This window comes from Kitasatospora sp. NPDC086009, assembly GCF_044540385.1.
In the GTDB taxonomy this organism is placed as follows: Bacteria; Actinomycetota; Actinomycetes; order Streptomycetales; family Streptomycetaceae; genus Kitasatospora.
The window spans coordinates 498,671-699,768 of record NZ_JBITSA010000002.1; the positions used below are offsets into that span (position 1 = coordinate 498,671).

Here is a 201,098-nt window from a genome sequence, read left to right on the forward strand (position 1 = left end):
GCGCGTCCTGGTGCTCTCCGCCAGCGGTGAGCACGCGGACGTGCTGGAGGCGGTGAAGTCCGGGGCGACCGGCTACCTGGTGAAGTCGGCCGGCCGTGACGAGCTGCTGGACGCGGTGCGCCGCACCGCCGTCGGCGACGCGGTCTTCACCCCGGGCCTGGCCGGGCTGGTGCTCGGCGAGTTCCGCCGGCTGGCCGCCGAGCCGGCCGCCCCGACGGCCCCCGCCGCGCCGCAGCTGACGGCCCGGGAGACCGAGGTGCTGCGGCTGGTCGCGAAGGGCCTGTCGTACCGGCAGATCGCCGACCGGCTGGTGCTCTCCCACCGCACGGTGCAGAACCACGTCCAGAACACCCTCGGCAAGCTCCAGCTGCACAACCGGGTCGAGCTGGTCCGGTACGCGATCCAGCAGGGCCTGGACGACGAGGCCTGACGCCCCGGGGCGGGGGCGCGCCGGCCGAACGGGCGCGCCCCGCCCGGGGTCTCAGCCGTGGACGGCGGCGGCCGACCGCAGCAGTTCGGCGACGATCCCGACGCCGTCCCGGGTGAGCACCGACTCCGGGTGGAACTGCAGCCCGGCGAACCCGGCGCCGCGCAGCGCGTGGACGTCGCCGGTCAGCCGGTCCCGGGAGACCTCGACGCCCTCGGCGGCGAGCCGGGCGGCGTCCTGGTCCGAGCAGCGCGCGGTGAAGGTGTTGTAGAAGCCCACCGTGTGCCGGGCGCCGAAGAGTTCGACCGTCTCCTGCGCGCCCTGGTGGGGCACGGCCTTGCGGGCCAGCGGCAGTCCGAGCCGCTCCGCGAGCAGCTGGTGGCTCAGGCAGACGGCGAGCAGGGGCGCGGTGCGGGCACCGGAGCGGACGGCGGCCAGCGCGTCGGCGACGATCGGGCGCAGGACGGCCATCTTGGGGTCGTCGGCGGCGGCCGGGTCGCCCGGGCCGGGGCCGAGCACCAGCGGGCCGGGGTGGGCGGCGACCCGCTCGCGCAGGCCGGCTTCGTCGAAGCGCGCCACGGTCACCCGGTGGCCGAGCGAGGTCAGCAGGTGGGCGAGCATCGAGGTGAAGGTGTCCTCGCCGTCCACCACCAGGGTCTCCTCGCTCCGGGTGACCGGGGCCGGCTCCTGCATCCGGAGCCAGAACGGCGCGAGGTCGGCCCGCCGGGCGTCCAGCGCGGCCTGGACCCGGTGGTCCTCGGCGAGCCGCGGGCCGGACGGGTTGGGGAGCCGGGCGGGGGCCGGGCGGGCGCCGATCGCGGTGAGCACCCCGGCGGCCTTGGCGTGGGTCTCGGCGACCTCGGAGTCCGGGTCGGAGTGGCGGACCAGGGTCGCGCCGACCCGGACGACCAGCCGGCCGGTGGCCGGGTCGATGTCGGCGGTGCGGATGCAGATGGGGGAGTCCATCTGCTGGCCCCCGCTGGCCGAGCGGCCGATCAGGGCGAGCGCGCCGGCGTAGTAGCCGCGCCCGCCGCGCTCGTACCGGCTGATCACCCGGGTGGCGTTCTGGACCGGGCTGCCGGTGACGGTGGCGGCGAACATGGTCTCCTTCAGCACCTCGCGGACGTCCAGCGAGGTGCGCCCGCGCAGCTCGTACTCGGTGTGCGCGAGGTGGGACATCTCCTTGAGCCGGGGGCCGAGCACCTGGCCGCCGAGGTCGCCGACGGTGCACATCATCTTGAGTTCCTCGTCGACCACCATGGTCAGCTCCTCCAGCTCCTTGGGGTCGCGGAGGAAGGCGAGCAGCGAGTCGATGTCGGAGCCGCCCGCCGGATAGCGGTAGGTGCCGGAGATCGGGTTCATCACGACCGTGCCGCCGCTCTGGCGGACGTGCACCTCGGGGGAGGCGCCGACCAGGACCCGCTCCCCGGTGTGCACCAGGAAGGTCCAGTAGGCGCCGCGCTCCTGTTCGAGCAGCCGGCGGAAGAGCGTCAGCGCGAGCGCGGGGGAGTAGTCCTCCAGGGTGGCGGTGAAGTCCCGCCGGATGACGAAGTTGGCGCCCTCGCCCCGGCCGATCTCGTCCGCGATCACCCGGCGGACGATCCCGGCGTACTCCTGGTCGTCGATGTCGAACGCGCCGCCGGTCAGGGCGACCGGCCGCCGGGGGAGCGCTGGGAGCAGCTCGGCCAGCGGGAGGGCGTACTGCTCGGTGACCGAGAGCGCCTGCAGCGGGGTGGCGTCGTCGACGGCCTCGAAGCCGCGCTCGCGGATCTGCCGGAACGGGACGAGGGCGAGCAGGTCGTGCACCGGGCCGTCGGCCGGGACGCCCGCGCGGACCGGCAGGTCGGCCAGCCGTTCGTAGCTGTCGACGGTGCCCAGCAGGACCTCGACGGTGTCCGGCGCGAGCCGGGGGGAGCGGCGGTGCAGCAGGGCGAACGCCGGGGCGTCGGGGCCGGTGAGGCGGGCGAGCAGGTCGGCTGCGAGGTTCACGGTGCGGCTTCCTTCCGGGAGGGCGGGTGCGGTGGTTCGGGGTTCCGCTCCCGGGAGGGCCGTCTGCGCCGAAACGCCGACGGCCGCCCCGAGGGGCGGCCGTCGTGTTCGTCTAGGAACGCGCGATCGGTGGGCCACCCGAGGGGTCGGCCCACCACCAGGAAAAGGTGTGCGGCGCGTTCATGCGTCGAGCGTAGCGGATCCGGCGGGCGCCGTGAGCCGCCTCACACGATTGTCCACCGGGTGTCTCACCCAGCGAGCGGCGGTCACAATTCGGTTGTCCCACCCCGTAGCCTTGCCGTGTGACCGTGACGAATCCCCACCCCTGGCAGTCCCTGCCCGCGGCGCAGCAGCCTGAATGGCCGGACCACGAGGCTCTGCGCAAGACCCTTGCGGAGCTCGCCTCCTATCCGCCGCTCGTCTTCGCGGGCGAGTGCGACCAGCTGCGCGCCCGGCTCGGTGCCGTGGCGCGTGGTGAGGCGTTCCTCCTGCAGGGCGGTGACTGCGCCGAGGCCTTCGACGGTGTCTCGGCCGAGCACATCCGGAACAAGCTGAAGACCCTGCTGCAGATGGCGGCCGTGCTGACGTACGCCGCCTCCGTCCCCGTGGTGAAGGTCGGCCGGATCGCCGGCCAGTACTCCAAGCCGCGCTCCAAGTCGACCGAGACCCGCGACGGCGTGACGCTGCCGGTCTACCGGGGCGACTCGGTGAACGGCTTCGACTTCACTCCCGAGTCCCGGAACCCGGACCCGGAGCGCCTGAAGCGGATGTACAACGCCTCCGCCGCGACGCTCAACCTGGTCCGCGCCTTCACCACCGGCGGGTACGCCGACCTGCGCCAGGTGCACGCCTGGAACCAGGACTTCGTGCGCAACTCGCCGGCCGGCCAGCGCTACGAGCAGCTCGCCCGCGAGATCGACAACGCGCTGGCGTTCATGAACGCCTGCGGCGTGGCGCCGGAGGAGTTCAAGACCGTCGAGTTCTACTCCTCGCACGAGGCGCTGATCCTCGACTACGAGACCGCGCTGACCCGCGTGGACTCGCGGACCGGCGAGCTGTACGACGTCTCCGGCCACATGGTCTGGATCGGCGAGCGCACCCGCCAGCTGGACCACGCGCACATCGAGTTCGCGTCCAGGATCCGCAACCCGATCGGGGTGAAGCTCGGCCCGACCACCTCGGTCGACGAGGCGCTCACCCTGATCGAGAAGCTGGACCCGGAGCGCGAGCCCGGCCGGCTCACCTTCATCACCCGGATGGGCGCGGGCAAGATCCGCGAGCACCTGCCCACCCTGGTGGAGAAGGTCACCGCCTCCGGCGCCCAGCCGGTCTGGATCTGCGACCCGATGCACGGCAACACCTTCGAGGCCTCCAGCGGCCACAAGACCCGCCGCTTCGACGACGTGCTCGACGAGGTCAAGGGCTTCTTCGAGGTGCACCGCGGCCTCGGCACCCACCCGGGCGGCATCCACGTGGAGCTGACCGGCGACGACGTCACCGAGTGCGTCGGCGGCGGCGACGAGGTCCTGGTGGACGACCTGCACCAGCGCTACGAGACGGCCTGCGACCCGCGGCTCAACCGCAGCCAGTCGCTGGACCTGGCCTTCCTGGTGGCCGAGATGTACCGCGGCGGCAACTGAGCCGTCGCCCCCGGGCGGGCCGTGCGGCCGGCCCCGATGTGACGAAAGCCCCTCCGGATTCGGGATTTCCGAACCCGGAGGGGCTTTTTCATGCCCGGATCCCCGGGTAAGGTGAGGCTTAGTGAACTAAGGCATGCCTTAGTCAAGATCGATTTCGAGCCAGTCGCCTTCGCAGGGAGAGACCGCGATGTACGTGTGCATGTGCCATGCGGTCACCGAGGCCCAGGTGAAGAAGGAGATCGACGCGGGTGCCAACACCCCGCGCCAGATAGCCCGGGGCTGCAAGGCCGGTACCGACTGCGGCTCCTGCGTCCGACGGATCCAGGCGCTGCTCGGTGAGCACGGCGCACGGCCCTGCCCGACCGCCCGGCTGGCGGCCAAGCTGGGGCTGGCCGACGACCAGGAGGCCGAACCGCGGGACGGGGCCCAGGCGCCGGCCGTCCTGCCGGCCCGGCCGCTGCGCGCGGCCTGAGGGTACGGCCGGGGGTTCAGGACTCCGGCTGCTCGATCAGCTGGGCGAGGTAGAGCGGCTCCCCGAGCTTCTCCAGCAGTTCCAGCTGGGTGTCGAGGTAGTCGATGTGGTGCTCCTCGTCGGCCAGGATGTCCTCGAAGATGTTCGCCGAGGTGACGTCGTTCTTGGCCCGCATGACCACGATCCCGCGCTTCAGCCGGTCGATCGCCTCGACCTCGACCTGGCGGTCCGCCTCGAACATCTCCTTGACGGTCTGGCCGATCCGGACGTGGAAGAGCCGCTGGTAGTTGGGCAGCCCGTCCAGGAAGAGGATCCGGTCGGTGAGCACCTCGGCGTGCTTCATCTCGTCGAAGGACTCGTGCCGGGTGTACTTGGCGAGCTTCGTCCAGCCGTTGTTCTCCTGCATCTTCGCGTGCAGGAAGTACTGGTTGATGGCGGTCAGCTCGGCGGTGAGCTGCTCGTTGAGGAATTCGATGACCTCGGTGTCGCCCTTCATGGCGGTGCCTTCCTGCTTCGCGTCCGGGACTCACGGCCGTACCCTCCGGCTGCACGCATCCTGGCATCGCGCCGGGGCCGAATTCCAGTAAGTTCACACTCACTAGGACATGTGTCGGAATATCCGATTTGGTGGCCCAATGGGCCGTACGGGCGGGGCGCACGGCACCCGAAAGGGGCGCGCGCCAGGCGTTGTCCGCCGTCTGTCACCATGGAGCCATGGGTCAGTCCGAGCAAGAACCACCTCCGCCGTCTGACCCGAGACTCCCGCCGGGCCAGCGGACGCAACGCGGCTGGCCCGCCCTGCACTACGGCCCCGTGCCCCGCTTCAAGCCGCTGACCTGGGACTTCCAGGTGTTCGGCGCCACCGCCTCGGCGGCGAAGCACCGCTGGGACTTCGCCGGCTTCAACGACCTGCCCCGGGCGACCGTCCGCGCCGACTTCCACTGCGTGACCAAGTTCTCCGTGCTCGGCAGCGAGTGGACCGGCGTGTCGGCCTCCGAAGTGCTGGCCCGGGTGCCTCCGGCGCCCGGTGTCACCCATGTGATGGTCTGGGCCGAGTACGGCTACAGCGCCAACCTCCGGCTGGCCGACTTCGCCGACCCCGCGACGCTCTTCGCCACCCACCGCAACGGCGAGCCGCTCACCGCCGAGCACGGCTTCCCCGTCCGGCTGGTCGTCCCGCACCTCTACGCCTGGAAGGGGCCCAAGTGGGTGCGGGCGGTGGAGTACATGCGGGCGGACCGGCGCGGCTTCTGGGAGGAGCGCGGGTACCACAACCTGGCCGACCCCTGGCGCGAGCAGCGCTACTCCTACCAGGAGGAGCCGGGCGACGGGCCGCTGCGGTAGCGGCCCCTCAGGGCCGGATGTTCTGGTTCAGCCGGAACAGGTTGCCCGGGTCGTACCGCCGCTTCAGTTCGGTCAGACGGGCGTAGTTGCCCCGGTAGTTGGCCTCGATCCGGTGCTGGTCGTCGTGGTCCATGAAGCCGATGTAGCCGCTCTCGTCGGAGTGCGGGGCGAGCGCGTCGTAGTAGCCGCGCACCCAGGCGGTGTCGGCCGCGTCGTCGGCCGGGTCGGTCCAGGCCGCGAGGATCACGGTGGCGAAGGTCGCCTCCCGGTGCGCGAAGGCCGTCGCGTCGGCGGGCACCCGGTGGCAGGCGCCGTTGATCGGGTAGATGTGCACCGCCGAGTGGACCGTGGGCACCCGCGGGCCGTGCTCGGTGTGCGCGGCGATCGCCGCGTCCGTCAGCTCGGTCGCGAAGGCGCCCTTCCAGTACTGCCGCAGGCCGGGCGGCAGCAGCGGGTCGAAGGCGGCGGCGAAGGCCGGGTACGGCACCGTGTCCACGCCCTCGGCGACCACCGGCGCGGCGTCCCGCAGCGGGGCCAGTACCGCCTCGGCCCGGTCCGGCGGCCCGGACCAGCACGGCACCAGCAGGATGAAGGAGTCGCCGACCCGGTCCTCGGGGAGGAACGGCAGCGGCGGCGCGACGTGGAAGCCGGGGAAGATGCCCAGCTCCTCGGGGGCCTCCCGGACGTACTCGCGGTAGAACCGCAGCACCTCGGCCGTGTGCTCCAGCTCGTAGACGAACGGCCCGGCGACCACGTCCTTGACCGGGCTCAGCCGGTACTCGAAGGACGTCACCACGCCGAAGTTGCCGCCACCGCCGCGCAGCGCCCAGAGGAGGTCCGGCTCCTGCTCCTCGCTCACCGTCCGGAACCGCCCGTCCGCGGTGACCACATCGGCCGAGACCAGGTTGTCGCAGCTCAGCCCCAGCCCCCGGGCGAGGTGGCCGAAGCCGCCGTTGAGGGTCAGCCCGGCGATGCCGGTGGTGGAGATGATCCCGCCGGTCACCCCGAGCCCGAAGGCGTACCCGGCGTCGTTGAGGTCGCCCCAGGTGACGCCGCCCTCGCAGCGCGCCGTCCGGCCCACCGGGTCGATCCGGACGCCGTGCCGGTCGGAGAAGTCGATCACCAGGCCGCCGTCGCAGGTCCCGTAGCCGGGCGCGCTGTGGGCGCCGCCGCGCACCGCGAGTTCCAGGCCGGTCTCCCGGGCGAAGTCGACGGCAGCCATCACGTCCCCGGCGTTGGCCACCCGGACGACCGCCGCCGGCCGGCGGTCCACCGTGCCGTTGTAGACCCGGCGGGCCTGCTCGTAGCCCTCGTCGTCGGGCGTGATCACCGCGCCCCGTACACGCTCCCTCAAGCCGTCGACGGCGGGTCCGCCCATGACGACCACATCCTCGGGTACCGGCCGCCGCGCAGCCCCGTCCGGAGATCCCGGCGCCACAGCCCTCCTGGCCGTGGCAGGCGGGGCCGGGCAGGCCTGGTTCCACGCTACGTCGCGTGACCCCAAGGCTGGGCAAAATCCTTAGATGAACGGGAAGTTGACCGTGACCACGGTGCGCTGCGGGCGGCGCTCGCCCGGGGCCGGGGACTGGCTGGAGACCTTGCCGGTGCCGAACAGGTTGACCCCGCTGCTCTGCATGGCGAACCCGGCGGCCTGCAGTGCCTTGGCGGCGTCGTCCTTGGACATCCCGGTGACGTCCGGGACGGCCACCATGCCCTTGCTGACCACCAGCGAGACCGGGGTGTTCTCCGGCACCTGCTGGCCGGCCACCGGCGAGCTGCTGATCACCGAGCCCTCCGGCACGGTGTCGTTGTACGTCTCGGTGACGCCGCCGCGCGCCAGCTGCACGCCGCTCAGGGCGGCGGCGGCCTGCTCGGCGGGCCGGCCGACCAGCTCGGGCACGGCGATCCGCTTCGGCCCCCGGGAGACGGTGACCCCGACCGCGTCGCTCTTGCGCGCCCGCGCCCCGACGCCGGGGTCGGTGGAGATCACCTGACCGGCCGGGACGCTCTCGCTGTACACCTCGGTGAACCGCCCGTGCATCCCGGCGCCGTCCAGGATCCGCTGCGCCTCGCCGCGGTCCTTGCCGATCACGCCCGGCACCGTCGTGTACAGCGCGCCGGAGAGCGCGTACGTGGTGCCGCCGACCAGCAGAACCAGCGCGGCCAGGACGGAGGTCCAGATCAGCGGCTTGCGCGGGAGCCGGCGCCACGGGCCGGGGCGGCGCCGGGTGCGCACCGGCGCGGGCTCGTCGTACGGGCGCGGTTCGGTGAGCAGCTGCTCCATCACCTCCGGCGGCACGTCCAGCACGCTGGTGCGCTCGACCGGGGGCGCGACCACGGCCGGCCGGATCACCGAGGTCGGCTCGTTGGTCGGGTACCGCGGGCTGGGCCGGGTGGAGGCCGGGGGCTCGGCGTCGAGCTGGGCGGGGGTGAGCGCGCGGCGGACCCGTTGCAGGGCGGCCAGCAGCTCGACCGCGTCGTACGGGCGGTCCCGCGGGTCGCGCGCGCAGGCCGCGGCGACTATCGCGTCCAGCTCGGGAACGACCCCCGGCACGGTCAGCGAGGGCGCCGGGACGTCCTCGTGCAGGTGGCGGTACATGACCTGGACGGGGTTCTCGCCGGTGTGCGGACGGTGGCCGGTGAGCAGCTCGTAGAGCAGGATGCCGGCCGCGTAGACGTCCACCCGCTGGTCGGTCCCGGCGCCGGGTCGGATCTGTTCGGGGGCCAGGTAGGAGACGGTGCCGAGGACGGTGCCGGTGGTCGCGGTGCCGGAGCTCGCCGCGCCGTCGGCGGCGTTCAGCAGCCGGACCAGGCCGAAGTCGGCGACCTTCACCAGGCCGCCGTCGGTGATCAGCACGTTCTCGGGCTTGACGTCGCGGTGGACGAGACCGGCCCGGTGGGCGGCGCCGAGCGCGGCGAGCACCGGCTCCAGGACGTCCAGGGCGGCCCGGATGGAGAGCGCGCCCCGGTCGCGGAGCAGGTCGCGCAAGGTCCGGCCGGGCACGTACTCCATCGCGAGGAACACATGGGCGCCGTCCGCGCCCTGGTCGAAGACGTTGACGACGTTGGGGTGCGCGAGCCGGGCGACCGCCTTGGCCTCGCGGATGAACCGGCCGGTGAAGTCCTCGTCGCCGGCGAGCGAGGGGTGCATCACCTTGACCGCCACGACCCGGTCGAGCCGGGTGTCGGTGCCCCGGTAGACGGTGGACATCCCGCCGGCCGCGATGCGCTGCTCGACCCGGTACCGGCCGTCGAGCAGGGTACCGATCAGCGGGTCGTCCAGTGCCATGTCCACCCGGCGAGTGTAGTGGGGGCGCCCGGCAGCGGCCCCGGGAGACACCGCTCCCGGGGCGCTCTGTGCCCGGCTTGTGACACCGCCTAGAACGCCGGGCGCTCGCGGGTGTCCAGCGCGGCCCGGCCGGCCATCGCCGAGGAGGCCTCGGCGTGGAAGCGGCGCGGGATCCGGCCCGCCCGGTGGGCGAGCCGGCCGGCCTCCACGGCGTGCCGCATCGCGTCGGCCATCAGCACCGGCTCCTGGGCCCGGGTCACCGCCGAGGCGAGCATCACCGCGGCGCAGCCCAGCTCCATCGCCAGGGCCACGTCCGAGGCGGTGCCGGCGCCCGCGTCCAGGATCACCGGGACGGTCGCGCTCTCCACGATCAGCTGGAAGTTGTGCGGGTTGCGGATGCCCAGGCCGGAGCCGATCGGCGAGCCCAGCGGCATGATCGCCGCACAGCCGACGTCCTCCAGCTTCCGGGCCAGCACCGGGTCGTCGTTGGTGTAGGGCAGGACGGTGAAACCGTCGTCGACCAGTGTCTCGGCCGCGTCCAGCAGCTCGATCGGGTCGGGCAGCAGGGTCCGCTCGTCGGCGATCACCTCCAGCTTCACCCAGTCGGTACCGAGCGCCTCACGGGCCAGCCGGGCCGTCAGAACGGCCTCACCGGCGGTGAAGCAGCCGGCGGTGTTGGGCAGCACGCGGATGCCGTTGCGGGTCAGCACGTCCAGGACGGAGCCCTGGGTGGTGGCGTCGACCCGGCGCATCGCCACGGTGGTCAGCTCGGTGCCGGAGACCCGCAGCGCCTGTTCCAGGACGTCCAGGCTGGGGGCGCCGCCGGTGCCCATGATCAGGCGTGAGCCGAAGGCCGTCCCGGCGATGGTGAACACGTCGTCGGCCATGGTCAGCCTCCCTGGACGGCGGTGAGGATCTCGACCCGGTCGCCTGCGGCCAGTCGCGTCAGCGGCCACGAGCCGCGCGGCACCACGGCCTCGTTGAGAGCGGCGGCGACGCCGGAGTTGGCCCGGCTGAGGGTGGTCACCACCTCGGCCAGGGTGGTGGCGGCGGGCACCCGGCGGGGCTCGCCGTTGACGGTGAGTTCGATCTCGCTCATGCGGGGACCTTCGTGGTGAAGCGGGTGGGGGAGAACGGCTCGGCGAGCGCGGGCGTCGTGCCGGTGACCAGGTACTCGGCGAGCAGGTCGGCCGTCACCGGGGTGAGCAGCACGCCGTTGCGGTAGTGGCCGGTGGCGGCGACCAGACCGGGCAGGGCGGTCGGTCCGAGCAGCGGCGCGTTGTCCGGCGAGCCCGGCCGCAGCCCGGCGGAGGTCTCCACCAGCGGCAGCTCGGTGATGCCGGGGACCAGCTCGTGGGCGTCGCGCAGCAGCTCGTACACCCCGCCGGCGGTGACGGTGGTGTCGTAGCCCTGCTCCTCGCTGGTGGCGCCGATCACCAGCTCGCCGTCCTCGCGCGGCACCAGGTAGAGGTGTTGGCCGCGCACCACCGCGCGGACGTTGCGGGAGAGGAACGGCCGGTAGGCCGGGGGGATCCGCAGCCGCAGGATCTGGCCCTTCACCGGGCGGATCGCCGGCAGCACACCGGCGGGCAGGCCGGGCAGCAGATGGCTGCGGGAGCCGGCGGCGAGCACCACCCGGTCGGCGGTCAGGGTCTCCCCGGTGCCGAGCCGGACGCCGACGGCCCGGTCGCCCTCGACCAGCAGCTCGGTGGCCTCGGTGCGGTGCAGCCGCACGTCGGCCCGCTCGCAGGCGAGGACCAGCGCCGCGGCCAGCCGGCGGCCGTCCACTTGGTGGTCGTCGGTGACGTGCAGGCCGCCGCGGACGCCGGGGGCGAGCATCGGCTCCAGCTTGCGGGCCTCCCGGCCGGTCAGCCACTGCGAGTCGAGGCCGAGCCGCCCGTGGAAGGCGTGCAGCTCGCGCAGCTCCTCGCGGTCGTCGGAGTCGAGGGCGACGGCGACGGTGCCGCACCGGCGGTAGCCGGTGTCCCGGCCGCCCGAAGCCTCGGTGAGCTCGTCGGCGAAGGCTGCGTACCGCTCGTTGGAGGCCATCCCGAGGCGCAGCAACGGCTCCTCGCCGTACTGGAGTTCGGTGACGGGGGCCAGCATGCCCGCGGCCACCCGGGCGGCCCCGCCGCCCGGGTCGGGGTCGACCACCGCGATGTCCGTCAGTCCGCGCCGGGCCGCCCGCCAGGCGACGGCGAGGCCGATGATGCCGCCGCCGACGACCAGCACGTGGGCATGGGTACCTGCTGCCAAGCGTGTCAAAGTCGCTGCTCTCCCTTCGCCGGTATGACCCGGATCAGGTTCGGACGGTCGCAGGCCGTGCAAGCCCGCCTCTCAGCCCGGTCCGCCGGGCTCCCGTGATGGTGCCCCCACCATAACTCCGGGGGTCGCCGCCACCGAAGGCGCGTACGAGGGGCGGACGCGGGGCGCCCGAGGCCCTCTGGCGCCCCGTGCGCCCGCCAGTACAGTGACGGGCGTGGCAGAGCTGAGCGGGACGGATCAGGTGGTCGTGGTGGGGGCCGGGCTGGCCGGGGCGCACTGCGCCGCGGGCCTGCGGCAGGGCGGCTGGCGGGGGCGGATCGTGGTGGTCGGCGAGGAGCCGCACACCCCGTACGACCGACCGCCGCTCTCCAAGGAGGTGCTGCTCGGCAAGGCCGACGCCACCCCGCTCGACCTCGACCTCGCGCAGCTCGGCGTCGAACTGCTCACCGGCCGCCGCGCCACCGGCCTCACCCCCGGCGTGCTGCGCACCGACGGCGGCGACCTCCCGTACGACGCCCTGGTGATCGCCACCGGCGCCGCCCCGCGCGCCCTGCCCGGCGCCGAGCGTGCCCACCTGCTGCACACCCTGGACGACGCGCTGGCGCTGCGCGCCCTGCTCCGGCCCGGCCTGCGCCTGGTCCTGGTGGGCGCGGGCTGGATCGGCGCCGAGGTGGCCACCGCCGCCCGGGCGGCCGGCTGCGAGGTCACCGTCGTCGAGGCCGGCCCGGCGCCCGTGCCCGGCGCGCTGCCGGCCGTGATCGGCGGGGCGATGGCGGCCTGGTACGCCGAGGCCGGGGTGGAGCTGCGCTGCGGGCTGGGCGTCGCGGCGGTCGAGCCCGGCGCGGTGCTGCTGGCGGACGGCTCGCACCTGCCCGCCGACGAGGTGGTGGTCGGTATCGGCGCCCGCCCGGCGACCGGCTGGCTGGCCGGCTCCGGGGTCGCGATGGACGCCGCCGGCGCGATCCTGGTCGACGAGCGGCTGCGCACCACGCTGCCGGGCGTCCACGCGGCCGGCGACTGCGTGAGCTACCCGTCGGCCCGCGCCGGCGCCCGGCTGACCGTCCAGCACTGGGACCACGCGCTGCAGTCCGGTGCGGCGGCGGCCGCCGCCGTGCTCGGCGCGGAGGTGGCGTACGACCCGGTGCCCTACTTCTGGTCGGAGCAGTTCGGCCGGACGGTGCAGTACGCCGGGCGGCACGGCGAGGGTGACGAACTGCTCTGGCGCGGCTCCCCGCAGGACCCGTCCTGGGCGGTGCTCTGGCTGCGGGACGGCGTGCTGCGGGCCCTGCTGACGGTGGACCGCCCGCGCGATCTCACCCAGGGCCGCCGGCTGGTCGAGCGCGCCGCGGTGCTCGATCCGGTGCGCGCGGCGGACCCGGCGGTGGCCCTGAAGTCGGCCGTCGCGGGGTAGTCCGCGGGGCCGGTTGGTGCGCGGCGGGCCCCGGAGGTGGCAGTCTGGTGACGTGAGTGAGATCGAAAGCAAGATTGAATCCCTGGTCACCGACTGGATGTACCTGCCCGACATCTCGGAGCAGTGGGGGGTCCGGGTCACCGAGGTGCGCGACCTGGTCAAGAACGGCGGGCTGATCGCCGTCCGCCGCGGCCCGAACAGGTCGCTCCAGGTGCCGGCCGCCTTCATCGACGGCCCGGGCCTGGTCAAGCACCTGTCCGGCACCCTGACGGTGCTGCGCGACTGCGGGTACAACGACGCGGAGATCCTGGAGTGGCTCTTCACCGAGGACCCGTCGCTGCCCGGGAGCCCGATCCAGGCGCTGCAGGAGAACCGCGGCACCGAGGTGAAGCGCCGCGCCCAGGCGATGCTGATCTGATGGCGGCGGACACACCGCGCCGACGCCTCGCCGACGCCCGGCTCTACCTCTGCACCGACGCCCGCCGCGAGCAGGGCGACCTCGCCGCGTTCCTGGACGCGGCGCTGGGCGGCGGGGTGGACATCGTCCAGCTCCGCGACAAGGGCCTGGAGGCCAAGCAGGAACTGGCGGCCCTGGAGGTCTTCGCCGACGCCTGCCGCCGCCACGGCAAGCTGCTCGCCGTCAACGACCGCGCCGACGTCGCGCACGCGGCCCGGCCCGACGTGCTGCACCTCGGGCAGGACGACCTGCCGGTGCCCGCCGCCCGGGCGATCCTCGGCGAGGACGTACTGATCGGCCGGTCCTGCCACGCCGAGTCCGAGGTGGACGCGGCGGTCGTCGAGCCCGGCGTCGACTACTTCTGCACCGGCCCGGTCTGGCCCACCCCGACCAAGCCGGGCCGCCACGCGCCCGGTCTCGGCCTGGTCTCGTACGCGGCGAAGCAGAGCACCGACCGGCCGTGGTTCGCGATCGGCGGCATCGACCTCGGCAACCTGGACGAGGTGCTGGCGGCCGGGGCGAGCCGGGTCGTGGTGGTCCGCGCGATCACCGCCGCGGACGACCCGCGCGCGGCGGCCGCCGCGTTCGCCCGGCGGCTGCGCGCGGTCTGACCCGGACGGCTGCCGCCGTTCCCGGTACGTCCGGGTGCCCGTTTTTCGGACACCCGGCTCAGTACTTGCGGACGGTGGCGGCCTCGGCCAGTGCCAGCAGCACCTCGCGGGCCCGCCGGTCGGCCAGCGGGGCCGCCTCCAGCGCGGCCAGCGACTGCCGCATCAGCTCCTCGATCCGCCGCTCCACCAGCTCGGGCGCGCCGCTGCGCCCGACCAGCTCGCGCAGCCGGGCCACCTCCTCGGGCGCCAGGTCCGGCGCGCCGAGCCGGTCGTCCAGGTGGCGGGCGTCGGCGGCGGGCAGCCCCCGCATGGCGTGCGCGACCAGTAGCGTCCGCTTGCCCTCGCGCAGGTCGTCCCCGGCCGGCTTGCCGGTGACCGCCGGGTCCCCGAAGACGCCGAGCAGGTCGTCACGGAGCTGGAAGGCCTCGCCCAGCGGCAGGCCGAACGCGCCGTACGCCTCGACCAGCTCCGGCCCGGCGCCCGCCAGCAGTGCGCCGACCTGCAGCGGCCGCTCGATCGTGTACTTGGCCGACTTGTAGTGCAGCACGGTCCGTGCCCGGTCCAGCGCGCCCTCGTCGGTGGAGTCTCCGGCGACCGGCTCCAGGACATCCAGGTACTGGCCGACCATGACCTCGGTGCGCATCAGGTCGAACACCGGCTTGGCGGCCAGCACCGCGGCCGGGTCCAGGCCCGAGCGCAGGAACAGCTCGTCGCACCAGATCAGCAGCAGGTCGCCGAGGAGCACGGCCGCCGAGGCGCCGAACTGCTCGCGGTCGCCCCGCCAGCCGCTCGCGCGGTGCAGCGCCTCGAAGCGGCGGTGCACGGAGGGCAGGCCGCGCCGGGTGTCGCTGCGGTCCATCAGGTCGTCGTGGACCAGCGCGCTGGCCTGCAGCAGCTCCAGGGCGGCCGCGGCGTGCGCGATGGCCTCGCCGGCGGCCGGGCCGCCGGCGCCGCGCCAGCCCCAGTAGCAGAACGCCGGGCGCAGCCGCTTGCCGCCGTCCAGCAGGAAGTCGCGCAGGGCCTCGACGGCGGGCGCCAGCTGCGGGGAGATCTTCCCGAGCAGGGCCGACTGGCCGTCCATGAACCCGGCGAGCGCGGCGTTGACGCGCTCGCGCACGTCCTCCACGTCGATCGGGTTGGCCGGCCGGTTGCTGGACGAGGTCACGATGAGGCTCCGGAGGGTTCGCTGGGGGTCCGGCAAGCCTAGCCGGAGGGCCGCGAACGGCCGTCGGGCAGGGCCGTGCACCCGTTCGGACGGAAAGCGGACGGTCGTCCACCAGTTGTCTCAATACCTGGAACCGGGTTGTCCGTGTCCTTCGGCCGACGGTTAACCTGCCCCCATGGCACTCGGCATCGCTTCCACCAGAACAGACCGCGCTTCGACGGTCCGCGAGCTTCTGGCGGCCGGCAAGCGGTCCTTCTCCTTCGAGTTCTTGCCCCCGCGGACCGAGGTCGGTGAGCAGCGCCTCTGGGACGCCATCCGCCGCCTCGAACCGCTCGACCCCAACTTCGTCTGCATGACGTACGGAGCCGGCGGCTCCTCGCGCGAGCGCACGGTCAACATGGTCGGGCGGATCGCCACCGAGACCACCCTCACCCCGGTGGCCCACCTGACCGCGGTGGACCACTCGGTCGCCGAGCTGCGCAACATCATCGGCCAGTACGCCGACCAGGGCGTGCGCAACGTCCTCGCGGTGCGCGGCGACCCGCCCGGCGACCCGACGGGCGAGTGGGTCAGCCACCCGGACGGCGTCACCTACGCCTACGAGCTGGTGGAGCTGATCAAGGGGATCGGCGACTTCTGCGTGGGCGTCGCGGCCTCGCCGAACATGCACCCGCGCTCGACCGACTGGGACGAGGACATCCGGCACTTCGTGGCGAAGATCCGCTCCGGGGCCGACTACGCGATCACCCAGATGTTCTTCGAGGTCGACGACTACCTGCGGCTGCGCGACCGGGTCGCGGCGGCGGGCTGCGAGGCGCCGATCATCCCGGAGATCATGCCGGTCACCAACGCCAAGCAGCTGGAGCGCTTCCCCCAGCTGAGCGGCTCGGCCTTCCCGCCCGACCTGGAGGAGCGGCTGCGCGCCGCGATCGACGACCCGGCCGCGCTGCGCGCGATCGGCATGGAGCACGCCACCGCGATGTCCGAGCGGCTGCTGGCGGAGGGCGCCCCCGGGCTGCACTTCATCACGCTCAACCACTCGACCGCGACGCTGGAGATCTACCAGAACCTCGGCCTGCACCAGCGCTGAGCGGGCCGCCGTTCCCGGCCGGCCGGGCCCGCCGTTCCGGCCGGGAACGCAATGCGGTACCCGGACCGTTCAACCGGTACAGTCGCCGAACACGCGCGGCGCGCGCGGGCACGCGACTGGAGGTAGCGGGCGGATGGGCATCGGATACCTGCTGCTGTACGGCGCGTTGGCGGTCGTGGCGCTCTGGCTGCTGGCCGAGCTGCTGCTGCAGAACCGCGCGCCGGTGCACTGGCGCGCCCTCGCCCTGACCGGCTTCCTCGGCGTGCCGGCCGGGATGGCGGCCGGTTCGGTCCCGCTGATCGGCGCGGGCGCGGCCCTCTTCGCGGTCGGCCAGACCCTCGTCACCCTCTCCGTGAAACGCGGCTACGCGGCCGGCTGGTCGCTGCGCCGGGCCGACGGCGCACTGCCCGGCCCGCTGGCCAGGGTGCCCCTGCTGGGCGCGCTGACCGGTGGCGCGGTGGTGGCCACCGCGGTGGCGGCCGACCGGATCGGCACGGTCAGCGCGGTCGAGGAGAGCCCGGCCCCGGCCCCGGTGGCCGAGGACGTCCCGGCCGTCGAGCAGACCGCCGCCTTCGAGATGCAGGAGATCGCCGCCGACGGCGTCTACACCCCCGGTTACTACGAGCAGCAGCAGCCCGCGCCACAGGCCCAGCCCGACCCGTACGCCGAGGCCTACCAGGCCGGCTACGACACCTCGCAGCAGCAGCCCGGCTGGGACGCGAACGGCCAGCAGCAGTGGCAGGCCCAGCAGCAGCCGGCCTTCGCCTACGACCAGGGCTACGGCACCTACCAGCAGCAGCCGGACCCGTACGCGGGCTACCAGCAGCAGCCGCAGGTGGACGCGTACGGCGGTTACCAGCAGCAGCCCGACCAGTACGGCTACGACCAGGCCCAGCAGGCGCAGCAGGCCCAGCAGCAGTGGCAGCAGCAGGCCGACCAGCAGCACCAGCCCTACCCGCAGCAGCAGGGCATCCCCCAGCAGCCGCAGTACGACCAGTACGGCTACCAGCAGCAGCCGACCTGGCAGCAGCAGGGCTGAGCCCCCGCCCGCCGGGCCGGCCCGGAGCGGCTCAGGCCGGGCCGATGAGGTTGGCCGCGATGCAGGCCGACATGCCGACCCGGGCCAGCCCGCCGCCGGGGTGGGCGGCGCCGCCCACCAGGTAGAAGCCGGGCGCCTCCTCGGTCGGCGCCTGGAGGTAGGCGCCCCGCGCGCCCGCCAGGGCGGGCAGCGGGACGGAGCCGAGGAAGGAACCGGTCTCCCGCGCGGTGTCCGCCGGGGTCCGCACCACCCGCCAGAGCACCCGCTCACCGAGGCCCAGACCGGCCGCGTCCGCCTGCGCGACCATCCGGTCGGCGAAACGCTCGGCGACGCCCGGTCCGGTCCAGTCGAAACCCATCGCCGGCGTGGTCGCGGTGAGCACCACGGCCTCGTGGCCGGCGGGGTGCAGCGAGGCGTCGTCCGGGCGCAGCACCTGGACGGTCGGCCGCTGGGCGAGCGGGGCGCCGGCGCGGAAGATCCCGTCCAGTTCGGCGGCGCGGTCGGCGGCGTGCACCACCGTCCGGTGCGCCGTCCCGGTGGGGCGCTCCCCGCGCAGGGCGAGCAGCACCACGACGCGGCCGGGGGCGTCGTGCAGCCGTTCCATCGACGACGGCCAGTCGTCCTGGGAGCCGGCCGTGCCGAGGTACTCCGAGAAGACCACCCGGGCGTCCATCGCGGAGACCACCACGTCGGCGTCGATCCGGCCGGCCGCGGTGTCGACGCCGCAGGCCCGGCCGTCCTTCTCCAGCACCTCCTCGACCCGGGTGTCGAAGCGGAACTCCACCCCGCGCCGCTCGCACCGCCGGTACACCGCGTCGGCCAGCGCCCGGATGCCGCCCCGGACGTACCAGACGCCGAAGGACTGCTCCATGTACGGCAGCACGGTGGCCCCGGCCGGCGCGGTGCGCGGGTCGAGGCCGAAGCGCAGGGCGTGCTCGTGCAGCAGGGCGGTCAGCCCGTCGTGGCCGCCGAGTCCACGGGCGGCCACGTCGGCGAGGGTCCACGCCCTGGCGCCGAACAGGCGGGCGAGGCGACCGGGCCGCGGCGCCGGGTACGGATCGGTGCGCAGCGGCGCGGTGTCGGCCGGCAGCGGCTCCTCCAGCAGCGGGCGGCGGGTGGCCTCCCAGACCGTGCGGCCGTGGTTCATCACCTCGGCCCAGCGGGCGCCCGAGCCGGTGCCGAACGCCGTGTCCAGCGCCTGGATCACCCCGCCGCGGGAGGCGTTGGGCAGCAGCAGGTCGGTGCCGTCGGGGAGCAGGTGCCGGCTCTCGGGATCCACCGGAGCCAGCTCGACCAGCTGCTCCAGCGGCTCCCGGCCGGTCTTCAGCGCGAGGTCGCGGTAGACGGCCGGGAGGGTGAGCAGCCCGGGGCCGGTGTCGAAGGCGAAGCCGTCCCGCTCGTAGCGGCCGACCATGCCGCCGTACGTCCCGGTCGCCTCGCAGACCGTCACCCGGTGGCCGAGGGTCGCCAGCCGGGAGGCCGTCGCGAGCCCGCTCATTCCTGCGCCGATGATGACGATCCGTGCCATGGACCGCATCCTACGGCCGGGGGACGGGCACCTCCCGCGCCGGTCGCACGCCCGCCGCACGGGCGGCCCGGCGCTCGCGGCGGCGGTCCCGGAAGCGGCGGATCCGGCTGATCGCGAACCAGACCAGCAGCAGGCCGACAGCCAGTAGCAGGGCGGAGATCGAGGCGGCCACCCACGGGTGGAAGATCGCCAGCGTGACCAGACCGGCGACCGAGAGGTCCTCGGCCAGGCTCACCACGATGTTGCTGGCCGGCTCGGGCGAGGTGTTGACCGCCATCCGCAGCGAGGCCTTCACCAGGTGGCTGACCAGCGCCGTGGTCCCGCCCATCGCCCCCGCCGCGACCTCGCCCAGGGAGCCCGGGTCGGCACTGGCCAGCAGCGCGCCGACGGTGGCGCCCGCGATCGGGCGGATCACGGTGTGGACGCCGTCCCAGACGCTGTCCACGTACGGGATCTTGTCGGCCACCGCCTCCAGCAGGAACAGCACCGCGGCGGCGGCCAGCACATCGGTGCGCTCCAGCGCGGCCGGTACCGACTCGGCGCCGCCGAACCGGCCGAGCAGCCCGAGCAGCAGCACCACCGCGTACGCGTTGATCCCGCTCGCCAGCCCGCTGGTGAAGATCAGCGGAACGATCGTCATCCGTTCCTCCTCGTGGCGCCCGCCGGATCCGCCCGGCTCGCCGTACCGTACCGGGACGCCGGCCGGGCGGCCCGCGGTTCCCAGCCCGGACGGACTGAGTACGGATACTCAGAAACCCGGTTGAGTACCTGAACGGATGGCCCCCGACCTGCGGAGACGGGACAGTAGGGGCACCGGGACGACGGCGCGTCGGGCGCTGAGGTCCCGGGACGGCGGACAGGTGCCGTCCAGCGGGCACGGGGGCCGCGGACGTCACCGGAAGGTCCGTACGGGAGCCGGTCGCAGGCCGCGCACCGCCGACACGGGGCGGCGGAGCGCGGTCAGGGGGGAACCGGTGACCCGGAGGGGGCTCCGGAGCGGCGACCGTGGGGGGCGGCGCTCCGGCGGGGTGCGGGGCGGTGGGGCGCGGGGCCGACGGGCGCGGCCGGCGGGCCGCCGCCCGCACGCGGATCCGCCGCGCGGCCGCGTTGTCAGTGGCCCCGGTCACGATGGAGGAGCACGGACCACCCGGTCCGCGCGCTGCCTCGGACCGGGGGAGACCATGACCATCAGCCGTCCTGAGCCCGTCACCACCCGCCTCCACTCCGCCGCCCACCGCCCGGACGCCCACCGCCCCGCCACCGGGGACGTCCACCCGGTGGTGCGCCGGATCGCCGCTCCGCCCGCCGCCCTCGACCTGCTCGCCGACGCGCACCGCACCCTCGCCGGAGCCCGCGCCCGGGAGGACCCGCTGGAGCGGTACGCCGCCGCCCACCTCGCCGCGCTGCGCACCGTCGCCGCGGTGCTCGCAGCACGCGGCCGGCCGGAGAAGAACGCCCGGCGCCGCCAGGCCATCCGCAGCGCCTGGGAGGTGCTGCCCGAGATCGCCCCGGAGCTCGCCGAATGGGCGGTGTACTACGCGGCCGGCGCCCGCCGCCGGGCCGCGGCCGAGGCCGGGATCCGGGGCGCCGCATCGGCCCGCGACGCCGACGACCTGATCCGCAACTCCGCGCTCTTCCTGCGGCTGGTCGAACGGCTGCTCGGCCTGCACCCGGTGCCGCCCGCCCCGCGGCTGCCCCTGGACGACGGCCCGGGCGACGGCCGCGACCCGGGTCCGCGGCGGTGACCGGCGGCACGGTCCGGCTCCCGGCCCGGTCTAAGGTGGAGGCATCCTGATCCATCTGCACGTGCCAAGGAGCCCGACCTTGTACCCGACGCGTCCCCGCAGCGCCCTGCGTACCGCCGTGGTGTGGGAGGTGGTGCGGGCAGCCCTGGAGAAGCGGGCGGCCGAGCTGGACCAGCCCGTGCTCGACGTGGTCGACACCGGCGGCGGCACCGGCAACTTCGCGGTGCCGGTCGCCCGGCTCGGCCACCGGGTCACCGTGGTCGACCCGAGCCCCGACGCGCTGTTCGCGCTGGAGCGCCGAGCCGCCGAGGCCGGGGTCACCGACCTCGTCCGCGCCGTCCAGGGCGACACCCAGACGCTGCCCGAGCTGGTCGCCCCCGGTACCGTCGACGCGGTGCTCTGCCACGGGGTGCTGGAGGTCGTGGACGACCCGGCCGAGGCGCTCGGCAGCCTGGCCGCCGCCCTGCGCCGCGGCGGCTTCGTCAGCCTGCTCGCCGCCAACCGCAACGGCGCGGTGCTGGCCCGCGCCCTGGCCGGCCACTTCACCGACGCCCGTACCGTCCTGGAGGCCGACGACGGCCGCTGGGGCGCGAGCGACCCGATGCCGCGCCGCTTCAGCGGCGAGGAGCTCGGCCGGCTGGCCGCCGGCGCCGGCCTGCGGGTGGACTCGGTGCACGGCGTCCGGGTCTTCGCCGACCTGGTGCCCGGCGTCCTGGTGGACACCGAGCCGGGCGCGCTGGAGGCGCTGCTCAAGCTGGAGGAGGCCGCCGCCGAGCAGCCGGCCTTCCACGCCGTGGCGACCCAGCTCCACCTGCTGGCCACGCTGGCCTGACCCCGGTTCCTCCCGCCGTTCTCCGGCGGGTCTCCTCGCGATCCGCGCGGAAGCTCCCCAGGTCCCGGCCGATTCCACGCCGTCGGGCACTTGTCCGGTGTCGGCCGCGTTGAGCCCTGTGCGGCCGGGTACGGCCCGGTACGGCCCGGCCCACGCGTGGCCGACCGCCCCGCAACGAGCCCGTGGACCGTATGATCTGGGTAAAGCCGGAAAGCATGACAGCCGGATGCATGGGGCATATGGACGACACGGGCCTGGGCCCCCGTACAGGCGTCCGACCGCGTGTTCTGAAGGCTGATTGGACTTTGCCTCCCCGACCGGGGCGGCGGACCGGTCGCACCGGCGACCGACGAGTAGGAGGACTCCGTGCCGCTCTCGGAGCACGAGCAGCGACTGCTCGACCAGATGGAGCGAGCGCTGTATGCCGAAGATCCCAAATTCGCGACGGCGCTTGAGGGAACCGGGCTGCGCACCTACACCCGTCGGCGGGTCTACCTGGCTGTCGGCGGCTTCGTCGTGGGCATCGGGCTGCTGATGGGCGGCATGGTCGTGCCGGACCAGATCTGGGTCAGCGTGGTCGGGTTCCTGGTGATGCTGGGGTGCGCCGTCTTCGCCGTCACCGGCTGGCGGCGCGGGCCCGCGGGACAGGCCTCCGGCCCGCGGCCGGCCGCGGCACCGCGCCGCAAGGCGGGGGTGATGGACCGCGTGGAGCAGCGCTGGCAGCGCCGCCGGGACGAACAGACCGGCGGCTTCTGAGCCACCGGCCGAACCGTAACGCCACGAGGGCGGGCAGTCGATCCGACTGCCCGCCCTCGGCGTTCCCCTCGTGTGCCCGGTGTCGGCGTTCCGTGTGCGTCCGGTGTCAGGACGGCGTCCGGTCGCCCCCGCCGCGGCGGCGCAGCCGGCCCAGCACCCGCCGCGACGGCGCGGCCGCCCGGGAGGCCAGGCCGCGCGTCGCGAGCCGGGCGGCCACGACCGCGTCCGAGAACCGCCACCAGAGCGTGGCGGCGGACGGCGGCAGCAGCGCCGCCTTCGTCCGGCCGACCCTGCCGACGCCGGCCCGCAGGCCGTCCCGGGCGGTCCGGACGTCCGCCGCCAGGGGCTCGGACACCTCGGCGGAGCGGGCGTAGAGCACCCGTTCGGTGGCCAGCGCCACCCGCCCGGCGGCGGCCGCCGAGGCCTCGTCCAGCTCGGCGGCCTCGGCGATCCGGCGGGCGGCGGCGCGCGGGGTCTGCGAATCGACCGGCGGGATGCCGAGGTCCCAGGCGGAGTCGATCAGCTCGTCCCAGGCGGCGAGCACCTGGGCGTCGGTCGGCCCGGCCGGGCCGTCCTCGCCGGGCCGGCGCCGTCCGCCCGTGCCGAGCCGGCGGCGGCGCAGCCGCTCCCGCCAGATCATCGGGGTGAACAGCAGGGCGAGCAGCGCCAGCACGGCGGCCAGGGTGGTCAGCACCTGCCAGGACAGCAGCCAGGAGTCCTGGTGGGCGCCGGCCGCGGCCTTGCCGTCGTTCCCGCACTCGCCCATCCGGCGCAGCTTGGGGTCGCAGTCGCTGCTGCTGGAGGGCGCCGCGACCGGCGCGGTGCTCTGCGCGGCGGCGGTCGGCTGCTGGGTCGGCGCGGTGGCGGGTGCGGCGACCGGCGCGGTGTAGCGGGGCTGCACGCCGCGGGTCGGCGTGGGCTCGAAGCGCAGCCAGCCGAAGCCCTGGAAGTAGAGCTCGGGCCAGGCGTGGTACATCAGCCCGTTCACCGAGTACCGGTCGTTGCCCTTGGCGTCGCCCGGGGTGAAGCCGACCGCGACCCGGGCGGGGATGCCCAGGGTGCGGGACATCGCCGCCATCGTGGAGGCGAAGTGCACGCAGAAGCCCTTGCGGTCGCGCAGGAAGGTCTCGATCGCGGTGCTGCCGGTACCGGCCTTGATCTTGGTGCTGTAGGTGAACTCGGAGCTGGTGAACCAGTCCTGCAGCGCGAGCGCGCGGTCGTACGCGGTGGACGCGTTCCGGGTGACCTCCTGCGCCTTCTCCCGGACCGACGCCGGCAGGTCCTTGGGCAGCTGGGTGTAGTGGTCGGAGATCTTCGGCGGTACCGGTCCCACGCTGCGCAGCTCGGCCGCGGTGGGCCGGATGTCGAGTGCGGTGGCCTGGTAGCGCAGGCCCTTGATGGCCTTGTCCCGGTCCGGGAGCACGGTGCCGGTGAGGGTGTCCACCCGCCAGTCGCCGGGGTTGGGGACGCTGACGCCGGCGGCCGGGTACGGCAGCGGCAGCCAACCCGACTCCAGCTTGTCGGAGGCCTGGAAGTCGCCCGACTCCGACGGGACGTTGGTGCTCGCCAGGCCTTCCGGCGGGGCGAAGGTGGTCTTGAGCTCGGTCACCCCGGGGTTGCTGAGCTTCCACGCGGTGCCGTCGAACTCGTCCAGCGAGCCGGTGCGCAGGTAGGCGGTGTCGGCGAGGCTGCTGTCCATCCGGTAGGTGAGCAGCTCGACGTTGCTGGGGGTGGCCAGGGCCGCCTCCAGGGTCACCAGCGGGTCGAGGGTGGTGATGCCGCCGCCGGCGCCGCCGGCGGCCGTGCCGCCGGACGGACCGGTGTGGATCAGTCCGCCCTCCCAGCGCGGCAGGAAGGCCGGGACCAGCAGGGCCACCGCGAGGGCCAGGACGCCGATCCGCCGGCCGCCCTGGCTGAGCGCGCCGGAGCCCTCGCCCTGGCGCGAGGTGCCGCGGAAGATCCGGCCCCAGCGGGAGACCCGGTCCTGGCCCTCCGCGAAGAGCAGCACCAGGTAGCCGGCGGCGGCGAGGCCGAACCAGGCCCAGCTGCCGCCGTCGCCGGCCAGCCCGTTGCCCACCGAGTAGAGCGCCAGCAGCGGCAGCCCGGCCAGCGCGGAGCGGCGGTAGGTGACCGCGACGGTGTCCACCGCGATGGCGATCAGACCGACGGAGGCGACCAGGATCAGCCGCAGGCCCGGGTTGGGCGGCGCGGGGATGCTGTACTCCCGGATGTCGTCCAGCCCCTGGCCGAGGACCTGCGCCAGGGTGTGCACCGACTGGGTGCCGGGCAGCACGCCGCCCCAGAGCGCGGTCGAGCTGGCGAAGCCGACCAGCAGCAGGACGGTCAGCACGAGCAGCTGCCCGAGCGGCACCGTCCAGCGGTAGAACGGGGTCCGGCGCAGGCCCGCGCCGGCCGCCGCGACCACGGTGACGACCAGGTAGGCGTGGGTGATCCAGCCCTTGGTGGTGAGCAGCGGGAGCAGGCAGAGCGAGGCCAGGGCGGTGGCCAGCGCCGAGTAGACGGTCAGTTTGGCCCGGGTGGTCACGCGCCGGCCTCATCTCGGTAGGGGGAGGGCGACTCGGTCCGGTCGGCGGCCTGCCAGAGCTCCGGCGCGGAGTCCCCGGCGCGGACCGGCAGGACGGTCCAGCCGGCCTCGCGCAGCTGCCGCACCCGGGCACGGAACTCGTCCCCGCCGGTGTCGGGCGCGAGCATCCGCAGGCCGGACCAGGTGCCGGTGTCGAGCAGGAAGACGACGGCGCCGCCGGTCCGGCCCCGCAACCGGGCCAGCCGGGCGGTCTGGGCCTCGTCCAGCTCGCCGAGCACGGCGACCAGCAGGCCCTCGCCGGAGCTGCGCAGGGGCTCCTCGGCCCGGGAGAGCCCGCCGCCGTCGGAGAGGTCGACCACCGCGAGCGCGTCCAGGATCAGGCCGGAGGCGTCGGCGGCGGTGTTGCCGCCGCCGGCGTCCGGGCCGGGCACGCAGTGGCCGGTGTCGGTGAGCAGCCGGGTCTGGTAGCCGCGCTCCAGCAGGTGCGCGGCGACCGAGGCCGCGCAGCCGACCGCCCATTCGAAGGAGGACGCCGGGCCGCTGCCCCGGTGGCCGGACTCCCGGGTGTCCAGCAGGACGGTGGCCCGGGCCTTCTTCGGCTGCTCCTCGCGGCGGACCATCAGCTCGCCGTACCGGGCGGTGGACTTCCAGTGCACCCGGCGCAGGTCGTCGCCGTGCCGGTACTCGCGCAGGATGACGTCGTCGTCACCGGCCAGCGCCAGGGTGCGGGTGCGGCTCTCGCCCTGGCCGACCCACTCGCCGCTGAGCCGCACCTGCGGCAGCTGCTGCACCTGCGGCACGACGGTGAGGACGTCCGAGGCGGTGAAGGAACGATTGACCTCGCACATCCCGAACGGGTCGGAGAGCCGCAGCTGGAGCGGGCCGAGCGGGTAGCGGCCGCGCAGGTCGGAGCGGACCCGGTAGGACACCTCGCGGTGGCCGTGCGGCTCGACCCGGTCCAGGACGAAGCGCGGGCGCGGCCCGAGCACGTACGGGACCTTGTCCTCCAGCAGCAGCAGGCCGGTGGGCACCCGGGAGACGTTGTCCACCCGCAGGTGGACGCGGGCCTCGTGGCCGGCGACGGCCCGGCGCGGGTTGAGCCGGCGTCCGCTGGCCACCCGGTAGCGGGTGTTGGCCAGCAGCAGCGCGGCGGCCAGCGGCAGCGCCGCGAGCAGGACGCCGACGCGCAGCAGCGCGTCCTGGTCGAGCACGTAGGCGCAGACCACCGAGGTGGCCCCCGCGGCGAGGAAGGAGCGACCCCGGGTGGTGAGGCCGTTCAGGCCGGCGCGCAGGCCCGACGGTGCGTCGGACGGTCCCACCTCAGCCCCTCCGCAGGGCCGGGCCGGCCTGGCCCTGCGGGCGCGGCAGCGGCAGCCGGGCGACCAGGTCGGTCACGATCTGCTCGGCGGTGCGCCGGCTCAGCTGGGTCTCGGCGGTCGGCATCAGGCGGTGCGCGAGCACCGGGACGGCCAGGCGCTGGATGTCGTCCGGGGTGACGTAGTCGCGCCCGTCCAGCGCGGCGGCGGCGCGGGCGGCCCGCACCAGGTGCAGGGTGGCGCGCGGCGAGGCGCCGAGCCGCAGCTCGTGGCTGTTCCGGGTGGCGCCGACCAGGTCGACGGCGTAGCGGCGGACCGGGTCGGCGACGTGCACGGTGCGCACCAGGTCGATCAGCTTGAGGATGTCGGCGGCGTGCGCGACCGGCTGGAGGTCGTCCAGCGGGCTGGCGCCGCCGTGCACGTCGAGCATCGCGAACTCGGCCTCGGGGCTCGGGTAGCCGATCGAGATCCGGGCCATGAAGCGGTCCCGCTGGGCCTCCGGGAGGGGGTAGGTGCCCTCCATCTCGACCGGGTTCTGGGTGGCGACCACCATGAACGGCGACGGCAGCTCGTAGCTGGTGCCGTCGATGGTGACCTGGCGCTCCTCCATCGACTCCAGCAGCGCGGACTGGGTCTTCGGCGAGGCCCGGTTGATCTCGTCGCCGACCACGATCTGCGCGAAGATCGCGCCCGGGCGGAACTCGAAGTCGCGCTGGTGCTGGTCGAAGATGTTGGTGCCGGTGACGTCGGAGGGCAGCAGGTCCGGCGTGAACTGGATGCGGCGCACCGTGCAGTCGACGGACCGGGCGAGTGCCTTGGCCAGCATGGTCTTGCCGACGCCGGGCACGTCCTCCAGCAGCAGGTGGCCCTCGGCGAGCAGCACCGTCAGCGCGATCCGGACTGCCTCCGGCTTGCCCTCGATCACGCTCTCGATGTTGGCCCGGACCCGTTCCACCACGGCGGCGAGCTCGGGCAGGCCGACCGGGTGGTACCCCTTCGTCCCCCGGTCGCCCCCCGGACGACCTTCGAGACCGGCCTGATCGTTGTAGCTCGTCACCCGTACGCTCCCTGGCACACTGCGCCCGCCTCACCCCGAGGCGGGCCCCCACCCCATGCTGGACGCGGCTCCTCGGGAAGCGGTTCCGTGGCGGGAGCCGGTGCCGTCGTGGGGGCCTGCGGCCGGCCGCCCCAGGTGGTTCGGGGTCCGACCGGCAGGCGCATTCTCCCCCGGGTGGTGACCAGAAGTCACCACCCGGCCGAAAGCGCCCGGGAAGCCGCGGGGAGGTGGGGCGCCCGCGCGGGGGCGGCGGGACGGGTACGGAGGCCGTCGGCGGGGGTGCCGGCGGGGGCCCGGACGACGTTGGCCGGGCCGGAGACGGCCGGTGGACGGGGTGGGTCAGTCGATCTCGCGGAGCAGACCGGTGTGGACGTCGAAGACGAAGCCCCGGACGTCGTCGGTGTGCAGCAGGAAGGGCGAGGTGCGGACCCGCTGCATGGACTGCCGGACGTCGCCGTCGAGGTCGATGAAGGACTCCACCGCCCACTGCGGGCGCTGGCCGACCTCCAGCTCCAGCTCGCGCCGGAAGTCCTCGGTGAGGCCGAGCAGACCGCAGCCGGTGTGGTGGATCAGCGCGACCGAGCGGGTGCCGAGGGCACGCTGGCTGATGGTGAGCGAGCGGATGGTGTCGTCGGTGACGACACCGCCCGCGTTGCGGATGACGTGGGCGTCGCCCAGTTCGAGGCCGAGTGCGGCGAACAGGTCGAGTCGGGCGTCCATGCACGCCACCACGGCGATGCGCTGGACGGGGCGGGCGTCCATGCCGCCGTCGCGGAAGGTCACCGCGTACTCGCGGTTGGCCGCCACGAAGCGGTCGATGATCTTCGGTTCGGTGGTGTCGGCAGCGGCTGTCGGCGTGGGCCGGTCGGGGGTCACTGTCATGGTGAAGACGTTAGTGCGAATCCGGCTTCCGTGGTGGGGCGGAGGGCTACAGACCGGGCGGCTGTGACCGAGTGCATATCGACAACCGGGTGGAGCGGCGTGCCGGTGGCCGAGGTGTTCCGAGCGGGTTTGTCCGGCCTCGTCGGGGTCGGGGCGCGCGGCCGTGCCGCGCGACCCCCGGACGGTGCCCCCGGCAGCCCGCCGGACGGCCGCGACCTGCGGTGATCCGTACCGCCGCCCGGGTGGTGCGCCGGAGCGGACCGTTGACTGACGGGGTGTCCGCGATAGAGTTGCGGCGCAGTGGAGAAGAAGTAGAAGCACACCCGCCGGCGCCCGTCAACCGGGCGGTTCCGGCCGGTGCGGCGGCCGACGCGGCCGGTGGCCTCCACCCGCTCCCGTGCCACCTGGCGCACCTTCCCCGGCGCCGGGCGGTCACGATCTTCCCCCTGAGCGGGCGGGGACCACGGGCCGCGTTCCGGCCGCCGGCGGCTGCCACCCGCCGCCCCACGCGGCGACTCCGGCGCACAGTGGGCCAAAATAGGTCGGAGCTCCCGGACGTCGGGCTGCTCCGCACCGAAGAAGGGCGCCACCGCGCATGAGCACCAACGATCCGGCCCCCAAGCACGTCCCCGTGATGCTGCAGCGGTGCATGGACGCGCTGGCCCCGGCGATCTCGCAGCCCGGCGCGGTGGTGGTGGACGCCACCCTCGGCCTGGGCGGGCACAGCGAGGCCCTGCTGACCCAGTTCCCGGAGGTCCGGCTGGTCGCGGTGGACCGTGACCCGGCGGCCCTGAAGCTCTCCGCGGAGCGGCTCGCCCCGTTCGGCGACCGGGCCACCCTGGTGCACGCCGTCTACGACGAGATCCCCGAGGTGCTGGAGCGCCTGGAGATCCCCCGGGTGCAGGGCGTCCTGTTCGACCTCGGGGTCTCCTCGATGCAGCTGGACGAGGCCGAGCGCGGTTTCGCCTACTCCCAGGACGCCCCGCTGGACATGCGGATGGACCAGACCCGGGGCCTCAGCGCGGCCGAGGTGCTCAACACCTACACCCACGGGCAGCTGGCCCGGATCCTCAAGGTGTACGGCGAGGAGCGGTTCGCCGGAAAGATCGCCTCGGTGATCCTGCGCGAGCGGGAGAAGGAACCGTTCACCAACAGCGCGCGTCTGGTCGATCTGGTGCGCAACGCCATTCCGGCCGCGACCCGCCGCACCGGCGGGAACCCGGCCAAGCGCACCTTCCAGGCGCTGCGGATCGAGGTCAACGGCGAGCTGGAGGTGCTGGACCGGGCGATCCCGGGCGCCCTGGACGCGCTGGCGCTGGGCGGGCGGATCGTGGTGATGTCCTACCAGTCGCTGGAGGACCGCCTGGTCAAGCAGTACCTGGCGGCGGGCGCGACCACCACCGCCCCGCCCGGGCTGCCGTTCGTCCCGGAGGAGCACCAGCCCTGGCTGAAGCTGATCACCCGCGGTGCCGAGCTGGCCACCGAGCAGGAGATCGAGGAGAACCGGCGCGCCGCGCCCGTGCGGCTGCGGGTGGCGGAGAGGATCAGGGACCGAAGCACCCGGGGCTGACCAGGTTCACGGGGCGGTCCGAAGGGCGGAGGGAACAGCGTGGGGCCGGTGGCCGGAGGCGGGGCGAGGAGCGCGGTGCTCCCCGGGCAGGGCGGCAGGGCGCGGATCACGGTGCGGCCCGGGCGGCGCCCGGTACGGGGGAGGACACCGTTCGCGGTCCTGGTCGTGGTGCTGCTCGCGGCCGGGCTGCTCGGCCTGCTGGCGCTGAACACCGCCCTCAACGAGGGCTCCTTCGAGCTGTCCAGACTGCAGCGGCAGACCACCGTGCTCACCGACGAGCAGCAGGGCCTGCAGCACCAGATCGACCAGAACTCCGCACCGGACGCGCTCGCCCGCCGGGCCACCGAGCTGGGCATGGTGCCCGCCGGGGGGATGGCCTTCCTGGACGTCCCGAACGGCGGCAAGGTGCTCGGCACGCCCGGACCGGCCCAGGACAGCCCCCCGGTGAAACGGTCCACCGCCGAGCCGTGGCCCGGGAAGCAGCCGTCGCCGAGTGCCCAGCCGGGTGCGCCGGCCGCGCCGGCGCCCAGCGGTGACACCACCGTCCAGATCAACCCGGCCGCTCCGGCCGCCCCCGCCCCCGCCGGTTCGCCGGCCGCGCCCCAGCCGGCGCCGACCGCGACCGGAGGTGCGGGCCGATGAGCACGCCCCGACAGCCCACCGGCGGGACCGGCGGCGCCGGTGGCCGCCGATTCGTCGCCAAGGGCGCCGCTCCGCGGCAGACCCCACGCGGCCAGGCCGGCCGGGCCGAGCCCGGCAAGGCGCAGCCCGCGAAGGCGCAGCCGGCCAAGCCGCAGCCCGCCAAGCCGCAGCCCGCCCGGGCGAAGCAGCCCCCGAAGGCCCAGCCGCCGAAGGCGGCAGCACCCCGGAAGGCCCAGTCCGTCAAGGCCCAGTCGGCCATGCCGCGGCCCCCGCGGGCGCAGTCGGCCGGGACCGGCGACCCCAAGGCCGCCCGCCGACCGCTCCGCACCCCGGGCCAGCGCCGCCCGGAGGGCCGGCTGCCCGGCCGCCCGCGCCCGAAGTCCCGCCCGCCGCAGCGCCCCCAGGCCAGGGCGATCCGGCTGGCCGACCCGCGCCGCCGGCTGCGGGTGGTCACCGTCGCGCTGTTCCTGGTGTTCTCGGTCTTCGCCGGCCGCCTCGTCCAGCTCCAACTGCTGGACTCCGACGCGCTGGCCGCCGACGCCAACACCAACCGCTACCTGAGCATCCCGATCACCGCCGAGCGCGGCTCGATAACGTCCGCCGACGGCGTCGCCCTCGCCACCACCGTCGACGCCTACGACATCACCGCGGACCCGGCCATGTTCACCCCGGAGGCCGCGGGCGTCCCGGACGCCCCCGAGCAGGCGGCCGCGCTGCTCGCGCCGATCCTCGGCCTGTCCAAGGAGAAGCTCGCCGCCGACCTGCACACCCCCAAGACCCGCTACAAGCGGCTCGCCGCCCAGCAGAGCCCGGACGTCAAGAACCAGATCAGCGACCTCAAGTCGGGTCTGGAGAAGCAGGCGAACTCCAAGGCCTGCCTGGCCCAGAAGCGCCTGCTGACCAAGCCGGCCGAGGAGGGCGGCCGGACCAGGGTGGACAACGAGTGCGCCAACCCGCTGGCCGGCGTCTTCAACCGGGACACCCAGAAGCGCGTCTACCCCTCGGACGGGCTGGCCTCCAACCTGGTCGGCTTCGTCAACGCCGAGGGCGAGGGCGCCGGCGGCCTGGAGCAGCAGTACCAGAAGCAGCTCGCCGGCAAGGACGGCCACAGCAGCTACGCCCAGGCGGGCGGCCGGCTGGTGCCCACCGCCGGGGGTTCGCTGGACCAGGCCGTGCCCGGCACCGACCTGCGGCTGACCGTCAACCGGGACATCCAGTGGGCCGCCCAGCGCGCCATCACCGACCAGGTCGCCAACGCCGGGGCGGAGAAGGGCTACGTCGTCGTCCAGGACGTGAAGACCGGTCAGGTCCTGGCGATGGCCACCTCGCCCGGCTTCAACCCCAACGACCTGAGCACGGCCAAGTCCTCCCAGCTCGGCAACCCGGCCCTCCAGGACTCCTACGAGCCGGGCAGCACGGCGAAGCTGATGACGATGGCCGCGGTGCTGGACAGCGGCAAGGCCACCTGGGACACCAAGGTGACGGTGCCCGGGCGGCTCCAGCGGGCCGACGTCAACTTCCAGGACGACGTCGACCACGGCACCTGGTACCTGACCCTGGCCGGGGTGCTGGCCAAGTCCTCCAACATCGGCACCATCGAGGCCTTCGAGACGCTCGGCGCCGACCAGCCGGAGGCCAACCGGGTGCTCGACGGCTACCTGCGCAAGTTCGGGGTGGCGCAGCCCACCGGGCTGGGCTTCCCGGGGGAGGCCGCCGGAAAGCTGAAGAAGCCGGAGGACCTCGTGGCCTCGGAGAAGTACAACATCACCTTCGGGCAGGGCCCGATGACCCTCAGCGCCCTCCAAGCCACCTCGGTCTACTCCACGATCGCCAACGGGGGCGTGCGCGTGGCGCCGAGCGTGGTCCAGGGCACCACCTCGCCGGACGGCAGGTACACCCCGGCCGCGCCGGGGGCCCAGACCCGGGTCGTCAGCGAGCAGACCGCGAAGACGCTCACCGAGATGCTGGAGTCGGTCGTCACCGACGAGCAGGGCACCGGCGGCAAGGCCGCCGTCCCCGGCTACCGGGTGGCCGGCAAGACCGGCACCGCCAACCGGGTGGACCCGAAGACCGGCGGATACCGCGGGTACACCGCCTCGTTCATCGGCTTCGCGCCGGCCGACGCGCCCCGGGTCACCGTCTCCTGCGTGATCCAGGACCCGGTCAACGGCCACTTCGGCGGCCAGCTCTGCGGTCCGGTGTTCAAGCAGGTGATGGAGTTCACCCTGAAGACCCTGCAGGTGCCGCCGAGCGGCAGCGAGGCACCCAACCTGCCCGTCGAGTGGAAGCCGTGATCGACCATGAGCAACGAGCGGGCCGGGCGGGACGACGGCACGGCGAGGGCCCGGTTTGGCCCTGGACGCCCTTCGGCGGATAGCCTGCCCGCCGTGCCGAAACCCGATCAAATCACCGTGAGCCCGCCCCGCCCCGCCGGGGTGAAGGCCCTGCCGCTCGCCGAGCTGGCCCGTCTGCTCGGCCTCGCGCCGGTCGAGGGGAGCCCGGTCACCGGCGTCACCCACGACTCCCGCGCGGTGCGCCCCGGCGACGTCTACGTGGCCTTCCCGGGCGCCAACCACCACGGCGCGGCCTTCGCGGCCCAGGCCGCGGCCGCCGGCGCGGTGGCGCTGCTCACCGACCCGGCCGGTGCCGAACAGGCGGCCGGCAGCGGTCTGCCGTCGCTGGTGGTCGACCGGCCGCGGGCCCGGATGGGCGAACTGGCCGCCGCGGTCTACGGCCGCCCCGCCGACCGGCTGCTGATGATCGGGCTGACCGGCACCAACGGCAAGACCACCACCTCCTACCTGGTCGAGGGCGGTCTGCGCGGCGCCGGGCACAGCCCCGGCGTGATCGGCACCGTCGAGATGCGGGTCGGCGACGAGCGGATCAAGAGCGAGCGCACCACCCCCGAGGCCACCGACCTGCACGCGATCCTCGGCGTGATGGGGGAGCGCGGCGCGGACGCGGTGACCATGGAGGTCTCCAGCCACGCGCTGGTCTTCGGCCGGACCGACGGCGTCGTCTACGACGTCGCGCTGTTCAACAACCTCACGCCGGAGCACCTCGACTTCCACCCGGACATGGAGGACTACTTCCAGGCGAAGGCCCGGCTCTTCCAGCCCGGCAAGTCCCGGCTCGGCGTGGCCAACCTGGACGACGCCTACGGGCGCCGGCTGGTCGCCGAGGCGAAGATCCCGGTCACCTCGTTCTCCGCGACCGGTGCGGCCGAGGCCGACTGGCGCGCGGTGGACGTCCAGCTCGGCCCGATCGGCTCGACCTTCCGGGTGCTCGGCCCGGACGGCGCCGAGGCCGACGCGTCCGTCCCGCTGCCGGGCCCGTTCAACGTCGCCAACGCGCTGGCCGCGATCACCGTGCTGGTGACCGCCGGGCTGCCGCTGGAGCAGGTCGTCGCCGGGATCGCCGAGGTGCCCGGGGTGCCGGGCCGGCTGGAGCGGGTGGACGCCGGGCAGCCGTTCGTCGCGGTGGTCGACTACGCCCACAAGCCGGACGCCCTGCGCGCCGTCCTCGCCTCGCTGCGCGAGGTCACCAAGGGCCGGCTGCACGTCGTGGTGGGCTGCGGCGGCGACCGCGACCCGCACAAGCGCGCCCCGATGGGCGCCATCGCCGCCGAGCTCGCCGACACCGCCCTGCTGACCAGCGACAACCCGCGCAGCGAGGACCCGTTGGCGATCCTCGCCACCATGCTCACGGGCGCCGCCTCGGTGCCCGAGGCCGAGCGCGGCGCCGTCCTGGTCGTGCCCGACCGGGCCGAGGCGGTCCACCTCGCGGTGGCCCGCGCCCAGGCCGGTGACACCGTGCTGGTGGCCGGCAAGGGCCATGAGCTCGGCCAGTATGTAAGAGACGAGATCCGCCCCTTCGACGACCGGGAGGTACTGCGGGACTCGATCACGCGGACCACGGCCGCCCGGGGCACCGGAGGAGTAGAGCAGCCGTGATCGCACTGACCCTCGCCGAGGTGGCCGCAGCCGTCGGAGGCACCCTGGACGGCGCCGACCCCGACACCCCGGTCACCGGCCCGGTCGAGGTCGACTCCCGCAAGGTGCGCCCCGGCTGCCTGTTCGCGGCCTTCGCCGGCGAACACGTGGACGGCCACGACTATGCCGAGAAGGCGGTCGCCGCCGGCGCCGTCGCGGTGCTGGCCGCCCGCCCGGTCGGGGTGCCCGCCGTCCTGGTCGACAGCGTGGTGGACGCACTCGGCAAGCTGGCCCGGGCGGTGGTGGCCCGCGCCGAATCCACCACCGTGGTCGCGCTGACCGGCTCGGCCGGCAAGACCAGCACCAAGGACCTGATCGCCCAGCTGCTCCAGCGGCTCGGCGACACCGTCTACCCGCCCGGCTCGCTCAACAACGAGATCGGGCACCCGATGACGGCGCTGCGGGTCGAGGCCGGCACCCGGCACCTGGTGATGGAGATGGGCGCCCGGCACAAGGGCGACATCGAGTACCTCACCTCGATCACCCCGCCCCGGATCGGCCTGGTGCTGAACGTCGGCACCGCCCACGTCGGCGAGTTCGGCTCCCAGCAGGCGATCGCCGAGGCGAAGGGCGAGCTGGTCGAGGCGCTGCCGGCGGACGGTGCGGCGATCCTCAACGCCGACGACCCGCTGGTGCGCGCGATGGCCTCCCGCACCAGGGCCCGGGTGGTGTACTTCGGGGAGTCCCGCGAGGCGCACGTCCGGGCACAGGATGTTCGCCTGGACTCCACCGGACGGCCATCGTTCACGCTGACCACCCCGGCCGGTTCCGCACCCGTGCAGCTGCGCCTGTACGGTGAGCACCACGTCTCGAACGCCCTCGCCGCCGCAGCGGTGGCGGTGGAGCTCGGGATGTCCGTCGATGACACCGCCGAAGCGCTGAGCGAGGCGGGTGCGCTGTCCCGCTGGCGCATGGAGGTCGTCGACCGGGCCGATGGTCTCACCGTCGTGAACGACGCCTACAACGCGAACCCCGACTCGATGCGGGCCGCGCTGCGGGCGCTGGTCTCGATCGGAGGGCGCGGCCCGGAGCGCCGCCGCACCTGGGCGGTGCTCGGCGAGATGCGGGAGCTCGGCGAGGACAGCCTGGCCGAGCACGACGCCATCGGGCGGCTCGCGGTACGGCTGGACGTCACCAAGCTGGTGGCGGTCGGCGGACGCGAGGCGGCCTGCATGGAACTGGGCGCTAGGAACGAAGGTTCGTGGGGTGAGGAGTCGGTGCTGGTGTCCGACGCGGACGCGGCGGTCGAACTGCTGCGCAGTCAGCTTCGGCCGGGGGATGTGGTCCTGGTGAAGGCTTCCCGTTCGGTGGGGCTCGAGAAGGTGGCCGAGGCACTGCTCGCGGACGGTGCGGCCGAGTAATGAAGCAGATCCTCTTCTCCGGCATGATCGGCCTCGTCCTCTCGCTGCTCGGGACCCCGGCTCTGATCAAGCTGCTCGCCAAGCGCGGCTACGGCCAGTACATCCGCGACGACGGCCCCAAGGCGCACCACAGCAAGAAGGGCACGCCCACCATGGGCGGCATCGCCTTCATCCTGGCGACGCTGATCGCCTACTTCGCGACCAAGGCGATAACGGGCGACTCGCCGACCGCCTCCGGTCTGCTGGTGCTGTTCCTGACGGTCGGTCTGGGCCTGGTCGGCTTCCTGGACGACTACATCAAGGTCGTCAAGCGCCGTTCGCTCGGCCTGCGGGCCAAGGCCAAGCTCTTCGGCCAGTCGTTCGTGGGCCTCGCCTTCGCGATCCTCGCGCTGCAGTTCAGCGACGACCGCGGGCTCTCCCCGGCCTCCCAGCACCTCTCCTTCGTCCGGGACTTCGGCTGGTCGATCGGCCCGGTGCTGTTCGTAATCTTCGCGTACTTCATGATCGCCGCGATGTCGAACGGCGTGAACCTGACGGACGGTCTCGACGGCCTGGCCACCGGCGCCTCGGTGATGGTCTTCGGCGCCTACACCTTCATCGGCGTCTGGGAGTACGGCCAGAGCTGCGCCTACGCGATCTCGGCCACCTCCAGCTGCTACGACGTCCGCGACCCGCTGGACCTCGCGGTGGTCGCCGCCGCCCTGATGGGCTCCTGCTTCGGCTTCCTCTGGTGGAACACCTCGCCCGCCAAGATCTTCATGGGTGACACCGGCTCGCTCGCCCTCGGCGGCGCCCTGGCCGGTCTGGCGATCTGCTCGCGCACCGAGCTGCTGCTCGCGCTGCTCGGCGGCCTCTACGTGATCATCACCCTCTCGGTGATCATCCAGGTCGGCTCCTTCCGGATGACCGGCAAGCGGGTCTTCAAGATGGCCCCGCTGCAGCACCACTTCGAACTCAAGGGCTGGACCGAAGTCCTGATCGTGGTCCGGTTCTGGATCATCCAGGGCCTCTGCGTGGCCGTCGGTCTCGGCCTCTTCTACGCGGGATGGGTGACGGGATGACCGGACCGGTGTGGACCGGACTGCCGGTCGCCGTCGCCGGCCTGGGCGTCTCCGGCATCAGCGCCGCCCGGGTGCTGCACGGCCTCGGCGCGCTGGTCACGGTCGTGGACGGCGGCTCCGGCCCGGGCCTGGAGGCCCGCGCCGCCGAGCTGCGGGCCCTGGGCGTCACCGTCCGCCTCGGCGACGGCGACAGCCTGCCCGAGGGCACCCGGCTGGTCGTCACCTCGCCGGGCTGGCCGCCCAGCAGCCCGCTGTTCGCCGCCGCCGAGGCGGCCGGCGTCGAGGTCTGGGGCGACGTCGAACTGGCCTGGCGCCTGCGCGCGCCGCTGGCGTCGACCGGCGAGCCGGCCCCCTGGCTGGCCGTCACCGGCACCAACGGCAAGACCACCACCGTCCAGATGCTCGCCTCGATCCTCACCGCCGCCGGCCGGCGCACCGCCGCCGTCGGCAACGTCGGGGTCTCGGTGCTGGACGCGGTGCTCGCCGAGGAGCCGTACGACGTGCTCGCCGTCGAGCTCTCCAGCTACCAGCTGCACTGGGCGCCCTCGCTGCGCCCGTACGCGGCGGCCGTGCTCAACCTGGCACCCGACCACCTCGACTGGCACGGCTCGATGGAGGCGTACGCCGCCGACAAGGGCCGGATCTACGAGGGCAACGTCGTCGCCTGCGTGTACAACCTGGCCGACCCGGCCACCGAGGCGCTGGTCCGCGAGGCCGACGTCGAGGAGGGCTGCCGGGCGATCGGATTCGGCCTCGGCTCGCCCGGCCTGTCGAACCTCGGTGTCGTCGACGGCCTGCTGGTGGACCGCGCCTTCGTGCCGGACCGGGACAAGAACGCCGCCGAGCTGGGCTCGGTCGCCGACGTCCACCCGCCGGCCCCGCACAACATCGCCAACGCGCTCGCCGCCGCCGCCCTCGCCCGGGCGTACGGGGTGGACGCCGCGGCCGTCCGGGAGGGGCTGCGGGCCTTCCGCCCGGACGCCCACCGGATCGCCGAGGTCGGCGTGGTCGCCGGCGTCACGTACATCGACGACTCCAAGGCCACCAACACCCATGCCGCCGCGGCCTCGCTGGCCGCGTACCGGCCGGTGGTCTGGATCGCCGGCGGGCTGGCCAAGGGCGCCGCGTTCGACGACCTGGTCCAGGGCGCGGCCGAGCGGCTGCGCGCCGTGGTGCTGATCGGCGAGGACCGCGGGGTGATCCGGGACGCGCTGGCGCGACACGCGCCGGATGTCCCGGTGATCGAGGCGGCCGAGGGCCAGACTGGCGCGGTGGCGATGACCGAGGTGGTCCGTACGGCCGCGTCACTCGCCCGATCGGGTGACACGGTGCTGCTGGCCCCGGCCTGCGCCTCGATGGACATGTTCACCAACTACGGCGAGCGCGGCGACCTCTTCGCCGCGGCGGTCCGGGAGCTCGCGGACAGCTGACGGTCGGCCGGCCGGCCCGTTCGCCCGGACGTCCGACTCGGCTCATCCGCCCCTGCACGGCGGCCCGTCCCGTTCGAACGGACGTCCGGCTCGGCCCGCCGACCGGTGCACGGGCGAGCGAGCCGAAGGGGCGCGCCGAGCCTCGATAAGGAATGAGGGGCAGCGTGGTGGCGGGGCAGGGCAGGGAGGGCGGTTCCGGTACGCCGGGAAAGGGCTCCGGCGATCCGTGGCGGGTGCTCTCGGCGACCACGACCGCCTACAAGTCGGCCGGCCCGTTGGCCCGTCTGCAGGCCTTCCGGGCCCGTCTGCGGTACACCCTGGACCGGCCGCTCACGCCCTATCTGCTGATCATCGGCGCGACGCTGCTGCTCGTGGTGCTCGGCCTGATGATGGTCTTCTCGGCCTCGCAGATCCTCGCGCTGGGCCAGCACCGGTCCACCCAGTTCTACTTCTTCAAGCAGCTGGTCGCGGTGCTGCTCGGCTTCTCGCTGCTGGTCGGCTTCGCGCTGGTCCCGGTGGCGGTGCTCCGGGTGATCGTCTACCCCGTGATGTTCGGCGTGATCGGTGCGCTCGCGCTGGTCGCGATCCCCGGGGTCGGGGTGGAGGTCAACGGCAACCGGAACTGGCTGGATCTGGGCTTCTTCCAGTTCCAGCCGTCCGAGTTCGCCAAGCTCGCGCTGGTGCTCTGGGGGGCCGACCTGCTCGCCCGCAAGCAGCGGACCGGCACCCTCGACCAGTGGAAGCACCTGCTGGTCCCGCTGGTGCCGGGTGCGCTGCTGCTGCTCGCGATGATCATGCTCGGCGGCGACATGGGCACCTCGATGATCCTGGTCGCCATGCTGTTCGGCCTGCTCTGGATGGTCGGCGCCCCGATGCGGCTGTTCGTCGCCACCCTCGGCGTCGCCGTCGTGGTCTGCACCGCCCTGGTGGTCACCGTCCCGCACCGGGCCGAACGGCTCTCCTGCATCGGGGTGACCAAGCTCGACCCGGCCGGCGCGTGCTTCCAGGCGCTGCACGGGGTGTACTCGTTCGGACTGGGCGGTCTGTTCGGTTCCGGCCTCGGCGCCGGCGTCGAGAAATGGGGCCAGCTCCCGGAGGCGCACACCGACTTCATCTTCGCCACGACGGGCGAGGAACTCGGTCTGGTGGGGACGCTGTCGGTGATCGGTCTCTTCGCGGCACTAGGCTACGCGGGTATCCGTGTGGCCATCGGTACGAAGGACCCCTTCGTCAGGTACGCCGCGGGGGCCGCCACCACGTGGATCATGGCGCAGGCCGTGATCAACCTGGGGTCGGCACTGGGACTGCTGCCCATCGCGGGCGTCCCGCTCCCGCTGTTCTCCTACGGCGGTTCCGCCATGCTGTCGGCCATGTCCGTGATCGGTGTGCTGCTGTGCCTCGCGCGCAGCACCTCGGGCGCGAAGGCGGCCCTGGCCGCCCGGAGCAAGAACTCCCGGATCAGGAGACGACTGGCCCGGGTGCTGCCACGACGACGAACCACAGCGCGCCCGGCCCCGGTGCCGGCACGCAGGGAGCGGTGAATTTCGGTGCATGTCGTACTCGCCGGCGGGGGGACCGCCGGTCACATCGAGCCGGCCCTCGCCCTCGCGGACGCCCTCCGCAGGCACGACCCGTCCATCGGGATCACCGCCCTGGGCACCGAGCGCGGCCTGGAGACCCGGCTGGTGCCCGAGCGGGGCTACCACCTGGAGCTGATCCCGGCCGTTCCGCTGCCCCGCAAGCCCACCCCCGAGCTGATCACCGTCCCGGGCCGGCTGCGCGGCACCGTCCGAGCCGCCCAGGAGATCATCGAGCGGGTCAAGGCGGATGTCGTGGTCGGCTTCGGCGGCTACGTCGCGATGCCGGCCTACCTGGCCGCCAAGCGGGCCGGGGTGCCGATCGTGGTCCACGAGGCCAACGCCCGGCCCGGCCTGGCCAACAAGATCGGTGCCCGGTACAGCGACTTCGTCGCCGTCTCCACGCCGGACAGCAAGCTGCGCGACTCCCGGTACATCGGCATCCCGCTGCGCCGGACCATCGCCACCCTGGACCGCAACGCGGCCCGGCCGGAGGCCCGGCACTACTTCGGCCTCGATCAGCGGCTGCCCACGCTGCTGGTCTCCGGCGGCTCGCAGGGCGCCCGCCGGCTCAACGAGACCGTCACCGCCATCGCGCCCCGGCTCCAGCAGTACGGCGTGCAGATCCTGCACGCGGTCGGGCCGAAGAACGAGCTGCCGCAGGTGGACGACATCCCCGGGATGCCGCCCTACCGCGCCGTGCCGTACGTGGACCGGATGGACCTCGCGTACGCCGCCGCCGACCTGATGCTCTGCCGGGCCGGCGCCATGACGGTGGCCGAGCTGGCGGCGGTGGGCCTGCCGGCCGCCTTCGTCCCGCTGCCGATCGGCAACGGCGAGCAGCGGCTGAACGCCCAGCCGATGGTCAAGGCCGGCGGCGGGCTGCTGGTCGACGACGCGGAACTGACCCCGGAGTGGGTCCTGCAGAACGTCCTGCCGGTGCTCACCGACCCGCAGCGGCTCTGGGACATGAGCCGGGCCGCCGCCGAGTTCGGCCGCCGGGACGCCGACGACCTGCTGGTCGGCATGGTCTACGAAGCGATCGAGGCCGCCAGGGGTGGCCGCCGCCGTGGCTGACGGTCGGCCCGCCGATCAACCCCCGGCCTCCGGCCGGGGGTACCCGCGGGAGGAGGTGGAGTTCGGGGACGAGGAGTACTCGCCCCGGCTCCGGCTCTCCCGGCGGGGCATCGCGGTGCTGGCCGCGCTCGGCGCCTCGGTGCTGGGCGGGCTGGCCTGGCTGGTCTTCCTCTCCTCGGCCCTGGACGTGCGCAGCGTCGCGGTGCAGGGGGCGCAGGACGACCGGCTGACGGTCGACCAGGTCCGCGCGGCGATCGGCACGGTCGGCGCCGGCCCGCTGGCCCGGGTCGACCTGGACGCCGCCACCCGGCGGGTGGAGGCGATCCCGCGGGTGGCCCGGGCCGAGGTCTGGCGGGGCTGGCCGCACACCCTGCGGGTGAAGATCACCCAGCGCACCGCGGTGGCCGCCGTCAAGGGGGACGACGGCAGATTCACCCAGGTGGACGCAGGTGGCGTGAGCTTCGCCACCGAGGACGCCGCCCCGGCCGGAGTGCCGGTGGTCGAACTGCGGCTCAGTCAGCAGGCGAACGACGCGGCCGGGGTGATTTCCCGTCCGCAGTTGGTCCAGGGGGCGGTGGCGGTCGCCGCCGGGCTGCCCGCCGAGGTCCGGCAACGGGCCGGGGCGGTGCTGGTGCACTCCTACGACGACATCCAGCTGCAGCTCAGCGGGGGTGCCACGGTCCGCTGGGGGAGTCCGGACCAGATCGATCGAAAAGCCCGGGTGCTGGTGGCACTGATGAGTCAGAAGGGTACGAACTTCGACGTCAGTGCGCCGGACGCGCCGGCGGTGTCGGGATGATCCGGTAGGTTCTCTCCCTGGGGGAGGGGTTGACGCCTTTCGGTGACGGCCCGACCCTTGGTGGTCACCCCGGTTTCATAAGCTGGTTGATGATCACATAGGCTCAAAAGAAAAAGGGAAGCTCGGCGTGTTCGTTGAAACACGTGCCCGGGGCCACCTAGTGTCCTGTGTCACCAGACTGTGCTTCCTGGTGATGTGACGGAGGCACAGCACTAACCCTAAACGTCAAGTTTAGGGTTGGGGTCGGCGGTCGGCATTTCGGACATTCAGTCAGAAACCAGGCTCCCTACCCATCGACATCCGTCGGTACGGCACCCCACAGGGGCCGGCCGACCCGGAAATTCGAGGCGAGAGGCCTTCGACGTGGCAGCACCGCAGAACTACCTCGCAGTCATCAAGGTTGTCGGCATCGGCGGCGGTGGTGTCAACGCCATCAACCGGATGATCGAGGTCGGTCTCAAGGGCGTCGAGTTCATCGCGATCAACACCGATGCGCAGGCCCTCCTGATGAGCGACGCCGACGTCAAGCTCGATGTGGGCCGTGAACTCACCCGGGGCCTCGGCGCCGGCGCCAACCCCGAGGTCGGCCGCAAGGCCGCCGAGGACCACCGCGAGGAGATCGAGGAGGTCCTCAAGGGGGCCGACATGGTCTTCGTGACCGCGGGCGAGGGCGGTGGTACCGGCACGGGCGGCGCGCCGGTCGTCGCCAACATCGCCCGCTCGCTCGGCGCGCTGACCATCGGCGTGGTCACCCGCCCCTTCACCTTCGAGGGCCGTCGCCGCGCGAACCAGGCCGAGGACGGCATCGCCGGCCTGCGCGAAGAGGTCGACACCCTCATCGTGATCCCCAACGACCGCCTGCTGTCCATCTCGGACCGCCAGGTCAGCGTGCTGGACGCGTTCCGCTCCGCCGACCAGGTGCTGCTCTCCGGCGTCCAGGGCATCACCGACCTGATCACCACCCCCGGTCTGATCAACCTCGACTTCGCGGACGTCAAGTCCGTCATGTCGGAGGCCGGTTCGGCGCTCATGGGCATCGGTTCGGCCCGGGGCGAGGACCGCGCCAAGGCGGCCGCCGTGATGGCGATCTCCTCGCCGCTGCTGGAAGCCTCGATCGACGGCGCCCGCGGCGTGCTGCTCTCCATCTCCGGCGGCTCCGACCTCGGCCTGTTCGAGATCAACGAGTCCGCCCAGCTGGTCAGCGAGGCCGCGCACCCCGAGGCCAACATCATCTTCGGTGCGGTGATCGACGACGCGCTCGGCGACGAGGTGCGGGTCACCGTGATCGCGGCCGGCTTCGACGGCGGCCAGCCCCCGGCGATCGTCCGCGACCCGGTGGTCAAGGCCACCCCGGCCACGCCGCCGCCGGCCGCCCCCGAGCGTCCGGCGACCCGGCCCTCGTACGGGAGCATCGGGTCGGTGACGGCCCGCTCCGAGGGCGACGCCCCGGCGCGTTCGACGGAGAGCCCGGCCACCACGACCGCCGCTCCGGTGCCGCCGCAGGTGCAGCCGGCCCGCCAGCCGTACGTGGAGAGCCCCGCCGAGGAGCTCGACGTGCCGGACTTCCTGAAGTAAGCAGTGGTCGATCACGCAGTACGCAACGGTGCTCACTTCGCCTTCACCGACCGGTGGGGCGGGGTGAGCACTTCGCCGTACGGGGAGCTGAACCTCGGCGGCGCGGTGGGGGACGACCCGGCCGCCGTCCGGCGCAACCGGGCGATCGCGGCCGGCGCGCTGGGCCTCGACCCGGCGGACGTGGTCTGGATGAACCAGGTCCACGGCGCGGAGGTGGCCGTGGTGACGCGGCGCCAGTCCGCGGGGGAGGCGCCGACCGTCGACGCGGTGGTCACCGACCGGCCGCTGGCGCTGGCGGTGCTGACCGCGGACTGCACGCCCGTCCTGCTGGCCGATCCGGTGGCGGGCGTGGTGGGCGCGGCCCACGCGGGCCGGCCCGGGCTCGCGGCCGGGGTGGTGCCGGCGGCGGTCCGGGCGATGGTGGAGCTGGGCGCCGAGCCGGGGCGGATCACCGCCGCGACCGGGCCCGCGGTCTGCGGCCGCTGCTACGAGGTGCCGGCGGAACTGCGTGCGGAGGTGGCCCGGCTGGTGCCGGCCGCGCACGCCGAGACCTCCTGGGGCACCCCGGCCCTGGATGTGCCGGAGGGAGTGGCGGCGCAGCTGACCGCTGCGGGCGTCACCGAGTTGGTGCGATCATCGGTCTGCACCCTCGAATCCGCCGATCACTACTCCTATCGCCGCGAGCGGCGCACGGGCCGGCTCGCGAGCTACGTCTGGTTGGGCTCTGATCACTCATGACGAACGACATCTACGGACCGTTCCCGGGCGGTGCGGATTTCCTCGCCGCCCTGACGCCGGGCCAGCGGGCCCGGTACGAGGAACTCGGGACCAACCTCGACGTGGTCGAACGCCGGATCGCCGACGCCTGCGCGGCCGCGGGGCGGGCGCGTGACGAGGTGCGGCTGATCGTCGTCACCAAGACCTACCCGGCTCAGGACAGCGCACTGCTGGCCGCACTGGGCGTCACCGACGTCGCGGAGAACCGCGACCAGGACGCGGCGCCCAAGGCGGAGCAGTGCAGAAACCTTCCGCTGGACTGGCACTTCGTCGGCCAGCTGCAGACCAACAAGGTCCGCTCGGTGGTCCGGTACGCGAACCACGTGCACTCGGTGGACCGGCCGCGGCTGGTGGAGTCGCTCTCCGCGGCGGTGCTCAAGGCCGAGCGGCCCGAGCTGGGCTGCCTGGTGCAGGTCGCGCTGGAGAAGGAGCACGGCGAGGGCGAGGGCCGGGCCGGGGCGACCCCGTCGGAGGTCGAGGCGCTGGCCGACGCGATCGCCGACGCGCCCGGGCTGCGACTGGACGGTGTGATGACCGTCGCTCCGCTCTCCGGTCCGCTCGCCGGCGATCCGGCCCGGGCCTTCGAGCGGTTGACGGAAATCGCAACCGCCGTACGGGCGGCCCATCCTGCTGCCACCATGGTTTCCGCAGGAATGAGCGGTGACCTGGAGCAGGCCGTTGCCGCCGGGGCGACACATGTGCGCGTCGGAACGGCGGTACTCGGAGTGCGGTCACCCCTCGGGTAACGTCACCGGGTAGTAGATCAGACTGCAGGACAAAATAGGACAGAAGCTAGCAGCTTTCCAGAGCGCTGGCGAACCGTGGATCGTAGCTCCGCGGCCCCCACCCACGAGTTCTGACCGGCCGTCGGCCCGTCGGCTCGTCGTGGGCGGACCGCGGAATCCGCAGCCGGGGCCGGACGGCCCGGCCGTCGGTACGGAGCCGGTCCACCACGGAGCGGGCAGGGCGAGCGACCATCGAGAGGCGCGCGTTCGCGAAGCGACCACCGCGCGGACAGCGAGGTGGGCATGAGCGGAGGAGACAGGAGCATGGCCGGCGCAATGCGCAAGATGGCGGTCTACCTCGGCCTCGTGGAGGACGAGACGTACGACGGCCAGGGGTACGACCCCGACGACGACTACGACGCGGACCCCGAGCCGATCCGAACGGGGCGGACGGAGGACATCCCCCGGCCCGCCGCGGCACCCGCCCCGGTCTCCTCGATCACGCCGCAGCCGGTCCCGGCCGCGGTCCCGATCCGCCAGGAGACCCCGAGGATGGCCCCAGTGTCGTCCATCACACCCGAACGCCGCCACAACCTGGAGAAGAGCGCCCCGGTGATCATGCCCAAGGTAGTGAACGAACGAGAGCCCTACCGCATCACCACGCTGCACCCCCGGACCTACAACGAGGCCCGTACGATCGGGGAACAGTTCCGTGGCGGGACCCCGGTGATCATGAATCTCACCGAGATGGACGACACCGATGCCAAGCGGCTCGTAGACTTCGCCGCTGGACTCGTCTTCGGTCTGCACGGCAGTATCGAGCGCGTGACACAGAAGGTGTTCCTGCTGTCGCCTGCTAACGTCGATGTCACGGCGGAGGACAAGGCTCGGATCGCCGAGGGTGGGTTCTTCAACCAGAGCTGACCCGGCCACGACTTTACGTGTGGATCTGATCGACAGTGAGTTAGTGACAGGCGGCACGGCCGTAGGGCCGAGAACCGGGGAGAGGGAAGCGCGATGGGGATCGTGTGGGCGGTGCTCTATTACGCGCTGACCGTCTTCCTGGTGTTCCTGCTTGTGCGGCTGGTGATGGACTGGGTCTTCCAGTTCGCACGTTCGTGGCGGCCCGGCAAGGCCATGGTCCTGGTCCTGGAGGCCACGTACACTGTCACGGATCCGCCGCTCAAGCTTCTTCGGCGGTTCATTCCGCCGTTGCGTCTCGGGGGCGTGGCGCTCGACCTGTCCTTCTTCGTACTGATGATCATTGTGTATGTCCTGATCTCGCTTGTGCGGCCCTAGTCGTAGGTGAGCGATGCGACAGGATGCCGGTGTGCCGACGATCACGTTGAGGTGAAGAGATGCCATTGACCCCCGAGGACGTTCGGAACAAGCAGTTCACGACCGTCCGCCTGCGCGAAGGCTATGACGAGGACGAGGTCGATGCCTTCCTCGACGAGGTCGAGGCGGAGCTGACCCGCCTCCTCCGCGAGAACGAGGACCTGCGCGCCAAGCTGGCCGCCGCGACCCGTGCCGCCGCGCAGAACCAGGCCAACATGCGCAAGGAGCCGCCGCAGGACTCGCGTCCCGGCGCCCCGGTGCCGGCCGCCATATCCGGCCCGCCGGTGCCCGGGCAGCAGCAGGGCCCCGGCCCGCAGCAGATGGGCGGCCCCGGCGGTCCGCAGCAGATGGGCGGCCCGCAGCAGCAGCAGATGGGCAACCAGCCCCTCGGCCTGCCGTCCGGTGCCCCGCAGCTCCCGTCCGGCCAGGGCGGCCCGATGGGCGGCCAGCAGCAGCAGATGAACCAGACCATGGGCGGCCAGCAGCAGCTGGTGCAGCCGATGGGCGGTCAGATGCTCCAGCCCATGGGCGGTCCGGGTGGTCCGCAGCAGATGGGCAACCCGATGGGCCAGGGCATGGGCCAGCAGCAGATGCAGCAGATGGGTGGCCCGATGGGCCAGCCGCAGCAGATGGGCGGCCCGATGGGCGCTCCGATGCAGCAGCAGCAGGGCCCCGGCGGCGACAGCGCGGCCCGCGTGCTGGCGCTCGCCCAGCAGACCGCGGACCAGGCGATCTCGGAGGCCCGTTCCGAGGCCAACAAGATCGTCGGCGAGGCGCGCAGCCGGGCCGAGGGTCTGGAGCGCGACGCCCGTGCCAAGGCCGACGCCCTGGAGCGGGACGCGCAGGAGAAGCACCGCGTCGCGATGGGCTCCCTGGAGTCCGCGCGGGCCACGCTGGAGCGCAAGGTCGAGGACCTGCGGGCGTTCGAGCGTGAGTACCGCACGCGTCTGAAGTCCTACCTGGAGACCCAGCTGCGCCAGCTGGAGTCGCAGGCGGACGACTCGCTCGCTCCGCCGCGCATCCCGGCCACCGCCTCGCTGCCGCCGGCCGCGTCGTCGATGGCTCCGGCCGGTGCGTCCGCGATGAGCGGGGGTGCTCCGGGCTTCGGTGGCAACCAGCCGTCCTTCGGCGGGAACCAGCCCTCGTTCGGCGGCCAGAGCTCCTTCGGCGGCAACAACGGTGCGCCGAGCTTCGGCGGGCAGTCCTCCGGTGGCAACTCCGGTGCCCCGCAGATGCAGCCGGCCGGGATGACGCAGCCGATGGCCGCCGTCCGCCCGCAGCCGCCGCAGCCGATGCAGCAGGCGCCGGCGCCGATGCGCGGTTTCCTGATCGACGAGGACGGCGACAACTGAGGTTGTAGCCAGGCATTTCGAGGGCGCCCCTGCCGTGACTTCCGGGTCATGACGGGGGCGCCCTCGTCGCTGTGCCCGCCCGGGTGAGCGCCGGTGCGACCGGGCGCCGGGGCGCGGGCTCCGGAGACGGCGAAGCCGCCGCCACCCCGGGTGGGGTGGCGGCGGCTTCGCCGTGCGGATCGGGCCCGACGGGTCGGGCCGTGCGGGTCAGGCGGTGCGGGTCAGGCCTTGCGGAGCCGGAAGGTCAGGCCGAGGCCCTCGTCCGAGAAGGTCTCGGACTCCCAGTCGGCGGCGCCCGCCGCGAAGTCGGTGGCCAGCACCTCCTCGGCGACCAGCGGGCCGTGCTCGGTGATCGCCTCGGTGGTCTCGTCGGAGGTGGCCTGCCAGCGCAGCACGATCCGGTCGGAGACCTCCAGGCCGGAGTTCTTCCGGGCCTCCTGGATCTGCCGGATCGCGTCGCGGGCGATGCCGAGGCGCTTGAGCTCCGGGGTGATGGCCAGGTCGAGGGCGACGGTGGCACCGGACTCGTTGGCGACCGCCCAGCCCTCGCGCGGGGTCTCGGTGATGATCACCTCGTCCGGGCCCAGCTCGATCCGCTCGCCGTTCAGCTCTACCCCGGTGCTGCCGGTGGCGCGCAGCTCGGCGGCGAGCACCGCGGCGTCGGCGGCCGCGACCACCTTGGCCACGTCCTGAACGCCCTTGCCGAAGCGCTTGCCGAGCGCCCGGAAGTTCGCCTTGGCGGTGGTGTCGACCAGCGAGCCGCCGACCTCGGCCAGCGACTCCAGGGTGGAGACGTTGAGCTCCTCGGCGATCTGCGCGCGCAGGTCGGCCGGCAGCTCCTCCCAGCCCTGGGCGGCGATCAGCGCGCGGGAGAGCGGCTGACGGGTCTTCACGCCGGACTCGGCGCGGGTGGCCCGGCCCAGCTCGACCAGCCGGCGCACCAGCGCCATGTGGCGCGAGAGGTCGGCGTCGATCAGCGCCTCGTCCGCCTCCGGCCAGCCCGCCAGGTGGACCGAGGCCGGGGCCTGCGGGGCGACCGGGACGACGAGGTCCTGCCAGACCCGCTCGGTGATGAACGGCGTCAGCGGGGCCATCAGCCGGGTGACCGTCTCCAGCGCCTCGTGCAGGGTGGCGAGCGCGGCGGCGTCGCCCTGCCAGAAGCGGCGGCGGCCGCGGCGGACGTACCAGTTGGAGAGGTCGTCGACGAAGCCGGAGAGCAGCTTGCCGGCGCGCTGGGTGTCGTACGCCTCGAAGGCCGCGTCGACCTCGCGGACCAGGGTGTTCAGCTCGGAGAGCACCCAGCGGTCCAGCTGCGGCCGCGCCGCCGGGGCCGGGTCGCTCGCGGACGGCGCCCAGCCGGAGGTGCGGGCGTACAGGGCCTGGAAGGCCACGGTGTTCCAGTAGGTGAGGAGGGTCTTGCGGACCACCTCCTGGATGGTGCCGTGGCCGACCCGGCGGGCCGACCAGGGCGAACCGCCGGCCGCCATGAACCAGCGCACCGCGTCCGCGCCGTGCTGGTCCATGAGCGGGATCGGCTGCAGGATGTTGCCCAGGTGCTTGGACATCTTGCGGCCGTCCTCGGCCAGGATGTGGCCCAGGCAGACGACGTTCTGGTAGCTGCTCCTGTCGAACACCAGGGTGCCGACGGCCATCAGCGTGTAGAACCAGCCGCGGGTCTGGTCGATCGCCTCCGAGATGAACTGCGCCGGGTAGCGCTTCTCGAAGAGCTCCTTGTTCTGGTACGGGTAGCCGTACTGGGCGAAGGGCATCGAGCCGGAGTCGTACCAGGCGTCGATCACCTCGGGCACCCGGGTGGCGGTGCCGGAGCACTCGCGGCAGGCGAAGGTGACGTCGTCGATGTATGGGCGGTGCGGGTCCAGGCCGCTCTGGTCGGTGCCGGTGAGCTCGGAGAGCTCGGCCAGCGAGCCGACGCAGGTGAGGTGGTTCTCCTCGCAGCGCCAGATCGGCAGCGGGGTGCCCCAGTAGCGGTTGCGGCTGAGCGCCCAGTCGATGTTGTTGTTCAGCCAGTCGCCGAAGCGGCCGTGCTTGACCGTCTCCGGGTACCAGTTGGTGGCCTCGTTCTCGCGGATCATCGCGTCCTTGACGGCGGTGGTCCGGATGTACCAGGACGGCTGCGCGTAGTAGAGCAGCGCGGTGTGGCAGCGCCAGCAGTGCGGGTAGCTGTGCTCGTACGGCAGGTGGCGGAAGAGCAGGCCGCGCTCCTGGAGGTCCGCGACCAGGGCCTCGTCGGCCTTCTTGAAGAACTGGCCGCCGACCAGCGGGACCTCGGGCGCGAAGGTGCCGTCGGCGAGCACCGGGTTGACCACCGGCAGGCCGTAGCGGCGGCAGGTCGCGAGGTCGTCCGCGCCGAAGGCGGGGGACTGGTGGACGATGCCGGTGCCGTCCTCGGTGGTGACGTAGTCGGCGTTGAGGACGTAGTGCGCGTCCTCGATCTCGACCAGGTCGAAGGGGCGGCGGTACGCCCAGCGCTCCATCTCGGCGCCGGTGAAGGACTCGCCGGTGGCCTCCCAGCCCTCGCCGAGCGCCTTGGCCAGCAGCGGCTCCGCGACGACCAGCCGCTCGGTGCCGTCGGTGGCCACCACGTAGGTGACCTCGGGGTGGACGGCGGCGGCGGTGTTGGAGACCAGGGTCCACGGCGTGGTCGTCCAGACCAGCAGCGCGGCCCCGCCGGCCAGCGGGCCGGAGGTGAGCGGGAAGCGGACGAAGACCGAGGGGTCGACGACGGTCTCGTAGCCCTGGGCCAGCTCGTGGTCGGACAGGCCGGTGCCGCAGCGCGGGCACCAGGGGGCGACCCGGTGGTCCTGGACCAGCAGGCCCTTGTCGAAGATCTGCTTGAGCGACCACCAGACCGACTGGACGTAGGACGGGTCCATCGTCCGGTAGGCGTCGTCGAGGTCGACCCAGTAGCCCATCCGGGTGGTGAGCTCGGTGAAGGCGTCGGTGTGGCGGGTCACCGACTCGCGGCACTTGGCGTTGAACTCGGCGATGCCGTACGCCTCGATGTCCTGCTTGCCGGAGAAGCCCAGCTCCTTCTCGACGGCCAGCTCGACGGGGAGGCCGTGGCAGTCCCAGCCGGCCTTGCGGGCGACGTGGTAGCCCTTCATCGTCCGGTAGCGGGGGAAGACGTCCTTGAAGACGCGGGCCTCGATGTGATGGGCGCCGGGCATGCCGTTGGCGGTCGGCGGGCCCTCGTAGAACACCCACTCGGGGCGGCCCTCGGACTGCTCCAGGCTGCGCTGGAAGATCTTGCTGTCCTGCCAGAAGGAGAGGATCTGGTGTTCGAGAGCAGGCAGGTCCACCTGCGCGGGGACGGCGTTGTAGGTGGTCATCGCGGTGTCAAACCTCCGGCGGATATCGGCTGGATCCGACGGAGGGACGAGACGGCGAGCCGCCCCGCGGTACCACCCTCCTTGGCCGCGGTGCTGCTGCGACCCTCTTGTTTGGGCTTGCTGCCGGTTCTACCGGGCCGCTGGGCTGACCAGCGGCCGTTCTTCCGGCGGCTCCGGGGTGATCTTCCCGCCGCGCACACCCCCGGGCTCGCACCGTCCCCGGGTCGCTGGTGGCTGCGTACGTCGGTACTCGTCCCATCTGCGCCTTGCCGGCCCAGTCTATCGGCAGCCGCAAGTCGGTTTGTCCGCCGCCGCGACGGCGCGCGGAGGCGGTTAGGCGGAGGTGTTCTGGGCACAACTCAGGTCAGCGCGCGGGGCGGGGCGGTTGTGACGGCTGCCTGGGTGGGATCATTGTGAGGCGTCGGTATGTCATGTTGTGACCGGTTTTGATGGGGATTATCGTTCCGGCACTGGAGGCCGCCGGGAACCGGCGGCTCGATTCGTTCGTAGATGGGGTCGAAGCCATGGCTGATGAGGCAACCGGCGCGGGTACCGCCACCAAGCGGGCCCGCAAGGCCGTGGCAGGCGAACCAGGGGAGGGGACCGTGACCACTACCGCACGGCACAAGACCAGCAACGATTCCGCGCTCGTGGCCCCCGGCCGCACTCGCACCCCCGCCGCGGCGGTCCGCGGCGGCGGCGCGGAGGCCGTGGACCCGGCCGAGCTTCCCGTCCGCCCGGGCGAGGACCCGTGGACCTCGCAGGAGGTGCACGAACTGCACGCCGAGCTGATCAGCGAGCTGGACCGGCTGCAGAACGAGATCGGCGCCGCCGAGGCCGCGATCACCGGGCTGATGCGGGACTCCAACGACGGAGCCGGCGACGACCAGGTCGACGCCGGTACGAAGAACATCTCGCGGGAGAGCGAGCTGGCGCTGGCCAACAACGCCAGGGAGAGCCTCGCGCAGGTCGAGCGGGCCCTGGGCCGACTGGAGGGCGTCGGCTTCGGGACCTGCGAGTCCTGCGGCCAGGCCATCGGCAAGGCCCGCATGCAGGCCTTCCCCCGGGCGACGCTCTGCGTCCAGTGCAAGGCCAAGCAGGAACGCCGCTGACCGGGGCGACGCGGGGGGTCGGGCTTGCCGTACGCTCGACCCCGTAACGTCGCCTGACTCGTCGAGGTCGGCGACCACCGGCCCACTCTCCCCCGACCTTCGGCCCCGGGGGACCCTCATCGGCAGCGGAGCGGATCATCAGTACGCAAGGTTCCCCCCAGACGCGGGACGAGTCCGTCCCGACCCCCGCCGAAGCCCTGGAGGAGGCCGTGGCCGAGCCCGGTGAGGTGACCGCTCCGGTCGAGCAGGAGGCACCGAAGGGCCGTCGGCGGATCGGTGTCCTGCTGGGCGTCGCGCTGGTCGCCTTCCTGATCGACCTGGGGACCAAGCTGCTGGTGGTCGCCCGCCTGGAGAACCACGCGGCGATCAAGGTGATCGGCGACGTGGTGACCTTCCAGGTGATCCGCAACTCCGGCGCCGCGTTCGGCATGGGCCAGGCGCTGACCATCGTCTTCACCGTGATCGCGGCGTCGGTCATCGTGGTCATCTGGCGGATCGCCCGCCGGCTGTACAGCCTCCCCTGGGCGATCGCGCTCGGGCTGCTGCTCGGCGGGGCGCTGGGCAACCTGACCGACCGGCTGTTCCGCTCGCCGAGCGCCTTCCGCGGCCACGTCGTGGACTTCATCTCCGTCCAGCACTTCGCCGTCTTCAACCTCGCCGACTCGGCGATCGTCTGCGGCGGCATCCTGGTGGTGCTGCTCTCCTTCCGCGGCAGCAACCCGGACGGCACGGTCCACCAGCCGGCCGGCAAGGGCGCGGGCGGTAAGGACGGGGCGGCCGGGGCGGCCGGGGGCGACGCCGGCGGGGACCGGCCCGGCCCGACCGCGTAAGGGGCGGCTCCCGCGTCCGGCATACTCGTACGGGTGAGTACCGCAGCGCAGATCCGCAGCCTCCCCGTACCCGACGGCCTGGAGGGCGAGCGTCTCGACGCCGCCCTCGCCCGGATGTTCGGTTTCTCCCGGACGAAGGCCGCCGAGTTGGCAGCCGACGGCAAGGTGACGCTCGACGGCGCCCTGGCCGGCAAGTCGGACCGGGTCACCGCCGGCTCCTGGCTGGAGGTCGAGATCCCGGCCCCCGCCGCGCCCGTGCGGATCGTCGCCGAGCATGTCGAGGGCATGCGCATCGTCCACGACGACGAGGACATCGTGCTCGTCGACAAGCCGGTCGGCGTCGCCGCCCACCCCAGCCCCGGCTGGACCGGTCCGACCGTGATCGGCGGCCTGGCCGCGGCCGGCTACCGGATCTCCACCTCGGGCGCCGCGGAGCGCCAGGGCGTCGTGCACCGGCTCGACGTGGGCACCTCCGGGCTGATGGTGGTCGCCAAGTCCGAGCGCGCCTACACCGACCTCAAGCGCCAGTTCCACGACCGGGTGACCGAGAAGAAGTACCACACGCTGGTGCAGGGCCACCCGGACCCGATGAGCGGCACCGTGGACGCGCCGATCGGGCGCCACCCCAGCTCCGACTGGAAGTGGGCGGTCATCCAGGAGGGCAAGCCCTCCGTCACCCACTACGACCTCATCGAGGCCTACCGGGCCGCCTCGCTGCTGGACATCAAGCTGGAGACCGGCCGGACCCACCAGATCCGGGTGCACATGTCGGCGCTGCGCCACCCCTGCGTGGGCGACCTGACCTACGGCGCCGACCCGACGCTGGCCAAGCGGCTCGGGCTGACCCGGCAGTGGCTGCACGCGGTCTCGCTCGCCTTCGAGCACCCGGCCGACGGCGAGTGGGTGCAGTTCGGCAGCGAGTACCCCGAGGACCTGCGCAGGGCGCTGGACATCATCTCGGCGGAGAGCTGACATGAGCTCCTTCGCGGCGCGGATCCGGGTGGCCGAGGGCGCGGACGACCTGGCACTGGTGCGAGGCGTCCGGCACGAGGTGTTCATCGCCGAGCAGGGCGTGCCCGAGGAACTGGAGTACGACGACCTCGACGCGACCTCCGAGCACCTGCTGGCGGTCGGCCCCGAGGGCGAGCCGCTCGGCACCGCCCGGCTGATCCACGGCCCGCAGGCGCTCGCCCTCACCGGCGGGACGGCGGGCCGGGTGCTGCTCGGCCGGCTCGCGGTGGTGAAGGCGGCGCGCGGCACCGGGCTGGGCGCCGAGCTGGTCCGCGCCGTCGAGGCGGCCGGGCGCGGGCGGGGCGCCCGTGAGGTCGAGCTGCACGCGCAGGTGCAGGCGCTGGGCTTCTACGAGCGGCTCGGCTACACGGCGGAGGGGCCGGTCTACGACGACGCCGGGATCCCGCACCGGACCATGACCCGGGTGCTCTAGGGCCGGTCCCGGTCCCGGGCCGCGCTGGGACCGGGGTGCTCCTCCGTGCGCAGTCGTCGGCGCCGTCTCGTACCGGCTGAGCACCGCCTCCAGGCCGGCCGCCACCAGCCGGACGGTGAGCCGGCCGACGGAGCCGAGCAGGAACAGCGGCACCAGGTGGTGCAGGCCGTCGTCGTGCCGGTGGAAGATCCGCTCCCGCGGGGCGGCGGCGAGCGTCAGCGCCGCCCCGGCCCCCAGCTGCGGGGGATCCGGCAGCGGCGCAGCAGTGCCCAGACGGCGTCGTCCGGGTGGCTCGCGGCGACGCGCTGGAGGACCTGGTCGACGATCCGGCCGATCACCAGGGTGGCGGCGATGGCGGCGAGCAGGGCGGTCAGCGGCCGGAGCACAGACACCTCATCGTCGGGCGGTGGGGCGGGACGGGCGGACGATACCCGGGCACAGTCGGATGAATCGGGCGTCTCGGCACGGCCCGGCCCGGGCGGCCTTATCGGACGCCTACCGGCACGGCGGATACGATCACCGACCATGGAGCTCGGTGGGGCGTGGCGTCGGTGGCGCGGCCGCGGAACGGCTGTCGGACGAAGAGTGCTGGCCGCGGCGGTGGCCCTGGTGGTGGTCGCCGGAGTCGGCACGGCGGTGGCGGTGGCCGCCGGCGGGGACGAGCCCGTCCGGCAGGAGGATCGTTTCCTCAGCATGCCGGAGACGCCCGGCAGCGACGCCACGGTCCAGCTGGACACCTCGTTCTTCACGACCGGGACGGGCCCCCGCCCGGCGGTCCTGCTCGCCCACGGCTTCGGCGGTTCCAAGGAGGGTGAGCGCGAGCGCGCCCAGCAGCTCGCCCGGCAGGGCTACGCGGTGCTGACCTGGTCGGCGCGCGGCTTCGGCCACTCCGGCGGCCGGATCGGCCTCAACGCCCCCGACCGCGAGGTCGAGGACGTCCGGCACCTGGTCGACTGGCTGGCCCAGCGGCCCGAGGTGCGCCTCGACGGGCCGGGCGACCCGCGGGTCGGCATCACCGGTGCCTCGTACGGCGGGGCGGTGTCGCTGCTCGGCTCCGCGTACGACAGCCGGATCGACGCGGTGGCCAGCCAGATCACCTGGTGGAACCTGGCCGACGCGCTGTTCCCGCAGGGCGTGCGGGGCTCGGGCGCGGTGGACGGCGTGTTCAAGAAGCTCTGGGCCGGCATCTTCTTCACCACCGGCTCGGCGGGGGACCTCGGCCCCTCGGGCGAGGCCCCGCGCGGTGGCACCGGGCCGCAGCAGGCCCCGGGCGATTCGGCGGACGCGACGGTCGGCTGCGGCCGCTTCCTGGACGAGCTCTGCCGGATGTACGACCGGGTGGCGACCGCCGGTCACGCCGATCCGGAAGCCGTGGCCCTGCTGGACCGCTCCAGCCCGTCCTCGGTGGCCGGGCGGCTCAAGGCGCCCACCCTGGTCGTCCAGGGCCAGCAGGACTCGCTGTTCCCGCTCGACCAGGGCGACGCGATCGCCCGGGCGGTCGCGGCCAACGGCGCGCCGGTCGCGGTGGACTGGTTCGCCGGCGGGCACGACGGCGGCACCGACACCAGCGCCCGGGTGGACGACCGGGTCGGTGCCTGGTTCGACCGGTACCTGAAGGAGCCGGCCGGGCAGGACCCGGCCGGCTCCACCGGGCCGGCGTTCCGGGTGACCCGCACCGGCGGGGTGGACTCCACCGGCTTCCAGGCCGTGCTGCGCGGGGCCTCCGCCGACGCCTACCCCGGTCTGGCGGGCACCGGCTCGCGGCAGGTGGAGCTGACCGGCGGCAAGGCGGGCGCCGAGCAGACCTTCGCCAACCCGCCCGGCGGCGCGCCGCCCAACATCTCCGCGCTGCCCGGCATCGGCGCGCTCAGCCAGGCCGCCTCGCTCGGGGCCGGGCTCTCGCTCGACTTCCCCGGTCAGTACGCCGGGTTCGACTCGGCGCCGCTGGACGGGCAACTGCACCTGACCGGGCAGCCGACGGTCACGGTGAAGGTCGCGGCCGACCGGCCGGACGCGGTGCTCTTCGCCAAGCTGTACGACGTCGCGCCGGACGGCAAGCAGACCCTGCCGCAGCAGCTGTCCGCCCCGCTCCGGGTGACCGGCGCGGACGCGCCCGGCGGCCGGACCGTCACGGTGGCGCTGCCCACCGTCGACCACACCTTCGCCGCCGGGCACCGGCTGCGGCTGGTGCTCGCCGCGACCGACCTGGCGTACGCCTCGCCGGCCGAGCCGGCCACCTACCGGGTCTCCCTGGCCGGCCCGGTCACCGCGCCGACCGTCGCCGAGCTGGTCACCGAGGCGACCCCGCTGCCGGCCCGGACCTGGGTGCTGCCGCTGATCGCCGTCGCGGTGGCGGCCGCGCTGCTGCTCCTGCCGCGGCTGCGCCGGCGCGGCCGGACCGCCCGCGGGCCGGCCTACGACCCGGCGCTGGCCGAGGTGCCGCTGCAGATCACCGGCCTCGGCAAGCGCTACAAGGGCGCCACCGACCGGTACGCCGTCCGGGACGTGGGCTTCCGGGTGGAGCAGGGCCAGGTGCTCGGGCTGCTCGGGCCCAACGGCGCCGGCAAGACCACCACGCTGAGGATGCTGATGGGCCTGATCCGGCCCGACGCCGGCGAGATCAGGATCTTCGGCCACCTGGTGCGGCCCGGCGCGCCGGTGCTGTCGCGGGTCGGCGCCTTCGTCGAGGGCGCCGGGTTCCTGCCGCACCTGAGCGGCCGGGCCAACCTACGGCTGTACTGGCAGGCCACCGGCCGCCCGGAGGCGGACGCGCACCTGGCGGAGGCGCTCGCCATCGCCGGGCTCGGCGAGGCGCTGGACCGGGCGGTGCGGACCTACTCGCAGGGCATGCGGCAGCGCCTGGCCATCGCCCAGGCCATGCTCGGCCTGCCGGACCTGCTGATCCTGGACGAGCCGACCAACGGGCTCGACCCGCCGCAGATCCGTGAGATGCGCGAGGTGATGGTGCGCTACGCCGCCGCCGGCCGGACCGTCATCGTCTCCAGCCACCTGCTGGCGGAGGTCGAGCAGAGCTGCACCGACCTGGTGGTGATGGACCGCGGCCGGCTGGTCACGGCGGGCGCCGTCGCCGAGATCATCGGCGCGGGCGAGCACCTGCTGATCGGCACACCCGACTCGTTCGGGCCGTCGGAGCTGGCGGTGGCCGCCGACAAGGCGGGCGCGCTGGCCGGCGTGGGCTCGGTGGAGGTGGTCGAGGGCGGGCTGCTGGTGCGGCTGGACGGCATGGCGGCCAGCCAACTGCTGGCCGAGCTGGTGCGCCTGGGAGTGCCGGTGGAGCGGGCCGGACCGCACCGCCGGCTGGAGGACGCGTTCCTGTCGCTGATCGGAGGTGCGGCGTGAGCGCCGTTGTGTCACCGGACCACGTCTCACCGGACCACGCGCCCGGGTACCGGCCCGGGCGGACGCTGCCGCTGCGGATCGAGGCCCTGCGCCAGCTGCGGCGCCGGCGCACCCTGGTGATCGGCGGGGTGCTGGCCGCGATGCCGTTCGTGATCCTGGCGGCGTTCCAGATCGGCGGCACGCCGGGGCGGGCCGACCGGACCAGCTTCATCGAGCTGGCCACCGCCTCCGGCCCCAACTTCGCGACCACCCTGCTCTTCATGGGCACCGGCTTCCTGCTGGTGATCCCGGTGGCGCTGTTCTGCGGGGACACCGTGGCCTCGGAGGCCAGCTGGTCCTCGCTGCGCTACCTGCTGGCCGCGCCGGTGCCCCGGGCCCGGCTGCTGGCCCGCAAGTTCGTGGTGGGGCTGGCCTTCTCGGCGGCGGCCGTGGTGCTGCTGCCGACGATCGGGCTGCTGGTCGGCACCGCCGCGTACGGCTGGGGGGACCTGAAGCTGCCCACCGGCGCGACCCTGTCGGCGACGGAGGCACTGCCGCGGCTGGCGCTCGCGGTGGCGTTCGTGTTCCTGAGCGAGGTCGTGATCGCGGCGCTGGCGTTCTGGCTCTCCACCGCGACCGACGCGCCGCTGGGCGCGGTCGGCGGCGCGGTGTTCGCCTCCATCGTCACCGGGGTGCTGGACGCCGTCACCGCCCTCGGTGACCTGCGGGAATGGCTTCCCGCGCACTGGCAGTACGCCTGGGCGGACGCCCTGCAGCCGCAGTTGGAGTGGGGCGGCATGGTGCAGGGCGTCTCGCTGTCGCTCTCCTACGCGGTGGTGCTGCTGGCGCTGGCGTTCCGCGGGTTCGCGCGCAAGGACGTGGTGTCCTGAGGAGCCTGCGGAAGGGCGTCCGCGGAGGGGGTACGCCTGGGTGGCGTACCCCCTCCGGGGCGCGGCCTACTTGACGGGGGAGTAGACCCGCTCGATCTGCTGGGTGCCGGACCGGGTGCGGTAGGAGCGCGTCCACTTGGTGGTGGCGTCCTTGCGGGTGCGGTCGGAGAGGACGTAGTAGTCCATCTGGGTCTGGCTCGGGGTGATGTCCAGGACGCCGTAGCCGTGCGAGTCCAGGTCGACCCACTTGACGTGCGGGTTGGCCGACTTGATCGCCGCGGCCGCCACCAGCGAGAGGGTCTGCGGGGCGACCTTGAGGACGTCGTCGATGTTGTCCGACGTCACCGAGGTCACCACGAACTCGGTGGCCGCGCTGCCCGAGAGCGGGTAGGTGGCGGCCTCGTTGGGGACGTCCGACGCCCAGGCGGAGTGGATGTCACCGGTCAGGAAGACGGTGTTGGTGATGCCGTTCGTCTTGAGGTGGCCGAGCAGCTCGCGGCGGTCGTGGGTGTAGCCGTCCCACTGGTCGGTGTTGACCGCGAGGCCCTCGCCCGGCAGGCCGAGCAGCTTGGCCAGCGGGCGCAGCAGGTAGTCCGGCAGCGAGAAGAAGGCGACCGGGGAGATCATCACCTCATTGCCGATCAGCCGCCAGGTGGTGTCGGAGGCGGTGAGCCCGGCCTTCAGCCAGTCCATCTGGGCGCGACCGGTGATGCTGCGGTCGGCCGAGTCGACGTCGCCGTTGCCGACCTTGACCTGCTCCGAGCGGAACGAGCGCTGGTCCATCAGGTGGAAGTCGGCGAGCTTGCCGTAGCGCAGGCGGCGGTAGGTGGTGCCGGCGATCGACGGGCGGACCGGCATCCACTCGAAGTAGGCCTGCTTGGCGGCGGCCATCCGGTCGGCCCAGTCGCCCTCGGTGCCGGGGGTGTGGTTCTCGGCGCCGCCGGACCAGGCGTCGTTGGCGAACTCGTGGTCGTCCCAGATCGCGATGGTCGGGACCTGCGCGTGCAGCCCCTGGAGGTCCTCGTCGGTCTTGTAGCGGCCGTGCCTGGTCCGGTAGTCGGCGAGGGTGAGGATCTCGTGGGTGGGGGCGTGCGGGCGCACGACCGAGCCGCGGGCGCAGAACTCGCCGGTCTTGTACTCGTAGATGTAGTCGCCGAGGAAGAGGAAGGCGTCCAGGTCGCCGCGGGCGGCGAGGTGGCGGTAGGCGGAGAAGTAGCCGGCCTCCCAGTTGGCGCAGGACGCGACGCCCAGGCGCAGACGGGAGAGGGCGGCGTCGGCGGCCGGGGTGGTGTGGGTGCGGCCGACCGGGGAGACGGCGGCGCCGGCGGTGAAGCGGTACCAGTAGAGGGTGTCCGGGGTCAGGCCGCGGACGTCGGCCTTGACGGTGTGGTCGGAGGCGGCGGTGGCGGTCACCGTGCCGCTCGCCGCGATCCGGGTGAAGCCCTTGTCGGTGGCGAGCTCCCAGCGGACCTCGGTGGCCGGGCCCGTGGCGGAGCCGGGAACGGCGTCGGGGGTCGGGGTGACCCGGGTCCAGAGCAGGATGCCGTCGGGGAGCGGGTCGCCGGAGGCGACGCCGTGCAGGAACTGCGGGGCGGTCGCGGCCGAGGCCGCGGAGCCGAGGGCGAGCGGCAGGGCGGCGGCGCCCGCCACGATCGCGGTGGCCTTCAGCACCTGGCGGCGGTGCGGGCGGGCAGCGGTCATGTCATCGACAAGGTCAGTCACGGCGGACAGGCTACCGGTCGGTAACGCGCCGCTCCATAGGTCGGACTGACTGTTCGTCGCCGCTTCACCGACGCGTGGCCTCCGCCACCGCCGCGCGGGCGCGGGGCCACCCGGTGGCCATGAGCGATGATGGGGGGAGTCTCCGCCCGCCCTGCAAGGAAGTCCGACCGTGGCCCAGATCCTGCTCCTCCACTCCGTCTACGGACTGCGCCCCGCCGTCCACGCCGCCGCCGACCGGCTGCGCGCCGCCGGGCACACCGTGCACACCCCGGACCTGTTCGACGGGAAGACCTTCGACGACGTCGAGGAGGGCATGGCGTACAAGGAGGAGCTCGGCAGTGACGAGCTGCTGCGCCGGGCCGTCGGCGCCGCCGCCCCGCTGCTGGGGTCGGGAGCCTCGCTCGTCTACGCGGGCCTCTCGCTCGGCGGCTCGCTCGCCCAGAACCTCGCGCTGGCCGACGAGAAGGCGCTCGGCCTGCTCCTGCTGCACGGCACCTCGGACATCCGGGAGGACGCGGCGACCTCGATCCCCGTCCAGCTGCACGTGGCCGAGCCGGACCCGTTCGAGTCCGAGGACTGGCTGAACGCCTGGTACCTGCAGCTGCGCCGGGCCGGCGCCGACGTCGAGGTCCACCGCTACCGGGGCGCCGGTCACGTCTACACCGACCCCGAGCTGCCCGACTACGACGCCGAGGCGACCGAGCGGACCTGGGCGGTGGCCCTGGACTTCCTCGCCGAGCTGGACGACCAGGCGGCCTGAGACGCGCCCCGTGCACAGGAAGTCGGCCCGGCCGACTTCCTGTGTATCGAGCCTGGCTCGGCTGCTACGGCACCGGCGCTGCGCCGCGTAGCGGGCCGCGCGCGAACTCGGCGCCGATCCGGTTCCGCTCGGCGGCGGCCCTGTCCGGCGCTGCGGCAGGAAGGAGGCATGAGCCCCGCACAGCGGCGGCAGATCGTCCTGCCGCCGGGCGTCACCGGGCCGCGCAACGGGCGCAATCCCCGATCGCGGCCGGGGGAGTGGGGCCGGTCGGCTCCGGCATCTTCCGTTCCAGGCGCGACCGCAGGAAGCCCGCCGGCGCGAGCACCTGCGGGGGCAGGCCGTTCAGGAGCGCCGCCCGCAGCCGCTCGACATCGGGATCCCTGGCGAGCCAGTCCGCCACGAGCGGCGCCAGATCGAGGGCTTCGAGCGCGCCGAGCCGCAGGCGACCGTCGCGGGTGGTCAGCCTCCCCAGCGGCCCGGCCGCAGCGGCCCGGGCCTCCCTGTCGCCGTTCTCGGCGGAGTCCTCGGCGGAGGCCTCGGAAGGGAGGGGGTCTTCCCCTCGTTCTTCTCCCCCTGGAGGGAAGTGCCGAGGCCCCGGCCTTCCCCTTCCCCTTCACCGAGTGCCGGGTTCCGGACCGTGCTTCGCCACGCCGCGTCGATCTGCTCGGGCTCCGTGAGCGGCACGCTGCTGACGAGGACCCTGGTCGTCCAGGTGCCCTTCGTGGGGTGCTGGGTGCGCCGGACGTGGAGGAAACCGTCCTCGGCGGGGGCTGGGGGAGGATGGCGGGGTGACACAGCGGAGATACGAGTACGCACCGGCGGCGACGCTGCCGGGGCTTTTGCAGCGGGGCCGGGGGCTCGGGGCGCGGATGGCCGAGGAGGACCCGGCGGCGGCCGCCGAGCTGGTGTACGGGTGCGTGCGGTGGGACTGGCGGTGGGAGCCCGTCGATCAGCGGGCGCTCTATCTGGCGCGGCTGGTCAGGGACCTCGCGCTGCCGGTCGGGCCGGTGGTCGGGCTGCTGGCGGGGGACGAGAACACCTGTGAGCGGGCCGGCGCGGTGCTGGTGCTGCTGGCGCTCGACGGGTCGGCGCAGGCCCGGGAGGCGCTGCGGGCGCATGTGCGGGTGGGGCGGCACTGGGCGCCGGTGCTGGAGGCGATGGCGGACCGGTGGCCGGTGGAGTGGTGGGAGGACCTGGCGGAGACGGCCGGGGAACGGGCGCGACGGGATCCGGCGGACCGGTGGGGCGAGCCGTGGACGCGTTGGGGGTGGGTCCGGCCGGGGCCGGTGCACGGGCCCCGGGAGGCGAAGCCGTTGGCGAGGACGGGGAACGCGGAGCTGCTGGAGCTGCTGGCGGATCCGGCCGAGTCGCAGGAGCGCCGGACCGCCGCGCTGGACGTGCTCGATGACCGGGGGCCGGAGCCCGGGGTGCTTCCACTGGTGCCGTCGCTGGGGACGGCGGACGGCAGGTACGTGCTGTGGCCACTGATCGGGGTGCTGGAGAAGCTCGGCGCCCGGGCGGTGCCCGCCGCGCGGGAGTGGGCCGCGGTCACGGAGCCGGACTGGCTGCGGGCGCAGGGGCAGTGGGTACTGGCCGAGTACGGGGCGGCCGAGGACGTCCCGGTGCTGGTGGCGGAGCTGGAACGGCACTGGGTGCGGCGGCACTGGTGCGGGCCGAGGAGGCAGGCCAAGGCGCTCGCCCGGTTCGGGTCGGCGCAGGCCGGGGACGCCGTCTCGCTGCTGCGCCGGTTCTGGCTGTGGACGCCGCACTCGTACGAGCGGGCCGCCTACCTGGAGGCGCTGGCCGCGATCGGCCCGGCCGGGCTGGGCGCGGTGTACACCGAGTCGCTCCGGGACTGCGAGGCGGCGGCGCGGCTGCTGGCCGTCGGGCACGCGCCGGACGGGCCGGAGGTGCGGGAGCGGCTGGCCTACCTGCGGGACGACCCGATGGAGGAGGCGGAGGTCAGGGCCGCCGCCGGGGAGCGGCTGGCGGCCCTGACCGGGTAGCCCTACAGGCCGGGGATGCGGCCGTTGCGGTAGAGGTCGACGAAGAGCTGGTGGTCCTGGCGGGCCTGCGCCCCGTAGGCGTGCGCGAAGTCGACCAGCATCGCCGTGAAGCCGGCCTCGTCGCGGGTGATGGCGGCGTCGATGGCGTGCTCGGTGGAGAACGGCACCAGGGTGTGGCCGCTGGAGGACTCGTCGGCGGCCGCGTGCATGGTGGCGGTGGCGCGGCCGAGGTACTCGGTGACGGCGAGCAGGTCGGACAGCTCGTTGAGGTCGGTCCAGTCGAGGTCGGTGGTGTAGGGGGAGACCTCGGCGACCAGCTGGCCGCGCCCGCGCAGGGTGGTGTGGCCGAGCCACGGGTCGCTGTGCGCCTGGAGGGCGCGCTGGGAGATGACCGTGCGGTGGCCCTCGTGCTCGAAGTACCCGGCGATCGCCGGGTCGGTGACGTGCCGCGACACGGCCGGGGTCTGGCCCTGCTTCATGTAGATGACGACATCGTTCTCCAGCGCGTCGGTGTGCCCCTCCAGCAGCAGGTTGTAGGAGGGCAGGCCGGCGCTGCCGATGCCGATGCCGCGGCGGCCGACGACGTCCTTGACCTTCAGCGACTCCGGCCGGGTGCGGGAGGCGGGCGGCAGGGTGGCCACGTACGCCTCGAAGGCGGCGAGCACCTCGGCGCGGGTCGCTTCGTCCAGCTCGATCGCGCCGCCGCCGAGGCGGAAGCGGCGCTCGTAGCCCTCGACGACGGTGTCGCCGTCGAGCAGCGCGACCCGGGTCTGCAGCCGGGCCCGGCGCAGGGTGTCCAGGATCGGGCCGGTGGCGGTGTCCAGGGTGAAGGGGTCGGCGTCGCCGGAGGAGACGTGGGCGGCGATCTGGGCCCGGTAGGCGGTGGCGAAGGCGGTGACCAGCTGGGTGATCGTGGTGTCGGACAGCGCCTTGGCGTAGCCGATCAGGGCCAGCGAGGCGGCGAGGCGCTGGACGTCCCAGGTGAAGGCGCCGACGTAGGCCTCGTCGAAGTCGTTGACGTTGAAGACCAGCCGGCCCTCGGCGTTCAGGTAGGTGCCGAAGTTCTCGGCGTGCAGGTCCCCGTGGATCCAGACCCGGCTGGTGCGCTCGTCCAGGAAGGTGGCGCCGTACCCGGCGAACGGGCCGTCGGCGAGGTCGGCGTAGTAGAGCCCGGCGGTGCCCCGGTAGAAGGCGAACGCCGAGGCGGCCATCTTCCGGAACTTCACCCGGAACGCCGCCGGGTCCTTGGCGAGCAGGTCGCCGAAGGCCGTGTCGAAGACGCTCAGGACGGTCTCGGCGCGGTGGTCGGCGATGGGCTGCGGGTGGGACATGGAAGGGTCCTTTGCGGCGTGGTGGGCGGCCGGGCACTTCTGGGGCCGGAGGCTAGAGTAGGACCGTGAACGTGTGAGAGCTGGTCCGGGCCCCGATGGCGGCTCGGACCACAGCTGTTTCCAGGCACCTCCGTGACCTGTGCGTTCGCCGGCCAGCCAGACAGCACCAGCCTCCGGAGGCCCCGCCTTGAGCGACCAGCCGTACGCGCACCTGCACGTCCACACCGAGTACTCGATGCTGGACGGCGCCGCCCGGCTGAAGCAGCTCTTCAAGGAGGTCGAGCGGCTGGGCCAGACCCATGTCGCGATGACCGACCACGGCAACATGTACGGCGCGGCGGAGTTCCACAAGCAGGCCACCGCCGCCGGGATCACGCCGGTGATCGGCATCGAGGCGTACGTCGCGCCCGAGTCGCGCACCAACACCAAGCGCGTCCTCTGGGGTCAGCCGCACCAGAAGCGGGACGACGTCTCGGCGTCCGGGGCCTACACCCACAAGACCATCTGGGCCCGCAACAAGCAGGGCCTGCACAACCTCTTCAAGCTGACCTCGCGCTCCTACGCCGAGGGCTGGCTGGTGAAGTGGCCCCGGATGGACAAGGAGATCATCGCCGAGCACGCGGCCGGCCTGATGGCCACCACCGGCTGCCCCTCCGGCGAGGTGCAGACCAGGCTGCGGCTCGGCCAGTTCGACGAGGCGCTCCGGTCCGCCGCCGACTACCGGGAGATCTTCGGCCGGGAGAACTACTTCCTGGAGCTGATGGACCACGGCCTGGACATCGAGAAGCGGGTCCGCGACGGGCTGCTGGAGATCGGCCGGAAGCTGGACATCCCGCCGGTGGTCACCAACGACTCGCACTACACCACCGAGTCCGACGCCGGCGCGCACGACCTGCTGCTCTGCGTCCAGACCGGCAAGAACCTCTCGGACCCGGACCGCTTCCGCTTCGACGGCACCGGCTACTACATCAAGTCGGCCGCCGAGATGTACGCGCTGGACTCCTCGGACGCCTGGCAGGAGGGCTGCCGCAACAGCCAGCTGCTGGTCGCCTCGCGGGTCGACACCGAGGGCATGTTCGAGTTCAAGAACCTGATGCCGCGCTTCCCGATCCCGGCGGGCTTCGCGTCGGAGGCGGACTTCTTCAAGGCCCAGGTCTGGCAGGGCATGGACCGGCGCTTCCCGGGCGGGTACGACGAGGAGCACAAGAAGCTCGCCGAGTACGAGATGGACACCATCATCCAGATGGGGTTCCCGGCGTACTTCCTGGTGGTCGCCGACTTCATCATGTGGGCCAAGGAGCAGGGCATCGCGGTGGGCCCGGGCCGCGGCTCGGCGGCCGGCTCGCTGGTCGCCTACGCGATGGGCATCACCGACCTCGACCCGATCCCGCACGGCCTGATCTTCGAGCGCTTCCTCAACCCCGAGCGCGTCTCCATGCCCGACGTCGACATCGACTTCGACGAGCGCCGGCGCGGTGACGTGATCCGGTACGTGACGGACAAGTGGGGCTCCGACAAGGTCGCCATGATCGTCACGTACGGCACCATCAAGGCGAAGGCCGCCATCAAGGACTCCTCGCGCGTCCTCGGCTACCCGTACGCGATGGGCGACCGGATCACCAAGGCGATGCCGCCGGACGTCATGGGCAAGGGCATCCCGCTCTCCGGCATCACCGACCCCTCGCACCCGCGCTACGGCGAGGCCGGCGAGATCCGCGGGCTGTACGAGAACGACCCGGACGTCCGCAAGGTGATCGACACCGCGCGCGGCATCGAGGGCCTGATCCGCCAGCCCGGGGTGCACGCGGCCGGCGTCATCATGTCCGCCGAGCCGCTCACCGACCACATCCCGGTCTGGACCCGGCACACCGACGGCGTCACCATCACGCAGTTCGACTACCCCACCTGCGAGGGCCTCGGCCTTCTCAAGATGGACTTCCTCGGCCTGCGCAACCTGACGATCATGGACGATGCCGTCAAGGCGATCGAGCGGAACAAGGGCATCAGGATCAACCTGCTCGACCTGCCCCTGGACGACAAGCCCGCCTACGAGCTGCTGGCCCGCGGCGACACGCTCGGCGTCTTCCAGCTCGACGGCGGGCCGATGCGCTCGCTGCTGCGCCTGATGAAGCCCGACAACTTCGAGGACATCTCCGCCGTCCTCGCGCTGTACCGACCGGGCCCGATGGGCGTCAACTCGCACACCAACTACGCGCTGCGCAAGAACGGCCAGCAGGAGATCACCCCGATCCACCCGGAGCTGGAGAAGCCCCTGGAGGAGATCCTCAAGCCGACGTACGGCCTGATCGTCTACCAGGAGCAGGTGCAGAAGGCCGCCCAGATCCTGGCCGGCTACTCGCTCGGCCAGGCCGACCTGCTGCGCCGCGCGATGGGCAAGAAGAAGAAGGAGATCCTGGAGGCCGAGTTCGTCCCGTTCCAGCGGGGCTGCCGCGAGCGCGGCTACTCGGACGCGGCGATCCAGGCGGTGTGGGACGTCCTCGTCCCCTTCTCCGGCTACGCCTTCAACAAGGCGCACACCGCCGGGTACGGGCTGGTCTCGTACTGGACGGCGTACCTCAAGGCCAACTACCCGGCCGAGTACATGTCCGGGCTGCTGACCTCGGTGAAGGACGACAAGGACAAGTCGGCGGTCTACCTCAACGAGTGCCGGAAGATGGGCATCCAGGTGCTCCCGCCGGACGTCAACGAGTCCGACTCCGACTTCACCCCGCACGGGGACACCCTCGTCCGGTTCGGTCTCACCGCCATCCGCAACGTCGGCGGGCCGGTGGTGGAGTCGATGATCCGCACCCGGAAGGCGAAGGGGAAGTTCACCTCCTTCCCCGACTTCCTGGAGAAGGTGGAGTCGGTGGTCTGCAACAAGCGGACCGTCGAATCGCTCATCAAGGCGGGCGCGTTCGACTCGCTCGGGCACACCCGCAAGGGGCTGACCGCGGAGTTCGAGCCGATGATCGACAACGTGGTCGGGGTCAAGCGCAAGGAGGCGGAGGGCCAGTTCGACCTGTTCGGAGGCGACGCGGTCGCCGACGAGCCGAGCTTCGGGCTGGACGTGGTCTTCTCCGAGGAGGAGTGGGACAAGGCCTTCCTGCTCACCCAGGAGCGGGAGATGCTCGGCCTCTACGTCTCCTCGCACCCGCTGCACGGCATCGAGCACCTCCTCGCCGACAGGGCGGACTGCGCGGTGGCCGACCTCGCGGAGCGGCCGGACGGCTCGATCGTCACCATCGGCGGCATCATCTCGGGCCTCCAGCGGAAGATGACCAAGCAGGGCAACGCCTGGGCGATCGCCACCGTCGAGGACCTGGCGGGCTCGATCGACTGCATGTTCTTCCCCGCCAGCTACCAGCTGGTCTCCTCGCAACTCGTCGAGGACTCCGTGGTGTTCGTCCGCGGCAAGCTGGACAAGCGGGAGGACGTGCCGCGGCTGATGGGGATGGAGCTGTCGGTGCCGGACCTGTCGAACGTCGCCGCCCAGCTCCCGATCACCCTCACCATCGCGGAGAGCCGGCTCAACCCGCAGGTGGTGACCCGGCTCGGCGAGGTACTGGCCCACCACAAGGGGACCACCGAGGTGCACGTCCACCTCCGGCGCGGCGGCACCACCACGGTGCTGCGGCTGGACCGGCACCGGGTGAAGTCCGACCCGGCGCTGTTCGGGGACCTCAAGCAGCTGCTCGGGCCGAGCTGCCTGGCGAACTGAGACCGGCCCCGGGAGACGCCCCGGGGCGAGCTCAGAGCACCGCGCCGCCGAGGGCGGGCGGGACGGCGGTGTGCAGGGCCGAGACGAAGGCCGAGATCGCCGGGTGCGAGCCCGCGCCCGCCCGGAAGGCGGCGCGGGTCCGGCGGTACATCGGCAGCCGGGTCAGCACCACCCCGGGCGGGGTCCGCTCCGTGCCCAGCTGCGGGACCAGCGCCACCCCCTGGCCGGCCGCCACCAGGGCCAGCACCGTCGCGAAGTCGTCGATCTGGTGCCGGATCCGGGGGGCGAAGCCGGCGCTCTCGCAGGCCCGGACGGCCATGCTGTGGCAGAGCGTGCCGCGCGGCGCCATGATCCAGGGCGCGGCGCGCTGCTCGGCGACGGTGCCGGCCGCCTGGGCCGCCAGGTACATCGGCTCGGTGAACACCGGGCGGGTCACCGCCAGGCCGGGCTCCGGGTCGGTCGGCACCAGGTCGTACTCGTGCACCAGCGCGACGTCCAGCTCGCCCGCGCGCAGCGCCGCCGCCACGTCCGCCGGGTCCACCTCCGCCACCATCGGCTCCAGCCCCGGGTGCCAGCCGGACAGCTCGGCGAGCACCGCCGGGATCACCGCCCGGGCCGCCGAAGGATAGGTGCCGATCCGCAGGGGACCGGCCAGCCCCTCCCTGGCGTGGGCGAGTTCGGCGCCGGCCTGTTCCAGCCGTGCCAGCACCGCCTCGGCGTGCCGGACCAGGCCCAGCCCGGCCGGGGTCAGCGCGACCCGCCGCCCGGTGCGCTCCAGCAGCGGGACACCGGCCTCCTTCTCCAGGACGGACAGCTGCTGGGAGACCGCCGAAGGGCTGAACGAGAGCGACTCGGCGACGGCGGCGATGGTGCCGAGGTGGGCGAGTTCGCGCAGCAGGCGCAGGCGTCGGACATCGAGCATCGGCCCAGCTTACGAGAAGCGTCAGAAATGTGAACTGGACCTGAGTGATGACCGGGCCGCAGGATCGTGGGCATGGAACACACGGTTCTCAAGGGCATCTACGTCCCGCTGGTCACCCCGTTCGCCGAGGACGGCTCGGTGGCGCTGGACGCACTGGAGAAGCTGGCCGGTTCGCTGCTGGACGACGGCGCGGCCGGGCTGGTCGCGCTCGGCACCACCGGCGAACCGGCCACGCTGGACGCGGCCGAGCGGCGCGCGGTGGTCGACGTCTGCGCGGCCGTCTGCGCCGATCGCGGCGCCCAGCTGGTGGTCGGCGCGGGCGGGGCCGACACCCGGGCCGCCGCCGAGGAGCTGGCCGGGCTGGGCGCGCGGGTGCCGGGGGCGGCGGCCGCGCTGGTCACCGTCCCGGCCTTCGTCCGCCCGGGCGAGGCCGGGACGGTCGCGCACTTCCGGGCGCTGGCCGCGGCGAGCGCGGTGCCGCTGGTCGTCTACCACATCCCGTACCGGACCGGGCAGCAGCTGTCGGCCGGCGCGCTGCTCGAACTCGCCGCGATCGACGGCGTGGTCGGCGTCAAGTACGCGACCGGCGGGCTGGACCAGGCGGCCGTCGAGCTGCTCGCGCAGGCCCCGGACGGGTTCGCGGTGCTGTCCGGCGAGGACGCCTTCCTCGCGCCGGTGCTGGCGCTCGGCGGCGCCGGCGGCATCCCGGCCTCGGCCCACCTGGCCACCGCCCGGTTCGTCGAGCTGACCGACGCCTGGGAGCGCGGAGACGTACCGCGGGCGCGGGCCCTGGGGCACCGGCTGACCGCGCTGGCGACGGCCGCCTTCGCCGCGCCCAACCCCGCCGTGGTCAAGGGCGTGCTGCACGCGCAGGGCCGGATCCCCACCCCGGACGTCCGGCTGCCGCTGCTGCCGGCGGGGGCGGACGAGGTGGCGGTGGCGCTCGCGCTCGCCACCGGTCTGGACCACTAGTCGGTCCCGCCGGGCGCCGATCCGGCCGGATCGGCGCCCGGCGGGACCGGCCGGACCGGGGGCCGGGCTCTCACACCGTGGAATACCAGGTCGCCCCGCCCGGGTCACAAGGCATGATGGGCGGAGGGCGGCTGTGACCAGCACCATCAAGAGGAGTAGTCGGAATGAAGATCGGCATTGTCGGGGCCACCGGCCAGGTCGGCGGCGTGGTCCGCGAGATCCTGGCGGAGCGCGCAGGACTTCCCGGAGGTGTGGGTCCGGTGGAGCAGCTGCGGCTGTTCGCCTCGGCCCGTTCGGCCGGGCGCACGCTGCCCTGGCAGGGCACCGACATCACCGTCGAGGACGCGGCCACGGCCGACTACACCGGCCTGGACATCGTGATCTTCTCGGCGGGCGGCTCCACCTCCAGGGAACTCGCCCCCAAGGCGGCCGCGGCCGGCGCCGTCGTGATCGACAACTCCTCGGCCTGGCGCCGTGACCCCGACGTCCCGCTGGTCGTCTCCGAGGTCAACCCCGACGCCATCGCGAACCGCCCCAAGGGCATCATCGCCAACCCGAACTGCACCACCATGGCGGCCATGCCGGTGCTGCGCCCGCTGCACGACGAGGCCGGCCTCGCCGCGCTGGTCGTCTCCACCTACCAGGCCGTCTCGGGCAGCGGCGTGGCCGGGGTGGCCGAGCTCCAGGACCAGGCCGCCAAGGTCGTCGACGGCGCCTCGGCGCTCGCCCACGACGGCTCCGCGGTCGAGTTCCCCGAGCCCAAGGTCTACAAGCGCCCGATCGCCTTCAACGTGCTGCCGCTGGCCGGCTCCATCGTCGAGGACGGCTCCAACGAGACCGACGAGGAGCAGAAGCTCCGCCACGAGAGCCGCAAGATCCTCGGCATCCCCGGGCTGAAGGTGGCCGGTACCTGCGTGCGCGTCCCGGTCTTCTCCGGCCACTCGCTGCAGATCAACGCCCGCTTCGAGCGCCCGATCAGCCCCGAGCGCGCCGTCGAGCTGCTCGCCGCCGCCCCCGGCGTCGAGCTGAGCGAGATCCCCACCCCGCTCCAGGCCGCGGGCAAGGACCCGAGCTTCGTCGGCCGCATCCGCGTCGACGAGACGGTGGAGAACGGGTTGTCGCTGTTCGTCTCCAACGACAACCTGCGCAAGGGCGCCGCGCTCAACGCCGTCCAGCTGGCCGAACTCGTCGCCGCCGAGCTCAAGGGCTGAGCACGCGGTCGCACCCGGCGGGCCCCGTCCTCGGACGGGGCCCGCCGCGCGTTCCCGGCCCTCGCCCGCGCCCCGGCCGCACCCCGCCCGCGCCCCGGCCGCACCGCCGCCGGATGTTGCCGGACCGCGACATCCGCCGAGATTCGGCGGGCGAACCAGGGGTAAAGGTGACCCAACGATCGGGCGGCCACGGGCACCCTCACCCCACGGGCCCGAGCGCCGGGCCGACCGCGCCCACCCGGCAGCGCCGCACACCGGCGCCGCCGGATCCCCGAGGGCGAGCGAAAAGAGGTGCGCGATGGACCGCTGTGTCGTCCTGGTGGACGCCGGTTACCTGCTGGGCGCCGCCGCCAGCCTGCTCGCCGGCGACCCGAGCCGTTCCCGGGTCAGTGTCGACCACACCGCGCTCATCACCGCGCTGCGCGAGCGCGCCGAGGCCGAGACCGGGCTGCCGCTGCTGCGGATCTACTGGTTCGACGCCGCCCCCGACCGCCGCCCGATGCCCGAGCACCGCCGGCTCCGGGTCCTGCCGCGGGTCACCGTCCGGCTGGGCGCCCTGACCAGGGCGGAGGGCCGCTGGGTGCAGAAGGGCGTGGACGCCGCGATGCACGCCGAGCTCTCCGAACTCGCCCGCAACCGGGCCTGCGCGGACGTCGTGCTGATCACCGGCGACGGGGACCTGCTGCCCGGCATGATGTCCGCCAAGGAGCACGGCGTGGTCGTGCACCTCTGGGCGCTGCAGGCCGCCGACGGCGACTTCAACCAGTCCGAGGACCTGGTCGGCGAGGCGGACGAGCGGCGGGTGCTCGACCGGGAGTGGATCGAGGGCTCGTTCACCCTGCGCGACACCGCCACCGCCTTTCCCGCCCCCGGGCCGCGCCACGAGATCGCCAAGATCCTGGCCGCCCCGCCCGCCGCCGTCGCGTCCGCCGCCCGGCCCGCCGCCGTCCCCGCGGCCGAGCAGGTGCCGGTGGCGAACGGGCGCGCCACCGGGACGGCCACCGCGCTGAAGGTCGTGCCGACGCCCAAGGACCTCGCCGGGCGCACCCCCCAGCTGCCGGCGACGGCGGCGCACCCCACCGGCCCGGTGCTGCGCTGGTCGTCGGACCGGGGCTGGGTCGAGCGGCCCGCCGCCGAACAGGCCGTCACCGCCGGGGACGGCCTGCCCACGCTGGCCCAGCTGACCACCGCCGAGCAGCGCTGGGCCGACCGCGAGGAGGACATCACCACCATCGGCGGGGACGCCCACGAGGTCGGCCAGGTGTTCGCCCGCCGCTGGACGGAGCGGCTCGGCGACGTCGAACGGCTCACCGTGCTCTGGCCCGACTACCCGCGCATCCCGCACCGGGTCGACGGCGAGCTGCTTCGCTACGCGGCTCGGTTCGGGCTGCTCGCGCACAAGGACGACCAGATCGACGAGCACGACCGGTACGCCATCCGGGCGGGATTCTGGAAGGAGCTCGCCGGCCGGGTGCCGGGCGGGGACCTCGTCGTCGACGACTGACCCGCCCCGCGGCCCCGGGCGGCCGGGCCCCCTTGTCCGGCCGACCGCGTCCACCGCGTAGAGTCTTCGCTCGTGAGCGAGGGCAAGGAGCGGAGCGTCGACAGGGACGCGATCCGTGGTGCGACCGCTCGGTGGAGCGAGGCGGGCGGATGAGCGAGACGGCCGGGCGGGCACCCGGGGAGGCCTCGCCGTGCTGCGCCGTACGCGACCTGGTCAAGACCTACCGCGCCGGACGCGGCACCGGGGCCGCCGGTGGGATCCGGGCCAACGACGGCATCAGCCTGACCGTCCGGCAGGGCGAGATCTTCGGGCTGCTGGGGCCGAACGGAGCCGGCAAGTCCACGCTGGTCCGCCAGCTCACCGGCCTGCTGCGGCCCGACTCGGGCTCCATCGAGCTGCTCGGCCACGACGTCGTCCGCCACCCCGAGCGGGCCGCCCGCCTGCTGGGCTACCTCGGCCAGGAGTCCAGCGCGCTGGACGAGCTGACCGTCGCGCTCGCCGCCGAGACCACCGGCCGGCTGCGCGGCCTCAGCCGGGCCCGGGCCCGGGCCGAGGCCGCCGACGTGCTGACCGAACTCGCCCTGGAACCGCTCGCCCACCGGCCGCTCGCCAAGCTCTCCGGCGGCCAGCGCCGCCTCGCCTGCTTCGCCGCCGCGCTGGTGGGGGAGCGGCCGCTGCTGGTGCTGGACGAGCCGACCACCGGCATGGACCCGGTCGCCCGCCGCGCGGTCTGGAGCGCCGTCGACCGCCGGCGCGCCGAACGGCGGACCACCGTGCTGCTGGTCACCCACAACGTCATCGAGGCCGAGACCGTGCTGGACCGCGTCGCGGTCGTGGACGAGGGCCGGGTGATCGCCTGCGACACCCCCGGCGGACTCAAGGCACTGGTGGACGGTGACGTCCGGCTGGACCTGGTCTGGCGGGACGAGGCACCGATGGCGGTGGCCGCCGTCGCCGCGCTCGCCGAGCGGGCCGAGCGCACCGGCCGGCGCTGGACCGTGCGCACCAGCCCCGAGCGGGCCCGCGAACTGGTCGCCGCCGTCACCACCGGCCCGGCCTTCGCCGCGCTGGACGACTTCACCCTGGCCACCCCGAGCCTTGAGGACGCCTACCTCAAGCTGGGCGGCCGCCATGGAGGACTGGCCAAGTGACGCTGCTCTCGGTGCCGCCGCAGACCGCCGGGGCCCTGGCCGGCGGGCCCGCCCCGCTGGCCCCCGCCGCCCGGCTGCTGCCCGCGCTGGCCGCCGTCTACCGGGCGCAGCTGGCCCGGGCCAAGGTGGCCCGCATTCCGCTGCTGTTCGTGGCGACCTTCCAGTCGCTCGGCATCCTGGTGATGATGCGGGGCGTCGTCGACCCGGGGCAGACCTCGGCCGCGCGATCGGTGGTGGCCGGCTCCAGCGTGCTGGTGGTGGCCTTCGTCGCGCTCAACCTGCTGGCCCAGTACTTCGGCCGGCTGCGGGCCACCGGCGGCCTCGACCACTACGCGACGCTGCCCGTCCCGGCGGCCTCGGTGGTCCTCGGCGCGGCCGCCGCGTACGCCTCCTTCACGCTGCCGGGCACCCTGGTGACGGCCGTCGCCGGGGCCTGGATGTTCGGGCTGCCGATGGGGCAGCTCTGGGTGCTGCTCGCGGTGGTGCCGCTGGCCGGGGCGGCGCTCTCCGGGCTGGGCGCGGCCTGCGGGCTGCTGGCGCCCAAGCAGGAGATCGCCACCATGCTGGGGCAGCTCGGCATGTCGGCGGCGTTGCTGCTGGGCGTGCTCCCGGTGGACAACCTGCCGCAGCCGGTGCTCTGGCTGCGCGAGCTGCTGCCCTCCACATACGGCGTGGAGGCGTTCGCCCGGACCTTCGCGGCCGACCCGGACTGGGCGGCGGTGACGGGCGACCTGGCGGTCTGCGCCGGGGTCGGCGTGGCGTCGCTCGCGGTGGCCACCTGGGCGTACCGGCGGGCCACCACCCGCTAGGGCTTCTCCGATCAATTCGCGTCGCACCGGCGGGCGGCGGGAGGTGCCGGGCAAGCCCCGGGCCCGTGCGACGGTCCCGCCGCGCCAGGCCGGGCGGGCTCCGGGCGCGGGCCGGTACGGGTGGCGGGTCCGTTCGGGCGGCGGTCGTGAAACGATGGGGCCCGTGACCGTACCGAACACACCTCCGGACCCCCTGCGTGCCGCCGCGGGCACCGACGCGGACGCCACCGCCCCTGGTCCGGCCGCCGGCCGGGACCCGTACGCGCCGCCGCCCGTGGACCAGGCCGTCCTGCGGGCCGCGGACCGGCGGGCGCCGCTGGAGCGGCTGCTGCCCGAGCTGAAGGTCGGTGCGGTCACGGTGCTGGCCTGTCTGGCGCTGGGTCTGCTGATGGCGGTGCTCTGGGCCTGGCTGGCGCCGAAGGTGCCGCTGGTGGTCGACGGCAACAAGATCCTCTACGGCGACCCGGAGGGCGAGCAGCGGGCCGGGGCGGACAGCGTCTTCGTGCTGATCGGGCTGGGCATGGGCATCGTGACCGCGCTCGGCGCCTTCCTGTTCACCCGGCGGCGCGGCGGCGGGATCGCGGTGGCGACCGGCCTCGCGGTGGGCGGCCTGCTGGCCTCGGTGGGCGCCTGGGGCCTGGGCCGGCGGCTCGGCCCGGCGAGCGACCTCGTCGCCGAGGCGCGGCGGGTCGGCAACGGCGGCCACTTCGACGCGGACATCGACCTCGGGGCCTACGGCGCGCTGCTGGCCTGGCCGATGGCCGCGATGGTGGTGCTGCTGGCGCTCTCGGCCGCCTTCGGCAAGCGCGAGGAGGACCCGCCGCCGTACTGGGCGGGCCCGTACGACCCGCAGCGGCCGGTGGCCGGGCCGCCCGGCGCGGCCGGTCCGCTGCCCGGCGGGTCGTTCCACCCGGGCCCGGCGGGGGAGCACCCGGGCGACCGCACGCCGCAGGACCAGCCGTCGCAGGACCAGCCGCCGCAGGGCCGCACGCCGTGACGGCGCACCGGGCGGGGGCGGCCTTCGCCGGACCCGCCCGGTGCGCCCCGGCGGTCAGCGGCCGATCGGGGCGGTCAGCGCGCCGGTGACGCCGACCAGGTCGGCCGGGGCCAGCTCGACCTCCAGCCCGCGCCGGCCGGCCGAGACGTACACCGTGGCGTGGGCGAGCGCGCTGTCGTCCACCACGGTGCGCAGCGGGCGGCGCTGACCGAGCGGGGAGATCCCGCCGAGGACGTAGCCGCTGCTGCGCTCGGCGGCCGCCGGGTCCGCCATCGCGGCCCGCTTGCCGCCGACGGCGGTGGCGAGCGCCTTGAGGTCCAGCCGGCCCGCGACCGGGACGACGCCCACCGTGAGCACCCCGTCGACATCGGCGACCAGGGTCTTGAAGACCCGCTCGGGCGGCACGCCGAGCACCTCGGCGGCCTCGCCGCCGTAGGAGGCGGCGGCCGGATCGTGCGGGTAGGAGTGCACGGTGAACGCCACCGCGGCGTTCTCCAGGGCAACGGTGGCGGGCGTTCCCCCGCCGGCCTTCTTCGGCTTCCTGGTCATCGGGACCTCTTCGAACGCGTGAGTGGGCGTGGTCAGTTGGGACTGAACGACTGCCGGGTCAGATCGACCGCGGGCAGCGACGGCAGCCAGCTGAGCACCGCCGTCTCGCGGCGCAGCAGCTCCAGCTCGGAGGTCAGCCGCCGGGCGGTGTCGGGGCAGGCCAGCAGCTCCTGCTTGACCGGCGTCCCGAACACCGAGGCCGCGGCCACCAGGTAGGAGAGCACCTGCGGGTCGTCCGGCAGCTCCTGGCGGCCGACCGTGCTGGCCTCGCGGGCGCCGGCCAGCCGCTTCTGGTACGCCCGGAACGCCCGCTCGACGCCGGAGGCCAGTGCCCCGGCGCCCTCGCCGGGCAGCTCCTCGAGCGTCTCGATCTCGCCGTTCAGGTACGCGCCGCCGGTGTCTACCGAGCGCAGCCGGAACCGGGTGGTCCCGGTGACCAGCAGCTCGTACCGGCCGTCCGGCTGCTCCTGGGCCGAGGCGACGTCGGCCACGCAGCCGACGTGGTACAGCGCCTCCAGAGGGTCCCCGGTGACGGTGCCCAGGCCGTCCAGCGGACCGGCCGGGCCCTCCTCGGGCCGGACCGGCGCGACCTCGCGGCCGTCCTTGATGGCGAGCACGCCGAACCGCCGCGGCTGGTCCTCGGGGAGGGCGAGCAGGTCGGCGACCAGACGGCGGTAACGCTCCTCGAAGATGTTCAGGGGCATCACCAGGCCCGGGTAGAGCACGGTGTTCAGCGGGAAGAGCGGCAGCCGTTCTGTCACGGCCGACAGCGTAGTTCCCCGGACGGCCGCCTCGCGCCCGGGTTATCCGCGCTGGAGCATCCGGGTCGCGCCCGCGGCGACCGTGGTGGCGAGGATCCAGCCGACGATCACCAGCCCGGAGGCCACCCACTGGCTGAACCCGCCGGGGTTCCAGCCCTGCTGACCGAGGTCGACGACCGGCAGCAGCTGGCCGAGCGCGTACAGCACCGGGTTCCAGTGCGGGCTCTCGTCGGCCTTGAGCGGCTGGAGCCGGTGGGCGGCGAAGTAGCCGCTGCCGAGCGCCCAGGCGAGCAGCAGCCATAGCGCGGCCCGGCCGGGGCGGAAGCCGTAGCCGACGGTGACGTCCTGGACCCGGCCCCAGAGCCGGGCCGGCAGCGGCAGGGTCTGCCGGCGGCGGCGCTGCTTGGCGTACAGCACCTCGCGGGCGTCGTCGTCGGCGCCGTCGCGGCGCAGGGCGGCAGCCAGCTGCTCGTAGGACTCGGGCTGGAACTCCACCGAGGAGCCCTCCAGCCAGGCGATCCGCTGCGGGACGGTGAAGGGCGCGGCCGGGCGCAGGCACTCGTAGGTGAAGCCGGTGAGGCCGAGGTGCCTGCCGTGCGGCCAGGAGTCCGGGGCGTCGACCAGGTTGCCCACCCGGGCGCGCGAGAGCGAGACCTTGCCGGTGGGCGGGGTGCGGCAGGTGAAGCGCAGCTCGGGGGTCTGGATCCGGCGCAGCGCCAGCTCGTCGTCCGTGCCCAGGTGGAACTCGGCGTCGGAGATCAGGCAGGCGTTGTCGAAGCGGCTGTCCGAGAGCCGGACGGCGCCGTGCGCGCGGAACGGCGTGCCGGCCACGCCGGCCGTGACGACCTGGCCGTAGCCGGAGCCGTAGTACGAGCCGGAGGAGGACCAGCCGCCGTCCGCCGAGCCGCTGAGGTACAGGGTGTGGCCGACGGTGAGCCGGACGGCGTTGAGGGCGTTCGGGTTCTCCGGGACGGCGTACAGCTGGGCGCCGCGCAGCGAGAGCCGGCCGCCGATCCGGGCGGAGCGCAGGCTGACCTCGCCGCGCGACTCCAGCCGGTCCGCCTCGAAGTCCTGGCTGACGGCCAGGCCGTCGGCGGACAGCGCCCGGCCGAACCGGTCGCCGCCGAGGACGGCCTGGTTGAGCAGCAGGTCGGTGCCGATCCGGGAGTCGGTGAGCCGGACGCCGCCCGGAATTCGGCAGCGGGCCAGGTGCAGGTCGCCGGAGGTGGTCAGGCGGGAGGCCTCCAACCGGGGGATCGCGCAGCTGACGAAGCGCAGGGTGCCGGCGTCGGCCTCGGACACCAGGACCTTCCGCTCGAAGCGGCAGTCGTGTACCTCGACGTAGTGGCCGATGGTGCCGCCGGCCAGCACCAGCGGGCCGGTGACCCGGGCGCCGGTCAGCTTGAGCGAGGCGACCCGGCCGGGGGCGGCCGGCGGGCCGTCCAGCAGCAGGTGGGCCAGGACCTCGGCGCGGACGGTGCGCCCGGGGCCCCAGGGCGCGTCGCCGAAGGGGTCGTCCAGCGGGGTGCCGGTCCGGCCGCCGGCGCCGTTCGCCGGTTCGGCGCCGCGGGCCCGCAGGTCGTACACCTCGCCCTGGCGGAACGCCTCCCAGAGCCCCTGCTCGGTCCGCGTCCAGCCGTCCGGCGCACGCTCCGCCATCGTTCCCCCGTCTCCCCCGGTCGTCTCGCCTTTCGTATCACGGACTGAAATGCGGGGCCGCCGGTTCCGGCCACTCCTTACACTGGGTGGCGTGATCTCTCGAATCGACCTGCGCGGATCCCTCGACGACCCGCGCGACCTGCTGCCCCGTGCCGACTTCGACGTCGCGGCCGCCCTGGAGACGGTGCGCCCGATCGCCGAGGACGTGCATCATCGCGGGGTCGCGGCGCTGATCGACATCACCGAGCGTTTCGACGGCGTGCGGCTGGAGTCCACCCGGGTGCCCGCCGAGCAGCTCGCCGAGGCCCTGGAGACGCTGGACCCGAAGGTCCGCGCCGCGCTGGAGGAGTCGATCCGCCGCGCCCGCCTCGTCCACGCCGACCAGCGCCGCACCGGGCACACCACCCAGGTCGTGCCGGGTGGCACGGTCACCCAGCGCTGGGTGCCGGTGGACCGGGTCGGCCTGTACGTGCCGGGGGGCCTCGCCGTCTACCCGTCCTCCGTCGTGATGAACGTGGTGCCCGCGCAGGAGGCCGGGGTGACCGGCATCGCGGTGACCTCGCCGCCGCAGAAGGCCTTCGGCGGCCGGGTGCACCCGACGATCCTGGCGGCCTGCGCGCTGCTCGGCGTCACCGAGGTGTACGCGGTCGGCGGCGCCCAGGCGGTCGCCATGTTCGCGCTCGGCACCGAGGAGTGCGAGCCGGTCAACATGGTCACCGGTCCGGGCAACATCTACGTGGCGGCGGCCAAGCGGTACTTCGCGGGCCGGATCGGCATCGACTCCGAGGCCGGTCCGACCGAGATCGCCGTCCTCGCCGACGACAGCGCCGACCCGGCGGAGGTCGCGGCCGACCTGATCAGCCAGGCCGAGCACGGCCCGACCTCCGGCTCGGTGCTGGTCACCGACTCGCCCGAGCTGGCCGAGGCGGTCGAGGCCGAGCTGAAGACGCAGGTCGCCCGGACGAAGCACAGCGCGCGGGTGGCCGAGGCGCTGGGCGGCCGGCAGTCCGGCGTCATCCTGGTCGACGACCTGACGCAGGGCCTGGCGGTGGTGAACGCCTACGCCGCCGAGCACCTGGAGATCCAGACCCGGGACGCCCACGCGGTCGCCGACCGGGTCCGCAACGCCGGCGCGATCTTCATCGGCCGCTACACCCCGGTCTCGCTGGGCGACTACGCGGCCGGCTCCAACCACGTGCTGCCGACCGGCGGCTGCGCCTGCCACTCCTCCGGACTCTCCGTGCAGACCTTCCTGCGCGGCGTCCAGGTCGTCGAGTACGACCGGGAGGCGCTGGCCGGCATCGCCGCGCACGTCGTCAACCTCGCGGACGCCGAGGACCTCCCCGGTCACGGCGACGCCGTCAAGGCACGTTTCGTGGGAGACGAACAGAACTGGCACAGCGACTGGACGGTTCCCCGCTCGTGAAGATCGACGACCTCCCCATCCGCGACGAACTGCGCGGACAGTCCCCGTACGGCGCACCGCAGTTGGACGTCCCCGTCCAGCTGAACACCAACGAGAACCCGTACCCGCTGCCCGCGGAGCTGGTGGCCCGGATCGCCGAGCGGGTGGCCGAGGCCGCCCGCGGCCTCAACCGCTACCCCGACCGGGACGCGGTCGAGCTGCGCGAGGGCCTGGCCGCCTACCTGACCACGACGACCGGTTTCGCGCGTACCCGCGAGCAGGTCTGGGCCGCCAACGGCTCCAACGAGATCCTGCAGCAGCTGCTCCAGACCTTCGGCGGCCCCGGCCGCACGGCGCTGGGCTTCGAGCCCTCCTACTCGATGCACGCGCTGATCTCCCGGGGCACCGGCACCGGCTGGCTCTCCGGGCCGCGCAACGCGGACTTCACCATCGACGTGGACGCCGCCGTCGCGGCGATCGCCGAGCACCGGCCGAACGTCGTCTTCGTCTGCTCGCCGAACAACCCGACCGGCACCGCCGTCGCCGCCGACGTGGTGCTGCGGCTCTACGACGCCGCGCAGGCCGCCCGGCCCAGCCTGGTGGTCGTGGACGAGGCGTACGTCGAGTTCTCGCACCGCGCCTCGCTGCTGCCGCTGCTGGAGGGCCGCCCCAACCTGGTGGTCAGCCGCACCATGTCCAAGGCCTTCGGCGCGGCGGGCCTGCGGCTGGGCTACCTGGCCGCCGACGCGGCCGTGGTGGACGCGGTGCAGCTGGTCCGGCTGCCGTACCACCTGTCGGCCGTCACCCAGGCCACCGCGCTGGCCTGCCTGGAGTACACCGACACCCTGCTCGGGTACGTGGGCCGGCTCAAGGCCGAGCGGGACCGGCTGGTCGACGCGCTGCGCGGGCTGGGCCTGGAGGTGACCGAGTCGGACGCCAACTTCGTCCAGTTCGGCCGCTTCGCGGACACCCACGCCGTCTGGCAGGCGATCCTCGACCGGGGCGTCCTGGTCCGGGACAACGGCGTGCCCGGGTGGCTGCGCGTCACCGCCGGCACCCCGGCCGAGAACGACGCCTTCCTGGACGCCGTCCGCTCCGCCCTCCCGTCGCCCGCCCCCACCCCCGCAGCGGCGCGCTCCGCGCGCGCGGCCAGTCAGGAGCTGTAACCCGCATGTCCCGCATCGGACGCGTTGAACGCACCACCAAGGAGACCTCGGTCCTGGTCGAGATCGATCTCGACGGCACCGGCCGGACCGAGATCTCCACGGGCGTCGGGTTCTACGACCACATGCTCGACCAGCTCGGCCGCCACGGCCTCTTCGACCTCACCGTGAAGACCGACGGCGACCTGCACATCGACACCCACCACACCATCGAGGACACCGCCCTCGCGCTGGGCGCCGCCTTCAAGCAGGCGCTCGGCGACAAGGTCGGCATCTACCGGTTCGGCAACTGCACGGTGCCGCTGGACGAGTCGCTCGCCCAGGTCACGGTGGACCTCTCCGGCCGCCCCTACCTGGTGCACACCGAGCCGGAGTCGATGGCGCCGATGATCGGCAGCTACGACACCACCATGACCCGGCACATCCTGGAGTCCTTCGTGGCCCAGGCGCAGGTCGCCCTGCACGTCCACGTGCCGTACGGGCGAAACGCGCACCACATCGTGGAGTGCCAGTTCAAGGCGCTGGCCCGGGCCCTGCGCTACGCCTCCGAGCGCGACCCGCGCGCGGTCGGCATCCTCCCCTCGACCAAGGGTGCGCTGTGAGCAAGTCCGCGATCGTCCTCCTCTTCGTCGGCCTGTTCCTGGCCGGCGGCGTCATCTCGTTCTGGAAGCAGAAGATCCCGAAGGGCGTCATCGCCGTGCTCGCCATAGGCTCGGTGCTCTGCCTGGCCTCCGGCCTCATGCGGCTGTAGACCCGCCCCCGGCGCCGCCCCGCGGGACGGCGCCGCACAGAGCCGCTTCGGAACAGCCGAGAGACTTGGACACCTGAACATGGGCAAGAACGTCGTCGTACTCGACTACGGGTCGGGCAACCTCCGCTCGGCCCAGCGCGCCGTCGAGCGCACCGGCGCGACCGTCACCGTCACGTCGGACTTCCAGGCCGCGATGGACGCGGACGGCCTGCTCGTCCCCGGCGTCGGGGCCTTCGAGGCCTGCATGCGCGGGCTGAAGGCCGTCCGCGGCGAGCAGATCATCGGCCGCCGCCTCGCCGGCGGCCGCCCGGTGCTGGGCATCTGCGTCGGCATGCAGATCCTCTTCGAGAAGGGGGTCGAGCACGGCGTGGAGACGCCCGGCTGCGACGAGTGGCCGGGCACCGTCGAGCCGCTGGACGCGCCGGTCGTCCCGCACATGGGCTGGAACACCGTCGACGCCCCCGAGGGCAGCCGGCTCTTCGCCGGCCTGGACGCCGACACCCGCTTCTACTTCGTGCACTCCTACGCGGTGCGCCGCTGGGAGCTGGAGGTCCACAGCGCGCGGCTGCACGCCCCGCTGGTGACCTGGGCCACGCACGGGCAGCCGTTCGTCGCGGCCGTCGAGAACGGCCCGCTCTGGGCCACCCAGTTCCACCCCGAGAAGTCCGGCGACGCCGGCGCCGCCCTCCTGACCAACTGGGTCAACACCCTCTGACGATCTGAGAGTTGCCACCATCATGAGCCGCCTCGAACTGCTCCCCGCCGTCGACGTCCGGGACGGCCAGGCCGTCCGCCTGGTCAAGGGAGCCTCCGGCACCGAGACCTCCTTCGGCGAGCCGCTCGCCGCCGCCCTCGCCTGGCAGAACGCCGGTGCCGAGTGGCTCCACCTGGTCGACCTGGACGCCGCGTTCGGCACCGGCAGCAACCGCGACCTGCTCCGTGAGGTGACCGCCGCGCTGGACATCAAGGTCGAGCTGTCCGGCGGCATCCGCGACGACGAGTCGCTGGCCGCGGCCCTCGCCACCGGCTGCACCCGGGTCAACCTGGGCACCGCCGCCCTGGAGAGCCCCGAGTGGGTCGCCAAGGTCATCGCCGAGCACGGCGACAAGATCGCCGTCGGCCTGGACGTGGTCGGCACCACCCTGCGCGGCCGCGGCTGGACCCGCGACGGCGGCCAGCTCTTCGACGTGCTGGCCCGCCTGGACGCCGAGGGCTGCGCCCGCTACGTGGTCACCGACGTCAACCGGGACGGCACCCTGACCGGCCCCAACCTGCGGCTGCTGCGCGACGTCTGCGCCGCCACCGACAAGCCGGTGGTCGCCTCCGGCGGCGTCTCCTCGCTGGACGACCTGCGCGCCATCGCCACTCTCGTCGGCGAGGGTGTCGAGGGAGCCATCGTGGGCAAGGCACTCTACGAGCAGAAGTTCACCCTCGAAGAGGCCCTGGAGGCGGTTTCAGGATGACGGAACGTCAGGTCGTACGCGGTCGGGTGGCCGGGTTCTCCCCCAAGGAGGACGAGTTCGGCTACTCGCGGGCGGTCGCCGCGGGAGACCACGTGCACGTGGCCGGCTCCACCGCCTGGGTGGACGGGAAGATCGAGCACGAGGGCGACCCGTACCTGCAGACCCTCGCCGCGTTCGGCGTGGGCCTCAAGGCCCTGGCCGCGTACGGCCTGACGACGGACGACGTGGTCCGTACCCGGATGTACATCACCCACTCCCGCGACGCCGACGAGGTGGGCCGCGCCCACCGCGCGCTCTTCGACGCCGCCCGCCCGGCGGCCACCATGGTGGTGGTCGACGGCCTGATCGACTCCCGGATGATGGTCGAGGTCGAACTCGACGCCTACCGCGCCGGGCTCGCACGCACTCTGGAAGGCAAACAGCCGTGACCCTCGCCGTACGTGTCATCCCCTGCCTGGACGTCGACGCCGGCCGGGTGGTGAAGGGCGTCAACTTCCAGAACCTGCGCGACGCCGGTGACCCCGTCGAGATGGCCAAGCTCTACGACGCCGAGGGTGCCGACGAGCTGACCTTCCTCGACATCACCGCCTCCTCCGGCGACCGCGAGACCACCTACGACGTGGTCCGCCGCACCGCCGAGCAGGTCTTCATCCCGCTCACCGTCGGCGGCGGCATCCGGGCCGTCGACGACGTCGACAGGCTGCTGCGGGCCGGGGCGGACAAGGTGGGCGTCAACACCGCGGCCATCGCCCGCCCGGAGCTGGTCCGGGAGATCGCCCAGCGCTTCGGCCGGCAGGTGCTGGTGCTGTCGGTGGACGCCCGGCGCTGCCCCGAGGGCACCGAGACCGCCTCGGGCTTCGAGGTCACCACGCACGGCGGGCGGCGCGGCACCGGCCTGGACGCCGTCGAGTGGGCGGGCCGCGCGGCCGAGCTGGGCGCGGGCGAGATCCTGCTCAACTCGATGGACGCGGACGGCACCAAGGACGGCTACGACCTGGAGCTGGTCCGGGCCGTCCGCAAGACCGTGGCCGTCCCGGTGATCGCCTCCGGCGGCGCCGGCAAGCTCGCCGACTTCGCCCCGGCGGTGGAGGCCGGCGCGGACGCCGTCCTGGCCGCCAGCGTCTTCCACTTCGGCGACCTGCGGATCGGCGAGGTCAAGGACGCGCTGCGGGCGGCCGGGCACCCCGTCCGCTGAGGCCGCGCCGCCCGGGCCGCCCGCGTGCGCGGCCGGCCCGGGCGGCTCCGCTCAGGCGTCCTGCCGCGGGTCGCCCTTGATCAGGGCGAACGGCGCGCCGAACGGGTCCGCCAGCCAGGCGATCCGGCCGACCTCCGGGACGTCCGCGGCGGGCATCAGCACCGTGCCGCCGGCCGACTGGGCGCGGCCCACCAGCTCGTCCACCGTGTCGGTGGCGAAGTACGGCGTCCAGGACGGCGGCTGCCCCTCGTCCCTCACCGGGGCGACGCCGCCGAAGCTGGTGGCCCGCAGGTCGCCCTCGGCGGGGGAGAGCACCAGGTACGTCATCCCCGGGGCCGGGAACTTCTCGTTGCGCCAGCCGAAGACCTTCTCGTAGAAGCCGAATCCGGCCTCCGTGTCGGTGGTGTGCAGCTCGGACCAGACCAGCGCGTTGTCCGCGGACACCGCGTCCAGGCCCTTGGTGGTGCCGGCCTGCCAGATCGCGAACTGCGCGCCCTGCGGGTCGGTCAGCTGGGCCATCCGCCCGGCGTCCATGACGTCGAACGGCGCGGCCCGGACGGTGCCGCCGGCCTGCTCGACGGCCCTGGCGGTGGCGTCCGCGTCCGCGGTCTTGAAGTACGTCGTCCAGGCGGACTTCGCACCCTCCTCGGTGAGCGGCCCGATCGCGCCCACGGTCTTGCCGTCGGCCTGCAGGAAGCCGTAGCCGCCCGTCTCCGGGCCGAGGTCCTGGAACGTCCAGCCGAACACCGCGCCGTAGAAGGCGGCGGCCGCGGCCGGGTCCGGACTGCCGAGGTCGATCCAGCAGGGCGAGCCGGTGGGAAAGTCGGTGGTGAGCATGAGGTGGTGCTCCTTCGACGGAAAGACGGCCGGGCGGCGTTCCGGAGGCGCGGCCGCGCCTCTTCCCGGCCCGTTGCGAGTCTGCACCCCGCCACTGACATCCGCAGCCGGGGCGGCCGCGGGCACGTCCCCGCGGCCGCCCGCCCGGGCCCTACCCCCGGGCCGCCGGCAGCGGGAACAGGTGGTGCAGCGCGGCGAGCGCGTCCGGCGGGCCGTCCACCGACAGCTCGGTGCGGGCGCCCCGGCCGTGGACGAACAGCACCAGCTCGCCCGGCTCGCCGGTGATCCGCACCGTCGGCGCCCCCGCGGGGCCGGCCGTCAGGCTCCGACCGTCCGGGTGGCACAGCTCCAGCCGGGCGGGGGAGCGGCGGCCCTCCAGCCGGGCGAGCAGCGGCAGGCGGCGCCAGAGCGCCTCGGCCCGCCCGGGCGGCACCGGCCGCGCCTGCCACGGGTCGCCCGCCCGCACGACGTCCTCGGCGTGCACGAAGTACTCCACGGTGTTCGCCGCCTCGTCGGCGCCGGGCAGCGCGAAGGGGGAGAGCAGTGGCGGGCCGGCGCGGAACGTCCGCAGCAACTCCTCGTACGGGCGCTCGGCGTAGCCGGTGCGCACCCGCTCGGTCCAGCCGGCCAGCGGGCCGATCCGGATGCCGGCCGCGGCGTCCGGCCGGTGCTCGCGCAGGACCAGGTGGGCGGCGAGGTCGCGGGTGGTCCACCCGGCGCAGAGGGTGGGGGCGTCCGGTCCGGCGGCGGCGAGGAGTCCGGCCAGCCGGTGGCGCTCGGCGAGGGCGTGGTTCGACATGCGGACAGCCTAGGGGCCCGGCCCCGGGCCCGGCCGTCAGCGCAGGTGTCCGGAGAGCCGGACGCCGCCCGGGCGGTTGCTCGCCGTCAGGGTGCAGGTGAAGTCCCGCCAGCCCTGCTGGTAGTAGGTCATGGACGGACCGAACGGGTACCCGTAGTAGGGGCCGCCGCCGCCCTGGCGGGCCTCGGCGGCGGCCTGCGCCGGCTGGCAGCCCTCCCGCATCGCCTTGCCGATCTGGCTGTCGCCGGTCAGCCCGTCCGGCAGCAGCAGGTCGGCGATCGCCTCGCCGTCGTGCTCGCCCTCGCAGGGGCGGGCCTCCGGCTTGGTGACCGTCTTGTTCAGCTGCGGGTGGTCGAAGCAGGAGCCCACCGGGAGGAAGGTGTACGGCACCGTCCTGGTCGGTGTCGGGGTGGGGGTCGGGGTGGGCGTGGGCGTCGGGGTGGCCGTGCTGGGAGCGGGCGGCGGCGCCGGCGCGACCGGCTTCTTCTCGGGCCAGAGCAGCACGGTGGCCACCACCGCGAGCAGGACGGCCAGCACCGCCGAGACGGCGAGGACCAGGCCCCGCGACGGACGGGAGGCGGCTGCGGGGGGCTGCTCGGAGGTCATGGCCACGAGAATGGCCCACTCCGGGGCTTGGTGACAGGCGGTTGGCACAACTCGTACGAGCAGACCGGTCCGGTGCGGCCGAGCGGAGCCCGGCCGCGGACGGGGGTCGGTTAGGCTCGCCCCGGCACGACACGATCCCAGGAGTTGCGGATGCGCGTCGGAATCACCGGTCACCACGGCCTGTCGGGTGGCATCACCGAGATGCTGGTCCGCGGGGACCTCTGGACCCTCGTCACCACCTTCGGCTCCTACGACCTGGTCGGCGTCACCTGCGCCGGCGAGGGCCCGGAGAGCTGGTTCGCCCGGTCCGTGCTGGACCACGGCGGCAAGCTGGAGGTGATCGTCCCCGCCGGGGCGGCGCCGGTGGGCCGCGCCGAGGACCGGCACCGGGGCACCCGGCTGCGGCTGATGAACGAGGCCGGCGCCGTCCACCGGCTCGCCGCCGTCGAGCACGGCGGCCTCGGCGACGACACCGCCCGCGCCCTGGTCGGCATGGTCGACGAGGTGATCGCGGTCTGGGACGGCGAGCCCGGCAGCGAGCCCGCCCACGTCGCCGAACTGGCCCGGCGGGCCGGGCTGTTCGTCCACCGGATCTGGCCGCAGGGCTGCGAGCGGCCCGCCTGAGCCGCGGCCGGGGGCGGGCCGGACCCGCCGCCGCGCGGGCCGGGCCGCGATCCGGACGGCGGCCCGGCGGCCGGGGCCGGGCTGACACAATGGCCCCATGTCCACCACACCCGCCGCCCCCGGCTCCACCGCCCTGGCCCCCGAGATCGCCGCCCGGCTCAAGCGCACCGACGACGGCCTGCTCCCGGCCGTCGCGCAGCAGTACGACACCGGCGAGGTGCTGATGCTGGGGTGGATGGACGACGAGGCGCTGCACCGTACCCTCACCACCGGCCGCTGCACCTACTGGAGCCGCAGCCGCCGGGAGTACTGGGTCAAGGGCGACACCTCGGGCCACGTCCAGCGGGTCGTCTCGGTGGCGCTGGACTGCGACGGCGACACCCTGCTCGTCAAGGTCGACCAGAGCGGCGCGGCCTGCCACACCGGCGACCGCACCTGCTTCGACGCCGACGTGCTCCCGCTCGCCTGATCCCCCAGCCCACCACGACCAGAAGGTGCCGCCCGCCATGGACCTCGAAGCCTTCCGCAAGCTCGCCGTCGACACCCGGGTCATCCCGGTCACCCGCAGGCTCCTCGCGGACGGCCTCACCCCGATCGGCCTCTACCGCAGCCTCGCCGGCGAGCGCCCCGGCACCTTCCTGCTGGAGTCCGCGGAGCAGGGCCGCAGCTGGTCCCGCTACTCCTTCGTGGGCGTGCGCAGCGCCGCCACGCTGACCGCCGGCGCCGACGGCAACGCCCGCTGGCTCGGCGCCCCGCCGGTCGGCATCCCCACCACCGGCGACCCGCTCCAGGTGCTGCGCGCCGCGCTGGAGGCGCTGCACACCCCGCGCCGTACCGACGACGGCCTGCCCCCGCTGACCGGCGGCCTGGTCGGCTACCTCGGCTACGACGTCGTCCGCCGGCTGGAGAAGCTGCCCGACCTCAACCCGGACGACCTGCGGCTCCCCGAGCTGACCATGCTGCTCGCCACCGACCTCGCCGTGCTCGACCACGCCGACGGCACGGTGCTGCTGATCGCCAACGCGGTCAACCACAACGACCTGGCCAGCGGCGTCGACGAGGCCTACGCGGACGCGGTGGCCCGCCTCGACGCGATGGAGGCCGACCTGCTGAAGCCGGTCGACCCCGGCCTCGCCACCTTCACCCCGGCCGGCCCCGGGGAGGTCCGCTCGCCGTTCGGCGGCGCGCCGTACCGGGCGGCCGTGGAGGAGATCAAGGAGCGGATCCGGGCCGGCGAGGCCTTCCAGGTGGTGCCCTCGCAGCGGTTCGAGGCGCCCTGCCCGGCCTCCGCGCTGGACGTCTACCGGGTGCTGCGCACCACCAACCCCAGCCCCTACATGTACCTGTTCCGCTTCCCCGGTCCGGACGGCGCCGCCGAGGGCGGCTTCGACGTGGTCGGCTCCAGCCCCGAGGCGCTGGTCAAGGTCACCGAGGGCGAGGCGATGCTGCACCCGATCGCCGGTACCCGGCACCGCGGCGCCACCCCGCACGAGGACGCCGAGCTGGCCGCCGAGCTGCTCGCCGACCCCAAGGAGCGGGCCGAGCACCTGATGCTGGTCGACCTCGGCCGCAACGACCTCGGGCGGGTCTGCGAGCCGGGCAGCGTCGAGGTGGTCGACTTCATGCAGATCGAGCGGTACAGCCACGTCATGCACATCGTCTCGACGGTCACCGGGCGGGTGGCGCCCGGCCGGACCGCGTTCGACGTGCTGACCGCCTGCTTCCCGGCCGGGACGCTCTCCGGCGCGCCGAAGCCGCGCGCGATGCGCATCATCGAGGAGCTGGAGCCCACCCGTCGGGGCCTGTACGGCGGCTGCGTCGGCTACCTGGACTTCGCCGGGGACTCCGACACCGCGATCGCGATCCGCACCGCCGTCCTGCGCGACGGCACCGCCTACGTCCAGGCGGGCGCGGGCGTGGTCGCCGACTCGGACCCGCACGGCGAGGACACCGAGTGCCGCAACAAGGCCGCCGCCGTCCTGCGCGCCGTGGCGACCGCCAACACCCTGCGCACGCCGACGCTCTAGCGACGCCCAGCAGCGAGGAGGCCACGATGTCGGACGACCGGCAGCCCACCGGATCGGCCTGGGACGTCCTGGCGGGCACCCGGCTGCCGCCCGGCCACCGGGTGGAGATCACCGCCGGGAAGGTCACCATGACGCCGCGCACGGCCGCCTCGGCGGCGATCGCGCGGGCCGTCGCCGCGCAGGCCGGGGAGCAGTCGGCCGGGCGCGGCACGGTGCTGGCCCAGGCCGTCGTGGACTTCCCGTCCGCGCGGTACGGCTACGCGCCGGACGTGGCCCTGGTCGCCCCGGGCGCGCGCCCCGGGGCCGGGGGCCGGTACGGCTGGCGCGACCTGGAGGCGGTGCTGGAGGCCGTCCCGCGCGGTCAGCAGGACGAGGACTTCGTGCGCAAGCACCGCTTCTTCGCGGAGTGCGGGATCCCGCTGTACGTGCTGGTGGACCCGGCGGAGGCGGTCTGCACGGTGTACAGCGCGCCGCAGCCGGCCGGGACGTACCGGGAGGCGGAGCGGGTGCCGTTCGGCAACGACCTGTTCCTGCCGCTGGCGGGGCGGACCCTGGTGCTGCGGACCGACGACTTTCCGGTCGAGCCGCCGACCCCGGGTGCGGAGCCGGGCGGCGGCCGGGGGATAGTGGACGGGTGAGCGTTCCTACCCAGTCGCGTGCCGAAGCCGTATCCGCCGCCCCCGCCAGGTCCGGGCGCCGCACGCTCGGCCTGATGCTGCTGCTGACCGTGCTGGGCGCGGTGCTGGTGCTGACCGCCGTCGGCCGGGTCTGGGCCGACGGCGTGGCCGGCACCCTGGAGGTGTCCGTCACCGGCAGCCGGATCTCCGAACTGCCCGGCGGGCTGGCCCTGGTGGCGATGGCGGCGGCGCTGGCGGTGTTCGCGGTGCGCGGCGCCGGCCGGATCGCCGTCGGCCTGCTCACCCTGCTGGCCGGCCTCGGCGCGGCGGCGACCGCGGCCGCGGGGGCGGGCGACAGCGCCGCGCTGGACGGCGAGGCGGCCCGCAAGCTGGCGCTCTCCGGCACCACCGCCACCGAGGTCGGCCACACCGGCTGGCCCTGGGTGGCCCTGGTCGGCGGGCTGCTGCTGGCCCTGGCCGGGCTGCTGGTCGTCCGGTACGGGCGGAGCTGGCCGGCCATGGGCAGCCGCTACGACGCCCCCACCCGGACGGCGCCGGCGAAGGCGGCCGAGACGCCGGCGGACCTCTGGAAGGCGCTCGACCGCGGCGAGGACCCGACCGCGGGCTGACCCGCCCCGCCCCCGATGTGACCCGATAGACGAGCACCCCCTTTGGGCCGACGGTGTGTGGCCCGGCACAATGGAACACGTCAACCCGCCAGGGGCCCGCCGGGGCCCGGCCGGGCCCCGGAGAACCAAGGAGCACCGCAGATGTCGGCAGCAGCACACGGCCACAACCCCGCCGCCTGGACCGGCGTGACCATCTCCTTCGTCGGCTTCGCGATCGCGGGCGTGGCGATGATCCTCCCGTCGGTGCCGGTCGTCTGGGGCGGCCTGGCGGTCGTCGTGCTGGGCGGCGTGATCGGCAAGGCCATGTCGATGGCCGGCATGGGCAAGCAGCCCAGCCCGCACGTCGAGACCGTGGAGGACCGCGCCGCGGCCGCCGCCGTCGTCGCCGCCGCCTGACGAAGCCCCGCGCGGTACCGAACGGCGGGCGCCACGCCCGCCGTTTCGTCGTCCCGGCCGGAACGTTTCGCCGCCGGAGGCCGTTTCGTGCCCCCGGCGGCCGCGTCGTACCGGCACAATCGTGGGCGTGAACGCCGCCCCCCTCGTCTCCGCCCGGCCGTCCGTCCTGCGCCGGCTCGGTCCGCCGCTGGCCGCCCTGGCCGCGGCGGCCGTCCCCACCGTGTACCTCGCGGTGGTCGACCCGAACGCCCCCGGCCACTACCCGACCTGCCCGTTCCTGGCGGCCACCGGCTGGTGGTGCCCGGGCTGCGGCGGCCTGCGCTGCGTCCACGCCCTCGCCCACGGCGACCTCAGCGGCGCGCTGCACGACAACGCGGCCGCGGTGCTGCTCTTCGCGGTGCTGGCGCTGCTCTGGGTGCGCTGGGTGTGGGCTGCGCTGACCGGGGGACCGGCGCCCCGGGTCGCGCTGGGCGCCCGCCGCTGGGCGCTGGTCGCGCTGCTGGTCCTGGTGTTCACCGTGGTGCGCAACCTGTCGGTGGGCGTGGGGCTGGCGCCGCCGCTGATCTGAACCCGGCGCGGTGTGGACGGTGTGAAGCCGCAGTTGGGAGGCGTGTCGGGAGGCATGTCGGGGGGCGTCCGTTCCGCGAGACGCGCGCCGGGTGGATGCGCCTCGCGCTCCCCGGTGCCGATACCATCGAAGGGCCGGCGGGCCCATTGGCCGTCCGGCTCCTCGCTAGCAGAACTAGCAGAACTGATGGGGGCGCTCGCGTGAGTGTGCTCGACACGATCATCGAAGGGGTCCGCGAGGACCTCGCCGAGCGGCAGGCCGAGGTCTCACTGGACCAGCTCAAGGAGCTCGCCGCCAAGGCCCCGGACGCCAAGGACGGCGTCGCCGCCCTCAAGGGCGACGGGGTGCGGGTGATCTGCGAGGTCAAGCGCTCCAGCCCGTCCAAGGGAGCGCTGGCCGCCATCGCCGATCCGGCCGCCCTGGCGACCGACTACGCGGCGGGCGGTGCCGCGGCGATCAGCGTGCTGACCGAGCAGCGCCGCTTCGGCGGCTCGCTGGCGGACCTGGACGCCGTCCGCGCCGCGGTGGACACCCCGCTGCTGCGCAAGGACTTCATCGTCACCGCCTACCAGCTCTGGGAGGCCCGCGCGCACGGCGCCGACCTCGCGCTGCTGATCGTCGCCGCGCTCGACCAGCCGGCCCTGGTGTCGCTGATCGAGCGTGCCGAGTCGATCGGCCTCACCCCGCTGGTCGAGGTGCACGACGAGGAGGAGATCGCTCGCGCGGTGGACGCCGGTGCGAAGATCATCGGCGTGAACGCCCGCAACCTCAAGACCCTTGAGGTGGACCGCAACACCTTCGGCAACATCGTGCACGCGATCCCGTCCCACGTGGTCAAGATCGCCGAGTCCGGTGTGCGCGGCCCGCTGGACGTCATCTCCTACGCCAACCTGGGCGCCGACGCGGTGCTGGTCGGCGAGACCCTGGTGACCGGCCGGGACCCGCGCGCCGCGGTGGCCGACCTGGTCGCCGCCGGTGCGCACCCCGCCCTGCGGCACAAGGACTGATCCCGCCGCCATGAAACTCGCCTCCCGTCTCGCTCCCGGTTGCCGCCCGCGCGGCTGCCGCGCGCCCGCACGCCGGGTGCTGGGCAGGCGGGTGCGCTACGTGATCGGCTGCGAGCCCGGGCAGGTGCAGGGCCGCCGATGGCGCAGGACGCACGGCCGCTAGGCCGTTCCGACGTCACTGCCGTCATCTGCGAGAAGGACTCCACCATGTCCGAGAAGGACTACCTGCCCGGCGCCGAGGTGCCGGACGCCCGCGGTTACTTCGGCGCCTACGGGGGCCGCTTCATCCCGGAGGCGCTGGTCGCCGCCGTCGAACAGGTCGCCGATGAGTACGAGAAGGCCAAGGCCGACCCGGCCTTCGCGGCCGAGCTGGACGGGCTGCTGAAGGACTACACCGGCCGCCCCTCCCCGCTGACCGATGTGCACCGCTTCTCCGCCGAGGCGGGCGGCGCGCGCGTCCTGCTCAAGCGCGAGGACCTCAACCACACCGGCTCGCACAAGATCAACAACGTGCTGGGCCAGGCCCTGCTGACCCGGCGGATGGGCAAGACCCGGATCATCGCCGAGACCGGCGCCGGCCAGCACGGCGTGGCCACCGCCACCGCCTGCGCGCTGTTCGGCTTCGACTGCACCATCTACATGGGCGAGGTCGACACTCAGCGCCAGGCGCTGAACGTGGCGCGGATGCGGATGCTCGGCGCCGAGGTGGTGTCCGTGACCTCCGGCAGCCGCACCCTCAAGGACGCCATCAACGAGGCGTTCCGCGACTGGGTCGCCAACGTGGACTCCACCCACTACCTGTTCGGCACGGTGGCCGGCCCGCACCCGTTCCCGATGATGGTCCGCGACTTCCACCGGGTCATCGGCGTCGAGGCCCGCGAGCAGGTGCTGGAGCGGACCGGACGGCTGCCGGACGCCGTGGTCGCCTGCGTCGGCGGCGGCTCCAACGCGATGGGCATCTTCCACGAGTTCATCCCGGACGCCGCGGTGCGCCTGATCGGCTGCGAGGCGGCCGGCGAGGGCGCCGAGACCCCGAAGCACGCCGCCACCCTCACCAAGGGCGACCCCGGGGTGCTGCACGGCTCGCGCACCTACGTCCTGCAGGACGAGGACGGCCAGACCATCGAGTCGCACTCCATCTCGGCCGGTCTGGACTACCCGGGCGTCGGCCCGGAGCACGCCTGGCTGAAGGACACCGGCCGGGCCGAGTACCGCCCGGTCACCGACGACGCCGCCATGCAGGCCCTGCGGCTGCTGTCCCGCACCGAGGGCATCATCCCGGCCATCGAGAGCGCCCACGCGCTGGCCGGCGCCCTGGAGCTGGGCCGCGAGCTCGGACCGGAGGCCACCATCCTGGTCTCGCTCTCCGGGCGCGGCGACAAGGACATGCACACCGCGGCCGAGTACTTCGGCCTGTACGACGAGACCGGCGGCAAGGCGGCCGGCAACGCCGGCGACGGCACCGGCAACGGGGGTAAGTGACCATGGCTTCGAAGCTCAGTGACGTCCTGGCCGGGGCCAAGGCGGAGAACCGCGCCGCGCTGATCGGCTACCTGCCGGCCGGCTTCCCGACCGTCGACGGCGGCGTGCGCGCCGTCAACGCGCTGATCGAGGGCGGCTGCGACGTCGTCGAGATCGGCCTGCCGCACTCCGACCCGGTCCTGGACGGCCCGACCATCCAGACCGCCGACGACATCGCGCTGCGGGCCGGGGTGAAGATCAAGGACGTGCTGCGCACCGTCCAGGAGGTGGCCACCGCCCACCCCGCGGCGGCGGTGCTGGTCATGACCTACTGGAACCCGGTCGACCGCTACGGCACGGCGCGCTTCGCCGCCGACCTGGCCGCTGCCGGCGGGGCCGGCTGCATCCTGCCGGACCTGCCGGTCGAGGAGTCCGAGGAGTGGCGCAAGGCGGCGGGCGAGCACGGCCTCGACACCGTCTTCGTGGTCGCCCCCAGCAGCAGGGACAAGCGTCTCGCCGAGGTCACCGCGGCGGGCTCCGGCTTCGTCTACGCGGCCGCGGTGATGGGGGTGACCGGTACCCGGGCGCAGGTCGGCAACCTCGCCGAGGACCTGGTCGCCCGGACCAGGGCCACCACCGACCTGCCGGTCTGCGTCGGCCTCGGCGTCTCGACCGCCGCCCAGGCCGCCGAGGTGGCGGGCTTCGCGGACGGCGTGATCGTCGGCTCGGCCTTCGTCCAGCGGATCCTGGACGCCGACGGGGACGAGCCGGCCGCGCTGGCCGCCGTCCGCGAGCTGGCCGGCGAGCTGGCCCGGGGCGTCCGCCGCCGGTAGGCACCCGCGTCCGACACCGACGGCCCGTCGCCCCCACCGGAGGGGGCGACGGGCCGTCGGCGTGCCCGGCCGGACCCGAACGGGTGAACAAGGCGGCTCCGACGCATCAGGTGGGGTTGACCGGCGTTGAGTGGAGGGACGAGTGCACGAACCACGTGTACGGGGGCGTGAAGCGAACGGAAGGGGTCCGCCGGTGCCGGGTCTGCAGCGAGCCGTCCTGCTGCGGGCGGCGGCCGCCGTGCTGGCCCTGTCCGCGGCGGTCGGGGCGGACACCGCGGTGGGACACGCGCTGGCCAGGCGGGGGGCGGAGCGGGCCGAGCGGGACGCGTACGTCTGCGCCGAGGCGGCCCGGGTGGACGCGGTGGCGCGGGCGACGCGCTCGGCGCACGAGAGCCGCCCGGACCTCTACGACCCCGGGCGCCCGCCGGGCTGCGACCCGAACGGGCACTAGAACACATTCGGACAGAACGCCATCAGTCGTCACTCATCCGGCTTAATTCCTGAATATGGAGGAACCACCCTTCATCCCTTACGGTTCCTCAGGAAGTGAACGTGTTTCCCGAGGGGGGTTTCCCGATGGCCGGCCCGGCAGCGCACCTCAGCCAGACCGAGCCGGCGGCCCGGCGTCCGTGGCCGGCCTGGACGGAGTGGATCGGCACCGCCGCCCGGCTCGGCCTCGCCGTGGTCTGGGGTTGGGCCGGACTGGCCAAGATCGCCGATCCGGCGGAGGCGGCCCAGGCGGTCCGCGCGTACGAGATCCTGCCCGAGTCGCTGGTCAAGCCGGTCGGCTACGCCCTGCCCTTCCTGGAGCTGGCGCTCGCGCTGCTGCTGGTGATCGGGCTCGGTGTCCGGCTGGTCGCGGGCGTGTCGGCGCTGCTGCTGCTCGCCTTCATCGCCGGGATCGCCTCGGCCTGGGCGCGCGGCATCTCGATCGACTGCGGCTGCTTCGGCGGCGGCGGGGCGGTGGACGCCTCGCAGACCGAGTACCTCCAGGAGATCCTGCGCGACACCGGGTTCCTGCTCCTGGCCGGCTGGCTGATCTGGCGCCCCCGCACCAAGTTCTCGGTGGACGGCTGGCTGGCGGCCTGAGCGGCCGCGGGCACCCATCCCCACACCCCTTTCCCCGCTAGTGGATGTCAAGGCGAACAGTGGATGTCAAGGCGATGAGCGAGAAGAACCGAGAAGGCAAGCGCACCGCCCGCGAGCGGATGCTGGCGGACCGGGCGGCCGACGAGGCCCGCGGCCGGCGCAAGAAGAAGCTGGTGATCGGCGGTGTGGTGCTGGCGGTGATCACCGCCGCCGTGGTGACCGGCGTCGTGGTGCAGAACGAGCGCTCCAAGCCGGAGACCCCGACCGCCGCGCCGGCCGGCACCATCGGCGACAAGAACCTCGTCGTCCCGGTGGGCGCCGCCGACGCACCGGCCGTGCTCACCGTCTACGAGGACCCGCGCTGCCCCGCCTGCGGCACCTTCGAGCGTGAATTCGCCTCCACCATCGACCAGTTGGAAGACGCGGGCAAGATCTACACCAACTACCACATCGTCTCGTTCATCGACCGGGCGGTGCCCGGCAAGGGCTCCAAGTACGGGGCCAACGCGCTGGGCTGCGCCCAGCAGGCCGGGCACTTCCGCGACTACCACGACGTGCTCTACCGCAACCAGCCGGACGAGACCAACGACGCCTTCGGCGACAAGGCCACCCTGATCAACCTCGCCAAGCAGGTCGACGGCCTGGCCACGCCGGCCTTCGAGGCCTGCGTCAACGACAACACCTACGGCGGCTGGGTCTCCGCGGTGCAGCAGGACTTCGACAAGTCCAGCTACAAGTCGACGCCGACGGTGCTGCTCAACGGCCAGCCGATCTACCCGAAGAACGGCAACGAGGAGATCACCCCGCAGAACCTGGTCGCGTGGGTGGACGCCGCCAACCAGGGCAAGAAGCTGGGCACACCGGGTTCGCACGGGCAGTCCCCGGCGCCGACCGGCACCGCGCCGGAGAGCAACAACCCGTCGCCGAACGCCGGCTGAGGCCGGCCCCGGCCGGTCGCCCGCCGCCCCTCCCCGTCCGGAGCGGGCGGCGGTGCGTCCGGCGTCCGGCCCGGCGTCCGGCGTCCGGCACCCTGTTGTTCGGGATCTGTGACCCGCGGGGTGACCGGGGCGGGCCGCCGACCCTGTAGCGTCGGAGCTGCCATGGATATCGCCTACATTCCCAGCCCGTCGCGGGGTGTCCTCTACATCGGACCGATCCCGCTGCGCGCCTACGCCTTCTGCATCATCCTCGGTGTCGTCGTCGCCGTCTGGCTCGGCAGCAAGCGCTGGGTCGCCCGTGGTGGCGGCAAGCACACGGTCGGCGACATCGCCGTCTGGGCCGTGCCGTTCGGCCTGGTCGGCGGCCGGCTCTACCACGTGATCACCGACAACCAGCTCTACTTCGGCGAGGGGAAGAACCCCTGGAACGCCTTCAAGATCTGGGAGGGCGGCCTCGGGATCTGGGGTGCGATCGCGTTGGGCGCGGTCGGTGCCTGGATCGGTGCCCGCCGCCGGGGCGTGCCGCTGCCCGCCTACGCCGACGCCATCGCGCCGGGCATCGCGCTGGCCCAGGCGCTCGGCCGCTGGGGCAACTGGTTCAACCAGGAGCTGTACGGCCGGGAGACCACGCTGCCGTGGGGCCTGGAGATCGACAAGACGCTGCCCAACGGCGAGGTGGTCACCGGGATCTACCACCCGACCTTCCTCTACGAGTCGCTCTGGTGCGTGGGCGTCGCGGCGCTGGTGATCTGGGCGGACCGCCGGTTCACCCTCGGCCACGGCCGGGCCTTCGCGCTGTACGTGGCCGCGTACACGGTCGGCCGGTTCTGGACCGAGTGGCTGCGGATCGACGAGGCGCACACCTTCTTCGGGCTGCGGCTCAACGACTGGGTGGCGATCGCGGTCTTCATCTCCGCCGTCGTCTACCTCGTGATCGTCGGCAAGAAGCACCCCGGCCGGGAGGACCCGGCGACCATCGACCCGACCGCGACCGGCCCGTCCGACGCCGCCGAGCCCGTGGAGGCTCCGGGTTCCTCGGGTGACAGCCCGGCGGCGTCTCGCCCCTCGGACAAAAAGGTGGACGGCGAGTCGGCCCGGTCCGTCGCCGGGAGTGCCGACAAGGACGCCAAGAACCTCACCTGACCAGCTCTTTCCCCTGCCACCGGCCGTTCTCCCGACTTCCGCGGAGGGCGGCCGGAGCTGTGTTCGGACAGCCTTACTTTGCTGGAAGTGCCCAGGCCGGAAGGACTACGTTCGGGTCGTCGGACGATCGGACGGAGACCCGGGACCGTGAGCGTGACCACCCTTGAACCCGAGGCCGGGCAACACCCCCGCGTGCCCGCCGCAGGGCACCACCGCGATGTGAACGGCGGCTGGCTGCGGCCGGCGGTGTTCGGTGCGATGGACGGGCTGGTCTCCAACTTCGCGCTGATGACCGGCGTCGTCGGGGGCGCGGCCTCCAGTGGCACGGTGGTGATCACCGGCCTCGCCGGTCTGGCGGCCGGTGCCTGCTCGATGGCGGCGGGGGAGTACACCTCGGTGGCCTCGCAGCGCGAGCTGGTGCAGGCGGAGATCGAGGCCGAGCGGCTGGAGCTGCGCCGCAACCCGCAGGGCGAGCTGGCCGAGCTGGCCGAGCTCTACGCCTCGCGCGGGGTCGATCCGGAGCTGGCGCGCGAGGTGGCCCGGCAGCTCTCCGCGGATCCGGAGCGGACCCTGGAGGTCCACGCCCGGGAGGAGCTGGGGGTGGACCCCAACGACCTGCCCTCGCCGTGGGTCGCGGCCGGGTCCTCGTTCGTCTGCTTCGCGGTCGGCGCGCTGCTGCCGCTGCTGCCGTACCTGCTGGGCGCGACCTCGCTGCTGCCCGCGGTGCTGCTCGCGACGGGCGGCCTCTTCCTCTGCGGTGCGGTGGTCGCCCGGGTGACGGCGCGGACCTGGTGGTTCAGCGGGCTGCGGCAGCTGGTGCTGGGCGGGGCGGCGGCCGCGGTGACGTATCTGCTGGGCATGCTCATCGGCGGGCAGGTCGGCTGACCGGGGCCGCTGACCGGGGCCCGCCGGTGCTCTGTGGCGGCCGGGGCGGGGGAATCGTCGATTGCCACAGCAGGCTGCATGGTTATGCCGTGCAGCGCGTGACGTTCCGCACATAGGCCCGGATGCGCGGTCGTCCTAGTATCGGCCGAAGAGCCGCCGGTCCGAGGATTCCTTCGGTCCGATCGGCCCCGGAGGATCGAATCGCAGGCGCGCTCGTGGCGATCTTGTCGACGGGGGATTTCGGTCCCGTTTCGGTCCTCCGCGGCACGGGCACACTGGAGGGAGCGCGCAGTCGGCAAACCGACTCCTCCCGCTCGCACTACTCGCCGGTAATAGCCCCTGACCTGGGGTCATGTCCGCCATATGGACGAGATGTTCCACTTCTCGGGATCTCCGGCATCATGTAACCTGCACGAAATCGCAGAGGGCCAACGTCGTCCCTATTGCACGAAGCTCATTGCTCAAGACGACGACGGGAGAGCCGATGCTGTCTGCATCCATGCACTCCGCCAACGAGCCCCAGGCCGGCGCCGCCCGCCCGCCGTACGCGCTCGTTCCGGATGCGCGACCTGCTGCTCAGGGCCTGTACGACCCGAGGAACGAGCACGACGCCTGTGGCGTCGGCTTCGTCGCCACGCTGACCGGCATCGCCGACCACACGATCGTCGAGCAGGCGCTCACCGTCCTGCGCAACCTGGAGCACCGGGGTGCCACCGGCGCCGAGCCGGACTCCGGTGACGGCGCGGGCATCCTGACCCAGGTCCCCGACGCCTTCCTGCGCGCCAAGGTCTCCTTCGAGCTGCCCGCCGCCGGCTCCTACGCGGTCGGCATCGCCTTCCTGCCCGACGAGGACGCGGCCGCCGCCGCCGCCGTCGCGCAGATCGAGGCCATCGCCGCGGAGGAGGACCTCACCGTCCTCGGCTGGCGCGACGTCCCGGTCACCCCCGACCTGCTGGGCGCCACCGCCCGCTCGGTGATGCCGCGCTTCCGCCAGGTGTTCCTGGCCAAGGACGGCAGCGAGGGCATCACCCTCGACCGGCTCGCCTTCGTCGTCCGCAAGCGCTCCGAGCGCGAGGCCGGCGTGTACTTCCCGTCGCTCTCCGCGCGCACCATCGTCTACAAGGGCATGCTGACCACCGGCCAGCTGGAGCCCTTCTTCCCCGACCTGTCGGACCGGCTCTACGCCTCCGCGCTCGGCCTGGTGCACTCGCGCTTCTCCACCAACACCTTCCCGAGCTGGCCGCTCGCCCACCCGTACCGCTTCGTCGCGCACAACGGCGAGATCAACACGGTCAAGGGCAACCGGAACTGGATGACCGCCCGCGAGTCCCAGCTCGCCACCGACCTCATCCCGGCCAACAAGAACGGGCAGGGGCTCGACCGGATCTTCCCGATCTGCACCCCGGACCACTCCGACTCGGCCTCCTTCGACGAGGTCCTGGAGCTGCTCCACCTCGGCGGACGCTCGCTGCCGCACTCGGTGCTGATGATGATCCCGGAGGCGTGGGAGAACCACGCCACCATGGAGCCGGCCCGCCGCGCGTTCTACCAGTACCACTCCAACCTGATGGAGCCCTGGGACGGCCCGGCCTGCGTCACCTTCACCGACGGCACCCAGATCGGCGCCGTGCTGGACCGCAACGGCCTGCGCCCGGCCCGCTACTGGATCACCGAGGACGGCCTGGTCGTCCTCTCCTCCGAGGTCGGCGTGCTCGACATCGAGCAGGAGAAGGTCGCCCGCAAGGGCCGGCTGCAGCCCGGCAAGATGTTCCTCATCGACACCGCGGAGCACCGCATCGTCGAGGACGAGGAGATCAAGTCCGCGCTGGCGTCCGAGCACCCCTACGCGGAGTGGGTCGACGGCGGCCAGATCCAGCTCGCCAAGCTGCCCGAGCGCGAGCACATCGCGCACACCCACGCGTCGGTGACCCGCCGCCAGCAGACCTTCGGGTACACCGAGGAGGAGCTGCGGGTCATCCTCGCGCCGATGGCCCGCACCGGTGGCGAGGCGCTCGGCTCGATGGGCACCGACAGCCCGATCGCGGCGCTCTCCGAGAAGCCGCGGCTGCTGTTCGACTACTTCGTGCAGCTCTTCGCGCAGGTCACCAACCCGCCGCTGGACGCCATCCGCGAGGAGCTCGTCACCTCGCTGCTGAGCAACCTCGGCCCCGAGGGCAACCTGCTGACCGCCGAGGCCGCCTCCTGCCGCTCGGTCGGCATCACCTTCCCGGTGATCGACAACGACGAGCTGGCCAAGCTCGTCCACATCAACCACGACGGGGACCAGCCCGGCCTCAAGGCCGTCACGCTCTCCGGCCTGTACAAGGTCGCCACCGGCGGCGAGGGCCTGGCCGCGCGGCTGGCCGAGATCGCCGCCGAGGCCGACGCCGCGATCGCCGACGGCGCCCGGATCGTGGTGCTCTCGGACCGGCACTCGGACGCCGAGCACGCGCCGATCCCCTCGCTGCTGCTCACCTCCGCGATCCACCACCACCTGATCCGCACCAAGCAGCGCACCCAGGTGTCGCTGCTGGTCGAGGCCGGCGACGTCCGCGAGGTGCACCACGTCGCGCTGCTGATCGGCTACGGCGCCGGCGCGGTCAACCCGTACCTGGCCATGGAGTCCGTCGAGGACCTCGTCGCCCAGGGAGTCTTCATCGAGGGCGTCGAGCCCGAGCGGGCCATCAAGAACCTGATCAAGGCGCTCGGCAAGGGCGTGCTCAAGGTCATGTCCAAGATGGGCATCTCCACCGTCGCCTCCTACCGCGGCGCGCAGGTCTTCGAGGCGATCGGCCTCTCCCAGGAGCTGGTCGGCGCCTACTTCGCGGGCACCACCACCAAGCTCGGCGGCATCGGCCTCGACGAGATCGCCAAGGAGGTGGCCGCCCGCCACGCCAAGGCGTACCCCGCCTCCGGCATCCCCGCCGCGCACCGCGCGCTGGAGATCGGCGGCGAGTACCAGTGGCGCCGCGAGGGCGAGCCGCACCTGTTCGACCCGGACACCGTCTTCCGGCTGCAGCACTCCACCCGCAACCGCCGGTACGACATCTTCAAGCAGTACACCGACCGGGTGAACGAGCAGTCCGAGCGCCTGATGACGCTGCGCGGCCTGTTCCGCCTCGACACCCTCGGCCGCACCCCGATCTCCGTCGACGAGGTCGAGCCGGTCTCCGAGATCGTCAAGCGCTTCTCCACCGGTGCCATGTCCTACGGCTCCATCTCGCTGGAGGCGCACGAGACGCTGGCCATCGCGATGAACCGGCTCGGCGGCAAGTCCAACACCGGTGAGGGCGGCGAGGACCCGGACCGCCTCTACGACCCCGAGCGCCGCTCGGCGATCAAGCAGGTCGCCTCCGGCCGGTTCGGCGTCACCTCCGAGTACCTGGTCAACGCGGACGACATCCAGATCAAGATGGCCCAGGGCGCCAAGCCCGGCGAGGGCGGCCAGCTGCCCGGCCACAAGGTCTACCCGTGGGTCGCCAAGACCCGGCACTCCACCCCGGGTGTCGGCCTGATCTCCCCGCCGCCGCACCACGACATCTACTCCATCGAGGACCTCGCCCAGCTGATCCACGACCTCAAGAACGCCAACCCGGCGGCCCGCATCCACGTGAAGCTGGTCTCCGAGGTCGGCGTCGGCACGGTCGCGGCCGGCGTCTCCAAGGCGCACGCGGACGTCGTGCTGGTCTCCGGCCACGACGGCGGCACCGGCGCCTCGCCGCTCACCTCGCTCAAGCACGCGGGCGGTCCCTGGGAGCTCGGCCTCGCCGAGACCCAGCAGACCCTGCTGCTCAACGGCCTGCGCGACCGCATCGTGGTGCAGACCGACGGCCAGCTGAAGACCGGCCGCGACGTCGTCATCGCCGCGCTGCTGGGCGCCGAGGAGTTCGGCTTCGCCACCGCCCCGCTGGTCGTCTCCGGCTGCATCATGATGCGCGTCTGCCACCTGGACACCTGCCCGGTCGGCGTCGCCACCCAGAACCCGGTGCTGCGCGAGCGCTTCTCCGGCAAGCCCGAGTTCGTCGTCAACTTCTTCGAGTTCATCGCCGAGGAGGTCCGCGAGATCCTCGCCGAGCTGGGCTTCCGCTCGATCGAGGAAGCGGTCGGCCACGCCGAGCACATCAACGCCCAGGCCGCGATCGAGCACTGGAAGGCCGCCGGGCTCGACCTGGCGCCGCTGTTCCACGTCCCCGAGCTGCCCGAGGGCGCGGCCCTGCACCGCACCACCACGCAGGACCACGCGCTCGACAAGGCGCTGGACAACCAGCTGATCGACCTCGCCCAGGACGCCCTGGAGCGCGGCGACGCCGTCCGCATCCAGCTGCCGATCCGCAACGTCAACCGCACGGTCGGCACCATGCTCGGCCACGAGGTGACCAAGCGGTACCGCGGCGAGGGCCTGCCGGAGGGGACCATCGACGTCACCTTCACCGGCTCGGCCGGGCAGTCGTTCGGCGCCTTCCTGCCGAAGGGCATCACGCTGCGCCTGGAGGGCGACGCCAACGACTACGTCGGCAAGGGCCTCTCCGGCGGCGTGGTGATCGTCCGCCCGGCCCGCGAGGCGGCCGCGATCGGCGCCGACGCGCAGAGCCACGTGATCGCCGGCAACACCATCGGCTACGGCGCCACCAGCGGCCGCGTGCACCTGCGCGGCAAGGCCGGCGAGCGCTTCGCCGTCCGCAACTCCGGTGCCACCCTGGTGGTCGAGGGCGTCGGCGACCACGGTCTGGAGTACATGACCGGCGGCCGGGTCGTCATCCTCGGCGAGACCGGGCGCAACCTGGCGGCGGGCATGTCCGGCGGCGTCGCCTACGTGCTGGACCTGCGGCCCGCGAACGTCAACGACGGCATGGTGGGCATCGAGGCCCCGAGTGCCGCCGACCGCGAATGGCTGCGGGAGACCGTGCAGCAGCACTACGAGGAGACCGGCTCCACCGTCGCCGCCGAGCTCCTGGCCGACTGGGGCAGCGGGGTCTCCCGCTTCTCCACGATCATGCCGACCGACTACAAGGCTGTGCTCGCCGCCAAGGACGCCGCTGAGCGCGATGGACTCTCCGAGTCCGAGACCACTCGCAAGATGATGGAGGCGGCACGTGGCTGACCCCAAGGGCTTCCTGACCACCGGCAAGCAGCTGGCCGAGCGCCGGCCCGTGGACGTCCGTCTGCGGGACTGGAACGAGGTCTACGTCGAACGCAGCCTCCTGCCGATCATCAGCAAGCAGGCCGGCCGCTGCATGGACTGCGGCATCCCGTTCTGCCACAACGGCTGCCCGCTCGGGAACCTCATCCCCGAGTGGAACGACCTGGCCTACCGGGACGACTTCGTCGGCGCGATCGAGCGGCTGCACGCGACCAACAACTTCCCGGAGTTCACCGGGCGGCTCTGCCCGGCTCCCTGCGAGTCCGCGTGCGTGCTGGGCATCAACCAGGACGCGGTGACCATCAAGAACGTCGAGGTCACCATCATCGACAAGGCCTGGGACCGGGGCGGCGTCACGCCGCAGATCCCCGAGCGGCTCTCCGGCAAGACGGTCGCCGTGGTGGGCTCCGGCCCGGCCGGCCTGGCCGTCGCCCAGCAGCTCACCCGGGCCGGGCACACCGTGGTGGTGTACGAGCGCGCCGACCGCGTCGGCGGCCTGCTGCGCTACGGCATCCCCGAGTTCAAGATGGAGAAGCGCCACATCAACCGCCGCATCGAGCAGATGCGGGCGGAGGGCACCCGGTTCCGCACCGGCGTCCACGTGGGCGAGGACATCACCGGCCAGCAGCTGCGCGAGCGCTTCGACGCGGTGGTCGTGGCCGCCGGTGCGACGACCGCCCGCGACCTGCCGGTGCCCGGGCGCGAGCTCAAGGGCATCCACCAGGCGATGGAGTACCTGCCGCTGGCCAACAAGGTGCAGGAGGGCGACTTCGTCGACTCGCCGATCAGCGCCAAGGGCAAGCACGTCATCGTCATCGGCGGCGGCGACACCGGCGCGGACTGCCTCGGCACCGCGCTGCGCCAGGGGGCGGCCTCGGTCACCCAGCTGGAGATCATGCCGCGCCCCAGCGACGAGCGCCCCGGCCACCAGCCCTGGCCGACCATGCCGATGACCTACAAGGTCACCTCGGCCCACGAGGAGGGCGGCGAGCGGGTCTACGCCGTCAACACCACCCACTTCACGGGCGACGAGGACGGCAACGTCCAGGAGCTGCACCTGGTCGAGGTCGAGTTCCGGGACGGCCGCTTCGAGCCGGTCCCCGGCACCGAGCGGGCGATCCCGGCCCAGCTGGTCACCCTGGCCATGGGCTTCACCGGCACGGACGTGAAGAACGGCCTGGTCGAGCAGCTTGGCGTCGACCTGGACGCTAGGGGTAATGTGGCCCGGGACGGGAAGTTCGCCACCAATGTCGATGGCGTCTACGTCTGCGGGGACGCCGGTCGTGGCCAGTCGCTGATCGTCTGGGCCATCGCGGAGGGCCGTTCGGCCGCCGCCGCGGTGGACAAGTACCTGGGCGGCAAGACCCCGCTGCCCGCCCCGATCCGCCCGACGGACCGCCCGCTGGTGGTCTGACCCCGGCCGGACCGCCGGCGGCCACTCCCGCCGGTGGACCCGTCCACCCCCAGAGCGCCCGGCACCGCAACGCCGGGAGTACGAGCCGCTCCTCCCGCCAGTGTCGCCGGGCCAAACGCGGTCCCACGGCGCCTGCCCTCTCCCCGACCAAGTTGAGGGCAGGTGCCGCTTTCGTGCGCCCGCCGCGGTGGCGGTTCAGACCCGGGGCGTCGCCGGGGCGATCGTGACGGTGGGGCGGGGGAGGCCCGGATCGCCGGGCCGGGGCGGCAGCCCCCGCTCGTTCCCCCCGGCGGTGACCGTCAGGACGGCGAACACCAGGGCCGTGAGGGCCAGCACGGTGAGCAGCAGGGCGGCGGGGCTCGGGCGGCGTCGGCGCATGGCGCTTGGACGGGCCGGAGGCCGCGGCGGTTCCGGGCCACGGCCGCGCGGCGGTCTTCGTGCCTCAGCCGCGCGGCGGCGGTTCTCGGGGCTCAGCCGCGCAGCAGCAGTTCCGCAGCCTCGGTGCGCAGGTAGAGGACGGTGCGGCCGGCGCGGTGGCGGGCGGCCAGGCCCGCTCCGCGCAGGGCCGTGAGGTGGTGCGACACGTTGGCGGCCGACAGGCCGGTCCGGGCGGCGAGTTCGGTGGTCGAGGCGGGTGCGTCGAGTTCGGCGAGCAGCCGGGCCCTGGTCCGCCCGATCACCCGGGCCAGGCCGTCGGGCACGGTGGCGCCGGAGGTCTCCCAGAGCGTGGCCACCCCCCGCGGCGGGTAGACCAGGCCGGGCTGCCAGGGCGGGTTCTGCTGGGAGAAGACGCCCGGCCAGGCGAACACGGTGGGGGCCAGGACCAGGCCCCGCTCGCCGTCCAGCCGTCGCTGCACGTCCACCCGGCGGTGGTCGATCCGCAGGGTGTCGCGCTCCCAGCTCACCTGGGGGTGCAGGTCGGCGAAGAGCGCGGCCGGGCCGCCCGTCGACATCTGGCGGGCCCGCCGCAGGATCTCGCCCTCGGTGAGGCGCTGGATGCGCGGCCAGTGGGGGGCGATCGCCGCCGTCCAGTAGGCCCGCACCTCGGCGGCCAGCCGGGCCGTGCCCGCCTCCGGATCGGCCCGCAGTTCGGCGACCAGTGGCGGGAGCTCCCCGCCGAGCCGGTCGAGGTCCCGGCGGACGACGGCCGGGTCGGTGGCGGCCAGCGCGGCCACCGACTGCTCGATGGTGGGCGAGGAGTGGGTCGGCACCGGGGTCAGGAAGTCCGGTACGTACACCGTGGGCAGCCGGATCAGCTCGGACAGCAGCTCCCAGCCGACGCCCTCCAGCCGCCGCCGGGCCTGCCGCACCCACGGCAGGTGGACGGCGTGCCGGCCCGGCTCCTTCAGCACCTCGACGCTGGTGGCGACCTCGGACAGCGGGGAGCAGGCGAAGCGCGTCCGGGCGAGGTCCTGGGCCGAGAACTCCCAGACGAGCATGGCGGCCTCCGGCGAGGATTCGAGCAGGATGGAATCTCTGGGCAGGGATGATCATGCCCGAGAACCTGGGGCCATGACCACCGCGACCGCCACACCCGCCCCGCTGCGCGACCGACTGGGCCTGCCGGACACCTCCGGCCGGACCGGGCTGGTCGGCGCCCACCTGATCGACAGCCTCGGCACCGGGCTGATCCTCGCCTTCACCCTCGTCTATTTCGCCCGCACCACCGGCCTGGCCGTCGCCGCCGTCGGCGCCGCGATCACCGCCGCCCGGCTGCTCGCCCTGCCCACCGCGATCGGCGTCGGCCCGCTGATCGACCGCTACGGGGCCCGGGTGGTGGCGGCCGCCGGCAACGCGCTCTCCGCGCTCGCCTTCGGCGGCTACCTGCTCGCCCAGCAGCTCTGGCAGATCGTGCTGGTCTGCCTGCTCGCCCAGATCGGTCACGTCGCCTACTGGACCGCCAGCACCGGCCTGGTGGTGCTGGCCTCCGCCGAGGGGGAGCGAACCCGCTGGTTCGCGCTGGTGCAGACGCTGCGCAACGCCGGGCTCGGCCTCGGCGGGGCGCTGGGCGCCCTCCTGGTGGCCGGCGGCGGCACCGGGAGCCTGCGGCTGCTGGTGGCGCTCAACGGCGTCAGCTACGTCGTCGCGACCGTCCTGCTGGCCACCTGGCGGCCGGCCCCGGCGGCCGCGCCCGCGGAGGAGGCGGCCCCGGCGGACGAGGCGGCCCCGGCCGAGGAGGCGGGCGGCTACCGCGCGGTGCTGCGCGACCGCCGGTACCTGCTGCTGGTCGCCGTCAACCTCACCTTCGTCTTCGGCTCGATGATCCTGAGCATGCTGCTCGCCGTCTACCTCACCGAGGGCCTGCACCGCGAGGCCTGGGTGGCCGGTTCGCTGCTGGTGCTCAACGGCCTCCAGGTCGTCCTCACCGGCAACCTGGTGGCCGGGCGGCTGGAGCGGTTCCGGCCGACCAGGGTGCTCACCGCCGCCTCGCTCCTCAACGCCCTCGCCTTCGGGGCCTTCGCCCTGGTGGCCGCCGCCCCCGGCTGGGCCGTCCTCGCCGCGCTCTACGCCGCGATGTTCCTCTACAACCTCGCCGAGACCATGGCCACCCCCTTCCGGGAGGAGCTCAGCGTCTCGCTCGCCGAACCCGCGCTGCGCGGCCGCTACCTGGCGGTCTACCAACTGTCCTGGAACATCGGCCAGGCCGTCGCTCCCGCCCTGCTCACCCTGCTGCTGGGGCGCGGCGCCGCCTGGCCGTGGCTGTTCCTGCTGGTCCTGAGCCTGGCCGCGGTACCCGGGCTGCTACGCCTGGAACGCGATCGCTGACGGACTGTTGTTTGTCCGTGTCAGATGGCAGACTGCGGCCGACGGCCGGGGGGCTGCGCGACGTGCGGAGGGTGACGCGATGAGCATGACTCAGGCAGGCGGAGGTGCCACGGTACGGCGCCTGCTACTGGGGTCCCAACTGCGAAGGCTGCGGGAGGCCAGAGGCGTCAGCCGGGAGGAGGCCGGGTACTCGATCCGCGCCTCCGAGTCGAAGATCAGCCGGATGGAACTCGGCCGGGTCGGCTTCAAGGAGCGCGACGTCGCCGACCTGCTCACGCTGTACGGGGTCGAGGCCGAGCAGGAGCGGGCCTCGGTGCTCGGGCTGGTCCGCGACGCCAACGCGACGTCCTGGTGGCACGGTTACGGCGACGTGCTGCCGGGCTGGTTCCAGACCTACCTCGGCCTGGAGGAGGCCGCCACCGAGATCCGCAGCTACGAGGTGCAGTTCGTCCACGGGCTGCTGCAGACCGCCGACTACGCGCGGGCGGTGATCACCCACGGCGGCCACGTCACCGAGGCCGACGAGGTCGAGCGGCGGGTCGAGGTCCGGCTGAAACGCCAGCGGGTGCTCACCGCCGACCGGGCGCCGCGACTGCTCGCCGTCCTGGACGAGGCCGCACTGCGCCGCCCCTGGGGCGGGCCCGAGCTGATGCGGGCGCAGATCGACCGGCTGCTGGAGCTGACCGAACTGCCCAACGTCGTGCTCCAGGTGATGCCGCTGCGCTTCGGCGGGCTGCGCGCCGAGGGCGGCGCCTTCTCGGTACTGAGCTTCGCCGAACCGGAGCTCGCGGACGTCGTCTACCTGGAGCAGTTCACCACCGCGCTCTACCTGGACAAACCCGCCGAGGTGGCCGAGTACTCCGGCGCGGCGGACGGTCTGGTGGCCGACAGCCTCACCCCCGAGCTGACCCGGGAACTTCTTCGCTCCGTACGCCAAGAACTGTGAGGCGTCAGTACGATGAGCCCTGATCAGATCTGATCGAGGAGAGCCTGCGGGCTTTCCCGCAGCTTTCCCGAATCAGCACGAGAGGGATCAGATGTCGTACCTTTCCGAGTTGGCGCTGCAGTACATCGACGGCGAGTGGCGGACCGGCAGCGGCTCCTGGGACATCGTCGACGTCGACCCCTACACCGGCGACAAGCTCGCCACCATCACCGTCGCCACCGTCGAGGAGGTCGACCGGGCGTACCGCGCGGCCGAGCGGGCGCAGAAGGAGTGGGCCGCCACCAACCCCTACGCGCGCCGGCTGGTCTTCGAGCGCGCGCTGCGCATCGTCGAGGAGCGCGAGGCGGAGATCACCGAGGCGATCATGGCCGAGCTGGGCGGCACCGCCCTCAAGGCCGGGTTCGAACTCTCCCTCACCAAGGACATGCTGCGCGAGTCCATGCAGCTGTCGTTGCGCGCCGAGGGCCGGCTGCTGCCCTCGCCGGTGGAGGGCAAGGAGAACCGCCTGTACCGCCTCCCGGTCGGCGTGGTCGGTGTGATCAGCCCGTTCAACTTCCCGCTGTTCCTGTCGCTGAAGGCGGTCGCGCCGGCCCTCGCGCTCGGCAACGGCGTGGTGCTCAAGCCGCACCAGGAGACCCCGGTGGTCGGTGGCACGCTGATCGCCAGGATCTTCGAGGAGGCGGGCCTGCCGGCCGGTCTGCTGAACGTCGTCATCACCGACATCGCCGAGATCGGGGACGCCTTCATCGAGCACCCCGTCCCCAAGGTGATCTCCTTCACCGGCTCGGACAAGGTCGGCCGGCACGTCGCCACCGTCGCCGCCTCGCACTTCAAGCGCACGGTGCTGGAGCTCGGCGGCAACAGCGCGCTGATCGTGCTCGACGACGCCGACCTGGACTACGCGGTCGACGCCGCGGTGTTCAGCCGCTTCGCCCACCAGGGCCAGGTCTGCATGGCGGCCAACCGGGTGCTGGTCGACCGCAGCGTCGAGGCGGAGTTCACCGAGCGGTTCGTCCGCAAGGTCGCCACGCTGCGGGTCGGCGACCCGAAGGACCCGGCCACCCAGATCGGCCCGCTGATCAACCCGGTGCAGGCCGACGCCATCACCGCCCAGGTCGACCAGGCGATCGCCGGCGGGGCCACCGCCCTGCTGCGCGGTGAGACCAACGGCAGCCTGATGGACCCGGTCGTGCTCGGCGGCCTGCCGGCCGGCGCGCCGATCCTGCAGCGCGAACTCTTCGGCCCGGTCGTCCTGGTGGTGCCGTTCGACGGCGAGGACGAGGCGGTCCGGATCGCCAACGACACCCCCTTCGGGCTCAGCGGCGCCGTGCACACGGCGGACGTGGAGCGCGGTGTGCGGGTGGCGCAGCGGATCGAGACCGGCATGATCCACGTCAACGACGGGACCATCGCCGACGAGGCCGTGGTGCCGTTCGGCGGCGAGAAGAACTCCGGGGTGGGCCGCCTCAACGGCGAGTCCACGGTGGACGCCTTCACCACGGTGAAGTGGATCTCCATCCAGCACGGGCGCAGCCGCTTCCCGTTCTGACCCCTCGGGCCCGCCGGGCCGGACGCGGGCGCCCCGCCACCCGGACCACTGGCGGCGGGGCCCCCGCCCGCCGCGCGGGCGCCCGGGCTCAGCGGGGGTAGCGGATCAGCTCGGTGGTGGTGAGCTCGAAGGCGAACGGCTCCGGGACGGGCACCCGGTCGCCGAACCCGCCGCTCCACCGGCGGCGGTAGACGCCGTTGCCGGGTTCGGAGTGGAGGGTGAGCGTGCCGTCGCGCGGGTCGATCACCAGGTACAGCGGGATCTGCATCAGCGGGTAGTCGCGGACCTTGCCGACCAGGTCGTTCTCCGGATTCGAGGGCGAGACGATCTCGACCGCGATCGCCGCCAGCTCTGCCGGGACGTCGTTGCCGCCGAGCTCGACCACCGAGACCGGGATGTAGGTGAGGTCCGGATTGCGCAGCTTGCCGACGTTCGGCGAGGCGAGGTCGGTGTTCTCGCTGGGCATCAGGTCGGACGGCCGGTGCGCGTCGAACTGCTCCCGGACGATCAGCAGGTTGCGTTGGTGGATCACCGACGGCCCCGCCATCATGATGATCTCGTCGCCGGAGATCTCGATCTTCCACCCCGACGGCGGAGTCAGGCCCTGCGCGTACGCCAGGAGCTGGGCATGTCGTTCGGGGACACGGAACTCGGTCATGCCGCCATCCTCCCACCGCGACGGGCCCGCCGGGCCGGACGCGGGCGCCCCGCCACCGGGGAAGGGGTGGCGGGGCGGTCGCGGCGGTCGTGGGGCGGGCGGGGTCAGAACACCGGGCGGCCGGCCCGGACCAGGCGCCAGGACTCGGCGGCGAAGTCGGCCGGGTCGATGACGCCCCGGGCCTTCACCCAGGCGATCATCGCGTTGCGGATCTCGTCCGAGTTGGCCCACACCTTCGGGGCGGCCGCGACGTGCGGGAAGTTGCCGCCGCCGTTGGCACGGTAGTTGTTCACCGCGAGGACGAACTGGGCGGCGGGGTCGACCGGCTTGCCCTCGAAGGTGAGGTTGACGATCCGCGAGCCGGCCGGCTGGGCGATGTCGATGTCGTAGCCCAGGCCGTACACCGAGTCGTAGTTGTAGTCCGGGGTGTTCTGCGCGTTGGTCAGGGTGGCCTTGTCGACCGGCGCGTCCGGGGCGAGCTGGTTGTAGTACCGGGCCGAGAACTCCAGGTAGTCCTTGAGCTGGGCGCCCGTCAGGATGCGGGCCTCCAGGGTGTTCTCGTAGATGTACAGGCCCGCCGCGTCGCGCAGCTTGACCTGGCCGGACGGGATCACGGCGGTGCGGTTGAAGGGCGCGGCCTGCGCGAGCACCGGCAGCTTGGCGTACTGGCCGCCGGCCAGCGCCTCCTTGACCACGTCGGCCTGGACGCGGCCGATCAGGTCGATGATCGGGACGTCCCGGAACGGCGCCTCGGCGATCGACAGCTCGATCTTCGCGGTGCCGATGACCTGGTTGACGTACTCGACCACCTTCTTGTGCTGGTCGGTCATCAGGCCGACGATCTCCGGGTCCTCCGGGACGGTGTTGGAGTTCAGCACCCGGGAGGAGAGCGAGACCACCTTCCAGGCGCCGTTGTCCAGCTCCACCTCGAAGTCGAAGCAGGTCAGCCGCTGGCCCCAGCAGAGCGGCTCGGAGAGCACGACCGTCCGGCCGGTCTCCTTGTTGACGACCAGCCGCTGCGGGATCTCCTTGTGCGCGTGGCCCACCAGGACGGCGTCGATGCCCGCGACCTGCTCGGCCAGCGCGACCGAGGCGTTCTCCGCCCACGGCAGCTGGTCGCCGTAGGAGGTGGCCTCGTCCATGCCGGAGTGGCAGGCCACCACGACGACGTCCGCGCCGGCCGCGCGGACCTTGGGCACCCAGACCTTCGCGGTCTCCACGATGCCGGGGAAGGTCATCTTGCCGGCGACGTTCGCCTTGTCCCAGATCGCGATGCCCGGGTTGGTCAGGCCCAGGATGCCGACCTTGAGGGCCGGGCCGTTGCCCAGCCGCAGCTTGCGGATCACGTACGGCGGGAAGGCCGGCTTGTCGGTGCGGGCGTTCAGCGCGTTGGCGCCCAGCAGCGGGAAGTCCAGCTGCTCCTCGTAGGCGCGCAGGGTGTCGATGCCGTAGTTGAACTCGTGGTTGCCGAGCGCCGCGGCCGTGTACTCCATGGTGTTCATGGCGAGCGCCATCGGGTGCTCGGGCGCGGTGTCTGCCTCGGTGGCGATCGGGTCGACCCGGGCGTAGTAGTAGGTCAGCTGGGTGCCCTGGATGGTGTCGCCGGCGTCGATCAGCAGGGTGCGGTCCCAGCCCTTCTCCTCGCGGACCTGCTTGGCCAGCGTGGAGATCTTGGCGAGGCCGACCTCGTTGTGCGCCTTGTCGGCGTAGACCGCGTCGGTGAAGTAGTCCCAGTTGAGCACCCGGCCGTGCAGGTCGGTGGTGCCCATGACGGTGAAGGCCTGCTTCTTGGCCCGCCCCTTGGCGCGGGCCTCGTCCGGGCCCGCCGCCGCGGCGGGCGTGGCGGCGACGAGGCCGGCGCCGCCGGCCAGGGCGGCGCCGGCGGCGGTGGCGGCGGACCGGGCGACGAAGTCACGACGGTTCAGAGGCATGGACGGCTCTCCCGGGTGGGGACGGCGAATGGGTCGTCAGGTGTGGTGACGCGCGTAGAGGTACGCGCGTAGAAGTGTGCCGCGCGACCCGGCCGATGGGTAGCCCCGAAACGTTTCCAGCAGGTGAGATCTTGGCGACTCGTTCGTGACACCGCCGCACCGGCATCGCGCACCGTACCCGCCGCGGCCGCGGAACAGGTCACCCGCCGCGGCCGGAAAGCGGCCACCCGCCGCGCCGGCGGACGGACGCGGCGGGCGGGTGGCCGAAGGACGGGCGCGGGGCCTAGATGTACCCCTCGCGGACCGCGTGGGCGACCGCGTGGGCCCGATTGCGCAACTGCAGCCGGGTCGTCAACCCGTGCAGGACGTTCTTGACCGTGCGCTCGGAGTACGACAACCGGGCCGCGATCTCACCCGTGTCCCAGCCCTCGGCGACCAGCCGCAGCACGTCCGACTCCCGCTCGGACAGCCCCGACGGCGCATGGCCCGGCATCCCCTGGACGCTCCGCTGCAACCGGCCCACCTGGCTGATCAGCCGCCCCAGCAGGTCCGCCGGCAGATCACCGTCACCCCGGGCCGCCGCCAGCACCGCCCGGCCCAGCCGCTCGGCGGTGGCCTCCCGGCGCCAGATGATCGCGGCCACGCCGCACTCCACCGCCTCCAGCAGCTCGGCCTCGCGCATCCGCTCGACGACCAGCACCACCCGCTGCTCGGCACCGCGCACCAGCCGCCGCAGGTTCGCCATCACGGCGGCGTCCGCCGACTCGGCCAGCAGCACGGTGACCGCCCCCGGTGTGGTCGGCGCACCCGGCGCCGGATCCAACAGCTCCAGCCCCGGGTGACGGCGCAGCTGCGCCTCCGCCCCGGCCCGCGAGATCGGGTCCGCGGCCTGGACGACGACGCTGGTCCGGCCACCGCTGGACGGGGGAGCGGCGGACGGGGCGACGTGCCGGGCGGACATCGGACGCTGCGGCGGCACCATCCGCTGGCCCGCCGACGCGGGAGCGTGCCTGGGCACGGCCCGGCGTTCGTGGTCGGTGTGCAGGACAGTCAAGCTGGCCCCCTCCTGGAAAATCCCCGGCTCGCGGCCGGACGGCGGTGCGCCGCGACCAGGCCCTTGCAGGGTCCGGCGGGCACAGGCGTGCGGCGTGCGATGCGGGAACGACGACGGCCCCCCGGTAGGCTCCATCGTCCCCGCCACGGGCGGCCACGGCCATCGTGGTCCACCACGAGATCGGCCACCCGACGGCAACGGAGCAGCGCAGCGCCGCGCGGACACGCGGACGACGGGCGCGGCCCCGGCCCGGGCGGGGGCGGTGCGGGGCGCGGAGGGCAGCCGGACGGATCGGGCGGGGGTGGGGTGCGGAGCGGCTCCGAAAGGGGTGCGACGAGAATCACAGCTCTAACCGAGCCGCTGACACGGCGTCAAGCCGTTTCCCTGCACAACGGGGAAAAGTGCCCGTCCGGTCATCGGCGGGCGTCGCGGGAGGGAAGCAGATGAGTACCGTCAGGACGCGCCGACACCAGCAGGACCGGACCGTCGCCGCACCACCGCACCTCGCGGCCCGCGACCCCCAGCTGCGCCGGATCGCCGCACTCGCCACCCGCGCCCGGACCGGCACCGGCGGCGTCCTGCTGGTCACCGGCGCCGCCGGCACCGGCCGCAGCGCCCTGCTCGCCGAAGCCGCCCGCCGCGAGGCCGCCCACGGCACCACCGTGCTGTGGGCCCGCTGCTCCGTCGACGAGGCCACCACCCCCTACGCCGCCGCCCGCCAGCTGTTCGAGGCCGCCCCCGGCCAGGGCACACCGCCCCCCGGGGCCGGCCGCACCGCCCCCGGCACCGACACCGACACCGACATCGACCTCTGGGCCCTGCTGCGCCTGCACGCCGCCCACAGCCCCGTCCTGCTCGCCGTCGACGACATCCACCTCGCCGACCGGGCCTCCCGGGACTGGCTGCTCCAGCTCGCCCGCCGGATCGACCGGCTGCCCGTCCTCCTGCTGGCCACCGAACGCCGCCAGAGCGCCCTCGGCAGCCCGCCCGCCCGCTTCGGCCGCGGCCTGCCCCCCGGACTGGCCGACACCACCCGGCTGGACCCCCTCGACACCACCGCCGCCACCCGGCTCGCCGAACTCCACCTCGGCCTCGGCGCCCCGCCCGCCCTCGCCGACGACTGCGTCCGCGCCACCGGCGGCAACCCGCTGCTGCTCACCGCACTCCTCGCCGACCTGCGCGACCACCCCGACGAGTGCTGCCCCGCCGCCTTCACCGCCCTGCCCGCCCCGCCCGCCCTCGTCGCCCTCCCGGCCCTGCCCGCGTCCCGCGCCCTCACCACCCTCCGCGCCCTGCCCGACAGCTGCGCCCGGATGCCCGGCGGCGCCTTCCCCGAGGCCGTCGAACAGTGGCTGCTCGGCGGCGGCGACCGCGCCCTCACCGCCGCCCGCGTCCTCGCCCGGATGCAGGAACACCCCGCCGCCCGCACCGCCCCCCTGCCCGGCGCCGGGGACTTCGACCCGGTACCGATGCTCGCCGAACTCGCCGGCGCCGACCCCGACCAGATCACCGGCTGGCTCGCCGAGCTCACCACCCAGAAGCTGCTCGACGACCCCGGCCCCGGCCGCTGGCCCCGCTTCGCCCACCCGCTGCTCACCGACGCCGTCCTGGCCGGCCACGAACCCGGCCACCGCGCCCGCGTCCACCGCGCCGCCGCCGAGTTCCTGCACCGCACCGGAGCACCTGACGAACGCGTCGCCGGACACCTCCTGCTCACCCCCGCCCCCGCCCCGCGCTGGGCCGCGGAAGCCCTGCGCCGCGCCGCCCGCAAGGCCGCCGGGGCCGACCGCCCCGAGGACGCCGTCACCCTGCTGCGCCGGGTCCTCACCGAGCCGCTCAACGACCGCCGGCGCGGCCTGCTGCTCACCGAGCTCGGCGGCCTGGAGGTCACCCTCGGCCCGGCCGAGCGCACCGCGGGCGTCCGCCACCTCGCCGAGGCCGTGCACCTCCAGCAGTCCGACGAAGGCGTCTTCCAGACCGCCAACACGCTCGGCGCCGTACTGGCCGCCCGCGGCGACGCCCCCGCGGCGCTGGAACTGATGGAGGAACTGGCCGAACGCTTCGCCGACCGCGACGACCTCGTCCACGCCGTCCAGGCCGCCGCCGCACTGATCGCCGCGCACGACGGCCACAGCTGGCTCCAGGTGGTCGAGGGCGTCCAGCGGTTCGCCGCCCGCACCCAGCACCGGCTCGCACCGCCCGCGTACGCGCTGCTCACCGAGTTCGACTCGACCAGCGGGGTGCTCTCCGCGGCCGAGGTCGCCGCCCGGGTCAAGGACCTGCTCGACGCCCCGGTCGACCCGCTCTGCCGCTCCTACGTCCTGGTCTCCGCCGCCACCCTGGCCCAGTGGGCGGACCTGCTGCCCGAGGCGGACCGGCTGGTGGCGCGCGGCCTGGCCGCGTACCGGGGGCCCTCGCTGGACCCCGGCTACCAGTGCCTGCTGAGCGTGCGCGCCGAGAGCCGGGTGATGCGCGGCGAGTACCAGGCGCTGCTCGACGACCTCGCGCTGACCGGATCGTCCGCCGCGTCGGCCGCCGCCGCGTCCGCGCCCGCCGCCTGCGCGGGGCCCGCCGCGCTCCCGGGACCGGCGCCCGCCCCCGCCCAGGCGGCCCCGCCCGCCCCCGCCCAGGCCGTCCGTCAGGGGCTGCGGACCGGCGCCCGCGGCCGGTCCGGCGGCGAGAGCGCCGAGCGGCCCGAACGCCACGAGCGCTCCGTCTGGTCCTGGTGGTGCGGGACATCGGCGGACACCGGCCCGGGCGCCACCGGACCGGGTCACCCGGGCGCCTGCGCCCCGGGCGCCGCGGACCCGCACCTCGCGGACCGCGACGTCACCACCCCGGGCGCCGCGACCGCGCCCGGTGAACCGGCCGAAGCCGACGCGCAGGCCCCCGCCACCTACGCCGGCCTGCTCGGCCAGCAGAACGCCCACCTCGTCGCCCAGGCCGTCATCGCCCTCACCGAGACCGGCCGCTACTGGCAGGCCCACGGCCTCGCCCGCGCCGTCGCCGCCGACCGCGCCCAGGGCTCCTGGGAGTGGAACGAGTACCTGTACGCCCGCGGCCTGCTCCGACTCGCCACCGGCGAACCGGCCGAAGCCCTCGTCGACCTGATGGAATGCGGCCGCCGCCAAGGCGAACGGCACGTCCTCAGCCCCATCGTCACCCCCTGGCGCTCCGCCGCCGCCGACTGCCACATCGCCCTCGGCGAACCCGGCCCGGCCGTCGCCCTCGCCGAGGAGGAGCTGCGGCTCGCCCGGATCTGGGGCACCCCGCGCACCGTCGGCCGCGCCCTGCGCGCCCTCGGCGCCGCCACCGGCGGCCGCCACGGACTCGACCTCGCCGCCGAGGCCGTCGAGCTCCTGCGCACCGCCGAGATCGAGACCGAACTCATCCCCGCACTGATCACCCACGGCCGCCTGCTCGCCGACGGCGGGCGCCGCGGCGCCGCCCGCCGCGCCCTGCGCGAGGCCGCCGGCCGCGCCGAACGGCTCGGCGCGATACGACTGCGGGCCGTCGCCGTCGAGGCGCTCCGCGCCAGCGGCGCCCGGCGCGGCCGCGGCGAGCACGCCGGCGCCGAGGCCCTCACCGACAGCGAACTGCGGATCTGCCGCCTGGCCACGGCCGGACACTCCAACGCCGAGATCGCCGCCATGCTGCACCTGGCCGTCCGGACCGTGGAGACCCACCTGACCAACAGCTTCCGCAAACTCGGCGTCCGCCGCCGGGCGGAACTCGCCGGCGCCCTGGAGACGTGACCGGCCCGCGCCGGCACCCGGCGCGGGCCTCCCCCGCTCAACCCGCCAGCACCGCCGCCATCCGCTCCACCTCCCGCGCGAGCGCCACCCCCGGATCCTCCCCGTCCGGCGTCCAGCGCTCCCAGGTCCGCGCCCGCAGATAGCCGTCCACCGCCACCGGCAGCCGCCGCAGCACGATCCGCTCCGCCGCCGGCCCCGGACCGACCACCCGCAACCGCTCCACCAGGTCGTCCAGCTTCACCGACGACGGCAGGGCCACCGTCCCCAGATAACCCGCCAGCGCGTCCAGCTCCACCCAGCGCACCGGCGGCGCGGGCACCGGCACGTCCGGCACCGGCACGTCCGGCACCCGCCCCGGGGTCACCGGGCGCGGCCCCGGCGCGAGCAGCACACCCACGACGTACAACGCCGCCACGATCCCCGGCCACCACGCACCGCCGAGCCCCGCGAAATGCAGCCCCAGCCCGACCGCCCCGCCCCCGCAGCCGACCAGATTGCGGGTGGACTCCAGATACCCCACCATCCGCCGCCCGCCCGGACCCCCGCGGCTACTGGTACCCACGGATCTCCTCGAACGCCCCGTCCAGCGACGCCGTCCCGTCGAACAGCTTGCCCCCGGTCAGCTCCGCGATCCCCTGCAACTGGTTCTTCGCCGCGTCCCCGAACAGGATCGGGAACACCGGCACCGCCTTCTGCGCCGCCGACAACCCGTTGTAGAAGTTCCGGAAGTCCTTGTCCGACGCGCCCTCGTTGCTCTCACCGTCCGTCATCACCACGATCGACGTGAACCGGTCGTCCTGCGCCGCCGCCTGCTGCCGGTCCAGGAACCGGTACGCCTCCTGCAGCGAGCTGTACACCGCCGTCCCGCCGTCCGCCGACAGCGCCTGCACATCCGCGTTGATCGACGCCAGCTCCTGCTGCGCACCGGCCGCCGGCACCGTGTGCGTCTTCGTCGACTTCACCTTGGAGGCGAACGACAGCAGCGTCACCTCCTCGCGGTTGCGGAACCGCCGCACCCCCCGGGTGTCCTCCGCCCCGGTCAGCCGCCCCAGCGCCGACTTCAGCGCCGCCAGCCGGGCCCCCGCCATCGACCCCGAGGTGTCCAGCACGTACACCGTCCGCGACGGCCGGCGCAGCTCGTCCTGGTACGAGGCCAACAGGCCGTCCGCGACCGCCTTGCTGCCCGGGAACGGCAACTCGTGCCGCCGGTCGGCCGGCAGCGACGGAGCCGCCGCCACCCCCGCCGACACCGGGTGACGCAGCGTCAACTCCGAGACGCGCTTCTGCACATCGTCCTTCAGCAGGTAGTCGGTCAGCCGCCGGAACGAGTCCCGCTCCCGCTCGGCCGACGAACTGAGCAGCGTCAGCGGATAGTTCGCCGACACCACGCCGTCGGTCGGCCGGATCACCGTCAACTGCTGGTCCGCCGCCAGCGTCTTGTTCATCGACAGCAGGACCGACTCGTAGTTGACCAGCGCCCCGACCCGGCCCTGCTCCGCCCGCGCGTACGCCTGCGCCAGCCAGCCGGACGAACCCGACGTCAGCTTCTGCCCCGTGAAGAACTGCTTCAACGACGGCGTCGCCTTCCGCACGTCCGCCTCGGTGAGCGCCGAATCCGCCCCCGAGAACGCCGCCGCCACCGCCACCAGCGCCGAGAAGCCCGAGTTGGACCGCGACGGGTCGGCCATCCCGTACGCCAGCCTGCCGGTCGACGCCGCGTCCGCCAGCTGCCCCCAGCTCACCTTGGAACCGTCGCCCCAGCCCAGCTCGTTGAGCGAGGACGACCGCACACCCACCGCCACCGGCGACACCATCACCGGCGTCTCCGACAGCAGCTTCGACTTCCCCGCGTCGTCCAGCCGCAGATAGTGGTTCGACGGGAACCAGACCGCGTCGTACTTGCCGTCCGCCCGGCCCGAGGCCACGGCGTCCGCACCGTCCAGCGACCCGGTCCAGGCGAACTGGACGGTCACCCCGGTCGCCTTCTGCGCCTCCTCCAGCACCGGCGCCATGTCCTGCAGTTCGCTGCCGGCCAGCACCCGCAGCACCCCCGCCCGCGCGGTCGGCGCCGGCGCGTCGCTCTGCTGCGGAGCCGGCGCCGGCGAGGACGTGCACGCCGTCGCCGCCACCAGCAGGGCGAGCCCCGCCACCAGCACCCGCCCGCCGCGCCCCGCCGCGGCCCCCACCCTGGTCGTCCTCATCGTCGCCCCGTCCGTCGTGCCGTCGTGTACCGCTTCGGGCGGTCCCGTTCGCCCCGCCACCGTCCCGCCCGCCATCGGCCGGTCACTTCCCCTTCGCCGCGTCGACCAGCTTGGCCAGCGCCTCCGAGGACGGCACCGGCGCCTGTTTCACCCGCGCCGCCGTCAGGTCCGCCGCGAAGGCCGGGTTCTCCCGCCCGGCGGTCTGCAGACCGAAGGCGGCCGGATCCGACTGCGGCCGGAACCCGTACCTGGCCTCCAGCTTGCGGAGCTTCTGGTCGTCGTTCAGCAGCGCGGCCAGCTTCTGCCCGGCCGCCGTGCGCCCGACGATGGTGTGGTCGGAGGAGATGGTGGTGTCCGGGTACAGCACCACCATGTCGCCGGTGCCCTTGCCCTCCACCGCCAGCTGCGCCGCCTGCGACTCGTAGGCGAGCACCAGCGGATTGCCCACGTTCGAGAGGAAGTCCCGGAACGGCTCGTCGCTGCTGCTCTTCTGGATGCCCTGCTTGCTGGTCAGCGAGGACAGCACGGCCTTCACCTGCTGCACCTCGGCGTCGCTCGACACCACCTGGTGGTTGTTGAGCAGGTAGGAGACCAGCGCGAGGTAGAGCGCCCCGGAGGAGGACTCGGCGGGGTCCGTGGTGGTCATGAAGACCGCACCGCTGAGGTCCGCCTGGTCCTTCGCGCCGGTGAGCTCCTCCCACCGGCGGCCGGCCCTGACCACGTTGACGTACTCGTCCATCCTGAACGTCCACACCCGGGAGTTCTGGTCCTGGGAGGCCAGCCCGTTCTGCGCCAGCACCTTGGCCGTCGACTGGTGGGCCAGCACCACCAGGGGCGAGTAGAACGGGCGGACCGGCCCGTCCTTGAGCTGCAGCTGCCGGCGGATCGCCTCGGCCGGCGACAGGCTGGCCGGGAACGCGAAGTCGAGCCGGCCGAGGTCGCTCTCGCTCATCAGCCACGACCCGGTGGTCTGCACATCGACCTTGAGGCCCTGCTCCGCCAGCGCGGCCACGACGTCCGGATCCTTGAAGAAGTCTCGCTTCTCGGAGCCGATCACGCCGGTCACCGTGACGACCTTCGAGCCCGGATCGTCCCGGCCGGTGGGTTTGAGCAGCGCGAACGCCACCCCGCCGAGCAGCACCAGTGCCGCGATCACCCCGAACGCACGCTTCATACCGGGCGATTCCCCCTCGTCGGACCCGTGTCCGGGCTCCCACCCGGGTGACGAGCGTCCCGCCGGGCCGCGAGCGGCGGTCGAAGGCGTGGTGAACCGGGGGTGAACACCCCTTCACGGAATCGCATCGGCGGACGCCCGCGGGCTGCCGCGCGCACACCAGTCCGAGCGGGTGTCAGATTGTTCAACTCACCTTCCTGCAAAGGTCATCCCGCCGGTCGGACGGGCGTCGATGTTACGCGCCGGTAATGCCTACGCTCAGGGGTATGCGCCGAGCAAAAATCGTCTGTACTCTCGGGCCAGCCACCGACTCGTACGACCAGATCAAGACGCTGGTCGACGCCGGGATGGACATCGCCCGCTTCAACCTGAGCCACGGCTCCCACGCCGAGCACGAGGAGCGCTACCGCCGGGTCCGCAAGGCCGCCGACGAGACCGGCCGCAGCGTCGGCGTGCTCGCCGACCTTCAAGGCCCGAAGATCCGACTGGAGACCTTCGCCGAAGGTCCGGTACTTCTCGAACGCGGCGACGAGTTCACGATCTCCACCGACAAGGGCGTCGTCGGAGACCAGAACATCTGCGGCACCACCTACCCGGGCCTCGCCGCCGACGTCACCAGCGGCGAGCGGATCCTCGTCGACGACGGCCGGGTCACCCTGGAGGTCGTCGAGGTGGCCGGCCCGCTGGTCCGCTGCACCGTCGTCGAGGGCGGCCTGGTCTCCGACCACAAGGGCCTCAACCTCCCCGGCGTCGCCGTCTCCGTGCCCGCGCTGAGCGAGAAGGACATCGCCGACCTGCGCTGGGCCCTGCGGACCGGCGCCGACCTGATCGCGCTCTCCTTCGTCCGCAGCGGCCGCGACATCGAGGACGTCCACCGCGTGATGGCGGAGGAGGGGCGTTCCGTCCCGGTCATCGCCAAGATCGAGAAGCCGCAGGCGGTCGAGAACCTGGAATCCATCGTGGACGCCTTCGACGGCATCATGGTGGCCCGCGGCGACCTGGGCGTGGAGATGCCCCTCGAACAGGTCCCGATGGTCCAGAAGCGCGCCGTCAAGCTGGCCAAGCGCAACGCCAAGCCGGTCATCGTCGCCACCCAGATGCTGGACTCGATGATCAACGCCTCCCGCCCCACCCGGGCCGAGGCCTCCGACGTCGCCAACGCCGTCCTCGACGGCAGCGACGCGGTGATGCTCTCCGGCGAGACCTCCGTCGGCAAGTACCCCGTCGAGACGGTCCGGACCATGGGCCGCATCATCGAGGCCGCCGAACAGGACGCCCTCGCCGACGGCCTCCCGCCGCTCACCGCCGGCACCAAGCCGCGCACCCAGGGCGGCGCCGTCGCCCGCGCGGCCACCGAGATCGGCGACTTCCTGGGCGCCAAGTACCTGATCGCCTTCACCCAGTCCGGCGACACCGCCCGCCGGCTCTCCCGCTCCCGCTCGCCGATCCCGGTGCTCGCCTTCACCTACGAACCGGCCGTCCGCAGCCAACTCGCCCTCACCTGGGGCGTGGAGACCTTCCTCGGCCCCTTCGCCGCCACCACGGACGAGATGGTCGAACAGGTCGACGCCGCGCTGCTCTCCCTCGGCCGCTGCCGCAAGGGCGACATCGTCGTCATCACCGCCGGCTCCCCACCCGGCCTCGCCGGCTCCACCAACCTCGTCCGCGTCCACCACGTGGGAACACTGGACAGCTGACCGGGCTTCGCCGATGGCGGCGCGCTCCGGGGGAGCGCGCCGCCATCAGTACTTGGGGCCGATGCGGGCGTCCATGAGGGCGACGGAGGCCTTGCGAGCGATTGAGACGTTGACCTGGCCGGTGGGGCGAGGGACGGAGGTCTTCCACCGCACGCCGACGGCGTCGAGGGTCGAGGTGAGGAGGGCGATGATGTCGGTCGAGGTGTTGGTGAAGAAGTAGCGCGGGTATTCGTGGCGGCGGACGACACCGTTGACGGTGCGGGTCGCCCAGTTGGTGATGCGGCAGCCGTCGGAGTGGATCAGGCCGCGCAGGAACTCCCACGGGTGGGCTTCGACGATCTCCTGTTGCCACGGCTGCAGGGCGATGAGGCGCTCGTGCTTCTTGCCGGCGCCGTGCTGGGGGAAGTAGCAGGTCAGGTGCTGGGAGTACAGCTTCACGTCGTGGGAGCCGGTTCGGCGGACGCGGCACGGCTTGTTGCGCGGCATCACCTCGCGCATGGCCTTCTCGGCGGAATCCATGATTCCCGGCCAGTTGTCGTCACAGGAGATGGACAGGCTCGCCGTGCGGTGCTGCTTGGGTCGGCTGATGTGGCCGTCGCCCAGATAGAGGCCGAGTAGGTAGGCGTAAGCGGAGCGGTTTATCCCGTCTCCGTAGCAATGGACGCAGGTCGACCGCTTGCGCCCGGGAGGCGTACCGTGCTTGGCAAGATCTTCGTGTTTCCACCAGGAGACGGTGCCGGGTGGGACGCCGAGCCTCCGTGCTACGTCGGCGTTGCGGACGCCTTGGCGAAGGAGACGGACGGCTTGTTCGCGCGCTGAGGGGGGAGCCATGTCGCTCAGCGTGTCTGCTGCTCGGGTGACATTCGGGAGATCCCGCGATCATCCACCGGATCCGGTGAATTCCTCATTCAGCGGGAATACCGCTTGAAGTGCCGGGTGCGGGATTCGAACCCGCATGTCCTTTCGGACAGATGTGTTTGAGACATCCGCGTAAGCCTATTCCGCCAACCCGGCCGGGTGCGACTGCGACAGCATACCGCGTGCGCGTCCGCGGGTGGGTGTAGGTACCCTCATTGATGCAGTACCCCGCCGGAACGAGGAGCCCCGTGAGCACCGCCGACGAGCAGGCAGAGCCGCTTGAGACCGACATGCCCCAGATCACCCGAATTGTGATCGCCGAGGACGAGGCGTTGATCCGCCTCGACCTGAAGGAGATGCTCGAAGAGGAGGGGTACACGGTCGTCGGCGAGGCCGGGGACGGGGCGACGGCGCTGAAGCTGGTCGAGGAGCTGCGGCCCGACCTGGCGATCCTGGACGTGAAGATGCCCGTCCTGGACGGGCTCTCCGCCGCCGAGCAGATCCACGAGGCGCACCTGGCGCCCGTGCTGATGCTGACCGCGTTCTCGCAGCGCGAGCTGGTGGACCGGGCGCGGGACGCGGGCGCGATGGCGTACATCGTGAAGCCGTTCAGCAAGAGCGACCTGGTCCCCGCGATCGAGATGGCCGTCTCCCGGTACACCGAGATGCGGACGCTGGAGGAGGAGATCCAGGACCTCACCCAGCGGCTGGAGACCCGGAAGCTGGTGGACCGGGCGAAGAGCGTGCTGCAGACCAAGTTCGGGCTGAACGAGCCGGCCGCGTTCCGGTGGATCCAGAAGACCTCGATGGACCGTCGGATGACGATGGCCGCGGTCGCGGAGGCCGTGATCGAAGAGGGCGAGGCCCAGGACAAGAAGAAGGCCGACGAGGCCAAGGGCGAGCAGTAGCGGCCCGTGGGCCGACAGGCACGTGGAAGGGCCCGGCAGCGCGCGCTGCCGGGCCCTTCCACGTGCCGCCCGGGCGGGAGGTCAGTCCTCGCCGAGGTAGGCCTTCCGCACGGACTCGTCGTGCAGGAGGTCGGCGCCGGTGCCCTTGAGCACGATGCGGCCGGTCTCCATCACGTAGCCCTGGTCGGACAGCGAGAGCGCCGCCTGGGCGTTCTGCTCGACCAGCAGGATGGTCGTGCCGCTGGCCTTCAGCTCCACGATGGTCGCCATGATCTTCTGCATCATCAGCGGGGAGAGCCCCATCGAGGGCTCGTCCAGCATCAGCAGCTTCGGCTGGGACATCAGTGCCCGGCCCATGGCGAGCATCTGCTGCTCGCCGCCGGACAGGGTGCCGGCGGCCTGCTTGCGCCGCTCGCCGAGGATCGGGAAGAGGCCGTAGGCCCGCTCGACGTCCGCCGCGATGCCGGCCGTGTCGGTGCGCAGGAACGCGCCGAGCAGCAGGTTCTCCTCGATGGTCATCCGCGGGAAGATGTGCCGGCCCTCGGGGGAGTGGGCGAGCCCGAGCGCGACGATCTTGTGGGCGGGGACGGTGGTGAGGGCCTGGCCGTCGAAGGTGACCGTGCCGCCGGTGGGCTTGAGCAGGCCGGACAGGGTGCGCAGGGTGGTGGTCTTGCCGGCGCCGTTGGTGCCGATCAGGGTGGTGACCTCGCCCTGGTTGACGGTGAAGCTGATGCCCTTGACGGCTTCGATCTTGCCGTAGGCGACGCGGAGGTCCTTGACCTCGAGGAGTGCGGTCACTGGTCGGTCTCCGTTGCTGCGGGGGCGGTGCCTTCGAGCGGTGCGCCGAGGTAGGCGGTGATGACGCGTTCGTCGCTCTGGACGGTCTCGCGGTCGCCTTCGACGATCTTCTGGCCCTGGACCAGGACGGCGGTGCGGTCGCACAGGTTGAAGATGAACCGCATGTCGTGCTCGATGACGAGGATGGAGATGCCCTTGTCACGGATGGCGAAGACGAGTTCCTCGGCGGCCCGGGTCTCCTGCGGGTTCATGCCGGCGGTGGGCTCGTCGAGGAGCAGCAGGCCGGGGTCGGACGCGAGGGCCCGGGCGATCTCCAGCTTGCGCTGTTCGCCGTAGGGGAGGTTGCGGGCGAGGTGGTCGGCCTTGTCGGCGAGTCCGGTGAACGCCAGCAGTTCCATGGCGCGGGCGCGGCTCTCGGCTTCGGCGCGGTGGTAGCCGGGGCCGCGGAGGATGGCGGAGAAGATGCCTTCCTTGGTACGGCTGTGCCGGCCGACGAGGACGTTCTCCAGGACGGTCATGTTGGCGAAGAGCCGGATGTTCTGGAAGGTGCGGGCGATGCCGGCCTGGGTGACGAGGTGGGGCTTGGGCGGCAGGACGGTGCCGCGGTAGGCGACGCGTCCCTCGGTGGGGACGTAGAGGCCGGTGAGGCAGTTGAAGAAGGTGGTCTTGCCGGCGCCGTTGGGGCCGATCAGGCCGATGATCTCGCCTTCGCCGACGGTGAGGGAGACGTTGTTGACGGCGGTGAGGCCGCCGAACCGCATGGTGACGCCGGAGACTTCGAGCAGGGGCTTGGCGGGGCCGGGCCCGGAGACGGCGGCGGGGGCGTCGGTGGTGGTCATCTGGCTGGTCACGCCCCTGCCTTGGTGAGGGCGACGGTGTCGCCGGAGAGCTGCGCGGGGATCGCGGCCTCGTGGAATTCCAGCTGGTTGCGCCGGTTGGGGATGAGCCCTTCGGGGCGGACGCGCATCAGCACGATGAGGGCGATGCCGAAGGCGAGCAGCTGGTAGTTGGAGAGGAATTCCAGCTTCTTCGGGATGAGGAAGAGGAGGGTGGCGCCGGCCAGCGGGCCGCTGATGGTGCCCATGCCGCCGAGGATGACGGCGGCGAGCAGGAAGGCGGAGTTGGGCGGCAGGGCCTCGGCGAAGGTGTACTGGTCGGGGGTGACGGTGTAGCTGACGTGGGCCTGGACGGTGCCGGCGAGGCCGGCGAGGCAGGCGCCGAGGGCGAAGGCGAGGAGCTTGAGCCGGAAGCCGTTGATGCCCATGGCCTCGGCGGCGGTCTCGTCCTCGCGGATGGCGACCCAGGCGCGGCCGATGCGGGAGTTGCCGACCCGGGCGAAGACCAGTACGACGAGGGCGGTGACCAGGAGCATCAGCAGGTAGTAGTTGGAGAACCGGCCGAGTTCGACGCCGAGGACGGTGTGCGGCTTGCCGAGGTCGAAGCCGAGGATCTGGAGGTCGGGGATCCGCGGGATGCCGTTGGAGCCGTTGGTGATCTTGGGCCCGGTGGTGCCGTTGAGGTTGAGCATGGTGATGCGGAAGATCTCGCCGAAGCCGAGGGTGACGATGGCGAGGTAGTCGCCGCGCAGCCGCAGGGTGGGGGCGCCGATCAGCACACCGAAGATCATCGACACCACGGCGCCGGTCAGCATCGCGGCCCAGAAGGGGAACTGGACGTGGATCGGCGAGGCGGGGGAGCCGGAGACCAGGGCGGCGGCGTAGGCGCCGACGCCGAGGAAGGCGACGTAGCCGAGGTCGAGCAGGCCGGCCAGACCCACGACGATGTTGAGGCCGAGGGCGACGGTGGCGAAGATCAGGATGTTGGCGGCGACCGAGGTGTACTGGTCGCTGGTCTGGGTGAACGGGAAGCTGGCGGCGGCGGCGAAGGCGGCGCCGGTGGTGACCGGGCGGTACTTGACGGTCAGCGCGCGCAGCCGGGCCAGCAGGCCGCCCTTGGCCAGGGCGGGGACGACGGCGGCGGCGAGCAGCAGGTAGGCGGTGAAGAGTTCGCCGTACTCGGTGTCGATGCCGAAGGTGATCGCGAACAGGCCGATGGCGAAGGCCAGCACGATGAGCAGGACCTCGGCCCAGGAGGGCAGTTCGCGGGCGGCGGGCAGCGGCCGCTCGACGGTGCCGAGGCGGAGCCCGCTGTTGGCGAGGTGGCCGATCTGCAGGAGCAGGACGGCGGCGGCGGCGATCACCAGGGCGCCGGCGAGGGCAGTCAGCACCGGGGCGACGGGCTTGTCCTCGGGGACGGCGTGGGTGGCGAACCAGGCGACCGGGGCGGCGGGGAGGAGCAGGAACAGCCGCCGGTCGAGGATCCGCACCGGGACGTGGGTGCGCCGGTCGAGCGGCAGGCCGAGGCTGCCGACGACGGCGAGCAGCGAGCCGAGGGCGGCGACCCAGCCGCCGGGGTCGAGGTTGGCGAGGCCGCCGAGGTCGACCGCGATGGCGATGACGGAGAACCAGCTGACGGCGAAGGCGCCGGCGGCGGCGAGCAGGACGGCGTTGTGGCTGCGGGTGGGGGCGGCCCAGCGCAGGCCGCGGACGCCGTGGGTGGCGAGCAGCAGGGCGAGGGTGAGCAGGCCCGCGGTGAGGGCGAGCCACTGGAGGCCGGCGGGGGAGCCGTAGTACGTGAGGTCGCCGGGGAACTCGTCGGTGTACGTCCAGGACATCAGGGCGGAGCCGGCGGTGGCGAGGGCGCCGAGGCCGGTGAGGAGGGCGGCGGCGCGGGCCGGCAGCGGGATGACCGGGGTGGTCTCGGTGGTCGAGGTGGTGGTCATGGTGCTCACGCCCTGTCCGCGACGCGTTCGCCGAGCAGGCCCTGGGGTCGGACGAGCAGGACGAGGATGAGGAGTACGAAGGCCCAGACGTCCTTCCAGGCGCCGCCTCCGAAGAGGTGCATGCCGGGCAGGTGCTGGATGTAGCCGGTGGCGAGGGCTTCGGCGAGGCCGAGGGCGACGCCGCCGAGCATGGCGCCGTAGATGTTGCCGATGCCGCCGAGGACGGCTGCGGTGAAGGCCTTGAGGCCGAGCAGGAAGCCCATCCGGAAGTCGATCTGGCCGCTGCGCAGGCCGTAGGCGACGGCGGCGACGGCGGCGAACGCGGCACCGATGGCGAAGGCCATGACGATGATCCGGTCGGTGTCGATGCCCATGAGCTTGGCGGTGTCGGGGTCCTGGCTGGTGGCCTGCATGGCGCGGCCGGAGCGGGTGCGGGTGACGAACCAGCCGAGGGCGAGCATGCAGAGCGGGGCGGCGATGATCAGGAAGATGTCGCTGCGCTGGACGGTGACGGAGCCGAGCTCGAACGGGTCGCCGGGGATCTTCGGGAAGACTCGGGCCTTCTTCGCGTCGGGGTAGAACGAGAAGACGAGCTGCTGCAGGACGATCGACAGGCCGATCGCGGTGATCAGGGGGGCCAGTCGGGGCGCGGTGCGCAGCGGCCGGTAGGCGAAGCGCTCGGCGGCGACGGCGGTGAGCGTGGAGACCAGGACGCCGGCTATCAGCATCAGCGGTAGGGCCAGCCAGAGTGTGGTGCCGCCGGGGAGGGCGAGGTAGGCGGTCAGGGCGCCGAAGCCGCCGACCATGACGATCTCGCCGTGGGCGAAGTTGATGAGCTGGACGATGCCGTAGACCATCGTGTAGCCGATCGCGACGAGCCCGTAGAGGGCGCCGAGGATCAGGCCGTTGGCCAGCTGCTGCGGTAGGTCGTGCACCGCTGGGCCTCCGTTGTGCGTTGCGTGAAGTCCGCGTGGGTGGGGGATGTGGGCGCGCGCGGGGGCACTGGTGGCGCCCCCGCGCGGGATGACTCCGCTGTTCCGGGCTGTTGCTGACGGGTGGTCAGGTCAGCCGCTGAAGGTGCCGGACTTCTCCACGGCCCACTTGCCGTCCTTGACGGTGTAGACGGTGAGCTGCTTGTTGGTGGTGTCGCCGAACTCGTCGAAGGAGACCTTGCCGGTCACGCCGTCGAAGGAGACCTTCTGGACGGCCTCGACGACCTTGGCGCGGGGGTTGCTGGGGAGCTTGCCGCCGTTGTCCTTGACGACGTTCTTGACGGCCTCGATGATCGCCCAGCCACTGTCGTAGGAGTAGCCGCCGTAGGTCTCGTAGGCGTCCTTGTAGCCGGCGGTCTTGTAGTCGGCGATGAACTTGGCGGCGGTGGGGAGCGCCTCGACGGGCAGGCCGACGGCGGTGGCGTAGTCGCCCGCGCTCTTGGGGTTGAGCTTGATGAAGTCGCCGCTCTGGATGCCGTCACCGCCCATCAGGGGGATGGTGAGGCCGGCGTCCTTGAGCTGGAGGGAGAGCGGGCCGGCGGCGGGGTACTCGCCGCCGTAGTAGACGGCTTCGGCGCCGGAGCTCTTGACCTTGGTGACGACGGCGGCGAAGTCGCGGTCGTCGGGGTTGACGTGCTCCTCGCCGACGATGGTGCCGCCCTGCTTGACGAACTCGCCCTTGAAGGTGGCGGCGAGGCCGGCGCCGTAGGTCTTCTGGTCGTCGATGAGGAAGACCTTGGTCTTCTTGGCGTCCTTGGCCAGGAACTGGGCCGCGAAGGGGCCCTGGACGGCGTCGGTGGTGGCGGTGCGGAAGTAGGACTTGAAGGGGCGGGCCTTGTCGCCGCTGGCCCACTTCTCGCCCTGGCTGAGCGCGACGCCGGTGTTGGCGGGGGAGATCTGGACGAGGTTGGCGTCGTTGAAGATCTGCTGCATCGACTGGGCGACGCTGGAGTTGAGCGGGCCGACGACGCCGATGACGTTCTTGTCGGCGACCAGCTGGGTGGCGTTCTGCTGGCCCGGGGCGGGCTTGCCGGTGTCGTCGAGGGCCTTGATCTCGAACTTGACGCCGGGGACCTCGTTCTTCTCGTTGGCCTGCTTGACCGCGAGCTCGACGGAGTTGCGGATGCCGAGGCCGAGGGCGGAGAGGTCGCCGGTGAGCGGCGCGTCCACGCCGATGGTGACGGTGGTGGCCCCGGCGTTGCCGTCCCCGGACTTCTTCTCGCCGCGGGATCCGCAGGCGCTGATGCTGAGGGCGCCGATCACGGCAATGCTCACGACAACTGCTGAACGGTGACGCACAGGGGTCCCCTTCGGTTCAGGAGGGCGCCGCGCCTGAGTGGCGGGAGCCGGGATGCGCAATGGGCCTGGCCCAATCCGGTGGCGCGGTGACTGGCCGTGACTCTAGATGCCTCTGGGCGGCTCGGGCAGTGCTGTGGCGAGGCTGTGATTCTCTTGTTATGAGCACACGGAGCGACCGTCTCACTATGTGGTCGTTCTGGCCCGATCGATCCTGTACTGACAGGCGTCTACTCGCTGGTAGGTGCATGTAAGGGCCAGAATTGCGGGTGACTCCTGGCCTCACCGATAATCGGACACGACTGTCCGCCGTGCTGGTGTCGGGCGTGTGCGTCCGAATATCGGACATTCCCGGGAATGACGAAGCACCCCCGGGTCGATGCGGGCCCGGAAGCGGTCGAACGTTCGGATTTCCTACTTGTTACGCAGTGTTACATCCCTCGCAGTGCGCGCAAACGCCTCCGCCCCCTTGTCTGGACCAACGCCTGCCCAGGGCAGTCGAAGGTCAAACAAGGGGGCGGACAAGGGAATTGATGATCGGTCGGCCCGACCGGCGGGCCATTGACGGGTCGGCCGGGCCGACGGGGCGTCAGAGGTCGCGGAGCATGCAGGTCAGGCGGCAGCTGGTGATCCGCTTGCCGGTGTCGTCGGTGATCGCGATCTCGTAGGTGGCGGCGGTGCGTCCCTTGAACACGGCGGTGGCGACCCCGGTGATCAGGCCGGAGGTGGCCGAGCGGTGGTGGGTGGCGTTCAGGTCCACGCCCACCGCGTACCGGCCGGGGCCGGCGTGCAGCATCGCGCCGACCGACCCGAGGGTCTCGGCCAGCGCCGCCGAGGCGCCGCCGTGCAGCAGCCCGTACGGCTGCTGGTTCCCCTCGACCGGCATCGTGCCGACCACCCGGTCGCCGGAGGCCTCGACGACCCGGATCCCGAGCTTGTCGCCGAGGTGGCCGCCGGAGAAGGTGGCCGGGTCGACGCCGAGCTTCGCGAAGTGGTCCAGCACCTCCTGCGGGATGTTCAGCGCGGGGGCCGGTTCGGGGGTGGTCGCGCCGGGGGCCGCTTCGGTCATGGGGGAGCTCCTGCCGCTCGGGGGTCACGTCGTCGTGCTGCCTGCGATCGTACGACCGTCCTACTCGGCGGTAGTGATCGCGTGGGGGAGTTGGCGTGGCGGGTGCGCCCGGGCCGTTCCCCCGTCGGCCGGGACCCGTCCCCCCGCCGGCCGGACCCGGCTGCTCGCGCACGGGCGCGCCCGCGCGGGTGCGCGCCCGCCCGAGCGCGCCCCCGGGCGCCGCACCCCGCGGGCCCGGCGCCCGGACCGCGCGGCGCCCTTTTTGTCGGTGCCGGGCCATAGGATCGGTGGCCGGTAGTGGAATCGGCAGGAACGGACGTTGACGTGGCTACGCAGAGTACGGACAAGGGCGCGGCGGGTGGCGGCGGGGCGCGGCCCCGGCTGATGCTGCTCGACGGGCACTCGATGGCCTACCGGGCGTTCTACGCGCTGCCCGTGGAGAACTTCAACACCTCCACCGGCCAGCCCACCAACGCGGTGTACGGCTTCGCCTCGATGCTCGCCAACACCGTCCGGGACGAGCGGCCCACCCACCTCGCGGTGGCCTTCGACCTCTCCCGGCAGACGTTCCGCTCCGTCGAGTTCCCCGACTACAAGGCCAACCGGGCCAAGACGCCGGACGAGTTCCGCAGCCAGATCGGCCTGATCGGCGAACTGCTGGACGCCATGCGGGTGCCGCGGATGACGGTCGAGGGCTTCGAGGCCGACGACATCATCGCCACCCTGGCCACCGCCGCCGAGGCGGCCGGCTTCGACGTCGACATCGTCACCGGCGACCGGGACTCGCTCCAGCTGGTCACCGACCACATCACCGTCCTCTACCCGACCAAGGGCGTCTCCGAGCTCACCCGCTACACCCCGGAGAAGGTCGCCGAGAAGTACGGCGTCACCCCCCGCCAGTACCCCGACCTCGCGGCGCTGCGCGGTGACCCGTCCGACAACCTGCCCGGCATCCCGGGCGTCGGCGAGAAGACGGCCGCCAAGTGGGTCAACCAGTTCGGCTCCTTCGACGAACTCGTCTCCCGCGCCGACGAGGTGAAGGGCAAGATCGGCGAGAAGCTGCGCGACCACCTGGACTCGGTCAAGCGCAACCGCGTCCTCACCGAGCTGGTCCGCGACGTCGAACTCCCGCTCGCCGTCGCCGACCTGGAGCGCGCCGCGTTCGACCGCGAGGCGGTCGCCGGTCTGATGGAGTCGCTGGAGTTCCGCAACGCCAACTTCCGCGACCGGGTCTTCGGCATCGACCCGGCCGCCGCCGAGCCCGAGGCCGCCGTCGAACTCGCCCCCGGCGTCGAGGTGGACGGCGAACTGCTCACCGACCCGGGCACGCTGGCCGGGTGGCTGCGCGGGCACTCCGACGGCAAGGCCCCGGTCGCGCTGGCCGCCGTCTACCGGTGGGCGCTCGGCACCGGCGAGGTCACCGAGATCGCGCTGGCCGCCGGCGAGACCGCCGCCTGGTTCGACCCGGCGCTGCTCGCCGAGGAGGACGAACGCGCCTTCGCCGACTGGCTGGCCGACCCGGCCGCCCCCAAGGCCCTGCACATCGCCAAGCAGGTGATGCGCGCCTTCGCCGAGCGCGGCTGGACGATCGCGGGCGTCGTCGCCGACACCGCCCTCGCCGCGTACCTGGAGAAGCCCGGCCGCCGCACCTTCACCCTGGAGGTGCTCGCCGAGGAGTACCTGGCCCGTTCGCTCGCCCCGGCCGCGGTCGCCGAGAGCGGCCAGCTCGCCTTCGACGCCCCCGAGGAGCCGGACGAGGTCGACGCGGTGGCCGCCCGCGCCCAGGCGCTGATGCTCCAGGCCCGCGCCGTGCTGGACCTCGCCGCCCTCTTCGACACCCGCCTCGCCGAGGTCGGCGCCACCGAGCTGCTGCGGGACATGGAGCTGCCGATCGCCGCCCTGCTGGCCCGGATGGAGCGCACCGGCATCGCCGCCGACCGCCCCTGGCTCACCGGCCTGGAGGCCCAGTTCGCCACCGAGATCCAGCGCGTGGTGGAGGAGGCGCACGCCGCCGCCGGCCACGAGTTCAACCTCGGCTCGCCCAAGCAGCTCCAGGAGATCCTCTTCGGCGAGCTGGCCCTGCCCAAGACCAAGAAGATCAAGACCGGCTACACCACCGACGCCGACGCGCTCACCTGGCTGGCCGGCCAGACCGACAACGAGCTGCCGGTCATCCTGCTCCGCCACCGCGACCAGGCCAAGCTGCGCACCACCGTCGAGGGCCTGCTCAAGACGGTCTCGCCGGCCGGCCGGATCCACACCACCTTCAACCAGATGGTCGCCGCCACCGGCCGGCTCTCCTCGCAGGACCCGAACCTGCAGAACATCCCGGTCCGCACCGAGGAGGGCCGCGCCATCCGCCGCGCCTTCGTCGTCGGCGCGGGCTACGAGGCGCTGCTGACGGCCGACTACTCCCAGATCGAACTGCGCATCATGGCCCACCTCTCCGAGGACGAGGCCCTGCTCGAGGCCTTCGCCACCGGCGAGGACCTGCACACCACCGTCGCCTCCCAGGTCTTCGAAGTCCCCGGCGACGCGGTGGACGCCGAGATGCGCCGCAAGATCAAGGCGATGTCCTACGGTCTGGCGTACGGGCTCTCCGCGTACGGGCTCTCCCAGCAGCTCGGTATCAAGCCCGCCGAGGCCCAGGGCCTGATGGACACCTACTTCGAGCGCTTCGGCGGCGTGCGCGACTACCTGCGCCGGGTCGTCGACGAGGCCCGTGCCACCGGCTACACCGAGACCCTGCTCGGCCGCCGCCGCTACCTGCCGGACCTCAACAGCGACAACCGCCAGCGCCGCGAGATGGCCGAGCGGATGGCCCTCAACGCCCCGATCCAGGGCTCGGCCGCCGACATCGTCAAGATCGCCATGCTCCGGGTGGACGAGGCGCTGACCGCCGCCGGCCTCACCTCCCGGATGCTGCTCCAGGTGCACGACGAAATCGTGCTGGAGCTGGCGCCCGGTGAGCGCGAGCAGGTCGAGGCGATCGTCCGCGCGCAGATGGCCGGCGCCTACCCGCTGCGCGCCCCGCTCGACGTCTCGGTGGGCGTCGGCGCGAACTGGGAGGCCGCCGCGCACTGACGGCCGGCGGGAAGGCGGTGGGCGCGGTCCGGATCGGGCCGCGCCCACCGCCTTCTCGCCGTCCGGCGGCCGCCCGGCCGCCCGGCGGGCGATTGCTTCGTACCGGGGGTTGATCCGGCGTCAGGAGAGCTCTTCACTTGTCATGGCACCGACGTCCATGATCCGCGCGCCGTGCCGCTCCATCCGCTCCGACGCCTCACCCGACGAGTCTGGAGATCCCCTCATGTCCGTGCCCCCTCTGCGGCGCGCCGTCGTGGCGCTCGCGGCCCTGCCGCTGCTGGCGCTCGGCGCCGGCCAGGCGCTGGCCGCCCCGGCCCCGGCACCGCACCCCACCGCTCCCGCCCAGGCGCCCGCCGCCCGGGCCATCGCCACCGCCACCCAGGTGTCCGCGATCGAGGACGAGGTCGCCCGCGCGCTGGCCGGCGCCCTCACCGACGCCGCGCTGCGTGACCGGCTGCGGTCCGCGACCGCCGACGCGGCCTCCGGCGCCGCCGACCTCGGCCCGCTGGCCGCGGCCGCCCAGGGCCCCGCCGGCCGGCTCGCCGCCACCACCGCGCAGGCGGACCGCCGGATCGCCGCCGCCAAGGGCCTCGGCGACCTCGGCCCGCTGCTGCGCGTCCAGTTGGCCGACCCGTCGATGCGGGCCGCGCTGGACGCGGGCGCCGCGCCGCTGGTGGCCACCGCCGTCGCCGACGACCACGCCCGCACCGTCCGCGCCTACGACACCGCAGGCCGGGCCCACGCGCTCGACGCCGCGGCGGTGCCCGGGCAGCCGGTCTACCTGGTGGACATCGACACCGCCAGGACGCTGGCCGCCGGTATGGCCGTCCTCCAGCGGGAGTTCGCCGCACGCGGTCTCGACACCGCCGGCGGTGCCGCCGCGGCGAAGGGGCCGGGGGCGGCGAACGGGCCGGCGACGGCGCAGGGACCGGGCGCGGCGCAGGCGGCCGGCGGCTGGTGGGCGACCAAGATCAGTGGCATCGAGGTCGCCGACGACGAGGAGCCCTGGTTCAAGGGCGCCGCCGAGATGTTCGGCCTGGTGACCGGCTTCGGCCAGGACGGCAAGGTCCGGGTCGACTCGGTCGCCATGCCGTACCTCCAGTACGACGGCACGGTGTACTACCCGAACCAGATCCTGGTGAACTGGTCGAACTACAAGTACAACCTGGCCGACGTCGTCCTGATGGAGGACGACGGCGACACCAACTACCTGGCGCTGGCCCAGGCAGTGGCCGCCGTCCTGCTCACCATCGCCGACCAGGGTGCCTACATCCCGCTGGTCAACGCCGTCCTGGCGGCCCTGCCGACCTCCTGGTGGGTCGACGACCCGGACTACGTGGAGTCCTGGTACACCCTCGCCCGGACCAGTTCGGGCCGGCTCAACGGGGCCCGCGGCAACGGCTGGATGACCGTCGAGCCGTACTTCGTCGAGCAGTTCTGACGTTCCGACGTTCCGACGGTTCCGACCGGGCGCCCGCCCGCGGGGCGCAACCCCGCGGGCGGCCACCCGGCCGGTCAGCGCCGGGCGTTCAGGCGCCGGGTCGGCTCGGCGGTGCTCGGGTCCTCCGGCCACGGGTGGCGCGGGTAGCGGCCCCGCAGCTCGGCCCGGACGGCCCGGTAGCCCTCGCGCCAGAACGAGGCGAGGTCGCCGGTCACGGCGGCCGGGCGCCCGGCGGGGGAGAGCAGGTGGACGGTGAGCGGCACCCGCCCGCCGGCCAGCGCGGGCGCGGCGGCCCAGCCGAACAGCTCCTGCAACTTGACCGCCAGCACCGGCCGTTCGCCGCTGTAGTCGACCCGGATCCGGGAGCCGGACGGCACCGTGATCCGCTCCGGCGCCAGTTCGTCGAGCCGCCCGGCCGCGCCGCCCGCCCAGGGCAGCAGCCGCTGCAGGGCGCCCGCGGTGTCGATCCGGGCGAGGTCGGAGCGCCGCCGGGCGCGCGAGAGTTCGGGCTCCAGCCAGTCGTCCGCCCGGGCCAGCAGGGCCTCGTCCGAGACCGCCGGCCAGGGCTCGCCGAGCGCCGCGTGCAGGAAGGCCAGCCGCTCGCGCAGGCCGGCCGCCCCGGCCGGCCAGCTCAGCAGCTCACCGACGCCCTCCCGGGCCAGCCCCTCCAGCAGCGCGACCCGCAGCAGCGCCGGCCGGGGCCGGTCCAGCGTCGCCGCGGCCAGCTCGACGGCGCCCAGCGACTCCACCCGTCGGGCGGTCACCTCGCGGCGCCGGACGTCCCAGCGCACCTCCTCCCGGGTGGTCAGCAGCGGAGCCCCCGCCAGCCGGGCCGTCTCCTCGTCCAGTGCGGCCGCGTGCAGCACCCGCGCGGACGGCGAGCCGGCCGGCCGGTCCGCCGCCGCGACGGCCAGCCAGGGCACCGAGCCGAGCGCGGTGCCAGGCGCCAGCTCGGCGGCGGTGCCCGAGGCCATCAGGTACGGGCTGCGGGCTCCCGGTTCGGGCTTCTCCACCCGGGCCCGGGCGATCCGCTCGGGGAAGGCCAGCGCCACCACCAGACCGACCGCCGTCGCGTCCGGCAGCGGGGTCGCCGGGCTCCCGTCCACCCCGCGCAGCAGTCGCCGCACCTCCTCGCGCCAGCGGCCCGGGTACGGGTCGCGGCCGTCCCGGACGGTCCGCAGCACGGCGCCCAGGTCGTCCCCGAGGGAGCGCGGCGGTTCCTCCGACAGCAGGGCCACCACCTCGGCGGCGCGCCGCGCGCCGACCGCCGGTGCGCCGTCCACCAGGGCGCGGGCGAGCCGGGGGTGGAGCCCCGTCCGGGCCAGCCGGACGCCGCGCGCGGTGGCCCGGCCGTCGGCGTCCACCGCGCCGAGCGCCCGCAGGGTCTGCCGGGCGGCGGCCATCGCCCCGGCCGGGGGCCGGTCGGGCAGCGCGAGCCCGGTCGCGTCCGGGTCGCCCCAGCAGGAGGCCTGGAGGGCGAACGGCGTCAGGTCGGCGAGCGCGATCTCGGGCGTCGGCCAGCGCGCGGCGAGGGCGTCCTCGGCCTCCGCCCAGCAGCGGTAGACGGTGCCCGGCGCCTCGCGCCCGGCCCGCCCGGCGCGCTGCCGGGCGGCGGCCAGCGACGCCCGGACGGTCACCAGGCCGGCCAGGCCGCGCGCGTGGTCGGTGCGCGGCTCGCGCGCCAGGCCGGCGTCGACCACGACGCGTACCCCCGGCACGGTCAGCGAGGACTCGGCGACGGCGGTGGACAGCACCACCCGGCGGCCCTCGCCCGCCGCGAGCGCCGCGTCCTGCACCGACTGCGGGGCCCGGCCGTGCAACTGGAGCACCTGCGCCGGGGCGTCCGCGAGCAGCCCGGCGACCCGGGTGATCTCGCCGACGCCCGGCAGGAAGCAGAGCACGTCGCCCCGGCACTCGGTGAGCGCCCGCCGGACGGTGGCCGCGACGTGCTCCAGCAGCGCCGGGTCGACCCGGGTGCCGTGCGCGGGCCGGACGGCCCGGGGCGGCGGCGCCCACACCACGTCGACCGGGTGCGAGACGCCGTGCGCCTCGACGACGGGTGCCGGGCCCTCGGCGCCGCCGAGCAGCTCGGCCCAGGCGGCGGTGTCCGAGGTCGCCGAGGCGCAGACGATCCGCAGCTCCGGCCGCAGCGCCGCCCGGACGTCCAGCAGGAAGGCGAGCGCGGTGTCGGCGTCCAGATGCCGTTCGTGGCACTCGTCCAGCACCACCACGTCCACCCCGGGAAGTTCCTGGTCGCGCTGGAGGCGCTGGAGCAGGACGCCGGTGGTCACCACCTCGACCACGGTGTCCGGCCCGACCCGGCGCTCGCCGCGCACGGTGTGGCCGACCTCCGCCCCCACCGTCGAGCCGAGCAGCCAGGCCATCCGCCGGGCGGCCGCCCGCACCGCGAGCCGGCGCGGCTCGGCGACCAGCACCCGGCGGACCGGGCGGTCGCCCTCCTCGGTGAGCAGCCCGGCGAGGGCCAGCGGCACCAGGGTGGTCTTGCCGGTGCCGGGCGGGGCGGCCAGCGCGGCCACCCCGCGCCGGTCGAGCGCGCGGTGCAGGGCCGGCAGGGCGGTACGGACGGGCAGATCGCGCCAGGCGGGGTTCACCCGGACAGTCTCCCCGACTCCCGGACTCCCCGGCCCGGCCTGGCCGCGGCGGTCCCGACTCCCCGGCCCGGCCGCGACGGGCGCCGGTCCGACGGCCCCGGCGGCCCGCTCAGTCCCGTTCGGAGACGAAGATCGCCGTGCCCGGGATCAGCCGCCCGCGCAGCGGCGACCAGCCGCCCCACTCCTGGTCGAGTCCGGCCGGCCACTCCGGCTCCACCACGTCCAGCAGCCGGAACCCGGCGCCGACCAGCTCGCGCACCCGGTCCCCGATCGTGCGGTGGTGCTCGACGTAGGTGGCCCGGCCCCGCTCGTCCTGCTCGACGTAGGGGGTGCGGTCGAAGTACGAGGCGGTGGCGGTCAGCCCCTCGACGCCGGGCTCGTCCGGGAACGCCCAGCGGATCGGGTGGGTCACCGAGAACACCCACCGCCCGCCGGGCCGCAGCACCCGGTGCACCTCGCGCATCAGCGCGCCGGTGTCGGCGCTGAACGGCACCGCCCCGTACGCCGAGCAGGCCAGGTCGAAGGCGCCGTCGGCGAACGGCAGCACCGCCGCGTCGGCCTGGACCACCGGTACGGGCGTGCCGCCGCGGGCGAGGTCGATCCGGCGGGAGTGCTGGAGCTGGCGGTGCGAGATGTCCAGCGCGACCGGCCGGGCGCCCCGGGCGGCCAGCCAGCGGGAGCACTGGGCGGCGCCGGCGCCGATCTCCAGGACGCGGCGGTCCGCGACCTCCCCGAGCAGTCGGGCGTCGGCCTCGTCCAGGCCCTCCGGGCACCAGGTGAAGCGGTCGTCGCCGAGGAACTCGCCGTGCTCGTCCTGGTATTCGTCCGCGTTGCGGTCCCACCAGTGCCGGCTGGCCCGGCTGCTCTCGCCGGCCTCGGCCTCGCGCCTTAGCGCGTCGTCGCCGTCGTCGTCAAGATCATGCGGGTCGGACAGGGGGGTGGTGGCCACGGTGATAGAGCCCATCGCGTAGGGTGTGGTCTGCGGAAGCGCCGCTGCCGCGAGCCGGCCCGTCAGGGCCCGGATCCAGGCGGTGGCATCCGGGGAAGGGCTTCCTGCGGCCGCCACCATAGGTGCGCAATCGGAGGATATGGCCTGATCGATACCGGCCTCCACCGTCTTGGCGCCCTTGGCGTTGACCGTGCCTGGCCGTCCCCGTATGCTACAAGTTGCGCTGCGGGCCTGCGCGCCTCGGACGGAGCAGGTCGCGCTCGCATCTGTCGAAGACCCCACGGTCGCAAGACGGACACCGATTTCTCGCTGTGCGGGATGTTTCGGTGCGCCGTGTTCTTGGCTGTCCGGCTTTCGGTGGGAGCGATACGGGCCCTCCGCGTGGCATTACCTACGACTTCATGTCCGTACCGGAGCCCTTTTCCTAATGACGAGCCCCACCGACTCCTCCCTCAGCACCACCCCGCAGGTCGCGGTCAACGACATCGGCGACGCGGAAGCGTTCCTCGCCGCGATCGACGAGACCATCAAGTACTTCAACGATGGCGACATCGTCGAGGGCGTCATCGTGAAGGTCGACCGTGACGAGGTGCTCCTCGACATCGGTTACAAGACCGAGGGCGTCATCCCGTCCCGTGAGCTCTCGATCAAGCACGACGTCGACCCGCACGAGGTCGTCTCCGTCGGGGACAACATCGAGGCCCTGGTTCTCCAGAAGGAGGACAAGGAGGGTCGTCTCATCCTGTCCAAGAAGCGTGCTCAGTACGAGCGCGCCTGGGGCACGATCGAGAAGATCAAGGAAGAGGACGGCATCGTCACCGGTACCGTCATCGAGGTCGTCAAGGGTGGTCTCATCCTCGACATCGGCCTCCGTGGCTTCCTGCCGGCCTCGCTCGTCGAGATGCGCCGCGTCCGCGACCTCCAGCCCTACGTGGGCAAGGAGCTCGAGGCCAAGATCATCGAGCTGGACAAGAACCGCAACAACGTGGTCCTGTCCCGCCGTGCCTGGCTGGAGCAGACCCAGAGCGAGGTCCGCCAGACCTTCCTCACCACCCTGCAGAAGGGTCAGGTGCGCTCCGGCGTCGTCTCCTCGATCGTCAACTTCGGTGCGTTCGTGGACCTCGGCGGCGTCGACGGTCTGGTTCACGTCTCCGAGCTGTCCTGGAAGCACATCGACCACCCGTCCGAGGTTGTCGAGGTCGGCCAGGAGGTCACCGTCGAGGTTCTCGACGTTGACATGGACCGCGAGCGCGTCTCCCTGTCGCTGAAGGCGACCCAGGAGGACCCGTGGCAGCAGTTCGCCCGTACCCACCAGATCGGCCAGGTCGTTCCGGGTAAGGTCACCAAGCTGGTTCCGTTCGGTGCGTTCGTCCGCGTGGACGAGGGCATCGAGGGTCTGGTCCACATCTCCGAGCTGGCCGAGCGCCACGTCGAGATCCCGGAGCAGGTCGTCCAGGTCGGCGACGAGATCTTCGTCAAGGTCATCGACATCGACCTCGAGCGTCGTCGCATCAGCCTCTCGCTGAAGCAGGCCAACGAGGCCCTCGGTGCCAACCCGGCCGAGGTCGAGTTCGACCCGACCCTGTACGGCATGGCCGCTTCGTACGACGACCAGGGCAACTACATCTACCCGGAGGGCTTCGACCCCGAGGCGAACGACTGGCTGCCCGGCTTCGAGAAGCAGCGTGAGGAGTGGGAGCGCCAGTACGCCGAGGCGCAGTCCCGCTTCGAGCAGCACCAGGCCCAGGTCATCAAGAGCCGCGAGGCCGACGCCGAGGCCGCTGCCGAGGGTGGCGACGCTGTCGCCGCCGCCGCCGGTGGCTCGTACTCCTCCAGCAGCGACGAGGGCTCCGGCGCTCTCGCTTCGGACGAGGCCCTGGCTGCCCTGCGCGAGAAGCTGGCGGGCGGCCAGAGCTGAGCTCTCGCCCTTCGCTAGTGCCCTGCGCATAGCCGCTTGATCGATGAGCCCCACCCGGAACTCCGGGTGGGGCTCATTGTTTTGGGCATTCACTTATTTGTTCCTTATCCGCTGGATTTTTGTGATAAGGGGCTCATCGGGTGCCTATGGGTGATTCGGGACCTAGGCCCTACCTTGGGATGAGTTGCCCGACGGGTCGTTCACTCCGGCCCCACACGCTAGGCACCCCCCGCACATGCGCCGTAGCACCGCAGTGACACCCCCCACCCGCACGTCCGCCGGCCGTCAGGTCGACGGGCGGCTCGCTGCCCTCGGCCGGTTCTGCTTCCGGCACCGGCGGTGGGTCCTCGGTCTCTGGGCCGTCGTCCTGGTGGTCGGGGTCCTGATCGGCGGCCGGGTGTTCGAGGGGTCCGTCGCCGGTGCCTCCTCGGCCAGTTCCGAGGCCGACCGCGGCAGCGCGGTGGTCACCGCGGCCGACCCGGCCCGGGGCACGGTGACCGCGGTGGTGGACGGCAGGCCCGTCGACGACCCGGGGGTCCGGGACGCCGTCACCCGCGCCACCGCCGAGATCGCCGCACTGCCGGGGGTCTCCTCGGTCAGCGACGCCTACGGCCCCGGCCCGGCCGCCGCCGCGCTGCGCTCGGCCGACGGCGACGCCGGCCTGGTCTCGGTCCGGATGGCCGACGACAGCACCGCCGCGCAGGCCGACGCCGTCGGCCAGCGCCTCGCCGGGATCCGGGCGGACGGGGCCGAGGTCACCGTCGGCGGCGACCTCATGCTGGAGCAGGAGGTCAAGAAGCAGACCGAGAAGGACACCCGGTTCGGCGAGATCGTCACCCTGCCGCTCACCCTGGTCGTCATGGTGCTGGTCTTCGGCGGCCTGGCCGCCGCCAGCCTGCCGGTGATCGGCGCGGTCGCCTCGGTGGGCGGCGCGCTGCTGGCCATGTTCGGATTCAGCAGGATCATGGACATCGACACCAGCGTGCTGCCGATCGCCACCGTGCTGGGACTGGGCCTGTCGATCGACTACGCACTGCTCATGGTGAATCGTTTCCGCGAGGAACGCGGGCACGGCGCGGGCATCGCCGCCGCCGTCGAACGGACCGCCGCCACCGCGGGCCGGACGGTGGCCTTCTCCGGACTGACCGTCGCCGTGGCGCTTTCCGGCCTCTTCGTCTTCACCAGCCCGGTGCTCGGCGCGGTCGCCGCCGCCGGAGTCAGCGTGGTGGTGATCGCCGTGGCGGCGGCCCTGACCCTGATACCCGCGCTGCTCGGCTTCGCCGGGAGCCGGATCAAGGCACCGAGCGCGCCCGTCCCCGACGAGGGCTTCTTCAGTCGCACCGTCCGCCGGGTCCGCAAGCGCGCCGTCCCCGTCGCCCTCGCCTGCACCGCGCTGCTGATGGCCGCCGGGGCGCCGTTCCTGCACGCCGACATGCGGACCTCCGGGGCCGCCGTGCTGCCCGCCTCCTCGGCCGGCCGGCAGGTCGCCGAGACCATCGACCAGCGCTTCCCGCAGTCCGCCCAGGCCCCGATCACCGTGGTCGTCGAGGGCGGTGCGCCGGTGGCCCAGGCGTACGCGGACGACGTGGTCGCCAAGCTGCCCGGAGTGGACGGCGTCCGGGCGGTGACCCCGGTCGGCGACCGGCTCTCCACCATCGACGTGCTGGTGCACGGCGATCCCCAGGGCGCCGAGGCCGAACAGGTGGTCAAGGAGCTGCGCGCCGACCGGAGCGGGCTCACCACCTACGTCACCGGCGGGGCCGCCTCGGTGGTCGACTTCCAGCACGAACTGCTCACCCGGGGACCGATCGCGCTCGGCCTGGTGGCGCTCGGGACGCTGGTGCTGCTCTTCCTGATGACGGGCTCGCTGGTGATGCCGGTCAAGGCCCTGCTGATGAACCTGCTCTCGCTCGGCGCCTCCCTGGGCGCGCTCACCCTGGTTTTCCAGGACGGCTGGTTCAGCGGTCTGCTCGGCTTCAGCCCCACGGGCGGGCTGGAGACGTTCATCCCGGTGCTGGTCTTCGCCTTCGCGTTCGGCCTGTCGATGGACTACGAGGTGTTCCTGCTCGCCCGGATCAAGGAACTGCGGGACAAGGGGCACAGCTGTACCCGGGCGGTCGAACTGGGCGTCCAGCGCAGCGGGAAGATCATCACCTCGGCGGCCCTGCTGATGGTGATCGTCTTCGCCGGATTCGCGCTCGGCGACATGCTGATGGTCAAGCAGATGGGCATCGCGCTGGCCGTCGCCGTGGCGGTGGACGCCACCCTGGTCCGCTGCCTGCTGGTGCCCGCCGCGATGAGCCTCTTCGGCGAGTTCAACTGGTGGGCCCCGGCTCCGCTGCGGCGGCTGCACCGGCGGTTCGGCCTCAGCGAGCACGTCGAACTGCCGGCCATCGAGCCGGCCGTGCTGCCGGTGCAGCGGGCGCCCGTCCACGACCTGGCCGGCGCCGGGGTGGGCGCGAGCACCTGATCAGCCGGGCTGCCGGAGCAGGGCGAGCCGGCCGGCGGTGCGGTCGAGGTCGCGCAGCGGACCGGAGCCGGCGGGCAGGCCGGCGAGCGGGTCGGCGCCGATCAGCACCAGGCGGGTGTCGCGTCGCAGCAGACGTCGACCAGGTTGGCGAAGCGCTGGCGCGCGTCGGAGGAGGCGGTGGCCAGCGGCGGCACACCGCCGTGCGCGGCGGTCAGGGCAGGCGGCGCAGCAGGGCGACGGCGTCGCGGAGGGTCTCCCGCTCCCCGGGGGTGAGTCGGGCCTCGATGGCGGTGGCGATCCGGGCCTCGCGGCGGGCGCGCTGCTCGGCGAGGGCGGCGCGGCCGGCCCCGGTGGGGGAGACGAGCAGCTTGCGTCCGTCGGTGGCGTGCGGCTCCTGGGTGACCAGGCCGGCCCCGGTGAGCAGGGCGACCGTGCGGGCCATCGACTGGTGGCGGACGCGCTGGCGGGTGGCGAGTTCGCTGACGGTGAGGGCCTGCCCGTCGCGGATCAGCAGGCCGAGGACGCCCGCCTGGTTCTGCGGCAGGGGGTCGCCGGGGCGGAGCGCGCGGACCAGGTCGCCGACGGCGGCGCGGAGGTCGGCGGCCAGTTCGAGGGTCTCCGGACGCGGAGCGGCGGCGGTGTCGCGGCCGCCTGCGGTGTCGCTGGTCATGGGAGAAGTCTATCGCTCAGGTGTACAGCGAAACTGCACAGCCTTGCTGTACGGTTTTCCCATGCGAATCACCAAGTTCGGCCATGCCTGCGTCCGCCTGGAGCACGGCGGCACCACCGTCGTCGTCGACCCCGGGATGTTCACCGACCCTGCCGCCTTCGCCGGCGCGGACGCGGTGCTGATCACCCACGAGCACGCCGACCACTTCGAGGAGGCCCGGCTGCGCGCCGCTCTGGAGGCCGACCCGGCGCTGCGGGTCTGGACCAACCGAGCGGTCGCCGACCAGCTGGAGGGCGTCGCCCCTCGGGTCGCGGTGGTCGGCGAGGGCGACGCCTTCGAGATCGGCGGGATCGAGGTCTCCGTGCACGGCGAGTGGCACGCGGTGATCCACCCGGACATCCCGCCGGTGAAGAACATCGGCTTCCTCTTCGACGGCCGGCTCTTCCACCCCGGTGACGCGCTGACCGTGCCGCCGCACGTCGTGGAGACGCTGCTGCTCCCGATCGCCGCCCCCTGGACCAAGGTCTCGGAACTGGTCGACTACGTCCGGGAGGCGGGCCCGCGCCGGGCGCTGCCGATCCACGACGCGGTGCTCAGCCCGGCGGGCCTGGCCGTGCACACCCGCCTGGTCGGCCCGGGCGGCCCGGGGACGGGCGCCGAGCTGCGCACCCTCGGGGACGGCGAGAGCCTCGACCTGGACTGAGCCGGGTCGGGGCTGACCGCGGGCCGGGGGCGCCGGTAGCCTGGCGCCATGCTGAAGATCGGACTGACGGGTGGCATCGGTGCGGGCAAGAGCGAGGTGTCGCGGCTGCTCGCCGCCCACGGCGCGGTGATCGTGGACTCGGACCTGATCGCCCGTGAGGTGGTCGCCCCCGGGACGGACGGCCTGGGCGCCGTGGTGGCCGAGTTCGGCGAGGGCGTGCTGCGGCCGGACGGTGCGCTGGACCGCCCGGCGCTCGGCGCCGTCGTCTTCGCCGACCCCGAGCGGCTGCGGGCGCTGAACGCGATCGTCCACCCGCTGGTCCGGGCCCGGTCCGCCGAGCTGGAGGCGGCCGCCGCCCCGGACGCGGTGGTGGTGCACGACGTCCCGCTGCTGGCGGAGAACGGTCTCGCCCCGCTGTACGACCTGGTCCTGGTGGTCGACGCCGACGACGAGGTGCGGATCGACCGGCTGGTCCGGCTGCGCGGCATGACCGAGGAGGAGGCCCGGGCCCGGATGGCCGCGCAGGCCTCCCGGGCCGACCGGCTGGCCGTCGCGGGCGTGGTGATCGACAACAGCGGACCGCTGGAGGCACTCGCCCCCCGGGTCGACGAGGTCTGGAACGCGTTGAAGGCCCGTCAGGGCTGATCCTTCTCGAAGCCGGCCGGGAAGGCGATCATGGGGGGATGGCCGATCACCCCGCTCCCGCCGCCGCTGCCGCACCCGCTCCCGCCGCCGCATCCGCCGCCGCATCCGCACCCGCTGCCGTTCGCCTCGCCGAGTACGCCCGGCGCGACCTCGAAGAGATCCTGGGCGCCGGTGACGATCCCTTCGGGGTCGCGCACACCGGCCTGACCTGGCTGCCGAAGGAGATCCACTTCGGCGTCCGGGCGGCGGACGGCCGCCTGGTCGCCCACGCCGGCCTGCTGCCGCTGCCGCTGACGGTCGGCGGGACGGACACCGAGGCGGTGGGGGTCGGCGGCGTCGCCGTCGCCCCCGACGCCCGGGGCCGGGGCCTGGCCCGGGTGGTGGTCGGCGCGGCCCTGGCGCACGCCCGGACGCTGGGCCCGCGGTACGCGCTGCTGTTCTGCCGGCCGCCGCTGGTCGCGCTCTACGAGCGGCTCGGCTGGCGGGAGGCGGCGGGTGAGGTGCTCGTGGAGCAGCCGGGCGGGCGGGTCGTACCGATGCCGCTGCGGACCATGTGGACACCGCTGACCGAGGGGGCGCGGCTGCCCGACGGGCCGGTGCGGCTGCGGTCGCTGCCGATGTGAGCCCGCCCCCGCCCACACCCCGGCGGCCGGCTCGGGTGCGGCCGGTTCAGGCGCGGGCGGCCGCGCCGGCGTGCTCGGCCGCCGCGGCGGCCAGCGCCCGGACGAAGGGGTGCGCCCGGGTGCCGTCCCCGGCCAGTTCGGGCTGGAAGAGCGAGGCCAGGAAGAAGGGGTGCTCCGGCAGTTCGAGGATCCGCGGCTCGCCGGCCTCGTCCGTACCGCTGAACCGCAGCCCGGGCGCGCGCAGCCGCTCCAGGTAGGCCGGGTTCAGCCCGTACTGGCAGTGGTAGCGCTCCAGCGTCCGGGTCTCCCCGAGCACGCGTTCGGCGAGGGTGCCGGGGGCGATCCGCACCGCGCCCTCGTGCCCGACCAGTGAACAGCTGAGCGGCACGATCACCAGGTCGTCCTCGTCGGGGTGGCTCTCGCCGTGCGCCGCGCCGTCGATGCCGCAGACGTTGCGGGCGTACTCCACCACGGCGTGCTGGAAGCCGGCGCAGGTGCCGAGGAACGGGATGCCCCGCTCGCGGGCGGTGCGGACGGCGGCCAGCGCGCCCGCTTCGCTGCGGTAGGGGCTGCCCGGGAGCAGCCAGACGGCGTCGAAACCGTCGAGGGCGCCCGGTGCCCCGGCGTCCCCGGTGGGGATCCAGTAGGCGTCCAGGGCGAGCTGGTCGCGGGCGGCGAGGGCGTCGAGCAGCCCGGGCACGCGGGCGTGCGAGCGGACGGCGGGGGAGCGGTCGCCGACCAGGGCGAGGCGGGGGGTCAGGTAGGTCATGCGGCTATCCTGACCCCTGACTCCGGATCAGCGCCAACGATGATCTCTTACCTTTGGATCAGAGGATCTGATAGCCATGGACCCCCACCAGCTGCGCACCTTCGTCACCGTGGTCCGGCTCGGCTCCTTCTCCGAGGCGGCCCGTGCGCTCGGCTTCACGCAGTCCGCGGTCTCCCAGCAGATCGCCGCGCTGGAGGCCGATCTCGGGACGGTCCTGCTCGGCCGCCGCCCGGTCGGCCCGACCGAGGCCGGCGCACGGCTGCTGGAGCACGCCGCCCCGCTGCTGGTGCGGCTGGACGCGGCGCGCGCCGACGTCGCACGCCTGGCGGGCACCCCGAGCGCCCGCCTGGTGCTCGGGGCCACCCCGCTGGCGGTCGGCGCCGCGCTCGGAAGCGCGCTGGCCGACGTGCGCCGGGAGTACCCGCGGCTGGACCTCGTCGTGCGGGTCCTCCCCCCGCAGGCGCTGCCCGCCCAGGTGGCCACCGGCGAGGTGGACCTCGCCCTGATCGACGGGCTCGCGGCCCCGAGCGACCCGCTGCCGCTCCCGGAGGTCGGCCCGCTCGGCACGGTCGCGGTCGGGGAGCGGCCGCTCGCCGTCGCGCTGCCCACCGGGCACCCGTTGGCCGGCCGCGCGGGTCTGGCCCTGGCCGACCTGTCCGCCGCGCGCTGGCTGGACGCTCCCGACCTGGCGCCGGACGCGGCCCGGCTGCGGGCCGCCACCGCCGTCGACGGGTTCCGCCCGGCCGCGCGCTACCTGGGTACGGACGTCCGTGGCCTGCTCGCCCTGGTCGCCGCCGGGCACGGCCTGGTCGTCCTCCCCGCCCCGGCGGCGGAGGGCGCGGCGGGTGTCGTCGCCGTACCGGTCCGGGAGCCGCGGCTGGTCCACCGGACGGAGCTGGTGCACGGCAGCCTGCCGGAGGGTCCGGCGGCGCTGCTGGCCCGGCTGCTGGCCGGCTGACGGACTGTCGGTCGGGCGGACGGTCGGTCGGGCGGTACGCGGGCGGGCTCGGCGGTGGGGCGGTCCGGCGGGTCCGGTCCCGGCCGAGTCTCAGCCGACGACCGGCGCGCCGTGGCAGCACGGCCGGCCGAGCTCGAAGCAGACGTACTCCAGGCAGCCGAGGCAGATCGAGAGGTTCTCCAGCCGCCAGCGCTCGCCGTGGCAGGAGCAGTACGCCCGGCCGAGCAGCAGGGCGTCCCAGCCGGCCGCGCCGCCGTTCGCCCGGTGGGCGCTCGCCACGTACGCGGCCGTGGCGGCGTCGTGCGGCCGGCCCTCGCGGATGGTCCACAGGTGCCAGCAGTACAGGGCGAAGAACGGCTTCCCGTGCACCAGCCGGTCCGGGGCCCGCCCGTCGGCCTCCCAGGCCCGGACCAGGTCGCCGACCCGGTCGGCGAACGGCTTCCCGGTCCCGATCAGCGGCCAAGGCGCGGGCGGTGGAGCCGAGTTCGTCGGTCGGTCGTCGGTCATGTGCCACCCCTTCCGGCGCCCACCGTAGGGCATCGGCGTCCGGCGACGGCCAGGGGGGCGGCGACGAGGAGTCCGCCTTCCGGTACCCCTCCCGGGACCACTGCCCCGGCGCGGTCCTGAGCTGCCGCGGCCGCGCCCGCGCCCGGTGGCCGGCGGGACCGCCCCCGGCCGCCCGCCGGACCGACCGGCCGCCGCCGTACGGCCCGGAACCGGGCCCGGCTACCCTGGGCCGGAACCGAACGGGTGGAGGTGGGGGGCATGAAGCCCTTGCGCAGGGCTGTCCTGGCGGCGGCCGCCGTACCGCTGCTGGCGCTGACGGCGTGCCAGAGCGGCAGTACGGGGACAGGGGAGGCCACCCCGTCGGCGGGTGCCACGACGGGCACCGGCGGGCCGACGGCCGAGGTGCGGTTCCCGCAGAAGGTGCTCCTCGACACGCTGCCCACCGCGACCGAGGTCGGCGGGCTGGTCCTCTCGGTGAGCACGCACGCCGGGACGCCGGACGAGCGCTGCGTCCTGGTCACCGTCGGCGCGGACGGCGCGGCGCGGAAGGTGCGCAGCTTCGCGGTCAGCAACGGGCTCGCCAAGCCGCCGACCAACATCCGCGGCTGTGCGACCCCGGCCGGCTTCACCGCCGGCTTCGCCGGGATGGTCGGCACCGCGCAGTACGGCTTCCAGGACGCGGACCACCCCGGTGAGCCCCGCGTCTCCGTGCTCGGCCAGGGCGCCCCGGCCGACCTCAAGGACATCTCCGGCCTGCCCGCCGCCGGTGCGGGCACCCGCCAGAGCGCCCCGGTCGTCGACCCGGTGAGCGGCGAGGTCGTGCACTGGACCGAGTCGAGCGGTCCGGCGGCCGACGGGCGCCTGCGGGCCGTCCGGCCGGACGGCACCGGGGAGCACCCGGTCGAGGGGATCGGCGTGCGCGCCCCCGAGGCGCTCGCCTTCCTCGGCGGCCGGGTGGTGTCGGCGCAGGTGGCGAAGCGGGCGGTGGCCAACGGCGACGGCTCGCTGACGGTCGCCGCGGACGACCGGCGGACCGTCCGGGTCGGCCCGGTGGCCACGCTCGCCGCCAACCCGGTCGCGGAGGTCAGCGGCGGAGTGCTCAACCCCAAGGCGCTGGTGGGCGACCGCCAGGTGCTCAGCGCCGACGGGCGCGAACTCGCGCTGGCCACCGTGGACACCGCCGACCCGGCCCACCCGCGGATCGCGCTCAAGCCGCTCGCCACCATCCCCGAGCAGTTCTGGGGGCCCGCCGTCCAGGAGGAGGCGTTCGTGGTCGACCGCGCCGCCAACGCGGCGTACACCACCGTCCAGCACGGCTCGGAGGACCAGGGGCAGCGGGTGCTGGTCCTGCGGGTCGACCTCGCCACCGGCGCGGTGAGCGCGGTGGCGATGCTGCTGACCGACGGTGGGCGGGTGATGCCGCTCGCCGTCGTGGCGTAGCGGCACCACGCGTACCCCGGCAGCACGCACCCCCGGCACCACGCGAACCCCGGCGCCCGGGCCTACTCGGCCGGGCGCCGGAACAGGGCGCTCAGCAGCACCGGGATGCCGAAGAGCGGCGAGTCGGGCCCGTGCGGCACCATCGGGCGGATCTCGATCTCGGTGAACTCCGAGAAGAGGTGGCGCAGTTCGTCCGGGGTGTAGGCGAGGCCGCCGTCCAGCCGGCCGTTGCGGTAGAGCTCCCGGTCGGGGAGTTCGGAGCCCATGGCGCCGGCCGCGAAGGCGTTCACGACGAGGTGCCCGCCGGGCTTCAACACCCGCTCCAGGAGGGCGAGGTAGCTGATCCGCCGATGCGGCGGGAGGTGGTGCAGGCAGCCCGAGTCGTACACCAGGTCGTACTGCCGGTGCGGGAGTTCGACGGTGAAGATGTTGCCGCAGTGGAAGCGCACGTCGGCGCCGGCCTCGCGGGCCCGTTCGCCGGCCCAGGCGACGGCGGTGGGGGAGAGGTCGACGGCGTCCACCTCGAAGCCCTGCGAGGCGAGGTGGATGGCGTTGCGTCCGGGGCCGGCGCCGAGGTCCAGGGCACGGCCGGGGGTGAGCAGGCCGCGGTCCAGGTAGGAGACGAGGTTCTCGTCGGGCTTGGGGACGAAGAAGGGGCGCGGCGCGGAGCGGTCCGTATAGAACTGGTCCCACCAGTCGCGGGCCTGGTCCGTCCACCGGTCGGCGGCGGGGAGGAAGAGCTGGTCCAGCAGGTCCAGGACGTCTTCGGTGGTGCGGATGTCGCGGTGCATCTGGTCCTCTCCACGGGCGGACGCGGGGCCGTCCGGTCCCCTCGATTCTAGTCGCCGGAAGAGGGAAAGTGGCTGCTCAGAGGCCTTTTTCCGGGCCGGTGGAGGCCGTGCCGGAAGCCCGCCGGGGCGGCCCCGACGGCCCGTCGGACGGCTCTGGCCCCCACCCCTCGCGGCCCGCCGCGTCCGCCCGCCGGGGGTGCCTCCGGCGGCCGTCGAGGGGGCGTGGGGAGCTCGGCGGAGGGGGCCGTTTCCCCAGCAGGAGGTAAAGCTTTCCGGGCCGTCACCGGCCGCCGGTCGCCCCGCCGCCGGTCGCCCCGCCGCAGGCGTGGTCGAGCGCGTGGCCGATCGCGGTGGCGACGTCCTCGGCGACCAGGGTGGGCCGGTACGCGTCCTGCGCCCACGGGCGGCCGGCCGACACCCAGACGCTGCCCAGGCCGAGCGCGTGCGCGCCCGCGATGTCGGCGTGCGCCGAGTCGCCGACCATCCAGGCGCCGCTGAGCGGCTGCCCCACCGTCTCGGCCGCGGCCCGGAAGATCTCCGGAGCGGGCTTCTTGTGGCCGACGGCCTCGGAGACCACCCAGCCCTGGACGATCCGGTCGAGCCCGGTACGGCGGATCTTCGCCTCCTGCTGCCCGGTACGGCCGTTGGTGACGATGACGCACGCCCAGCCGTCGGCCCGGGCCCGGGCCAGTGCCCGGCGGGTGGGAGCGGCGAGCTCCACGAGGTCGGCTCCACCGTTGTCGAGCAGGGCGTCGACGGCGCGCGCCGGTACCGAACTCCCGTACCGGGCCGCCAGGGCGGCGGCCATCCGGTCCTCCGGGGTGTACCCGCTCGCGTCGAGCTCCGCGATCCAGCCGAGGTCGCTGCCGGGCAGGCCGTGCTCGGCCAGGAACGCCCGGGCGGAGGCCAGGAAGGCGGCATCACGGTCGATCAGGGTGTTGTCGAGATCCAGCATCAGCAGCGGCATGACCGGCAGTAGACCACAAGCGTCGCCGGCGACTTCAGGGCCGGACGGGCAGCTCACCGCTGTGCAGGGCGGTCAGGAAGGAGCACCAGGCGTCGGCGGTGAAGGTGAGGGAGGGGCCGTACGGGTCCTTGCTGTCCCGCACCGGCACCGCGCCGGGGGCACCGTCCGCGACCTCCACGCAGTTCCCGCCCTCGCTGCCGCTGAAGCTGCTCTTGCGCCACACCAGGTCAGTCGTCATTTCCGTACCCCTCCGCGACGAGATCGTGCATCCAGGACAGGGACTCCTCGGCGTTCATGGCGGTCGACGCGAGCTGGTCGAACACGAGCACATGACGCGCGATGTCCGACTCCTTCTCCAGGTAGAGGCTGCTCGTCAATGCCTCGACATAGACGATGTCGCCCGGTACGTCGGCGAAGGAGAGAATGTAGAAGGCCATGCTCATGGCGGGGTGCGTTCCGGTGCTGAAGGGAAGCACCTGGATCGTGACGCTGGGCTTGTGCGCCAACTCGGCGAGATGGCGCACCTGGGCGCGCATGACCTCTGCCCCGCCGACCGCGCGGCGCAGGGCGGACTCGTTCAGGACCGCCTGGACGACCGGCGGATCAGCGCGCTGGAAGACCTCCTGGCGCTGGATCCGGAGTCTGACCCGGCGTTCGATCTCACCGTGCCCCTGCTCCGACGGCGAGATCCGGAACATGGCGCGGGCGTAGTCCGGCGTCTGCAGCAGCCCCGGGATCAACTCGGTCTCGTAGGCGCGTATGCGGGCGGCATCGGCCTCCAGCCCGACGTAGGTCTGGAACCAGTCGGGGAGGGCGTCCCCGTAGTCGTGCCACCAACCCCGCTGGGTGCTGCGGCGGGTCAGTGAGATGAACTGCCGCCGCTCGAAATCGTCCCGGACGCCGTACAGTTCGAGCAGTGCGCGGACGTCCGATTCCTTCAGGGTGGTCTGGCCCGATTCGATGCGCGAGACCTTTGCGGCGCTGAATCCCAGGGTGTCGGCGACGGTTTTCGCCTGCAGCCCGGTCTGCTCGCGCAGGCGGCGGAACTCGGATCCGAGCCTACGCCGGAGCACGGTCGGGCTGTCCACTCTGGCCGCTCCTTGTCAGTTGACGTCGAGTCACAGTCTGCCACCTCCTCTCGTGATCACAAGAGTCTTACCAGTCCGCGCAATTCCATGCGTGCGAATGTGCGGAAGGCGCGGGGTTCTGCGGAATTCCGGCGGGAGTGATGCCGGTGAATAGCCGGAATGCCGGGGTGGTGGTCGTGCCGGGAGCGGGAAGTCGGCCGGCCCGGATATTCACTCCGCACGCGACCCGTCCGTGGCGGCCTGGCACGCGGGCGTCCGACCGTCTAGACAGGAGGGGTGAACAGAGAGACTCCCGGCCGTGTGGTGGCCGTCGGATCGGTGAACGCCGACCGGATCCTGCGCTGTCCCGTCCTGCCCGCGCCCGGTGAGACGGTGCTGGTGACCTCCGTCGACGAGGGCTTCGGGGGCAAGGGTGCCAACCAGGCCGTCGCCGCCGCCGCGCTCGGGGCGGCCACCCACCTGGTCGCGCGGGTCGGCGCGGACGACGCCGGCCGCCGGGCACTCGCCGAGCTGCGGCGCCGCGCGGTCGGCACCGGCACGGTGGGCACCGAGGGCGCGGCCGCGACGGGGCAGGCCCTGGTCATGGTGGATCCCGGCGGGGAGAACAGCATCCTGGTGCTGCCGGGCGCGAACGCGCTGCTCTCGGCCGGGCACGTCGCGGACGCCCTCGCCGCGCTGCGGCTGCGCGCCGGCGACGTGGTGCTGACCAGCGGCGAAGTCCCGCCGCCGTGCCTCGAAGCGGCGGCCGCGGCCGTCGCCGCGGTGCCGGGTGCGCGATGGGTGCACAACGCCGCCCCGGCCGGGACGCTCCCGGCCGGGGCGGCCGGACCGGGCACCCTGCTCGTCGCCAACGCGGTCGAGGCCCGGCAGCTCACCGGCGACGACGATCCGGCCGGGGCGGCCCGGGCGCTGGCGGCGCTCGGCGGGGCCGCGGTGGTCACCCTCGGCGGCGACGGCGCGCTGGTCGCCGAGGACGGCCGCGGCGAACGCGTGACGGCGCCGCCGGTGGCCGTCGTCGACAGCACCGGCGCCGGTGACGTCTTCTGCGGCGCGCTCGCCGCCGAACTCGCCCGCGGCCTCCCGCTCGCCCGGGCGGCGGCCACCGCGGTGGCCGCCGGGGCCTTCGCCGTCACCGCGCTCGGTGCCCGCGGCGCCGTGCCGGGCCGCGCCGACCTGGAGCGGTTGCTCGGAGGGTGAGGCCCGGGCCGTTCGCCGTCACGGCGCCCGGTGCGGCCGCCCTCGGCGTGCGTCGTGGGAGAGCGGTCAATCGCCGGTGCCCGGTTCGGGGCCGGTGGCCGGGTCGCGGGTGAGCAGGTAGCGCGCGCCCGGGCCGGCCGCGGCGGCGCGGTCGGCGGCGTTGTACAGGGCGCAGCGGGAGAGCGAGAGGCAGCCGCAGCCGATGCAGCCGGTGAGCTTGGCCCTGAGCCGTTCCAGCTCGGCGATCTGCTCGTCGATCCGGTTCTGCCAGGACCGGGCGACGCCGTCCCACTCGGTGCCGGTGGGGGCGCGGTGCTCGGGGAGCCGGTCCAGGGCGACCCTGGCCTCGTCGAGGGAGAGGCCGACGCGCTGGGCGGCGCGGACGAACGCGATCCGGCGCAGTGTGCCGCGGGTGAAGCGGCGCTGGCCGCCGGTGGTGCGGGTGGCGTGGATCAGTTCGAGCTTCTCGTAGTAGCGCAGCGCGGAGGTGGCGAGGCCGCTGCGTTCGGAGAGCTGGCCGATGGTGAGCAGGTCGTGCCGGCTCGGTCCGGTGGAGGCTCCGGAGTTCTCGCCGCGGGCGGATGCGGGGGCGGTCATGCCGCTCACTGTAGCCGCTTGACTTCAAGCTGACTTCAAGTTGCAGGATCGTGGGCATGACGACGAACACCGCCACCGCGGCCGGCTTCGAGCAACTCCCGGACCTGATCGGCCGGATGACCGGCGCCGAGAAGCACGGCCCGGCCGCCACCTCCACCCTGGACGTGCTCTGGGTGCTGTACGACCGCGTCCTGCGGGTCACCCCGGGCACCGCGGAGGACCGGGAGCGGGACCGCTTCCTGCTCTCCAAGGGCCACGGCCCGATGGCGTACTACGCGGTGCTGGCGGCGAAGGGCTTCATCGACCCGGAGCTGCTCCCGAGCTTCGGCGCCTACGACTCGCCGCTCGGCCACCACCCGGACCGCCTGCTGATCCCCGGGGTGGAGATCAGTTCCGGCTCGCTCGGGCACGGTCTGCCGCTGGCGGTCGGGACCGCGCTCGGGCTGCGCGCCCAGGGGCTCGACGACCCGGCGGTCTGGGTCCTGCTCGGGGACGCGGAGTTCGACGAGGGCTCGAACCACGAGGCGCTGGCCTTCGCCGGCGCGTACGGGCTGGACCGGCTGCACGTCGTCGTCATCGACAACTCCTCGGCCACGCACGGGTGGCGGGGCGGCATCGCGGCGCGCTTCGCGGGCGAGGGCTGGTCGGCCGAGACCGTGGACGGGCGCGACCACGAGGCGCTGTACGCGGCGTTCACCGCCGAGCACCCGGGGCGCCCGCGCGTCGTGGTGGCCCGGGTGGAGCCGAAGAACCCCTGAGCGCCGCGTCCGTCCGCCGCCCCGACAAGACCTCTCACCAGTAAGGGACTTCACCTCCATGGACACCATGCGCGAGCGCTTCGTCGACGTGACCGCCCGGCTGCTCGACGACGACCCGCGGCTGGCCGTCGTGCTGGCCGACATCAGCGCCTCGGGCTTCGCCCCCGCCGCCGAGCGCCACCCCGACCGGGTGGTCAACGTGGGCATCCGCGAGCAGCTGCTGATCGGCGCGGCCGGCGGACTGGCGCTCACCGGGATGCGGCCGATCGCCCACACCTTCGCCAGCTTCCTGATCGAACGCCCCTTCGAGCAGGTCAAGTTGGACCTCGTCCACCAGGGCGTCGGCGCGGTGCTGGTGAGCGCCGTCGGCTCCTACGACTGGCCCGCCGGCGGCCGGACCCACATGTCGCCGGGCGACGTCGCGCTGCTGGACACCCTGCCGGACTGGACGGTCCACGTCCCGGGGCACCCCGACGAGGCGGAGCGGTTGCTGCGGCACGCGGTGGCCGACGGCGACCGCAATGTGTACGTGCGGCTGTCCGAGCACCGCAACGCCTCGGCGGTACCGGTCGAGGCGGGGCGGTTCACCGTCCTGCGCCAGGGCGCCAAGGGCGTGGTGCTCGCGGTCGGCCCGATGCTGGACGCCGTGCTGGCGGCCACCGAGGGGCTGGACGTCTCGGTGCTGTACGCGGCCACCGTGCGGCCGTTCGACGCGGCCGGGCTCCGGGCGGTGGTCGGCGGACGCGCGGACGTGGTGGTGGTCGAGCCCTACCTGGCCGGGACGTCCGTCGGGGAGGTGCACGCGGCGCTGGCGGACCGGGCGCACCGGGTGCTCGCCCTCGGGGTGCCGCGCGCGGAGCACCGGCACTACGGCTCGATGGCCGAGCACCTGGCCGCCTACGGCCTGGACGCGCCCGGGCTGCGGGAGCGGATCGGCACCTTCCTCTGGTGATCCGGCGGGCGAACCGAGGCGCGGGCCGGCCCCGGCCGCGCCGCTCACAGCCGGACGACCGCGACGGAGTCCGGCCCCAGCCGCACCGCCGTCCCGTCGAGCGCGCACTCGCCGAAGGACGCCACCACCTCCCGCCCCGGCCCCCCGAGCGGCAGCGCGGCGGGGGCGCCGCCCAGGTTGACCGCCACCCGGTGGGCCCCCCGGTGCAGCACCAGCCACCGGGCCGCCTCGTCGTACTCGGTCCGGACGGCCGCGAGGTCCGGGTCGGAGAGCTCCGGCCGGGTGCGCCGCAGCCGGATCAGCGTCCGGTACCAGGTGAGCAGTTCGGCGTGCGGCGCGCGCCCCGGCTCGGTCCAGTCGAGGACGGAGCGCAGCACGGTGGCCGGCTCCTGCGGGTCCGGCACCGCGTCGGCCCGCCAGCCGTGCTCGGCGAACTCCCGCCGCCGGCCCTGGCGGACGGCCTCGGCCAGGTTCGGGTCGGTGTGGTCGGTGAAGTACTGCCACGGGGTGGCCGCGCCCCACTCCTCGCCCATGAACAGCATCGGGGTGAACGGCGAGGCGAGCACCAGGGCGGCCCCGCAGGCGAGCCGCCCGGGGGAGAGGCCGGGGGAGAGCCGGTCGCCGAGGGCCCGGTTGCCGATCTGGTCGTGGGTCTGCAGGTAACCGAGCAGCCGGTGGCCGTGCGCGGGCGGGAAGGGCCGGCCGTGGCTGCGCTCCCGGAACGAGGACCAGGTGCCGTCGTGGAAGAAGCCGCGGGTGAGCGTCCGTGCCACGGCGGCCAGCGGGGCGCGGGCGAAGTCCCCGTAGTAGCCCTGGGACTCGCCGGTGAGCGCGGTGTGCAGCGCGTGGTGGAAGTCGTCGCTCCACTGGGCGGTGAGGCCCTGGCCGCCGGCCTCGCGGGGGGTGGTGGTGCGGGGGGAGTTGAGGTCGGACTCGGCGACCAGGAACAGCGGCCGGTTGGTGGCGGTCGCCAACCGGTCCACCTCGCAGGAGAGTTCCTCCAGGAAGTGGACGGCGCGGTCGTCCGCGAGGGCGTGCACGGCGTCCAGCCGCAGGCCGTCGATCCGGTAGTCGCGCAGCCAGGCCAGCGCGCTGCCGATCAGGTACCGGCGCACCTCGTCCGAGCCGGGGGCGTCCAGGTTGACCGCCGAGCCCCACGGCGTGTGGTGCCGGTCGGTGAAGTACGGCCCGAAGGCGGGCAGGTGATTGCCGGACGGGCCGAGGTGGTTGTGCACCACGTCCAGCACGACGCCGAGGCCCTTGCGGTGCGCGGCGTCCACGAAGCGCTTCAGCCCCTCCGGACCGCCGTAGGGCTCGTGCACGGCCCAGAGCGAGACCCCGTCGTAGCCCCAGCCGTGCCGGCCGGGGAACGGGCAGACCGGCAGCAGTTCGACGAAGTCGACACCCAGCTCGACGAGGTGGTCGAGGTGTTCGGCGGCGGCGTCGAAGGTACCGGCGGCCGTGAAGGTGCCGACGTGCAGTTCGTACAGCACGGCGCCGGGCAGCGGGCGGCCGCGCCAGCCGGTCTGCGACCAGCGGAACGCGGCGTGGTCGACGGACCGGCTGGGCCCGTCCGGTCCGTGCGGCTGCCGGGGCGAGCGAGGGTCGGGCAGCGGGCGGCCGCCGTCCAGCCGGAACGCGTAGTCCCCGGCCGGCGCCGGCCCGTGCCACCAGCCGGGCCGGCCGTCGTCCCGGGCCAGCGGGTGCCGCGCGCCGTCGACCTCCACCTCGACCCGTTCGGTGGCCGCCGGGGCCCACACCCCGTAGGTCCGGACCTCGTGCGTCGTCACGCCTCGCCCCTCCTGGTCAGCAGCGCCACGGGCTGCGCGGTCAGCAGCTCCGCCACCGGTACCGGGCCGGCCGGGTGGCGGTGTCCGGTCAGTTCGTCCGTCCACGCGCCGCCGGCCGGCAGGTCCAGCGCGGTGTCCTGCCAGCCGCCGGCCCGGGCGAGCCCGTACGGCAGCCGGGTGACCGCCGTGATCACGTCGTCGCCGCGGGCGAAGGCGAGCAGGTGGTCGGCGGCCGGGCCCCGGGCGGCCAGCGGCCGGTAGGCGCCCAGCGGCCGGCGGCGGCGCAGGTGCAGCGCCGTCGCGGTCAGGTGCAGCTTCTCCCGGGCGAGGTCGCCCGCCCGGGGGGTGGCCGAGTCGGTGAGCCGGACGGCGAGCGCGCCGAGGTCCACCACGCCCCGGTTGTCCGGGTCGACCAGGGTGTACAGCGGCTCCTCGCTGCCCTGGTAGAGGTCCGGCACGCCGGGCACGGTCAGGTGCAGCAGGGCGGCGGAGAGGGTGTTGGTCCGGGCGTGGGGCGCGAGGGCCCGGACGAAGCCCTCGATCCGCGGGAGCAGCCCCGGGTTGGCGTAGGCGGCCCGGGCCCGGTCGGCCAGGGCCTGCTCGAAGCGGGCGTCGGGGGCCGTCCAGGAGGTCCGCAGCTTGGCCTCGCGGGCGGCCTTGAGCAGCGCGGGGACGAGCCGGTCCGGCGTGATCGGCCAGGCCGCGACCAGCGTCTGCCAGAGCAGCCAGTCGCTGTTCGGGTCGCCGCCCGGGCCGGCGGCGGTGGACCAGGCGGCGGCCTCGTCGGCCCAGGCCCGCGGCTGCTCGGCGAGCACGGCGAGGCGGGCGCGGGCGTCGGCGCTGCGCTTGGTGTCGTGGGTGGAGAGCACCGTCATGGTGGCCGGCCAGTGCTCCTCGACGTAGTGGCACCAGGCGTGGAACGCGGCGGGCGGGAGCCCGGGCCGGGCCGGCTCGCCGCCGACCTCGTTCAGCCCGAGCAGCGCGTTCCACCGGTAGAAGGCGGTGTCCTCGACGCCCTTGGCGGCGACGGCGGCGGCGGTCTGCGCGAAGCGGGCGCAGAACTCGTCCTTCTCGGGCCCGCTGCCGAGCCGCCCGAGGGCGAGGTCGGCGACCAGCCGCCCGGTGGCGTCCTCGGAGCCGTCGAGGGCCGCCCGTACCTGCTCCTCGGAGACCGCCGGGGCGGGCTCGCCGGGCCGGACGTACGGGCGGTACGCGGGGTAGCCGGTGAGCACCCGGCGCAGCGCGTCCCGCAGCTGCCAGGGCGCGTGGTCGGCGTGGGCGGGTTCGGCGGCGCCGATCCGCACGGCGAGCCGGACCAGCCGCTCGACCTCGGCGGCCAGCTCGCCGCGCGGGCCGGTCATGTCGGCCCGCCCGCGCCGGGCGGCGGCGACGGCCGGGTGCGGGTCGGCGCACGGCTCCCCGCCGGACCCGGCCCCGCTGACCGCGTGCTCGTAGGCGCCGGCCAGCCGGCAGGCGCCGGCGTGGTCGGTGAGCACGCCGTCGATGCGGCGCAGCGCGTCGTACCCGGTGGTGCCGGCGCACGGCCAGTCCCCGGGGAGGCGCTCCTCACCGGTGAGGATCTTCTCCACCACCGTGTAGGCGCCGCCGGTGGCCCCGGCGAGCCGGCGCAGGTAGCCGCGCGGGTCGGCCAGGCCGTCCGGGTGGTCGATCCGGAACCCGTCCAGGACGCCCTCGCGGTGCAGCCGCAGCAGCACGCCGTGGGTCGCCTCGAACACCTCGGGGACTTCGACCCGGACGGCGATCAGCTCGTTGACGGTGAAGAACCGCCGGTAGTTCAGCTCGGTGCGGGCCAGCCGCCACCAGGCGAGCCGGTACCACTGCCGGCTGAGCAGCTCGGGGAGCGGGAGGCCGGCGGTGCCGGGCCGCAGCGGGAGGGCGTGGTCGTGGTAGCGGAGCTCCTCGCCGTCGACCACGAGGTCGCCGAGGACGGCCCCGAGCCGGTCGCCGAGCAGCGGCAGCAGCACCCGGCCGCGGCCGGGGGAGTCCGGGGGGCCCGGCTGGGCGGTCCAGTCGATGTCGAACCAGGGTGCGTACGGCGAGTCGGGGCCGTCCCGCAGGACGTGCCAGAGCGGCCGGTTGAGCCGTTCGGGGACGGGGACGGCCATGTGGTTGGGCACCACGTCGGCGAGCAGCCGCAGGCCGTGCCGGTGGGCTTCGGCGGCCAGCGCGCGCAACGCCGGTTCGCCGCCGAGCTGGGCGCTGATCCGGCCGTGGTCGACGGTGTCGTAGCCGTGGGTGGATCCGGGGGCGGCCTCCAGCAGCGGGGACAGGTGGAGGTGGGAGACGCCGAGGGCGGCGAGGTAGGGCACTGCGGCGGTGGCGTCGTGGAGGGTGAAGCCGGGCTGCAGCTGGAGGCGGTAGGTGGCGGACGGTACTGCGGCCGGGCGGGGCTGGGCGGGCTCGGCGGCGTAGGTCATGTGTCCATGACTACCCGTGCGAGCCCGCGGCCAAGACCCGTTGCTGATCCGAACAGGTGAACGTGGTGACCGCGGCACGCCGTGGGGCCCGTCCGCGGACCCCGGGCGCCGCCCCGCGGCCGGGCGTCCGGCGCCCGGCCTAGGCCGGCCGCTGGAGCACCATCAGCGAGCGGTCGACGAGCGAGAGCGCGTCCCCCGCCTTGACCCGGGCCCCGGCGCCGGGGGCGGGCAGCCGGGGCTGGGCGGTGTCGACCACGACCTGCCACTCCTGGCCGTGGTCGGCCGGGACGGTGAACTCCAGCGGTTCGAAGTGGGCGTTGAACATCAGCAGGAAGGAGTCGTCGACGATCCGCCCGCCGCGCCGGTCCGGCTCCGAGATGGCGTAGCCGTTGAGGAAGACGGTGAGCGACTTGGCGTAGCTGGCGCCCCAGTTGCGCTTGGTCATCTCCTCCCCGCCGGGGGTGAACCAGGCGATGTCGGTGAGGTCCTCGTAGAGGCCGTTGGCCGGGCGGCCCGAGACCGGGCGGCCGTGGAAGAAGCGGCGCCGCCGGAAGACGGGGTGGTCGCGGCGGAGCCAGATCATGCCCTGGGTGAATTCGAGCAGCCGGGACTCGGGGCCGTCGCCCTCGGGCCAGTGCACCCAGGCGAGTTCGTTGTCCTGGCAGTAGGCGTTGTTGTTGCCCTCCTGGGTGCGGCCGAGCTCGTCGCCGTGCGAGAGCATCGGCACGCCCTGGGAGAGCATCAGGGTGGCGATCAGGTTCCGCTGCTGGCGGGCGCGGAGTTCCTCGATGGCCGGGTCGGTGCTCGGGCCCTCGGCGCCGCAGTTCCAGGAGCGGTTGAAGGATTCGCCGTCCCGGTTGTCCTCGCCGTTGGCCTCGTTGTGCTTGTCGTTGTAGGAGACCAGGTCGCGCAGGGTGAAGCCGTCGTGGCAGGTGACGAAGTTGATCGAGGCGATCGGGCGGCGGCCGTCGTCCTGGTAGAGGTCGGAGGAGCCGGTGAGCCGGGAGCCGAACTCGGCGAGCGTGGCGTTCTCGCCGCGCCACAGGTCGCGCACGGTGTCCCGGTACATGCCGTTCCACTCCGTCCACAGCGGAGGGAAGTTGCCCACCTGGTAGCCGCCCTCGCCGAGGTCCCACGGCTCGGCGATCAGCTTGGCCTGGGAGACCACCGGGTCCTGCTGGACGAGGTCGAAGAACGAGGAGAGCCGGTCCACCTCGTGGAACTGCCGGGCCAGCGTGGCGGCGAGGTCGAAGCGGAAGCCGTCGACGTGCATCTCGGTGACCCAGTAGCGCAGCGAGTCCATGATCAGCTGGAGGACGTGCGGGCTGCGCATCAGCAGGCTGTTGCCGGTGCCCGTGGTGTCCTCGTAGAACCGCTGGTCCTGGGCGAGCCGGTAGTAGGAGACGTTGTCCAGGCCGCGCAGCGAGAGGGTGGGCCCGAGGTGGTTGCCCTCGGCGGTGTGGTTGTAGACGACGTCCAGGATCACCTCGATGCCGGCCGCGTGCAGCGCCTTCACCATCGACTTGAACTCCTGCACCTGCTGGCCTCTGTCCCCGGTGGAGGAGTAGGAGGAGTGCGGGGCGAAGAAGCCGACCGTGTTGTAGCCCCAGTAGTTGGCCAGGCCGAGGTCGCGCAGCCGGTGGTCGCGGACGAACTGGTGCACCGGCATCAGCTCGATCGCGGTGACGCCGAGCTTGGCCAGGTGCTCGATCACCGCCGGGTGGGCCAGCCCCGCGTAGGTGCCGCGGATCTCCTCGGGGATGCCGGGGTGGAGCTTGGTGAGGCCCTTCACATGGGCCTCGTAGACCACCGTGCGGTGGTAGTCCGTGCGCGGCGGCCGGTCGGTGCCCCAGTCGAAGTACGGATTGACGACCACCGAGTGCATGGTGTGCGGGGCGGAGTCGAGGTCGTTGCGGCGCTCGGGCGCGCCGAAGTGGTAGCCGTAGACCGACTCGTCCCAGTCGATGTTCCCGCTCATCGCCTTGGCGTACGGGTCCAGCAGCAGTTTGGCGCTGTTGTGCCGCTGGCCGAGGCCCGGGTTGTACGGTCCGTGGACGCGGAAGCCGTACCGCCGGCCGGGCTGGACCCCGGGGAGGTAGGCGTGCCGGACGAAGGCGTCCGTCTCGCGCAGCTCGACGGCCGTCTCCGACCCGTCCTCGTCGAGCAGGCAGAGCTCGATGCGGTCGGCGCTCTCGGAGAACACCGCGAAGTTGGTACCGGCCCCGTCGAAGGTGGCACCGAGGGGGTAGGGCTTCCCTGGCCAGACCTGCATGAGTCCTCAACTTCCTTGTGTCGGAGGGAAACTGACAGGTAGTCCGACTATCAGCCCGGACCCCGACGCTCTCTTCCCGGCTGGGCGGCCGGGCATGTGCGACGGTCGCGCGCCGTGACGCACGGCACAGTCCGCATACTCCCCGACGCCGCCCCCGAGGGCGGGGCCATTCGCCGCGTGTTCGCCCGAACGGGTGTCCGCCGGGTACCCCCGGGGCCGCCGGGACGCACGGGGCGGCCGGGGCGCACACGCCCCCCTCGGCCAACCGGCTGCGGGCGCCTCGCGGCGGGCAGTACCCTTGATCGTCCGGCCGCTTCCCGCGCCGTGGCGATCCATCAGGGAGTGCGGCGCCGGCGGACGCGGCAGGACCGGCAGCACCCGACAGAAGACCCGACAGACGATCCGGCAGACCACCGGCTCCGGCAGCAACCAGGTGAGGTGGCGCATGGTGTACCCCGCCGGCGGCCGTGGCGGTGGGCCCGGCGGCCCCGACCGGGGCGGCGCCCGCAGCGAGGCCCCGACGGTCGTCATGCGCCCCGCCATGACCGGCCGGGCCGTGGTGCCGGCCCAGGGCGGCCCGGTCGAGATACCGGCCCTCGCCTGGTCCGGCGCCGAGTGGGAGGACGCCTACCAGCGGGTCCGGCTGGCCGGGCGGGCGTACGTCTGGCTCAACCTGGTCGAGCAGCGGCTGCGCTCCCTCGTCGACGAGGTGCTCTACCCCATCTACGCGCCCGCCCACGGCGAGGACTGGGTGACGGCCGCGGCCGGCCCGGCCGGCGAGGAGTGGGCCCACCGGGCCGGCGCCGTCCGCGAGGTCAGCCGCCGCAAGGGCTACCTGCTCGACCCGGCCGACGACGACCCGCTGGTCTTCCTCACCCTGCCCCAGCTGCGCGAGCTGATGGTCCAGCACTGGCCCTGCTTCGACCCCTACCTGGCCGACCGCCGGGAGATCGAGCTGGCGCTGGACGAACTGGAGGTGGCCCGGCACGTCGTCTCCCGCAACCGCGTCCTCACCCCGACCGTGCTCGCCCAGACCGAACGCGCCGCCGCCCGGCTGCTCGCCGTGCTGGACGGCGGCACCGGCGGCGTCCCCGCCGACGTCGTCGAGTCCCTGGTGGCCGGCCGGTACGCGGACGTGGTCGCGGTGCACGCCGACCGGGTCCGGCTCCAGCGCGACCTGCCGGTGGAGGACCTGCTGGACGGCGCCCGGCGGCTGGACGCGCTCGGCATCGGCCTCGGCATGCTCTGCCAGAACTACACCGGCAAGCGCCTGGTCCGCCTCGCCACCGACGGCTGCCGGGTCCGGCTGCTCTTCCTCAACCCGGCGAGCAGCGCCGTCCGCCGCCGGGAACGCGAACTGGGCCTCGGCCGCGGCGAGCTGGCCCGTTCGATCGAGATGAACATCATGCACGTGCGCCGGGTCCGGGCCCGGTTGCGCGACCAGGGCGGCTTCGAGATCCGGGTCTTCGACGAGACCCCGCGCTTCACCGCCTACCTGGTCGAGGGCCCGCGCCCGTCCGGCCAGACCGGCGGCCCCCGCCGGCAGACCCGGGACCTCGGGGTGGTCCAGCCCTACCTGCGTCGGGCCCGCGGCATGGAGTCGCCCGCCCTGGTCCTGCGCGGCGGCGCCGGCCAGCAGCCGGGCGGCACCGACGCCGGGCTGCTGGAGGTCTACCGCGAGGAGTTCGAGGGCATCTGGGGGGACTCCCGGCCGGTCTCCTGAGCGGCCGGCGGGCCGGTGGGCGCGCAGGGGCCGGGGCCGCCGCGAAACCGGCTGGCCCGGCCGGCCGGGCCGCTGGAAGACTGCCCCGGTGACCACCACCCCCGCCTGGACGAAGCGCCCCGCCACGACCGCCGACCTCGAACCCCTGGTCGAGCTGCGCGCCGTGGTGCTGCGCCCCGACCTCGAACGGCTCGGCCGCTACGACGAGCACCGGGTCCGGCGGCGGCTGCGCGACTCCTTCTCCACCCGCTGGACGTCGGCCGTGCTGGTCGACGGCGCCCTCGCCGGCTGCGTCACCGTCCGCCCCGACGGGTTGGGCGGGCGGCTGCTGGAGCACTTCTACCTCGCCCCGGAGCTCCAGGGCCGGGGCGTCGGCTCCGGCGTCCTGCGGTCCGTCCTGGCCGAGGCCGACGCCGCCGGCGAGCCGGTGCGGCTCGACGTCCTCCGGGGCAGCCCCGCCCGCCGCCTCTACGAGCGACACGGCTTCACCCTGGTCTCCGAGGACCCGGTCGACGTCCGGCTGCTCCGCCGGCCCGTCGGCTCGCCCGCCGCCGCCCGGCTGCGGGACCGGGCCCTGCTCTGGACCATCGGCGAGCTGCGGGCCCGCGAGGTGGTGGAGGCGGCCTGCGGGGCCCTGGCCGCCGGGCTCGACACCCCGGCCCTGCGGGCCCTCGCCGCCTGCACCTACGGGGAGGCGGACGCCTCGGTCGCCGAGCTGCTGGCGCCGGCGCTCGCGGAGCTCGGACTCGACCTCCCGCCGGTCGACAGCCGCTCCGCCGAGCGGGCGGGGCTGGTGGCGCTGGCCGCCCGGCTGCTGACCGGCGAGCTGACGCCGAGGGAGCTGGCGCACGCGGCGCACCGGCGATGGGGGCACGAGGACGGGCCGGCCGAGGCGCTCGCCCTCCTCGACGACGACTACGACCTGCTCGGCCGCAGCACCCGGACGCGCGGCGAACTCGACGAGGAGGTGTGGGCCGAGGCCCGCCGGCTGACCGCGCACGCCGGGGCCGGGGCGGGGGCCGGGGCGTCGGCCGCGGCGGCGAACTGATCCGCGGGCGCCGGGCGTCCCGCCACCACCGCCGAAGCGCCGCCGCCGCGTCGGTCGGAAACCGGCGGGCCCGGCCCGCTCGCGGCGGCCCCGGGTGGCCGCCCACCGGTCCCGGCGGGCTGTCGACCGGCCCTGGGCCAGGGGCGGAGCCGTCATGGCCCGCGTCGGTCAGCGGCGGTCCGGACCGGTCGCCGGGCCACTCGCGGCGGGCCACCGCCGCTGGGCACTTCGCCGGTCTCCACCGGGCCCGGGACGGTGCCGGCGGGCCGGGCCGGAGCCTGCCCGGCGGGGCCCGGGGGCGGTGCCCGCCCGCCCCACCGGCGGCGTTGTCGGTGGCCCGGGCGATGATAGGGGCTGTTTCGACCAGCAGGACGGAAGGACGCACCCCTATGAGCTGGTGGCAGCAGCCACTGGTCGGCTTCGACCTGGAGACCACGGGCACCGACCCGACCGTGGACCGCATCGTCACGGCCGCCCTCGTGGACACCGTCGGAGCCCGCCGGCTGAGCGCCACCGGCTGGCTGGTCGACCCGGGCGTCCCGATCCCCGCCGAGGCGGAGGCGATCCACGGCATCGGCGACGAGCTCGTCCGCAGCAAGGGCCGCCCGGCCAAGGCGGCGGTCGACGAGATAGCCACCGCCCTGTGCGAGCGGCTCGCCGCCGGTCACCCGGTGGTCGCCTTCAACGCCCCCTTCGACCTCTCGCTGCTCGACGCCGAGCTGCGCCGCCACGGCCTGGCCCCCTTGGCCGAGCGCCTCGGTGGTCCGGTCGCGCCGGTCCTCGACGCCCTGGTCATCGACCGGGCCGTCGACAAGTACCGCAAGGGCTCGCGCACCCTCCAGCGGGTCTGCGAGGTGTACGGGGTCGAGCTGACCGACGCCCACGAGGCCGGCAGCGACGCCCTCGCCGCCGTCCGGGTCGCCGTCGCCCTCGCGGAGCGGTACCCGGCCGAGGTCGGCGAGGTGCCGCTCGCCGTCCTGCACACCCGCCAGATCGACTGGTACCGGAGCTGGGCGGAGGGCCTGGAGGCCTGGCTCCGCCGCGGCAAGGACCCGCAGGCCGTCATCGACCCGCGCTGGCCCCTGCGCTGAGGGCCTGACCGCCGGAGCGCCCGGCCGCGCGGGCCGGGCCGACCGGGCCTCGCGACGCGTCGGGCACCGCCCGGTCGTGCGGGACGGTGATCAGGTCCGCCGACCGGGTGGCCGGCGGTGGGGAGGCCGTCGCACCCCGTACCCGGTGTTCAACCGCTGTCCGGGCGCGTCGGGTTGATCGGTCGCCCGGTGCGGGGTGATCACCGGGCCGGGCTGTCGCGAGGTGTTCGGCCGGTCGGCCGGGTCAGCGCGCGGGGAGGTCGAAGCGGTAGCCCTGGGCGATCAGCCAGGGGAGCAGCTGCTTCAGCGCGGCGACGGTCTGGCTCCGGTCGCCGCCGCCGTCGTGCATCAGGATCACGCCGCCGGGCCGGAGTTGGCTCTGCACGGTGGAGACGATCGAGGCGACGCCCGGGCGGGACCAGTCGCGCGGGTCGACCGACCAGCCGAGCGGGCGCAGGCCCTCGGCCGCGGCGAGGTGCTGGTTGTCGGCGGTGAACCCGCCGCCGGGGGCCCGGAACCAGGCGACCTCGGTGCCCGGCCCGCCGGCCCGCACGATCATGTCCCGGCCGCCGGAGATCTGGGACGCGGCCTTGTCGTGCGAGAGCGGGGCGAACGGCAGCGGGTGGCTCACGGTGTGGTCGCAGAGCCGGTGGCCGGCCGCCCGGATCCGCTTGACCATGGCGGGTTGGGCGGCGGCCTGCTGGCCGATCTGGCAGAACGTCGCCTTGGCGCCGTACCGGGCCAGCAGGTCCAGGACCTCGCCGGTGGCGGGGCCCGGCCCGTCGTCGAAGGTGAGCGCCACCGTCCGCCCGCCGGAGGCGGTGGAGCGGACGACCGAGGTGGACACCCCGGTCGCGGGCGGGGCCGGCGGGGCCGGTGTCGTCGTGGGCGGCCGGGTGGCCGGTGCGGAGGACGGGGCCTTGGCGGGCACCGGGGTCTTCGAGGGCGCCGGGGTCCGGGGAGGAGCCGGTGGCTTGGGCGTGGCCGGTCCGCCGGTCGCGGGCTTCGAAGCCGGCACGGCGTCGCCCGGCGGGGTGGCGGCGGGGGCGCTGCCCGGCGGCGTGGAGGAGGACGGGGAGGAGGACGCCGAGGAGGAGCCGGAGGGGGACCCGGCGGGCGAGGCGGACGGAGCCGGGGCGCCGGTGCCCGACGCGGTGGTGCCCGAGGCGTTCCCCGACGCGGTGGTGCCCGGCTGCGGCTGCAGCGCCCCGTTGGCGGTGCCGCAGGCGGCCAGGGCGAGTGAGGCGACCACCGCCACGCAGCCCGCGAGCAGCCGGCGGCGGCGTCGGACGGAGGGGGAGGGACGCTGCGAGGTGGTGTGCTCCGGCATGGCTGCGGCTCCTGAGGCACTGGGCGGCTACCGGTCCCCGATCAGGGAGACTGTCCGACAAGACGCCCGTCGGACCGCCCCGGTTGCACGCCGGAGCCGCCGATCCCACGCGGAAGACGGCAGGCTCAGAACGGGTACCAGCGCACCCCGGTGGCGCCCTCGCGCAGCGAATCGACCCGCCGGCGGAACTCCGCCAGCGCGGCCGGGTTGCCCGGCGCCTGCTGGGCCACCCAGGAGGCGCTCGCCGTCTCGCGGGCGCCGCGCAGCACCGCGAAGCCCGCCCACTCCCGGACGTCCCAGCCGTACGCCTCGGTGAACGCCCGGTACTCCTCGGCCGGGACGCCGTACCGGTCGTGGCTGAGCGCGAGCACCACCAGGTCGTGCTCGCGCAGGTCGTGCGAGGCGTACTCCAGGTCGAGCAGGACGGGCCCGTCCGCCCCGATGTGGACGTTGCGCGGCAGCGCGTCGCCGTGGATCACGCCGGTCGGCAGCTGCGCGGGCAGGCCGGGCAGCGCGGCGGCGAAGTCGTCGCGGCGGTCCCGGAGGAAGGCGACGTCGGCGGGGTCGACGTGCCCCTCGGCGGAGGCCAGCCAGCGCTCGACGGGGGCGAGGAGGTCCCGCCGGGCGAGCGGGAAGGGCGGCAGCGGCAGCCGGTGGAGGGCGAGCAGCAGCGGCGCGAGGTCCACCGGCCGGGCGGGCCGTTCGGCGGGGGCCAGCCGCTCCCAGAAGGTCACGGGGTGGCCGTCGACGACGTTCGGCTCGGGCGGGACGGCGTCGTACGGGCGGACCACCGGGATGCCCCGGTCGGCCAGCCAGCGGGCGAAGCCGAGCTCCCGCCCGGCCCGGTCGGACAGCTCGGGGCCGCGGCCGACCTTGGCCACCACGGCCGGGTCGCCGAGGTCGAAGACGGCGTTCTCGCCCAGGGCGAGCAGCCGGACGCCGCCGGGCTCGGGCAGGCCGGCGGACGCGCAGGCCCGGGCGAGCAGCAGCCGGGCGCGGCCCTCGTCGAAGGGGATCATGGGGCTGCTCCGTTCCGCGGGACGCCTGGACGGTGATCATCATGACGCACGCGGGCCGGGCCCCGCGCGACGCGGGGCCCGGTCACGGCCGGCGGCCGGCGGGCGACGGGCGGGTGGCGGCCGGTGGACGGCGGGGTGCCGGCGGTGGTGTCAGACCCCGACCCGGCGGTGCCGGGCCCGCTCGGGTTCGGCCGGCCCGGTGGTGGTTCCGGGGCCGTGGACCGCTGCGCCGACCGGCGGGAGGCTCCCGCCGTGCGAGAGCTCGGGCAGCCACCGCAGCCAGGTCGGCAGGTACCAGGTGGGCTCGCCGAGCAGGGTCATCACCGCGGGCAGCAGCACCGCGCGGATCACCGTCGCGTCGATCAGTACCGCGACGGCGAGGCCGACGCCCATCTGCTTCCTCGCCCGCATGGAGAGGGTGCCGAAGACCGCGAACACCGCGACCATGATCACTGCCGCGCTGGTGACCACCCCGGCGGTGAGAACCGGCCGCCGGTGGCGACGGCGACGGCGTCCAGCACGGCCGTGACGTTCTTCACAGTCGCCTCGTCGCCGCCGGCGACGTTGAACCGGACGAGGACGGAGCGGTCGTCCGCCGAGACCGCCCCGGTGTCGTACGGGGAGCGGACGTCGGTGGCCCGGCCGGTGCCGGTCACCCCGGCGAGCACCTGGTCGACGGCGGCACGGAAGGCCGGTGCGTCGGCGGTCGTGGTGGCACTCTGGACCAGCACGGTCTCGCTCGCCGGGGCGGTCAGCCCGGCGTCGTCGAGGATCCGCGCGGCTCGGGAGACCTGGCCGGGAAGGGGCCGTTGAGCAGGTATCCGGCTGGCGGGGGAGCCGTCCCGGGGGTCTGCCACGGGAACGGGGTGGGGTCATCCCTACCGGGGAACCCTGACTTCTCCTCCCTCAGAGTGGGTGCGAACTCCACCCTGAGGGGGAGCGGTCTCCACCCCGAGCACGAGGTGAGAGGGCCGGTCGGCGGGTGAAGATGGTGCGGGGCGGCTGGACGGCGTCCCTGAGGGGGTTGGTCTACGGGGGATATTTGCTTGCCGGTCGGCAAGCAAGTTCTCGTATGATGATGTCCTCATCTCACTTACCTGCCGACCGGCTAGGGGCGGGCCTCGTCGCCATGCCCTGCCCGGTCCTCCGTCGCCCGGAGTCCCGTCCCCCAAGGGCTGGCGGTGAACCATGCCCAGGAGGCATCACGAGCATGTTCCACCGACTCGGACATTTCGTCGTCCGTCGCGCCTGGTGGGTGATCGCGGCATGGGTTGTCGCGATGATCGCGATCGTGGCCGGCGCGCCGACGATCACCGCACAGACCGACGAGGCTTCCTTCCTTCCCAAGCACTACGAGTCCATCCAGGCCTCGGCGCTCCAGGAGAAGGCGTTCCCGGCCAACTTCACGCCCTCCGCGATGGTGCTCTTCGAGCGCAACGACGGCGCCGCGATGAACGACGCCGACAAGGCCGCCATGGCCAAGATCGTCCAGGGTCTCTCGGACAAGAAGATCGCGGACGTCGAGAAGGTCATCCCGGTCAGCGAGCAGACGACGTCCAAGGACGGCAAGTACGCGCTCGCGCCGATAGCCATCGACAAGGCCAAGCAGCAGTCCGAGGACTTCGGCGAGGCCGCGAAGCACCTCCGCGAGGAGGGCAAGTCGCTCACCTCGGGGACCGACCTGAAGTTCCAGCTCGGTGGCGCCGCCGCCCAGGCGCTGGACCAGAAGGAGTCCTCCGGCTCGGCCGACGCGCTCATCGCGATGTCCACGGTCGTCCTGGTCGCGCTCATCGTCGGAATCATCTTCCGCAGCGTCCTGGCCGGACTCCTGCCGATCCTGATCTCGCTGGTGGTCGCCATGCCGACCGCCAACGGCGTGATCGCCTACGCCACCAAGGCGTTCGGCCTGGAGAGCACCCCGGTGCTGTCGGCGATCCTGATCGTCGTCGTGCTCGGTGTCGGCACCGACTACTTCCTCTTCCTGGCGTTCCGCTACCGCGAGCGGCTGCGGGCCGGGGACGACCGCAAGGAGGCCGTGGCCAACGCCGTCGGCCGGGTCGGTGAGGCGATCGCCTCGGCGGCCGGCGCCGTCACCGTCGCCTTCGCGGTGCTGATCCTCTCCAGCCTCGGCATGTTCAAGGCCCTCGGCCCGGCGCTGGCCATCGCGGTGATCGTCACCGCGCTCGCCTCGCTCACCCTGGCCCCCGCCGTGCTCGCGGTCATCCCGGCGCGCGGTGTGTTCTGGCCGGGCAAGAAGTGGATGAACGAGCCGGGCAACGCCCGCTTCACCGCGCTCGGCCGCATGGTCGAGAAGCGCCCCGCCCTGGTCGCCCTGGCCTCCGGCGGCGTGCTGGTGGCGCTGTCCGCCGGCGCCCTGGGCTACAACGGCACCTTCGACCTCGCGGGCAGCTCCATGCCCAAGGACAAGGAGTCGATGGTCGTCCAGGACAAGCTGATGAACGGCTTCTCGGCCGGCGCGGCCGACCCGAGCCACGTCTACCTGACCAGCACCGCGGGCACCAAGCTCGACCCGGCCGCGTTCGAGGGCTTCGCGGCCAAGCTCGGCGGCGTCCACGGGGTGTCCCCGGTCGCGGCGAAGCCCCAGCTCAGCGAGGACGGCACGACGGCCGACTTCACCGTGCTGCTCAACAACGAGCCGTCCAGCAACGCGGCGATCGACTCGGTCACCGAGCTGCGGGAGGTCGCGCACAGCCAGGCGCCGACCGGCACGGAGGCGAAGGTCGGCGGTCTGACCGCCGTCTACAAGGACATCAACCTCGCGATGAACCACGACTACAAGCTGGTGTTCCCGGTCGCGGGTCTGCTGATCCTGCTGATCCTGGGCCTGCAGCTGCGCAGCGTGGTCGCCCCGTGGTACCTGATGGTCTCGGTCGGGCTCGGCTTCACGGCCACCCTCGGCTCCGCCACGCTGCTCTTCCAGAAGCTGGGCAGCGAGAGCGGTCTGATGTTCATGCTGCCGATCCTGATCTACCTCTTCGTGGTGGCGATCGGGACGGACTACAACATCCTGATCATCGCCCGCCTGCGGGAGGAGGCCCGCGCGGGCCGCAACCCGCGTGAGGCGGCCCGTGAGGCGCTGCGCCACGGCGGCCCGACCGTCGCGGCGGCCGGGTTCATCCTGGCGGCGTCGTTCGCGACCTTCATGCTCGCGGGCAACGTGTTCATGCTGGAGTTCGGCTTCGCGATGGCCTTCGGCATCGCCCTGGCGGCCTTCGTGATGGCGCTCTTCTTCACCCCGGCGCTCACCGCGCTGATCGGCCGCGCCGCCTGGTGGCCCGGCCACGGCGCCGACGACCAGCACCAGTCCGGCCCGGCCCCGGTGGCCGGTTCGCACGGTGTGCCGGAGCCGGCCGGACGGCACTGACCGCCCCGTCGCACCGCACGGCACGCGGCGTCCGCTTCGGCGGGCGCCGCGTGCCCGCTTTGCGGCGCGGGCAAACGTGACGTGCCAGGCAAAAAGTCCCCGGTCAATCGGGGTGGCGCCGTGCTACAGTCGACTCAGTTGCAGTTTTGGTTCCCATGAACGTTTGTGTGCGCCTGCTGGTTCAACCCAACAGGCGCATTTGTTTTGTCCGGTGTTTCAGTCTCCGGATGGGGATCGCGGCTACTTGGGGTCCACGAAGTGTGGGCTCTGATGCCCCAGTTTTTTGAGGAGACGGTTATGGCTACCGGCACCGTGAAGTGGTTCAACAGCGAAAAGGGCTTCGGCTTCATCGAGCAGGATGGTGGCGGCGCTGACGTGTTCGCCCACTACTCGAACATCAGCGCTCAGGGCTTCCGTGAGCTCGTCGAGGGCCAGAAGGTCGAGTTCGACGTCACGCAGGGCCAGAAGGGCCCGCAGGCCGAGAACATCCGCGTCATCTGAGTCCAGCTTCCGAGCTGACTCGCGATCTCGCGTAGCGAGGGCCCGTACCGCACGGTGCGGGCCCTCGTGCATGCCGCCGAACGGCCGGGGCGGCGAATTCCCACCCGACGGCCGACCAGCCCCGACCGGGCTGTGCCTCCCATCGGATGGAGAATCCATGACCACCCCTGCCCGCGCACCCCGTGACAACGAGCGCGGCGGCGACCGTTCGCGCAAGCCCCGCACCGGCGGCGGCGCCCGCAACGGCGGCGCCCCCCGTGCCTCCCGCGGCGGCGCCCCGCGCAACAGCGCCCCGCGCGCCGCCCAGGCGCCCGCCGACTTCACCGTCGTCCAGGGGGGCACCCCGCCGCGGCCCCCGGCGGCCACCTTCGGCGAGCTGGACCTGCCCAAGGGCATCCTCAGCGCGCTCACCCGCGAGGGTGTCACCGAGCCGTTCCCGATCCAGGGCGCCACCCTGCCGGACTCCATCGCCGGCCGCGACGTGCTCGGCCGCGGCCGCACCGGCTCCGGCAAGACGCTCGCCTTCGGCCTGCCGCTGCTGGCCCGCACGGCCGGCAAGCGCGCCGACTCCCGGCACCCGCTGGCCCTCGTCCTGGTGCCCACCCGTGAGCTGGCCCAGCAGGTCACCGACGCGCTCACCCCGTACGCCACCGCCGTGAACCTGCGGATCGCCACCGTCGTCGGCGGCATGTCGATCACCCGGCAGGCCAACGCCGTGCGCCGGGGCGCCGAGGTCCTGGTCGCCACCCCGGGCCGGCTGGACGACCTGATCAACCGCGGCGACGTCCGACTGGGCGACGTGGCCATCACCGTCCTCGACGAGGCCGACCAGATGGCCGACATGGGCTTCCTGCCGCAGGTCACCAAGCTGCTGGAGCAGGTCGCCGAGGGCGGGCAGCGGATGCTGTTCTCCGCCACCCTGGACCGCAACGTCGACCGGCTGGTCAAGCGCTTCCTGACCGACCCGGTCACCCATTCGGTCGACCCGTCGGCCGGCGCGGTGACCACCATGGACCACCACGTGCTCCAGCTGGACCCGGCCGACAAGGCCTCCGCGACCGCGCACATCGCCTCGCGCGACGGCCGCGTGATCATGTTCGTGCACACCAAGCACGGCGCCGACCGCCTCGCCAAGCAGCTGCTGGCCAACGGCGTGAAGGCGGCCGCCCTGCACGGCGGCAAGTCCCAGCCCCAGCGCAACCGGGTGCTCGACCAGTTCCGCGACGGTCTGGTGACCGCGCTGATCGCCACCAACGTGGCCGCCCGCGGCATCCACATCGAGGGCCTCGACCTGGTCGTCAACGTGGACCCGCCGATCGACCACAAGGACTACCTGCACCGCGGCGGCCGCACCGCCCGGGCCGGCGAGTCCGGCACGGTCGTCACCCTGGTCCTGCCCGACCAGCGGCGCGAGGTCAACCGGCTGATGACGGTCGCCGGCATCCGCCCGACCACGACCAAGATCCGCCCGGGCGACGCCGAGCTGACCCGGATCACCGGTGCCCGCACTCCCAGCGGCGTACCCGTCGCGGTGGTCGTCCCGGCCCCGGCCGCCGCTCCGGCCGCCGAGGCCAAGGCCGGCGCCCCGCGCCGCCGTCCCGCCAAGCGCTCGGGCCTGCCCACCGACGTCGACATGAACGGCAACCCGCGCCGCCCCCGTCCGAAGCAGCGCCTCGGCGGCGCCGGCGGCGGCCAGGGCGGCGGTGGCAGCCGCCAGGCCGCGGGCTTCATCGGCCGCTCCTCCGGCCGCCCGGCGCCCGGCTCGGGCTCCAAGACCGGCGCCAACTACGGCACCGGCCGCCAGCGCCGCAAGACCGACTGAGTCCTTCCGGACGCGGACGAGGACGAACGGCCCGGCTCCCCTCGGTGGGGGAGCCGGGCCGTTCGCGTGCGCCGGAGGGGGCGTGCCGGGGGGTGTGTCCCGGCCGGGCCGCTCAGGCGCTGGCGCTGAGCGCCGGTGCGCTGACGGCCTCGCGGCAGGTCCCGAGGTAGCGCCTGAGCACCAGGCGGGCGATCTCGGGGGCGGCGCCGAGGACCTCGGCGAGGACGTCCGCCTCCGCCTCGGCCGCGGCGTCCACGATCCGGTCCGGCAGCAGACCCGGGGCGAGCAGGTAGGGCGCGACGGCCACCCGGCGGGCCCCGGCCGCCCGCAGCGCGGCGGCGGCGGCGGGGACGCGCGGGCCGCCGGCGGAGGCGTACGCGACCTCGACGCCGGCCCAGCCGCGGGTCCGGCGCCACTCGGCGGCCACCGCCCGGGTGGCGGCGTCGGCGGCCGGGTCGGAGGAGCCGGCCGCGGCCAGCACGACACCGGTGCGGGCGCGGACGACGGGGGAGCCGACGGCCAGCCCGGCCCCGGCGAGGCGGCGGTCCAGCGCGGCGAGCAGCAGTGGGGAGGGGACGGGGAGCGGCCCGGTCGCCGGCGCCGCGTCCGCGACGCGCGGTCGCGCCGGGCCCAGCACGTCCGCGACCGGCAGGTCGGCGCCGGCGGCGCGCAGGGCGGCGGGGATGTCGTGCTTGGCGTGGAAGGCCCGGTTCAGCAGCAGCGGAACGGCCACGGCCGCCGGCAGCCGGCCGGCCACCTGCGGGATCCGCGGCGCGCAGTGGTCCAGGTACGCGGTGGCGACCTCCAGCCCGGGGCGCAGCGCCCGGACCTGCTCGACCACCCCCGCCACGGTCGCGGCGTGGCGGGGGTCGCGGCTGCCGTGGGCGATCAGCAGGAGCGGTCGATCCGGTGCAGACATGATCACAGGAACCTCGATGGTCAGCGGGCCGTGCCCACCAGGCCCCGGTTGCGCAGCACCCGGCGCTCCAGCGGGGCGAAGAGCAGGAGGTCGATGGCGATGCCGACGAACAGCACGAGGATGATGCCGAGGAGGACGCCGGACATGCTGGCCGACTCCCGCTGGTTCTCCAGGAACCGGCCCAGGCCCAGGCCCAGGTCGGGGGAGGAGGCGACGAGTTCGGCGGCCATCAGCGAGCGCCAGGAGAACGCCCAGCCCTGCTTGAGGCCGGCCAGGTAACCGGGGAGGGCGGCCGGCAGCAGGATGTGGCGGGCGTTCGACAGGCCGGTGGCGCCCAGGGTGCGGCCGGCCCGGAGGAACAGCGGCGGCACCTGGTCGATGCCGGCCACCAGGCCGTTGGCGATGGAAGGGACGGCGCCGAGCAGGATGACGGCGTACATCATCGAGTCGTTGATGCCGAGCCAGATGACGGCGGCGGGCACCCAGGCGACCGAGGGCAGCGACTGCAGGCCGGAGAGCACCGGCCCGAGCGCGGCCCGGACCGGCTTGACCCGGGCGACCAGCAGACCGATCGGGGTGCCGATCACGACCGCGATCAGGAAGCCGGAGATACCGCGCCAGACGCTCGTCCAGATGATGCTGAACAGCGTCCCGGCCTCCCAGAGCTCGACCAGCGAGCGCCAGACGTCGGCCGGGCTGGGCAGCTTGTAGGAGGAGGTCAGTTCGAGGCTGTAGGCGCCCTGCCAGAGCGCCAGCACGAGCAGCAGCCCGAGCAGCGGCGGCAGCGCCTTCGTCCGCAGGATCTCGCCGAGCGGCACGCGCCGCACCTGGACGGCGTCCAGCGCGTCCAGGCCGGCGCCGACGTCGGCGATGTCCGCCGGCCGGTCCTTGGCCAGGGTGGTGGTGCTGTCAGTGCTGGCCATGGCGGCGGATCTCCCCACGCAGTTCTTCGGTGATCTCGATGGACAGGTCGGCGACGCCGGCGGACTCGATCCGGCGCGGCTGCGGGAGGTCGATCCGCCACTCGCGGGCGACCCGGCCGGGGCGCGAGGAGAGCAGCACCACGCGCTGGGCGAGCCGGACGGCCTCCCGCACGTTGTGCGTGACGAACAGGACGGAGAGCTTGTGCTCGGCCCAGATCCGGGTGATCTCGTCGTGCAGCACGTCCCGGGTGATGGCGTCGAGCGCGGCGAACGGCTCGTCCATCAGCAGGACCGAGGCGCCCTGGGCGAGCGCGCGGGCCAGTGCGACGCGCTGGCGCATGCCGCCGGAGAGCTCGTGCACGCGCTTGCCGTAGGAGCCGCCCAGCCGGACGAGTTCGAGCAGCCGCTCGGCCTCGGGGCGGCGCTCGGGGCGGGGCACGCCGGCGAGCTTGAGCGCGAGTTCGATGTTCTTGCCGGCGGTGAGCCAGGGGAACAGCGCGTGCTCCTGGAACATCAGCGCGGGGCGTCCGCCGGTCACCTCGATCGAGCCCGCGGTGGGCTTGTCGAGGCCGGCGACCAGGTTGAGCAGGGTGGACTTTCCGCAGCCCGAGGCGCCGAGCAGCGTGACGAACTCGCCGGGCGCGACATCGAGCGTGATGTCGTCCAGGACGTGCGTGGCGGCACCCGGGCGGCCGAAGGACTTGTGCACGTGCGAGATCCGGACGGCGGGCGAGCCGCCGCGGGTGTCGACGCCGACGGCGTCGTCCGAGGTGGTCAGTGCCGGGGTCATCCGGGCACCTCCTGCATCTGGGGGCAGCTCCCGGCCGGGGGCCGGGGGCGGTCATGGGCCCCTCCTGCCGGTCGGCGGGCGAGGAGGGCGGGTGGCGAAGGAATCGGGGCCGGGGTCCGGCCCCGCCCGTCCCGTGTGCTCTGGGGGCATCGATCGGGCATCGACCGGGCGGGCGGGGAACCGGACCTCGGGGCTTGGGTGCGGCGGGGCTTCCGTGCGCCGTGGGTGGCGCGGGTGCCGCGCGGTGCTACTTGGCGCCGAGCCCGGCGTCCGCCACGGGAGCCTGGCCCTTCTCCTTGAGCACCTTGTTGAGCAGCGTCAGGTCGTAGATCCCGGCCAGGTTCGGCTTCTTGAGCAGGCCGGCGGTGACGGCGTGGTCGGCCTCGGCCTGCAGGGTGCCGGCCAGCGGGTCGTCCAGGAAGTCGATGTCGGCCCAGGCCGGGTCGAGGATCTCGGCCGGCAGGGCGTTGCCGGCCTCCTTCTTGATGGCGGCGTTGGCGTCGGCCTTGGCCTTGTCGGAGTTGGCCTTGATGAAGGTGTTGGTGTTCACCGAGCCGCGCAGCACGGCCTCCACCACGTCGGCGTGCTCCTTGAGGAACTTCTGCGAGACGATGATGTTGGTGATCACGAACTTCTTGTCCGGCCAGACGTCCTTCTCGTTGAGCAGGACCTTCGCACCGAGGGTGACCAGCTTGGACGCGGTCGGCTCGGGCACCCAGGCGCCGTCGATCGAGCCGGAGCTGTAGGCGTCCGGGGTGACCTTGTTGTCGGTCCGCACCACCGAGACGTCGCCGGCGCCGGTGTCGGGGTTGACCTTCAGCCCCTTGCCCGCCAGGTAGTTGAGCAGCGCCACGTCCTGGGTGTTGCCGCGCTGCGGGGTGGCGATCTTCTTGCCCTTGAGGTCGTCCAGGCTCTGGATCTTCTCGGGGTTGACCACCAGCTTGACGCCGCCGGAGGCCGAACCGCTGATGATCTTCAGCGACTCGCCGTTGGACTGGCTGTAGCCGTTGATCGCGGGGGAGGGGCCGATCCAGCCGATGTCGATGGAGCCGGCGTTCAGCGCCTCGATCTCGGCCGGACCCGCGTTGAAGACCTGGGTCTTGATCTGGGTGGCCCCGAGCTCCTTCTGGAAGAGGCCCTCCTGGAGCCCGACCAGCGGGGTGCCGTGGGTCAGGTTGGCGAAGTAGCCGATCTTGACCGTGTCGGCGGAGAGCTTCACACCGGAGGCGGAACCGCCGGCGGCGGCCGCCGAGGCGGGCTTGTCGTCCTCGCTCTTCGAGCCGTAGCCGCAGGCGGAGAGCAGCGCCACCGCGGTGAGGCCGGCGACGGCGGCCGCGGCGGAGCGTCTGATCCGGCCGGCGGCCGGGTGTGTCGGCCGATCGGGGAGGGTGGCGGGCGCGAGTGCGTGGTTCGGTGCCATGGGCGAAGTCCTGTTCACGGGCGGACCGTCGCGGGGACGGTCCCGGGCGGGAAGGGGCGGGTCGTGCTCGCGGCATCGGGGGATGCCGGGCAAGCCGGGTCGGTGCGCCGCACCAGCTGTGGGGTGGGACAGCGGCCGGCCCGGTGACAGGGCTCCGGTCAGCCCTGTCGGCCCGCACATCGGGTCAGGCCGCCCTGGCCGCTGCCGAGGACGCCGCTGCCGATGCGGCCGCCTTCCTTGTCCATGCCCGAGAACGCCTCGCGGGGCATCAGACCCAGTCCTCCTCGTCGGGTGCGCCGGACGCGTCGGGGCGCACGGTGTCGAAGGCCTCGCCCGCCATGCCGGCGGTGAGGGTGGTGCCGTCGGCCGGGTCGATCAGCAGGAACGAACCGGTCCGGCGGTTCACGCGGTAGTCGTCGAGGGCCAGCGGCTCGGCGGTGCGCAGCACCACGTGGCCGATGTCGTTGACCTCCAGCCCCTGGGCGCCGGAGCGCTGTTCGAGGCTGTCGATGTCGATGCGGTAGGAGATCGCCTTGACCAGCGCGCGCACGGTGCGGGTGGTGTGCTTGAGCAGCACCTTGTCACCGGCGCGCAGCGGGCGCTCACTGAGGTGGCTGACGGTGGCCTCGATGTCCTTGGTGGGCACCGGGACCGGGCCGGCCGCGATCAGGTCGCCGCGGGAGACGTCGATGTCGTCGGCGAGGCGGACGGTCACCGACTGGGGGGCCCAGGCGAGCTCGGTCTCCGCGCCGAGCGCGTCGATGCCGGCGACGGTGGTGGTGTGGCCCGAGGGCAGCACCGTCACCGGGTCGCCGACCCGCAGCACGCCGGAGGCCAACTGGCCCGCGTAGCCGCGGTAGTCGGGGTGCTCGTCGCTCTGCGGGCGGATCACGTACTGGACCGGGAAGCGGGCCGGCTCGACGCTCGGGTCGCTGCCGACCGGCACCGTCTCCAGGTGCTCCAGCAGGGTCGGGCCGCCGTACCAGTCCATGTGGGCGGACGGCTCGACCACGTTGTCCCCGGCGAGGGCGGAGATCGGGACCGCGACCACGTCCCGGACGCCGAGCGAGGCGGCGTAGGCGGTGAACTCCTCGGCGATGGCGGCGAAGACGGGCTCCGCGTACTCGACGAGGTCCATCTTGTTGACGGCCAGCACCACGTGCGGCACCCGCAGCAGCGCGGCGACGGCGGCGTGCCGGCGGGTCTGCTCGACCACGCCGTTGCGGGCGTCCACCAGGACGACGGCGAGTTCGGCGGTGGAGGCGCCGGTCACCATGTTGCGGGTGTACTGCACGTGCCCGGGGGTGTCGGCGAGGATGAACCGTCGGCGGGGGGTGGCGAAGTAGCGGTACGCGACGTCGATGGTGATGCCCTGCTCGCGCTCGGCGCGCAGGCCGTCGGTGAGCAGTGCGAGGTCGGGCGCTTCCTGGCCGCGGCTCAGGGAGGCGCGCTCGACGGCCTCCAGCTGGTCGGCGAGCACCGACTTGGAGTCGTGCAGCAGCCGGCCGACCAGGGTGGACTTGCCGTCGTCGACGGAGCCGGCGGTGGCGAAGCGCAGCAGGGCGGTGGCGCTGGTCCGGGTGGTGGTGCTCATTTAGAAGTATCCCTCGCGCTTGCGGTCTTCCATCGCGGCCTCGGAAAGCTTGTCGTCGGCCCGGGTGGCGCCGCGTTCGGTGAGGCGGCTGGCGGCGATCTCGGCGATCACGGCCCCGATGTCGGCGGCGTCGGAGTCGACGGCGCCGGTGCAGGACATGTCGCCGACCGTGCGGTAGCGGATCAGGCGCCGCTCGACCGGCTCGTGCTCCTTGGGGCCGCCCCACTCGCCCGCGGTCAGCCACATGCCGCTGCGGGAGAAGACGTCGCGCTCGTGCGCGTAGTAGATCTCCGGGAGCTCGATGCCCTCGCGCTCGATGTACTGCCAGACGTCCAGCTCGGTCCAGTTGGAGAGCGGGAAGACGCGCACGTGCTCGCCGACCGCGTGCCGGCCGTTGTACAGCGACCAGAGCTCGGGGCGCTGGCGGCGCGGGTCCCAGGCGCCGAACTCGTCGCGCAGGGAGAAGACGCGCTCCTTGGCGCGGGCCTTCTCCTCGTCGCGGCGGCCGCCGCCGAAGACGGCGTCGAAGCGGTTGCGCTCGATGGCGTCCAGCAGCGGGACGGTCTGCAGCGGGTTGCGGGTGCCGTCGGGGCGCTCGCGCAGCCGGCCGTCGTCGATGAAGTCCTGGACGTGGGCGACGTGCAGGCGCAGGTTGTGCTCGGCCGCCACCCGGTCGCGGTACTCGATGACCTCGGGGAAGTTGTGGCCGGTGTCGACGTGCAGCAACGAGAACGGGACGGCGGCCGGCCAGAAGGCCTTGAGCGCCAGGTGCAGCATGACGATGGAGTCCTTGCCGCCGGAGAACAGGATCACCGGGCGCTCGAACTCCCCCGCGACCTCGCGGAAGATGTGCACCGACTCGGCCTCCAGCGCGTCCAGGTGGGACAGCGCGAAGCCGCTCTCTTCGGTGGGGACCAGGCTGTCGGTCGCGGTGGTCACGCGAGACCCCTCTCGGTCAGGAAGGCGTGGAGTTCGGCGGCGCTCTCGGCCACCTCGCGGCCCTGGGTCTGGAGCCGCAGCTCCGGGTCCACGGGGGCCTCGTACGGGTCGTCGACGCCGGTCAGGCCGGAGAGCTCGCCGGCCGCCTGCTTGGCGTACAGGCCCTTGACGTCGCGCTCGGCGCAGAGCTCGACGGGGGTGGCGACGTGGATCTCCAGGAAGCCGGTGCCGTGGGCGGCGTGCCGCTCGCGGACCGCCGCCCGGGAGTCCGCGTAGGGGGCGATCACCGGGGCGAGCACCTTGACGCCGTTGGCGGCGAGCTTCTCGGCGACGAAGCCGATCCGGGTGACGTTGGTGTGCCGGTCCTCCCGGGTGAAGCCGAGGCCCTTGGAGAGGAACTCGCGGATCTCGTCGCCGTCCAGGACCTCGACCTTGTGGCCCTCGGCCCGCAGCCGCTCGGCCAGGGCGAAGGCGAGCGTGGTCTTGCCCGCACTCGGGAGCCCGGTCAGCCACACGGTGGCGCCGCGCTCGCAGGGGGCGGCCGCGGGGGCCGCCTCCGCGGCTCCGTCGGAGGCCAGGGTGGTGGCTGTGCTCACGGTGGGTTCTCCAGACGGGTAGTGACGGTGGATCGGTGGTGGGGCGGTGGCTCGCTCAGAGGTGGATGCCGCACTCGGTCTTGCCGGAGCCGGACCAGCGGCCGGCCCTGGCGTCCTCGCCCTCCTCGGGCTTGCGGGTGCACGACAGCGGCGAGCAGCCGACCGACGTGTAGCCCTCCCACAGCAGCGGGTTGAGCAGGACGCCGTTGGCGTTGACGTAGGCGTCCACGTCCTCCTGCGTCCAGCGGGCGATCGGGGCGATCTTGACCTTGCGGCGCTTGGCGTCCCAGGCGACCACCGGGGTGCCGGCCCGGGTGGGCGACTCGTCGCGGCGCAGCCCGGTGGCCCAGGCGTCGTAGCCGCCGAGGCCGCGGTTCAGCGGCTCGACCTTGCGCAGCGAGCAGCAGAGGTCCGGGTCGCGGTCGTGCAGGGCGGCCCCGTACTGGGCGTCCTGCTCGGCGACCGTCTGCAGCGGCTTGAGGGTGATGAGGTTGACCGGCATCACCGCGGCCACCGCGTCCCTGGTCCCGATGGTCTCGGGGAAGTGGTAGCCGGTGTCCAGGAAGACCACGTCCACGCCGGGGAAGACCGAGGAGGCGAGGTGGGCGACGACCGCGTCCTCCATCGAGGAGGTGACGCAGAACCGCGCGCCGAAGGTGTCGGCGGCCCAGGCCAGGATCTCCTGGGGGGTCGCCTCCTCCAGCTCGCGGCCGGCGGCGGTCGCGATCGCCTCGTAGTCAGTCGTCGTGCCGGTCATGTGACGTACCCCCGTCGGTCGCCGTGGTCCTGTCGGGTGCCGAGAGCAGGCCGAGGAACTTCAACTGGAAGGCCCGGCGGCAGCCGTGGCACTCCCAGGCGCCGTGCCCGGCCTCGGAGGGGCGCAGGTCCTCGTCGCCGCAGTACGGGCAGAAGAACGGTGCCGCCCGCTCACTCATTGCCCACCTCGCTGCGCTCGGCGTCCGCTTCGCGAGACACGCCCCTGCCCCATGATTCGCTCGCTGCGCTCACTCATGACAGCTGCTCCTCGCTGGCGCGGGCGGCCCACTGGGCGAAGCGCTCGCCCTCGGCGCGGTCGGCCTGGTAGCGCGTCAGCACCCGCTCGACGTAGTCCGGCAGGCCGACCTTGGTGACCTTGAGGCCGCGGACCTTGCGGCCGAAGCCGGCCTCCAGGCCGAGCGCGCCGCCCAGGTGCACCTGGTAGCCCTCGACCTGCCGGCCGTCGGTGTCGGTCACCAGCTGGCCCTTGAGGCCGATGTCCGCGACCTGGATGCGGGCGCAGGCGTTCGGGCAGCCGTTGATGTTGATGGTCAGCGGCTCCTCGAAGTCCGGCAGGCGCTTCTCCAGCTCGTCGATGAGCGTGCGGCCGCGCTCCTTGGTCTCGACGATGGCGAGCTTGCAGTACTCGATGCCGGTGCAGGCCATGGTGCCGCGGCGGAAGGGCGAGGGGGTGACCCGCAGGTCCAGCGCCTCCAGGCCGGCCACCAGCGACTCGACCCGGTCCTCGGCGATGTCGAGGACGAGCATCTTCTGCTCGGCGGTGGTGCGCAGCCGGTCGCTGCCGTGGGCGGCGGCGAGGTCGGCGATCCGCCCGAGCAGGGCGCCGTCGACCCGGCCGACCCGCGGCGCGAAGCCGACGTAGTAGTTGCCGTCCTTCTGCCGGTGCACGCCGACGTGGTCGCGCCAGCGGCCGGCGGGCTCCTGCGGCGCGGGGCCGTCCACCAGCTGGTACTTGAGGTACTCGTCCTCCAGGACCTGGCGGAACTTCTGCACGCCCCAGTCGGCGACCAGGAACTTCAGCCGGGCGCGGTTGCGCAGCCGGCGGTAGCCGTAGTCGCGGAAGATGCCGATGACGCCGCCGTAGACGTCCGCGACCTCGTCGAGCGGGACCCAGGCGCCCAGGCGGACGCCGAGCTTGGGGTTGGTGGAGAGGCCGCCGCCGACCCAGAGGTCGAAGCCGGGGCCGTGTTCGGGGTGCTCGACGCCGACGAAGGCGACGTCGTTGATCTCGTGCGCGACGTCCAGCAGCGGGGAGCCGGAGACGGCGGACTTGAACTTGCGCGGCAGGTTGGAGAAGTCCTTGTTGCCGATGAAGCGGCGCTGGATCTCCTCGATGGCGGAGGTGCCGTCGATGATCTCGTCCTCGGCGATGCCGGCCACCGGGGAGCCGAGGATGACGCGCGGGGTGTCGCCGCAGGCCTCGGTGGTGGACAGGCCGACGGCCTCCAGCTTCTGCCAGATCGCGGGGACGTCCTCGATCCGGATCCAGTGGTACTGGACGTTCTGCCGGTCGGTCAGGTCGGCGGTGTTCCGGCCGTAGAGCTCGGAGACCTCGGCGATCGCCTTGAGCTGGGCGACGGTCAGCCGGCCGCCGTCGATGCGGACGCGGAGCATGAAGTACTCGGCGTCCAGCTCGTGCGGGTCCAGGATCGCGGTCTTGCCGCCGTCGATGCCTTCCTTGCGCTGGGTGTAGAGGCCCCACCAGCGCATCCGGCCGCGCAGGTCGGCGGGGTCGATCGAGTCGAAGCCGCGCTGCGAGTAGATCGTCTCAATACGTGTCCGCACATTGAGACCGTCGTCGTCCTTCTTGAACTGCTCGTTGGCGTTCAGAGGAGTGAAGTGGCCCATGCCCCACTGGCCCTCACCGCGGTGGCGGGTCACCTTGCGAGGCGCGGCGGGGCGGCGTGCCTCGGCGCGATCGGCCGTCGGCTCGGCGGTCTCGGGGGTGGTGGCCATGGTGAAGTCCTTCGGGGCAGGTGGCTCTGACGCCGGATCGGTCGCTGGGCGTGCTCGGCCGGGCGCTGCTGCTGTGACCTGCGGGTTTCTCAAGGCCGGGAGAGCAGTGACCGTGGCCGGGCGGGCGCCTGCGCATCCGCGTCGGCGGGGATGGCGGGGTGGTGGCGCCGGGTGCGGTGGGTGGCGGCGGGGTGGGGCTCAGATCACCGGACAGATGGCGCTGGACACGCGAAGGAGATCGACGTGGAGTCGACCTACTAGGGTGGTTCCGGCGCTAGGCATGGCAAGAGATTCGCACGGAGCACGACGCGAGGTCCACTAACGTCCGAATGATGGACGCAAAGGTTTCGCATGCCGAGATGCCGAGACGTTCCCGCCGCTCCCCGGATCGGACCCCCGTCGAACGGCCCGCGACACGGGAGATCAACGGACCTGCCCCGGCCCGATACCGTTAGCCCTGTGCAAGCAGCAGGCGAAACGACGAGACCGAACCCGGAGCGGCCCTCCCGTCGTCGGGGCAAGGGCTCCCGACGGGCGGCCAAGGCCACCTGGCGCACGACGGCCTGGGCGCTGGTCAGGGACACCACCAACACCTGCGTCGAGTACCGGGTCACCGGGCTCGCGGCGGAGGCGGCGTTCTTCACCCTGCTGTCCATCCCGCCGCTGCTGCTCTGCCTGGCCGGCACCCTCGGCTACCTGGACGACCTCCTCGGCGCGGGCACGATCGACAAGCTGAAGCAGGACATCCTCAAGGCCTCCGGGACGGTCCTCTCGGACTCGTCCATCCAGGACGTGGTGATCCCGCTGCTGGACGAGGTCTTCAAGCACACCCGCCCGGACCTGGTCTCGATCGGCTTCCTGCTCTCGCTCTGGTCCGGGTCCCGGGCGCTGTACATCTTCATCGACACCATCACCGTGATGTACGGGCTCGACGGGAAGCGCGGCATCGTCAAGACCCGGCTGATGTCGCTCGGCCTCTACCTCGGCGCCCTGGTGATCGGCTCCCTGGTCCTGCCGCTGCTGCTGGTCGGGCCCGGGCTGGTCCAGAACACCGTCCAGGACCTCGCGACCGTGGTCAACGCGCTCTACTGGCCGGTCGCGATCCTTTTGCTGATCGTCTTCCTGACCACCCTGTACCACCTGGCCGTACCCGTCTCGACGCCCTGGCGGGAGGACATCCCGGGCGCGCTGGTCGCGCTGGTGGTGCTGGTCTTCTGCAGCGTCGGACTGCGGCTGTACCTGGTCAGCTCGGTCGAGGGCCCCTCGGTGTACGGCTCGCTGGCCGCGCCGGTGGCCGTGCTGCTCTGGATCTTCGTGGTCGCGCTCGCGGTGCTGATCGGCGCCGCGATGAACGCCGCCATAGACCGCCGCTGGCCGACCCTGGAGACCGCCGACGCCCGCGCCGAGAACGAGCGCGCGCAGGAGGAGGCCGCCGCCGCCGTGGTCCGCGAGGTGGCCGCCCGGCGCGCCGCCGAGCGCGCCCGGCGGGCGCGCGAGCTCGGCCTCGCCGAGGGGGCCGAGGAGGAGTACGCCGAGGAGGGGGATGACGTCGACGTGCCCTCCGAGTACCCCGAGCGCTGGGCCGACGTGCTCGCCGCCGACAACGTCCGGGCCCGGCTCACCAGCCGGAGCGGTCCGCACCACCGGCCGACCCCGCCGCCGCCGGACAGCGACCGGCCGACCGCGCCGCCGCCCGAGCGCACGCTGCCCAGCCACCCGCCGCGGCCGCCGTGGGACCAGCGCTGACGCGCCGCGGCGCCGGGCGGTCGGCGCGGCGCCGGCCGTCGGCGACCGGGTCGTCGGCGACCGGATCGGCGCAGGTGAAAAACCGGTTGGCAGCGCCGGAGACGGCCGCTACGGTGTGACCAGTTCGGTTTGAGGGGACCGCTGTACCGGTCCACGGAGAAGAGAAGCGAGGTGAGCCTTGTGACCGTCTTTGCCGTCACGGCTGCCCTGGGCAGCGCTCGCACCCACCACCTCTCCCTCCCGGCCGCCGGCTGACGCCGCCTTCGCGCGCGCAGCCGTAGCCCGGCGGGATCACTTTCCTCCCGAAGGGCCCACTGCGTTGTTCAACGCTGCCTCCGTTTCGTCCCTCCTCTCCTCCGATTCCGACTCCTGTGACTTCCCGCTGGCCGACTACGGCTGGACGGCCGAGTCCGAGGAGCTCTTCGCCCCGCTCGCCGAGGCCGGGCTGACGCCCGCCCGGATCGTCCGGGTGGACCGCGGCCAGTGCGACGTCGTCCTGGCCGACCCGTCGACCGGCGAGCCGCGCACCGTCCGGGCCGACACCCGGTCGGTCGGCGACGTCGACATGATCAACTGCCCCTGCACCGGCGACTGGGCGGCCGTGGACCTCGCGGCCCAGCCCATGCCGGCCGTCGCGGCGCTGCTGCCGCGCTCCACCGCGATCATCCGCAAGGTGGCCGGCAAGCGCTCGGACGGCCAGGTGCTGGCGGCCAACGTCGACACCGTCCTGATCGCCGCCTCGCTCGCCGCCGAGCCCGACCTGGGCCGGATCGAGCGCTTCCTGGCCCTGGCCTGGGAGTCCGGCGCCGATCCGGTGGTCGTCCTCACCAAGGCCGACCTGGTGGACGACGCCGACTTCATCCGGGCCGACGTCGAGGCCATCGCCCCCGGCGTCACGGTGCTGGTGGTCAGCGCCGAGACCGGCGAGGGGGTGGACGTGCTGCGCGCCTGCACGCCCGGCACCACCGCCGTGATCGGCCAGTCCGGCGTCGGCAAGTCCACGCTCACCAACGTGCTGGCCGGTGCCGAGGTGATGACCGTTCAGCAGGCCCGGGCGGTCGACCAGAAGGGCCGTCACACCACGACCACCCGTGAGCTGATCCCGCTGCCCGGCGGCGGCGTGCTGATCGACACGCCCGGCCTGCGCGAGGTCGGCCTCTACGGCGGCGAGGGCGTGGCGATGGCCTTCTCCGACATCGAGGAGCTGGCCGAGGGCTGCCGCTTCCACGACTGCGGCCACCACACCGAGCCCGGCTGCGCGGTGCGGGCCGCGCTGGAGGACGGCACGCTCCCGCAGCGGCGGATGGACAGCTACCTCAAGCTCCAGCGCGAGAGCGAGTGGATCGCCTCCCGTTCGGACGCCCGGCTGGCCTCGGCCCGGCTGAAGAAGTGGAAGACCATCACCAAGTCGGTGCGCGCCCGGGGCGTCGTCAAGCGGTGACGGCGGACCGGCGGGGCGGCGGGCGTGCTGCGGCGGCCCGTCGCCCCGCCGGGCGCGTGTCGCTACGCTCGACCGCCTGGACGAGATCGACGGGGTGGAGGTCCTCGCCTTCGTGGACGCCCGGGCCTTCGAGGACTGGCTGGCCGCCAACCACCCGCGCCACGAAGGCGTGTGGATCAGGATGGCCAGGCGGAAGTCCGGCATCGCGTCGGTCACCGACGACGAACTGGTCGACATCGGGCTCTGCTACGGCTGGATCTCCGGGCAGCGCCGCGCGCTCGACGAGCGGTACTACCTGCAGAAGTACGTACCGCGCCGGCCGGGCGGAGCTCCGTCAGCGCGGGAGGTCGGCCACCACGCGGAACCGCTCCAGCACGACGGGAGTGGAGTCGTCGACGGTGAAGCCGGGATCGCCCAGCGCCGCCCGCAGCTCCTCGCTGTGCCAGAAGTCCTCGTGGCCCGCGCGCCACGCGGCCACCGTGGTGTAGCCCTCGCCCTCGTCCACGGCGTGCCGCAGGTCGACCTCCGCGAGCGGGACGACCCGGACGTCCGTGGTCTCGGTCACCGCCACCGCCCGGCCGTCCGAGTCGATCACCGCCGAGCGGACGCCCACCCTCGGCAGCGGTTCGTCCTCGTGCTCGTACTCGGCGAGCAGGCCGGTGGTGCTGGTCTTGGCGCCGCTGACGACGGCCGCGACCAGCCGGTCGCGCAGCGGCCCGGGGAAGGCGAACTGCTCTACCCGTAGCGCGGTGACCCGGGGATCGTCCGGGCCGGTGTACGGCTGCTCGGTCACGGGAGGCTCCTTGTCGCCGGGAGAAAGGGTCAGTCGGTCGGGCGGATCGGCGGCCCGGCCCGGCCAGGGTAGCCGCGGGCCCGGCCGCAGGGCTCGTGGTTTTCCCGGCGCGGGCGAGCGGTCGGAAAGCCGCTCCCGCGGACCCGCACGCCCATGTCCGATTCCCGCCAGTCCCACCCCGCCGAGTGCCGCAGACTGGACAGCGTGATTGACGACGACATCCGGTACCGAGCCGTGGACAGCAGGGACTCCCGCTTCGACGGCGTCTTCTTCACGGCCGTCACCTCGACCGGCATCTACTGCCGGCCGAGCTGCCCCGCCGTGACCCCCAAGCGCGTCAACTGCACCTTCTACCCCAGCGCCGCCGCCGCCCAGGGCGCGGGCTTCCGCGCCTGCCGGCGCTGCCGCCCCGACGCGGTGCCCGGCTCGCCCGAGTGGAACCACCGCGCCGACCTGGTCGGCCGGGCGATGCGGCTGATCGGCGACGGCATCGTGGACCGGGAGGGCGTCGCCGGTCTGGCCCACCGCCTCGGCTACAGCTCCCGCCAGCTCCAGCGCCAGCTCACCGCCGAACTCGGCGCCGGGCCGATCGCGCTGGCCAGGGCCCGCCGCGCCCAGACCGCCCGGCTGCTGCTGCAGACCACCGAACTGCCGGTCACCGAGATCGCCTTCGCGGCCGGGTTCGCCTCCGTCCGGCAGTTCAACGACACCGTCCGCGAGGTCTACGACCGCACCCCCAGCGGGCTGCGCGCCGAGGTCGCGGCGGGGCGGCGCACCGCGACCCCGGCCGGCGGGCTCACCCTGCGGCTGGCCTACCGGGGCGCGCTGGACAGCGACCACCTGATCGGCTTCCTGGCCCTGCGCGCCGTGCCCGGGGTGGAGGAGGTGGTCCCCGGCCCGCGCCCGGGCCTGCGCACCTACCGCCGCACCCTCACGCTTCCGTACGGCCACGGCATCGCCGAGGTGGACGGGCTGGCGGCCGACGAACCCCGGACCCGCGGCTGGCTGGACTGCCGCCTCTTCCTGACCGACCTGCGGGACCTGCCGACCGCCGTCCAGCGGCTGCGGATCCTGTTCGACCTGGACGCCGACCCGGACGCGGTGGACGGCCGGCTCGGCACCGACCCGGTGCTCGGCGCGCTGGTCCGCGCCCGCCCCGGGCTGCGTTCGCCCGGTCACGTCGACCCGCACGAGCTGGCGGTCCGCGCCGTCCTCGGCCAGCAGGTCACCGTCGGCGCGGCCCGCACTCTGGCCGGCCGGCTCGCCGAGAAGTACGGCGCCGTCCTGCCTGAGCCGAACGGCGGGCTGCGGCTGCTCTTCCCGACCGCCGCCGCCCTGGCGGTGGCCGACCCCGAGGACTTCGCGATGCCGGCGGCCCGCCGCCGGGCGCTCACCGGTCTCTGCGCGGCGCTGGCCGAGGGCGTCGTCCGGCTGGACGGCGGCGTCGACCGGGAGGAGGCGGCGGCGCAGCTGCTCGCCCTCCCCGGCATCGGCCCCTGGACCGTCGGCTACCTGCGGATGCGGGCCCTCGCCGACCCGGACGTCTTCCTGCCGAGCGACGTCGGCGTGCGCCACGGCCTCGTCCGGCTCGGCGCCCCCGGCGACCCGAGATCCGCCGACCGCGCCGCCGAGGCCTGGGCCCCCTGGCGCTCCTACGCCGTCCACCGCCTGTGGGCGGGCGCCGCGAGTGACCTCAGCACTGGAACGGAGAACACCCGAGCATGAGCACCACCGTCTTCACCTTCATGGAGAGCCCGTTCGGCCGGCTGCTGCTCAGCGGCGTCCTGCCGACGGACGGCGGACCGGCCGCGCTGGCCACGGTCACCGTCCCCGGCCAGAAGTACGCGCTGGCCGAGCCCGCCGACCACTGGGTCCACGACCCGGACGCGCTGGTCGAGCCGGTCGCCCAGCTCACCGCCTACTTCGCCGGTGAGCGCACCGCCTTCGACCTCCCGCTGGCCCCGGTCGGGACCGACTTCCGCCGGAGCGTCTGGGCGGCGCTGGACGGCATCCCGTACGGCGAGACGGTCACCTACCGCCGGCTCGCCGAGCTGGCCGGTGCCTCGCCGAACGCCGTCCGCGCGGTGGGCGGCGCCGTGGGGGCCAACCCGCTGCTGATCGTCCGGCCCTGCCACCGCGTGATCGGGGCCAGCGGCTCCCTCACCGGCTTCGCCGCCGGGGTGGACCGCAAGCGCTGGCTGTTGGAGCTGGAGGGCGGCACGCTGTTCTGAGCCCGGCGGGGACCGCGCCCGGCGGGGACCACGCCGGGCCCGGTCCGTCAGGAGGACCGCTCCGGTCCTTCAGGAGGACCGCTCCGGTCCTTCAGGAGGACCGCTCCGGTCCGTAAGGAGGACGCCAGGACGTGGCGGTCACGGCTCGCGCCGAAGGCCGCGACGGTCTGGGCGACGAGCACGGCGAGCAGCACGACGACCGGCAGCGACCATCCCCCGCTCGCGGAGTGCAGCAGGCCGAGACCGAGCGGGCCGAGGCAGGCGATGAGGTAGCCGATCCCCTGGGCCATGGTCGAGAGCCGGCCGGTGTGGTGCGCGTCGGGCGAGCGGGCGACGATGGAGCCGAGGGCGAGACCGATGGCGAGGCCCTGGCCCAGCCCGAGCGCGGTCATCCAGAGGTAGGCGCCCGACACGGGGGAGGTGAGCAGGCCGACGAAGCCGGTGGCGCACAGCAGGGACGCCGCCAGGGGCGGGACGAAGGTCCAGCGCAGCCGTTGCTGCAGCCAGGGGGCCGCGAAGGACGCGGCCATCCCGGGGAAGCTGGAGAAGGAGAGCATCCATCCGGCCTGGCTGTCGCTCATGCCGTGGTCCCGCAGGAGCGTCGGCAGCCAGGAGAGGATCGCGTAGTAGCCGAGGGACTGCAGACCCATGTACAGGGTCACCGCCCAGGCGGTCCGGTCGCGCCACAGCGACCCGCGTGCGGCGGTATCGGCTCCTCCCCGCTGCACCGGCTCCGGTCGCCGGCGGTTCGCGGAACGCCGGTCCGGCGCGAGCAGTTCGGGAAGCCAGGCGAGAGCGGCCAGGAGGGCGGGGACCGCCCACAGCGCGAGCACCGGCCGCCAGCCCCAGCCGGTGGCCGACGCCAGCGGGACGACCAGGCCCGCGGCGAGCGCGGCTCCGCCGGACAGGGCCAGGGAGTAGCAGCCGAGCATCAGCCCGGCGCGGCCGGCGAAGTCGTGCTTGATGAGCTGCGGCATGAGGACGTTGCCGACCGCGATCGCCACCCCGGCGATCAGCGTCCCGCCGAACAGGGCGGGCACTCCCGGGACGGAGCGCAGCACGATGCCGCCGGCCAGCGCGAGCAGCGCGTACCAGAGCAGGTGGTGGGGGCCGAAGCGGCGGGTGAGCCGGGGCGCGAGGAACGCGAACGCCCCGAAGCAGACGACCGGCACCGTCGAGAGGGCTCCGGCGCCGAACGCCGAGAGGTGTTCGTCGTGCTCGACCTCCGCGAGGACGGGGGACAGGGACGCGACGGCGATGCGCAGGTTCAGCGCGGCCAGGCTGAACGCGAGAGCGGCTTGTACGGCGCGTGCTCCGGCCGGTCCGGGGAGGGACGGCTGCCGGGACGCCGACGGGTGGGCCGCTGGGGCCTGATGGGTCATGGGGGTCTGATGGGTCACTGGGCTGGTCATGCCGTCCACTCTCGGGCGGAGCCGGCGTGGCGGGCCACCGATAGGATGCCAAGCTATGAGGGAAACCCGCCATCTCGATCCCGCGGAACGCGGCCGCATCGCCCTGGCGCACGGGCAGCGACTGCCCGTCCATGCCCACGACCGCGGTCACCTGGTCTATCCGGCCGCCGGCGTGCTGTCCGTGACCACCGTCGGGGGCACGTGGATCGCCCCGCCGACCCGGGTGGCGTGGACTCCCGCAGCCTTCGAGCACCACCACACCGCGCACGGCAACGCGGACATGCGGATTCTGTTCCTGGTCGACGCGCTCGCCGCCCGGCTGCCCGCGCGTCCGGCCGTGCTCAGCGTCTCCGGGCTCGCCCGCGAAGCCCTGCTCGCCCTCACGGCCGAGGAGGCTGCCGCCGGCGGGCGGGCACCGGAGGCGGTCGACCGGCTGCACGCCGTCGTCGTCGACGAGCTCGCCCTGGCGCCCGAGCAGCCGCTGCACCTGCCCGAGCCGGCCGACGACCGGCTCCGGGCGCTGACCGGCATCCTCTACGCCGACCCGGCCAACCAGCAGACGCTCGCCGAGCTCGGGACGCGGGTCGGGGCGAGTGAGCGCACGCTCAGCCGGCTCTTCGGGCAGGAGCTGCGGATGAGTTTCCACCAGTGGCGCACTCAGCTCCGCGTCCACCACGCGCTCACCCGGCTCGCCGCGGGGAAGTCCGTCACCGAGACCGCTCTCGCCTGCGGCTGGGCCAATCCGACGACCTTCATCGAGGCTTTCGCCGCTCTCGTCGGCGAGACCCCGGGCCGTTACCGCACCCGTCAACTCCCCGGCGGGCGGGGCTAGGCGGGGTCCGCGCGGAGGTCCACCCGCCAGTCGTTGCTGCGCATGGGGCGCCCGGGCGGGAACTCGAAGGCGGTCTCGCCGAGGAGGGTGAAGCCGGCCTTGCGGCAGACGGCGTTCGAGGCGGGGTTGGCCACGTCGGGGAAGGCGTGCAGACGGGGGTGGCGGGCCTCGCGGCGGGCCGCGGCGACGGCGGCCCTGGTGGCGGCCACCGCGATGCCCCGGCCCTGGTGGGCGGGCAGGACGTTCCAGCCCATCTCGTGGACGGTCGCGCCCTGCCACGTCCGGGTGCCGTAGCCGACGGTGCCGACCGGCTCCCCGTCGGGGAGCAGCACGATGCGGTACATGCAGCCGACGCCGGAGGGGACGAAGTCGAGGTAGCGGCGGTGCCGGTGGAGGAGTTGCCGCTCCGTCTCCGGGCCGCCGACGTGCCGCTTCATCTCCGGGGTGTTGACCTGGCGGAGCAGCGCCAGATCGGCGTCCGTCCAGGGCTCGATCCGTATCCGTGCGGCGTCCGCCCGAGTGCTCTCCATCCACGGACGGTAGCCGCCGCCGGGCCCGCTCGTCACCCGACTATTCGGGCCCGGTCGGTTGCTCGGGCGCACCCGGGTCGGCCAGCGCGCGGGCGAGCCGGTCCAGGGCGGGGAGCGCCTGCATGACGGCCTCGCGGTCGGCCGCGGTCAGGGTGGCGAGGGCGGTGGCGATGCGGCGCTCGTGGGCGTGCCGCCAGTCGTCCAGCTGGCGCAGGCCCGCCGGGGTGAGCGCGATCCGGGCGGTGCGGCGGTCGCCGGGATCGGCCTGGCGGTCGACGAAGCCGGCCTCCAGCAGCTTGCCGACCAGGCCGCTGACGGTGTTCGGGGCCAGCCGCTGGCGGGCGGCGAGTTCGCCGACCCGCAGCGGCGCGGCGGCGAGCGTCTGGAGGAGCTCGACCTGCGCCATCGGCAGGGACTCCCACGGGTACTCGGTGCGGATGCTGCTGCGCAGGGCGCGGCGCAGCCGGGTGACGACGTCGGTCAGCCGCCGGGCGCGTTCGATCGCCGGAGCGGGGAGCTCCGCCGGGACCCCGGGGGCGGCCTGGGTGTCGGCAGGCGCGGCGGCGGGGTCGGGAACGGGGGGTGACGACGGCATGGCGGACAGCGTAGCGCCTGGTGGCGGCCGCGCCGTCGGCCCGATCACCTGCCGAGAAGGGGTCGGTCGCCCACCCCGGGCCGCCCACCGACCGCCCACCCCCGACCGCCCGCCGGAGGCCGCAGCCGCCGGTCGCGTACCGTCTCGACACCGGGCCGACACCCATCGGTGGCCGATCAGCTCGTAGAAGGAACATATCTGCATCCGATATATTTCGCCGCATGAACGCCACCGCCCTCGCCACCAGGCTGCTCGCCGAGCGCCCCCGGCCGCGCGGCATCGCCGGGTGGCGGCACGCCCACTGGCTGGCCGTCGCCGCCGTCTGCCTAGGGGCGTTCCTCGGCCAGCTCACCGCCGGCATCACCGCCCTGGTGCTGCCCGCGCTCGGCGGGCACTTCCGGGCCGACTTCGCCGCGGTGGAATGGGTCGCGCTGGCCTACCTGCTGGTGCTGGTGGCCCTGCTGGCCCCGGTCGGCCGGCTCTCCGACCTGGTCGGGCGCAAGACGATGTACCTCGGCGGCTTCGCCGTCTTCGCACTGGCCTCGCTCGGCGCGGGGTTCGCCGGCGGCCTCTGGATCCTGGTGGCCTGCCGGGCCGTGCAGGCGGTCGGCGGCGCGATGATGCAGGCCAACAGCGTCGCCCTGGTCGCCCGCGGCGTCCCCGGCCACGCGATGCGCCGGGCGCTGGGCATCCAGGCGGCCGCCCAGGGCCTCGGCCTGGCACTCGGGCCCAGCCTCGGCGGGCTGCTGGTCGAACACGCCTCCTGGCGCTGGGTGTTCTGGATCAATGTGCCGATCGGACTGTTCGGCATCCTGGCGGGCTGGTTCCTGCTGCCCCGCACCCGCGCCCGGGCGTGGGTCCCCGGTGTCGCCGACGGCGACGGGGGTGGGGGCGGGGGCGTTACCGGGGGCGGCCGGTTCGACCTGTCCGGGCTGCTGCTGCTCACCGGAGCCACCACCGCGCTGCTGCTCGCCCTCTCCACCGCCTCCGGCCTGCCCCTGCCCGGCTGGGCCGCGGCGGCCCTGCTGCTCGCCTCGGCGCTGCTCACCCTCGGCCTGGTCCGCCAGGAGCGGCGGGCCGCCCGGCCGATCCTGGCGCCGGGGCTGGTCAACACCCCGGGCGTGCGGCCCGGGCTGGCCGTCGCGCTGATCGGCTATCTGCTGCTGTTCTGCCCGCTGGTGCTCGGCCCGGTGCTGCTCGCCGGGGCGGGCGTCCCGGTGGTCCGGGCCGGTCTGGTGATCACCCTGCTCCCGGCCGCCTTCGCGCTCGCCGCGACCGTCGGCGGCGCGCTGCTGCCGCGGGGCTGGTCGGACGTCGACCGCTGCCGGTTGGGCGCCGCCGTCGCGGGTGCCGGGCTGCTGCTGCTCGCGCTGCTGCCGGTGGGGGCGGCGACGGCGGCGGGCCCGCTGCTGGTCGCCGGGTACGGGCTGGGGCTGCTGCTGCCGGCCAACAACGCGCTGGTGATGCGGGCGGTCCCGCCGCAGTGCTCGGCGGTCGGCGGCGGCATGGTCAACATGGCCCGCAGCCTGGGGACGGCGCTCGGCACCGCGCTGCCCGTCCTCGGTGTCCATCTGGCGGGCGCGGCGTCCGGCGGGCGGACGGTCCTGCTCGCGCTCGCCGCCGTGGCCGTCCTCGCGGTGGCGCTGGTCCGCCCGGCCGGGCGGACGCCGGGGCGGCCGGAGCCGGGCGGGGCCTGACCGGTGGCGCCGCGGAGGGGGCCCGGAGCGCCGGCCCCGGTGGCCCGTCACTCCTCGGCCCGGGCCTTGAGGTGGTGCAGCCAGGCGTCCAGCGAGGCGTCCAGCGCCGCCTGGAGTTCCGGCCGGGCGGCCTCCACCGGCGCCCCGGCCCAGGACTCCTCGGTGTGGACGCGCACGCCGTCCCGGACCGGGGTGAAGGTCCAGACGTGCACGGCGGTGATCCCCTGGGCCGGGCCGCCCCAGACGATCCGGTGCGGCGGGCGCACCTCCCGGACGGTGGAGGTGATGTCGCTCAGGCCGTGCACCGACCAGCGGAACACCGAGCCGGTGCGCAGCGGGCCGGGAGTCAGCCACTCGGTGCGGGTGACGTCGGGCTGCCAGGACGGCCAGGCCCCGATGTCCGTCTGGATCCGCCAGATCCGTTCCAGCGGCGCGTGGATGACGATGTCGTCGCGGGTGATCACCGGGGCCCGGTGGTCGGTCCGGACAGCAGGCTGCTGCCCGCCGCCTCCGCAGAGCCCGGTGACGACGGCGACGGGCAGGGCGGCGGCCCTGGCGGCGAGGGTGGTGAACACGGTGGGTCTCCTGGTCGGGTGCCTGAGGGGGATGCCTGAGGGGGATGCCTAGGGGGCGATCGGGCGGGGCCGTGCCTACGGGACGAGGACGACCTTCCCGGCGACGGTGCCGGACTCCGCCAGGCGCATCGCCTCGGCGGCGCGTGCCAGCGGCAGCTCGGCGGCGATCCGGGCCGTGATCTCGCCCCGGTGCAGGGCCGCGAACACCTGGGAGAGGTCGGCGCGCAGGCGGGCCCGGAACCGGTTCGGGGCGAACGCGCGGCCGGCCCAGACGTTGAAGAAGTAGGCGTGGCGCCCGTTGGGCAGCAGGTTCCACAGCCACACCCGGCCGAGCAGCGCGAGCACGGGCAGCTGCTTGGAGCCCTCGGCGTCGCGGGTGGCGGCGCTGCCGTAGGAGACGAGCGTGCCGCCGGGGGCGAGCAGCCGCCAGGAGTCGGTGAGGCCGGGGCCGCCGACGTGGTCGAACACGGCGTCCACGCCGCCCGGGGCCAGCTCCCGGACCCGGGCGGGGACATCCTCGCGGCGGTAGTCCACGGGCGTGACGCCGAGGGCCCGCAGGGCGTCGTGGTGGCGGCCCGAGGCGGTGCCGATCACCCGGGCGCCGGCGCCGAGCGCCAGCTGGACCAGCACCGAGCCGACCCCGCCGTTGGCGCCGTGGACCAGGACGGTCTGACCGGCCCGCACCCGGGCCTTGCGGTGCAGCATCTGCCAGGCGGTCAGGCCGTTGACGACCGCGGTCTCGGCCTCCGCCGCGCCGATGCCGTCCGGCACCTCGACGAGGTCCGCGGCGTCCAGCGCGACGTGGCTCGCCCAGCCGCCCGTCTTGGTCATGGCGGCGACCCGACGGCCGACCAGCTCGGGCCCGACGCCGGGGCCGGCCGCCAGGACCGTACCGACCAGGTCGTACCCGGGGACGAAGGGGAACGCCGGCTGGTCGTAGTAGCGGCCGCGCCGCATCTGCTGCTCGGCGAACGAGACCCCGGTGGCCTCCACCCCGACCAGCACCTGACCGGCGGCGGGCACCGGGAGCGGCAGCCCCGAACGAACCTCCAGGCCTTCCGGCTCGACCTTGCCCGGCAGGACGACCTCGACGTACTCGGTGGCAACCATGGTGATCTCCTCTGTGTTTGATGCTCTCGCTTCCGTTAGAAGCTGTAACTAGAATGAATGCCGTCGAGGGTCGTGTCAAGCGAGCGAATCCATCGATCGTGAGCGCCTCTGCCGTGAGTGATACCGTCTAACCTGTGCTGTGGTCCCCGCACCCGGCGGGCGGCCGGGGCGGGCGAGCGGGCAGGACGGCAGGGGCGGGCGGCCGGGTACGGCGACGGACCGATCCCGGGACGGATTGATCCAGGGAGGGACCCGATCCCGGGACGGGCGGATCCCGGGGCGAGCGGAAGAAGGAGACAGACATGGCCGACAAGGCGCCGACCCCACGCGAGCGGTACCGGCAGCAGGTCCGCGCGGAGGTCAAGGAACGGGCCTGGGAGCAGATCGCCGGGGTGGGGGCGTCCGCGCTCTCACTGAACGCGATCGCCAAGCAGATGGGCCTGAGCGGACCCGCGCTGTACCGGTACTTCGCCAACCGCGACGAGCTGATCACGGAGCTCGTCCGGGACGCCTACCGCAGCCTCGCCGACGCCCTGCTGGCCACCGGCCCCGCCGGGGGCACCCACCCGGCGGACCTGCTGGAGCTGACCCGGACCCTGCGCCGCTGGGCGCTGGCCGACCCGCACCGCTACTTCCTCGTCTACGGCACCCCGGTCCCGGGCTACCACGCTCCCGAGGACACCACCGTGATCGCATCGGAGATCATGTCGACCCTGCTCGACGCCTGTGTCGCCGCCGGTCCGGGGCCTGAGCCGGCGGGGCCGGCCGCCGCGCTCGACGCCTACCTGGAGCACCACCGCCCCTGGGCCGCCGCCCACCCCGGCGCCCGCCCGGCCGAGCTGCGCCGCGCGCTCGCCTTCTGGACCCGCCTGCACGGCACGCTCTCGCTGGAACTGGCGGGCCACTTCACCGGGATGGACCTCGACCCGGAGCTGCTCTACGCCGCCGAGGTGGCCTCCCTCACCTCGTGACGCCCGCCCACCGGGCGGCCCCGTCCGATGGGAGAGACGGCCGGGGCGGGCGAGGGCGAGGACGGCGGCGGGGCCGAGGCGTCGGCGGGCGGGGGTGAGGCGGGTGGTCATGGCTTTCCTCCTGGTGATGGAGCACGAGGAGGGCGGCGCAGGGTGCGTGTGGCAGCCGGGCGGCAGGAGGGGCGGGGTGGGTCCGGGGTGGGGAGTCCGCCGACTCCCCACCCCGGACGTTCAGGATCAGCGCGCGGCGGTCGCGGGCGGGGTGAGGAGCAGTCGCTGGTTGCGCACCCCGGTCGAGTACCACTGGATCACCGGGGCGCCGTCGGCGAAGTCCCCGCCGTTGACGTCCAGGACGAGGTCGCTGTGGAAGTTGACGACGGCCATGCTCCGGTCGCTGACGCCCAGGCCCCCGTTGCCGACGTTGACGGCCCCCCAGCGCTGGTTGTCGCCGCCGGTGCAGGTCCACTGGCCGATCGGGGCGGCCGGGGCGGTGCTCCAGTCGGGGACCTCCAGGCACTTGCCGCTGTGCACGTTGACGGCGTAGCCGTCGGTGAAGCGCCACTTCTGGTTGTCGCCGCCGGTGCACGTCCACTGGCGGACGGGGGCGCCGTCGTCGGTGCGCCAGTCGGCCACCTCCAGGCACTTGTCGCTGAAGGTGGCCCGGATCTCGACGTCGCCCGTGCTGTTGACGGGCCGGTAGGCCGTCGTGGCCGAGGCGGGTGCGGCGATGCCGGCCGTGCCTGCCGCGCCGAGGAGAAGGGCTGCGGCGGCGGAGCCGAGGTGTCGCTTGATGCTGTTCATGAGTCCCCCTGGGACGGAGCTGTGCAGAGATCGGGCAGGACGGACCGCCCCGGTCCGGCGGCGGCCGGTTGCGCGGATCGGGCGTCGGGTGGCCGGAGGCGTCATGTGATTGGACGTGCGTCGTTCGAAAAGGTTGTGCGTCGCTCCGGTGGTGCCGGCCGCCGGCGGACCGGTGGGTGCGCGACAGACGCAAGCCCCGGCCGACGGCGCCCTTCGGCCGGGGCTCCGGTGGTGTTCCGGATCAGGAGGCCACGTAGTGCCAGCCCTGGTTCGTGCCGCCGGTGCGGGCCCACTGGATCACCGCGGCGCCGTCGGCGGTGGACCCGCCGGAGACGTCCAGGCACTTACCGCTGGCCGCGTTGACGAGCTGGAACACGCTCGGGGTGTCGGCCCGGGCCGGGGCGGCGGGCGCGGCCACGGCGAGCCCCGCGGTCGCGGCGAGCACCGCGGCGGCGGAGGCGATGCGTCTGGTGTCGATGGCTCTGATCAATGGTCCCCCTGTGGATCGGTGGCGTGCTCCCTGCACGGCCGCGCGTATTGGATCACACCGCGGGACGAGCGGGAAGCGTGTTTCACTCTGTCAGGACCGGAGTGGAGTGCGGGCGGCCGGAGCCGGCCGGCACGGCGGGACGTTCGGCGCGGCGCAGCGCGCCCGCGCTCAGGACCAGCGCGAAGGCGAGCGCGGCGCCGTGCCTGACGACGGCGTTGTTGTAGCCGGCGTCCACCCAGACCTTCGTCACCGTGGGCCACTGGCCGACGAGGGTGTCCAGGACCTGCTTGCCGCCGGCGGAGTCCTGGACACCGGCGGCGGTGACGATCAGGACCAGGAGCAGGCCGAGGGTGTCGGTGGCGATGTGCCGCTTGCGGCCCTTGACCCGCTTGCCGCCGTCGTAGCCCTGGCTGTCGGCCGGGGCGTTGGGTGATGCCTTCAGCGCGGCTGCGTCGCCACTCCACCAGCATCGACTCGATGAGCTCCCCCTGACCGCCCTTCAGGTCCCAGGGATACCTGCGTCGCTCCGTCACAACTGATCAATGTCGCGGACCCGGACCCGGCCGCCACGAGATCCTGGAACCGAGTCCGTGCCCCAAGAATCAAAGCCGGACAGTTGGGGGGAATCCCCTGTCGAACACCCTCCGAGAGGGCCGGGGCTGAGACGGTCGGGGATGAGACGGCCGGGGATGAGACGGCCGGGGGTGAGACGGCCGGGGGGGGGGGGGGGGAGCCCGCCCCCCCCCCCCGCCCGGGGGGGGGGGGGCCACAAGCAGCCGGGCCCACAGCGGGGGGGCCCCCC

At 73.8% G+C, this 201,098-nt stretch carries 175 protein-coding genes, 1 tRNA gene, 3 pseudogenes and 1 riboswitch (1 of these 180 cut by a window edge); of the genes and pseudogenes, 100 read left to right on the top strand and 79 right to left on the bottom strand.

The annotated features are described in order from the left end of the window. A protein-coding gene (locus tag ACIF6L_RS07895) for a response regulator (RefSeq protein ID WP_396486880.1) crosses the window boundary here: on the top strand, window positions 1-430 show its 3' portion. 254 nt of this gene lie to the left of the window's left edge; the window shows 430 of its 684 coding nt (coding positions 255-684); the start codon falls outside the window, past its left edge; the stop codon is at window positions 428-430. A 51-nt stretch (window positions 431-481) separates the two neighbouring features. Here ACIF6L_RS07895 and ACIF6L_RS07900 read toward each other — a convergent pair whose 3' ends face one another. Then, window positions 482-2,416, bottom strand: coding sequence for an anthranilate synthase family protein (locus ACIF6L_RS07900; protein ID WP_396486879.1), 1,935 nt, complete (start codon window positions 2,414-2,416; stop codon window positions 482-484). A gap of 302 nt (window positions 2,417-2,718) precedes the next feature. On the opposite strand from ACIF6L_RS07900, the gene ACIF6L_RS07905 reads away from it, so the two are divergent. After that, a complete protein-coding gene (locus ACIF6L_RS07905) occupies window positions 2,719-4,056 on the top strand; it encodes a class II 3-deoxy-7-phosphoheptulonate synthase (protein WP_329487284.1) in 1,338 nt (445 codons plus the stop codon). A 187-nt stretch (window positions 4,057-4,243) separates the two neighbouring features. Further along, window positions 4,244-4,528 carry a (2Fe-2S)-binding protein gene (locus tag ACIF6L_RS07910; RefSeq protein WP_329487283.1) on the top strand — a complete coding sequence of 95 codons (285 nt, stop codon included), beginning with the start codon at window positions 4,244-4,246 and terminating at the stop codon, window positions 4,526-4,528. 16 nt (window positions 4,529-4,544) lie between these two features. Here ACIF6L_RS07910 and bfr read toward each other — a convergent pair whose 3' ends face one another. Continuing rightward, window positions 4,545-5,024 (bottom strand): bacterioferritin, encoded by a 480-nt coding sequence (gene bfr, locus ACIF6L_RS07915; protein WP_396486878.1) that lies wholly within the window; start codon window positions 5,022-5,024, stop codon window positions 4,545-4,547. Between the two features lie 218 nt (window positions 5,025-5,242). Between bfr and ACIF6L_RS07920 the strand changes: the two genes are divergently transcribed. Then, window positions 5,243-5,872 (top strand): molybdopterin-dependent oxidoreductase, encoded by a 630-nt coding sequence (locus tag ACIF6L_RS07920; protein ID WP_329487281.1) that lies wholly within the window; start codon window positions 5,243-5,245, stop codon window positions 5,870-5,872. A gap of 7 nt (window positions 5,873-5,879) precedes the next feature. Here ACIF6L_RS07920 and ACIF6L_RS07925 read toward each other — a convergent pair whose 3' ends face one another. The 5 genes from ACIF6L_RS07925 to thiO form a co-directional block, all read right to left on the bottom strand. Continuing rightward, window positions 5,880-7,250 (bottom strand): FAD-binding oxidoreductase, encoded by a 1,371-nt coding sequence (locus ACIF6L_RS07925; RefSeq protein ID WP_396486877.1) that lies wholly within the window; start codon window positions 7,248-7,250, stop codon window positions 5,880-5,882. A gap of 141 nt (window positions 7,251-7,391) precedes the next feature. After that, window positions 7,392-9,161, bottom strand: coding sequence for a Stk1 family PASTA domain-containing Ser/Thr kinase (gene pknB, locus ACIF6L_RS07930; protein WP_396487116.1), 1,770 nt, complete (start codon window positions 9,159-9,161; stop codon window positions 7,392-7,394). 89 nt (window positions 9,162-9,250) lie between these two features. Then, on the bottom strand, window positions 9,251-10,048 hold the full coding sequence (locus ACIF6L_RS07935; protein WP_352287088.1) for a thiazole synthase: 798 nt from the start codon (window positions 10,046-10,048) through the stop codon (window positions 9,251-9,253). 2 nt (window positions 10,049-10,050) lie between these two features. Continuing rightward, window positions 10,051-10,260, bottom strand: a complete 210-nt coding sequence (thiS, locus tag ACIF6L_RS07940) for a sulfur carrier protein ThiS (protein ID WP_329487278.1) — start codon at window positions 10,258-10,260, stop codon at window positions 10,051-10,053. Next, the gene (gene thiO / locus ACIF6L_RS07945; protein WP_352287089.1) at window positions 10,257-11,417 is read right to left on the bottom strand and encodes a glycine oxidase ThiO; all 1,161 of its coding nucleotides are present in this window, start codon (window positions 11,415-11,417) and stop codon (window positions 10,257-10,259) included. The genes thiS and thiO overlap by 4 nt, the downstream gene beginning before the upstream one ends. A 3-nt stretch (window positions 11,418-11,420) precedes the next feature. After that, window positions 11,421-11,533: riboswitch (TPP riboswitch) on the bottom strand. Between the two features lie 98 nt (window positions 11,534-11,631). On the opposite strand from thiO, the gene ACIF6L_RS07950 reads away from it, so the two are divergent. Genes ACIF6L_RS07950 through thiE form a run of 3 tightly spaced genes read left to right on the top strand, consistent with a single transcriptional unit; the run spans window position 11,632 to window position 13,905 of the window. After that, entirely contained in the window at window positions 11,632-12,837 is a 1,206-nt protein-coding gene (locus tag ACIF6L_RS07950) for an NAD(P)/FAD-dependent oxidoreductase (RefSeq protein ID WP_396486876.1), read from the top strand. 52 nt (window positions 12,838-12,889) lie between these two features. Further along, window positions 12,890-13,255, top strand: a complete 366-nt coding sequence (locus ACIF6L_RS07955; RefSeq protein WP_329487275.1) for an Rv2175c family DNA-binding protein — start codon at window positions 12,890-12,892, stop codon at window positions 13,253-13,255. Then, window positions 13,255-13,905 carry a thiamine phosphate synthase gene (gene thiE, locus ACIF6L_RS07960; RefSeq protein WP_352287093.1) on the top strand — a complete coding sequence of 217 codons (651 nt, stop codon included), beginning with the start codon at window positions 13,255-13,257 and terminating at the stop codon, window positions 13,903-13,905. The genes ACIF6L_RS07955 and thiE overlap by 1 nt, the downstream gene beginning before the upstream one ends. A gap of 58 nt (window positions 13,906-13,963) precedes the next feature. Here thiE and ACIF6L_RS07965 read toward each other — a convergent pair whose 3' ends face one another. After that, a complete protein-coding gene (locus tag ACIF6L_RS07965; RefSeq protein ID WP_396486875.1) occupies window positions 13,964-15,070 on the bottom strand; it encodes a polyprenyl synthetase family protein in 1,107 nt (368 codons plus the stop codon). Window positions 15,071-15,245: 175 nt separating this feature from the next. On the opposite strand from ACIF6L_RS07965, the gene metF reads away from it, so the two are divergent. After that, complete coding sequence (gene metF, locus ACIF6L_RS07970) at window positions 15,246-16,160, top strand: methylenetetrahydrofolate reductase [NAD(P)H] (RefSeq protein WP_396486874.1); 915 nt, start codon at window positions 15,246-15,248, stop codon at window positions 16,158-16,160. 133 nt (window positions 16,161-16,293) lie between these two features. Continuing rightward, window positions 16,294-17,199, top strand: coding sequence for a hypothetical protein (locus ACIF6L_RS07975; RefSeq protein ID WP_396486873.1), 906 nt, complete (start codon window positions 16,294-16,296; stop codon window positions 17,197-17,199). Window positions 17,200-17,230: 31 nt separating this feature from the next. Here the strand turns inward: ACIF6L_RS07975 and ACIF6L_RS07980 are convergent, their stop codons facing one another. Both ACIF6L_RS07980 and ACIF6L_RS07985 read right to left on the bottom strand, forming a co-directional pair. After that, on the bottom strand, window positions 17,231-18,727 hold the full coding sequence (locus tag ACIF6L_RS07980) for a phytoene desaturase family protein (protein ID WP_396486872.1): 1,497 nt from the start codon (window positions 18,725-18,727) through the stop codon (window positions 17,231-17,233). Window positions 18,728-18,737: 10 nt separating this feature from the next. Then, a complete protein-coding gene (locus ACIF6L_RS07985; RefSeq protein ID WP_396486871.1) occupies window positions 18,738-19,367 on the bottom strand; it encodes a DUF4126 domain-containing protein in 630 nt (209 codons plus the stop codon). A 541-nt stretch (window positions 19,368-19,908) separates the two neighbouring features. On the opposite strand from ACIF6L_RS07985, the gene ACIF6L_RS07990 reads away from it, so the two are divergent. The 3 genes from ACIF6L_RS07990 to ACIF6L_RS08000 all read left to right on the top strand — a co-directional run bounded on the left by ACIF6L_RS07990 (window position 19,909) and on the right by ACIF6L_RS08000 (window position 22,060). Continuing rightward, window positions 19,909-20,472, top strand: a complete 564-nt coding sequence (locus ACIF6L_RS07990; RefSeq protein WP_329487268.1) for an SAV_6107 family HEPN domain-containing protein — start codon at window positions 19,909-19,911, stop codon at window positions 20,470-20,472. Between the two features lie 79 nt (window positions 20,473-20,551). Beyond that, the gene (locus ACIF6L_RS07995) at window positions 20,552-21,304 is read left to right on the top strand and encodes a methyltransferase domain-containing protein (RefSeq protein WP_329487267.1); all 753 of its coding nucleotides are present in this window, start codon (window positions 20,552-20,554) and stop codon (window positions 21,302-21,304) included. Window positions 21,305-21,670: 366 nt separating this feature from the next. Beyond that, the gene (locus ACIF6L_RS08000; protein ID WP_329487266.1) at window positions 21,671-22,060 is read left to right on the top strand and encodes a DUF3040 domain-containing protein; all 390 of its coding nucleotides are present in this window, start codon (window positions 21,671-21,673) and stop codon (window positions 22,058-22,060) included. A 106-nt stretch (window positions 22,061-22,166) separates the two neighbouring features. Here ACIF6L_RS08000 and ACIF6L_RS08005 read toward each other — a convergent pair whose 3' ends face one another. From ACIF6L_RS08005 to ACIF6L_RS08020, 4 genes are all read right to left on the bottom strand, one after another. Then, complete coding sequence (locus ACIF6L_RS08005) at window positions 22,167-24,605, bottom strand: transglutaminaseTgpA domain-containing protein (RefSeq protein ID WP_396486870.1); 2,439 nt, start codon at window positions 24,603-24,605, stop codon at window positions 22,167-22,169. After that, window positions 24,602-25,924 (bottom strand): DUF58 domain-containing protein, encoded by a 1,323-nt coding sequence (locus ACIF6L_RS08010; RefSeq protein WP_352287109.1) that lies wholly within the window; start codon window positions 25,922-25,924, stop codon window positions 24,602-24,604. Before ACIF6L_RS08010 ends, ACIF6L_RS08005 begins: the two co-directional genes overlap by 4 nt. Window position 25,925: 1 nt before the next feature. Continuing rightward, the gene (locus tag ACIF6L_RS08015; RefSeq protein WP_380382775.1) at window positions 25,926-26,978 is read right to left on the bottom strand and encodes an AAA family ATPase; all 1,053 of its coding nucleotides are present in this window, start codon (window positions 26,976-26,978) and stop codon (window positions 25,926-25,928) included. Window positions 26,979-27,317: 339 nt separating this feature from the next. Next, window positions 27,318-27,860, bottom strand: a complete 543-nt coding sequence (locus ACIF6L_RS08020; RefSeq protein ID WP_329487263.1) for a carbonic anhydrase — start codon at window positions 27,858-27,860, stop codon at window positions 27,318-27,320. A 595-nt stretch (window positions 27,861-28,455) separates the two neighbouring features. On the opposite strand from ACIF6L_RS08020, the gene rsmH reads away from it, so the two are divergent. From rsmH to ACIF6L_RS08100, 16 genes are all read left to right on the top strand, one after another. Next, window positions 28,456-29,430: a 16S rRNA (cytosine(1402)-N(4))-methyltransferase RsmH gene (rsmH, locus tag ACIF6L_RS08025; protein WP_352287112.1), complete on the top strand. Its 975-nt coding sequence runs from the start codon at window positions 28,456-28,458 to the stop codon at window positions 29,428-29,430. 75 nt (window positions 29,431-29,505) lie between these two features. Next, entirely contained in the window at window positions 29,506-30,072 is a 567-nt protein-coding gene (locus ACIF6L_RS08030) for a cell division protein FtsL (protein ID WP_396486869.1), read from the top strand. After that, window positions 30,069-32,366, top strand: coding sequence for a penicillin-binding transpeptidase domain-containing protein (locus ACIF6L_RS08035; protein WP_396486868.1), 2,298 nt, complete (start codon window positions 30,069-30,071; stop codon window positions 32,364-32,366). Before ACIF6L_RS08030 ends, ACIF6L_RS08035 begins: the two co-directional genes overlap by 4 nt. A gap of 6 nt (window positions 32,367-32,372) precedes the next feature. Beyond that, window positions 32,373-34,025, top strand: a complete 1,653-nt coding sequence (locus ACIF6L_RS08040; RefSeq protein WP_396486867.1) for a UDP-N-acetylmuramoyl-L-alanyl-D-glutamate--2,6-diaminopimelate ligase — start codon at window positions 32,373-32,375, stop codon at window positions 34,023-34,025. Next, window positions 34,022-35,425 carry a UDP-N-acetylmuramoyl-tripeptide--D-alanyl-D-alanine ligase gene (gene murF, locus ACIF6L_RS08045; protein WP_329487258.1) on the top strand — a complete coding sequence of 468 codons (1,404 nt, stop codon included), beginning with the start codon at window positions 34,022-34,024 and terminating at the stop codon, window positions 35,423-35,425. The genes ACIF6L_RS08040 and murF overlap by 4 nt, the downstream gene beginning before the upstream one ends. Further along, window positions 35,425-36,486: a phospho-N-acetylmuramoyl-pentapeptide-transferase gene (mraY, locus tag ACIF6L_RS08050; protein WP_329487257.1), complete on the top strand. Its 1,062-nt coding sequence runs from the start codon at window positions 35,425-35,427 to the stop codon at window positions 36,484-36,486. Before murF ends, mraY begins: the two co-directional genes overlap by 1 nt. After that, on the top strand, window positions 36,483-37,916 hold the full coding sequence (gene murD / locus ACIF6L_RS08055) for a UDP-N-acetylmuramoyl-L-alanine--D-glutamate ligase (protein ID WP_359834332.1): 1,434 nt from the start codon (window positions 36,483-36,485) through the stop codon (window positions 37,914-37,916). The genes mraY and murD overlap by 4 nt, the downstream gene beginning before the upstream one ends. A gap of 233 nt (window positions 37,917-38,149) precedes the next feature. Next, the gene (gene ftsW / locus ACIF6L_RS08060) at window positions 38,150-39,457 is read left to right on the top strand and encodes a putative lipid II flippase FtsW (RefSeq protein WP_396487115.1); all 1,308 of its coding nucleotides are present in this window, start codon (window positions 38,150-38,152) and stop codon (window positions 39,455-39,457) included. A 6-nt stretch (window positions 39,458-39,463) separates the two neighbouring features. After that, on the top strand, window positions 39,464-40,570 hold the full coding sequence (gene murG / locus ACIF6L_RS08065; RefSeq protein WP_329487255.1) for an undecaprenyldiphospho-muramoylpentapeptide beta-N-acetylglucosaminyltransferase: 1,107 nt from the start codon (window positions 39,464-39,466) through the stop codon (window positions 40,568-40,570). Then, window positions 40,563-41,369 (top strand): cell division protein FtsQ/DivIB, encoded by an 807-nt coding sequence (locus ACIF6L_RS08070; RefSeq protein WP_396492485.1) that lies wholly within the window; start codon window positions 40,563-40,565, stop codon window positions 41,367-41,369. Before murG ends, ACIF6L_RS08070 begins: the two co-directional genes overlap by 8 nt. Before the next feature lie 363 nt (window positions 41,370-41,732). Then, window positions 41,733-42,944, top strand: coding sequence for a cell division protein FtsZ (ftsZ, locus tag ACIF6L_RS08075; protein WP_329487253.1), 1,212 nt, complete (start codon window positions 41,733-41,735; stop codon window positions 42,942-42,944). A 3-nt stretch (window positions 42,945-42,947) separates the two neighbouring features. Further along, entirely contained in the window at window positions 42,948-43,682 is a 735-nt protein-coding gene (gene pgeF / locus ACIF6L_RS08080) for a peptidoglycan editing factor PgeF (protein WP_329487252.1), read from the top strand. Beyond that, entirely contained in the window at window positions 43,679-44,467 is a 789-nt protein-coding gene (locus ACIF6L_RS08085) for a YggS family pyridoxal phosphate-dependent enzyme (RefSeq protein WP_329487251.1), read from the top strand. The genes pgeF and ACIF6L_RS08085 overlap by 4 nt, the downstream gene beginning before the upstream one ends. 303 nt (window positions 44,468-44,770) lie before the next feature. After that, a complete protein-coding gene (locus ACIF6L_RS08090; RefSeq protein WP_329487250.1) occupies window positions 44,771-45,370 on the top strand; it encodes a cell division protein SepF in 600 nt (199 codons plus the stop codon). A gap of 93 nt (window positions 45,371-45,463) precedes the next feature. Continuing rightward, window positions 45,464-45,745: a YggT family protein gene (locus ACIF6L_RS08095; RefSeq protein WP_148645520.1), complete on the top strand. Its 282-nt coding sequence runs from the start codon at window positions 45,464-45,466 to the stop codon at window positions 45,743-45,745. Between the two features lie 59 nt (window positions 45,746-45,804). Continuing rightward, window positions 45,805-47,136: a DivIVA domain-containing protein gene (locus ACIF6L_RS08100; RefSeq protein WP_396486865.1), complete on the top strand. Its 1,332-nt coding sequence runs from the start codon at window positions 45,805-45,807 to the stop codon at window positions 47,134-47,136. 221 nt (window positions 47,137-47,357) lie between these two features. On the opposite strand, the gene ileS is transcribed toward ACIF6L_RS08100, so the two are convergent. Continuing rightward, window positions 47,358-50,486, bottom strand: a complete 3,129-nt coding sequence (ileS, locus tag ACIF6L_RS08105; RefSeq protein ID WP_396486864.1) for an isoleucine--tRNA ligase — start codon at window positions 50,484-50,486, stop codon at window positions 47,358-47,360. A gap of 605 nt (window positions 50,487-51,091) precedes the next feature. On the opposite strand from ileS, the gene ACIF6L_RS08110 reads away from it, so the two are divergent. The 4 genes from ACIF6L_RS08110 to ACIF6L_RS08125 all read left to right on the top strand — a co-directional run bounded on the left by ACIF6L_RS08110 (window position 51,092) and on the right by ACIF6L_RS08125 (window position 53,872). Beyond that, window positions 51,092-51,598 (top strand): TraR/DksA family transcriptional regulator, encoded by a 507-nt coding sequence (locus tag ACIF6L_RS08110; protein ID WP_359802530.1) that lies wholly within the window; start codon window positions 51,092-51,094, stop codon window positions 51,596-51,598. Between the two features lie 197 nt (window positions 51,599-51,795). Continuing rightward, entirely contained in the window at window positions 51,796-52,428 is a 633-nt protein-coding gene (gene lspA, locus ACIF6L_RS08115) for a signal peptidase II (protein ID WP_396487113.1), read from the top strand. Between the two features lie 33 nt (window positions 52,429-52,461). Beyond that, window positions 52,462-53,400, top strand: coding sequence for an RluA family pseudouridine synthase (locus ACIF6L_RS08120; protein ID WP_329487246.1), 939 nt, complete (start codon window positions 52,462-52,464; stop codon window positions 53,398-53,400). Between the two features lies 1 nt (window position 53,401). Continuing rightward, complete coding sequence (locus tag ACIF6L_RS08125) at window positions 53,402-53,872, top strand: GNAT family N-acetyltransferase (protein ID WP_329487245.1); 471 nt, start codon at window positions 53,402-53,404, stop codon at window positions 53,870-53,872. Between the two features lie 215 nt (window positions 53,873-54,087). Here ACIF6L_RS08125 and ACIF6L_RS08130 read toward each other — a convergent pair whose 3' ends face one another. Continuing rightward, window positions 54,088-54,258, bottom strand: a complete 171-nt coding sequence (locus ACIF6L_RS08130) for a hypothetical protein (protein WP_396486863.1) — start codon at window positions 54,256-54,258, stop codon at window positions 54,088-54,090. A 139-nt stretch (window positions 54,259-54,397) separates the two neighbouring features. Here ACIF6L_RS08130 and ACIF6L_RS08135 point away from each other — a divergent pair, with 139 nt between their 5' ends. Next, entirely contained in the window at window positions 54,398-57,232 is a 2,835-nt protein-coding gene (locus tag ACIF6L_RS08135; protein WP_396486862.1) for an alpha/beta fold hydrolase, read from the top strand. Further along, the gene (locus ACIF6L_RS08140) at window positions 57,229-58,101 is read left to right on the top strand and encodes an ABC transporter permease subunit (protein WP_352287147.1); all 873 of its coding nucleotides are present in this window, start codon (window positions 57,229-57,231) and stop codon (window positions 58,099-58,101) included. Before ACIF6L_RS08135 ends, ACIF6L_RS08140 begins: the two co-directional genes overlap by 4 nt. Before the next feature lie 66 nt (window positions 58,102-58,167). On the opposite strand, the gene ACIF6L_RS08145 is transcribed toward ACIF6L_RS08140, so the two are convergent. After that, window positions 58,168-59,802 (bottom strand): alkaline phosphatase D family protein, encoded by a 1,635-nt coding sequence (locus tag ACIF6L_RS08145; RefSeq protein ID WP_396487112.1) that lies wholly within the window; start codon window positions 59,800-59,802, stop codon window positions 58,168-58,170. Window positions 59,803-59,992: 190 nt separating this feature from the next. On the opposite strand from ACIF6L_RS08145, the gene ACIF6L_RS08150 reads away from it, so the two are divergent. Continuing rightward, on the top strand, window positions 59,993-60,583 hold the full coding sequence (locus ACIF6L_RS08150; RefSeq protein WP_396486861.1) for a dienelactone hydrolase family protein: 591 nt from the start codon (window positions 59,993-59,995) through the stop codon (window positions 60,581-60,583). Window positions 60,584-61,371: 788 nt separating this feature from the next. Further along, window positions 61,372-62,589 (top strand): hypothetical protein, encoded by a 1,218-nt coding sequence (locus ACIF6L_RS08155; protein WP_396486860.1) that lies wholly within the window; start codon window positions 61,372-61,374, stop codon window positions 62,587-62,589. 2 nt (window positions 62,590-62,591) lie between these two features. Here the strand turns inward: ACIF6L_RS08155 and ACIF6L_RS08160 are convergent, their stop codons facing one another. Beyond that, on the bottom strand, window positions 62,592-63,920 hold the full coding sequence (locus ACIF6L_RS08160; RefSeq protein ID WP_352287155.1) for a DUF2252 domain-containing protein: 1,329 nt from the start codon (window positions 63,918-63,920) through the stop codon (window positions 62,592-62,594). A 187-nt stretch (window positions 63,921-64,107) separates the two neighbouring features. Between ACIF6L_RS08160 and dnaE the strand changes: the two genes are divergently transcribed. Next, window positions 64,108-67,641, top strand: coding sequence for a DNA polymerase III subunit alpha (gene dnaE / locus ACIF6L_RS08165; RefSeq protein ID WP_396486859.1), 3,534 nt, complete (start codon window positions 64,108-64,110; stop codon window positions 67,639-67,641). A 31-nt stretch (window positions 67,642-67,672) separates the two neighbouring features. Here dnaE and ACIF6L_RS08170 read toward each other — a convergent pair whose 3' ends face one another. Then, entirely contained in the window at window positions 67,673-68,563 is an 891-nt protein-coding gene (locus ACIF6L_RS08170; RefSeq protein ID WP_396486858.1) for a LysR substrate-binding domain-containing protein, read from the bottom strand. 72 nt (window positions 68,564-68,635) lie between these two features. On the opposite strand from ACIF6L_RS08170, the gene ACIF6L_RS08175 reads away from it, so the two are divergent. The 6 genes from ACIF6L_RS08175 to ACIF6L_RS08200 all read left to right on the top strand — a co-directional run bounded on the left by ACIF6L_RS08175 (window position 68,636) and on the right by ACIF6L_RS08200 (window position 75,207). Further along, a complete protein-coding gene (locus tag ACIF6L_RS08175) occupies window positions 68,636-69,535 on the top strand; it encodes a dihydrodipicolinate synthase family protein (RefSeq protein WP_359802503.1) in 900 nt (299 codons plus the stop codon). Window positions 69,536-69,699: 164 nt separating this feature from the next. Next, window positions 69,700-70,746, top strand: coding sequence for an aspartate-semialdehyde dehydrogenase (locus ACIF6L_RS08180; protein WP_329487236.1), 1,047 nt, complete (start codon window positions 69,700-69,702; stop codon window positions 70,744-70,746). Window positions 70,747-71,044: 298 nt separating this feature from the next. Further along, a complete protein-coding gene (locus ACIF6L_RS08185) occupies window positions 71,045-72,250 on the top strand; it encodes an NYN domain-containing protein (RefSeq protein ID WP_329487235.1) in 1,206 nt (401 codons plus the stop codon). Between the two features lie 149 nt (window positions 72,251-72,399). Beyond that, window positions 72,400-73,401 (top strand): ABC transporter ATP-binding protein, encoded by a 1,002-nt coding sequence (locus ACIF6L_RS08190; RefSeq protein ID WP_396486857.1) that lies wholly within the window; start codon window positions 72,400-72,402, stop codon window positions 73,399-73,401. Next, a complete protein-coding gene (locus ACIF6L_RS08195; RefSeq protein ID WP_396486856.1) occupies window positions 73,398-74,210 on the top strand; it encodes an ABC transporter permease in 813 nt (270 codons plus the stop codon). The genes ACIF6L_RS08190 and ACIF6L_RS08195 overlap by 4 nt, the downstream gene beginning before the upstream one ends. Before the next feature lie 163 nt (window positions 74,211-74,373). Continuing rightward, the gene (locus ACIF6L_RS08200; RefSeq protein ID WP_396486855.1) at window positions 74,374-75,207 is read left to right on the top strand and encodes a hypothetical protein; all 834 of its coding nucleotides are present in this window, start codon (window positions 74,374-74,376) and stop codon (window positions 75,205-75,207) included. A gap of 54 nt (window positions 75,208-75,261) precedes the next feature. Here ACIF6L_RS08200 and ybaK read toward each other — a convergent pair whose 3' ends face one another. The 3 genes from ybaK to ACIF6L_RS08215 are packed head-to-tail and all read right to left on the bottom strand — an operon-like array spanning window position 75,262 to window position 78,176. Continuing rightward, a complete protein-coding gene (gene ybaK, locus ACIF6L_RS08205) occupies window positions 75,262-75,756 on the bottom strand; it encodes a Cys-tRNA(Pro) deacylase (protein ID WP_396486854.1) in 495 nt (164 codons plus the stop codon). Window positions 75,757-75,788: 32 nt separating this feature from the next. Continuing rightward, window positions 75,789-76,517, bottom strand: a complete 729-nt coding sequence (locus ACIF6L_RS08210; protein ID WP_329487230.1) for an LON peptidase substrate-binding domain-containing protein — start codon at window positions 76,515-76,517, stop codon at window positions 75,789-75,791. Between the two features lie 42 nt (window positions 76,518-76,559). Next, complete coding sequence (locus tag ACIF6L_RS08215; protein ID WP_329487229.1) at window positions 76,560-78,176, bottom strand: oxidoreductase; 1,617 nt, start codon at window positions 78,174-78,176, stop codon at window positions 76,560-76,562. A gap of 91 nt (window positions 78,177-78,267) precedes the next feature. On the opposite strand from ACIF6L_RS08215, the gene hisD reads away from it, so the two are divergent. The 8 genes from hisD (at window position 78,268) to hisF (ending at window position 84,153) form a co-directional block, all read left to right on the top strand. Continuing rightward, window positions 78,268-79,602, top strand: coding sequence for a histidinol dehydrogenase (gene hisD, locus ACIF6L_RS08220; protein WP_352287180.1), 1,335 nt, complete (start codon window positions 78,268-78,270; stop codon window positions 79,600-79,602). Further along, window positions 79,599-80,747 (top strand): histidinol-phosphate transaminase, encoded by a 1,149-nt coding sequence (locus tag ACIF6L_RS08225; RefSeq protein WP_396486853.1) that lies wholly within the window; start codon window positions 79,599-79,601, stop codon window positions 80,745-80,747. Before hisD ends, ACIF6L_RS08225 begins: the two co-directional genes overlap by 4 nt. Window positions 80,748-80,752: 5 nt before the next feature. Next, window positions 80,753-81,346: an imidazoleglycerol-phosphate dehydratase HisB gene (gene hisB / locus ACIF6L_RS08230; RefSeq protein ID WP_329487226.1), complete on the top strand. Its 594-nt coding sequence runs from the start codon at window positions 80,753-80,755 to the stop codon at window positions 81,344-81,346. Continuing rightward, on the top strand, window positions 81,343-81,495 hold the full coding sequence (locus tag ACIF6L_RS08235) for a hypothetical protein (RefSeq protein WP_329487225.1): 153 nt from the start codon (window positions 81,343-81,345) through the stop codon (window positions 81,493-81,495). The genes hisB and ACIF6L_RS08235 overlap by 4 nt, the downstream gene beginning before the upstream one ends. Before the next feature lie 79 nt (window positions 81,496-81,574). After that, a complete protein-coding gene (gene hisH, locus ACIF6L_RS08240) occupies window positions 81,575-82,210 on the top strand; it encodes an imidazole glycerol phosphate synthase subunit HisH (protein ID WP_329487224.1) in 636 nt (211 codons plus the stop codon). 22 nt (window positions 82,211-82,232) lie between these two features. Beyond that, window positions 82,233-82,958 (top strand): bifunctional 1-(5-phosphoribosyl)-5-((5-phosphoribosylamino)methylideneamino)imidazole-4-carboxamide isomerase/phosphoribosylanthranilate isomerase PriA, encoded by a 726-nt coding sequence (gene priA, locus ACIF6L_RS08245; protein WP_329487223.1) that lies wholly within the window; start codon window positions 82,233-82,235, stop codon window positions 82,956-82,958. Next, a complete protein-coding gene (locus ACIF6L_RS08250; protein ID WP_329487222.1) occupies window positions 82,955-83,386 on the top strand; it encodes a Rid family hydrolase in 432 nt (143 codons plus the stop codon). Before priA ends, ACIF6L_RS08250 begins: the two co-directional genes overlap by 4 nt. Then, complete coding sequence (hisF, locus tag ACIF6L_RS08255) at window positions 83,383-84,153, top strand: imidazole glycerol phosphate synthase subunit HisF (protein ID WP_329487221.1); 771 nt, start codon at window positions 83,383-83,385, stop codon at window positions 84,151-84,153. The genes ACIF6L_RS08250 and hisF overlap by 4 nt, the downstream gene beginning before the upstream one ends. Window positions 84,154-84,204: 51 nt before the next feature. Here hisF and ACIF6L_RS08260 read toward each other — a convergent pair whose 3' ends face one another. From ACIF6L_RS08260 to ACIF6L_RS08270, 3 genes are all read right to left on the bottom strand, one after another. After that, entirely contained in the window at window positions 84,205-84,990 is a 786-nt protein-coding gene (locus tag ACIF6L_RS08260) for a VOC family protein (protein ID WP_396486852.1), read from the bottom strand. A gap of 151 nt (window positions 84,991-85,141) precedes the next feature. Beyond that, entirely contained in the window at window positions 85,142-85,789 is a 648-nt protein-coding gene (locus tag ACIF6L_RS08265; RefSeq protein WP_396486851.1) for a TIGR03085 family metal-binding protein, read from the bottom strand. A gap of 36 nt (window positions 85,790-85,825) precedes the next feature. Beyond that, complete coding sequence (locus ACIF6L_RS08270) at window positions 85,826-86,395, bottom strand: hypothetical protein (protein ID WP_380382730.1); 570 nt, start codon at window positions 86,393-86,395, stop codon at window positions 85,826-85,828. 150 nt (window positions 86,396-86,545) lie between these two features. On the opposite strand from ACIF6L_RS08270, the gene ACIF6L_RS08275 reads away from it, so the two are divergent. The 18 genes from ACIF6L_RS08275 to ACIF6L_RS08360 all read left to right on the top strand — a co-directional run bounded on the left by ACIF6L_RS08275 (window position 86,546) and on the right by ACIF6L_RS08360 (window position 105,166). After that, entirely contained in the window at window positions 86,546-87,019 is a 474-nt protein-coding gene (locus ACIF6L_RS08275; protein WP_359834307.1) for a hypothetical protein, read from the top strand. Between the two features lie 97 nt (window positions 87,020-87,116). Continuing rightward, window positions 87,117-87,488, top strand: a complete 372-nt coding sequence (gene hisI / locus ACIF6L_RS08280) for a phosphoribosyl-AMP cyclohydrolase (protein WP_329487216.1) — start codon at window positions 87,117-87,119, stop codon at window positions 87,486-87,488. A 37-nt stretch (window positions 87,489-87,525) separates the two neighbouring features. Further along, window positions 87,526-89,046, top strand: coding sequence for an anthranilate synthase component I (locus tag ACIF6L_RS08285; RefSeq protein WP_329487215.1), 1,521 nt, complete (start codon window positions 87,526-87,528; stop codon window positions 89,044-89,046). A 26-nt stretch (window positions 89,047-89,072) separates the two neighbouring features. Next, a complete protein-coding gene (locus tag ACIF6L_RS08290) occupies window positions 89,073-89,684 on the top strand; it encodes a Uma2 family endonuclease (protein ID WP_396486850.1) in 612 nt (203 codons plus the stop codon). After that, complete coding sequence (locus tag ACIF6L_RS08295) at window positions 89,681-90,292, top strand: TIGR02234 family membrane protein (RefSeq protein WP_329487213.1); 612 nt, start codon at window positions 89,681-89,683, stop codon at window positions 90,290-90,292. The genes ACIF6L_RS08290 and ACIF6L_RS08295 overlap by 4 nt, the downstream gene beginning before the upstream one ends. A gap of 141 nt (window positions 90,293-90,433) precedes the next feature. Continuing rightward, on the top strand, window positions 90,434-90,688 hold the full coding sequence (locus ACIF6L_RS08300) for an HGxxPAAW family protein (protein ID WP_352287201.1): 255 nt from the start codon (window positions 90,434-90,436) through the stop codon (window positions 90,686-90,688). A 127-nt stretch (window positions 90,689-90,815) separates the two neighbouring features. Beyond that, window positions 90,816-91,256 carry a DUF2752 domain-containing protein gene (locus ACIF6L_RS08305; protein WP_352287203.1) on the top strand — a complete coding sequence of 147 codons (441 nt, stop codon included), beginning with the start codon at window positions 90,816-90,818 and terminating at the stop codon, window positions 91,254-91,256. A gap of 200 nt (window positions 91,257-91,456) precedes the next feature. Continuing rightward, a complete protein-coding gene (gene trpC, locus ACIF6L_RS08310) occupies window positions 91,457-92,263 on the top strand; it encodes an indole-3-glycerol phosphate synthase TrpC (RefSeq protein ID WP_329487210.1) in 807 nt (268 codons plus the stop codon). A gap of 10 nt (window positions 92,264-92,273) precedes the next feature. Further along, window positions 92,274-92,426 (top strand): tryptophan biosynthesis modulator TrpM, encoded by a 153-nt coding sequence (gene trpM / locus ACIF6L_RS08315; RefSeq protein WP_380382725.1) that lies wholly within the window; start codon window positions 92,274-92,276, stop codon window positions 92,424-92,426. 44 nt (window positions 92,427-92,470) lie between these two features. Continuing rightward, the gene (gene trpB, locus ACIF6L_RS08320) at window positions 92,471-93,745 is read left to right on the top strand and encodes a tryptophan synthase subunit beta (protein ID WP_359802465.1); all 1,275 of its coding nucleotides are present in this window, start codon (window positions 92,471-92,473) and stop codon (window positions 93,743-93,745) included. A 2-nt stretch (window positions 93,746-93,747) separates the two neighbouring features. Then, entirely contained in the window at window positions 93,748-94,557 is an 810-nt protein-coding gene (gene trpA, locus ACIF6L_RS08325; protein WP_329487208.1) for a tryptophan synthase subunit alpha, read from the top strand. Window positions 94,558-94,750: 193 nt separating this feature from the next. Next, complete coding sequence (locus tag ACIF6L_RS08330) at window positions 94,751-95,008, top strand: hypothetical protein (protein WP_352287207.1); 258 nt, start codon at window positions 94,751-94,753, stop codon at window positions 95,006-95,008. 125 nt (window positions 95,009-95,133) lie between these two features. Continuing rightward, window positions 95,134-95,646 carry a MauE/DoxX family redox-associated membrane protein gene (locus ACIF6L_RS08335; RefSeq protein WP_329487206.1) on the top strand — a complete coding sequence of 171 codons (513 nt, stop codon included), beginning with the start codon at window positions 95,134-95,136 and terminating at the stop codon, window positions 95,644-95,646. A gap of 74 nt (window positions 95,647-95,720) precedes the next feature. Next, window positions 95,721-96,584 (top strand): thioredoxin domain-containing protein, encoded by an 864-nt coding sequence (locus ACIF6L_RS08340; RefSeq protein ID WP_396486849.1) that lies wholly within the window; start codon window positions 95,721-95,723, stop codon window positions 96,582-96,584. Window positions 96,585-96,746: 162 nt separating this feature from the next. Further along, entirely contained in the window at window positions 96,747-97,727 is a 981-nt protein-coding gene (lgt, locus tag ACIF6L_RS08345; RefSeq protein WP_396486848.1) for a prolipoprotein diacylglyceryl transferase, read from the top strand. A 153-nt stretch (window positions 97,728-97,880) separates the two neighbouring features. Continuing rightward, window positions 97,881-98,612 (top strand): VIT1/CCC1 transporter family protein, encoded by a 732-nt coding sequence (locus ACIF6L_RS08350; RefSeq protein ID WP_329487203.1) that lies wholly within the window; start codon window positions 97,881-97,883, stop codon window positions 98,610-98,612. Between the two features lie 499 nt (window positions 98,613-99,111). Further along, complete coding sequence (gene gltB / locus ACIF6L_RS08355; RefSeq protein ID WP_359834394.1) at window positions 99,112-103,713, top strand: glutamate synthase large subunit; 4,602 nt, start codon at window positions 99,112-99,114, stop codon at window positions 103,711-103,713. Beyond that, window positions 103,706-105,166, top strand: coding sequence for a glutamate synthase subunit beta (locus ACIF6L_RS08360; RefSeq protein WP_329487202.1), 1,461 nt, complete (start codon window positions 103,706-103,708; stop codon window positions 105,164-105,166). The genes gltB and ACIF6L_RS08360 overlap by 8 nt, the downstream gene beginning before the upstream one ends. Before the next feature lie 195 nt (window positions 105,167-105,361). Here the strand turns inward: ACIF6L_RS08360 and ACIF6L_RS08365 are convergent, their stop codons facing one another. Together ACIF6L_RS08365 and ACIF6L_RS08370 are read right to left on the bottom strand one after the other, a co-directional pair. Further along, complete coding sequence (locus ACIF6L_RS08365; protein ID WP_359834300.1) at window positions 105,362-105,544, bottom strand: hypothetical protein; 183 nt, start codon at window positions 105,542-105,544, stop codon at window positions 105,362-105,364. Window positions 105,545-105,636: 92 nt separating this feature from the next. Further along, window positions 105,637-106,605, bottom strand: coding sequence for a DUF5937 family protein (locus ACIF6L_RS08370; RefSeq protein WP_359802455.1), 969 nt, complete (start codon window positions 106,603-106,605; stop codon window positions 105,637-105,639). Between the two features lie 73 nt (window positions 106,606-106,678). Between ACIF6L_RS08370 and ACIF6L_RS08375 the strand changes: the two genes are divergently transcribed. The 3 genes from ACIF6L_RS08375 to ACIF6L_RS08385 all read left to right on the top strand — a co-directional run bounded on the left by ACIF6L_RS08375 (window position 106,679) and on the right by ACIF6L_RS08385 (window position 110,427). Continuing rightward, window positions 106,679-107,932: an MFS transporter gene (locus ACIF6L_RS08375; protein WP_396486847.1), complete on the top strand. Its 1,254-nt coding sequence runs from the start codon at window positions 106,679-106,681 to the stop codon at window positions 107,930-107,932. Between the two features lie 79 nt (window positions 107,933-108,011). Further along, window positions 108,012-108,878 (top strand): helix-turn-helix transcriptional regulator, encoded by an 867-nt coding sequence (locus ACIF6L_RS08380; protein ID WP_359802450.1) that lies wholly within the window; start codon window positions 108,012-108,014, stop codon window positions 108,876-108,878. Between the two features lie 91 nt (window positions 108,879-108,969). Further along, window positions 108,970-110,427: an aldehyde dehydrogenase family protein gene (locus tag ACIF6L_RS08385; RefSeq protein WP_329487198.1), complete on the top strand. Its 1,458-nt coding sequence runs from the start codon at window positions 108,970-108,972 to the stop codon at window positions 110,425-110,427. An 88-nt stretch (window positions 110,428-110,515) separates the two neighbouring features. Here the strand turns inward: ACIF6L_RS08385 and ACIF6L_RS08390 are convergent, their stop codons facing one another. From ACIF6L_RS08390 to ACIF6L_RS08400, 3 genes are all read right to left on the bottom strand, one after another. Next, complete coding sequence (locus ACIF6L_RS08390) at window positions 110,516-111,085, bottom strand: Uma2 family endonuclease (RefSeq protein ID WP_329487197.1); 570 nt, start codon at window positions 111,083-111,085, stop codon at window positions 110,516-110,518. Between the two features lie 104 nt (window positions 111,086-111,189). Then, complete coding sequence (locus ACIF6L_RS08395) at window positions 111,190-113,016, bottom strand: 5'-nucleotidase C-terminal domain-containing protein (RefSeq protein WP_359802444.1); 1,827 nt, start codon at window positions 113,014-113,016, stop codon at window positions 111,190-111,192. 283 nt (window positions 113,017-113,299) lie between these two features. Then, a complete protein-coding gene (locus ACIF6L_RS08400; protein WP_329492076.1) occupies window positions 113,300-113,977 on the bottom strand; it encodes a response regulator transcription factor in 678 nt (225 codons plus the stop codon). 536 nt (window positions 113,978-114,513) lie between these two features. Between ACIF6L_RS08400 and ACIF6L_RS08405 the strand changes: the two genes are divergently transcribed. Beyond that, window positions 114,514-117,825, top strand: coding sequence for an AAA family ATPase (locus ACIF6L_RS08405; protein WP_396486846.1), 3,312 nt, complete (start codon window positions 114,514-114,516; stop codon window positions 117,823-117,825). Window positions 117,826-117,862: 37 nt separating this feature from the next. On the opposite strand, the gene ACIF6L_RS08410 is transcribed toward ACIF6L_RS08405, so the two are convergent. From ACIF6L_RS08410 to ACIF6L_RS08420, 3 genes are all read right to left on the bottom strand, one after another. Next, a complete protein-coding gene (locus ACIF6L_RS08410; RefSeq protein WP_396486845.1) occupies window positions 117,863-118,387 on the bottom strand; it encodes a hypothetical protein in 525 nt (174 codons plus the stop codon). Next, a complete protein-coding gene (locus ACIF6L_RS08415) occupies window positions 118,374-120,026 on the bottom strand; it encodes a VWA domain-containing protein (protein WP_396486844.1) in 1,653 nt (550 codons plus the stop codon). The genes ACIF6L_RS08410 and ACIF6L_RS08415 overlap by 14 nt, the downstream gene beginning before the upstream one ends. A gap of 82 nt (window positions 120,027-120,108) precedes the next feature. Beyond that, window positions 120,109-121,200, bottom strand: coding sequence for a hypothetical protein (locus ACIF6L_RS08420; protein WP_359802434.1), 1,092 nt, complete (start codon window positions 121,198-121,200; stop codon window positions 120,109-120,111). A 266-nt stretch (window positions 121,201-121,466) separates the two neighbouring features. On the opposite strand from ACIF6L_RS08420, the gene pyk reads away from it, so the two are divergent. Next, complete coding sequence (gene pyk, locus ACIF6L_RS08425) at window positions 121,467-122,897, top strand: pyruvate kinase (RefSeq protein WP_396486843.1); 1,431 nt, start codon at window positions 121,467-121,469, stop codon at window positions 122,895-122,897. Between the two features lie 45 nt (window positions 122,898-122,942). Here the strand turns inward: pyk and ACIF6L_RS08430 are convergent, their stop codons facing one another. From ACIF6L_RS08430 to ACIF6L_RS08440, 3 genes and pseudogenes are all read right to left on the bottom strand, one after another. Next, window positions 122,943-123,416, bottom strand: coding sequence for a hypothetical protein (locus tag ACIF6L_RS08430; RefSeq protein ID WP_396487140.1), 474 nt, complete (start codon window positions 123,414-123,416; stop codon window positions 122,943-122,945). A gap of 165 nt (window positions 123,417-123,581) precedes the next feature. Beyond that, window positions 123,582-123,728: pseudogene (locus tag ACIF6L_RS08435) on the bottom strand (helix-turn-helix domain-containing protein); the annotation flags it as partial. 99 nt (window positions 123,729-123,827) lie between these two features. After that, a tRNA-Leu gene (locus ACIF6L_RS08440) sits at window positions 123,828-123,911 on the bottom strand. Between the two features lie 62 nt (window positions 123,912-123,973). Between ACIF6L_RS08440 and ACIF6L_RS08445 the strand changes: the two genes are divergently transcribed. Next, window positions 123,974-124,663 carry an ANTAR domain-containing response regulator gene (locus ACIF6L_RS08445; RefSeq protein ID WP_380394343.1) on the top strand — a complete coding sequence of 230 codons (690 nt, stop codon included), beginning with the start codon at window positions 123,974-123,976 and terminating at the stop codon, window positions 124,661-124,663. An 81-nt stretch (window positions 124,664-124,744) separates the two neighbouring features. Here ACIF6L_RS08445 and ACIF6L_RS08450 read toward each other — a convergent pair whose 3' ends face one another. From ACIF6L_RS08450 to ACIF6L_RS08475, 6 genes are all read right to left on the bottom strand, one after another. Beyond that, a complete protein-coding gene (locus tag ACIF6L_RS08450) occupies window positions 124,745-125,461 on the bottom strand; it encodes an ABC transporter ATP-binding protein (protein ID WP_329487190.1) in 717 nt (238 codons plus the stop codon). Continuing rightward, the gene (locus tag ACIF6L_RS08455) at window positions 125,458-126,300 is read right to left on the bottom strand and encodes an ABC transporter ATP-binding protein (RefSeq protein WP_329492074.1); all 843 of its coding nucleotides are present in this window, start codon (window positions 126,298-126,300) and stop codon (window positions 125,458-125,460) included. The genes ACIF6L_RS08450 and ACIF6L_RS08455 overlap by 4 nt, the downstream gene beginning before the upstream one ends. An 8-nt stretch (window positions 126,301-126,308) precedes the next feature. Then, window positions 126,309-128,243: a branched-chain amino acid ABC transporter permease gene (locus ACIF6L_RS08460; RefSeq protein WP_396487109.1), complete on the bottom strand. Its 1,935-nt coding sequence runs from the start codon at window positions 128,241-128,243 to the stop codon at window positions 126,309-126,311. Window positions 128,244-128,248: 5 nt separating this feature from the next. Then, on the bottom strand, window positions 128,249-129,178 hold the full coding sequence (locus tag ACIF6L_RS08465) for a branched-chain amino acid ABC transporter permease (protein WP_396486842.1): 930 nt from the start codon (window positions 129,176-129,178) through the stop codon (window positions 128,249-128,251). A gap of 129 nt (window positions 129,179-129,307) precedes the next feature. Continuing rightward, window positions 129,308-130,534 (bottom strand): branched-chain amino acid ABC transporter substrate-binding protein, encoded by a 1,227-nt coding sequence (locus ACIF6L_RS08470; RefSeq protein ID WP_329487188.1) that lies wholly within the window; start codon window positions 130,532-130,534, stop codon window positions 129,308-129,310. 586 nt (window positions 130,535-131,120) lie between these two features. Further along, window positions 131,121-131,600: a hotdog fold thioesterase gene (locus tag ACIF6L_RS08475; RefSeq protein ID WP_359802424.1), complete on the bottom strand. Its 480-nt coding sequence runs from the start codon at window positions 131,598-131,600 to the stop codon at window positions 131,121-131,123. A 384-nt stretch (window positions 131,601-131,984) separates the two neighbouring features. Between ACIF6L_RS08475 and polA the strand changes: the two genes are divergently transcribed. Both polA and ACIF6L_RS08485 read left to right on the top strand, forming a co-directional pair. Then, on the top strand, window positions 131,985-134,684 hold the full coding sequence (gene polA / locus ACIF6L_RS08480; protein ID WP_396487107.1) for a DNA polymerase I: 2,700 nt from the start codon (window positions 131,985-131,987) through the stop codon (window positions 134,682-134,684). 223 nt (window positions 134,685-134,907) lie between these two features. Beyond that, window positions 134,908-136,125, top strand: coding sequence for a DUF3103 family protein (locus tag ACIF6L_RS08485; protein WP_396486841.1), 1,218 nt, complete (start codon window positions 134,908-134,910; stop codon window positions 136,123-136,125). Between the two features lie 74 nt (window positions 136,126-136,199). Here the strand turns inward: ACIF6L_RS08485 and hrpB are convergent, their stop codons facing one another. Continuing rightward, on the bottom strand, window positions 136,200-138,737 hold the full coding sequence (hrpB, locus tag ACIF6L_RS08490; protein WP_396486840.1) for an ATP-dependent helicase HrpB: 2,538 nt from the start codon (window positions 138,735-138,737) through the stop codon (window positions 136,200-136,202). Between the two features lie 109 nt (window positions 138,738-138,846). Beyond that, entirely contained in the window at window positions 138,847-139,701 is an 855-nt protein-coding gene (locus ACIF6L_RS08495; RefSeq protein ID WP_329487184.1) for a class I SAM-dependent methyltransferase, read from the bottom strand. A 412-nt stretch (window positions 139,702-140,113) separates the two neighbouring features. Here ACIF6L_RS08495 and rpsA point away from each other — a divergent pair, with 412 nt between their 5' ends. Then, the gene (gene rpsA / locus ACIF6L_RS08500) at window positions 140,114-141,604 is read left to right on the top strand and encodes a 30S ribosomal protein S1 (protein WP_329487183.1); all 1,491 of its coding nucleotides are present in this window, start codon (window positions 140,114-140,116) and stop codon (window positions 141,602-141,604) included. Window positions 141,605-141,839: 235 nt separating this feature from the next. Then, complete coding sequence (locus ACIF6L_RS08505; protein WP_396486839.1) at window positions 141,840-144,074, top strand: MMPL family transporter; 2,235 nt, start codon at window positions 141,840-141,842, stop codon at window positions 144,072-144,074. Window positions 144,075-144,285: 211 nt separating this feature from the next. On the opposite strand, the gene ACIF6L_RS08510 is transcribed toward ACIF6L_RS08505, so the two are convergent. Continuing rightward, window positions 144,286-144,744 carry a MarR family transcriptional regulator gene (locus tag ACIF6L_RS08510; protein WP_359834279.1) on the bottom strand — a complete coding sequence of 153 codons (459 nt, stop codon included), beginning with the start codon at window positions 144,742-144,744 and terminating at the stop codon, window positions 144,286-144,288. A 61-nt stretch (window positions 144,745-144,805) separates the two neighbouring features. On the opposite strand from ACIF6L_RS08510, the gene ACIF6L_RS08515 reads away from it, so the two are divergent. From ACIF6L_RS08515 to ACIF6L_RS08525, 3 genes are read left to right on the top strand one after another with little or no spacing between them, the layout of a single operon-like run. Beyond that, window positions 144,806-145,447, top strand: coding sequence for an MBL fold metallo-hydrolase (locus ACIF6L_RS08515; RefSeq protein WP_329487178.1), 642 nt, complete (start codon window positions 144,806-144,808; stop codon window positions 145,445-145,447). Between the two features lie 48 nt (window positions 145,448-145,495). Continuing rightward, the gene (gene coaE, locus ACIF6L_RS08520) at window positions 145,496-146,092 is read left to right on the top strand and encodes a dephospho-CoA kinase (RefSeq protein ID WP_396486838.1); all 597 of its coding nucleotides are present in this window, start codon (window positions 145,496-145,498) and stop codon (window positions 146,090-146,092) included. Window positions 146,093-146,130: 38 nt separating this feature from the next. After that, window positions 146,131-146,715, top strand: a complete 585-nt coding sequence (locus ACIF6L_RS08525; RefSeq protein ID WP_396486837.1) for a GNAT family N-acetyltransferase — start codon at window positions 146,131-146,133, stop codon at window positions 146,713-146,715. A 46-nt stretch (window positions 146,716-146,761) separates the two neighbouring features. On the opposite strand, the gene ACIF6L_RS08530 is transcribed toward ACIF6L_RS08525, so the two are convergent. Further along, the gene (locus tag ACIF6L_RS08530; RefSeq protein ID WP_396486836.1) at window positions 146,762-147,484 is read right to left on the bottom strand and encodes a hypothetical protein; all 723 of its coding nucleotides are present in this window, start codon (window positions 147,482-147,484) and stop codon (window positions 146,762-146,764) included. Between the two features lie 76 nt (window positions 147,485-147,560). Here ACIF6L_RS08530 and ACIF6L_RS08535 point away from each other — a divergent pair, with 76 nt between their 5' ends. Beyond that, window positions 147,561-148,442 carry a LysR family transcriptional regulator gene (locus ACIF6L_RS08535; RefSeq protein WP_329487173.1) on the top strand — a complete coding sequence of 294 codons (882 nt, stop codon included), beginning with the start codon at window positions 147,561-147,563 and terminating at the stop codon, window positions 148,440-148,442. Between the two features lie 90 nt (window positions 148,443-148,532). Here the strand turns inward: ACIF6L_RS08535 and ACIF6L_RS08540 are convergent, their stop codons facing one another. Further along, window positions 148,533-148,949, bottom strand: coding sequence for a hypothetical protein (locus ACIF6L_RS08540; protein ID WP_396486835.1), 417 nt, complete (start codon window positions 148,947-148,949; stop codon window positions 148,533-148,535). Window positions 148,950-149,207: 258 nt separating this feature from the next. Between ACIF6L_RS08540 and ACIF6L_RS08545 the strand changes: the two genes are divergently transcribed. Next, window positions 149,208-150,389, top strand: coding sequence for a hypothetical protein (locus tag ACIF6L_RS08545; protein WP_396486834.1), 1,182 nt, complete (start codon window positions 149,208-149,210; stop codon window positions 150,387-150,389). A gap of 62 nt (window positions 150,390-150,451) precedes the next feature. On the opposite strand, the gene ACIF6L_RS08550 is transcribed toward ACIF6L_RS08545, so the two are convergent. The 4 genes from ACIF6L_RS08550 to ACIF6L_RS08565 form a co-directional block, all read right to left on the bottom strand. Further along, window positions 150,452-151,180, bottom strand: coding sequence for a class I SAM-dependent methyltransferase (locus tag ACIF6L_RS08550; RefSeq protein WP_396486833.1), 729 nt, complete (start codon window positions 151,178-151,180; stop codon window positions 150,452-150,454). Window positions 151,181-151,460: 280 nt separating this feature from the next. Continuing rightward, entirely contained in the window at window positions 151,461-152,147 is a 687-nt protein-coding gene (locus tag ACIF6L_RS08555; RefSeq protein WP_329487169.1) for an HAD family hydrolase, read from the bottom strand. Between the two features lie 34 nt (window positions 152,148-152,181). Continuing rightward, the gene (locus tag ACIF6L_RS08560) at window positions 152,182-152,385 is read right to left on the bottom strand and encodes a DUF397 domain-containing protein (protein ID WP_329487168.1); all 204 of its coding nucleotides are present in this window, start codon (window positions 152,383-152,385) and stop codon (window positions 152,182-152,184) included. Beyond that, on the bottom strand, window positions 152,375-153,235 hold the full coding sequence (locus tag ACIF6L_RS08565) for a helix-turn-helix domain-containing protein (RefSeq protein ID WP_396486832.1): 861 nt from the start codon (window positions 153,233-153,235) through the stop codon (window positions 152,375-152,377). Before ACIF6L_RS08565 ends, ACIF6L_RS08560 begins: the two co-directional genes overlap by 11 nt. 276 nt (window positions 153,236-153,511) lie before the next feature. Here ACIF6L_RS08565 and ACIF6L_RS08570 point away from each other — a divergent pair, with 276 nt between their 5' ends. Further along, entirely contained in the window at window positions 153,512-154,432 is a 921-nt protein-coding gene (locus ACIF6L_RS08570; RefSeq protein WP_396486831.1) for a PfkB family carbohydrate kinase, read from the top strand. A 66-nt stretch (window positions 154,433-154,498) separates the two neighbouring features. Here ACIF6L_RS08570 and soxR read toward each other — a convergent pair whose 3' ends face one another. Beyond that, window positions 154,499-155,029 (bottom strand): redox-sensitive transcriptional activator SoxR, encoded by a 531-nt coding sequence (gene soxR, locus ACIF6L_RS08575; RefSeq protein ID WP_396486830.1) that lies wholly within the window; start codon window positions 155,027-155,029, stop codon window positions 154,499-154,501. 56 nt (window positions 155,030-155,085) lie between these two features. Here soxR and ACIF6L_RS08580 point away from each other — a divergent pair, with 56 nt between their 5' ends. Further along, complete coding sequence (locus tag ACIF6L_RS08580; RefSeq protein WP_329487164.1) at window positions 155,086-155,787, top strand: thiamine pyrophosphate-dependent enzyme; 702 nt, start codon at window positions 155,086-155,088, stop codon at window positions 155,785-155,787. 58 nt (window positions 155,788-155,845) lie between these two features. Beyond that, window positions 155,846-156,739, top strand: a complete 894-nt coding sequence (locus ACIF6L_RS08585) for a transketolase family protein (RefSeq protein ID WP_396486829.1) — start codon at window positions 155,846-155,848, stop codon at window positions 156,737-156,739. A gap of 44 nt (window positions 156,740-156,783) precedes the next feature. On the opposite strand, the gene treZ is transcribed toward ACIF6L_RS08585, so the two are convergent. From treZ to glgX, 3 genes are all read right to left on the bottom strand, one after another. After that, a complete protein-coding gene (gene treZ / locus ACIF6L_RS08590; protein WP_396486828.1) occupies window positions 156,784-158,529 on the bottom strand; it encodes a malto-oligosyltrehalose trehalohydrolase in 1,746 nt (581 codons plus the stop codon). Beyond that, window positions 158,526-160,967, bottom strand: coding sequence for a malto-oligosyltrehalose synthase (treY, locus tag ACIF6L_RS08595; RefSeq protein ID WP_396486827.1), 2,442 nt, complete (start codon window positions 160,965-160,967; stop codon window positions 158,526-158,528). Before treY ends, treZ begins: the two co-directional genes overlap by 4 nt. Window positions 160,968-161,106: 139 nt before the next feature. After that, on the bottom strand, window positions 161,107-163,239 hold the full coding sequence (glgX, locus tag ACIF6L_RS08600) for a glycogen debranching protein GlgX (protein ID WP_359802380.1): 2,133 nt from the start codon (window positions 163,237-163,239) through the stop codon (window positions 161,107-161,109). Window positions 163,240-163,684: 445 nt separating this feature from the next. On the opposite strand from glgX, the gene ACIF6L_RS08605 reads away from it, so the two are divergent. The 3 genes and pseudogenes from ACIF6L_RS08605 (at window position 163,685) to ACIF6L_RS08615 (ending at window position 167,101) form a co-directional block, all read left to right on the top strand. Beyond that, the gene (locus ACIF6L_RS08605) at window positions 163,685-164,962 is read left to right on the top strand and encodes an SAV2148 family HEPN domain-containing protein (RefSeq protein WP_329487159.1); all 1,278 of its coding nucleotides are present in this window, start codon (window positions 163,685-163,687) and stop codon (window positions 164,960-164,962) included. An 88-nt stretch (window positions 164,963-165,050) separates the two neighbouring features. Beyond that, window positions 165,051-165,500, top strand: a pseudogene (locus tag ACIF6L_RS08610) (GNAT family N-acetyltransferase); the annotation flags it as partial. 899 nt (window positions 165,501-166,399) lie between these two features. Further along, window positions 166,400-167,101, top strand: coding sequence for an exonuclease domain-containing protein (locus tag ACIF6L_RS08615; RefSeq protein ID WP_352290295.1), 702 nt, complete (start codon window positions 166,400-166,402; stop codon window positions 167,099-167,101). 244 nt (window positions 167,102-167,345) lie between these two features. Here ACIF6L_RS08615 and ACIF6L_RS08620 read toward each other — a convergent pair whose 3' ends face one another. The 4 genes and pseudogenes from ACIF6L_RS08620 to ACIF6L_RS08635 form a co-directional block, all read right to left on the bottom strand. Then, a complete protein-coding gene (locus tag ACIF6L_RS08620; protein WP_396486826.1) occupies window positions 167,346-168,431 on the bottom strand; it encodes a polysaccharide deacetylase family protein in 1,086 nt (361 codons plus the stop codon). Between the two features lie 125 nt (window positions 168,432-168,556). Beyond that, window positions 168,557-169,450, bottom strand: coding sequence for a phosphotransferase enzyme family protein (locus tag ACIF6L_RS08625; RefSeq protein WP_396486825.1), 894 nt, complete (start codon window positions 169,448-169,450; stop codon window positions 168,557-168,559). A gap of 150 nt (window positions 169,451-169,600) precedes the next feature. Further along, window positions 169,601-169,936, bottom strand: a pseudogene (locus ACIF6L_RS08630) (MMPL family transporter); the annotation flags it as partial. Beyond that, complete coding sequence (locus ACIF6L_RS08635) at window positions 169,900-170,307, bottom strand: hypothetical protein (protein ID WP_396487138.1); 408 nt, start codon at window positions 170,305-170,307, stop codon at window positions 169,900-169,902. The pseudogene ACIF6L_RS08630 and the gene ACIF6L_RS08635, both read right to left, overlap by 37 nt. A gap of 353 nt (window positions 170,308-170,660) precedes the next feature. Here ACIF6L_RS08635 and ACIF6L_RS08640 point away from each other — a divergent pair, with 353 nt between their 5' ends. The 3 genes from ACIF6L_RS08640 to ACIF6L_RS08650 all read left to right on the top strand — a co-directional run bounded on the left by ACIF6L_RS08640 (window position 170,661) and on the right by ACIF6L_RS08650 (window position 175,158). Next, entirely contained in the window at window positions 170,661-172,835 is a 2,175-nt protein-coding gene (locus ACIF6L_RS08640; RefSeq protein ID WP_329487155.1) for an MMPL family transporter, read from the top strand. 297 nt (window positions 172,836-173,132) lie between these two features. Then, window positions 173,133-173,336 (top strand): cold-shock protein, encoded by a 204-nt coding sequence (locus tag ACIF6L_RS08645; RefSeq protein ID WP_329487154.1) that lies wholly within the window; start codon window positions 173,133-173,135, stop codon window positions 173,334-173,336. A gap of 157 nt (window positions 173,337-173,493) precedes the next feature. After that, window positions 173,494-175,158 carry a DEAD/DEAH box helicase gene (locus ACIF6L_RS08650; RefSeq protein ID WP_329487153.1) on the top strand — a complete coding sequence of 555 codons (1,665 nt, stop codon included), beginning with the start codon at window positions 173,494-173,496 and terminating at the stop codon, window positions 175,156-175,158. A 112-nt stretch (window positions 175,159-175,270) separates the two neighbouring features. On the opposite strand, the gene ACIF6L_RS08655 is transcribed toward ACIF6L_RS08650, so the two are convergent. From ACIF6L_RS08655 to ACIF6L_RS08705, 11 genes are all read right to left on the bottom strand, one after another. Further along, window positions 175,271-176,077 (bottom strand): sirohydrochlorin chelatase, encoded by an 807-nt coding sequence (locus ACIF6L_RS08655; RefSeq protein ID WP_396486824.1) that lies wholly within the window; start codon window positions 176,075-176,077, stop codon window positions 175,271-175,273. Between the two features lie 20 nt (window positions 176,078-176,097). Continuing rightward, window positions 176,098-177,000 carry an ABC transporter permease gene (locus ACIF6L_RS08660; RefSeq protein WP_329487152.1) on the bottom strand — a complete coding sequence of 301 codons (903 nt, stop codon included), beginning with the start codon at window positions 176,998-177,000 and terminating at the stop codon, window positions 176,098-176,100. Beyond that, complete coding sequence (locus ACIF6L_RS08665) at window positions 176,987-177,790, bottom strand: ABC transporter ATP-binding protein (RefSeq protein WP_329487151.1); 804 nt, start codon at window positions 177,788-177,790, stop codon at window positions 176,987-176,989. Before ACIF6L_RS08665 ends, ACIF6L_RS08660 begins: the two co-directional genes overlap by 14 nt. 247 nt (window positions 177,791-178,037) lie before the next feature. Then, window positions 178,038-179,210 (bottom strand): aliphatic sulfonate ABC transporter substrate-binding protein, encoded by a 1,173-nt coding sequence (locus ACIF6L_RS08670; RefSeq protein ID WP_396486823.1) that lies wholly within the window; start codon window positions 179,208-179,210, stop codon window positions 178,038-178,040. 268 nt (window positions 179,211-179,478) lie between these two features. Then, window positions 179,479-180,804, bottom strand: a complete 1,326-nt coding sequence (locus ACIF6L_RS08675) for a sulfate adenylyltransferase subunit 1 (RefSeq protein WP_396486822.1) — start codon at window positions 180,802-180,804, stop codon at window positions 179,479-179,481. Then, a complete protein-coding gene (cysD, locus tag ACIF6L_RS08680) occupies window positions 180,805-181,743 on the bottom strand; it encodes a sulfate adenylyltransferase subunit CysD (protein ID WP_359802366.1) in 939 nt (312 codons plus the stop codon). Continuing rightward, window positions 181,740-182,321 carry an adenylyl-sulfate kinase gene (gene cysC, locus ACIF6L_RS08685; RefSeq protein WP_396487105.1) on the bottom strand — a complete coding sequence of 194 codons (582 nt, stop codon included), beginning with the start codon at window positions 182,319-182,321 and terminating at the stop codon, window positions 181,740-181,742. Before cysC ends, cysD begins: the two co-directional genes overlap by 4 nt. Window positions 182,322-182,394: 73 nt before the next feature. Then, complete coding sequence (locus ACIF6L_RS08690) at window positions 182,395-183,096, bottom strand: phosphoadenylyl-sulfate reductase (protein ID WP_396486821.1); 702 nt, start codon at window positions 183,094-183,096, stop codon at window positions 182,395-182,397. After that, on the bottom strand, window positions 183,077-183,274 hold the full coding sequence (locus tag ACIF6L_RS08695) for a hypothetical protein (protein WP_329487146.1): 198 nt from the start codon (window positions 183,272-183,274) through the stop codon (window positions 183,077-183,079). The genes ACIF6L_RS08690 and ACIF6L_RS08695 overlap by 20 nt, the downstream gene beginning before the upstream one ends. Window positions 183,275-183,347: 73 nt before the next feature. Then, window positions 183,348-185,072 (bottom strand): nitrite/sulfite reductase, encoded by a 1,725-nt coding sequence (locus ACIF6L_RS08700; RefSeq protein WP_396486820.1) that lies wholly within the window; start codon window positions 185,070-185,072, stop codon window positions 183,348-183,350. Window positions 185,073-185,270: 198 nt separating this feature from the next. Further along, window positions 185,271-185,354: a putative leader peptide gene (locus tag ACIF6L_RS08705; RefSeq protein WP_329492070.1), complete on the bottom strand. Its 84-nt coding sequence runs from the start codon at window positions 185,352-185,354 to the stop codon at window positions 185,271-185,273. 177 nt (window positions 185,355-185,531) lie between these two features. Here ACIF6L_RS08705 and ACIF6L_RS08710 point away from each other — a divergent pair, with 177 nt between their 5' ends. Together ACIF6L_RS08710 and rsgA are read left to right on the top strand one after the other, a co-directional pair. Next, window positions 185,532-186,818, top strand: coding sequence for a YihY/virulence factor BrkB family protein (locus tag ACIF6L_RS08710; protein WP_396486819.1), 1,287 nt, complete (start codon window positions 185,532-185,534; stop codon window positions 186,816-186,818). Window positions 186,819-187,137: 319 nt separating this feature from the next. Then, a complete protein-coding gene (rsgA, locus tag ACIF6L_RS08715) occupies window positions 187,138-188,259 on the top strand; it encodes a ribosome small subunit-dependent GTPase A (RefSeq protein ID WP_396486818.1) in 1,122 nt (373 codons plus the stop codon). A 334-nt stretch (window positions 188,260-188,593) separates the two neighbouring features. On the opposite strand, the gene ACIF6L_RS08720 is transcribed toward rsgA, so the two are convergent. Then, window positions 188,594-188,971 (bottom strand): ASCH domain-containing protein, encoded by a 378-nt coding sequence (locus tag ACIF6L_RS08720; protein WP_396487102.1) that lies wholly within the window; start codon window positions 188,969-188,971, stop codon window positions 188,594-188,596. Window positions 188,972-189,256: 285 nt separating this feature from the next. On the opposite strand from ACIF6L_RS08720, the gene ACIF6L_RS08725 reads away from it, so the two are divergent. After that, on the top strand, window positions 189,257-190,777 hold the full coding sequence (locus tag ACIF6L_RS08725; RefSeq protein ID WP_396486817.1) for a DNA-3-methyladenine glycosylase 2 family protein: 1,521 nt from the start codon (window positions 189,257-189,259) through the stop codon (window positions 190,775-190,777). After that, entirely contained in the window at window positions 190,774-191,283 is a 510-nt protein-coding gene (locus tag ACIF6L_RS08730) for a methylated-DNA--[protein]-cysteine S-methyltransferase (RefSeq protein ID WP_396486816.1), read from the top strand. Before ACIF6L_RS08725 ends, ACIF6L_RS08730 begins: the two co-directional genes overlap by 4 nt. A 47-nt stretch (window positions 191,284-191,330) precedes the next feature. Here the strand turns inward: ACIF6L_RS08730 and ACIF6L_RS08735 are convergent, their stop codons facing one another. Continuing rightward, window positions 191,331-192,695 (bottom strand): MFS transporter, encoded by a 1,365-nt coding sequence (locus ACIF6L_RS08735; RefSeq protein WP_396486815.1) that lies wholly within the window; start codon window positions 192,693-192,695, stop codon window positions 191,331-191,333. A 55-nt stretch (window positions 192,696-192,750) separates the two neighbouring features. Between ACIF6L_RS08735 and ACIF6L_RS08740 the strand changes: the two genes are divergently transcribed. After that, on the top strand, window positions 192,751-193,527 hold the full coding sequence (locus ACIF6L_RS08740; RefSeq protein WP_396486814.1) for an AraC family transcriptional regulator: 777 nt from the start codon (window positions 192,751-192,753) through the stop codon (window positions 193,525-193,527). Here the strand turns inward: ACIF6L_RS08740 and ACIF6L_RS08745 are convergent. Beyond that, window positions 193,524-194,057, bottom strand: coding sequence for a GNAT family N-acetyltransferase (locus ACIF6L_RS08745; RefSeq protein WP_396486813.1), 534 nt, complete (start codon window positions 194,055-194,057; stop codon window positions 193,524-193,526). The genes ACIF6L_RS08740 and ACIF6L_RS08745 overlap by 4 nt on opposite strands. 40 nt (window positions 194,058-194,097) lie before the next feature. Continuing rightward, the gene (locus ACIF6L_RS08750; RefSeq protein WP_329487137.1) at window positions 194,098-194,652 is read right to left on the bottom strand and encodes a MarR family transcriptional regulator; all 555 of its coding nucleotides are present in this window, start codon (window positions 194,650-194,652) and stop codon (window positions 194,098-194,100) included. A gap of 221 nt (window positions 194,653-194,873) precedes the next feature. On the opposite strand from ACIF6L_RS08750, the gene ACIF6L_RS08755 reads away from it, so the two are divergent. After that, window positions 194,874-196,349, top strand: coding sequence for an MFS transporter (locus tag ACIF6L_RS08755; protein WP_396486812.1), 1,476 nt, complete (start codon window positions 194,874-194,876; stop codon window positions 196,347-196,349). A 47-nt stretch (window positions 196,350-196,396) separates the two neighbouring features. Here the strand turns inward: ACIF6L_RS08755 and ACIF6L_RS08760 are convergent, their stop codons facing one another. Further along, entirely contained in the window at window positions 196,397-196,924 is a 528-nt protein-coding gene (locus tag ACIF6L_RS08760; RefSeq protein ID WP_396486811.1) for an SRPBCC family protein, read from the bottom strand. A gap of 75 nt (window positions 196,925-196,999) precedes the next feature. Continuing rightward, complete coding sequence (locus tag ACIF6L_RS08765; protein ID WP_396486810.1) at window positions 197,000-198,034, bottom strand: medium chain dehydrogenase/reductase family protein; 1,035 nt, start codon at window positions 198,032-198,034, stop codon at window positions 197,000-197,002. 302 nt (window positions 198,035-198,336) lie between these two features. On the opposite strand from ACIF6L_RS08765, the gene ACIF6L_RS08770 reads away from it, so the two are divergent. Further along, window positions 198,337-199,005, top strand: coding sequence for a TetR/AcrR family transcriptional regulator (locus ACIF6L_RS08770; protein ID WP_396486809.1), 669 nt, complete (start codon window positions 198,337-198,339; stop codon window positions 199,003-199,005). Between the two features lie 237 nt (window positions 199,006-199,242). Here ACIF6L_RS08770 and ACIF6L_RS08775 read toward each other — a convergent pair whose 3' ends face one another. From ACIF6L_RS08775 to ACIF6L_RS08785, 3 genes are all read right to left on the bottom strand, one after another. Beyond that, window positions 199,243-199,806 (bottom strand): RICIN domain-containing protein, encoded by a 564-nt coding sequence (locus ACIF6L_RS08775; protein ID WP_396486808.1) that lies wholly within the window; start codon window positions 199,804-199,806, stop codon window positions 199,243-199,245. Between the two features lie 241 nt (window positions 199,807-200,047). Then, window positions 200,048-200,296 (bottom strand): RICIN domain-containing protein, encoded by a 249-nt coding sequence (locus ACIF6L_RS08780; RefSeq protein ID WP_396486807.1) that lies wholly within the window; start codon window positions 200,294-200,296, stop codon window positions 200,048-200,050. Between the two features lie 82 nt (window positions 200,297-200,378). After that, window positions 200,379-200,738, bottom strand: coding sequence for a transposase (locus ACIF6L_RS08785; RefSeq protein ID WP_396487100.1), 360 nt, complete (start codon window positions 200,736-200,738; stop codon window positions 200,379-200,381). Window positions 200,739-201,098: the final 360 nt, after the last annotated feature.

Bases quoted from the DNA above. Each gene is read 5' to 3' on its own strand.
- ACIF6L_RS07910 (WP_329487283.1), top strand. From the start codon at position 4,244: ATGTACGTGTGCATGTGCCATGCGGTCACCGAGGCCCAGGTGAAGAAG.
- bfr (WP_396486878.1), bottom strand. From the start codon at position 5,024: ATGAAGGGCGACACCGAGGTCATCGAATTCCTCAACGAGCAGCTCACC.
- ACIF6L_RS07920 (WP_329487281.1), top strand. From the start codon at position 5,243: ATGGGTCAGTCCGAGCAAGAACCACCTCCGCCGTCTGACCCGAGACTC.
- ACIF6L_RS07925 (WP_396486877.1), bottom strand. From the start codon at position 7,250: ATGGGCGGACCCGCCGTCGACGGCTTGAGGGAGCGTGTACGGGGCGCG.
- pknB (WP_396487116.1), bottom strand. From the start codon at position 9,161: ATGGCACTGGACGACCCGCTGATCGGTACCCTGCTCGACGGCCGGTAC.
- ACIF6L_RS07935 (WP_352287088.1), bottom strand. From the start codon at position 10,048: ATGGCCGACGACGTGTTCACCATCGCCGGGACGGCCTTCGGCTCACGC.
- thiS (WP_329487278.1), bottom strand. From the start codon at position 10,260: ATGAGCGAGATCGAACTCACCGTCAACGGCGAGCCCCGCCGGGTGCCC.
- thiE (WP_352287093.1), top strand. From the start codon at position 13,255: ATGGCGGCGGACACACCGCGCCGACGCCTCGCCGACGCCCGGCTCTAC.
- metF (WP_396486874.1), top strand. From the start codon at position 15,246: ATGGCACTCGGCATCGCTTCCACCAGAACAGACCGCGCTTCGACGGTC.
- ACIF6L_RS07975 (WP_396486873.1), top strand. From the start codon at position 16,294: ATGGGCATCGGATACCTGCTGCTGTACGGCGCGTTGGCGGTCGTGGCG.
- ACIF6L_RS07980 (WP_396486872.1), bottom strand. From the start codon at position 18,727: ATGGCACGGATCGTCATCATCGGCGCAGGAATGAGCGGGCTCGCGACG.
- ACIF6L_RS07985 (WP_396486871.1), bottom strand. From the start codon at position 19,367: ATGACGATCGTTCCGCTGATCTTCACCAGCGGGCTGGCGAGCGGGATC.
- ACIF6L_RS07990 (WP_329487268.1), top strand. From the start codon at position 19,909: ATGACCATCAGCCGTCCTGAGCCCGTCACCACCCGCCTCCACTCCGCC.
- ACIF6L_RS08020 (WP_329487263.1), bottom strand. From the start codon at position 27,860: ATGACAGTGACCCCCGACCGGCCCACGCCGACAGCCGCTGCCGACACC.
- rsmH (WP_352287112.1), top strand. From the start codon at position 28,456: ATGAGCACCAACGATCCGGCCCCCAAGCACGTCCCCGTGATGCTGCAG.
- ACIF6L_RS08035 (WP_396486868.1), top strand. From the start codon at position 30,069: ATGAGCACGCCCCGACAGCCCACCGGCGGGACCGGCGGCGCCGGTGGC.
- ACIF6L_RS08040 (WP_396486867.1), top strand. From the start codon at position 32,373: ATGAGCAACGAGCGGGCCGGGCGGGACGACGGCACGGCGAGGGCCCGG.
- mraY (WP_329487257.1), top strand. From the start codon at position 35,425: ATGAAGCAGATCCTCTTCTCCGGCATGATCGGCCTCGTCCTCTCGCTG.
- murD (WP_359834332.1), top strand. From the start codon at position 36,483: ATGACCGGACCGGTGTGGACCGGACTGCCGGTCGCCGTCGCCGGCCTG.
- ACIF6L_RS08085 (WP_329487251.1), top strand. From the start codon at position 43,679: ATGACGAACGACATCTACGGACCGTTCCCGGGCGGTGCGGATTTCCTC.
- ACIF6L_RS08090 (WP_329487250.1), top strand. From the start codon at position 44,771: ATGGCCGGCGCAATGCGCAAGATGGCGGTCTACCTCGGCCTCGTGGAG.
- ACIF6L_RS08095 (WP_148645520.1), top strand. From the start codon at position 45,464: ATGGGGATCGTGTGGGCGGTGCTCTATTACGCGCTGACCGTCTTCCTG.
- ACIF6L_RS08100 (WP_396486865.1), top strand. From the start codon at position 45,805: ATGCCATTGACCCCCGAGGACGTTCGGAACAAGCAGTTCACGACCGTC.
- ileS (WP_396486864.1), bottom strand. From the start codon at position 50,486: ATGACCACCTACAACGCCGTCCCCGCGCAGGTGGACCTGCCTGCTCTC.
- ACIF6L_RS08125 (WP_329487245.1), top strand. From the start codon at position 53,402: ATGAGCTCCTTCGCGGCGCGGATCCGGGTGGCCGAGGGCGCGGACGAC.
- ACIF6L_RS08135 (WP_396486862.1), top strand. From the start codon at position 54,398: ATGGAGCTCGGTGGGGCGTGGCGTCGGTGGCGCGGCCGCGGAACGGCT.
- ACIF6L_RS08145 (WP_396487112.1), bottom strand. From the start codon at position 59,802: ATGACCGCTGCCCGCCCGCACCGCCGCCAGGTGCTGAAGGCCACCGCG.
- ACIF6L_RS08160 (WP_352287155.1), bottom strand. From the start codon at position 63,920: ATGTCCCACCCGCAGCCCATCGCCGACCACCGCGCCGAGACCGTCCTG.
- ACIF6L_RS08170 (WP_396486858.1), bottom strand. From the start codon at position 68,563: ATGCTCGATGTCCGACGCCTGCGCCTGCTGCGCGAACTCGCCCACCTC.
- ACIF6L_RS08175 (WP_359802503.1), top strand. From the start codon at position 68,636: ATGGAACACACGGTTCTCAAGGGCATCTACGTCCCGCTGGTCACCCCG.
- ACIF6L_RS08180 (WP_329487236.1), top strand. From the start codon at position 69,700: ATGAAGATCGGCATTGTCGGGGCCACCGGCCAGGTCGGCGGCGTGGTC.
- ACIF6L_RS08185 (WP_329487235.1), top strand. From the start codon at position 71,045: ATGGACCGCTGTGTCGTCCTGGTGGACGCCGGTTACCTGCTGGGCGCC.
- ACIF6L_RS08190 (WP_396486857.1), top strand. From the start codon at position 72,400: ATGAGCGAGACGGCCGGGCGGGCACCCGGGGAGGCCTCGCCGTGCTGC.
- ybaK (WP_396486854.1), bottom strand. From the start codon at position 75,756: ATGACCAGGAAGCCGAAGAAGGCCGGCGGGGGAACGCCCGCCACCGTT.
- ACIF6L_RS08215 (WP_329487229.1), bottom strand. From the start codon at position 78,176: ATGGCGGAGCGTGCGCCGGACGGCTGGACGCGGACCGAGCAGGGGCTC.
- hisB (WP_329487226.1), top strand. From the start codon at position 80,753: ATGTCCCGCATCGGACGCGTTGAACGCACCACCAAGGAGACCTCGGTC.
- hisH (WP_329487224.1), top strand. From the start codon at position 81,575: ATGGGCAAGAACGTCGTCGTACTCGACTACGGGTCGGGCAACCTCCGC.
- priA (WP_329487223.1), top strand. From the start codon at position 82,233: ATGAGCCGCCTCGAACTGCTCCCCGCCGTCGACGTCCGGGACGGCCAG.
- ACIF6L_RS08250 (WP_329487222.1), top strand. From the start codon at position 82,955: ATGACGGAACGTCAGGTCGTACGCGGTCGGGTGGCCGGGTTCTCCCCC.
- ACIF6L_RS08260 (WP_396486852.1), bottom strand. From the start codon at position 84,990: ATGCTCACCACCGACTTTCCCACCGGCTCGCCCTGCTGGATCGACCTC.
- ACIF6L_RS08265 (WP_396486851.1), bottom strand. From the start codon at position 85,789: ATGTCGAACCACGCCCTCGCCGAGCGCCACCGGCTGGCCGGACTCCTC.
- ACIF6L_RS08270 (WP_380382730.1), bottom strand. From the start codon at position 86,395: ATGACCTCCGAGCAGCCCCCCGCAGCCGCCTCCCGTCCGTCGCGGGGC.
- ACIF6L_RS08275 (WP_359834307.1), top strand. From the start codon at position 86,546: ATGCGCGTCGGAATCACCGGTCACCACGGCCTGTCGGGTGGCATCACC.
- hisI (WP_329487216.1), top strand. From the start codon at position 87,117: ATGTCCACCACACCCGCCGCCCCCGGCTCCACCGCCCTGGCCCCCGAG.
- ACIF6L_RS08285 (WP_329487215.1), top strand. From the start codon at position 87,526: ATGGACCTCGAAGCCTTCCGCAAGCTCGCCGTCGACACCCGGGTCATC.
- ACIF6L_RS08290 (WP_396486850.1), top strand. From the start codon at position 89,073: ATGTCGGACGACCGGCAGCCCACCGGATCGGCCTGGGACGTCCTGGCG.
- ACIF6L_RS08300 (WP_352287201.1), top strand. From the start codon at position 90,434: ATGTCGGCAGCAGCACACGGCCACAACCCCGCCGCCTGGACCGGCGTG.
- trpM (WP_380382725.1), top strand. From the start codon at position 92,274: ATGAAACTCGCCTCCCGTCTCGCTCCCGGTTGCCGCCCGCGCGGCTGC.
- trpB (WP_359802465.1), top strand. From the start codon at position 92,471: ATGTCCGAGAAGGACTACCTGCCCGGCGCCGAGGTGCCGGACGCCCGC.
- trpA (WP_329487208.1), top strand. From the start codon at position 93,748: ATGGCTTCGAAGCTCAGTGACGTCCTGGCCGGGGCCAAGGCGGAGAAC.
- ACIF6L_RS08335 (WP_329487206.1), top strand. From the start codon at position 95,134: ATGGCCGGCCCGGCAGCGCACCTCAGCCAGACCGAGCCGGCGGCCCGG.
- ACIF6L_RS08340 (WP_396486849.1), top strand. From the start codon at position 95,721: ATGAGCGAGAAGAACCGAGAAGGCAAGCGCACCGCCCGCGAGCGGATG.
- lgt (WP_396486848.1), top strand. From the start codon at position 96,747: ATGGATATCGCCTACATTCCCAGCCCGTCGCGGGGTGTCCTCTACATC.
- gltB (WP_359834394.1), top strand. From the start codon at position 99,112: ATGCACTCCGCCAACGAGCCCCAGGCCGGCGCCGCCCGCCCGCCGTAC.
- ACIF6L_RS08365 (WP_359834300.1), bottom strand. From the start codon at position 105,544: ATGCGCCGACGCCGCCCGAGCCCCGCCGCCCTGCTGCTCACCGTGCTG.
- ACIF6L_RS08370 (WP_359802455.1), bottom strand. From the start codon at position 106,605: ATGCTCGTCTGGGAGTTCTCGGCCCAGGACCTCGCCCGGACGCGCTTC.
- ACIF6L_RS08375 (WP_396486847.1), top strand. From the start codon at position 106,679: ATGACCACCGCGACCGCCACACCCGCCCCGCTGCGCGACCGACTGGGC.
- ACIF6L_RS08380 (WP_359802450.1), top strand. From the start codon at position 108,012: ATGAGCATGACTCAGGCAGGCGGAGGTGCCACGGTACGGCGCCTGCTA.
- ACIF6L_RS08385 (WP_329487198.1), top strand. From the start codon at position 108,970: ATGTCGTACCTTTCCGAGTTGGCGCTGCAGTACATCGACGGCGAGTGG.
- ACIF6L_RS08390 (WP_329487197.1), bottom strand. From the start codon at position 111,085: ATGACCGAGTTCCGTGTCCCCGAACGACATGCCCAGCTCCTGGCGTAC.
- ACIF6L_RS08395 (WP_359802444.1), bottom strand. From the start codon at position 113,016: ATGCCTCTGAACCGTCGTGACTTCGTCGCCCGGTCCGCCGCCACCGCC.
- ACIF6L_RS08400 (WP_329492076.1), bottom strand. From the start codon at position 113,977: ATGTCCGCCCGGCACGTCGCCCCGTCCGCCGCTCCCCCGTCCAGCGGT.
- ACIF6L_RS08405 (WP_396486846.1), top strand. From the start codon at position 114,514: ATGAGTACCGTCAGGACGCGCCGACACCAGCAGGACCGGACCGTCGCC.
- ACIF6L_RS08415 (WP_396486844.1), bottom strand. From the start codon at position 120,026: ATGAGGACGACCAGGGTGGGGGCCGCGGCGGGGCGCGGCGGGCGGGTG.
- ACIF6L_RS08420 (WP_359802434.1), bottom strand. From the start codon at position 121,200: ATGAAGCGTGCGTTCGGGGTGATCGCGGCACTGGTGCTGCTCGGCGGG.
- pyk (WP_396486843.1), top strand. From the start codon at position 121,467: ATGCGCCGAGCAAAAATCGTCTGTACTCTCGGGCCAGCCACCGACTCG.
- ACIF6L_RS08430 (WP_396487140.1), bottom strand. From the start codon at position 123,416: ATGGATTCCGCCGAGAAGGCCATGCGCGAGGTGATGCCGCGCAACAAG.
- ACIF6L_RS08445 (WP_380394343.1), top strand. From the start codon at position 123,974: ATGCAGTACCCCGCCGGAACGAGGAGCCCCGTGAGCACCGCCGACGAG.
- ACIF6L_RS08455 (WP_329492074.1), bottom strand. From the start codon at position 126,300: ATGACCACCACCGACGCCCCCGCCGCCGTCTCCGGGCCCGGCCCCGCC.
- ACIF6L_RS08460 (WP_396487109.1), bottom strand. From the start codon at position 128,243: ATGACCACCACCTCGACCACCGAGACCACCCCGGTCATCCCGCTGCCG.
- ACIF6L_RS08475 (WP_359802424.1), bottom strand. From the start codon at position 131,600: ATGACCGAAGCGGCCCCCGGCGCGACCACCCCCGAACCGGCCCCCGCG.
- polA (WP_396487107.1), top strand. From the start codon at position 131,985: ATGCTGCTCGACGGGCACTCGATGGCCTACCGGGCGTTCTACGCGCTG.
- ACIF6L_RS08485 (WP_396486841.1), top strand. From the start codon at position 134,908: ATGTCCGTGCCCCCTCTGCGGCGCGCCGTCGTGGCGCTCGCGGCCCTG.
- ACIF6L_RS08495 (WP_329487184.1), bottom strand. From the start codon at position 139,701: ATGGGCTCTATCACCGTGGCCACCACCCCCCTGTCCGACCCGCATGAT.
- rpsA (WP_329487183.1), top strand. From the start codon at position 140,114: ATGACGAGCCCCACCGACTCCTCCCTCAGCACCACCCCGCAGGTCGCG.
- ACIF6L_RS08505 (WP_396486839.1), top strand. From the start codon at position 141,840: ATGCGCCGTAGCACCGCAGTGACACCCCCCACCCGCACGTCCGCCGGC.
- ACIF6L_RS08510 (WP_359834279.1), bottom strand. From the start codon at position 144,744: ATGACCAGCGACACCGCAGGCGGCCGCGACACCGCCGCCGCTCCGCGT.
- ACIF6L_RS08515 (WP_329487178.1), top strand. From the start codon at position 144,806: ATGCGAATCACCAAGTTCGGCCATGCCTGCGTCCGCCTGGAGCACGGC.
- coaE (WP_396486838.1), top strand. From the start codon at position 145,496: ATGCTGAAGATCGGACTGACGGGTGGCATCGGTGCGGGCAAGAGCGAG.
- ACIF6L_RS08525 (WP_396486837.1), top strand. From the start codon at position 146,131: ATGGCCGATCACCCCGCTCCCGCCGCCGCTGCCGCACCCGCTCCCGCC.
- ACIF6L_RS08530 (WP_396486836.1), bottom strand. From the start codon at position 147,484: ATGACCTACCTGACCCCCCGCCTCGCCCTGGTCGGCGACCGCTCCCCC.
- ACIF6L_RS08535 (WP_329487173.1), top strand. From the start codon at position 147,561: ATGGACCCCCACCAGCTGCGCACCTTCGTCACCGTGGTCCGGCTCGGC.
- ACIF6L_RS08540 (WP_396486835.1), bottom strand. From the start codon at position 148,949: ATGACCGACGACCGACCGACGAACTCGGCTCCACCGCCCGCGCCTTGG.
- ACIF6L_RS08545 (WP_396486834.1), top strand. From the start codon at position 149,208: ATGAAGCCCTTGCGCAGGGCTGTCCTGGCGGCGGCCGCCGTACCGCTG.
- ACIF6L_RS08550 (WP_396486833.1), bottom strand. From the start codon at position 151,180: ATGCACCGCGACATCCGCACCACCGAAGACGTCCTGGACCTGCTGGAC.
- ACIF6L_RS08555 (WP_329487169.1), bottom strand. From the start codon at position 152,147: ATGCCGCTGCTGATGCTGGATCTCGACAACACCCTGATCGACCGTGAT.
- ACIF6L_RS08560 (WP_329487168.1), bottom strand. From the start codon at position 152,385: ATGACGACTGACCTGGTGTGGCGCAAGAGCAGCTTCAGCGGCAGCGAG.
- soxR (WP_396486830.1), bottom strand. From the start codon at position 155,029: ATGACCGCCCCCGCATCCGCCCGCGGCGAGAACTCCGGAGCCTCCACC.
- ACIF6L_RS08580 (WP_329487164.1), top strand. From the start codon at position 155,086: ATGACGACGAACACCGCCACCGCGGCCGGCTTCGAGCAACTCCCGGAC.
- ACIF6L_RS08585 (WP_396486829.1), top strand. From the start codon at position 155,846: ATGGACACCATGCGCGAGCGCTTCGTCGACGTGACCGCCCGGCTGCTC.
- treY (WP_396486827.1), bottom strand. From the start codon at position 160,967: ATGACCTACGCCGCCGAGCCCGCCCAGCCCCGCCCGGCCGCAGTACCG.
- glgX (WP_359802380.1), bottom strand. From the start codon at position 163,239: ATGCAGGTCTGGCCAGGGAAGCCCTACCCCCTCGGTGCCACCTTCGAC.
- ACIF6L_RS08605 (WP_329487159.1), top strand. From the start codon at position 163,685: ATGGTGTACCCCGCCGGCGGCCGTGGCGGTGGGCCCGGCGGCCCCGAC.
- ACIF6L_RS08615 (WP_352290295.1), top strand. From the start codon at position 166,400: ATGAGCTGGTGGCAGCAGCCACTGGTCGGCTTCGACCTGGAGACCACG.
- ACIF6L_RS08620 (WP_396486826.1), bottom strand. From the start codon at position 168,431: ATGCCGGAGCACACCACCTCGCAGCGTCCCTCCCCCTCCGTCCGACGC.
- ACIF6L_RS08625 (WP_396486825.1), bottom strand. From the start codon at position 169,450: ATGATCCCCTTCGACGAGGGCCGCGCCCGGCTGCTGCTCGCCCGGGCC.
- ACIF6L_RS08640 (WP_329487155.1), top strand. From the start codon at position 170,661: ATGTTCCACCGACTCGGACATTTCGTCGTCCGTCGCGCCTGGTGGGTG.
- ACIF6L_RS08645 (WP_329487154.1), top strand. From the start codon at position 173,133: ATGGCTACCGGCACCGTGAAGTGGTTCAACAGCGAAAAGGGCTTCGGC.
- ACIF6L_RS08650 (WP_329487153.1), top strand. From the start codon at position 173,494: ATGACCACCCCTGCCCGCGCACCCCGTGACAACGAGCGCGGCGGCGAC.
- ACIF6L_RS08655 (WP_396486824.1), bottom strand. From the start codon at position 176,077: ATGTCTGCACCGGATCGACCGCTCCTGCTGATCGCCCACGGCAGCCGC.
- ACIF6L_RS08660 (WP_329487152.1), bottom strand. From the start codon at position 177,000: ATGGCCAGCACTGACAGCACCACCACCCTGGCCAAGGACCGGCCGGCG.
- ACIF6L_RS08665 (WP_329487151.1), bottom strand. From the start codon at position 177,790: ATGACCCCGGCACTGACCACCTCGGACGACGCCGTCGGCGTCGACACC.
- ACIF6L_RS08670 (WP_396486823.1), bottom strand. From the start codon at position 179,210: ATGGCACCGAACCACGCACTCGCGCCCGCCACCCTCCCCGATCGGCCG.
- ACIF6L_RS08675 (WP_396486822.1), bottom strand. From the start codon at position 180,804: ATGAGCACCACCACCCGGACCAGCGCCACCGCCCTGCTGCGCTTCGCC.
- ACIF6L_RS08690 (WP_396486821.1), bottom strand. From the start codon at position 183,096: ATGACCGGCACGACGACTGACTACGAGGCGATCGCGACCGCCGCCGGC.
- ACIF6L_RS08695 (WP_329487146.1), bottom strand. From the start codon at position 183,274: ATGAGTGAGCGGGCGGCACCGTTCTTCTGCCCGTACTGCGGCGACGAG.
- ACIF6L_RS08700 (WP_396486820.1), bottom strand. From the start codon at position 185,072: ATGGCCACCACCCCCGAGACCGCCGAGCCGACGGCCGATCGCGCCGAG.
- ACIF6L_RS08705 (WP_329492070.1), bottom strand. From the start codon at position 185,354: ATGCCTAGCGCCGGAACCACCCTAGTAGGTCGACTCCACGTCGATCTC.
- ACIF6L_RS08730 (WP_396486816.1), top strand. From the start codon at position 190,774: ATGAGCACCACCGTCTTCACCTTCATGGAGAGCCCGTTCGGCCGGCTG.
- ACIF6L_RS08735 (WP_396486815.1), bottom strand. From the start codon at position 192,695: ATGACCAGCCCAGTGACCCATCAGACCCCCATGACCCATCAGGCCCCA.
- ACIF6L_RS08740 (WP_396486814.1), top strand. From the start codon at position 192,751: ATGAGGGAAACCCGCCATCTCGATCCCGCGGAACGCGGCCGCATCGCC.
- ACIF6L_RS08745 (WP_396486813.1), bottom strand. From the start codon at position 194,057: ATGGAGAGCACTCGGGCGGACGCCGCACGGATACGGATCGAGCCCTGG.
- ACIF6L_RS08750 (WP_329487137.1), bottom strand. From the start codon at position 194,652: ATGCCGTCGTCACCCCCCGTTCCCGACCCCGCCGCCGCGCCTGCCGAC.
- ACIF6L_RS08755 (WP_396486812.1), top strand. From the start codon at position 194,874: ATGAACGCCACCGCCCTCGCCACCAGGCTGCTCGCCGAGCGCCCCCGG.
- ACIF6L_RS08765 (WP_396486810.1), bottom strand. From the start codon at position 198,034: ATGGTTGCCACCGAGTACGTCGAGGTCGTCCTGCCGGGCAAGGTCGAG.
- ACIF6L_RS08770 (WP_396486809.1), top strand. From the start codon at position 198,337: ATGGCCGACAAGGCGCCGACCCCACGCGAGCGGTACCGGCAGCAGGTC.
- ACIF6L_RS08775 (WP_396486808.1), bottom strand. From the start codon at position 199,806: ATGAACAGCATCAAGCGACACCTCGGCTCCGCCGCCGCAGCCCTTCTC.